This window comes from Nocardia sp. NBC_01503, assembly GCF_036327755.1.
In the GTDB taxonomy this organism is placed as follows: Bacteria; Actinomycetota; Actinomycetes; order Mycobacteriales; family Mycobacteriaceae; genus Nocardia.
Genome location: NZ_CP109596.1, coordinates 4,518,524 through 4,749,209, shown reverse-complemented (window position 1 = coordinate 4,749,209; position 230,686 = coordinate 4,518,524). Strand labels below are relative to the sequence as shown.

Genomic DNA, 230,686 nt, shown 5'->3' with positions numbered 1-230,686 from the left:
AGGGCGTGGTCGACAGATCGGCCGGGAACTGGTCCTTATCGTTGAGGTTCGCCAGATTCGGTGTGCCGGTGTTGGGTTCGGAACCGCTGGGCTGATGCTCCGCGGGCGGTGTGCTGCCTTCGGGCGGATTGTCACCGCCGGAGTTCCCGCCCGTGGACGGATGGTCCCCGGGAGGCGTCTCACCATTACCGCCGCCACCGTCCGGCGGAGGTTCGTTGGAGTTGTCACCGTTCGTATTACCGGGAGGCGTTTCGCCGGGCGGGGAGTCCTGCGGGTCGGTAGCGGGCGGCGCCGGTTCACCATTCGGGTCCGCGGGGTCCTGGGCCGGCAGGGCCACCTGGCTCGGCTGCGGCAGCACCACGATTCGGGTGCTGACGTGCGTGTAGTTTTCGGTGTAGTAGGTGTGGAAGTTCTCCTGGTACTGAATGAGATCCGCTTGATTCTGGGACAGCTGAGCGGGCGTGGTGCCCGGTGGCGGCTCGGGTGTGGGCGGCATACCGTTCTTGGTCTGCTGCAGCCAGCCCGAGGTGTAGACCAGCGAGTCACCGAGCTGATGCATATCGCTGGTGAGTCGCTGGGAGGCGTTCACGTACTGGTTGGTGGCCAGAATCGCCGATTGCGCCCCCTGGCCGGTCCACTGATCCGACGCGGCCGATATTTGCGACCGCAGCGTGCCGAAGCCGGTGTCCAGCGTCTGCGACAGCCAATACCAGATGCCACCGGCATTGGCCACGGCCTGCGAGTTGATCGACTGACCGGTCAAATAGAGGGTGTGCCAAGGGATCCCGGGGCCGGGCTCGGGCGTCCAGTAGGCGGTGTCATACAACGTCGACGACGAATTCGGTTTGTGCGGATGCTTCGGTATCGAGATGACCGGCGGCGTACCACTCGGCGGGGTACCGGCCGGGTTGGTGAAGAGGTCGTCATTCTCGAAGATCATCGTCGAGGTCTGCTCGGCCTGCTGGTACTGCTTTCCCGCCGCGACAAAGGTGCGGCCCATGTCGACAAGGATGTTGCGGTGCTGTCCTATTCGGTCTTTCAACTCGTTTTCGAACTTGTTCCGGAACATCGTTCCCAGCCATATTCCCGAGAACAGCGGGCTGGTGATGATCGGGCAGGCCGCCGCGGTATTCGCCAGGATCCAGTTCTGCATGCCGACAACGACGTTCAACATATCCTCGACGTGCTGCGCGCACTTCTCGGCGATGCCCGGTTCGAGCATCAGCTGCCCATTCCCGGCCGTGGTCGGCAGCCCGGCCCAGGCCAGGTCGTCCGCCGTGTTCGGATCAGGTGCCATCTCACACTCCCACGTGCTTGGTGATGAAAGCTTTCGTCAGTCAGAGCAATTGATTGCGCAACTGCTCGATGCCGGCCAGCGCGATCTCCGGTCCCGGATAGCGCGGGTGATCGCCCGAGACCGGGGCGAACAACTCGGTGACCATTCGCGCCACCTCCGCCACCGCCGCCCGCGAAGCCTCGGTCACCGCCTCCGCGATCTCGTCATAGTCGAGATCGGCTATGCCGGAAGAGAATTTGAGATCGATGAGAATGCCGTCCGCGTTCACCGCGGCGAGCACGCGACGCCCCTCGGCGGTGCCGGTGGCGAAAACCCTTGCCCGCCTGTCCTGTAGACGAACAAGCTGCGCGATGCGCGCGCCGACATCCCGATCATCGAGTGCCGATCCGGATGCTCCGGGTCCGCCCGGCGGCGCGTCGAGCGGCCCCGCCGCGAAATCATCATCCTTCCGGTCGCCGAGCGGGGTCAGCAGTGCGGACGGCGGTGGCGGAATCTCGTCCTGACGAGGTACCTCACCGACCAGATCCGTGAGCTTGGGCAACCGCGCCTGCATCAACCGCAACGGGGCCAGGATCTCCTCGGCTCTGCGCTTGACCTCGGTCGCCGCCTGTTGGGCCGCCAGCACTGTGCCGCGAGCGATCTGGTGGTACCCGAGATCATCGATATCCTCGGCGTAGCTCACCTCCGCCACCGCCCCGGACGCGTCCGCGGTCACGGTGATCCGGTCCCGCTCGACGGAGACCGACGCCGTCACCGCCCGGTGTCGGCGCTGCGCGTCGGCGAAGCCCGTGATCAACTGACGGACGTCGTCGAGGACCTGCGCCACTTCGCTTTTGAGCCGATCATTGGATCTGGTCACGCCGCTTCCCCGTCTCGCGCACTACCGGCCATCGTCGTAGACACTCTCTCGGGACACCCCACGGCGGGACTCGTCCTGCCGCACCAGGCGCAGCTCATCGCAGTGCCGGTCGATGAGTTTGCGGAGTCCGTCCGCATCGGTGGCGACGGCGGCTGTCGGCGGTTCCAGGTCGATGACATAGCGACCGTCGCCCGGGTGGTCTTCCCAGAAGATCCCCTTGGTCACCTGCCCGCGCGGCCCGAAGCTGGAGTGCCCCTGGGTGATCAGGATGCTGCCGACCATTCCCTTCGGCGCGGCCTGCCAGCGCAGACTGCGGGCGTCGACATCGCGATCGTCATCCTCGTACAGCGAACTGCGACCGTGCCAGTGGTCGAACCGCTGCTCGCCCGCGCTCAACAGCTCCACCCGTGGTTCCGTGCCCGCCGCGACGGACGGCAGCCGGTCGACGATCACGCGGGCCAGCGCGGCCGCGTCGCATTCGGTGATCTCGAGCTGATCGTGGCAGTCCGGCGAAGCGCCGTGAAATCCCTCAATCAGCAGCCCTCGGTCGCCGAAACGCCGGCCCGACATGACTTTTCGCGTGATATCGGCGTCGTCCGCGTGCTGCTCGTCCGCGTGCACGACCAGTCGGACATCGGCTTGCAGAGACTTGACCAGCACCTCCGCCAGAGCGGGATCCCAGGCCGCCTGCAGTTCGCCCCAGACCCGGGCCTTCTTGAATTGAAAGTCGTAGTAGCCGCGAACGTCGGAGCGAAACGCGAACGGCCAGTTGTTCCTTCGCCCGACGAGCCGCTCGCGCATCACCAGATACTCGAGTCCGCTCAGCCGCCATGTGCGTTCCACTACGGCTCGCCCTCCGCTCCGGTACCGGATCCACCGGTCGGCATCTCACCTACCGGCTCGCTGTTCACACCCGTCACCGTGAAGTCCTCGAACGACCCTGGCTGGTGAATTCCGGCGCGCCCGACCACGATCGGTTGCGGCTCCTGCGGCGTACCGCCGGGCAAGAGCGCGAACGACAGCTCGATCGGTCCGGTCGCACCGGGCGGCAGCAGTTCGTCCTCGATCTCGTGCAGCTCCTCCACAACGTGCTCCGCGGCCTCGTCCGTCGCCTGCTTCACGGTCTTGGAACCGTCCTCCACGGACTTCGCCAATGCCTGCAAGCCGGGACCGAGCTGCGCCGCGAGCTGATTGCCGAGCTGCACCAACGTCGGTATTCCCGACGAAATGAGTTGTAGCACTTCGGAGAAGAGGCTGAGCAGCTCGGTGCCGGAGATCCCGCCGCTGCCGCCGCTGCCACCACTGCCGCCGATCCCGTTCGGACCGGTGGGCCCGGTGCCCTGACCGGGATGGCCCGATCCGCCGCTGCCGCCGCCGCTGTGACCGCCACTGCCACCGCCGGTGGCACCGCCTCCGCCGCTGCCGCTACCACTGTCGCCGCTGCTACCGCCTCCGCCGCTTTCACTTCCACCGCCGCCGCTGCTACCGCCTCCCCCGCTTTCACTTCCGCTGCCGCTGCTACCGCTCCCTCCGCGGCCGCTACCTCCGCTGCCACCGCTACCGCCACTGCCTCCGCTGCCGCTGCCACCGCTACCGCCACTTGCTCCGGAATTGCGCTTCGCGCCGGGATCGGCGAAGGCCGGGATCATGCCCGCCAGGACCGCGATGCCGTCGACATAACCCTTCGCGCCACCGCCTTCGTGACCGTCCCACCAGGTCCGAGCGGCCGCCAGGTCCTTGTCCGCGGCCCACCCGTTGACGTTCTTGACCGACCCGTCGTCGTTGAACGTCATTTGGCTGTACCGGGGCAGGTGGCCCCAGCAGTACAGGTTGAAGTCGCCGGTATCGGCCAGCACCGTGGACACCGCGAGAATCGCCTTCTGCAGGTCGGTCGCCGAGGCGATGTAGTCATTGATCGCCTTGACCGCGCTCTCCGCGCCCGCGCCCTCCCAGTTCTGGTTCTTGAAGACGGCGTGGCTCTCGGTCCGGAAGGTTTCGACGGCCTCACCCCACACCTGCCCGATCTGATGCCACTCACCGGCCCTCTGCCAGATGTGGCCATCGGCGCGCTCGAACATCTCGGCGATATTGGCGAAATCCTTCAATACGAAGAAGCTGCCGCTCTCGATGGTGGGACCGATCGCGTCCTTGGCCCGCGAATCGTACCCGGCGCCGGAACCACTGCCGGTACTGAACGAACCATTCATCCACTCACCGCCCGATATCGGGTTGGGAGTCGTCGCCATCGGGCCGCCCTTGCCCTTCATATCCTTCGCGGCGGGCGTGGTGAAGGTGATCGCGTTCTCACCCTCGGCGGTGCTGTATTGCTTATCGGCGTTGATGAAGGTATTGGCCATATCGGTGATCACCGTCTGATGATTGCGCAGCACATCGATGAGATCGATCGCGGTACTATCGCTAATCTTCTGGAACAGCATTCGCATACTGCTCAGGACCGTGGTCTGATTACGGTTGTTATATCTCCAGTACCCGTCGCCCTCAAGTGAGGTGTACAGCTTCCAGTCCATTTTGGAGATGACATCGATAAGACCCAGGGCGATCGCCACCAGGTCCTGGCAATGATCGTTCAGCGCCCGCAGCGAGGCACTGTCGACATTGAGGAGCTTAAGCTTGCCCTGTTTGGCGCTATCCAATAGGCCGGGCCAGCCGGTTTTATCATTGCCGGTCGATCCCGATGCCATCGCGCTCCCACCGTCCAACTCCATTACAGCTGCCGGGCCGTTTCTAGCACCTCCGCCCCGAACGAGCATCCGGCGCTGCGCGCGCTGAGCGGTCTGTACATCGGCCGTTCACCGAGCCCGATGACCGACGGTTAACCGCATGTGAACACTCGCCGATGCGGTAGTCGGCGAGCTCGATCTATGAATTCGCGCGTGCTTAGGTATCGGGCATGACGTCGGGAGGTGCCGGGAGCGACCACACCGGCTGGCCAGGTCTGTTGACCAGCGCCAGGCAGGGCAAGCTGCAGCTGCTCAATGTGGACAGTGGTTCGCTCCGAGCGCTCACCCTGCAATGTGAGGATCTGGTAGCGATCATCCTGGGATTGATCAACGTCATCGACACGATGGATTGGACACAGTACACATCGGCGGATGGGTACTGGAAATATAATTGGCAGCGCGGGAAACAGAATGTTACGACATCCCTGAGCAGCATGCGCACACTATTTCTGGAAATCAAGAACAGTTCGAAATTCGGGTTGGTCGGCGCCTTGCAGGACCATCAGGCCGTCATCACCGATATGGCCAATACCTTCATTGCCGCCGATAAGCAATACAGCACCGCCGAAGGCGAGAACGCGATCACCTTCACCACCCCAGCCGCGAAGGATGTGAAATCCACCGGTCCGATGTCCGTCACTCGATCGATATCCGGTGGCGAATGGATGAACGGCAGCTTCTCGAATTCGGGCGGGTCCGGCGTCGGATACGACTCGCGGGCCAAGGACGCGATCGGGCCCACCATCGAGAGCGGTAGCTTTTTCGGGCTGCTGGACTTCGCCAATATCGCCGAGATGTTCGACCGCGCCGATGGCCACATCTGGGAGATGGCGGGCGCGTGGCATCAGATCGGCCAAACCTGGAGCGAAGCCGTCGAAACCTTCCGGACCAATAATCACGCCGTCTTCAAGAATCAGAACTGGCAGGGCGCGGGTGCGGAGAGCGCGGTCAAAGCGCTCAACGACTACATCACCTCGGCCACCGGCCTACAGCAGGCGATCCAAGCGGTATCCACGGTGCTGGCCGATACCGGCGACTTCAACCTGTACTGCTGGGGACACCTGCCCCGGCACAGTCAGATGCACTACAACAGCGACGGGACTGTCCACGACGTCAACAATTTCGCCGCGGACAAAGACCTGGCCGCCGCCCGGACCTGGTGGGACGGTCACGAAAGTGGCGGTGCGAAGGGCTATGTCGACGGCATCGCGATCCTGGCGGGCATGATCCCCGCCTTCATCGATCCCGGAGCCAAGGGCGGTAGCGGGGGCAGCGGAAACAGCGGCGGTGGGACCGGCGGCAACGGCGCCAGCGGAAACAGCGGCGGTACGGGTGGCAGCGGCGACGGTGGTGGTACCGGCGGCAGCGGCGACGGTGGTGGTGGTACCGGCGGCAGCGGTACCGGCGGCAGCGGCGACCACAGCGGCGGCGGAAGCCAGGGTGGTGGCGGCCCCAAGGCGGGGAAGCCGCATTCGCCGGGCGGAAGCCCCTTCTCCTCCTCGCCCACCGGTCCGGTCGCGTCCGGTCCCACCGGCCCGGCCGATTCGCTCACCGGCGCCTCAGGGCCCCTGTCGACGCTGGCGAATATGTTGCAGCAGTTGAGTTCCGGCGCCCCGACGGGCCCACTCGGGGTCTCCGGACCGTGGAATCCCAGTGGCCCCTGGATGGCCACCGGCCCGTGGGGCGCCTCCGGCCCCTTCGGATTCGACGTCAACCCGGCCGGATTGGGCGGCGGGGCGGGTGGCGGCGGCTCGCCCGGCGCGAATCCCTTGGACGACAAGCTGTTTCCCCGCGCACCCGCACCCGCACCCACGACCGCGCCCGGTGCGCCGACCGTCGCCGCCGACGGTCGCGCGGGCCCGGCGGTCACCTCCGGCATGCCCATGGGCGGAATGATGGGCGGAATGCCGATGGGCGGCGGTATGGGCGGCGCGCAGGCCGGTCAGCAGAAGGAGCGCAAACGCGCCGCCTATCTCGATGGCAAGGAGCATCTGGACGAGGCGGTCGGCGAGGATCCGCTCTCGGTCCGGCCCATCATCGACCGCTGAGTCCGCGCCGCATCCCTTCGAGCCGAATATGAGCCCTCCCATGCGTTTTCATATTGTCAATCTGCCCAATACCCAGACCACCAAGCACTATCAACCGTGCGCCTACACCCAGAAGAACCGGCGCTTCGCGGACATGATGATGAATCTGGGGCACGAGGTGTACCTGTACGGCGGCGAGGAGAACGACGCGGCCTGTACCGAATTCGTCACCATCGTGTCCAAGGCGGAACAGGCCGAATGGTTCGGTGGCAACGACCTGTACAAGGAGCTCAACAACCTCACCTGGAATCCCTACGACCCGCACTGGTTGACGACGAACGAACGCGCCGTCTCCGAGATCGCCCAGCGCAAACAGGATCGCGATTTCATCGGGGTGCTCGGCGGCACGTGCCAGAAGCCGATCGCCGATACCTTCCCCGATCTCATGACGGTCGAGTTCGGTATCGGTTACAGCGGGGTCTTCGCCAACTACCGGGTCTTCGAGAGCTATGCGTGGATGCACGCGGTCTACGGTTCCCGCACCACGGTGCCCGGTGTAATGAGTACGCGCGGCCAGTTCTTCGACGCTGTCATCCCGAATTATTATGAGGTGGACGACTTTCCGTTCTCCGCCGAGAAGGATGACTATTTCCTGTTCATCGGCCGACTGGTCGAGGCGAAGGGTATCCAGGTCGCCATCGACACCTGTCAGCGGCTCGGCGTGAAACTGATCGTCGCGGGCGCCGGACAGGTCCCGGACTCCGAGGTCGTCGAGTACGTCGGCGTGGTCGATCACGTTCGCCGTGGTGAGCTGATGTCCCGCGCCCGTGCGGTATTCGTGCCGTCGCTGTATTTGGAGCCCTTCGGCGGTGTGCACGCCGAGGCGATGCTCTGCGGCACCCCGGTGATCACCACCGACTGGGGTGTCTTCACCGAAACGGTGCAGCAGGGCGTGCAGGGCTTCCGCTGCCGCAACTTGCGCGAATTCTGTACCGCCGCGGAAAGTGTCGGCAAGCTCGACTATCAGGGAATCCGCGATTACGCGATCTCCAAGTTCTCCACCGATGTCGTCGCCCCCCAATACGAGGCGTATTTCGAACGCCTGCGAACACTGTGGGGCGAAGGCTGGTACGCCGCGTAGGAGGTTGCTGTGACGACGATGACGGCGCGATCACAGACCGAGCGCCCCGCCGCTGTTCCGCCGCCGGAACAGGCCGGCACGCAGCGCCGGAATCTGGTCATCCTGCGCGCGGGCGATTCCTCACTGCACGAACGGTGGCTCGCCGGACCGCAGCGGCGGACTTGGGATCTGGTGGTCAGCTACTTCGGCGACGATCCGCAGCGCTATCGCGGTGGCGATATCACCCGGCTGGACCGCAAAGGGCCGAAATGGCCCGCGTTGCACCATGTGCTCACCGTCGACCTGGCCGAGGTGATCGACCGTTACGACTACATCTGGCTCCCTGACGACGATCTGGCCACCGATACCGGCACCATCAACGACCTGTTCGAATTCGCCGCGCGCTACCGGCTTTCACTCGCCCAGCCCGCGCTCACCGAGGACAGCTACTTCACCCACGAGATCACGCTGGTTGACCGCAGATTCGAGTTGCGGTACACGAATTTCGTCGAGATCATGGCGCCCTGTTTCAGCCGGGAGTTCCTGGCCCGCTGCCTGCCGACCTTCGACCGGAGCCAGACCGGCTGGGGCCTGGACTTCCACTGGCCGCGCTTCGCCCCCGACACCTCCGAGGTCGCCATCGTCGACGCGGTCACGGTCCGTCATACCAGGCCGGTGGGCGGACCGAATGTGGCGGCGGTGCGGGCCGCCGGCGTGGACCCCACCGCAGAGTACCTCGACTATCTACGCGCACACGGGATCTACGATCTCTCCACCACGGTGCATCGAGGCATCGGCGCGGCCGGGCGAGCGCTGCCGGAGGAACCGACCGCGGTCTGCGTCAGCATCGATCGACCGCGCCCGGAATTGCCGACTTGGCTCCGATACCATTGCGCGCGAGTCGATCTGGTCATCGTCTTTACCGACCATCCGGCGGTCCGGGCCGCGGTCGAGGAGCTGGCCACCGAGCACTCGCTGATGCTCTGCGACAGCGCCCGGATCGAGGGCGGCGATACCTCGGATCAGGAACTGGCCGATATCGCCGCCGCCGTCACGCACGCTGACGCGGCCGGTATGCGGTGGCTGCTTCCCCTCGCCCTCGACGAGCTGTTCTACGACGACGGCAGACGCCGCTGGCAGTTGCCCGGCGCCGGGCAGGTGACCTTCCTCGGCCACGAAGCCGTTCCGGTGCGTCATCCGGTGGTCAACCCGTTCGAGGCGTGCACCGTCTTCCGGGTCAGCGGACGTTCACCATTCCTGGACACCCCCTCCGCACGCAGCGCGGTTCGCCTGGGCCCCGGCGTCACACCCGTGGACCCGCACGGCTTCACCGGATTCTCCGGTGCGAGTGGAATGGTCACCGCACCGATGATCCTGCACTACCCGTACCCGAGCTTCGAGAGCTGGCTGGCCCGGGCCGCGCACGTCGCCGAAACCGGCGGTACTCGGGCGCGGCAATTCGCATACCACTCCCGAGAACTGCTTCAGGTGGCCCTCGCCCACACTCGCCTCGAGGGCGCCCGCGCCTGTTTCCAGGCCGCGATCCCTTCCGATGGGATGGTCGACCGTATGGTGGGCGCGGGCGAGTTGCTTCGCGTGGACCCCATGCGAACCCATACCCGCCAGCTGCCGCACCCGCCGATTCGTTCCGGCGCGGCGGCCGGCACTCGGCCATAACGACGACAGTCGTCCCGCAGCGCCCCGGGATGACCCCGGCGTCAGCGGGTGGCGATGATCGCCGATCCGTGGCCGAACAGGCCCTGGTTCACCGCGATACCCGCGCGGGGGTTCTCCACCTGCCGCCCGTCGGCCTGCCCGCGCAGCTGCCAGGTGAGTTCACAGATCTGAGCGATGGCCTGCGCGGGAATAGCCTCGCCGAAGCAGGCCAGTCCGCCACTGGGGTTGACCGGTACGCGTCCTCCCAATGTAGTTGCGCCACTGCGCAACAGCTGCTCCGCACCGCCTACCTCACAGAGGCCGATATCCTCGTACCAGTCCAACTCCAGCGCGGTCGACAGGTCGTAGACCTCGGCGAAGGACAGGTCCTGCGGGCCGATTCCGGCCTCCTCGTACGCCGCGTGCGCGATAGCGGAACGGAAGGTGCGCGACTGCGGTTCGACGGCGACAGCGGAATCCGTCGAGAAGTCCGGGAGATCGACGACCGTCTTCGGGAAGGTCGGGGTCACCGTGGAGAGCGCGCTGATGCGCACCGGGTCGGCGATGCCGTGCTTGCGCGCGTACTCCATCGACGTCAGCACCAACGCCGCGCCGCCGTCACTGGTCGCGCAGATGTCGAGCAGGCGCAGCGGGTCCGAGACGATTGCCGAGGCGGCGATCTCCTCGGCCGAAACCTCTTTGCGGTAGCGGGCATTCGGGTTGTTCAGGCCGTGCCGGGCGTTCTTCACCTTGACCGCGGCGAAGTCGTCGAGGGTGGCGCCATGCAGGGCCATCCGGCGGCGGGCATACAGCGCGAAGTAGATGGGATTGGTCGCGCCGAGCAGGTGGAAGCGCAGCCAGTCCGGGTCATCGCGGCGCTCACCGCCGACGGGCTGGAAGAAGCCCTTCGGGGTGGTGTCCGCGCCGACCACAAGCGCCACATCGGTCAATCCGGCCAGAATCTGGGCGCGAGCATTGGCGATCGCCTGCGCCCCGGAGGCGCACGCGGCATAGCTGCTCGAGATGCGCGCACCCGACCAACCCAGCGCCTGCGCGAAGGTCGCACCGGCAACGAAACCCGGGTAGCCATTGCGGATGGTGTCCGCGCCCGCGATGTAGCCGACATCGCGGTGGTCGATCCCGGCATCGGCCAGCGCCGCACGCGCGGCGACCAGCCCGTATTCGACGAAGTTGCGCCCCCACTTGCCCCACGGGTGCATACCCGCGCCGAGGACGGCGATATCGCGATTCGTCTCAGTCATTGACCGGCCTCCACATCCACACCGTGTGCTCCGCTTCGTCGTCCTCGTACAGCACACCGACGGTCAACTCGACCGGCATTCCCACGGCCAGGTCATCGACGGTGAGCCCGCGCACGACCTGTCCGAGAATCACCATCTTCTCGACCTCGAGCTCCACTGCCGCAACGACATACGGCACGAACGGATCGGCCGAGACATAGGGCGCGGGCGGCTTGTACCTGGCATCGGCGTAGGACCAGATCCGGCCACGCGTGGAAAACAGGTACTCGACGAGCTCAGTCCCGTCCTTCGGACCCTCACAGTACGGATTCCGACAGGCGAGCGTGTTCTTCGGAAAATACGGTGTGGCACAGCTGGTACACCGGGTTCCCTTCAGACGCGCCACGCCGTCCTCCGCAGTGAACCAGTCGGCCACGGCCGGGCGTTGTTCTTTCTGCACAGCCCCGACGGTATAGGAACACGTTCTACTTTGGGGCGGAATTCCGCTCCGGCGATCCAGCACCGCAGGTACCGTGAGAACGAATTGGGGATGCGACGACGCCCCCGAGTCGATCTGGAGTACCACAGCACGATGGGCACCAAAGCCATTGACCCGCAGTCGATCCGCAATGTCACCATGATCGGCGACCCCGAGACCACGGCGCGGCTGATCCAGCGGCTGCGGCGCTCGGCCGGTACGGTCGGCAGCGGCGAAATCCATTGGTCGACAGCGCGAGTCGAGCACACCATCCGCATCGCGGAGCTCTCGGGTCACTCCCCCGCGGTCGAGCTCGAACGGTCCATCCGGGTGGCAGACGGCATCATCGCACTGGCGCACGCGGCCACCCCGCATACTCCTCAACTCGAAACCATGCTGCGCATAGCCGACGACCATCAGGTCGCCCGCCTATGCCTGATCGATGCGCTCGACCACCCCGCCGCCGATTTCAACGGCTGCGTTCAGTCGATCGCGGACACCCGCGGGGCGGTTCCCCTCACCCTGCAGATCCCCATCGGCCTCGGCTCGACCTTCGAAGGTGTCATCGACCTTCTTCCCATGTGGGCCCTCGAACCCCTGGCGGCCGAAATCTACGGCCCCCATTGGGAACTCGCCGAGGAGCGCTACCGGTTGTTGATCAAAACGGTGATGGAGCAGGACACCCCCGGCGCGACCGCCTTCCACGCCCTCCGCGACATCCCCCTGGAGCAACTCCAGCACCGCATCCGCTCCCTGACCCGCATCGGCGATATCGTCCCCATCCTCTGCGGCGCACCTCCCACCCTCGACGAGATCTCTCTCCTCGACGCCATAATCCGTTACCTCCCATCCCCGTTGGAGGTATGCCAACCCGAACACGCCCTCGACTACTGACCGGCGCCGTAACAGGTCGGCAGCAGGATTCCAATCAGACCATTCTGGACTGAATTCGATGAAAACTCGCTATGCCGGTACGTCAGCGAAGTATTCGGAATGCTGTTTGCATCGACAGCCGGATACGCAGTACAACAATGCTATCAAACCGACCGGACCGGTCCCTTTTCGGATCAATATCTTTCGACGAATTGATGCAATTACGATACGGATTCGGGCAATCGAGTTGTACCGTGGCAATTGCCAGAATGCACTGTCGCACAGGAACTTTCGCTGGTCATCGACCCAGGCGCTTCCGTAGCGGCGTGTCGGCGGTTGCGACTGTGGGCATCATGTGGGAAGAAGGATGACGCATGTCGATCGAAACCCCCGCTTCAACCGAACATCAGGTGCAAAAGAGCCTCAGCACCGTGGCCGCCCGGAATCTGGCGTCCACCACCAAATCCGAACCACAAATGCAGTCCATCACCTCGCGGTGGCTGACCAAAATGCTGCCCTGGGTCGAAGTGAGCGGCGGCGTGTACCGAGTGAACCGGCGACTCACCTACACCCTGGGCAGCGGCGATGTCGAATTCATCACCGAGGGCGGTAAGTCCCGGGTGATCCCACAGGAGCTGCGAGAGCTGCCCGCACTGCGCGACTTCGCCGACGACGACGCCCTGTCCTCCCTCGCGAGTCAGTTCGAACAGAATGAATACGAACCGGGCGAGGTGCTGGCCGAGTTCGGCAACTCGATGGATCAGGTCGTCCTCGTCGTGCACGGCAAGCTGAACAAGATCAGCACAGGTGAGTACGGGGAACAGCAGGTTGTCGGAATACTCTCGGGCGGAGACTATTTCGGCGATGCCATGCTGACCGAGACCTCGGCCATCTGGCCGGTCACGATCAAAACGGTCACCGCGACCACGGTCCTGGCCCTGCCGCGCGCATCGCTGAGCGGAATACTCGACCGGATTCCGGCACTGCGCCAGCATCTCGAACAGTACGCCGCCGCGCCGACCCAACCCCAGAACAAACAGGGCGAGGCCAGCATCACGGTGGAGTCCGGGCACACCGGCGAACCGCAACTACAGGGCACCTTCGTCGATTACGAGATGCAGCCTCGCGAGTACGAACTGAGCGTCGCGCAGAGCGTACTGCGGATCCACACCCGCGTCGCGGACCTGTTCAACAACCCGATGAACCAGGTGGACCAGCAATTGCGGCTGACCGTCGAGGCCCTGCGCGAACGCCAGGAACACGACCTGGTGAACAACCCCGAGTTCGGTCTGCTGCACAACGCCGACAGCAAACAGCGCGTCGACACCTATTCCGGCCCACCCACCCCGGACGACCTCGACGATCTGCTGAGCATGCGCCGCAGCACCAAACTGCTTCTGGCACACCCCAAAGCGATCGCCGCGTTCGGCCGCCAATGCAGCGCCCGCGGCCTCTATCCGGACCCCGTCGACGTCGACGGAAGCCGGGTTCCCGCATGGCGGGGCGTTCCGATCTTCCCGTGCAGCAAGATCCCGGTCAGCGTCACCGGCACCACCTCCATTCTCGCCATGCGCACCGGGGAGAAGGATCAGGGCGTCGTCGGCCTGCACGCCACCGGCATCCCGGACGAATACGAACCCGGTCTCAATGTGCGATTCAAAGGCATCGACGACCAATCGATCATCTCGTATCTGGTCAGCGCCTACTATTCGGCGGCAGTGCTGGTACCCGACGCCCTCGGCATTCTCGACAACGTCCTGGTCTCCCGGCAACAGGATCCGGCCGGAGCCGAGTAGGCACCACGCGACGCCGAGTCCCGCAGATTTGCGGTGAATGCGGTACGCCGCCCGTGCGACGGCGTGCCCCCACCACATCGGCGTCGCGTCCAGGACCAGTTCATCGAGCGCCATCGTCTTGGACGCTCACCTCGAATTCTCGGCGATAACCATGCGCGGCAACCGTTTCCGCGTGCTCGGCCACCACCGTTCGAATCATTCCGCCGCAGCGATGAGGGCATCACCATGACCGCAGAGCCTGAGACAGTCCTACCCGCACCGACCCATGATGCTCGGTCCATCATTACCGACCAGCCGAACTCGGCTCCCCGCCGAGCAGGCGAAGTCCTGGCACAGGCCCGCATGATCTGCGAACCGGCGCTGCGGGAGTCGGTGCAGTCGCTGCCGGATGCGTTGCTGCGCATGGCCGGTTACCACTTCGGCTGGTGGAACCCGGAGGGCATACCGTGCCGTGCCGGATCCGGGAAAGCCTTGCGCCCGGCGCTGACGCTCGGGACCGCGGCCATGTACGGCGCCGAACCGGCAGCCATCGCCCCCGTCGCGGCGGCGATAGAACTGGTGCACAATTTCGCGCTCATTCACGACGACGTGATCGACGGTGACCCGACCCGCCGCGGCAGACCGACGGTATGGGCGGTGTGGGACGTCCCTGCCGCCGTCCTGCTCGGCGATGCGCTGCACGCGCTGGCGGTCCGGGTACTCGCCGCACACGTGCCCGCCGGGGAGGCGCGCGAAGCGATCGACCGGCTCGAATCAGCGGTGATCGAGATGTGCCGGGGCCAGCAGGAGGACTGTTCCTTCGATGGCCGTCACCCCACCAGCGTCCTGGACTACGAGCGCATGGCGATGGGAAAGACCGGCGCGCTGCTGGGCTGCGCCTGCGCGCTCGGGGCGCTGCGCGCCGGAGCCGGAGCGACCGCGGTGTCGGCGATGGACCGGTTCGGTCGCGAATTGGGCATGGCCTTCCAATACACCGACGACCTGATCGGCATCTGGGGCGATCCGGGGGTCAGCGGAAAGCCCAGCAGTGACCTGGCCAGACGCAAGAAGTCGATGCCGGTCGTCACCGCGCTGCACTCGAACGCCCCGGCCGCCCGCGAACTCGACGGGTTCTATCGGGCGGAGGCGCCCATGTCCCAGGCCGATATCGCACGAGCCGCCGTCCTGGTCGACGCGATGGGCGGCCGGCGAACCACCCAGCACCACGCCGACCGACGCATCGCCGCCGCCCTCGCCGCACTGCCGGATCGGCCGGCCGCCACCGATCTGATCACGTTGGCGCACAACATAACCCATCGGGATCGGTGACCGCGATGACATCCGATCGCGCCGCCGTCACCGCGGATGACCGCACGGTGGGCACCGGCCGGGCGCACGGCAAGGTCGTTCTGCTGGGTGAACACGCGGTCGTGCACGGGATGCCCGCGATAGCCGTCCCCCTGCCCGCACTCACCGTCACCGCGTGCGCGCGTATCGCACCGAACGCGACACCGGTGTCCATGCCCGGGGCAGACCTCTTGTGCGGCAGGGTATTTCGCTGCCCGGCGCCACCCGGTTCGACGGTCGCGAATTCCGGTCCACAGGTCGCGGCAGAGCAGGCGCTCAAACGGTGGAAGCCTGTCGGCGGACCTGTCGAGATACGCCTGGTCGGTGATATCCCGGTTGCCCGCGGGCTCGGATCGAGCGCGGCGTACGCGGCCGCGGCGGTCCGCGCCGTCGCCGATCTCTGCGGCGAGTTCGATGACCCCGACACCCTGTACGAACTCGTTCAATATGGTGAGCAATTGGCGCACGGCCGCGCCAGTGGCGTCGACGCCCGCGCCGTGCTGGCCGCCGGGCCGATCTGGTTCCAGCACGGCATCGCACATCCGATCAATACCGGTCTGGACGCCACCTTTGTCGTCGCGGACAGCGGAATCGCGAGCGGCACAAGACAAGCAGTGACAGCCGTGCGCGCTGAGTTCGATCGGCGCCCGCTGCGCGCACGACGACTGCTGGACTGGGCGCGCGAGATCACCGAGGCGGCGGCCCAGGATCTCGCGGACGGTGACGCCCCGGCACTCGGAGCCGAACTCACGGACTTTCAAGCCGTGCTGACCGAGCTCGGCGTGAGCACCGCGGAGATCGATCGACTGATAGCGGTCGCGCGACAGGCAGGCGCGCTGGGGGCGAAACTGACCGGTGGGGGGCTCGGCGGGTGCATCCTCGCACTCACCGCCGGTCCAGCCGAGGCCGAAGTGGTCAGCACGGCCCTGCGCACGGCGGGCGCGACACAGACTTGGACCTTCACAACCGGTGACCGGCCATGAACCCGGAAGCCGCGATGGTGCCCGCGATCCTCGAAACCGGCGACGGCGTCACCGCTGTCGCGCACCCGAACATCGCGCTGGTCAAATACTGGGGCAAACGCGATGAATCGCTGATACTTCCAGCTACCGGCAGTCTGTCGATGACGCTGAATCTGTATCCGACGACGACCACGGTGCGACTGACCACGCGCGCGCCCGCGGACTCGGTCACCATGAACAGCCGCCCCGCGCCCCGGCAGACCCACCTGCGCGTCGAACGGTTCCTGAACACGGTCCGCGCCTTCACCGGTCGCGATGAGCGTGCCGTGGTGGAGACGACCAATACGGTGCCGACCGGTGCCGGGTTGGCTTCCTCGGCAAGCGGATTCGCCGCGCTGGCCACTGCCGCGGCCACCGCGTTCGGCCTCGAACTCGACCCCCGGGCGCTGTCGCGGCTGGCGCGCCGGGGCTCGGGATCCGCGTGCCGGTCGATCTTCGGCGGACTGGTGGTGTGGCATGCGGGCACAGGCGACGGCGCGGCCGGGGACCGTAGTTCATATGCCGAACCGATCGATGCCGAAGGGCTCGACCCGGCCTTGATCATCGCGGTGGTCGACCCCGCTCCGAAGGCGATGTCGAGCCGGGAAGCCATGCGCCGGACCATCGCCACTTCGCCGTTCTACCTGCCGTGGACCACCGTGAACGCCACCGATCTCGACGCCATGCGCGCCGCCGTCGCCCGCGCCGATCTCGACGCCATGGGGGAAATCGCCGAACGCAGCGCGTTCGGGATGCACGCCACCATGCTCGCGGCTCGCCCGCCGATCCGATATCTGTCGCCGCTCTCGCTGTCAGTACTGGACCGGGTGGTGGCGCTGCGGGCAGACGGCATCACCGCCTACGCCACCATGGACGCGGGACCCAATGTGAAAGTGCTCTGCGCTCGCACCGATGCGACCCGGATCGCCGCCGCGATATCCGCGGTGGGACAGCATATCTCGACGCATGTGGCCCTCCCCGGCCCCGGCGCCGCACTCCTGCCCGGCGGCGGCTCGTGATCACCCGCAGCGCACCGGGCAAGCTCTACATCGCGGGCGAATACGCCGTCCTCGCACCGGGATATCCCGCCGTGCTCGTCGCTGTCGACCGCTACGCCACCGTCACGATCGGGGCCGCGGACCCGCCCGATGCGACGACTCTGCACTCGACACTCTCCGGCGGTATCAGCATGCGCTGTGAGTGGGCCGACGGACGAGTGCACCGCCCGCCCACCGGTCGTGACGGACGCGGCGCTTTCGACTACGTGCTCTCGGCCGTCGCGGTTGTCGATCGGCTGATCGCCGAACGCGGCCTGCACCGTCGCCACTTCCGGCTGGCGGTCACCAGTAGCCTCGCCGACCGCGACGGCCGCAAGTTCGGCCTCGGCTCCAGCGCCGCGGTCACCGTCGCCACGGTGGCGGCGCTGGCCGCGTTCTACGGACTCGACCTGACTCGGATGCAGCGATATCGGCTCGCCATGCTGGCCACCACGGACATCGCGCCGAACACCTCCGGCGGCGACGTCGCGGCGAGCACGTGGGGCGGCTGGATCGCCTACCGGTCACCCGACCGCCGCCAGCTGTCGGATCGGGTCGCCGAGCACGGGATCGTCGACTGCCTTGCGATGCCTTGGCCGGGACTGTCCATTCAGCCGCTACCGACACCGAAAGACCTTCGGCTGCATGTCGGCTGGACCGGGCACCCCGCCTCGACACCGGCGCTGATCGCCGAACTGCGGCGCGGAGGATTCGCTGCCTACGACGACTTTCTGCCCTCCAGCGCCACATGCGTCGATCACCTCATCACCGCACTCCGGCACCAGGACTCACACCGAATCCTGCACGAAATACGCTGCGCCCGAGAAGTACTCGCCAAGCTGGACGCCGCAACCAACCTCGGCATCATCACACCGCGGCTCGAAACCCTCTGTGCGAGCGCCGAAGCGGTCGGCGCGGCGGCCAAGCCTTCGGGCGCGGGCGGCGGTGACTGCGGTATCGCGCTGATCGAGCGCGACCGGCGGGATGCGAGCGCCGAGCTCGCGGACCGCTGGGCGCGAAACGGAATTCGCGCATTGCCCTTGAATGCCGCTGCACGCGAAAGGCGCCTGTGATGATCGGCAACCGCAAGGACGACCACGTGCGACATGCGGTCGACCAGCAACGAGAAGGCCACGACTCCAACGACTTCGAATCAGTGGCGTTTCTGCACCACGCCTGCGCCGGGATCGACTACGCGGACGTCGCGCTGAGCCTCGAGATCACCGGAAAACCCTGGGCGGCACCACTGTTCATCAACGGCATGACCGGCGGCAGCGAGCGCACCGGGCAGATCAATCGCGAGCTGGCCATCGCCGCGCGCGAGACCGGGCTCCCCATCGCCTCCGGATCCATGAGCGCCTACTTCGCCGACGACACCGTCGCCGACAGCTACCGCGTGCTCCGCGGCGAGAACCCGCGCGGATTCGTCATGGCCAATGTGAACGCCAACGCCACCGTCGAACAGGTCCGCCGAGCCGTCGCCCTGCTCGAAGCCGACGCGGTGCAGATTCACCTCAACGCGGTGCAGGAGATCGTGATGCCGGAAGGAGACCGTTCCTTCGCGGGCTGGCCTCGGCAGATCGAACGCATCACCCAGGCCGTCGAGGTGCCCGTGGTGGTCAAGGAAGTCGGCTTCGGACTCAGCCGCCGCACCGTGCGGTGGCTGCGCGAGGCCGGGGTCGCGGCGGCGGATGTCGGTGGCCGCGGCGGCACCAACTTCGCGCGGATCGAGAACAACCGCCGCACCGGCGCGGACTTCTCCTTCGCGCAGGGCTGGGGTCAGTCCACCGTGTGCTGTCTGCTCGACGTCTCGGATCTGACGGGTATCGAGATTCTCGCCTCCGGCGGCGTCCGCTCCCCGCTGGACGTGGCACGCGCACTCGCCTTGGGCGCCAAGGCAACCGGCGTCGCCGGTCATTTCCTGCGCATCCTCGTCGATCAGGGCACCGACGCGCTCGTCACGACGATCGAGAACTGGCTCGAACAACTACGGCAACTGATGACGGTGCTCGGTGCGCGGACGCCGGACGAGTTGCTCCGCTGCGATCTGCTGCTCACCGGTGACGTCGAGTCGTTCTGCCGACTCCGCGGCATCGACCCGATGGCATACAGCTTCCGCAGCCCCGATTCGAGCGTACGGAGGCACAGCTGAGCGATGCCTCAGTGCCGCGATCCGGCGCTGATTTCCGGAGGGCCGACGAGTGGAGGAATCCGTATGAACGAATCATCTTGTGCCGCAGTCCCACTCGAATGGGTGGGACCGATCCGGATCAGCGGGGACACCGTCCGCGACGAGGTCGAGGTTCCGCTCGCCACCTACGAATCACCGCTGTGGCCGTCCGTGCGGCGGGGCGCGCGAATCTCCACCATGGTCGAATCCGGCATCCTGGCCACCGTCGTGGACGATCGCATGGCACGGTCGGTGCTGCTCGAAGCCGACGACGCCCGCACCGCGTATACGGCGGTGCGGCTGCTGGAGCACGATTTCGGGCAGCTGCGCGAGGTGGTCTCGAACGGCAGCCGATACGCCGAGCTGATCGGCCTGCATCATCAAATAGCCGGGAACCTGCTGTTTCTGCGCTTCGAGTTCACCACCGGGGACGCGGCCGGCCACAATATGGCCACCCTCGCGGCCGACCAACTGCTGGACCATATTCTGCGATCGGTGCCCGGAGTGCGGTACGGCTCGATCTCCGGCAACTACTGCACGGACAAGAAGGTCTCCGCGGTCAATGGGATCCTGGGCCGCGGCAAGAACGTCGTCACCGAGTTGCTCATCCCGCGCGAGGTGGTGGCACAACGGCTGCACACCACCGCCGCCCGAGTGACCACGTTGAACATCCGCAAGAATCTGATCGGCAGCACCCTCGCCGGTGGAATCCGAACGGCCAACGCCCATTACGCCAATATGCTGCTCGCCTTCTACCTGGCCACCGGGCAGGACGGCGCGAATATCGTCGAAGGCTCCCAAGGCATTACGCATACCGAGGATCGCGACGGCGACCTCTACTTCTCGTGCACGCTACCCAATCTCATAGTCGGAACCATCGGCAACGGCAAACATCTCGGGTTCGCGCAGGAGAACCTGCGCCGCCTGGGCTGTCGCGCCGAACGCGCCCCGGGCGCTAACGCCCGCCGCCTCGCGGTCATCGCCGCGGCCACCGTGCTGTGCGGCGAACTCTCGCTGATGGCGGCACAGACCAATCCCGGCGAACTCATGCGGGCCCACAGTCAACTCGAACGTCCAGCCACACGAATTGGAGCGCAACGATGAACGCGAGACCGGTCGGCATTCATGACATCTCCTTCGCGACAACGCATTACGTCCTCGATCACGTGGTGCTCGCCCAGCAGCACGGCGTGGACGCCGACAAGTTCCACTTCGGCCTCGGACAGGACGCGATGAGCATCGCGGCCGCCGACGAGGACATCGTCACCATGGCCGCCGCCGCGGCCGCACCCATTATCGAGCGGCACGGCGTCGAGCACCTGCGCACGGTATTGCTGGCCACCGAGAGCGGTATCGACCAAGCCAAATCCGCTGGGCTCTACCTGCATTCATTGCTTGGCCTGCCCACCGCCGCCCGCGTCGTCGAACTCAAACAGGCCTGCTACGGAGCCACCGCCGCACTCCAGTTCGCCATGGCGCTCATCACCGTCGACCCGTCACAGCGAGTGCTGGTCATCGCCACCGATATCGCGAAATACGAATTGGGTACCGCGGCCGAACCGACCCAGGGCGCCGCGGCGGTGGCCATGTTGGTGACCGCCGACCCCGCGATACTGCGGCTCGAACCCGTTTCGGGGGTGTACGCGAAGGACATCATGGACTTTTGGCGTCCCAACTATCGCACCGCCGCCGTGGTGGATGGAAAGTCCTCGGTGCTGGCCTATCTGGAGGCCATCGAAGGAGCCTGGCAGGACTACCGGGACCGCGGCGGGCGGAAGCTGACCGAGTTCACGCAATTCTGCTACCACCAGCCCTTCACGAAGATGGCCTACAAAGCGCACCGCCACCTGCTCGACAGCCAGGGATTCACGCCAGACCCGCAGACCGTCGAGGCCGCCGTATCCGACAGCACCGGCTACAACCGGACCATCGGGAACAGCTACACCGCCTCCCTCTACCTGGGTCTGGCCGCCGCGCTGGATGGCCACGCCGATCTCAGCGGCCGGCCCATCGCACTCGTGAGCTACGGATCAGGTTGTGTCGCAGAGTTTTTCGGCGGAACGGTGGTCGACGGCTACCGGGATCAGCTCCGGACGGCCGCCAACGGCAACGCCATCACCCGCCGCAAGCCGATCGACTACGACCGCTACCGCGCACTCCACGAAGCCGAACTACCCTCCGACGGCAGGCGCCATGTCCTGCCCGAGGAGACGAGCGGGCCGTTCCGACTGGCAGCGATTTCCGAGCATAAGCGGATCTATGAGACACGAACGGAGCACATCGAACTGACCGAGATCAACTGATACACGACTGATCCATACATCAATTCGGCAGCGTCGCCGCGCAATCGCCCTGCTCGACCGGATATCGGTATCAGCGGCCAGGCGCAGGGCTCCCAATCATCACGCTTCAGCTCTACTGAGCGTCTTCCACAGGGATAGCCAATGTCGACCAAGGAATCATTCCGGCGACCAGAGTTCTATATGCCCTACCCCGCGCGATGCAATCCGAATGTCGAGTCCGCGCGCGCCCATGGCAAGGCCTGGGCAATCGATCTGGGCATGCTGGGCGCACCCCCCGGCGCACCGGGCCACGGCGTATGGGACGAATCCTGGTTCGACTCCATGGATTTCGCCCGGTACGCCGCACTGATCTACCCGGACGCCATCGCACCGGAGTTGGACCTGCTGACCGACTGGCATATCTGGGCGTGGTTCCTCGACGACTTCTTCGCCGAAACCTTCACTCATTCAGGGGATTCGGCCGGCGGGAACGAGTACATCGCCCATCTCACGGAGTACATGCGCGTACCGGCCGAGGCGACGCCCGGCAATCCCGCCGAGGCCGGCCTGGCGGACCTGTGGGCGCGCACGGTGCCTGCCAAATCGAAGAATTGGCAAACTCGACTGGCCCGCGTCGTCGAGGACTATCTGCGCAACACCGCGCGCGAGGTCTATCCGGCCGATCGGAGCTGGGTGCCCAACCCGATCAACTACGTCATCGATCTGCGGCGCAAGGCCGGGGGTATGGAACTGGTGGCATGTCTGATCGAGCACGCCAACGGTGTGGAGATTCCCGCCGCGGTCGCGGTGACCCGGCCGCTGCGTGCACTCCGGGACACCTTCTCCGACGGGGTGGACCTGCGCAACGACATACTCTCCTATCCGAAGGAGTCCCGCGCCGGGGAGATCAACGGGGTCACCATCACCGAGCGGTTCCTCGACTGCGACCTACACCGGGCCGTCGACCTCGTCAATGAACTGGCCACCGCTCGGATGCAGCAGTTCGAGGACACGGTCCGATTCGAGCTGCCGATCCTGTTCGGGGACTACCTACTGGTCCCGCAATTACCGCTCGCGATCCTCCGGTACGTGCAGGGGCTCCAGGATTGCATGGCGGGAGATCACCAATGGGCATCGCAGAGCGTTCGCTATCGGGATATCGCACCGCAGGACGACACCGATACCGCTCGACCCGCCTTCGGTCCCACCGGCGTGGGCACCTCGGCGACCCGCATCACCAACCCGAGGCTGGAGCACCCGCCGCAGGTGGCGGACATCGGCACCGAACCATCAGGGTCGCCGGAACTACTGGGACCCAACAGGATCGGCTCGACGAGCGCCCAACTCGGGCTGGCCCGCCGCGCGGCGGCGGTGGCCTGGCCCGACCAGCCCGCGACGACGGATGAATCCGAGACCGAACTTCCCGAGTTCTATATGCCGTTCGCTCCGAGGATTCATCCGGCCTTGGCGGAGATCCAAACCCGAACCAAGGGATGGGTCGTCGAGATGGGGATGCTGGACTGCGGACTGAGCGAGTGGAACGAGGCGGGTTTCGACGCCAAGCAGATACCGAAGTTCGCCGCGCAATGCTTTCCGGACACCGCCACCCAGACGCTCGGATCGGCCGCCGAATGGCTCGCGTGGACCTTCTTCCTCGGGGACTACTCCGATGAGCTCTTCCGGAACCGCCGAGATATCGCCGGGGCGAAGATCGCCTTCGACCGGCTCATAGCCTTCATGCCGATCGCACACCCGGAGGTCCTCCCACCCCCGGCGAGTCCGCTCGAACGAGGTCTGGCCGACCTGTGGCGGCGCACCGCGCCCGCCATGCCCGAACACTGGCGAAGCCGACTCGCGGAGAGCATTCTGCGGACGTGCGAGGGACTGCTGTGGGAGATCCTCAACTTCGTCGAGAATCAGATACCCGATCCGGTCGACTACCTCGAAATGCGCCGAAGCACCTGCGGCGCAGGCATTCTCGTGATTCTGCTCGACTACACACTCGACCTGGAGAACCCGCCCGAATGGCACGAGTCCGTGCCGATGCGCGAACTCGTCGACGCGTTGCGCGACTGGAACGGGTTGCTCAACGACCTCTTCTCCTATTGGAAGGAGACGGAGAAGGAAGCCGAGATCCACAATTTCGTGCTGATCATGCGGCGGTTCCTGGACTGTGGCTGCGGCAGGCACTCACCCTCACCAACGACCTGGTCACGTCCCAGCTGCGACACTTCGAGCACAGCACCGCGACCGAATTGCCGAACCTGGCCGACGAACTCGACCTGGATGCCGACCAGCGCGCGACCCTGGACACCTACGTCCACGGACTACAGCGACTCATCGCAGGAATCTTCCAGGCCCACCTGGACGTGGCCGCGAGTCGCTACGAGTTGGCGGCCGGAACGCACACCACCCCGCTGACCGATACACGGGACACTCGACTGCCCTTCGGTCCCACTGGAATCGGCACTGCCGCGGCCAGAATCGGATCCGACCGCCCGGAACCCACTGCGGTGCAGCCCGATATCGTGATCGAACCCGGAACGGTGGTCGTCCGATGACCACCGAAGAACAGACTGTGAACAGCACACCCGATGACGACACTCCGATCGGGCGAGTCGGTTTCGGATTGTTCGAACCGGCGACGCGAGCCAACCCCTACCCGGTGTACCACCGACTACGCGAACAAGCACCGATCTACCACAGCCCGGCGGGGATCCACATCTTCAGCAGGTACGCCGACGCCGCCGCCATCCTGTGCGATCCGCGATTCGGTTACAGCGAGCCCCGCGCTCCCCTCGGCCGCGCTCTGCTCACCGAACACGACCGGACCGGGCTGCTGCGTGACGACCACGGAAAGTCCGTCAGCTCCTTCCTGACTCGGAATCCACCGGACCACAATCGATTACGCCGATTCGTCGCACCGTCTTTCACGCCTCGCGCGGTAGCGCGGCTGGCGCCGCGCATCACCGCCATCACCGACGCACTGCTGGACACGGCATTGGCGTCGCGCGAGGTCGATCTCGTCGAATCGTTCGCCTACGCACTGCCTTTCACCGTGATCTGTGAGCTGCTCGATATTCCGGCTGCCGACCACACCATGGTCCAGCACTGGTCGCACACCATGGCCCGCGGGCTCGACCCCGAATTCCTCGTTCCCCCACAGAGAGTCGAGCAGCGGGTGCGGGCCGTGCTGGAGACCGCGGCCTACTTCCACGAACTCTCCGCGCAGCGGCGTGCGCACCCGGGATCCGACCTGCTCTCGGAACTGGCCACGATCGAAGACAACGGAGACGCACTCACCGCACCCGAACTGCTGTCCACCTGTCTGCTGCTACTGGTCGCCGGACACGAATCCACGGCCAGCCTCATCGCCAGCGGTGTCCTCGCACTGCTGGACCACCCCGATCAGCTCGCCCGCCTGCGCGCCGAACCAGGCTTGGCCGCAGCTGCCGTCGAAGAGGTCCTGCGCTACGACCCGCCGCCGCAACTGGTCTTCCGAGCCACCCTGACCGACCTCACGATCGGCGAGTCGTTCCTACCCGCGGGGACCATGGCAATGGTGCTTCTGGGAGCGGCGAATCGCGACCCCGCCGAATTCCCGGACCCCGACCGGCTCGACCTCACCCGCGCGACACAACGACATCTCGCCTTCAGCCAAGGAATCCACTTCTGCCTCGGCGCTCCGCTGGCCCGGCTCCAAGCCACCATCGCATTGCGCCGACTGCTGGAACGCACCACCACCGTGGCGCTGAACGGGCAACCCCGATGGAAACCCAATGTCGCACTACGCGGGCTGGAAGCACTGCCCATCACCCTGCGCTGACCCAGCACGCCCCGATCTCGAAGGAGTCCCTATGAGCGCACCCAACCGCACCGAACCAGAGCAGGCGGGCTGGCGCTGGGGACCTCGATCCGGTGCGACGGGCGCACCGGATCCCACCCGAATACACCCGCTGCCAACACATCCGCGAGTCGTATTCCTCCGCCCCCTCATCACCGCCGACCACATATCGGTCGGCGAATACACCTACTACGACAATTTCGACCATCCCGAGAACTTCGAACGCGAATGCGTCCGCTACGACTATCGACCCGACCGGCTGATCATCGGCCGATACTGCGCCCTGGCCTCCGGCGTCCGGTTCCTGATGTCCGGGGCCAATCACCGGATGGACGGCGTCTCCACCTTCCCGTTCGCCATCTTCGACGGCGATTGGGCCGCGGCCACCCACGATCTGATCAACCTCGAAGCCATGCCCGGCAAAGGCGACACCGTCGTGGGCAACGACGTATGGCTGGGATACGGCGCGATCGTCCTACCCGGAATCCGAATCGGGCACGGTGCGATCGTCGCGGCCGGCTCCGTCGTCTCCGCCGACATACCCGACTATGGCGTCGTGGCGGGTAACCCCGCCCGACTGATCCGACGCCGATTCACCGACGAGGAGATCGCTCTACTTCTACGCCTGGCCTGGTGGGATTGGCCCGCCGAAGCCGTAACCCGGCACGCCCGCATATTGATGGCCGGCTCCCCCCGCCAACTCGCCGACGCCGCCGAAACCTCCGGACTTATGCCACCGGCGAGTACGAAACAGTGACCTCCGGAAGCTGTCCCCGGCCGCAAACTCAATGTGTATTTGCTCAGTTCCACTGGTGCACAACGATATCGGTACCAAAACCCCTGGCGTGCCGCGGCACCGGTGATCATGTCCCAAATCCGTTTTGCCATCGGGATCAGCGGCACCGCCGCAGTGAACCCCAACCCCGCCGGGGACTGCCACGACGAAGACCCGGCTCAATCGGGGCGCGGTATCCGGGCCCGCAGTAACGGTGAGATCGATCGGCCGAATTCGACCTCCCCTCAATGTCTGAAACGGCAATGCCCGTTCGTATAGGTGATGAACCCGGCACCGCGCCGGGATCACCGGAGGGAGCGAACATGGGCAGCATTATCGCGGTGGTCAGCCTCACCTTGGACGGAGTCATGCAGGCACCCGGCCGCGCGGACGAGGATCCCCGGGACGGATTCGAATACGGCGGGTGGGCGATTCCGTACGCGGACCCGATTCAGGGCCAACTGGTCGGCGGGCATATGGCCGCGTCCGAACGGGCATTGCTCTTGGGCCGCCGGACCTACCAGGACTGGTGCTGGGGACCGGGCAGCGGTTGTTCGACGGCGTCGATCTCGGCGCGATGCGGCTGGCCGACAGCCTCACCACGACGACCGGTGTCATCATCGCCACGTACCGGCGCACGACGGAGGAGTCGCGTTGAAACAGTATCTGCTCAGCATCTATCAGCCCGACGACACCGATCCGCCCGACAATCTGGCCGAGATCATGCACGACCTGGAGACGCTAAACGACGAAATGCGGACCGCCGGGGCCTGGGTGTTCGCGGCCGGACTGCACGCGCCGAGCACCGCCACCGTGCTGCGGGCCGCCGGATCCGAAGTCCTCGTCACCGACGGTCCGTACGCCGAGGGTAAGGAGCACATCGGCGGATTCACCGTCATCAGGGCGGCCGATCTCGACGAAGCACTGGAATGGGGTCGGCGACTGGCCCGGGTCGTCACGCTGCCGATCGAAGTGCGACCGCTACAGGACGGCTGAAATGGGCTCCGCCGCAGTCGATGTCGCGACAATCGTGAAGACTAGGTACAGGACAGCGAGTACCGAGTTCAGGCCCACAACCAACCCGGCCCCTACCAGCTACAGGCCGCCATCAATGCCGTCCACGCCGACGCCCCTACATCCGCCGAAACCGACTGGCCCCAAATCCTCCACCTCTACGACCAGCTCGCGGGCCCTGTCCCCAAGCCCGATCATCGCGCTCAACCGGGCCGTAGCCCTAGCCGAGGTGCAAGGCCCGCGAGCAGCCCTCGACACCCTGAACCTCCCCCACCACTACCTCTTCCACGCCATCCGCGCCGATCTGCTCCGCCGATTGGGCATGAACCCCGAAGCCGCCCAAGCCTACGAAGCCGCCCTCGCCTACACCCGAAACCAATCCGAACGCAATTTCCTACTTGCCCAACGTAATACGGTCGTCTGACGGCCGCATCGGATACGCGCGAGCCCGAACGCTTTGTCGCTCAGCCGATCCAATTGTCCAGCAACTGAGCGGATCTGCCGGTGCTGATCTGGGTTTGCAGCCAGGCGTCGACGACGGCGTTGAAGGCCAGGTCGCCGCGCGGCAGGAGGTAGGCCTTGGTGGCGGAGTCGAAGGGGCGGTCGGGATGCAGGACCTGTAGGTCCGGGTGGGTCAACCGCCGGTAGCGGCCCTCGACCGAATCGGTGACGAAGACATCGGCGTTGCCCTGCTCGAGCTGGTCGTAGATGGTGAGATTGTCGGGCCAGACGATGAGCTGGGCGTCGGGGAAGTTCGCGCGAGCGAACTTCTCGTTGGTACCACCGGGATTGACGATGACGCGGACACCCGGCTTGTTGATATCCGCGATAGTCGAGAAGGCGTCGCCATCCCCGCGGCGGGTGACCGGAGTCTTGCCGTCGGTGGCGATCGGAACCGAGAAGTCGGCGACGCGACGGCGCTCGGCGGTATCGGAGATACCGCCGACCGCCAGATCGCAGTGCGCGACGAAATCATCGGCCAGGGCGGCCCAAGTGGTCGGAATCCATTGCGGCACAGCGTGCAAGGTCGCCGCGAGGTCGGTGGCCAGGGTGATGTCGACCCCCTGATACGAACCGTCCGCCGCACGCAGGGTGTAGGGCGGATAGTCACCGGTGGTGCACACGCGCAACACACCCGTCTGCGCGACGGTGAGCAACCGCGACGGCCCCGGGTCCGCGGTGGCCGAAGGACCGGCAATCCCGGCGGCGAGCAGCCAGCCCACCACGGCCATACTCAGCGACGGCAACAGTCGAGTCGAAATGCGCACGCGCACAGGCTACTCAACGGCAGCGCCGGAAGATCACCACGCGTGGCGACTTTGACATACTCGATCCCGCGATATCGAACCTGATCGGCGCGGATTACGCCGGAGCGGCGACAACGTGTGCGGCGATCACCGCGGGAACGAGAGCAGGAGCGAATGCGATGAAAGCTATGACAGTGGCCGCAGCGACGGCGATGGTACTGCTCGCCGGATTCGGCAACGCCGCACCCTCAACCGCAAACCAGCCCGAATCACTGAATCACCTGACCGACCTCCTGGCCGCTCGCCTCGCCACCGCCGACACCGTCGCCGCCGCGAAATGGGCAACCGCAACCCGCGACGGCACCGACCCCGTCATCGACGATCCCGCCCGAGAGGCACAGATCGGCGACGCGATGGCCACCTTGGGCACCGCCCACGGTCTACCCGAAACCTGGGTGCGGCAAGTCTTCCAGGGCCAGATCGACGCCAACAAAATCGTGCAGCACTCCCTGATCCTGGAATGGCGCCACAACATCCCGCCCACCCCCACCCCCGCAATGGACCTCACAACAGTGCGCCCGATAATCGACCAACTCAACACCGAGATCATCACCGAAATGGCCGACACCCGAGCCGCATTGACAAGCCCCGACTGCCCCACCCACCTCCTGGCCAGCGTAATGACCACCATCACCACCCACCACAGCGATCCCCTCCACCAGGCAGCCCTCATGCGCGCGGCAACACCACTGTGCGGCGCATGATCCACCGTTGGCACACACGCGGGGCGTGGGTTGTGGCGTGGCAATGCAGGTGCAAACTGCGGTATCAACCGAGCCACTGCACCATCAGCAGATGCACCTCGCGTTGCGCTTCGAGCACAAGGTAGATGATCTGCCCAGCTTTTCCGGGGCCAAATGCCCAACGGCGCACGGCCCCATCAGGATTGGCATCATTCTGCGGAGAGCCCGACCTCGAGGACACTGAGCACCTGGGCGTAGTCCAGCAACACATCGACCGGAAGGGCAGCGACCTGCTCAGCTGTTTCCGGGTCCGGAACGATTCGGTACAAGCGGCAGGCTTCAGCCGGTTTGCAGACGCCGCTGAATCTGGGTGCGCATGTCCTCGATCGAAACAGCAGTGGTCCGACCACCTGCCGCTTCGATCTGCGCCGCCTTCTCCAACAGTCGCAGATACGAGCCGGGATGGCGCGACTCCATCACGGCGGTGTGCTGCCACTTGTTCAGCAGGTCGTAAATCTCCTCGAGCGAATGTGACTGCTTCGCACGATCCAGCACCCGAGCCCATTCCGCATCGAACTCGTCCCGCAATGCCACGGGTAGGACGGCCCGTAGCGCTTCGGGATCCGCGGCAGGAATCTGCGGAGGATGTGGGAGCGGCACGGGAGTAGCCATACCTCACGATAACCGGTGGTACCGACCAACTCGCTGAAGATGCATCGCGCAGGCCGATTCATCCGCGCCTGAGCGCGGCCTCGGCTGGTAACGAGCGAACGTCCACTGCCCCATGAATGCCCCCGTAATGGGAAGCGGGGCAAGAAGAAACCGGCAGATACCTTGCGGTACCTGCCGGTTGAGGGTGGGCGCACGCGGTTTCGAACCGCGGACCGCTGGTGTGTAAAACCAGTGCTCTACCACTGAGCTATACGCCCGAGTCGCCCCGGCGAGGCCGGGTCGGATGTCGTTCCCGGATCCGAGGATTCGGGGGCAACGGGTTATGAATCTAGCGCGGCGAGCGCTTTCTCCCAAGCCTGCTGGTCACGGGCCTCTCCGGGGCCGTTCATTTCGGCGAAACGGATGATTCCGTCTTTGTCTACGACGAAGGTGCCGCGGTTGGGGTAGCCGGATTTCTCGTTGAAGACGCCGTACAGCGACGCCACTTCACCGTGCGGCCAGAAGTCGGAGAGCAGGGGGAAGGTGTAGCCCTGTTCGGCTGCCCAGATTTTGTGGGTGGGCGGGGGGCCGACCGAGATGGCCAGGATTTCGGCGTTGTCGTTCTGGAACTTGGGGAGCTCGTCGCGGACCTTGCAGAGCTCGCCCTGACAGATACCGGTGAAGGCGAGGGGGTAGAAGACCACCAGGACGTTCTTCTCACCGAGATAGTCGGAGAGGGAAACCTCTTGGTTGTTCTGGTCTTTCAGGGTGAAGTTCGGTGCGACCGTGCCGACCTCTAGTGGCATGCGAAACCTCCATCGTGTCCGGGCATTCGAGGACGGCGTACCACGTCACGTGATACGCCGTCCTTCGAAAACCTTAGCGAAGACGCTGGTCAGCGCTGCTTCGAGGGCGTCTTGGGCTGCACCAGGCGGCTGCCGGACCAGTCACCGAGGCTGATCGACGAGGTCTGGGTGAGGCCCGCGGGCGATGCTGATTCGGCGATTTCCGCCGGATCGACATGTCCACTGTGCCCGGTCTTGGGTGTCAAGACCCAGACGATGCCATCATCGGCCAAAGGTGTGATGACGTTGAGGAGTTCGTCGACCAGGTCGCCGTCACCCTCCCGCCACCACAAGAGCACGACGTCGACGACCTCATCGGTGTCTTCGTCGAGCATTTCCGACCCGATGGCCTCTTCAACGGCGGCCCGCAGGCCGTCGTCGGTATCGTCGTCCCAGCCCAGTTCCTGAATCACCATTCCGTGAGTAATGCCAAGCTTCTGAGCGTAGTTCTGCGCGTCCGCCGCGGCGACCACGGTGGCGTCCTCCTCAACTCCAGACAATAGGTAGATGCAAGCGAACATGGTTATGGGCCTGAGCGCAAGCTGATCGGCCGAATTCGCACCCTAAATGTCGTATGTGAGACCACGCGCCCACCCCGGCCGACACCGGCGATACCCGCGAATCGCCGCGCGGACCGGACCGAATCACCGCGTGGGACAAGCGTTCCGGACCGCGTTCAAAGCATCGTTGACCTTGTGACTTGCGTCATTCAACGGCCCCACCGACGAGTTGTTCCCCATTTTGCGGACCTCCGCGGCGAGCCCGCGCGCCGCAGCGATGTAGTCGGTGAACTTCTGCGCGAGATCCGCGGGCAGATCCGAACCGGACGCGTTCACCCGAGTCTCGACCGTATGTGCCGCATCGTCCAAAGCGTTCGCCGCACCGTCCCGCTTGTCCGCCTGGTCGGCGGTCTGCCCGTCATGCGCGTCCACGAAATCGTTGTAGCGATCCACAGCGGTGCCCGTCGTCGAGCGGAACGGATCGCAATTGTCGGTGATCGCCTTGGCTTGCGCCGCGGCCGCTTTGGAGGCCGCGGCCGCCGATGAAGAGGTCGCCGCCTCGGCCTTGTACGAGGTCGCCTCCGCCTGGTTCACCGTCGGAGTACCGTCGACGGTATTGGCGCAACCTGCGATAACGAGCCCAAGACCCACCGCCACGGTCGCGCTCGCCAATCCGAACCCACGCGGGTTCAGCAGCTTCATCGTCTCCCCGTTCCTGCCTCAGCCGGTTCCCTGGAGAACCGTACTGGATTCGCTGCTGACATGATGACCTGGGACGCACCATGCACAAGGATGTGAGGTGCGCCCCAAACCAATCGTTACGGGTATGCCGACAACCGGCGGCTACCCGGGTGAATGACGCCTATCAGATGTCCCACCCTGTGTACGAGGAGCAATCGTCTTGACCGACCTGATGCACCCCAATCCTTCGTCGAGTCCCACAAATGGCACGGCACGTAATCGCCCGGCGGGGGGCCGGGTCCGAGTGATCCGCGAGGGGGTGGCGTCATACCTTCCGGACATTGATCCGGAGGAGACCAGCGAATGGCTGGACAGCTTCGACGAAATGCTCGAGCGGGAGGGACCGGGCCGCGCCCGCTACCTCATGCTGCGAATGCTGGAGCGCGCCGGCGAACGCCATGTCGCGATCCCCGCGCTGACTTCGACGGACTACGTCAACACCATCCCCACCGAGAACGAGCCCTGGTTCCCCGGCGACGAGGAGACCGAGCGCCGCTTCCGCGCCTACATCCGCTGGAACGCCGCGGTCATGGTGCACCGCGCCCAGCGCCCCGGAATCGGTGTGGGCGGCCATATTTCGACCTACGCGTCGTCCTCGGCCCTCTACGAGGTGGGTTTCAACCACTTCTTCCGCGGTAAGGATCATCCGGGCGGCGGCGATCAGGTCTACATTCAGGGCCACGCCTCCCCCGGTATCTACGCGCGCGCGTACCTCGAGGGCCGCCTCACCGAAGACCAGATGGACGGTTTCCGCCAGGAGTACTCCCACGGCGGACCCGGAGCCGGTCTCTCGTCCTACCCGCATCCGCGGCTCATGCCGGACTTCTGGGAATTCCCCACGGTCTCCATGGGTTTGGGCCCGATGAACGCCATCTACCAGGCGCGTTTCAATCACTACCTGCACGATCGCGGTATCAAGGACACCTCCGATCAGCACGTGTGGGCCTTCCTCGGCGACGGCGAGATGGACGAGCCGGAGTCGCGCGGCCTCATCCAGGTCGCCGCGAACGAGGGCCTGGACAATCTGACCTTCGTCATCAACGCCAACCTGCAGCGCCTGGACGGCCCGGTTCGCGGTAACGGCAAGATCATTCAGGAGCTGGAGTCGTTCTTCCGCGGCGCCGGCTGGAATGTCATCAAGGTGGTCTGGGGCCGCGAGTGGGACTCGCTACTCCAAGCCGACCGCGACGGCGCGCTGGTCAACCTGATGAACACCACCCCGGACGGCGACTACCAGACGTACAAGGCCAATGACGGCGCGTACGTGCGCGAACACTTCTTCGGTCGCGACCCGCGCACCAAGGAGCTCGTGAAGGGCCTGTCCGACAGTCAGGTCTGGAACCTCAAGCGCGGCGGCCACGACTACCGCAAGATCTACGCGGCGTACGCGGCGGCCATGGCGCACAAGGGACAGCCGACGGTCATCATCGCCAAGACCATCAAGGGTTACGGCCTGGGCAAGCACTTCGAGGCGCGCAACGCCACGCACCAGATGAAGAAGATGACCCTGGACGACCTCAAGTCGTTCCGCGATGTGCAGCGCATTCCGATCACCGATGAGCAGCTCGAGGCCAATCCGTATCTGCCGCCGTACTACCACCCCGGCATGGACGCGCCGGAGATCCAGTACATGATGGGCCGCCGCAAGCAGCTGGGCGGTTTCGTCCCCGAGAGGCGTACGGCAGCAAAGCCTCTGCAACTTCCGGGCGATGAGGCCTACCGTTCGATCCGCAAGGGCTCGGGCAAGCAGAGCATCGCGACCACCATGGCGTTCGTTCGCCTCATGAAGGACCTGTTGCGGGACAAGGAAATCGGCAAGCGCATTGTGCCGATCATCCCGGACGAGGCCCGTACCTTCGGTATGGACTCCTGGTTCCCTTCGTTGAAGATCTACAACCGCAACGGCCAGTTGTACACATCGGTCGACGCCGAGTTGATGCTTGCCTACAAAGAGTCGAGCATCGGGCAGATCCTGCACGAGGGCATCAACGAGGCCGGATCGACCGCGTCGTTCACCGCCGTCGGCACCTCGTACAGCACGCACGGCGAGCCGATGATCCCGCTCTACATCTTCTATTCGATGTTCGGTTTCCAGCGCACCGGTGACGGTCTCTGGGCCGCCGCGGATCAGATGGCACGCGGATTCGTCCTCGGAGCAACCGCCGGGCGAACCACGCTGACCGGAGAGGGACTGCAGCACAACGACGGTCACTCACTGTTGCTGGCCTCGACCAATCCGGCGTGTGTCCCGTACGACCCGGCCTTCGCCTTCGAAATCGCCCATATCGTGCGAGATGGCCTGCGCCGCATGTACGGCGGCGGCGTCGGCAGCACCGGCTACCAGGAAGCCCTGCCCGGCACCGATCCCGAGGCCCACTCGGAGCATCACGACTTCGGTGGCGAGGACATCTTCTACTACATCACCCTCTACAACGAGCCGCAGTCACAGCCGGCCGAGCCGGAGAACCTCGATGTGGAGGGCCTGCTCAAGGGCATCTACCTCTACAAGCGCGGTGGCGAGGGCGCGGTGCGCGCACAGATCCTGGTCGCGGGCGTCACCATGCCCGACGGCCTGCGCGCGCAGGAGATGCTCGCGGAAGAGTGGGGTGTGCAGGCGGACGTCTGGTCGGTGACCTCGTGGGGCGAGCTCCGAAAGGAAGCTCTCGCCAAGGAGATTCAGAAGCTGCGCCATCCGGACACCGATCCCGGCCAGCCGTACGTCACCCAGGCGCTGTCCCAGGCCGAGGGCCCGTTCGTGGCCGCCTCGGACTGGATGCGCGCGGTACCGGATCAGATCCGCCAGTGGGTGCCCGGAAAGTTCATCTCGCTCGGCACGGACGGTTTCGGCTTCTCCGATACCCGTCCCGCCGCGCGCCGCGTCTTCAACGTCGATGCGGCATCGATCGTGGTAGCGGCCCTTTCCGGGCTTGCCGAGGCGGGCAGGATCGACCGTTCCAAGCTGGTCGAGGCCGCCGCCAAGTACCGCATCGACGATGTGAACGCCGCGCCGAAGGCGGCACCCGGTAGTGAAGGTGGCGACGCATAACGCACGATTAACCCCGTGGAACGCAAACCGCCGAGACCGCGCCGGATCAACGAAGGCTCCTCAGAACATGAGGTCTACCTTCCGACCGGCGCACTCTCGCCGAACCGGCAGACCCGAGATCCACTCCCCGACACGCTGCTCAAGCGCGTCAAACAGTTCTCGGGGCGGCTATCCACCGAGGCGGTGTCCTCGATGCAGGAGCGGTTGCCGTTCTTCGCCAATCTGGATGCGGCGCAACGTGCCGGGGTCCAGATGCTGGTGCAGACGGCGGTGGTCAACTTCCTGGAGTGGTTGCAGGACCCGGAGAGCGATATCAGGTTCAGCCTGGACGCTTTCCAGGTCATCCCGGACGATCTGGCGCGGCGGCTGACGCTGCGCCAGACCGTCGATATGGTCCGGGTGGCCATGGAGTTCTTCGAACAGTGGCTGCCCGCGCTGGCTCGCAATGACCGGCAGTTGGTGGCGTTGACCGAGGCGGTACTGCGATACGGGCGTGAGCTCGGCTTCGCGGCCGCCTCGGTGTACGCCAGCGCCGCGGAATCACGTGGCGCCTGGGATACCCGCCTGGAAGCGCTGGTCGTGGACGCGGTGGTGCGCGGCGATACCGGCCCCGAGATGCTGTCCCGCGCCGCGACGCTCAACTGGGATGCCACCGCACCGGCGACGGTGCTGGTCGGCACGCCGCCCAAAGATCAAGTGGCCGTGGTCGGTTCCGTACATTCGGTGGCCGCCCGGCACGGCCGCAATGCCCTGGCCGTGGTGCAGGGTTCACGCCTGGTGATGGTGGTCAGCGGCCAACTCGGCGACACCATGTACCCCTCGCCATTCCTCGCCGACCTGCTCAGCGAGGCTTTCTCCGACGGCCCGGTGGTGATCGGCCCGACCACCCGCACACTCTCGGCCGCGCATATAAGTTCGGTCGAGGCGATGGCGGGAATGGAGGCCGTGGTCGGCTGGCGCAGCGCGCCACGCCCGGTGCACGCGACCGAATTGCTGCCCGAACGTGCGCTTCTCGGCGACCGTGCCGCCGTAACCGCCCTCAACGAGCTGCTTGTGTTACCGTTGGCCGCCGCTGCGGGCGAGCTGTCCAATACCTTGGACGCCTACCTGGACTGTGGCGGAGCCGTCGAGACCTGCGCTCGCCAACTGTTCGTTCATCCAAATACCGTGCGCTATCGGTTGAAGCGAATCGCCGATATCACGGGTCGGGATCCGATGAACCCGCGCGATGCCTACGTGTTACGAATCGCGTCCACGATAGGTCGGCTGACGCGAACCCGTAACGAATCGCCCACTTCCGCCTCAGATGTAACCCCCGTCACAGATGCGTAAGTCGGCATGTAACGCGATTGGCGAATCGGACGATCCGAACAACCCACGTGCCCTTTTGTAGACACCTCACAAAAGACCCCCCAAACCTTCATTCGCGCCGACATCTCGTGCGAGCGCCACCACGGTGTTCTCTTAGAGGCGTGATCGCAGTGTTCGCCCCAGGACAGGGCTCTCAGACACCCGGCATGCTCACCCCTTGGCTCGAACTGCCCGGCGCGGCTGATCGAATCGCGTTGTGGTCGAAGGCCTCGGGACTGGACCTGCTGCGGTTGGGTACCACCGCGACCGCGGAGGAGATCACCGATACCGCGGTGACTCAGCCTCTGGTCGTCGCGGCAGCACTTCTGGCATTCGCGGAAATCCCCACGGATTCACTGACCGCGGATACCATCGTCGCCGGACATTCGGTCGGCGAGCTCGCCGCCGCTGCCATCGCCGGAGTCATCTCCCCCGATGACGCGGTGGCACTGGCCGCTCTCCGCGGTGCGGAGATGGCCAAGGCGTGCGCGCTCGAGCCGACCGGTATGTCCGCGGTGCTCGGCGGTGACGAAACCGTCGTGCTCGCTCGGCTCGACGAACTCGGCCTGATCCCGGCCAACCGCAACGCGGTGGGTCAGATCGTGGCGGCCGGTAAGCTGGACGCGCTCGCGGAACTCGCGAGCAACCCGCCCGAAAAGGCGCGCGTTCGAGCTCTTCCGGTCGCGGGCGCTTTCCACACCGCGTTCATGGCACCCGCCCAGGACGCCGTGGCAGCTGCCATCGCCAAGATCGTTCCGGGCGAGCCGATCCGGACCCTGCTGTCGAACTTCGACGGTAAGCCGGTCGCCTCCGGCCAGGATGCGGTCGACAAGCTCGCTGCCCAGGTCACCCGCCCGGTGCGCTGGGACCTGTGCACCGAAACCGTTCGCGCGGCGGGTGTTTCCGCGGTGGCAGAGCTGCCACCGGCCGGAACCCTGGTCGGCATCGCCAAGCGGGAGCTCAAGGGCACCCCGAATCTGGCGCTGAAGACCCCCGCGGACCTCCCCGCGCTGGCCGAACTTTTGATCACGGGCTAGCTTGACTCGCGGTCCCGCACCGTCAACGGCGACGGAGCAATCGGATCGCAAGCACGAAGAACACCATCCGACCCCAACTACCGAATATGAAGGGAGCCACCACAGTGGCCGCTCTGACCCAGGAACAGATCGTCGAAGAGCTCGGCAAGATCATCGAAGAGGTGACCGGTATCGAGCCCTCCGAGGTGACCATCGAGAAGTCCTTCGTCGACGACCTGGACATCGACTCGCTGTCGATGGTCGAGATCGCCGTTCAGACCGAGGACAAGTACGGCGTCAAGATCCCGGATGAGGACCTTGCCAGCCTGAAGACCGTCGGCGACGCCGTCTCCTACATCCAGAAGCTCGAGGCCGAGAACGCCGACGCCGCTGCGGAGCTCAAGTCCAAGTTCGGAAGCGAGTAGGACCGCAACCGTGACCACTCCTTCCACCTTGAACGGGAACTTCCCCAACGTCGTCGTGACCAGCATGGCGGCGACCACGTCGATCGCTGGTGACGTCGATGCGACGTGGAAGGGACTCCTCAACGGCGAGAGCGGCATTGACGTTCTCGAGGATGACTTCATCGAGGAGTACGACCTTCCGGTCCGTATCGGCGGTCATCTGAAGGTGTCCCCGGATACTCTGCTGAGCCGTGTCGAGATCCGCCGTATGGCGTATGTCGAGCGACTGGCGACCGTCCTCGGTCGCGAGGTCTGGAAGAACGCCGGCACCCCCGAGGTCGATCCGCTGCGTCTCGGCGTGGCCATCGGCACCGGCCTCGGTGGCGGCGATGCCCTCATCGATTCGGTGGACAAGCTGAAGAACGGTGGCTATCGCAAGATTTCGCCGCTGGCTGTTCAGATGGTCATGCCGAACGGTCCCTCCGCCGTTGTCGGTCTCGAGCTCAAGGCCCGGGCAGGAGTGATCACTCCGGTCTCGGCGTGCTCGTCGGGTTCGGAGGCCATCGCCAACGCGTGGCGGATGATCGTCATGGGTGACGCCGATATGGTCGTCACCGGTGGCGTCGAAGGTTTCATCGATTCGGTGCCGATCGCGGCCTTCTCGATGATGCGTGCGATGTCCACTCGCAATGACGATCCGAAGGGTGCCTCGCGGCCCTTCGACAAGGATCGCGACGGCTTCGTCTTCGGCGAAGCGGGTGCGCTCATGGTCATCGAGACCGAGGAGCACGCCAAGGCTCGTGGTGCCACCATCCACGCCCGGCTCATGGGCGCGGGTATCACTTCGGACGGCTTCCACCTGGTGGCGCCGGATCCGGAGGGCACGGGTGCCGGTCGGGCCATGCAGCGCGCGATGCAGACGGCGGGCCTGTCCGCGAAGGACATCACCCACGTCAACGCGCACGCGACTGCCACCCCCATCGGTGACACCGCGGAGAAGAACGCGATTCACTACGCAGGCGTTCAGCATGCGTCGGTCTACGCACCCAAGTCCGCCCTGGGCCACTCGATCGGCGCCGTCGGCGCGCTCGAGTCGGTGCTCACGGTTCTCAGCATTCGGGACGGCATCGTCCCCCCGACGCTGAACCTGGAGAACCAGGATCCGGAGATCGATCTGGATGTCGTGCACGGTGAAGCTCGCCGTCAGGACATCGAGTACGCGATCAACAACTCTTTCGGTTTCGGTGGGCACAATGTCGCGCTCGCCTTCGGCCGGTACTGACGCACTGTTGAGCCGTTGATTCGGTTCGGCATCAGCGCCGGTTCGTAAGACAAGTGGTCCCGGCGGGGATTCGGACACGCGATCCCGCATCCGAATCCCCCCGGGACTTCGACATTTTCGCAGCCGCTCTCAGGCGACCGCACTTCCTTAATCAAGAGGAGAGTTTGCGATGACCATCATGGCTCCCGTTCACGCTGACACCGCGACCGATCCCCGTGATCCGCTCGGCCGGTTGCAGCGCTTCTTCGACCCGGGCACCGTTCTTCCGCTGCACCCCCGCGACAAGTCCGGCGTGCTCGCCGCCATCGGCGAGATCGACGGCGTCCGCACCGTGGCCTACTGCTCCGACGCGACCGTCATGGGCGGCGCCATGGGCGTGGAGGGTTGTAAGCATATTGTCGATGCGATCGATACCGCTATCGACTCCAAGATTCCCGTTGTCGGACTCTGGCATTCGGGCGGCGCCCGGCTGGCCGAGGGTGTCGAGGCATTGCACGCGGTCGGACTGGTCTTCGAGGCCATGGTCCGCGCGTCGGGTCTGGTCCCGCAGATCTCCGTGGTGCTCGGTTTCGCCGCCGGTGGTGCGGCGTACGGTCCGGCACTGACCGATATCGTGATCATGGCCCCCGAGGGCCGTGTCTTCGTCACCGGACCGGACGTGGTTCGCAGCGTCACCGGTGAGAACGTGGATATGGCGACTCTGGGCGGGCCGGTCACGCACGGCAAGAAGTCCGGTGTCTGCCATATCGTGGCCAATGACGAGGCCGATGCCATGCAGCGCGGCCGTCGCCTGATCTCCATGTTCGCCGAGCAGGGCGAGTTCGATCTGGTCGCCGCCGCGCACGGCGATGTGGATCTCAAGGCCATGCTGCCCGCCTCGGCCAAGCGCGCCTACGACGTGAAGCCGATCGTGCACGAGCTGCTCGACAATGTCGACGGGGAAAGCACTTTCGAGGAGTTGCAGGGCGGGTACGCGCGCTCCATCGTGACGGGTCTGGGCCGGTTAGGTGGGCGCACCGTCGGTGTCCTGGCCAATAACCCGATCCGCATGGGCGGCTGCCTGAACTCCGAAAGTGCCGAGAAGGCAGCGCGTTTCGTGCGCCTGTGCAACTCGTTCGGCATTCCGCTGGTCGTCGTCACCGATGTTCCGGGCTACCTGCCCGGTGTCAGCATGGAGTGGGAGGGTGTGGTGCGCCGCGGCGCCAAGCTGCTGCACGCCTTCGCCGAGGCCCGCGTTCCGCGCGTCACCCTGGTCACCCGCAAGATCTACGGTGGCGCGTACATCGCCATGAATGCCCGATCCCTCGGCGCCACAGCGGTGTACGCCTGGCCTGAGTCCGAGGTCGCCGTCATGGGCGCCAAGGCCGCGGTCGGCATTCTGCACAAGAAGGCGATTGCCGCCGCCCCCGAAGAGGAGCGCGAAGCCCTCATCGAGCGCCTCACCGTCGAGCATGAGCAGATCGCGGGCGGTGTCGAGCGCGCCGTGGCGATCGGCGTGGTGGACGAGGTCATCGATCCGGCCAAGACCCGTTCGATCATCGCCGCCGCCCTGGCCGCGGCCCCGGCCCGGCCGAGCCATCTGAAGAACATTCCGCTGTAAGGGATTACAGGGAAAGTCGTTAGTACGCGGCATAGCGAAGCGGGCGGTCTCCGCAGGAGACCGCCCGCTTCCGCGTATCCGGGCGCGGCGTCGGCCGTGGTACGGCGCACAGTCATATATGTTTCGGGAAACCTCGAGGACATCCTCGCGATACAGCGGACCCCTAGTTTGGCCGCATGCCTCATGCTCACCTCCAAGGGGATGGCGGGTGTCCCCGGCTCCTCCTTTCTGGCGCTGTCCGCGACCATCAGCGCCATCGGCCACAATGCGATTCCCGTTGCGGCCGTGGCCATTCTGCTCGGCGCTGACCGAATCATGGATTCGATGCGAGTCACAGTAACCTGCTCGGCAACTGCGTCGCGACCTTGGTGGTAGCCAGATGGGAGGGTCAACTCGACCGCGACCGCCTGAACCGCGTACTGGCCGGTGACCCCGTGGAACCGCTCGAGGATCCGGACCCGATGACGGTGGCGGTGTCGACCACCTGACCGATTCGCGCACCGGGGCGGGTGGTGAGTCGGCCATTCACCACCGCACCGGTCCCGGTTACGCCGGGCGGATATTGGCGTTGTGGTGCAGGACGTTGTCCGGATCCCAGGCAGCTTTGATGGCGGCGAGGCGGGAGTACTTGTCGCCGTAGGTGTCTCGGATGCGCTGCTGGTCGTCGTCGACCAGGAAGTTGATATATCCGGCATCGGAGCGGGCGTGCGGGAGCAGGGCGTCCCAGGTGTCGCGGACCCAGGCGCGTTCGGCATCGAAGTCGGCCGGATCGGGGCACAGGGCGCTGAGGTTGATTGCCCAGCACGCGTTTCGAGATCCGCCGAATGCCGTTGCCTCGTCGGGGGTTTCGGTGTAGCGGCCGCGCAGCGGGAAGATCGGCGCGATGGTGAGCGGGGACAGGCGCTGCGGGAAGCGATGTACCAGTTCGGCTATCACCTCATCGTTGAGATCGTTGATGTAGAGCGACTTTTCGTAGGCGGGTAAGCCGCGCGGGGCGGCATCGTCGAACATCTGCTGGAGTGCGGTGTACGGAATGGGGGTCACCAGCTCCCAGGCGGGGGCGGGGGCGGCCGCGCGCAGGGGTGCGACCATCTCGGCGAGCTCTTCGGGTGTTCCGAAACCGATTACGGCGGTGACGAATCCGGGCTGGCCCTGGTACCGCTCGGGTACGAACGGCAACGGCGGGGCGCTGACGGCGAGGATCGCGCCGCTATAGCCCTCCGGCAGATCGCGCAGGCAGGCCGCACCGGCGGCCAGACCGGCCGGGGCGTCCGGCGGGGTCCAGTACAGCATGGTGAGCTGCCCCAGCGGGGGCAGCTCATGCAGGGCGAAGGTGAATTCGGTGACGATACCGAAATTGCCGCCGCCACCGCGCAATGCCCAGTGCAGGTCGGGGTTCTCATCCGCGGAGGCGGTGACGATATGCCCGTCCGCGGTCACGACGTGCGCGGAAAGCACACTGTCGCAAGACAATCCGAAGAGCGAGGTGAGCCAGCCCATGCCGCCGCCGAGCGTGAGCCCGCCGACGCCGGTATCGCTGATGAAACCGCCGGTGACCGCGAGCGCATGCTCGGCGGTGGCGGCATCGACCTGCGCCCAGGTGGCTCCCCCGCCGACCTTGGCGGTCTTGCTCACCGGATCGATGGTGATGCCGTCCAGCGCACCGAGATCGATGAGCATCGCGTCATCGGCGACCGCGTGCCCCGCGTAATTGTGACCACCACCGCGAACGGTGATATCCAGCCCGTGCCTGCGGGCGTGCAATAGCGCCCTGGCCACGCCCGCCGCCGAGGCGGGCTGCACGATCACCGCGGGGCGGCGATCGAAGCAGCCACTCCAAACCTGTCGTGCCACATCGTATTCGGCGTCCTTCGGGGTGATCACCGCGCCGTCGACAATGGCGCGCAATCCCTCGATGTCGATTCCAGCTGTCGTCACTGTGCCGCTCCCTCGCGTGCCGGGTCGTGATGCCGGTGGCGAGGACCGGGGTGTGGCGGAGTCGCACCCCGCGCGGTCGTTCGCCGTTGTTCCGGCATCGACTTGGTGTCGTGCCGCCACTCGGGCGTTACGCGGGATCACGCGGCAAAGTTCATCGCGCACGATGTGGTTTCGCGAAGCGGGTGCCGCGACCGACCTCAACGCGGGCGCGGTGCGTGGAACCGACTCAGGACAGCAGGCGGACCTTGTCGGCGGACTCGTTCTGGCTGGCGCATTCCTGGAACGGGTTCGGGTCGCCTTGGCGCTCACCGCAGACCCAGCGCATATCGGCCACCTCGATGGCGAGATCGCCGTCCGCCTTCTTGGTTCGCTCCTGGGTGTAGGTGGTGGCGACCTGAATCGCGGTCGCGCAGAAGTCGGTTCCCTTGGCCGTGAGGGTGACGACCGCGAGTCCGTTCGGGCCGGTGCCACAGGGGACCGCTTCCTGACCGGGGAGCGCCTGGGAGGCGGCGGCCGGGGTGGCACTCGGACGGGACGCACCGGTGGCGGCGGCCTCGGCTTTGTCGTTGTTACCGCAGCCCGTCACCGCGAGCGCGGCGGCGGCGATGACCGCCATGGCCAGCGGACCTTGGATTCCCCGCACAAAAATCTCCTTTTCGCACAGACCGATTGACTACCGGATCGGGTTTCACCCGGTCGAACGCACCGCGGGAGGGTGTCAGCCGACGTCGCGCCGCAACCAGGTGACCTCCGCACCCTCACCGCCGAGGCGGAAGGGCTCCAGGGCATCGTCCCACGCCGTGCCGAGTGCGCGATCGATCTCGGCGGCAATGTCATTGGCGGAGCCGCGGCCATTCGCGCGCGCCTCGGCGACTATCGAGCGCAGGCGCATCTCGCCGACCATGACATCACCGCTGGCGCTGGTCGCGCCGTGCCAGAGTCCGAGGCCGGGGACGAAGCTGTAGCGTTCGCCGTCGACCCCCTCGCTGGCATCCTCGGTGACTTCGAAGGCCAGTACCGGCCAATCTCGCAATGCTCCAGCTAATCGACCCCCGGTACCGACTGGCCCGTACCAATCGGTGGTCGCCCGCAAATTTCCGGGGGCCGCGGGCTGGGCGGTCCAGCGAAGTTTCGCGGGCGCTTTGAGGGTGGAGGTGAGGGTCCATTCGATATGCGGGCACAGCGCCGCCGGCGACGAATGAATGTATACGACACCAGACGTCGCGTCGGCGAACTGACTCGTTCCGCGCACCACTAACACCTCCGGCTTCGACGGGGACGTCTTCCCCAACGACCCGCTCCAGCCAGCGTTGCCCGAGTTTACTGGAGTGCTCGGAGTTACGTGTGTTACTTGTCAGCCGTGTCGCGTTTCTACGCAAACTCCGCGATCACGGCATCACTGAGGGGCGGCCACGCCGCGCGCGCCCAGTCTCCGAAATTTTCGTCCGCCAAAGCGAGACACGCCATGCCGACTTCCGGATCAACCCAGAGAAAAGTACCCGATTGCCCGAAGTGCCCGTAGGTGCGCGGAGAATTCGCGCCCCCGGTCCAGTGCGGGGCTTTGTGATCACGAATTTCGAAACCCAGACCCCAGTCGTTGGGGCGCTGCGACCCGTAACCGGGAAGTACGCCATTGCGTCCAGGGAACTGCACTGTGCTTGCCTCAGTGAGCAATTCCGCGGTAACGCAGGTGGGGTTCAGCAATTCTTCGGCGAACCGCAGTAGGTCTGCGACCGAGGAGCTCGCCGCATGTCCGGCGGGCCCGGCGAGCACGGACGATCCCATACCGAGAGGCTCGAAAACCGCCTCGTGCAGATAGCGTTCGAACGGAATACCGGTTTGCCCGGCGACGAACTCCGCGAGCACCTCGAATCCGGCGCTGGAGTAGATGCGCCGCGCACCCGGTTCGGCCAGCACCTCGGTGGAGTCGAAGGCCAGGCCGGAGGTGTGCGCGAGCAGATGCCGCACGGTGGCGCCGGGCGGACCGGCGGGTTGATCGAGTTCGATCGCACCCTCCTCTACTGCGACCAGAACCGCGTATGCCACAAGGGGTTTGGTCACCGAGGCGAGCCGGAATACCCGATCGACATCACCCTCGGTATCCACTACGCCCTTACCCCGGACCACGACACCCGCCGCGGTATTGGGAACGGGCCACTCTCGAATCTGCTCCAGCGCTCGCACAGTCACGAGCCTACGAGTCGATGGTGACCGCGGCCGGCCGGGGCCGATTCAGCGCCGAGCGGCGGCGACCGTAGGCGAAGTACACGAGCAGACCGACCGCGGACCAGAGCGTGAAGGCCAGCCAGGTCACCCCGGGTAGGTGCCAGAGCAGCCAGACGCACATGCCCACACCGAGCACCGGAACGAGTGGGACAAGCGTCCGGAAGGTGCGTGGCAGATCGGGCTTGGTGCGGCGCAGCACCAGTACGCCGATATTCACCAGGCCGAAGGAGACCAGGGTGCCGATATTGGTGGCATTGACCAACTCGCCCAGGGGAATCAGCGCCGACAGCACCGCGACGACGCCGCCCACGATCAAGGTATTGGTGGTCGGCACCCGTTTGGGGCCGACCTTGGACAGCACCTTGGGCATGAGCCCGTCGCGCGACATGGCGACCAGGATTCGGGTCTGCCCGTACAGCACGGTCAGCACCACCGAGGCGATCGCGATCACCGCACCGGCGGCGAGAATCGTTGCGGGCCAGCTCTTTCCGGTGACCTGATCCAGTACGGTCGCCAGTGACGCACCGGAGGAGCTGACATCGTCGACGCCGACCGCGGCGACCGCGGTCAATGCGACGAGCACGTACATGAGCGTCACGATCCCGAGCGAGATGATGATGGCGCGGGGCAGATCCCGCTGCGGATTCTTCGCCTCCTCACCCGCGGTGGAGGCGGCATCGAAGCCGATGAACGAGAAGAACACCATCGAGGCCGCCGATCCGATTCCGGCCACACCCTCCGGCGCGAAGGGGCGCAGGTTGCCGGATTTGAACGCCGTCACCGCGACCGCCACGAAGAAGATCAGCACCGCGATCTTGATCAGCGTGGTGGCGGTGGTGACTCGGGCGCTCTCCCGAATGCCACCCAGCAGCACCAGCGTCGCGATCAGAACGACCACGGCGGCAGGAAGATTGATGATTCCCCCGTCGCTGGGCGCGGATGACAGGGCATCCGGAATCCGCCACCCGATGGTCGAGTCGAAGAATTCGTTCAGGTAGGCACCCCAGCCGACCGCGACGGCAGCCACCGAAACCCCGTACTCGAGCAGCAGGCACCACCCGCACACCCAGGCGATGATCTCGCCGAGTGTCGCATAGGTATAGGAGTACGCCGATCCGGAGACCGGCACGGCGCCCGCGAGCTCGGCGTAGGAGAGCGCGGAGAACAGCGCCGCGAGAGCCGCGATCGCGAATGAGATGACCACGGCGGGCCCGGCCAGCGGTGCGGCCTCGCCCAGCACTACGAAGATGCCGGTTCCCAGGGTGGCGCCGACCGACAGCGAGATCAGCGGAACGAGGCCCATACTCCGCCGCAACGCCGTGTGCTCGCCGTCGGAGGTGAGCTGTTCCACGGGCTTGGTTCGCAGCAACGATGCGGTAATCGACGGTAGTCCAGGCACGTGCTGCAACGCTACCGGCTCACGGTCCGGTTTCCCGCACCACACCCCGGCATGCAGGCTGCCGCTGCCTTGGTCAGCAATCGCTCCGCGACGCTTCACTCGCGTGGGCTCCGGCCCCGCCGCACTGCTCGCGCACGGTGCGGGTGGTGGCATCGCGGCCAACTTCGGCGGATTGATTCCGTTGCTCGCCGAGTGGCACACCGTGATCGGGCCGGACTTTCCCGGCGATGACACGCCCCTGGAACTCGATGCGCTCGCCGATGCGCTGGTGGCGGAGGCGGATGCGGTTGGGGCGGAACAGTTCACGATCGTCGGGTATTCGCTCGGCACCGCGGTGGCGGTGCGCGCGGCGGCCCGGCATCCCGAGCGGGTGCGCCGGCTGGCTCTCACCGCCGGGTTCGATCGGCCCGACAATCGCACGCGACTGAATACCGATCTGTGGCAGTACGCGCTGGCCGCGGGCGACCGGGCACTGTTCGCGCGCATCGTGCTGCTGGCGGGCTTCAGTGCCGATTTCGTGAATGCCCGCTCTCCGGAACAGCTTTCGGAGGCATTGGCGCAGACCGCGGCGATTATCCCCGGCGGTACGGCAGCCCGGGCCGCGCTGATCGGCACCATCGACATCACCGCGGATCTGCCGCGGATCGCCGTTCCCACGCTCGTCATCGGCCTGACCGGCGGCCGAGGGTGTGGGCCGCGGCGTCGATGGGGTGGAGGTTCTTGACGTCGAGGGCGTAGCCGAGGTGACCTGCTCGCCGATCCGGCGGGGGGCGCGCCGACAGGCCGCGGCCATCGCGGGTGCGGAGTACCTCGAGTTCGAGAGCGGGCATGTCGTGATGCTCGAGGATCCCGCGCCCCGGTATGCGGCCATCCTCGATTTCCTCGGCAAGCACCCGATCGCGCGGGCATAACCGGCTCGATACGATCGGTTCCACCATGAGTGAGCAGGTCACGGTCCACGGTGAGGTGGACAGCGGGTTCGGGGCGGTCGCGGATGCTTTTCGGCGGAATTTCGCCGCGCACGGCGAGATCGGGGCGGCGGTCGCCGTCTTCGACGGGGATCGGCCGGTGGTGGATCTGTGGGCGGGCTACCGCGATCGCAAGCGGCGGCTGGCATGGGAGCGGGACACCATGGCTCCGGTGTGGTCCTCCACCAAGGGCATGACGGCATTCGTGGTGGCGGCGGCGGTTTCCCGAGGATTGCTGGACTATGCGGCTCCGGTGGCACGGTACTGGCCGGAGTTCGCGGCGAACGGTAAGGAGTCGATCACCGTCCGCCAGCTGCTGGATCATCAGGCGGGACTGGCGGCATTGGATCGGACGGTGCGGCTGCGGGATATGGCGGATCTGGATGGGCTCGCCGCGATTCTGGCGGCACAGAAACCGTTGTGGCGGCCGGGAACTCGACACGGCTATCACCCGATCACGGCCGGGCTGTATCAGGGCGAACTGATCCGCCGGGTGGATCCCGGACACCGCACGCTCGGCCGGGTGTTCGCCGAGGATTTCGCGAAGCCGCTCGGCCTGGACTTCTATATCGGCCTGCCGGAGGCGGTTTCGCTGGATCGCGTCGCCACTCTCTCCGCCACCGAGGGCCTGGATATCCTGCGCTACGAACGTGATCTGCCGCTGCGGATCGGCGTGCAGCTGTACGCCAAGCGCGGACTCTCCTTCCGCGCCTTGAACTCTCCACAGGTCGGCGCGCCCGCCCGGGCCGCCCGCCGCGAATTCCTGGAGGTGGAGAGCCCGGCCGCCGGTGGTGTGGGCACCGCCCGCTCCCTGGCTCGCGTCTACGGTGCGGCGGCGGGCCGCACCGGCGAGCTGCCCATCGACGCGGAGCTGTTGGACCGCTTGGCATCCGCCGATACCGCACAGGAGGTGCCTGCCGAGGATCTGGTGCTGCTCACCCCGAGCCGCTACCACCTCGGCTTCCGAAAGTCCTGCGGCGGCTTCCGTTTCGGCACCGATGCGCGCGCCTACGGCACCACCGGCTACGGCGGCTCCTTCGGATTCGCCGATCCCGCAACGGGTCTGGGCTTCGGTTACACCATGAACCGCCTGGGCATGGCGGTCCTGGACGATGTGCGCTCCCGTAATCTCCGCGAGGCGCTGCGCCGCAGCGTCTGACCGCGTTCCTCCCCGGAACCGCCCCGAACACCCGCTAACCTCGTATTCGCCAACGGTTTGCCCGCACCTTTTTCGCGGGTGCCAACGAGGTCAGGAGTCGTTCGATGCAGCGATACCGGATGCCCGACGAAGGCCGCCCGCACCTGCGCACCTGGATGGCGTTCGGAGCGAGTGAGCAGGTCTGGACCGCCGACCTGCTCCCCCTGGCCCAGCGCGCTCTCGCCGATATCGCCCGCACCATCGCGCGTTTCGAACCGGTGTCCATGCTGGTGCGGCCCGACGAGCTCGCGGTGGCACGTGCGCTGGTCGGCCCGGACATCACCCTGTACGAGACACCCCTGGATGACCTGTGGCTGCGCGATTCGGGTCCGGTCTTCGTCTTCGACGAATCCGGCGCGCAGGCGGGTATCGACTGCAATTTCAATGGCTGGGGCGATAAGCAGGAGCATGCCGAGGATGCCATGACCGCCAGCTATGTGACCGCGCAGGCGGGCGCTGAGGCGGTGCATACCGAACTCGTCCTGGAGGGCGGCGGTATCGAGGTGGACGGCGAAGGGCTGGCCATCATCACCGAAAGCTGTGTGCTGAACGACAATCGGAATCCGGACTGGACCAAACCGGAGGTCGAGCAGGAGCTGGGGCGCCTGCTCGGCATCGAGAAGATCATCTGGCTGCCGGGTATCGCCGGGCGCGATATCACCGACGGGCACACCGATTTCTACGCCCGCTTCGCCCGCCCGGGCGTGGTGGTGGCCGGATTGGAGAACGATCCGGATGCCTTCGATTACGAGGTCACCCGCATCCATCAGGAGATCCTGAAGGAGGCCACCGATCAGCACGGTCGTCCCCTGCACCTCGAGATCATCGAGGGCCCGGACACCGTCCGCTCCGAGTGGGTGGACGGGGATTTCGCGGCGGGCTATATCAACTTCTACCTCTGCAATGGCGGTGTGATCGCCCCGCAGTTCGGCGATGCCCCGCGCGATACCGCGGCCGCGAACACGCTGCGGCGGCTGTTTCCGGATCGCGAGGTCGTCCAGGTGAATATCGATGCCATCGCGGCTGGAGGCGGCGGTATCCACTGCACCACCCAGCAGCAACCAGCGGTATAACCCTAAGCCGTTGCGGTGCCGCGGTTCTCGACATCGTGGGCATGGTGCACCACGTCATGCAGGAAGTACCTGCCCAGGGTCTGCACCGTGAAGAGTGAGCCGTTGCTGCGCTTGGCCGGATGGTTGAGCTCGTCCGCCGGAACGGATTCGTATGCGCGAGCGGTGGTTTCGGCGGCGGCGCGCAGGTCGGCGGCGACCCGCGTAATGTCCTGTGCCGCATAGTTCTCGGCGCGGGCGGTCTCGTCCTGGTCCCAGTTGGCGAACATGGGGATGCCGGAATCATCGATGGTGACCGCGGTGTCGTAGCCGCCGATCAGCGGGCCGGGGCGGGCCGAACCGGTGCGGGTGATATCGAGGCGGTGCTCGAAGATCCGGCACACATCGCGGACGTGCGCGGCGTACTCCAGCGCGGACCAGGTCGAATCGTCCGGCCGCACAGTGGCATTCGGAGCATTAAGGGCGGCGGTCAGCACCGCGGCGCTGGAGCGCACCCGACTCGGAATCGACTCGAACGCGGTGGCGCTCGGGTCGAATCCGCATTCGTCGCAGGTGCGCTCCAGCACCCAGGTCCAGTCCTTGGCATCGGGCACGATCGGCATATCGGTAACCTACGATGGCGCGAGCTTTTCGGCCACCGATATCCCGCCACGCGTCGCCAAGATCGCGACAGGTTTGCCGAACCGCGACCGCGATGGGAGCGGGTCGCGGCCCGGCTCACTCCATCAGCTGATGCGCCTTGCCGAACAGCTCCAGGGTGATGGCGTGCAGGAAGTCGCCAACTTCCTTGGGCGCCTTGCCCGCAGCCGCGCGGGCATAGGTGCCCTCCAGCACGATGCCGAGTTTGAAGCAGGCCAGCACCGTATACCAGGTGACATTGCTCAGGTCGCGGTCGGAGAACTTGCCGTAGTGCTCGGTCATCTCCGCCGCGGTGGGCAGGCCGCCGACCGCACCGAGGGAGCCGATGAGCGCCGCGCCGGTGGTGCCGGGCTCCGGGCGGGTCGCGATCTGCCAGCCCAGATCCAGCAGCGGATCACCGATGGTGGACATCTCCCAGTCGACCATGGCCGCGACCTGCGGGCCGTCATAGGAGAACATCATGTTGGCGAGGTGGCAGTCGCCGTGCAGGATGCCCGGTTGCCACTGCGCGGGGCGATTGCGGTCCAGCCATTCGCCGACGCGGTCGACGCCCGGGATCTCGGGTCCGGCATAGCCCTCATTGACGCTGTAGGACTCGAGTTCTTTGAGCCAGCGCGGAACCTGACGCTCCAGGAAGCCTTCCGGCTTGCCGTAATCCGAGAGTCCGAGCGCCTCGTGGTCGAGTGCGCCGAGCCGGGCGATGGCCTCCACGGCCGAGAGTCCCATCTGCCGCCGGATCTCCGGATCGCCCGCGTGCAGCGGGGGCAGTTCGTTCTGCGGGTTGAAGCCGATGATCGGCTCCATCAGATAGAAGTTGGCCCCGATGAGCGATTCATCGGCCCCGGCCGCGATGACGCGGGGCGCGCGCACGCCGGTGCCGGCGAGGGCTTCGAGGATGCGGGATTCGCGGCGGATCACATTGTTGCTGGCGGCCCGCAGATGTTTGGGCCCGCGTCGCAGCACGTAGTCGCGTCCACCCCTGGTGAAGCGCAGCATGATGTTCTGGGTGCCGCCGCCGAGGGGTTTCACCTCCTCGAATTCGCCGCCGGGCAAGCCCTGCTCATCCATCCACTTCCCGACGACCGCGAAGTCGACGAGGTCGCGATCCACATCGACCGGCTGCACTTCAGACATGCCCCACATTGTGCCGTAACCGTCCAGCACAACTGAAGGCATATGCCAGCAGAAGTGGCGGTGGCCTCGTTCACGCAGGTCGAGACCCGGGGCGCGGGGTGGCGTGGCGTAAAGTTGCCAGCCAAATGCGCACGCTGCTGATCGACAACTACGACTCGTTCACCTACAACCTGTATCAGCTGATCAGTCAGGTGAACGGGGTGGAGCCCGTCGTCGTGCGCAATGACGAGGTAGCGGAGTTGGACCTCACGGGGTTCGACAACATCGTCATCTCGCCCGGGCCGGGCAGGCCGGATATCGCACGGGATTTCGGGATCTCGGCCGGGTTGATCGCGGATTCCGAACTCCCATTGCTCGGCGTTTGCCTCGGACATCAGGGCATTGTGATCGCGGCGGGCGGGGCGGTGACCGCCGCTCCCCGGGCCCGGCACGGATATCCGGATCGGATAACCCACGACGGGCGTGAGTTGTTCGCCGATGTGCCACAGGACTTCACGGCGGTGCGCTACCACTCGCTGTGCGCCGCACGGCCATTGCCCGAGACACTCGAGGTCACCGCGACCGCCCCGGACGGCGTGATCATGGGTATCCGGCATCGCTACCGCCCGCAGTGGGGCGTGCAGTTCCACCCCGAATCGATTTCCAGCGAATACGGCGAACTGCTGCTGCGCAATTTCGCGGATCTCACCCGCGCGCATCGGAGCCGCACCGGGGATGCGCCGAAGCACGCACCTCCTATCTCGCGCACATCCGGGTCCGGAGCCGGCTTTGTCAGCACGCGGGCGATATCCCCCCACCTCGGGAATGGGCGAGACCAAATCGCCTCTGCCGGAATCCATTACCGTGTCGAGCAGATCGTGCTCGACCGGGCCGTCGACACGGAGGCGGTATTCGATCGGCTGTACCGCGAGTCACCCACTGCGTTCTGGCTGGACAGTGAGCATGTGGAGCCGGGACTGGACCGGTTCTCGTTCCTGGGTGACGCATCCGGCCCCTTGGCCGAAACCGTCCGCTACCGAGTGGGTTCGGGCGTGGTCGAGGTCGCATCAGCCGCCGGGACGCGGATGGTGCCGGGCGGGGTGCTGGATTACCTATCCGGCGAGCTACGCCGCAGACAGATCGAATTCCCGGATGTGCCTTTCGATTTCGTCGGCGGATACGTGGGATATCTCGGCTACGAGATGAAGGCCGATTGTGGTGCGGAGCTCGCGCACCAGGCACCGACCCCGGACGCACAGTGGCTCTTCGCCGATCGGCTGATCGTGGTGGATCACGAAGCGGGGCGCACCTATCTACTCGCCCTCGCCGAATCGACAGCGGATTCTCCTGTCGCAGCCCGGGATTGGCTGGTTGGCACCCGCGCGACTCTGGAAAGGCTGCCGACCTGGGCGAATCCGCCGGATCTGGAGCTTCATACCGATGAGGGCATGGTCGCTCCCCTGCTGACGCGGGGGCGCGACCGGTATCTCGCCGATGTCGAAGCCTGTCAGGCGCAGTTGGTTGCGGGCGAGTCGTACGAAATCTGCATTACCGACAGCGCGTATCTCCCGGCCGACGGTGACGGGTTGAGCGTCTATCGCACGCTGCGGCGCTGTAATCCGGCTCCCTACGCGGCTTTTCTGCGTTTCGAGGGCCTGGAGGTGGCATCGTCCTCCCCCGAGCGGTTCCTCAAACTGGATCGGGCACGGACGGTGGAGAGCAAGCCGATCAAGGGCACCGCACCGCGCGGGCACACCCCAGCCGAGGATGAGCGGCTGGCGCGGGAGTTGGCACTGGATCCGAAGACGCGCGCGGAGAATCTCATGATCGTGGATCTGCTCCGCAATGATCTCGGCCGGGTCTGCGAGATCGGCTCGGTGCATGTTCCCAAGCTCATGGCGGTGGAGACGTATACGACTCTGCACCAACTGGTTTCGACGGTGCGCGGCACCCTGCGCCCGCACCTGGACGTGATCGACGTACTGCGCGCCTGCTTCCCCGGCGGCTCCATGACCGGTGCGCCGAAGCGGCGCACCATGGAGATCATCGACGGCCTCGAAACCGAGGCCCGCGGCATCTACTCCGGCGCCATCGGCTTCCTCGGCCTGGGCGGTACCGCCGACCTGAATATCGTCATCCGAACAGCGGTGCGCCACAACGGTTCCTGGCGGGTGGGCGCGGGCGGTGCGATCGTCCTGGACTCGGACCCGCACGCCGAATACCAGGAAATGCTCTGGAAGGCAGCGACAGCCCTCCGAGCCCTCCCCGGCCTCGCGGTCCCCCCGAAAACCCCACTCCCCTCCGCCTGACCGAACGAACCCCCTCGCCATCCCCGAACGCCGAGCGAACTCGCCTCGCTGCCCCCGGCCGAGCGGACTCCCCTCGCCACCCCAGGCCGAGCGAACTCCCCTCGCCACCCCAGGCCGAGCGAACTCCCCTCGCCACCCCAGGCCGAGCGAACTCCCCTCGCCACCCCAGGCCGAGCGAACTCCCCTCGCCACCCCAGGCCGAGCGAACTCCCCTCGCCACCCCGGCGCGAGCGAACTCCCTTCGCCACCCCAGGCCGAGCGAACTCCCCTCGCCACCCCCACGCGAGCGAACTCCCTTCGCCACCCCGGCGCGCTTTTGGCCGGGATCCACCTCGGCCAGTGTGGATCCCAGCCAAAACCATGCCGGGATGACGAAGGCTTATTTGATTCGGCGCGGCCTCGGCAGGGGTGGTTCGGGCTCGGGAACTTCGCGGGTGATGCCGGCGAGACGGCCAAGCAGGGAGACTCCGGGCAGCTTCTCCAGTCGTGACATGGCCTCCTCACCGGCGGCGGAGATGGACTCCAGGCGGGTGAGAAGTTTGTCGTAGGTGACCAGGGCCGGTTCGGCCAGCGTCAGGGTGCGGTCCAGGCGGTCGATGGTGGAGTTGAGGCGTTCGACCGCGACGGTGAGGCTCTCGATGAGATCGGGGAGTTGAGCGGCCAGGTGCATGGAGGCCGGGGGTAGGCGAACGGCGGTATCGAATGCCTGGGTGGCGGTGAGTTGCGCGGAGTCGAGGGCGTCACCGGCGGCGGCCTGCGCGGCGACGACGGCGGCCTGGGCGGCGGCGAGGATCTCGCTTGGCGTGGGCACGCGCGGGGATTGCGGTTTGCCGCGCGGGGGCTGGCGGCCGGGGCCCTTGGGTGTGGTCATGATTCCACTGTGCCGCAGCTTGGGTGCCGCGTAAATCCTGGCGCGCACCGGGCCTTCTCCGGCGCTTCGGAGGGTGTCGGGGGTGCGTGGCATAGTTCGATCACAATGAAACTCACCAAGGGTGGTCATGCGCCGGTACCGACATCGCTTCTGACGGTTGTCCTTTCGTGGCAGTCCGATCATGAGCTGGATGCGCACGCCTTGCTGCTGTCCGATAGCGGGCAGGTGCGCTCGGATCGGGATTTCGTCTTCTTCAACGCACCCCGGCATGTGTCGCAGGCCGTGACCTTGGATCCGGAGCCGGATCCGGGGACCGCGAGACTCTCGGTCTCGCTGCCGCGCACCGAATCCGAGGTGGAGCGGATTGTGGTGACCGGGTCGGTACCGGACTCCTTCGCCGCGGTGCCGGGATTGATTCTCACGGTCTTCGACCACAATCGGCCGGTCGCCTGGTTCGAGATCACCGAGGCGGAATCGGTGCGCGCCATGATGTTCGGTGAGTTCTACCGGCGCGAAGGCGAGTGGCGCTTCCGGGCCATCGGGCAGGGGTGGGCCAGCGGACTGGCCGGAATCGTCACCGAATTCGGGGTCCACGTGGACGATCCGGACGAGGTGGAGCGGGCGGTGCCGCCCCCGCCCCCGGTCTTGCCGCCGAATCCGGAACGGGCGGACTGGCATCCGGATCCCGAGGGGGCGGGGCGACTGCGCTGGTGGGATGGCCGGGATTGGACGGCTACGACGCGGTCGGCACCGTCCGAGGATGCCCGGCATTGCTCCCGGTGCGGGCGTCCTCGGCGCTGGCGACTGTTCGGCGGCCCCGCGCCGTGCCGAGACTGCGCCGAGGAGATCGAGGCGTATCTGTCGGGCTGGCGCGGGCGGGCCGAGCGGGTGCTGCGCGCGGGCGGGCCGCGTGGCGACGACTGGGATGGGCTGTGGACCGCACTGCGCTATCAGCGAATCGACGCCGCGGCCGGCTTCGGCACCTTGAAACCACTGGCGCACGACCATGTGGAGCGCCTGGTGGCGTTCGCGTTCGCGGACGGCAGTATCGAACAGTCCGAGATGGATGATTTCGACGCCGCGATCACCGCGCTGGCACTGGACGGACCGCTCATCGAGGATCTGCGCCGTCGAATGGGCCGCGGCCGCATGCTGACTCGGCTGCGCGGTGGCGAGCTCCCGATACTGGGCGCGGCCGGGCTGCACCTCGATCCCGCGGAGCAACTGCATCTGAATGTCCCCGCCATTCACATTCGCCAGCTGGCGCGCGGTCCGAAGCTCACCGAGGGGCGACTCATCTGCAGCAATAAGAAGCTGCGCTTCACCGGTCCGGATACCGGTACCGAGATGCCTTGGGCCCGTGTGGTTTCGGTGACCACCACGAGCGGTCGAGTGGCGGTCTCGGCCACCTCGGCGCGCGGCGGCGCGATCTTCGAGGTCGCCGATCCGGATCATGTCGCCGCCACCATGGAGGGCGCGCTGCGGGTGGCCAAACGACTGACCCTGTCCCCCGGCCGCCGCGATACCCGCAGTATCTCCCAGGACATCAAGGCTCAGGTCTGGCAGCGGGACGGCGGTAAATGCGTCGAGTGCGGCGATAGCCACTACCTCGAGTTCGACCACATCATCCCGCTCAGCCGCGGTGGCGCGACCAGCGCCGCCAACCTCCAAATCCTGTGCCGCGCCTGCAATCGCACAAAGGGCGCCAATATCTGACCGCTCGTGGTGCGCCACACCGCGCCACCCCTCGACCACGCTGTCGAGGACCGTCACCCGGCCGGTTCGCCATGGAATCGGCCGCTGACCCCTCTCAATCCTGGGCGAATGCGGCACGCCGCGGTATCCGGAATCCCCCGGAGAATTCCGGATTCGCATCCGACTCCGGCATGACTCCCGCGTCCTCGCCGCACTACTCCCCTCATCCTCGGGGAGTAGCCTCTCGTCATCCCGGCGCGCTTCTTGGCCGGGATCCACCTCGGTCAGAAGATCCCGGCCAAAACCATGCCGGGATGACGAGCGGTGTCAGTTGCGGCGGAGGCGTTGGACGGCGGGTTCGGCGCAGAATTGCTGGGTGGCCTGGTCTTCGGACAGGCCCATGGTGTTGAGGCCGCCGGAATCCGTTGCGGTGCAAGTGGTTCCGGCCACTTTTCCGGTGCCGTCGTCGATGGGGCGGACCTGGGCGGTGAGCAGCGGCTGGAGTTTGTCGGCGACGAAGGTCCAGAACTGGATATCCCAACTGGCGTACCCGATGCGGGCGGAGACCAGTACGTAGTTCGCGGCGGAGGTGTCCATGCCGACCCCGGAGAGTTCACCGGCGCGGTGGTAGTCCAGGGCGTCGCCGGTGACGTGATAGATGGCGTAGCGGGCGTTCGCGGTGGTCAGCGCGAGGGGGACGATCAGTTCGTCGCGGCCGTCATTGTCCAGGTCCCGAAGTTTCGGGACGGTTCCGGAGGCGTCGGTATCCGGTTCGACAATGGTCTGGCGCACCCGGTGGCCGTCACCGAACACACTGACGGTGGTGACGATATGCGCCCGACCGCCGGTGTGCCGGACTTCGAAGCCGAGTCCGGCGGGATCATGGGATTGTAGTAGACAGTCGGGAACCGTTGCGGCCGTGCCGATATCGCCGCAGGGCGCGAGTGAGGTGGCCGGGTTCGCGCCGGGCGCTTCGGCGGTGGGTGGTGGTTCGGTGCCCGGTGTGGCGGTGGCGGAGACCACCGGCGCCACGCTGGCCTCGAGGGTGGCGGCGGGTTCCGCGCTGTCTCGCTGGGCGCAGCCGGTCAGCAGTAGTGCCGAAACCGCGGCTGTAGCGGCCGCAAGGTTCCTCCACATACCGGCGAGGATAGCGGTCCACGCAGGTGGCCGCACCGGTCTGGACCGGGCTGCTGTGTGCGCGTATCACCCGGGGCGCGATAGCTACACTTGCTGCAACTACGGCCGCGCGGATGTGGGGCGGCGAGGTGATGACGGCAGGAGGGTGAGTGGTGGCGAGCAAGCGCGACGCGGAGGCGCTGTCGACCGCCGCTCCCAGTCTCGCGCACCGCATCGATCCCGATCAGGCTCGCCTGGACGCCGCCACCGAGACCTTCCGCATGCTCTCGGATCCGACTCGGCTGCATATTCTCTGGATTCTCGCCTCGGGTGAGGCAGATGTCAGCGCGCTCACCGAGGCGTGTGACGCATCCAGGACCGCGGTCAGCCAGCATCTGGCCAAGCTGCGGTTCACCGGACTCGTGGATACCCGGCGCGAGGGCCGCCGCATCATCTACCGCATTCGCGACGGGCATCTCGCGCGCCTGGTGCGCGAGGGTCTGAACCACGCGGATCACGTGGTCACGGGCGAACCCACGCACGAATAACCTCTTCGCCTCCTGGTCAGTGGGACGTACTCTCGCGACCTGCCGCTGCGCGCTTGACGATATGCCTAGTCGAAATAGTTCTAGACGAAGGCGAGAGGGCACGCATGCATGCCAGCGCGGAGCAGGCCGGTCAATACGATGTGATCATCATCGGCGCGGGATTCGCCGGGCTCTACGGTGTCCATCGGGCGGCCCGCGCCGGATTGAATGTGCTGGGCCTGGAGGCCGGTGCGGATGTCGGCGGCACCTGGTTCTGGAACCGCTATCCGGGCGCACGCTGCGATGTGGAGAGCGTCGACTACTCCTACTCGTTCGATGAGGAGCTGCAGCAGAGTTGGACCTGGACCGAGCGTTTCGCCGCGCAGCCGGAGATCCTGGCCTATATCAATCACGTGGCCGACCGCTTCGATCTGAAGCGGCGCTACCGCTTCGAGCAGACCGTCACCGCGGCCCACTTCGACGATGCCACCGCGATCTGGACACTGACCACCGCCTCGGGTGAGCAATTCCGTTCCCGCTTCGTGGTTTTCGCCACCGGCTGCCTCTCCGCGCCGATCAAGCCGAATATCCCGGGCGTGGAGACCTTTGCGGGCGAGGAGCTTTTCACCGCCCGCTGGCCGGAGGAGGGCGCATCCTTCGAGGGCAAGCGGGTCGGCGTCATCGGCACCGGTTCGTCGGGCATCCAGGTCTCCCCCATCATCGCGCGGGAAGCGCAGGCACTCACCGTCTTCCAGCGCTCCCCCAATTTCAGTGTGCCCATGCCGAATCGACCGTGGACCGATGCGGAGCAGGCGCAGATCCGCGCCACCTACCGTCAGCGCCGGGAGAAGTCCTACTACGCCCCGGCCGCCACCCCGCACCCCAGTATCCAGACCAAGGCCCTGGAGCTGAGCGCGCAGGAGCGTCAGAAGGCCATGGAGGACCGCTGGAATGGCGGCGGGGTGCTGTTCAACAAGGTGTTCCCGGATCAGAACAGCGATATGGCCGCCAATGAGGTCGTGCGTGAGTTCGCGGTCGCCAAGATTCGCGCCAAAGTCGAAAGCCCGGCTGTCGCAGACGATCTCATTCCGAATGATCATCCGATCGGCACCAAGCGCATCTGCACCGATTCGGGCTACTACGAGATGTTCAATCGCCCGAATGTATCGCTGGTGAATCTGCGCCGCGAGCCCATCGAGGAGATCACCCCGACCGGTATTCGCACCGGCGACAAGTTCATCGAGATCGACACCCTGGTCTACGCAACGGGTTTCGATGCCATGACGGGGGCGCTCCTGCGCATCGACATCCGGGGCGCGCGCAATACCCGGCTCCGCGATACCTGGGCGGACGGCCCGGTCACCTACCTGGGCTTCGGTATTCACGGTTTCCCGAATATGTTCAGCATCAACAGCGTCGGCACCCCGTCGGTCATGGCGAATATGGTGCTGCACTCCGAACAGCAGCTGGATTGGGTGCTCGCCCTGGTCGAACGCTGCCGCGCGCTGGGGATTCGGCAGGTCGAGGCGCGCGCGGAGGCCGCGGCCAAGTGGACCGATCACCTCATGGAGGTCGCCGAGGGCACGCTCTTCGTGAAGGCCAACTCGTGGTACATGGGCGCGAATGTCGAGGGTAAGAAGCGGGTATTCATGCCGTACATCGGCGGTTTCGGCAATTACCGCCGCTTCTGCGACGACGAGCGCGAGAGCGGCTACCCGAATTTCGAGTTCAGCGAGTAACAGATAAAGGCACCGGCTCGCCTCCACATCCCCTTGGAGGCGAGCCGGTGTCTTTGTGTGAAAGGAACTCCGGTCAGGCGGGCAATCCGAGTCCGGCTGCCAGCACGGGCCAGGAATTCTTCAGGTCATCCTGCCAGTAGCCCCAGGAGTGGGTGCCGGTAGGAGTGAAGTTGAAGGTGGCCGGAATGCCGAGCTGGCCCAGTTTGGCCTGCAAATTGTGCGAGCAATAGTTGGTGGCGGCCTCGAGCGCGCCGCCCAGGCCGACCTGATTGACCAGACCTCCCCAGCCGGGCAGGGTGTGCGGACCGTCGAGAGTGTCCCACGGACCCGGCAGGCCGGAGCCGCTGGAGATATACAGATTCAGTCCGCGCAGCTGATCGGCGTGCACATAGGGATCATTGGCCGCCCACATCGGATCACCCTGCGGGCCATACATATTCGCCGCATCGCCGCCACCCGCGGCCACCACGGTATTGACGAAGTTCCAGCCGATGGGATCACTGATCTGCGCGCAGCCGCTGTACGAGGCCACCGACTGGTAGAGCCCGGGCGCGGCGATGGGCAGTTGCAGCACCGAGGTGCCCGCCATGGAGAGTCCGGCAATCGCATTGCGCCCGTTGGTGTTCAGCGCGCGGTCGATGAGCGGCGGCAGCTCCTCGGTGAGGAAGGTCTTCCACTTGTTCACGCCCAGCTTGGGATCGGGTTCGTTCCAGTCGGTGTAGTAGCTGAAGCCGCCACCCACCGGCTGCACCACATTGACATCCTTATCGGAGAGGAAGTTCAGCGCATCGGTCTGCCGCTGCCAGGTGGCGGAGTCCTCGCCGCCGCCCGCGCCATTGAGCAGGTAGAGCACCGGGGCCGAGGCGGAGGTGTCGGCGGGGCGCTGGACGTCGACCTCGATGTTCTTGTCCATGGCGGCCGAGTAGACCTGAAGCTTCAGCGTCCGGGCGTCACCCGCGGTGCTCGAGACGATCTCGGAACCGTCCGCGGAGGTGCCCGACGGACCGACCATGGCCGGGGAATCAGCGGAGGCGGTACCCGCGGCGATCGGTAGCAGGACGGTTGCGGTCAACGCGATAACCGCGCTCCCCCAGGTCTTCGACAAACGCACGCGGGTTATCTCCTCTGTAGAAAATGTTTCTCTCCGGAAAGAGTTCACCCTGCCTCAGTTCACTGTGCATTTGCTGGCCCGAACCTGATCGCCTGCTGAGAGAGCCCGCTCGGCCGCTGTCAGCGCGATCACAAGGGGGCCGACGGGGGCTGATGCGCACGCATTACCCGCGAGGTAATCGACGGGCGGACGAGGTTCGGGCACAGTCTTTTCCATGACTGAATTCCCAGTGGATCCGATCGGCGCGAAAATCTTCAGCACCATGCCGTTCGCCGACCGGCTCGGTATCGAGGTGCTCGAGCACGGCGCGGAGCAGGTGCGCAGCCGGCTCGCATGGGATGAATCGCTGTGCACGCTGGGCGGCGCGATGCACGGTGGCGTCCTCATGGCGCTGGCGGATTCGACCGGCGCGGTCTGTGCGTTCCTGAATCTGCCCGAGGGTAAGCAGGGCACCACGACGGTGGAGTCGAAGACGAATTTCCTGCGGGGTGTGCGCTCGGGCTATGCCACCGCCACCGCCCGGCCGCTGCACGCGGGCCGCAGTTTCATCGTCGTGGAGACCGAAATCCGTGATGACGCGGGCAAACTCGTCGCCAAGATCACCCAGACGCAGGCGGTGCTCTAGCCACAGCCCAACCCACCCGTGCACCGTGCCGGTGCTGGCGATAGCGTCAAGGCGAACGTTCGGCAGCATGAGGTGGGCAGATGAGGCAGATTCTTTTCGCGGTGATGATCGCGCTGGCGGTGTCGATTACCTTGACACCGCTGCTGATCAGGCTGTTCGCGAAAAGGAATGTCGGACAGGAGATCCGGTCCGACGGTCCGGCCAGTCATCAGGCCAAGCGCGGCACCCCGACCATGGGCGGTATCGCCATCCTGATCGGTATGTGGGCCGGATATCTGGGCTCGCATCTGATCGGAATCCGCTATGACGCAGAGGGTTTGACCGTCTCGGGTCTGCTGGTGCTGGGTTTGGCGACGGCGCTGGGCGTCGTGGGCTTCCTGGACGACTTCATCAAGCTCACCAAACGCCGCAATCTCGGCCTCACCGCCAAGGGCAAGTACCTCGGGCAGGTCACCGCGGCCGTGGTCTTCGGCGTACTGGCACTGCGCTTTCCGAACAACTCCGGCCTGACGCCCGCGAGCCGCCATCTCTCGTATGTCCGGGACTACACCTTCTTGTATTTCAGCGTGGCCGTCTTCCTCATCTTCGTGGTGTTCCTGGTGGTGGCCTGGTCCAATGCCGTCAATATCACCGACGGGCTCGATGGTCTGGCCGCGGGTTCCATGGCGCTGGCACTGGGCGCGTACGTCATCGTCACGCTCTGGCAGTACACCAACGCCTGTTCGATCAAGCCCGGTCCGGCCTGCTATTCGGTCCGCGATCCGCTGGATCTGGCGCTGGTCTGCGCCTCGGGCGCGGCGGCCTGCATCGGCTTCCTGTGGTGGAATGCCAATCCCGCCAAGATCTTCATGGGCGATACCGGTTCGCTGGCACTGGGCGGACTGATCGCGGGCCTGTCCATCACCACCCGCACCGAACTGCTGATGGCGGTCATCGGCGCGCTCTTCGTCGCCGAGATCCTGTCGGTGGCCCTGCAGATCGCGGTCTTCCGGACCACCCGCACCCGCCTGTTCAAGATGGCCCCGTTCCACCATCATTTCGAGCTCAGCACCTGGCCGGAGACGGCCGTCATCATCCGTTTCTGGCTCTTGGGCGGGATCTCCGCGGGCGTGGGCCTGATGCTCTTCTACGGCGAACACCTCGCGACCGCGCACTGACCTGCCTACAGTCGGAAGTCGGGTCGGGACTTCGAACTGAGAGGACATCTATGAAGGTAAGGGCATTCTTCGGCGTCGCCATGGCCGCCGCGGCCGTCGCGCTGGCCGGAACCTCGGTCGCGCACGCCGACTCGGACGAAGTGAACGTCAACGACTACCTGATCGGCGATACCGCGTACTTCAACACCGGTATCGCCAGCTGCTCGATCAAGGCGAACGGCGATGTCGGCTGCGATATCCAATCCGGTATCGCCAAGTGGCTCAATATAATCCCGATCACCGATCTCGCCATCGATATGCCGTTCCTGCCGGCACACCCGACCTTCGGCGCATTCGGCCACTACGGCCGCTCGGATGCCCAGGTGTTGGGTGGTGGCCCGATCGGCTACGGCTCGACCATCAACTACGCCGGGGCCAGCTGCCACGGCGGCGGGCGCGGCGGGTTCAGCTGTACCGCGAAGGGCCACGGTTTCAGCTTCGGCTGGTCCGGTACGCAGACCAGTTGAGCCATCCGAACCCCCGCTGGCCTGCGCCATCGGGGGTTCGTTGTGCGACCGACACGGATTTAGCTGTAACCGTGGGTTCCATATATGCGTAGAATATTGCTACGCTCACGCAGCAAAAGTGGCTGTGGGTCTGCTGGACCCGCCGTCGACACCATGAAGCTGTGTCATTGGAACGAACCAGGAGTATCGATGAAGCTACTTCCGAAACTGGCGCGCCGCGAGGTGACCGAGCCCGGTGAGGTAGCCCTGCACGCCCGAAATGTGCAGTTCGACTGGTCCCGGACGGCACCCGTGTGGATGACCGCGGAACCGATCGCCTCCCATGTCCTGAACGCGCTGAGCATGCTGCTGCCCGAGGGCGAGCGCATGTTCCTGGTCACCTACGGCGAAGCCCTGGAACTGGTGCGGGACGAGAAGCTCCGTGAAGCCATGATCGGCTTCATCGGCCAGGAGTCCATGCACGCCGAAAGCCATAACGGAGCCCTCGAAGAGGTCCTCGCCGCGCACGGTATCGACGTGGAACCCTATGTGCGACAGGCGGAATTCCTCTTCCGCAAGACCCTGGGCCACCGCGACATGCCGACCGCCGCGGCACAGCAGCAGGTGCTGGTCGAACGCCTCGGCGTCATCGCCACCCTGGAGCATTTCTTCGCATTCCTCGGCGATTGGATACTCAACGCCGATCTGGAGAAGTTCGACGCCGATCCGCAGATGCTGGACCTGTTCCGCTGGCACGGGGCCGAAGAGGTCGAGCATCGGATGGTCGCGCACGATGTGGCCGAGTACTTCGGAGTCGGATACCTGCGGCGCGGGGCGCTCATGCTGATCGTCTTCCCGATCTTCATCGCACTACTGCTGCGCGGCACGAAGTACCTGGTGCATCAGGATCCGACGCTGCCCAATCATCGGTATCCCATGCTGGTCGGTAGGATCTTCGCGGCCATGTGGCGGGGTTCGGTGCCCGGCATTCCGTCGCTGCTGATCAGCGCGCTGTCCACCTTCAAGCCCGGCTATTCTCCCGAACCGGTCGGCTCGACCGCGCAGGCCCTGGCCTACCTGGCGCAGTCCCCGGCGGCCCGGATCATGGCCTCGTGACCGTTCGGACCGAACCCGAGATGAACGTCATTCGGCCCGTCCCCGCCGAGCCACCGCTGGACCTGTACGGGAAGGCGCGCTCGGACCGGGCGACCCGGGTACTGGATCTGATAGCCGAATCCCGTTTGCGCTGGACCACTTTCGTAAACCGGAAGCAGCCGCCCGCACCGGTCGACGATCGGCGGATTCCGCTGGTGCTGGTCGAGCGCCGGGTGGAGGCGCACGACACCGATGTGATCAGCCTGATGTTCACCGCACCGGACGGGCGGGCCCTGCCAGTATGGCGGCCCGGCGCCCATCTGGATCTGGAGTTGCCGTCGGGGCGGGTACGCCAGTACTCGCTGTGCGGCGATCCGGCCGATCGGCACGCGTATCGAATCGCGGTGCGCCGCATACCGAATGGTGGCGGTGGCTCGCTCGAAGTACACGAGACGCTCACCGTGGGCACGCCGGTGACGGTGCGCGGGCCGCGCAACGCCTTCCCGTTCGTGCTCCCCGGTTATGGATCCTCCGCTGCCCGAGTGCATTTCGTGGCGGGTGGCATCGGGATCACGCCGATCCTGCCGATGGTGCGGATGGCGCATCGACTCGGCGTGGACTGGACCATGACCTATGTCGGCCGCAGCCGCGACGCCATTCCCTTTCTGGCGGAGGTGGAGTCGTTCGGATCGCGGGTCACCGTGCGCACCGATGACGAGCACGGCCTGCCCACCGCCGCCGATCTACTGACCGGGGTCGGTACCGACACCTCGATCTACTGCTGCGGACCGGTCGTCATGACCCAGGCGATCGCCGATGCGGTGCGTGAGATGCCTGGCGTCGAGATGTACTCCGAGCGCTTCTCCCCGCCGCCGGTGGTGAACGGCACCGCCTTCCAGGTGGAGCTGGCCCGCACCGGCGAGATCATCGATGTGCCCGCGGACAAGTCGGTACTGGAGGAAGTGCTGAAAGTCCGCCCGGACAGCCCGTATTCGTGTCGTCAGGGGTTCTGCCGCACCTGCAAGGTGAGCACGCTCGCCGGCGCGGTCGAGCACCGTGACACCGTACTCACCGATTCCGAGCGCACAGCGGGCGAAATGCTCATCTGCGTATCCCGTTGTACCGGCGACCGTTTGGTGCTGGACCTCTGACTGCCCCTCCGGCTCCATACCTCTAGCCTCATGGAGAAGATCGTGACCGAGACCATCATTCCCGCCTCCGAGCGGATCGTCCGCAGTGGCGAATTCGATATCGCCGTATACGAATACGGTGAGCCGTCGGCGGAGACCATTGTGCTGGTGCACGGCTGGCCCGATGACAATCATCTGTGGGATCGCGTGGTGCCGCTGCTGGCCGACCGGTTCCACGTCGTCACCTACGACACCCGCGGGCACGGTCGTTCCACCCGCACCGATCGCACCGAGGACTACCGGCTGGAGCATTTCGCCGCCGACTTCTTCGCGGTCGCGGATGCGGTGAGCCCGGACGCCCCCGTGCACGTGCTGGCGCACGACTGGGGTTCGGTGGAGATGTGGGAGGCGGTGTGCGAGCCCCAAGCCGCTTCGCGCATAGCGTCTTTCACCTCGGTCTCGGGTCCGAACCTGGACCATATGGGCACCTGGATGCAGAAGAATGTCGCGCGCGGCAAACTGTGGGGGCCGTTCACCCAGCTGCTGTCATCGACCTACACCGGACTGTTCATGACGCCGGTGCTGCCGCGGGTGCTGCTGCGCCCGCTCGGCACCGAGAAGGTGTGGTCGCGGTTCGTCGGGCTGATGAACGACACCTCGCCCGAGAACATCAAATTCGGGCCGGAGTTCCGCCGCGACTTCTTCGACGGTATGCGGATCTACCGCGCGAATATCCTGCAGCGCGTGACGGGTCCGCGCGAGCGCCGCACCGAAGTGCCGGTGCAGTTGATCATCGCCCGGCGCGATGTGGCGGTGCGGCCCGCACCGTACGCCGATACTCGGGAGTGGGCGCCGAACCTGTACCGGCGCGAGGTCGGCGGCGGGCACTGGCTGCCGTTCTCGCATCCGGAGCTGCTCGCGACCTCCACCGTCGAGCTCATCGATTCGCTGCGCACCGGGGAGACCTCGCGGGCGCTGCGGCGGGCCGAAGTCGGCAGGGAGCAGCGGAGTTTCGAGGATCAGCTGCTGGTCATCACCGGCGGCGGCAGCGGTATCGGGCGCGAGACCGCGCTGGCCTTCGCCCGGCAGGGCGCGGAGGTGGTGCTCTCGGACATCAATCTCGACTCCGCCAAGGAGACCGCCGAACTCATTGCGCGCGAAGGAGGTACGGCGCACGCGTATCAGCTGGACGTCTCCTCCGCGGCGGCCGTCACCGAGCATGCCGCGACCGTGATCGCCGCGCACGGTGTGCCGGACATCCTGATCAACAACGCCGGTATCGGGCAGGCGGGCGACTTCTTCGACACGCCCGCGGCGGAGTTCGATCGCGTGCTCAATATCAATCTCTACGGCGTGATAAACGGCTGCCGTGCTTTCGGCAAGGCCATGGCCGATCGTGGGCTCGGCGGACATATCGTGAATCTGTCTTCGATGGCGGCCTATACGCCGCAACGTGGTTTCTCGGCGTATTCGACGAGTAAGTCGGCGGTATTCATGTTCTCCGATTGTCTGCGGGCCGAGCTGTCCGGCAAGGGAATTGGCGTGCATACCATCTGCCCCGGAATTGTGCACACCAATATTGTTGCCAATACCCGGTTCTCCGGCGTCTCGGCGGAGGAAGAGGCTGCCAAGCAGCAGCGCTTCGACAAGCTGTACGCGACGCGCCGGTACGGGCCGGAGAAGGTCGCCGCGCAGATTCTCAAGTCGGTTGAGCAGGACCGGGACGTGGTTCCGGTGACGCCCGAGGCGTGGCTGCAGTACCGCTTCAACCGGTTCGCCCCGGCCGTGGCGCGGTTCTTCGCGGCACGCGTGAAGCTCACGTAACACGAAATAAGCATGCGCCCCTCGCGGATATCCGCGAGGGGCGTTTTCGTATCACTCTCCGAATTGCCGGTACCCAGTTCCACAGGTTTCCACACCCATATCTATTACCCGAATTTCCGGGTCTGCCGAATGCCTCGGCATCGCAGTAGCTTTCAGCTACAACGATTCACGCTGGGGAGGATGTGGCTCGCAATGGGCGCTCTAACCTCGATCTTTCGTGTGGCTGATGTGCCGGCCTGATCGGTTTCGGATTGGTGTTTCGATTGTAGTTTCCGGTTGTGGGGCAGGGCAGCCTGCCCGCGCAGCGGGCTGGCTGTCGGGCTCCACGGGCCCGGAGACTGGTCCTTTCAGGGTTGATGGTGTGGGTCGATGCTGTTCAGGTGGCTGCGAGGCGGTCGTGGGCGGTGGTGAGCAGGGACGTCCAGGGTGCGTGTCGGGCCAGATGTAACCGTGTGCGTCGGGCGTGGCGAGCGAGGCGCCCGGCCGTGGAGAACAGCCGTAGCCGAAGGGTTTTCGGTTCCCACCGGCGTGCGGGATGCTCGTGCAGTGCCAGCAGTTGCAGCCACGCGGTCAAATCCAGGGCGAGTTCGACGATGGCGCACCAGATCCGGTTGGCGGCGAAGTCGTGGAACGGAAGGTTGCGCAGCCCAGTGTCTTTCGCGTTTCTGATGCGGTCCTCGCAGCGGGCGCGGCGGCGGTGGCGCAATTCGAGGTCCGGGAGCTGGCCGCGGGTGGTGTTGGTGGCGAAGGCGGTCAACCGCAGCCCGTCCAGATCGGTGAACCGCAGTTGCGCACCCGGGTGCGGTTTTTCCTTGCGGACGATCACCCGCATGCCCGGTGGCCACCCGGACAACCCGATGATCCCGGTGATCTCGGCGACCCACGCCCCGGGCCGCACCTGTCCCTCGGCGTCGTAGGCCGGGGTCCACGCGGAGTTCGGGAGGTAGGCGTCCATGGCGGCGACGACCGATTCGGTGAGACCGAATCCGACCGAGTACTGCAACCGCCGCGCATGGCAGTAGCCCACGAATTCATGGGTGCCGCCACCGGCATCGGTGCGCACCAACACTTTCCGGCCCACTCGATATCCCGGGGCCCACGGCAACTGGCCCAGCGCTGCGGCCAGGACCTTCTTGTGATCGGCGGCGGTGTTCGCCCCGGCGTTACCGGGCCGCAGCAACATCGCGGCGGGCTCACCGGTGCCGTCGGAACCGTGGTCGATGAACGCGCACAGCGGGTGAAAACCGTAGCCCCGCTTGAATGTTGGGGCGGCGTGTTCTTTGTCACTGTGCGCGGTCACCAGCGTGGCATCGAGGTCGATGACCAGTGGACGATCAGCGTCGATGTCGTGGTCGGGGGCGCGCTCACCGGCCAGCGACCACGCGGTGGCCCGGGCTCGGGCGCGCGCGGAATCGATGGCGGACAACGCTTTCGGTGCATCCCCGGCCAATAGGGTGATCAACCGCGACACCGTCGGCCCCGAGGCGACCGGCCCGAACACCCCGGGCTCGGCGCGCAGTATCGAAAGATCCGCGACGCAGTCACCACCGATCGCCACCGCGACCGCCAGGTCGAGGAGGATCTTTCCGGGGTCATGGGTGGCCATCGACTTGCGCCACGGCGCGAACGCCGCTGATATTTCGCTGGTCAAACCCAGTTTCTCCGCGGTCCTGAGCAATAGGACCGCCCCGGCCTGGGTCACGATGCCCGATCCTTGGGCGTCGGTGCGCAACCGTGGATACGGCGAGATAGACTGCTTCACCAGAAAGGTGCTCCAAAACCTCGATCAATTCTTCCTTCGCAAGATGAATTATCGCGGGTCAGAGCACCTTTCGCCATTCCTGGGGGACCTCACCAGCAATTAGCGTGATCGGCCGAGGCTAATAGCTTTGGTAATTTTCATGGCGCTGATCGGGGCGACGTGGGCGATGGTCCGGGTGGGTCGTAACGCGGAGATCGAGACGCGGCGACCGCGCAATCGGCGGTCGAGCTACCGCCACGGCCTCAGTGGCGGCTCGAGCTCGAGCTACTACGACGGCGGTAGTGGCTGCGGCGGGGGTGGGCACGGCCATGGCGGCTGCGGCGGCGGGGGCTGCGGCGGGGGCTGCGGTGGTGGCGGAGGGGGTTGCGGCGGCGGAGGCGGCAGCTGACACCGACCACTCCGATTACGGCGCTGCGGGTTTCAGGCTTCGGCCCGCAGCGCCGTTTCGATGAGGTCGACCCGGTCCCGGGAGATGCCCCACGGATCATCCACTCCCACAACCGTATCCAGGTCCCAGAGCACGCATTCCTCACCCGGCCGCGCCACCATCGCCCAGGCGACCACGGTGCGGCCGAGCTGATCCACCATCGGATCGTTCGGGTCGCCCGAGCCCTCACCGGATGGGAAGTGGTGCAGGAAGCGGCCGTACGCGGCATTACAGAAGCGCTGATATCGCATGGTGCACAGAATGAGTCCGTGCCAGGCCTCATCCACCGCGAAGGACGGCATACCGATCACCTGCCCGTCCCGCATGGCCGCGCCGCAGCAGCGAAGCCATTGCCGCAGACCGGTTTCCACCAGTTCACGAGGCTGCCAGGGACAGGTCTTGTACACGGCCTCGGGAAGCACCAATTCGTCGACCACGCGGTTGATCCTGTCGACACCGATCGGCCGGAAACGTTGCAGCATCATGATTCACGGTACGTCGGAAGGCTGTGCGCGCACATGGCCTCGGTTTTTGGGGATCAGGGGTGGCGGCGGTAACCGCCGGGCAGTGCTGGCGCCCGGCGGCTCAGCTCAATTGGCCGGTTCGATCTCGGTCTGATCCTGGCCGCGGGTGGCGCGCAGGCTGGTGACGGTCACCGTCGCCAGCACCACCACGATCACCACGAGCGAAGCGGCCGTCGGGATGGTCGGTACACCGCTCCACACGCCGTGCGCCCAGTGCAGCACCAGCTTCACGCCGATGAAGGCGAGGATGGCGGCCAGGCCGTACGCCAGGTGCACCAGTCGCGAGAGCGCGGCGTGCAGCACGAAATACAGTGCGCGCAAACCGAGTAGCGCGAAGGCGTTGGTGGCGAACACCAGGAACGGGTCACCGGTGACGCCGTAGACGGCGGGCACGGAGTCGACGGCGAAGACCAGGTCGGTCGCCATCACGGCGGCCACCACCAGAGCCAGCGGGGTGAGGGCGCGGCGTCCGGCCTCCATGACAGTCATCTTGGTGCCGCGGTAGTCATCGGTGACCGGCATGAAGCGGCGCAGCAGTTTGACCGACTTCATGGACGACACATCGACGTCCTGCTCATGTCCGCCGGCGGCGTCGGCCAGCAGTTTCACTGCGGTGATCAGCAGGATCAGACCGAAGAGCAGGAAGGCCCAGTCGAGGGTGGCCAAGGCGGCCGCGCCGAGTGCGATGAAGATGCCGCGCAGCACGAGCGCCCCGGCGATGCCGTAGAGCAGTACACGCTGAGCCAAAGCCGCCGGGACCGCGAACGCGGAGAGCAGCAACATGAAGACGAAGAGGTTATCGACCGAGAGGGACTTCTCCAGCAAATATCCGGTGAAGAATTCCATGCCGGTGTTCGTGCCGTTTCGCGTCCACAGGAAGATGCCGAAGGCGACCGGCAGCGCGATGTAGAAGATCGTCCAGCCCAGCGCCTCACGCATGGAGACCTCGTGCGGGCGGCGCGTAATGGCGAAGTCGAGAATCAGCAGCGCCAGCACAACGCCGATGGTTCCAGCCCACAACCAGGGCGTACCAACGGATTCGATAGCGGCGGGACTCGCCAGGAAAGTTAGATCAGGACTCATTCGGGGACCTCCTCGGGCAGGAAAAACCGCCTGAGGTCTCCTTCACCCGTGCGGTTCGAACCACACAGCCTTGGGCAACCACCCGGGGATCACGATGGCGCGATCCGTACTGACCGGAATGATTCTTGGGAAGTACTCCCCTCGCCGCAGATAATAGCCGACCCTTAGCTCAGCTGTCCAACTCGCCGCGCCGTGACGGTGCTCATCTCGGCGCGGCTCACCCGACTCTACCTGGGGCTGAGCACGACCACGGCGATCTTGCGCGAGGTCTTCTCCTGATACTGCGCATATCGACCGCCATTGATCTTGTCGACCAACGCGAACCTGCGGGCGTACTCCGGATCGTCCGGATAGGTGGCTCGCGCGGTGACCTGAATCTTGGTGGTCCCGACCTGAATCTCGCAGTCCGGCTTGGCCTTCACATTCGCCAGCCACCCCGGCGGCCGCGAGGACCCGCCGTTGGACGCGGTCACCAGATAATCCTTGCCATCCTTGGCGTAGGTCAGCGCCGAGGTCCGCGGCTGCCCTGTCTTCCGTCCGACCGTCCGCAACAGCAGCGTCGGATTCCCGAACAGCAGCCGATGCCCGACCAGCCCGCCGCTCTTCTCATAGATGAACTGATGTCCACGGAGCACGTTCACGAACAGATTCGCCATGATTCCTCCAGCCGAGTGGTTAACGCCAGCCTAGGCGGTTCACGATCTGATCACGAAGCCACCGATACGGTCGCCTCACCCCGGCAACCCGGGACCCGAATTCCCCTCGACCCCAACAGGATTCACCATGATCCCCACCCAGGCGGCCACCCCATCCAACCCCGCAACCCCGTCCTGGCCTGGCTCGTCTGACCCCTGATCACCCTCGGCATCTACGTCGTCGTCTGGTACTACAAGATCCACAAGGAGATGGCCGAACTCCGCCGCGACCCCGAAGCCCCCGTCGCGGGCCCGTTGCTGGTCATGGTCTTCCTGTCCTGGACGGGCATCGCCGCCATCATCAGCTTCTGGCGCACCGGCAATCGCATCAAACAATCCCAAGAGCCCGCCGGCCTCGAGGGCGCCTGCAACCCGGTAGTCGCCTTCCTCCTGAACTTCGTCTTCGGCCTAGGAATCCTCTACTACCAGCTCGAACTCAACAAGATCGCCACCCACTACGCTCAGTAACGGAACCCGGTCTCCCCGAGGCAAATTCGGTCAAACCTCTCCCCCGGCTCGTCTGTCGCCGGGGGATTTCCCACCAAACTTACGACACCGTAGCCCCCAACTAGGCATCCCCCACAGGGTCGAGGTAGCATCGCGAGGCCCGCAGCTTCAACCTGCGGCCCGGGGCGGTAGCTCAGTCGGTTAGAGCCGTGGACTCATAATCCATTGGTCGCGGGTTCGAGCCCCGCCCGCCCCACTTATAGCGTCTGAGCTGCAAGTACTTGATGCAGACTCGTAGAGACGAACCAGTACACAGCACGTAGAGCTATGTATTCGGGCGTAAGATTCAGTCGTATGGGCGCGCTCGACCTGGATGATCTTCGAGAACTCAAGGATGACTTCGCGACCGAGCTGCGCCGCCGGAACCGGAGCAAGATCACCATCGACGGCTATCTGATGCGCATCGGCTACTTCGTCGACTACCTCATCGAGAACGAACTGCCGACTCTCGCACCGGAGGTCACCCGTGACCATGTCGGCAGTTTCATCGAGTCGCTACTGACGCGACCGAACAAGCGCTCAGGCAAGCCGCTCTCCCCCGAGTACGCACGAAGCAACTACCGTGCCCTGCAACAGTTCTTCAAATACCTTGCGGCAGAGGGGATCATAGCTAGCGACCCCTTCGACAAGATGACGCTGCCGGACGCTCCCGAAAACCTGACGGCAGTTCCGCCTGATGAAGCGCTCCGCGCCCTGCTTGCCGAGTGCGCGGGTACTGACTTCGAGGCGCTACGTGACACCGCCATCATCCGGATGTTCACCGATACCGGCTGTCGTGCAGGAGAACTCGCCGGATTAGACATCCCCGACCTCGACTTCGCTGAGAACACCGCCATGGTCATCGGCAAGGGACGCAGGCCGCGGACAGCCCCGTTCGGAGATAAAACCAGAGTCGCGCTCCGCAAATATCTACGAGCCCGCGCCAAACACCCGAAAGCCAAGAACGACGAAACAGCCCTCTGGCTCGGACGACAAGGCCGCATGACTGACCACGGCCTCCGTCAAATGCTCGAACGCCGCACCACAGCAGCCGGAATCGACCACATCCACCCCCACCAGTTCCGCCACTGGTTCGCCCACACCTGGCTAGCCAACGGCGGCCAGGAGCAAGACCTCATGATGCTCGCAGGCTGGCGCTCCCGCCAGATGCTCGACCGCTACGGCAAATCCGTCGCAGATGAACGAGCGAAGGCCGCGCACCGACGCGCGCGACTTGGCGACAAGTTGTGAAAGGTCCCGACTCACCCTCAGCGTCCCCGCACACGTTGGCTCATCCGAAGTGGTTCGGGCGATGCGTACTCTCAAAGCAATTGGGGTGAAATATGATTCACCTCGGCAGTGAAGGCGCGGGGAGGGCCAATGAGCGTCGCAGGCAACGCGATATCGGCGCTAGCTGTTCTGTCGGGTGTCCTACTCGGCGGATGGTTGACCATCAGGAATCAAGACCGGCAGTGGCATCGTGACCATCAGCGTGAATGGCGGGATATCCGCCTTCGAACCTACAACGAGTTTGTAGCCGCATATCGGCAGTATGTTGCTTTCGCCGTAGACCCAGCGGCTCGGATCACAGCAGTCCCGCACCCGTGGGCCGCCGACGAACTCATGCCGTTCTTCGATGAGCTTGGACGCCCGTACAAGGAACGACTCGAGGCCGCATGGGTCTCAGCCCTGCGTGTCAGGGTGAGGTGAGTCCACCGGCTCGGAGCCAATCGGGTAGATGCAGGGCGAGAGACGGATCGATATTTCATGACCAGGACAAGCACCACGGTGGCCGAAGGCCACAATGGGCGGATGGGTTCTCGAGGGCCGCGTGGTGACGAGCCGAAGCGGCGGCGTGCGTTCAGCGCGGCGGACAAGTTGGCGTATCTGCAGGCCTACGAGCAGGCGATCGAACACGGCGACGGTGGCGGGTATCTGCGGCGAGAAGGGCTGTATTCCTCGCAGATCAGCGAGTGGCGCAAGCAACGCGACGCGGGAGTCCTGTCCGGGAAGAAGCCGGGCGAGAAGGTCGGCAAACTCACCGCCGAGCAAGCCGAAATCGCTCGCCTGACAGCGGAATTGGCGCGTGCGAACAAACGCCTCGTTACCACCGAGGCCGCCCTGGACATCATGGGAAAAGCACACGCTCTCTTGGAATCTCTCTCCGAGAGAGCGGATTCGCAAGAGAAGCGCAGACAGCGCTGACCACCGCGTACACGTCGTTGACCGAGGTCGGAGCCGGAACTCGGCGTGCGGCGGTGTTGACCGGGCTGGTGCGTTCCACCGCGATCCGCCGCCGCAACGCGGCCGCGGGACCGAGTTCGGTTTTTCGGCAACCGGTTTCGGATCCGGTGAACAAGCTCTCCGAGTTCGAGCGCCGCAAGATCTTGGAGGTGCTGGGCAGTCCCGGGTTCGTCGATCTGGCGCCGTTGCAGGTCTTCGCTCAGCTCCTGGACGAGGGCACCTACCTGTGTTCGGTGTCCACGATGTATCGGGTGTTGCGGGAAAACAAGCAGGTCAAGGAGCGTCGAAGGTTGGCGCGCCATCCGAGCAAGGTGTGTCCGGAGTTGGTCGCCACCGCACCGAGGCAGGTGTATTCGTGGGACATCACCAAGCTCGCGGGCCCGGTCAAGGGACAATATTTCGATGCCTACGTGATGATCGACATCTACTCCCGCTATATCGTCGGGGTCCATGTCCACAATCATGAATCCGGTGTTCTGGCAACAGAATTGATGAAGGAGATCTTCGGAGTCCACGGGATCCCGCAGGTCGTGCACGCCGATCGGGGCACCTCGATGACCAGCAAAACCGTCGCCGCTCTACTGGCCGATCTCGAGGTCACCCGCTCGCATTCACGACCGCGGGTGTCCAATGACAACCCCTACTCCGAAGCACTGTTCAAGACCCTGAAATACGGGCCGGAGTTCCCCGAACGCTTCGGATCACTCACCACCGCAAGAGGATTCATGGATTCCTTCGCCGACTGGTACAACCACGAACACCGCCACACCGGCATCGGCCTACACACCCCCGCCGACGTCCACTACGGGCTGGCCACCGACAAGGCCGCCGAACGGGCAGCCGTGCTCGCCCAGGCCCGCGCGCGGCACCCACACCGCTTCGGCACCACAACGACACCGAAGATCCTCGACCTACCCGACACCGCCTGGATCAACCGACCAACCCAAGACACCACCCAGGAGACCGACACGACAGCCGCTTAACACCCGCTGGACTCATCCACCTTGAAAAATTCCGCAGCAAGGCTTACCTACGAGTCGGAGGAGACAGCGAGCGCGGGCCTCCGAGTACTTACGGCCGCCCGTCAAGTTGCTGCGGCACGAGGGGCATCTGGCGCAAGCGAAATACCTTCCGAGTTGTTCAAAGAGCTCTGGGCTGCGCAGGACATATTCGTAGCCGCAGCAAGGAGCGAACTTGGTCTCGCTGTCCTGTCGGAGGATCGTGGTTCGGCACCTGGAGGAGCGCCGACGTAGGCGACACATCGTAGGCAACGAACAGCGGCCAGTGTGCTCAAAGATCATTGGCCAGAGGACAACGACCAGCTGCCGCCCTTGTGAGGGGTGGTCGAGGCTGCCGGTTCACCACTACCGTGTGAGCGTGACTTCTGATTTGCGACGATGGGCGTTCGATACGGCGCGGGAGCAGCTCGAAACCCTTCCACGCCGATGGAAGCACACTCAGGGAGTAGCCCGCCGGGCCGAGCATGCCAGTGGCGTAGTGGATGATCCGGACTTGCTCGTAGCCGCGGCATGGTTACACGATGTCGGATATGCGCCTCATTTGGCTCGAACTGGATTTCACCCGGTAGACGGCGCGGAATTTCTGGCAGAGCAGGGCGCGCCCGAGAGGTTGATCGCTCTGGTGGCGCATCACTCGTGCGCTTGCGTTGAAGCCCGGCACCGAGGTCTGAAAATTCGGTGGGCAGACGACCATTCGGCCGTCCGAGATGCCTTGTGGTGGGCCGACATGACTACAACACCAGCTGGTGAGATCACCGACGTCTGCGACCGGATCGAAGAAGTTTTGGAGCGCTACGGGCCTGACCATGTGGTGGCACGTTCGGTGACCGAGGCTTCGGCAGAGCTGCTGGCAGCTGGCAGGCGGACGGAGAAGCTACTCGCTGATCGGCTTCACGTGTAATACGGCTCTGGCACGCCCTCGAGCCCACGCTCGATGCGGAGCCAGATCGACGGATGAATGTCGAGGTTGACGAGACCTTCCGGATCGATCCAGCCGACTTCCTTCGACTCCGAACTCGTTTGCAGATCACCACCGACCGGCGTCGCCGTGAAGCAGATGGAGAACTCCTGGCGGACTTCGCCATCCTCGTAGGCAATCACGTGCTCCGGGTTGGAGAAGACACCAACCAAACCCGTCACCGCAATATCGATTCCGGTTTCTTCCTTGACCTCGCGAACGACCGCTTGAGCAGGAGTTTCCCCAACTTCCATGCCACCACCGGGGATTGAACATTTGTTGTTGTCCGTGCGCAGGATCATCAAGATCTGCCCGTGGTCGTTGCGGACTACAGCACTGACGGCGACCTTGAGGCTGTTCGCCTTCGGAGCATTCGGGTCCTGGTAGAAGTCGGTGCGGCTCATACCCTGATCCTCGAGAAGTCGGCGGTGTCGGAGATGGACCAGACGTGTTCGAAACTACTCAAATACGTCTCGAACAGGTCGCCCGTGGGCAATCGACGCAGGTGCATTGCCGGTGCGTAGGCCCCGGGCTGTCCGAAGACGTGCATATTCACGATCATTTCATCATCGAATCGAAAGATCGAGTTGTACAGGGTGGTGCCATGAAACCTGATCTCAACGCCCTCGATACTGGTCAGGGGTTCAACAAGCGCAAGTGCGTTCTTGATTCGGGCCGGGACTGTGCCAACCGCGAGCTTCTCCTCAGAACTTCGCTTCACTGCTTCATCCGCGAGTGGATCACCGAAAAGCATTCGCACTGAAAGCCCCTGATTGACTTTGGTTTTGATGGTCTTCGCGAACGTAGGCTCTTCGGCAAGGAATAGTCCGGCAAGCACCAGAATGTCTATGCGCTCGGAACTGTCCCGCAGAAGACGGGACCACAGATCCGCCGGAATCAGGCTCCGATGAGGGAAGATCTTGATCACTTCGGCTTCGGCGATCTCGGTGCGTCGTTCGGGATCGATCGCGTCAGGCCACAGATAAGTTTCCGCCTCATGGACGAGAGCGGCCAGTGCGCGGCGATGCTTCGGAAACGGCGTTCGCCCCTTACTGATCCACCGCTCCACGGTTTTTGCGTCCACACCAATCGACTCTGCTGCGGTGGCTGGACTAAAGCCGTTGAGCAGCAACGATTCAAGTAGGCGGTCGTTCGGCATTGCCTCACCCCCATAGAGGATTTCTAGGGACGATTTTACTCCACAAGGACGTCCTAAAAAGTCCCTTTCACGAATGATGTCGTCCATGCCTCATCGAGTTCCCTTGTGACACAAGCGAGTACACAGCTCGCTCGGAGATCAACAAAAGAACTGATCGGAGGCGATGGGCGTGACTCAGAACAACGGCGATCGTGTGTTGCAAGCGAGGATTGCAGCACACGCATCGTGGGCACAGACCGAAGACCGCGCGGCGCGAACCGCCAACGCGCGCAAGGCATTACTCGACAAGTTCGAGCGAACAGTAGGCCCCGATGGGCTGCTCAGCCCGGAGGAAAGAGCAGTTCGCGCCGAGCACGCGCGGAAAGAGCACTACCTGCGACTTAGCCGAAAATCGGCGCAGGCAAGGCGTCGCCGTAACTTCCGCAATCAGCACAACGGCGGTGATGCAGCATGATTCGAGCTCTCATCTTCATATTCGGCGCTGTAGCTGTCCTGTCGATTCTCGCTCCTCCGCTCGCCGGGCTCCTGCTAACCACCCTGCTGATCTTCGGTGGTGCTGGCCTGATCTGGAGTTTGGCATCTCCGTTCCAGCGTCGTCGGCGGGGTGGTCGGCGATGAATGACTACTTCGTAAGTGATGCGCGCGGCCGGACGGCTGTGCCCATGTCGGCGCCCATGCTCGCGGGCCTGTTTCTGCTGGCGTTCGTGTTCGCGGTGGGCGTGTATCTCGGGGTGCTGCTGTTCGGTAGTCGCTCCGCGTTGCCGACCACGGTGGTCGTTTGCCCGGCTCCCGGTACCGCGAATGTGGCGTTGTGGCCGTCGGATTGCCCGCGTGAGGTGGCGGCCCCAGGAGTGAAATTCGGTTGCAGCCGTGGGAGACCCGGCTCGAAGAGCTCACCGCTCAGCAGTACGCGCTGTCGTTCGACTCTCTCGCCAAGGCCGCGAGTTTCGTGGGTAAAGGTGCGAGGGCGGCGTACAAGCTCGCGAACCGATCGAAGAAGGCCGGACGGGCGCACGTGACCCGCGTGGATTACGGGTCGCCCGGTCCGTGGCGGCATTCGAGCAATTTCGATGAGCCTGGCACGGTGCCGCATGGGCCGCTGTGGTTCTTCCTGAACCGTGAAACCAATTGGGGTTAACTCGAATTCGATCCGGGCGAGTGGCTGCCGAAGGCGTCGACGGCCGCACATTTGACCGCGATCACGGAGTTGCGTCTCGCGTTGACCGGGCTCGATACCAACCCGGAGGTGTGGACCAGCGAACGGCTGCTGCGGCGCCGGATCAAAGCGACCGGCACCGAGCCGACCGACCGTATTCATGACGCCTGGTTCCGGGACTTCACCGATCCGGACAGGGTGTGGGCGATCGAGGTCGAGCTGTCCCGCAAGTTCGGTGACGGCCGCTTGCTGCGGGCGATGACCGCCGCGTTGGACACCGCCGAGCGCCACGGCCTTGCCGGGGTTCTGTACTTCGTGCGCGGTGCGAGTTTGTTCCGCGCGGTCGAGGACACCGCGGCGCGCCTGGCTCATAAGCGCGGTGTGGAGAGTCTGGCGAATCTCGAAATCCATGACCTAGACACCACTTTGACCAGGAAGGGGGTGATCTGATCATGTCCGGATGCGTTCCGATGATCACGCCCGAGGACTGCGGACCCACCACCACGCCCGTGCCGACGGTCTCGACCACTCCAATCCCCGAAGTAGTGCCACCGTCGCCCGGACCGGTGACCTCTGCAACGACGCAGGCACCGTCGCCAGAGCGGTTCGAGAACCCGACCCTGCCCAGTGGCTGGCACGTCCCGAACTGGAGTCTGCACATCTCCAGTGTTGGCGAGGTACTCGCGGTAGTGGGTACTGCCCTGCTAGGCATCGTGTTTGCGATCGCCCTACTGCTCGCGCTGAATGTGGTTGCGGCCAAACGTCGTTGGGAGGCCCGGCAGGTTCGTAACTATGCACTCGGATCGCTGATTCTCGTACTGGGTGCGATGTGGGTAGCGAATTCGTGGTTCGCACCGCTGGTTTTGTGGTGGCAGGGCACCACGGTGCTGGTCCACTCCGGTCCTGGCTCGGGCGCGTTGGTGGCGATGACTGCCGGCGCTTTGCCCTTCGCCTGGTGCGGTGCGGCAATTTATCGGGCGCGGTTCCTGTCCCGCCTTGGCACTGAGGGCATCGGGTCACCGTGGAAGACACGACGTTTGCAACGCCGTCAGCAGATGGGCAAGGCCGCCGCCGCGCGCCGGGCCGCGAAGTACGGGGCGCCACTGGTGACCGGCTGGCTCAAAGCCCGCGTGGTGCTCGGGCCGTTGTCCGAACGCACCGACGCGACCCAGTCCAGCGCGCTGATCCAGATGACCGATCGCAGGACTTCGAAGCTGGAGCTTCCGATCGATGGTCTTGGACACATGGTGATCTTGGGCAAGTCGCAAAAGGCAGGCAAGACCACCATGCTTGTGCGGCTGGGCACTGGGCTATTCGAGGCGTACTGGCATCGGTATGTGCGAACCGGGGAGAAGCGTCCGCTGCTGATCTTCGTGGACTGCAAGGGCGGCAAACCCGGTCTCGCGACCGGTCGTCAGGTGGTGAAGATCGCCGCGCGGCTGGGGGTGAATCCGAGGCATATCGCGTTGTGGCCCATCACCAATCGTCTCGATTTGTGGTCGATGAACGTCGATGACATGTGCGCGACGTTGGAATCGATGATCAACCCGGTGCAGTCCACCGAGGCCGGGTCCGAGCATTTCAAGCAGAACCGTATCCGGGTGACCAAGCTCGCGGTCACCGCGCCGTGCGGGCCGCCACGCTCGAAAAAGGAGTTCCTGGAACGGCTTTCGGTGACCTGGCTCAAAGAGGTCGGCTGGGCACACGACGAGGCGATCTGCAACGAGATCGATGCGCTGGAGTTGAACAAGCCGCCAGCGATCGGGGACGTGTCGGGCAAGTTCCGCAACATCTTCGCCGCGATCGGTGAGGGCTTCGACGGCGGCCGCCCCCTGAACAGCTTCGATGTCATCTACGCCACCGTGCCCGGCACCGTCCGCGGGGAGAACGCCCGCGCCCAGGTCGCCGCGCTCACCACACTCATCTCGCAGTTCGCGTGTGGCGAGCATGACCGGCAGATCATTTTGATCATCGATGAGATGTCGGCGGTGGCGGACAAGACCGGCGGCATCAACCAATTCACCATCGCCGAACGACTGCTCGGTATGGGTGTGGTGGCGTTCTTCGCCGCCCAGAACCAGTACGGGCTCGGGCAAACCCCGGACGAGCGCCGCCGCCTCCTCGAATCGTGCCCCTCGGGTGCACTACTGATGGCCTTGGAAGGCGCGGGAAAGGTCAGCGAAGTATTCGGGTCACGCCCGGTCACCGAGAACACCCGCCGCGCGAAGGACGGCAAAGTCGGCGACGAAGGCACCCTCGGCAATCGCGAAACCTTCTTCATCGACCCGAACCGGCTCGCGGAATTCAAGACCGGGGACGTGGTGTGGGTGCACGCGCTCAAAGCCCAATGGGGACACGTGGTCCCGGTCGACCTGGACGAGGTGACCGAACTTCCCACAGACCCGTACGCGGAGCGCTGGGCCGCCGACACTGTGGCCCGCGTGCCACTGGCCAGGGTGCGGGATCTGGACTCCGGACGTGCCCGCCAGGCCGATCTGGGCTTGGACGGCAACGAGGGCGGTGAAGCGGCATGACCGACTACCTACGCCCGATCGCCGCTTATGTGGCCAGCCAAAGCGGACACCACACACGCACCGGTGACCACCCCGGACACCCGGTCGCCACGCGGCCGGACACCCCGGACAGCAAGGCGGACACCACCATTCACGCGGACAGCACCGAGGACAAAGGGCGGACACGATGAGCACCATCACCCCGCCAGTACGCGGACGCCTGGTCTCCTGGACCGGATTCGTGTTCGGCTCGCTGACCTCGATCGCGGCCAATGTCCTGCACACCTGGCTACCCGCCGCACACATGCCGTCCGGGTGGACACCCGGCATCGCACCCCAAATCGGTGCCGCGGTCTGGCCGATCGGCCTGCTGCTCAGTGTCGAGGTGCTCTCCCGGGCGCAGTGGCGGGGTGGGCGAATGTGGGGTGCGGCTCGCTACGGCGGCGCCGGAGCGGTGGCGTTCGGGTCAGCGGTCATTTCCTACAGCCATGTGCGAGATGTGCTGGTGGCCTGGGGATACGGGCATCCGGCCGCCGAATTCGGACCACTCACCCTAGACGGGCTGATGGTGGTGTGCGGGTTCGCGCTGATGTCGATGAGCACCGACAGCGACCGCATCGTTCCCGATCGCGCGGTTCCCGCGCGGGCGGCGCGCACAGGTGAACCGAAATCGGTGAGTGCTCGCGAGGTTCCGCTCGCGATTCAGGTGGAACCCGCCGCACCCCTGGGTGTCCGCGCGGTCGGCACGGTGTCCGGGGTGTCCGGACATGACTCCGAAGGTATTGCCGCACAGGTGGACACCCTCCCCGAAGAGGCGGATACCCCGGCCGTGCAGGCGGACATGACCGCCGAAGGGGTGGACATCGGGGCGGATACCCGCCGCCAGCGGGCACGGGAGTTGCACGCCCAGAACTGGACCCATGGCCGCATCGCGGTCGAGCTCGGGGTCAGCAAACGCACTGTCCGCCGCTACCTGTCCACCGGCGAGGACACCGACCTCTCGGGCGATGACCGCGCGGACACCCTGGCCGCCGAGTGGTTGGCCGCCCTGGACACCCACCACCACAACCACGACACGAATGGAGTGCACGCATGAACGGCAACGGCCGCGAAATCGATTGGGACGGTGAGCTTCAAGCGCTCATGGAGTCCTCCGGCATCGACCCCACCCAGATCGTCCGCCCAAAATGGACCATCCGCGCCCGTCGCATTCTCCTGCGAGCTCGCGCCGCCGTAATCACGCTGATCGTCGTCAGTGTGCTGATGTGGCTGACCGCCGCTTCCGGCGCCCCGGCCGCCGCGACCATCCCTTTGCGCTTTTGGCTGGTGGGCTGGATCGGTTACGGCGTCTGGATCAGTCTGAGCCGTCCTGACTGGTCCACCGCATTCCACGCGACATGTGAATTCGCCACGGCCTCAGGTCAATCGGTGTCCCGGTTCATGTTCGCCCATTCCCGCCCGGTTCGTGCCCACTGGCGCGCGTGGCGAGCCACCCGCGACCGCGACGACACCGTCACCACTTAATCCCCTCCCAGGAAGGACTGAATTCCTATGCCCGGCAAAGAACGATCCGCCATTTTCAGCAGTGACCACATCCCCACCTCGGGGCGAGAGTCCGATGAGGTGGCCCGCAGTTGGCCGCAGATGATGGCGCTGCTGTTGCAGGTGTTGCAGCAGCTCCAGAAGGCCACCGCCGACGGGTCGGTGAAACTGACCCGCCAGCAGCGCGCCCAACTGCACACCGAGGCCCGCGACGCCCAGAAAATCTATGACTACCAGGCTCAAACAACCCGGCAGTGGTATCAGGCCCGCGCCCAGGACTACCAGCGCGAAGCCAAAGCCGCCGCCGCGCGGGCCACGGCCGGAGCCAGCCCACAGGAACAAGCCCAATCCGCCGCCTACCTGAAGGGGTTGCGGGCCAGCATCGAGCACACCATCCACGACACCACCCTGACCCCCGAACAACGCGGGCAGGTGGTCCAGACCCTCGATGCGGTCGACCATGACTCTTCGAAACCGTTGCCTCGCAACATGTTCGAGCAGGTTGAGGATGCGGGCGCCGCGCGTGCCAGGTATGCGGCAGCGGGCAGTGAATACCGGGTGGCCCAGCATCGCCAGCAATTGACCACGACCGAGGCCGCGCCGTCCGGTGGTGCCGAGGCCAGTCAGTGGCAGCGTGAGAGTGCGCGCCGATTCGGTGAACTCGGTAATCGGATCGCGCGTCTGGAGGCCGCGATCGAGGAACTCGTACCCCGGCACGATGCCACGGCCACCGCGGGTTCGAACGGCCAGGCCAAACCCCGTGTGACGCAGCAAGCCGATCAGCAGCATTCGGCCGCACAGGCCCATTTCGCACAGGCACACACCCAGGCCGAGCCCGGTACGACCGCGCACGCCGACGCCGAGCAGTCGGAGATGACGCACCCCGACCAGGAGCACCCTGCGCCCGAACAGCCCGCACCCGAAGCCGACAACGCCGAGCAGCGAGCGGCGTGGATCGCGCAGATGGAGGCCGAGGCGTGACCGGTCCGGTTGTGCCCCAAAGGTTTTACACCAACAACATCAGAAAGGAATCCACCGCCACGACCGCAACCTCACAGCCGAATCGGCTGATATCTCAACCCTGTTCATGCTTCAGCGACCGATCCGAATCTGTTTCGGACAACCAATCTCTAACGGACACAACCCATATCGAATGGAGTAGTGAGAACAATGTCCGGTGAAACCACTCTGACCGTTATCGGCAATCTGACCGCTGACCCGGTGATTCGAAGCATTCCGAAGACCAATGATTCGGTGGTCAACTTCACCGTCGCGTCGACCCCTCGGGTGTTCGACCGGCAGGCCAACCAGTGGAAGGACGGGGCGGCACTGTTCATGCGGTGCACGATGTTCCGTGAAGCCGCGGAGAACATCGCCGATTCCCTGTCCAAGGGCGCGCGCGTGGTCGTGGTCGGCAAACTCGCACAGCGCGAGTACACCGACCGCGAGGGCGTCAAACGCCAGGTGATCGAGTTGGTCGCCGACGAAGTCGGAGTGTCCCTGAAATACGCCGTCGCCAAACCCGTTCGCCGCTCCACCCAAGGCGGTAGCCGCAATGGGCGAGCACAGGCCAAACCCGGTGGAAACGCGAACGAGTCGGCCGTGGCCAGTGATCACCCGTTCGCTTCGTTCCAAGGCGATCCGGAAGAGGTGGCGTGATCATGCGCAATCCATACACCGGTAACTGCGGCAACAACGAACCGCACCCCGATCTCGGCCATTCGGTCGGGGTGGGGTTCAGCACCGAATACGACGCCGAGCTCAACGTCATCGTGTTCGGTATTCACCCCGATGGAGATCGCGGACCGGATCTGATCATGGGCCTACCCCTGGAGGCGGCCATGGCGGTGCACGACCTGTTCGACGCCGCGATCCTCGACGCCCTCGATAGCCAGAACAATCAGGAAGGACTCTGATCATGGCCTATCTGAGCACCACTGCCCGCACCGCAATTAACGGTGACCGCACGGGCGGGCGCGGCAGTCTCGACAGTCATTGGCATCGCATGCCCGATGCCACCGTTGAGCTGCTCGCGGCATGGGATTGCCGGGGTGACATCGAAATCCGCTGGAAGGTCAACACCAATGACGGTGTGCTGGCTGATCTGACGGTCCAGGAGGCTCGCGTCCTACGCGAAAACCTCACCGCGGCCATCACCGCATTCGAAAGCAGCGACAACGATGTCGCCGACCCGGAGATCGTCACTGACGACGATTCCGAGCCGATGCCGGAGGAGGTGGCGTGATGCGGAACCTTTTCGGACACCACGTCAGTGGCGCGGTCGATGACGGGGTACACATCGTGTCCCAGGTCGGTGGCTCGTTCGAGGTGTACTACGGCCAGTTCCTCGAACTCGTGGTCCTGGAACTGCGTGCTCATCAGCACGGTGCGGGCATGGCCTCGATGGCGATGACCGTCGATCAGGCGGTGTTGCTGCGGGGTCTGATCGATGCCGCGATCACCGACGCGAAGGCGATGAAACCGCTTCGGGCACTTTCCGATACCGAGGAGGTGCTGTGATGGCGATGCGCAATGTCCTGGTCGCGCGGGCCGAACGGTTCAGCCGGTTGCTGATCACGATGGAGCCGGGCGCGAAGTTCCGGTTCACGTTCCTGTACTCCCTGGCGGGTGAGTATCGGTCGGTCTCGGCTGATCTGCCGCGCCAGGTGGCCGGGGACTTGTTGATCACGATCACCGAAGCACTCCAGGACGGGGTTCCCGTGCAGGACAGCACACCCGCTGTCGCGGACGAGAAAGCCCATGGGGTGTGGGTGGCCGAGCTGATCAAGGAACGCGATGAGTTGCGGGACCAGAACAAGGAACTGCTCGATCAGGTGCAGTGCCTGCAATGGGACCTCAACGCACTCGCGGCCCAGCATGATCTGTGCCCGCAACCGGCACCGGCCAGGAGACGGTAATGGACCCGAACACGGCCCTGACCCGCATCCGGGATCTGATCGGCGAAGCCGATGCCCTGAATCCGCACGTGTGTTTCGACCACAACGAAGTGGCTCGCATCCTGTACGCCCTCACCGAAGTTGTTGAGGGACTCGATGAATGGATCACCGACGGCGGGTTCCTACCGGAGGATTGGAGGCCCACGGCCACCACCACCCGGGACACCGTGATCGGGCGAGCGATATGAGCACCCGATCGGAATACCAGTTTTGCGGGTGCCGGGACTGCTTCGACATCGCGGTCGGGACAGTGAACGCGCTGACCTTGTGCGGGCTCTGCGAAGCGGCAGGGTGCGAGATCGGGGAAGGCGATTGCCAGCGCGAGGAAACCCTCTACGCGAGTTCAGGGGACTGCGATGGCCAGGAGTAAGAAACTGATGAGCCGCCGCACGGAACTCAGGTTCGGGCGGGAGATCCAGGAGCAGTACGACCGGGGTGCGAGCTGGGCCAGAATCGCCGACGACTACGACATGTCGCCGTCGAAGGTGAAGAGGCTAGCCAAGAACTACCGGGACGACTGTGATCGGAGAGCCCACCAGAATCAGATGACCTTATTCGGCTGACCATCACCAACAACTGAATATCGAAGGAAAGCGGAGTCCGTGCCTGTTTCAGCCAGGCACGGGCTCCGCCCCATTTTCTACCAGTCCAGTAGTCCGACAGATTACACAGGGAGGGCAAGGGCTCCGAGGAGCGCCCTGTGCGCGGGCAAGCAAGCGCCTCGAACGAGTCGGCTTGATCACCACTCGGGTGCTGCGATGGGCGAGCCGAATTCCTCGTCACGCCAATCCTCGTAGCTCACTCCATCGATCGACCCTTCCGGGTCGCCCTTGTCCTTCACCGGATTCGAGTTCCCAACGACCGGTTGATGGCCCAGAAGCTTGAGATATTCGGGTGGAAGCCCGGCATACGGATCGTCGGAAGCGGTCACGGCTGATTACCCCGTGGTACGGCGTACGATCGGCTCATCCGGGCCGACCAGGCCGTATGAGCGAATACGGTCGGTTGCCCGACGGTCGGCCAGCTCGTCCCGCAACTCCGGATGCTGGAAGTAGAAGCGCACCAGCCAATAGGTTGCCGAGGCGCCGATCGAGGGCCATTGAGCATCGAGGCTGGCGGTCCGGATCTCGGCGTCGTCTGCGTTGTAGCGGACCAAGACATCGCAGCGCTTTCGGCGCCCCTTGCCGGTGGCGATAGTCACATCGACTATGTTGCGCCAATCTATCGTGATCCGACCGGTGAATGTCTGTTTGAAGGTCAGCCGATCGGAAGTGAGTTCCAATCGGGCTATCGGTGCTTGGATTAAGAATTTCACCAGATCTCGCACTGCGAATATCACAGCGACTACCGCAGCGAATGGGAAAAAAACCCGTTGACCGCCAGTGAGTGGAAGGTCGAGCGTGTGAGACCAGATTCCCAGAGCGAAGACCGTCCCACCGACAGCTCCACAGAAGGCAAACGCGCCGTAGCACATCTCCAGGAACGATGTTGCACTCACTACAGTGCCATCGTCGGAGTATCGAATTATTGCACCGTCGACGGTGGCTAGTCCAGCCAACCTGACGGACATGAGGATAAAAATCCCCATCAATGCGAATGCTAATCCTACGAAAAGATAGAATGAGGACTTAAGCCAGTCCCCGTCAGCGACAGATCCTGCAAACAGCGCGCAGAGAAATATCCCGAATCCGGATATCGCGACTGCGAATGTGCAGGTCAACCATCGTGATACCTGCCACTCGTACGGGATCGGGTAACTGCTGGCCTGTGCGCTCTTCGTCATTTGCAGACCACATTCTCTCCAAGCTGTGTGCCGAGCCAGCCGAAACCCCACGTACCAGCCATGGCTCCGCCAGCGGAGGCCAATGGACCGTATTCGCCGAGTACCGTCCCGGCGAGGGTACCGCCGGCAGTACCAGCGAGTCCGGATACCCCGGCGACGCATTTCTCGTGGGCGGTGCCCGCGTTGATCACGTCGTATCCAGTGACCGCCAAACTCAGCCCGGGGCCCAGCACCTTGGCGCCGACGTTCACTTTCGCGGCTTGCCCGGCATCGAGCATCGGGATGCCGCTGCGCGTCTGCACCGCAGCGCCGGAGTAGGTTTCCAGCGCGCTGAGACCGCCGCCCAGCGAGGTCATATATGGGTGGGTGAAGAAGTCACTGCTAGTGCTGTTCGGATCGAAAACCGGCTCGTCCTTCGGCACCGGATACGTCTTGCCGCTGGTCAAGTCAGTGACAGTGCCGCCGGTCTGATCGCCACGCTGCCAGAGTTCGACTTTCATCTGCCCCGGGATCTCGGTCGTCGTGGTGATGATTCCGCTGCCGGTGGTTTCCTTGTTGGTGGTCGTTTTGGAAGTGAGCTTTCCGGACGGGTCGTACCAAGTGGCGACAGTGGTGTCCCAGCCCAGCGGAGTATGTTCGATAACCTGCCGACTGCCGTCCTGCATCGTTAGTGTCGTAGTCGTGGTGTTGTGTTCATCAGGTCCGGTGACCTGGACATCCTTGACCGTGGTCGCGGCGGCTTCCTTTTGTATCTGTTGCTGGTCTGTGCGGCCGAGCTCGCTGCTCGGATCGGGTACGCCGCTGCGTTGCAGGTAGCCCGCACCATCAGTCACCTTCTCCGGGTCCATCTCGACATCCGAGTTGATCTGACCGACGATGTACGCCAACTTGCTGCGTATATCCGCGTCGGTGACGCCGAGTTCGATGATCAACGGATTGAGCTGGTTCTGCCATGCCGTTTGTGCCTGCTTCAACACCTGAAAGCGCGCATCATCCATGGGTCCGGATTTGAGGAGCACCACCCATTGGTCACTGACTTCGAGTGGACCCTTCTCGATGTTTTCGACCATCGCGTCCAGACGGGGCTTCAGCGAGGACAGCGAATGGAACGCGAGATCGACCACATTCCCGACACCTTGATGACCGAAAGTACCGCTGTTGTAGGCGATATCGGCGAACTCGGTAGCGTTCTTGGCTGTGCGGGTGAGCATGTCCACAGCGGCAGTGTGGCCCTCGCCGTCCCAGGTCTTCATCTCCGGCATGTTGAGGCAGTTGTTGCGCAGGGTGTGGACGGCCAACTCGATGTCCTGCCCCGCCTGCAGAACCTGTTTCGCCTTGTCCTGTAGACCATTGATATCCCAGGTGGCGAACACCGATCGCTTCGGAATGAACTCGTTCCCGAGCTTGCTCATTTCAGCCCCCGCCCCCGCGCGCAGGGATCCTCGGTCTCCAACTTGCGGAATCCCGTGGCAAGATCCTCATCGGTGACCTCGTAGGTACCCGCCGCACCCTGCACCGCGGTGCCCATAGCCGAAACATCGGCAGCGAATTTGTCCAGCGGCGTTCGAACCACGTCACCGGTGCGGTGGGCGGCCCACTGAGCCTGAGAACCCGTAAGGCCATCGAAGACCGCAGCGATCTTGCCTGCCAGATCGATCGCGCCGATACTCTTCGATGCCTCTTCGACCGAACTGGCGAACGACCGGAGAACAACCGGATCGACTAACACAACCGCACCCCCTGGCCCCGTCCGCGGGGCATTGCGCCGAAACTGAACATACGGTAACAAACTGGCCGTTCGAGTGTGGTTGGCGACGAGACCAGAATGTTTATCCGCCCACCCCATGTAAGGCGATGCGCCACCCGCGGTTTTGGGACTCAACCAGGTGATGTGACGATCTGTGCCAGATTCGTGAGCGCGGTTGTCGCACAGTGGGTTCTGGAGACTCCCGATCAGCGTGATTACTGGTGTCGATGCCGTCGTGACTTCGTTGCGGTCTGCCATCGCCGCTCTGCCGCCGCTCATTCCGGCGTAGCCGCGATCATCGCGCGGTTCCACGCCATGGTGGACGCCAGCGGTTAACACGAGGGAGGGGTGGGGCGTGTGGAGAGTGCGGGCAGGCCCGGCCTGCCCGTCACCAACTGCCCGCTGGCGCCGCCCGAGAGGCTCACGCCGAGCACGAATTTCCCGTTCCGAAACCGCTGCGACGAGCACCGGACCGGACGGGGAAATTCGTGCTTGGCGTGAGGGGCGGCGCCGACACAATCACGCGCCCCACCCCCTCCCGAACGCGACAGGCCATCGAAACCTGGACCAGATACCGGGATTGGCCACCGGCCAGCAATCGAAAACCGGGGGTAAAACCCATGCAGAACACAGGTAGAACGCAGCGCATGAGCGGCGAAAGGCGGGCAGAACTAGTCGCATCGTGGAAAAACGCGGGTAGAACGCGGGAGATCACTACCCGAGTTTTACCCACATTTTGCACCCCGCCCCGCCTCCTGACCTGCGGTTACAGGGTGGGCTCTCACAGATCACCAAATACCCCCATCAGTGTGTATTTGGTGATCTGTGAGAGCCATAGTTAATTTTCAGAAGGAGGCGGGGCGGGGGAAATAAGAAGAGAGAGAAGAAGATTCAGACAGAGGAGTAAGTAGGTTGAGTTGGGTAATGAGCGTTGCAGTTGGGTGCGTGGGAGCGTCCGGTGACGGTGGGTGCGTACGTGGCGGTTGAGTGCAGGGTGGCGTCCGGAACGCTGGCGCGGTGGTGATGTCCGGAGTGACCGGTTGCGCGGGGGTGGCTGTGCCCGGTGCGGATAGTCGCGGGCGATAGTCCGGCGGATGGTCTGGAGTGGTTGTTGTGCTGGGTGATTCCCTGGGTGCGCGCCGCATTGTACGGGCGCCGCCCCTCCCGCCCGAGGACGAATTTCCCCGTCCGGTCCACAGATTCAGTGACGGCGGGGTGCCGGGAAATTCCTCCTCGGCCCGGAGCCTCTGCGACGCCCCCGGCAGGCGGTGAGGGCAGGCGCAGGGCCTGCCCCGACAGAGCGCGGCGCGCGCCCAGGGAATCCACGCTCGGTCGGGACTCCACCCGTTGACACGTACGTGTCAAAGCATCTTGGAAGGACCCGGGGATCATGACCGACTCCGACACCATCACCGGACTACTCGTCACCGCGCTGGAGAAAGCTTGGGCGGCAATCCGATTCCGTCATCCCGATGTGCCCGAGGTGGTGCTTACCGTCGGGGCCGGATCGACCGGCAGTAGTGAACTCACGCTCGGGCACTTCGCGCAGAACCGGTGGGTGCGCGGCGAGTACGAACTCCACGAACTGTTCGTGGGTGGCGAAGGACTGCAACGCGGCGCAGCTGACGTGCTCGGGACACTGCTTCACGAGGCCGCTCACGGTGTGGCAGCGACGCGAGGGATCAAGGACACCAGCCGCCAGGGCAGGTGGCACAACGAGCGATTCCGAACCCTTGGCGAGGAGCTCGGGCTCGCCATCGCCAATCACCCGAAAATCGGATGGTCAGTCACCACGCTGCCGGATCGGACCGGAGAGCTGTACCAGGAGGAGCTGGACGAGTTGACCTTCGCCCTCGTGGCATACCGGCGGCGAGAACCCGACCGGCGCGGGGGACGCAAGTCCAGTAACAACGGGATGTCCGCCGTGTGCGAGTGCGGTCGAAAGATTCGTGTCTCCCGCAGTGTGTTCGAAGCCGGGCCGATCTACTGTGGCAACTGCGGCGGGGCGTTCGATGTCGACGGCGAACCTAGCCTCGGCCGATCACGCTAATTGCTGGTGAGGTCCCCCAGGAATGGCGAAAGGTGCTCTGACCCGCGATAATTCATCTTGCGAAGGAAGAATTGATCGAGGTTTTGGAGCACCTTTCTGGTGAAGCAGTCTATCTCGCCGTATCCACGGTTGCGCACCGACGCCCAAGGATCGGGCATCGTGACCCAGGCCGGGGCGGTCCTATTGCTCAGGACCGCGGAGAAACTGGGTTTGACCAGCGAAATATCAGCGGCGTTCGCGCCGTGGCGCAAGTCGATGGCCACCCATGACCCCGGAAAGATCCTCCTCGACCTGGCGGTCGCGGTGGCGATCGGTGGTGACTGCGTCGCGGATCTTTCGATACTGCGCGCCGAGCCCGGGGTGTTCGGGCCGGTCGCCTCGGGACCGACGGTGTCGCGGTTGATCACCCTATTGGCCGGGGATGCACCGAAAGCGTTGTCCGCCATCGATTCCGCGCGCGCCCGAGCCCGGGCCACCGCGTGGTCGCTGGCCGGTGAGCGCGCCCCCGACCACGACATCGACGCTGATCATCCACTGGTCATCGACCTCGATGCCACGCTGGTGACCGCGCACAGCGACAAAGAACACGCCGCCCCAACATTCAAGCGGGGCTACGGTTTTCACCCGCTGTGCGCGTTCATCGACCACGGTTCCGACGGCACCGGTGAGCCCGCCGCGATGCTGCTGCGGCCCGGTAACGCCGGGGCGAACACCGCCGCCGATCACAAGAAGGTCCTGGCCGCAGCGCTGGGCCAGTTGCCGTGGGCCCCGGGATATCGAGTGGGCCGGAAAGTGTTGGTGCGCACCGATGCCGGTGGCGGCACCCATGAATTCGTGGCCTACTGCCATGCGCGGCGGTTGCAGTACTCGGTCGGATTCGGTCCCACCGAATCGGTCGTCGCCGCCATGGACGCCTACCTCCCGAACTCCGCGTGGACCCCGGCCTACGACGCCGAGGGACAGGTGCGGCCCGGGGCGTGGGTCGCCGAGATCACCGGGATCATCGGGTTGTCCGGGTGGCCACCGGGCATGCGGGTGATCGTCCGCAAGGAAAAACCGCACCCGGGTGCGCAACTGCGGTTCACCGACCTCGACGGGCTGCGGTTGACCGCCTTCGCCACCAACACCACCCGCGGCCAGCTCCCGGACCTCGAATTGCGCCACCGCCGCCGCGCCCGCTGCGAGGACCGCATCAGAAACGCGAAAGACACTGGGCTGCGCAACCTTCCGTTCCACGACTTCGCCGCCAACCGGATCTGGTGCGCCATCGTCGAACTCGCCCTGGATCTGACCGCCTGGCTGCAACTGCTGGCACTGCACGAGCATCCCGCACGCCGCTGGGAGCCGAAAACCCTTCGGCTACGGCTGTTCTCCACGGCCGGGCGCCTCGCCCGTCACGCCCGACGAACACGGTTACATCTGGCCCGACACGCACCCCGGACGTCCCTGCTCACCACCGCCCACGACCGCCTCGCAGCCACCTGAACAGCATCGACCCACACCATCAACCCTGAAAGGACCAGTCTCCGGGCCCGTGGAGCCCGACAGCCAGCCCGCTGCGCGGGCCAGCCGCCCTGCCCCACAACCGGAAACTACAATCGAAACACCAATCCGAAACCGATCAGGCCGGCACATCAGCCACACGAAAGATCGAGGTTAGTACCTGCGCTCCCCACGCAGGCGGTTGAGTCGCGTTTTCAGTTCAAATATGAAAGGCTCGCGAACCGTCTGAGATCAGGCAATCGGTGATTCTGAGAACAGAATATCGGGTCTAAAAATATGAAGGCTGCACTTTCCGGCAACTTATAAAATGGACCCAGCAATTCGGGTGACGCCCGGGATTACCGATAACATTTTGACGTCATCGATCAGATTGACGAACCTATTGAGATACCGTAGAAGTGGGCAATTTACCCCGCCCAGCATAGTTCAAATGGGGAAATTCATGAGCACCAACCTCTTACGTCGTGTCATAGTTCCTGTCGGGACGTCTCTGACCGCAATAGCAGCAGCAGCAACAATAACCGTGCCAGCGAATGCCATCGAATTGCGTGAGATCGTTTGCCGCGGCGTTGCAACAATGCCGAGATCCATCGACACAGCTCACATACAGTACGGCTTCACGGTCGACTGCACCGGTCGGCCAGAAATACTGTCCGCCAACACCTAATTGAAGAAATTGCAAGATGGAAAAGTCACCACCCATTCCTCACAGCCGAACGAGGTGGTCACTCTGGACGCCAACAATCACGCCGAGGTGTGGTACACCGCTTCCTGCTCGTTGACCAACCCGCAACTTGCATTCTTCTACACCGAAGTCATCCTCGGTGCCATCGGAGGGAGAGGCTCAGACATCCGGCCGATAACTCCAAGCAACTCTCTCCCGATACAGTGTTGATCGACGACGACTGACCGAGACATTGAAACCATCGGCAGACTTCGGCGTAGTCCTCCTATCGGGACCATCGGTTTGCGATGCTAACCCCCATGGATGAAAGTAGCCGTGGGATGCATCCGGCCATCGCGATCGCGCTCTCCGTCATGCCGGAGAATGAGGGGAGCGCCCGGGTGGTGGGATCTGTCATCCGCGAGGAAGACGGTGCGGTGGCGGTGGTCGTTCACACCGACCAATGGCAGTACATCGTCGTCATTTTGCGCGAGGGTGATCGATGGCTCAAACCGGGTGTGATCATCGGCGGAGTGATCCCAACCCAAGGGCGACTGGAAACCAACTTTCCCACCATGCCGTTAGCGCAACAGTCGGGCGATATCCGATCCAGCGTCGACAACGACTTCATGTGGCACGCGGTCGGCGGAACGGCAGCATTGGATGCGGTCTCGGTGCGCGTATTGACGACGCTCGAATCCTGTCATCCGCAGATCGGTGACAACGGCCTGGTACTGGCGTTGGTCCGCGCACAGCCAGGCGAACGACCGCTCGTCACCATCACAACCCGAGACGGGCGCGAAGAAAGTGACTACCACGAGGATTAGGGCACTCCACTGGAGCGCAGACGCGCGAATCCCGACGAGCGCCAGCATGTTCCGATCGGTCGCGCCCGCCGACGCGCCACCGCGGCAGCCCGCCGACCACAATGAGGCAATGGCACAGTGGGTGACCCGCGAGGAATGGCGCAACGGCATGAGTTGAGCCTGAACACCATCCGCACCGAATGGGCCTACCAAGAGGACTTCCCGCCGCACGCCCAGTACCGCGAGCGCCTCGCGGGCACAGGCAGCGGCGGGCGCCACCGCGAATACGACCTCGCACAGCTGGACACATGGCTGGCACGCTGGCACGGTGGGCGTGGTTTCACATCGTTCAGCGGCGGCTATTCAAAATCTCGGCGACCTCGACGCCGACACCCATACGTTCACCGTCCCGCGCCGCCGCCATACCCGCAGCCCCGACGTGGCCTTCCGCGTCGCCGACCTCGACCGCCGCGACTGGCACCGCGTGGACGGACTCCCCGCTACTCGACCGTTACGCACGGTGACCGACCTGGCCGCCGACCAGACCGACGGCGGGTATCTGGCGAGCATCGTGCGCGATGCCATTCTCACCGGTGACACAAACGCAGCGGAGCTATCGCACTCCTTGAGGCCCTACGCCATTCGGTATGGCGGACCGGCCGGCGACGGGACCGCTCTTGTGCGCACCTTCATCCACGAAGCGGGCGCACCCACCTCGGCGATCGATTTGGCAACGCTCAGCACCGATGTCGACCAGAATGCAGTGGTGATCCAAGCCTTGACTGCCTCACCGGAGTGGCCTGAGATCGTCGAGCAGGTTCGCAATCTGCTGGTACGCACCATCGCACCGAAGCTGAATTCCGATGGGACGGTTGCCGATCGCTAGTTGGCCGCGCACACCGCCTTCAGCACTGTTGAAGAGGAGTCGATCTGAATCCTGGCCGCCGAACCGCGTCAGCATTCCGAATTGCACGACGTTGCGCTGAGCCCGGTGGACAGCCGGGCGCTGCTGCGAACGATCGCGAAGGAGTATCAGCCGTTAATAAGGATCTTGCCGGAGCCACTTGGTTCAAAAGCAGCTACAGCCAGGGGACTTCGGAGTGCGTGGAGGTTGCTTGGCTCGCGGGCGGCGAGGTTGGTGTGCGGGATTCCAAGAACCCGACCGGCCCGGCGCTGGTCCTCGCACCGAGTGACTGGGATGCCTTCCCCGCCGTTGTCATGGACGGCGATTCAACCGACCGGCCTGAACGAGAAGCGTCTGCCACCCGCTTTGGCCCTCGCCGTCCGGACGAGGGTTGACGCTCCCGCCATCACCCCATCGCCCGCCTCGAAACACGCCTAATGCGGAAGCATCTCGGGCTGTGCGAGTCGTTTGATGGTCTCCATCGGATTCATATCGCTGCGGCCGAAGACGGCGTCGAAGTAGGCCAGTAGGTACGAGCGCTGGAGGTCGACCGAGCGGGTTGCGTCGATCGGGCCGACCGTTTGGTTGCTCAGGTCTGTGCTCACCAGGCCCGCTGCGACCAGCTGGGCCACGATCACCTGGGCGTCGGTGAAGGACATGTGGCGGGTGCCCGCGATGCGCAGGGGCAGCTTCACTCCGGTGTTGGTTGCCCAATTCGGTTCCCAGCCTGGGTTTCCGAACCAGGGCGAGGTGTCGGAGGCGAACATCAGCAGTGGGCGATCGAGACCGTCGGTGGCGACGGAGCCGAGGATCGGCCCGTCCAGATTCACCCCGGCGGCGATCCGCGAGTCGTCGTGCATGGTTTGCGCGGTGGTCGTCCCGCCGAGCGAATGGCCGAACATGCCGACCTTCGTCAGGTCCAGATCGTCGGCGAGGTGTTGCGGTAGCGCGGGACTCGTATCCGAATGGCTGGCCGCGGCGGTGAGCTGGTCCAGAACGAATCGCGCATCGGCCACTCGAGTGGGGAGCAACTGGTCGGATAGGACGTTCATCGGCGAATCCAATGGCACCGCACTGCGTTCGGTGCGCCCGTCGGGGAATTGCACGGCGAATGACTCGTGCGTGTGGTTGATCGCGACCACGATGTAACCGTGGCTGGCGAGGTCCTCGGCTTGGGCGGTGTTCAACCCGGTGGTGTCGTCCAGTCCCGGCGAATTCAGCAGGATCGGGAACCGCCCGCTGCCGGTTCGAGCCTGCGCGTCGCCGCGGCTGTGGCTGGGCGCGAGCGCCCAACTGCCGGGAGCGACACCACTCTGGGTGAGCAATAGGCCGAGTTCTTCTCGGGTGCCCGGCAACATCCACGGCGCCGTGGGCGCGGTCCCGGCGTCATCGGCCGGGTACCAGATCTGCACCATCAGTTCGCGGCGGTGGCTGGGATCCCAGGGATCTGGGCGACTGGCATCGATGAGATGCACTTCGGTGAGTCCAACCGGATCTGGCCCGGTCGGTGCGGGCAGATTGATCGAGACTGCCGGATCCGCCGGTGCGTCGGGGCTGGCGTCCGCGACGCCCGCAACAGCGGTGGCGACCATCGAGACTGCCGCGATGGCCAGGATGTGCCGCCGTAAACCCTTGTGTTCCAAGATGATTCCCCCGAGTAGGTGTATGCCTCGATTGATCACCTTACAAGATCAGAAACGGACATGGTCCACTGTCCATCGAGACCGGACCCAGCCCGGCGTCCGACAATCCCCGCGCGAACTACAGCCGCTTATTCATCGGCTTCGACGCAGTGCACGATGACCTGCTGGGTGGCGTTATTGGCGAATCCGCCACGATTCCAAGCTTGTTCGATCGGCTGGGATGCGCCGGTGTGGTCGGTGGCTCGGCTGCACAGGGTGTGGGTGCCCGGGGTGGCGGTCCACGTGGCGTGCCAGCGACGCCAGGACCAGGGGTGGTTGGGGTCCGGGGCCGCGAGTTCCGCAGCGGACCAGGTGAGGCCGCCGTCCGGGCTGAATTCCACTTGGGCGAGAGGGGGATTGCCGGTCCAGGCGCGGCCTTCGATTCGGACGGGGCCGGGAGGTACGACCCGGTCGCGGCTCATGAAGTCGGGGAAGCCCGGGGGTTGGAGTAGGGATCTCGGGGCGATGCGGGTTACGGGGGTGCCTCGGTCGGTGGCATTTTGACGGAGGCGGTAGGCGACATCCTGTTGGAAACCGTTGAAGGGCAGGGTGATTGCGGTGATGGTGTGGAGCCATTTCACGCTTGCCATGCCGTACCACCCGGGGACGATCAGGCGGATCGGGGAGCCGTGTTGAGGCGGGAGGGGGTGGCCGTTCATTTCGTAGGCCACGAGGATCGGCGGATCGTCGCCGAGCGCCAGGGCGGCGGGCAGGCTGCGTTGGTAGTCCTGTTCTATGCCGCGTTCGATGCCGTGGTCGGCTCCGGTGAAGACGATGTCGACTGCTTCGGGGGTGAGACCGGCTTCGCGCAGAAGCACTCGCAGCGGGACTCCGGTCCAGTCCGCGGTGCCGACCGCCTCGACCAGCCACGGTTGGCTGATGGGGCGGGGTGTCAGACGGGCACGACCATTGCCCGCGCATTCCATGGTGACGCGATGGGTTTCGGCGGCGAAGGCGCGCAGCTCCGGAACTCCGAAGGTCAGGGGTGAACGGACCGCTCCGTCGATGACGAGTTGCCAATCGGCCTCGTCGGTGAGCGGAATGTCGTAGTGCGTGAGCACGTAGTGCAGGCCCGGCGGGGTCACGTCGTAGCGCAACGCCTCCAAGGGCAGCCCGTGATTACGTGCCGCGAGCGCGAGTTCCGCCTCGCTGATGCCTTCCGCGGGCTCCGCGAGCCGTCCGCGCGCACTGACTTCGCCGATACGTGGGCCCATGAATTCACGCTACTCGCGGAGCGGATCCGATCAGACGGTTCGGGCGCTCGAACTGGTGTCACCGAAACAGCGGCATGCGCGGAATCAGCACCGGTGGGGGTTATGTGCGCTCAGTTGGAGGAGTTGCGCGGGCGCAGGATTACGACCGGGATTTCGCGGTCGGCCCACGCCTGGTAGGTGTCGAAGTCGGCGTAGGCGTCGACTAGGTGGGGCCAGAGGCGGGCGCGTTGTTGTGGGTCCGCGGTGATCGCGTGGACTTCGCGGATGTCGCGGCCGATTTGGATTCGGGTGTCGGGGTTGGCACGAAGGTTGTTGTACCACTGGGGATTTTTGGGGAGGCCGCCCTGTGAGGCGACGATTATGGTGTCGGCGCCGTCGGTGATGTAGAGCAGTGGGGTGGTGTGGGTGGTGCCGGATTTCCGGCCGCGGTGCTCCAGCAGCAGGGTGGGTACCGGTTTGCGGAAACCCGCGCCGATGCGCCATTTGCCGCCGATGCGGCCGCCGGTGCGGCGGTAGACCCAGACTTGGGCTCTGCCAGCGTATTTGAAGATTTTCGGCAGGACGGGTGAGTCGAGTTGTTTGGGGCGCGGCGGGATGGTCGTCATTGTCAGACCATACATCTAGGCACAGGTGTATGGTCAAGGGTGAAAGGTAACCTCGGCGGCGACCGTTGTAGGTGAAGGAGTGATTCGGTGCGCACGCATGGCTGGTCGGGGGCCGCGCCCACGGACGATGAGGAAGCCGTCGACCGGATTCTGGCCGCCGCTCGCCGCGCGATCGACCGCTCGGGCAGCGACTTCGGCATCGCCGAGGTCGCGCGCGATCTGGGGGTCACCCGGCAGACCGTCTACCGCTACTTCCCCAGTGTGGAAGCGCTTTTGACCGCGACCTCGATCGCGCAGACCGGCCACTTCCTCGATGTCCTGGCCGCACATCTGAGCGAAATCCGTGATCCGGCAACGGCTGTCGTGGAGGGGATCGCCTACACCCTGGAGCGGCTGCCCCACGAGAAATACCTCGGTCTGCTCCTGGCCCCGGGCCGCGCGAGCGCCTTCTCCGCGGGCGTAACCTCGGACACCGCTTTCGAATTCGGCCGTTCGATGCTGGACCGCTACTCCGTCGACTGGGCCGCCGCCGGAATAGACGACCTGGACCAACTCGTCGAACACATGCTGCGGATTGTGCAATCCTTCGTCATCGACCCGGGCCGCCCGCCGCGCAGTGGTGAAGAGCTACGCGCTTATCTGACGACCTGGGTGGCCCCGGCCCTCACTTCGCGCCGGTCGTGAAGGAGCCCGGCTATTCGGGCGGTAGCCGCAATAGGCCGCGCGCCACGAGTTCGAGGACCTGAGCGAGCGCGAAATCGACTTCGGCCCGCGTGGTCGGCAAGGGGCCGTCGAGCAGCAAGCCCGCCAGCCCGTGCACGGCCGACCAGGCGGCGATCGCGGCACCCGGCCTGCGATTCGGGTCCAGCAGACCGGCGGATTGCGCCTCGTCCAAAACCTCGCCGAGGATCTCGTATGGTTCTTGATCTTCGAGAGTGGTTGGGGCATCCGCCTTTTCGGCACTCGCGACCGGATGCGAATTGAATGCGGTGCGGAACAGTCCGGGCTGCGACAGCGCGAAATTGACGTAGGCCGTGCCGACCGCACCCAGCCGGGTCAGCGGCTCGGGGGCCGCGTCGACTCCGCGCCGCATTTGCGCGGCGAGCTCGGCTCGGGCATGCCGGGATACCTCGGCCATTGGCGCCGATGCATCGACTGGACAGATTCGACCGCATGCAACAGCATCCCCGACCCGCACAGCCCAGGTTCTCGGGTGAATCGACCTTCTGGCGCGGAGAACACTTGGGCGACAAGCTGGTTCAGTACTCGACCGGAAACTCCCGACGCAGTATCGAAGCAGCCCTAGCCGCAGCGGGTAAAGACCTGAACGACCTGCGACCGGCAGACCTGATGCTGGTCGAGGACTTCCACACCATGGGCCGCTTCGCCACCATCCAACTCGCCGACCTCACCGGTATCACCCCGGACACCGAAGTCCTCGACGCGGGAAGCGGAATCGGCGGCACAGCAAGGTATCTCGCCGACCGATTCGAATGCCGAGTGACCGCGGTGGACCTCACCGAGGACTACTGCGACACCTCCCGCTGGCTCAACCACCTTGTCGGACTTGATGATCGAATCACCGTCCACCAGGGCGATGTCACCGCACTCCCCCTCGCCGACGCCGGCTACGACGTCATCTTCAGCCAGCACGTGCAAATGAACATCGCCGACAAACAACGCCTCTACGGGGAGGCCCACCGCGTCCTGAAAGACGGTGGGCAGCTGGCTATCTGGGATATCACCACCGGAGACCTCGCGGCCCCCGACTACCCCCTCCCCTGGGCCGACGACCCGGACCTCAGCCATCTCGTCGACTCGAACCAATTGCGTTCCCTCATCACCGAATCCGGTTTCGAGATCGATCAGTGGAACGACCGCACCGAGGAGGCCGCCACCACCATGCGGGCCATCCTGGCCATGCCGCCCAACCCCCTCGGCCTGCACGTCTTCAACCCCAATTTCCCCGAGAAGCTGAAGAATCTCACCACCGCCCTCACCGACGGCAGACTCCGGGCCATCCAATGCCTGGCCCGGGCACGCCGACCTTGACGACATCACCTCAGGCGTGCTGGCGTTCGGCCCGCTCCCGGACCAGCTCCTCGACCGCCGACGGCAGGGTCTCCTCGAAGTCGATGAGCTTCACCCAGGTCGGGGTGACGACAATGCGCACCATGCCGTCGTAGAGCGAACGCACCTCGGCCTCCCACTCCACCCGCTGCTCGGCCGTCATCTCATAGCTGCCGTTGATCTGGAGGTACTCGTCCGGGATCCCGTCGACCACATCCAGTTCGACGCGTCCGCGAACGAGCAGGATCTTGGGCGGGTGCACCTCGGTGTCGATGGTGAGGGCGACCATCGGATTCTTGCGCAGCGCATGCAGTTTCGGTGCGTTCTTGGAGGTGCACAGCACGAGCTCCGAACCGTTCCAGGCGAATGCGATGGGGATACTGCGCGGTGTGCCGTCGGTGGCGACGTACGCCAGGCGGGTGAGGTCGCGGGCCAGCAGCTCCTGACTGTTCGGACGGTTCAGGATCTCGGTGATCTGGCTCTGTTCCATGGCGGTCGCTCCTTCGTCGATGTCGAGCGGTCCATCCGCTCTCTGCCCCGGGGACGGAGCCGATCGACGGTTCTCGACATCAACCTCGAAATCAACCCGCCCGAGTCGCGATTCCCGGGTATTCCAGCACCAATCCGGCCTCGTCGTAGATCAATTGGCTGGTGAAGTCGAAGGCCGGAGCGAGGTATTCGAAGCGGTAATGACCATTGGCGTCCGCGGTGCGCTGATACTGCTGTTCGAGCCGGTGCACCGAGAGGTCGCCGGCGCGAATGTAAACGGCGGGCGTAGCGACCCGGGTACCGACGGGTGGATCCATCCGCTGGATCGGCAGCGCATTCGTCAATGCCGAGGACTCCAGATCCACATCGAGACATCCGTTGAGCCGTTGCGCGGGTTTCCCATCCACCAGCCAATGCCCGATCCCGGTGGATTCGAGCACGACCTCGCGGCGTCCGGACAACGATCGCCCGGTCACCCGCGCCGCCCGGGTATGCCAATCCGCGGCGACCGTAATGCTGTATTCGACGAACCAGGTGCCGTCCTCGTCGAGCGCGGTGGTGCAGCCGTCTATTCGAAGGCCGCCATCGCCGAGCCGTTCGAAGTAGACGACCTCGAAGCCCGATCGTGTATCCCGGTGCGACCAGGCCGCGGTCGCAGGGAGTGCCGCGAACGACATTCCGCCTCGCTCTCTCGTGGACGCCGTGTTCGGTGCAAGCAATCATCCGCCAGCGCGGGTGCGTAGTTGCCCGGTTTCGCGCTCCTGGACCGGCGATTCCGATGGGAACGACCGGCACGAACCGAGTGCTCCCCATCCGCCACTTCCGTGGTGACGGACCCACGTTCGACCGCCGCCAGCAGGTGACCATCCACTTCGGCGCCCCGATCGACCCCGCCGAATTCGATGATGCGGACAAGCTCCTCGATCACCTACGCCAGCGCATCGAGTCCCTCCGCGACTGATCCGGACGAAAGACCGCTCGGTATCGAACAAAGGTTCGACTCGAGGTAATCTCCCGTCCCATGCCGGAACTGTCTCGCCGCGACTGGGCGACGATGAACCTCGAGCAGGTGCGGCGCCAACTGCTCGACGCCGCCGCCTTCGGGAAGTACATGACCCCCGAACAGCTCGAGAACGCCGCGGGCAAAATCGGTGAGGGCCTGCGCATCTTCCGCGAGGAGACCAACCAACCGCGCTGAACTCAGCTGTCCACGTGCACGTGCGGGCGCTGGGAGCGGCGGGGCACGGCGCGGCGCAGGATTTCGCGGGTCACCGGGGCAACTTCGCCTTCACCGAAGAACATGAAGCGGAGCAGGTTCATGAGCGGATTGCCTTCGGTCCATTCGAAATAGACGTGCGGCGGTGCGCCGGTGCGATCGCGAATGGCCAGCAGGATGGCCGCGATGCAGTTCGGAACGGCGGCGGCCTCGACCGAGAGGATGTGGTACTTGTCGATCTCCACATCGGTGACGAGTAGTTCGGTGCTGAATTCCGAAGGGTCCTTGACGATCACCTCGAGGAACAGGATCGGCTCCTCCTCGGGGATATGGCTTTCCCGGCGCTGATCGGCTTCCTTCTCCGCGTACTCCTCGGGCTCGCGCTTGTCGATCTCGTGGGTGACGATGCGGACCTCACCGCGCGCGGCCAGCGAGTCGATCATTGCGGCCGCCTTCTCATCGAAGGTGACTGTGACAGCACGCAATTCGAAGGCGCGGCGGAAGCGGGAGGCGAAGGAGACCACCAGGACCGCGATGACGAAGAGCAGGGCCAACTGCGCGCCCTCGGGCTTCTCGATCACATTGTCGATGGTGGTGTAGATCAGGATCAGCGTCACCACGCTGAAACCGATCACCCGCGACCGCTGCTGCTGGCGGGCCGCCGACAGCGTCACCGCGACCGCGGCGGAGGTGATGAGCACGAGCACACCGGTCGCGTACGCCGCGCCCTGTGCGTCGACGCTGGCATCGAAGTACCAGGTGATGCCGAAGGACACCGCGGCGAAAACCAGTACCAGCGGCCGGATCTGGCGCGCCCACTCCGGGGCCATACCGAAGCGCGGCAGATACCGCGGCACCAGATTCAGCAGGCCCGCCATGGCCGACGCACCCGCGAACCACAGGATGGCGATGGTGCTGATGTCGTAGACGGTGCCGAAGGCATTGCCCAGACGCTCATGCGCCAGATATGCCAGCGCGCGACCATTGGCCGGGCCACCGTCCTTGAACGCGTCCTCCGGAATCAGAATGGTGGTGATGAGGCTCGACACGATGAGGAAGCCGCTCATGATCAACGCGGCGGTGCTGAGCAGCTTGCGCGCGCCGACGATCCGCATGCGCGGATACTCCTCGGTGTCCTCCGGACAGCCCTTGATCTGCGGCATGACCGCCACACCGGTCTCGAATCCGGACATGCCCAGCGCGAGTTTCGGGAACACCAGCAGCGCGACGCCGATCATGGCGATCGGACTGCCGTGCTGCGTGGTCAGCGCGTGCGTCCAGTCGGTCACCATGGATCCGTGCGTGATCACCCGCACCACACCGACCACGGCGACAACCAGATTCAGCGATAGGTAGACCCCGACCAGCACCACCGCGATGCTGATCGCCTCACTGAACCCCTTGAGGAACACCGCCGCCAGCAAGGCCAGCAGTACCAGCGTGATGAGCATGTTGTGCCCGTGCAGCGCATCGGGCATCAGCGGATTCTCGACGATATGCGCCGCACCGTCGGCCGCCGAGAGCGTCATGGTGATCGTGAAGTCGGTCGCCGCGAAGCCGAGCAGCACCAGAATCAGAATCTTGCCCCACCAGTTCGGCAGGAATTTGGCGAGCATGGCGATCGAACCGCCGCCGTGCGGACTCTCCTTGGCGACCCGGCGATACACCGGTAGCGCGCCCAGCAGGGTCAGCGCCACCAGCACCAGCGTGGCCAGCGGTGACAGCACGCCCGCGGCCAACGCCGCGATACCGGGCTGATAGCCCAGCGTCGAGAAGTAGTCGACACCGGTCAGGCACATCACCTTCCACCAGGAATGCTGATGTTCCTTGGGCGCGCGTTTGGCCATGGGTCCGGGTATTTGGGAGTGTTGCTCCCCCGCGTCCTCCAGCAGCCAGGCCGCGAATCGCGAGCGTGGCCGCACCTGGGTCGTGGTCAAGAGAGTCCTCCCCGGAACCCGTTGTCCGGTTTCCCGGATTTCGCCGAATAGTCGTGGCCAATGTACTCAGGGCGAACCGGGCGCGGACACACCCCGCGCCGCGAGTCGCCCGGGCCGTTGTGCTAGCCGGGAAGGAGCCTCGAGTCAGCCGAGATACGCCAGGACGGCGTTGGTGAGGGCCGTCGCCAATCGGGCACGGCCATCCGGGGATTCGAGCATTGCGGCATCGTCCGGATCGCGCATATTGCCGCATTCCACCAGGGCCGCCGGTCGCTCGGCGAGATTGAGCCCGGCCAGATCGGCGCGCGGATTCATACCGTTCGAGCCGATATAGGTGGAGGTGGTGAAGCCCGCGCCGACCAACCCGTCGCGCAGCGTGGTCGCCAACCGGTTGGACGGCTCACCCTGCGAATCATTCACCGCGGGCGAGGAGTAGGCCACGTGGAAGCCGTGCGCACCCGCGGGCGCGCCATCGGCGTGAATGGAGACCACGGCCGCCGCACCGACCCGCTGCCCGAGCGTCCCGCGCTCGTCGACACAGGGGCCGAAGCCATTGTCATTGTCGCGGCTCATGACCACGTGAATCCCGCGCGCGCTGAGCAGATCCCGCATGCGCAGCGCCACGTCGAAGGTGAATTCGTGCTCGGAGTAGCCGTCATTGGCATTGGTGCCGGTGGTATTGCACGCCTTCATACCGCCGCGCCCGTCCGGGACCTGCGCATTGATCTCATCGAGGTGCCCCGCCGTACCGCCGTTGTGGCCGGGATCGAGCACCACCGTCCGCTCGGCGATCGGAAAGACCGGCAGCGCAGGCCATTCCGTCTTGGGCCGCACGGGCGTCGCGGCGGCCCCCGTTCCCCCTGCCGCGATCAGTAGTGCACCGCAGATGGCCGCCATAGCTTTCCAGTGTCGGTTACGCACCCGGCCCACCATACGGCCCGGAGCGCGCACCGTTGAGTCACTCCGCGAGCTTGCGCAGCAACTCCGCGAGTGTGCGCAGTTCGGCCGGGGTGAGGGCGGCGACGGCGGCGGGCGCGGGATCGGGGGTGGCGAGCGCGTCCAGGATGAGTTCGCGCCCGGCCGGGGTGAGCGAGACCAGTTTGCAGCGCCGGTTGGTCGGATCGATCTCGCGCACCACCAGTCCGCGCTGCTCCAGATCATTGACGGTGACGGTGGCGGCGGGCGCGTCCATGGCGGCCGCGTGCGCGAGCTGTTTGACCGAGATCGGTCCGGGCAGCAGTCGCTTCATGACGCGAAACCTGCTGAACGGCAATCCGGTTCGCTCGACAACGGCGCGTCGCCAGCCATCTCGACTGTCCATCACCAGATGGGTGAGCTGCCCCCAGACCTCATCGGGGGTGGGCACGTCAGACATGGGCGGGAACCTTCTGTTCGAGCAGGGGTGCGACACGATCGCGGGTACGGTACGCCCACGGGGTGTTCGCCGCCACGCCGAGCATGGGGACGGTGAGGGCGAGCGCGGCGATGGTCCACCACAGCCCCGCCCCGGTGAGCGCACCACACAGTGCCACACCGAGACTCACCCCGACCTGACGGCTGGTGGAGGCGACCGCGGATGCCGCACCCGCGCGATCCAGTGGCATACCGCTGACCGCCGCGGTGGTGATGGGGGCATTGACCATGCCGAATCCGATACCGAACAACGCGAACAGCACCACCAGCTGCCATACGGCAGTGTCCGGCGCCATCCGGGTCAGACCGACGGCGGCCGCGGTCATGAAGACGCCCGCGACGACCAGCGACGGCCGGGTGCCGTACCGGCCGACCAACCGGCCCGAGACCGGCGAGAAGACCAGCATGCCCAGGGCCATCGGCAGGTAGAGCAGACCGGAGTGCACGGCCGAGAAATGCCGTACCCCTTGCAGATACAGCGAGACGTCGAACAGGAACGCGCCCAGTGCCGCGAAGGCGCAGATCGCGGTGAGGGTGGCCGAGGCGAACGGGAAGCTGCGGAAGAAGCGCAGGTCGATGAATGGCGTCGGATGCCGTCCCTCATGCCGGAGGAAGGCGGCCAGCGCGCTGGCGGTCAGCGCGAAGATGATCGGTTTGTGCTCGATCAGGCCGAAGACCAGGGTGAACATGAAGGCGATGGCCAAAAGCTGTCCGGCCACGTCCATTCCACGCGGATGCTGCGATTTGGACTCGGGCACGAAGAGTGTGGTCAGAATGAGTGCGACGGCCACGATCGGCAGGTTGATCCAGAACACCGACTGCCAGCCCAGGCTGTCGATCAGCAGACCGCCGACCAGCGGTCCCATAGCGGTCGAGATGCCGACCACCGCACCCCAAACACCCACGGCCCGTGCGCGTTCCATGCGCCCGGTGAAGACGGTGGTAATGATCGACATGGCAACGGGATTCAGCATGGAACCACCGATGGCCTGCAAAAACCTTGCGCCGATGAGGAATTCGATGGTGGGCGCGATACTGCACAGCAGTGAGCCGAGCGCGAAGACGAACAGGCCGATGCGGAAGAGTCGTTTGCGGCCGAAGCGGTCGGCCAGCGCACCCGAGAGCATGAGCAGGCTCGCCAGGGTGAGGGTGTAGATATCGACGATCCACTGCAGCCGGGTGAGCGGCGCGCCGAGATCGGTTCGGATGGTCGGGATGGCGACGTTGACGATGGTCGCGTCCATGGAGGAGATCAGCAGGCTGAGACAGCAGGTGATCAGAATGATCGTCTTGCGCTCTTTGCTGAGCACGCCAATGGTTGTATCCACACAACGATTGTGAAACTAAAACTATTCAAGGGCAAGAGCTGTGCGCCAGGTCACTATCGCGGCGCCGGTCCGCCACCGGGGAGACCCGGGACCGTGGGTATCGAGCCGACCAGACCGGGCAGACCGGGCACCTCATCCAGATGGTCGGTGAGCGGGCCGAGGATTCCGGAGAGCGGGGCGATGAAGCCCGGCACCGGTCCGAGCACACCCGAGAGCGTCTCGACCACCGTCGAGATCGGGCCGAGGTCATCGACCTGAGCCCCGAGCACATCCTCGGTCTGCTGGGCCGCGGTGCCGTAGGTATGCGCGGTGACGGTGAATCCGGTGCCGAACGAGGCCGAGGCGACCTCGGGTTCACCGGAATCCGACCAGCCCCATTTCGTCCCCTTGACGTGCGGCAGCCGCGCGGTGCCCCAATCCTGTTCGGTCCCGTCGGCCGCGGTCTTGCTGGCGTGTTCCATCCAGGTCAGGATCGGGCTGTCCGGATCGGTGCGGACTTTGGCGAGCAGGAAGTCGGCCATATCGGCGGTGCTGGTCGAGGAGCTGCCCCACTCGCCACCGGAGTGCGTGGCGGGGAGCTCGTACTCGGTGGCGATGGCGTCGATGGCCCCGGGATATTTGGCCGCCATGGTGTCCGCCGCGGCATCGTCGGAGAGGCGAATCATGCGCTCCCCCAACTCTTTATCCTCGGCAGAGCCGTCGCCGTGCCGGAGCGCGTAGTCGGCGATGTAAAGCTTGGCGATGGAGAGCGCGCCCCGCGATTGCGTCTCGTTCTCGGTACCCCATTTCAATCCCGGCACCACCGACCGCAGTGAGATCGAGGTGCGCGCGGGCACCTGGACATGCTGCCCCGGCTGCTCCGGTTCGGGTTCCTGCGCCGCCGCCGGTGCCGAGCACAGGCAGACCCCGGCCGCCACGACCCCGATCAGCCCTGTCCAGTAGCCCATCGCCAACCTCCGCGTCGAGCCCCGCCCGCATGCCAGCTTGCCCGCAAAACAGGGCGAGAGCTGGAACAACGGGCCCGACACGCCGATTACCGATCGGAGCGGCAGCATCACCTCCCGTCATCCCGGCATGCTTTCGGCCGGGATGACGATGAGGTCACGTCAGACGGTCAGAATTGTGCGCCCGGCCGCGGCGCGCGATTCGATGGCGGCGTGGGCGGCCGCCGCGTCGGCGAGGGGAAAGCGCTGGCCGATCACCACTTCGAGCCGACCTGCGGCGGCTTCGGCCTGAGCGCGGTCGTGCAGGGCGTTCCAATCGGTGGTCTCGCCGGTGATCTCGAACAGGGAAACCACCGTGATGCCCTGTGCCGCAGCGACTTCCGCGTCGATGGCGGCGAATCCGCCTGCCGCGTTGCCATATCCGATGAGACGGCCACCGGGAGCCATGGCCCCGAGGCTGACCCGGCCGATATCACCGCCCGCACCGTCGAGAACGGCCTGCACCCCGCCGGTCAGCTCGCGCACCTGCTCGACCCAGTCGGGCTCGGAGTAGTCGACGACCGCCTCGGCCCCGAGTCGTTGCGCCAGTGCGAGTTTCGCCTCGCCACGGGCCGCCGCGGCGACCCGCGCACCCGCCGATCGGGCGAGCTGGATGAGCAGGGTCCCCAATCCGCCCGCGGCAGCGGTGATCAGCACCCACTCCCCCGTCCGCATATCCGCCCGGTCCGCGACCGCGAGAGCGGTGCGGCCGTCGTGCACCAGCGCCACGGCCTGCTCCAGACTCAGCGCGTCCGGCACGACCGCCAGGGTGTCGGCCCTGGCCAGCACCTTCTCCGCGTATCCGCCCGTCGGTGTCCCCGAACCGATTCCACTGGCCGCGGTCGGGGTCGCGACTCGGCGCCCGATCCACTCGGCGTCCACGCCGGGGCCGACCGACTCCACGATTCCCGAGACCGCGCCGCCCGGCACGAAGGGTGGGCGCACGGGGAAATAGTCCTTGCCCCTGCCACTACGCAGCAGGGTATCCAGGAACATGACATCGGCGGCGGCCGCAGCGACCACCACCTCTCCTTCCCCCGCGACCGGGTCCGCGATCTCGGTCACCGCGAGCACGTCCGGCTCACCGAATGCCTTGGCCTCCACTGCGCGCATCGCTCCACCCCTCTTGCCGTTCGTACGTCTGCCGAGACCTACCCTCCAACCTCTACAAAGGTTGAGGTCAAGCTCGAGGCGCCGAGTTCACCACGAGCGGAATCGACCGCCCGACGGAGTATCCGAGTTGTATGCCCGAGAGTCCCTCAACCTGCGGGGCAGCGCATATCGCGATCGCGGTGCGTGCCAGCGCTGGTCATAGCTTCATGCCGCCGACGTCGATGCTCGGCGCGGCGACAGCCGTCGCGTATCAGGAATCGGCGCGGCGCGAGCCCTGGCAGGGTGCGGCCGAAGCGAGGCTGTTCCGCTGAACGGTGCGATCCCGGTGAAGAATGCGGCCCAGGTCCTGGCGATACGCAGACCGGCGATACGCGGATCGAAAACTGACTCTGTACAGCCGATTACGGTGAATCGACGCGCATCCCAACTGCCGGGATGCCGCGTTGCCGGGTGGTTCGCGCTCGGGTAGCGCCGGTGATGCCGGACGCATATGCTCCTCCGCTAGATCCGAATCCGCTTGCCGGTGCGTATATTTGGCATGCGCTCCGCGCGGGTGGATGCGGTCGCACCGGGGCGTTCGTCTCGGTGCACGTGCGTGCGGAAGTGCAAAGCTTGTCGGAGTCATCGAATCCCAGGGGTGGCGAGTCGAATCCCGCTACCGGTACACGGCTACCGTTCGGGACGCTGGCGGGGTGCGTCGTAATCACCGCTCTCGCGGTGGGGGGCGCGGTATTCGCGGCACCCGGCAATATGCGAATCGGGGTGGCGATCGGCGGCGGTGTTGCGGCGGTGCTGCTCTGCGCGGCGATCACCGCGGCGGTGCACTATCGGTCGCAGGTCGAGCGGGCGCGACAGGAGGGCGCGGCGCGGGCCGGGCACGCCGAGGCGCGAACCGCGGCCATCATTACCGAGGCCGAGGCGCGACTCGCCGAGGGGCAGCAGCGAATTCAGGCGCTCACCGAGGCGGGCGCCACCAAGGCGCGGGAAGCCAGGGAGAGCGAGAATCGGCGCGCGGCGGCCATGGCGGCCTTCGCCGGCGCGGCCGGGCGCATGCAGGCCATGAGCACCTCCATGCTGGCGGAGCTGCGTGAGATGGAGCATCGGCACGGCGATCCCAAGGTACTGGCCGATCTCCTCGAGCTCGATCATCGCACCGCGCAGGCCGGGCGGCTCGCGGACAGTATCGCGGTGCTCAGTGGCGCGCGCTCCGGGCGGCGTTGGGCCAAACCCATTGCGATGGAGTCGATTCTGCGCGGGGCCATGGGGCGGGTCGCCGGTTATCAGCGCGTGCGACTGCGCGCGGTCACCGAGATCGCGATCGCCGGGCACGCCGCCGAAGGCGTCATGCACGCCCTCGCCGAACTCCTCGACAATGCCTGCAACTTCTCCCCGCCCACCACCGAGGTGCACGTCTACGCCGCCGAGGTCCCGGCGGGCGTGGTGATCACCATCGAGGACAGCGGCCTGGTGATGAGCGAATCCGCTTTGCGCCGAGCCGAATTGACCGTCTCGGGCAAGGGCGGCAATGTCGCGGGCTTCGGCGGCGGCCCGCACGCCTCCGGCATGGGCGGCAGTGCCTCCCGCATGAGCAGCGTGTCCGGTGTGAGCGGCAATGCTCCCGGTACGAGTGGCAACGCATCTGGCGTCGGGGCGGCGCAAGGCTCGAACACGGGCGGCAATTCCCTTGCGGGTGGCGGTATCTCCGATCTCTCCTCTCTTTCGGGCACGCGCCTGGGGCTGGCCGTGGTCGGCTATCTGGCCCGCAAGCATGACCTCACCGTCTCCTACCGCCCCTCCGCCATCGGCGGCACCGCGGTGGTAGTGGTGGTCCCCCGCGAACTCACCACCCGGATAGATCGCACCCCGGGCGCCCTGGGCTCCATCTCCCTGCCGGTACGCTCCCCCGCCGAACTCAGCCCCGGCGCGGCCCCGGCCCCGGCGAATGCCACCGCCCGTTCCGATACCGCCCCGGCCCTGCTGACCGTCGACATCACGCACACCGCCCCCACCCGCGTCGGCCTGCCCGGTAGCGATCCCAACCCCACCGGTCCGCTCCCACGCCGCGCCGAGATCTACTCCGGCACACCGTCGGTGGTTTCGTCCACTGAATCCGCGACCTCGGCACGCCCCGGTGCCGAACTTGCCGCCGGTGCGATGCCCAGCCGGGACGAAATCCCTTCGAGTACAACGCCGATCGCCCCGGCCGCCATAGTGGATGCCGCGCCGTCGCGGCAACCGAACCGCCCCGCGGACGGACCGGGGGCCGGGTCCGGCGCGAGCGAATCCAGCGCGCCCGTATCGTTCGGGATCGATCAGACTTCCCCGGTGCCGACGTCCCCCGGCACCGCGCGCCCCGCACGAATCGCCACACCCGACGGCACCGCCGGGGAAGATCGCGAGCACGCCGATACGACCACCGGATTCTCCGGCAGCACCGCGGTTTTGGCGGATCGAATGGTCGATGCGACTCGCGTCGAGCCGGTTCCGCCGGTTTCGACCGAACCCCGATTGCCCAAACGCGAGCGGGGCAAGACCTTGGCGGCGGTGCATCCGGAAGGGCTTGCGGCGCCGGATGTTCCGGCGGGCGGGTTGGCGCGGCCGGTTTCACCGGCGGCCATGGGGGCTTTTCAGCGGGCGGTGAGTGGGCGTGAGAACGCCGGTACCGCTAATCCTTCGGCCTTGGAGAGCGATAAATGATCTCGTCCGCGACACAGCTGGGTTGGCTGCTGGAGCAGCTGCTCACCCGCACCCCGCGCGCCAGGCATGCCCTGCTGCTGTCGGGGGACGGGTTGAAGATCTGCCACACCTCCGAGTTGGGGAATGACAGCGCCGATCAGTTGGCGGCGATAGCCGCTGGGATGCAGAGCCTTTCGCATGGCGCGTCGGTGGAGTTCGGTGACGGCCGGGGCGGGGTGCGCCAGTCCATGACCGAGTTCTACGGCGGCATCCTGTTCATCGTGGAGGCCGGGGTGGGCGCGCATATCGCGGTGGTCGCCGCGGAGGACGCCGATGCCGGGCTGGTCGGCCACAATATGCGCGAACTGGTGGAGCAGCTCGGCGAACATCTGGCCGCGGAGCCGCGGGTGCGCGATACCCGGGGAGCGAGCGTGTCGTGACCAGACCAGACGAGGATCCGGATCGGCTCTACACGCTGACCGGCGGCCGCAGCCGACCGGATTCGGACGCCTTCGATCTGGTCACTCTCGTTGTGAGCGAATGCGATCCGGCTCCGGGCATGCAATCCGAGCATGCCGCGATCCTGGAGATCTGCCGCTCCCCCACCGCCGTGGTGGAGATCGCGGCGGAACTGCGACTACCGGTCGGCATCGCCACCATTCTGCTGTCGGACCTGCTGCACGCGGGCAAGATCACCGTGCGGCATCCGCGGCACAACCCTGCCTCGCAATGGCATTCGCTGCCCGACACCACCACCCTGGAGAAGGTGCTCGTTGGACTCCGCAATCTTTGACCCCCGGCCTTCCCGCGCCGACGCACCCCTGCACGCCTCGGCCCACAGCGGTCTGAAGATCGTCATCGTCGGCGGTTTCGGCGTCGGGAAGACCACAATGGTGCGCGCTGTCAGCGAGATTCGGCCCTTGGACACCGAGGCCACCATGACGCAGGTGGGCTACGGCGTCGACGATCCGACGGGCGCGCCCGGTAAGACGACCACCACCGTCGCCTTCGATTTCGGCCGCATCACCATCGATACCGAACATGTGCTGTATCTGTTCGGAGCCCCCGGACAGGAGCGCTTCTGGTTCCTGTGGGATCGCCTCTTCACCGGTGCGCTCGGTGCGATCGTGCTGGTCGATCAGCGCCGAATCTCCGACTCCTGGTACGCGATCGACCGCCTCGAACATCAGCGCACACCGTTCATCGTGGCGTGCAACAACTTCGGTGAGACCTTCCGCCCGCAGCAGGTCCGCGAAGCGCTGGACCTGGAGCCGCATGTCCCGCTCGTCGATTGCGATGCCCGGCACCGTGATTCGTGCAAGCAGGTGCTGATCGCCCTGGTCGAATACCTCTACACCCCGGAGACCGTCCGATGACCTCGCCCGAGCAACAGCGGTGCCCGGTGCGACCGGGAGTGGTCCCGCTGAGCGGCCCGCGCTTCCACACCGATCCGCATCAGCTCTACAACGAGATGCGCCGCGAACACGGTGCGGTGGTCGCGGTCGAACTCCCCGGCGGCGTACCCGCCTGGCTGGTGGTCGGCTATCGAGAGATGCATCAGGTCACCAACAGCCCCGAGCTGTTCCCGCGCGATGTGAGCCTGTGGAACCAGTGGGGCAGCATTCCGGACGATTGGCCGCTGCTGCCGATGGTCGGTCAGCCCATGCCGTCCATCTACTTCACCGCGGGCGCGGAGCATCGCCGGCATCTGGCCATGGTGGAGCCCGCCCTGGAGTCGGTGGACCCCTTCGAATTGCGCAGGGTCTGTGAGAGTTTGGCGGATCGGCTGATCGACGCCTTCTGCGGTCGCGGCACCGCGGATCTGATGGCCGAGTTCGCCGAACCGCTGCCGGTGCTGGCCCTGGCCGCCCTGCTGGGCTTCTCCGATGCGGATGGCCCGCACCTGGCCTGGTCCATGAAGGTGATGGCGAATGGCGGTGCGGACGCGCAATCCGCGCATCTGCAATTCATGGGTCATATGCAGCGCCTGGTCGCGCACAAGAAGGCGATGCCCGGCGATGATCTGGTCTCGCGCATGCTGGCCTATCCGACCCCGTTCACCGATGAGGAGTACGTCAACGACCTGATGGCGATCACCGCCGCCGGGCATTTGACGACCTGTGACTGGCTCGGAAATTCGGTGCGGCTCATGCTCACCGACGATCGCTTCGCCGCCGCGCTCGGTGGCGGGCGGCGCAGTATCAGCCAGGCCATGAACGAGGTGCTGTGGGAGGAGAGCCCCACCTCGATTCTGGCCGGGCGCTGGGCGGCGCGCGATACCCGCCTGGCGGACAAGGTGATTCGCGCCGGTGATCTGCTGCTGCTCGGTTTGGCGGCGGCCAATACCGATCCGCATGTGCGCCAGCATGTTTCGGATTCCGTGCATACCGGAAACAATGCGCACTTCGCCTTCAGTCATGGCGAGTATCGCTGCCCGTTCCCGGCGCAGCATATTGCCGAGATCATCGCCAGGACCGGTATCGAGGTGCTGCTGGACCGGCTGCCCGATATCGATCTCAGCGTGCCCGCGCAGCATCTGCTGCGCCGACCTTCTCCCTTCATGCATGGAATGGCTTCGCTGCCAGTTCATTTCAGCCCAGTTCGCGCCGTCGGAGGTTTCCAGTGACTTGCCCACATGCCATGCCCATCGATCCGATGGTCGCCGATCTGGCCGGGGAGACCGCACGCCTGCGTGCGGCCGGACAGCTCACGCGTATCGAATTGCTCGGCGTACCCGCCTGGACCGTCACCGAGCACGCCCTGGCCCGGCAGCTGCTCACCGATACCCGCCTGGTCAAGGACATCAACGCGTGGGGTCTGTTCAGCTCGGGCGTGGTGACCCGGCAGTGGCCGCTGATCGGCATGATCGACGCGGGCCGCTCGATGTTCACCGTGGACGGGGACGAGCATCGGCGACTGCGGATCAAGACCACGCAGGCGCTGACCCCGCGCCGGTTGGAGGCGCTGCGGCCCTCGATCGAGGCGCTCACCACCGAGCTGCTCGACAATCTCGAGGCGGCCGGGCGCGAGGGCGAGATCGTCGATCTGAAGCAGGTTTTCGCCTATCCGCTCCCGATGCGGGTGGTCAGTGAGCTCATGGGTGTCGAGCGCGCGGATCAGCCCATGCTGTTGGACTGGTACAAGAAGTTCTTCTCCATGATGACGCCGCAGGATGAGCGGTTGCGGGTCATCGACGCGCTGGACGCGTACTTCACCGAGATGGTGCGCCGCAAGACCGCCGAACCGGGCGACGATCTCACCAGTGCGCTCATCCTGGCCGATGAGGGCGGCGACCCGCTCACCGAGGAGGAGGTGGTCGGCAATCTCAAGGCGCTGGTCGCCGCGGGCCATGAGACCACGGTGAGCCTGATCGTGAATACGGTGCGCGCCTTGCTCGCTCGCCCCGAACAGTTGGATCGGCTGCGCTCGGGTGATGTGTCGTGGAAGCAGGCCATCGAGGAGACGCTGCGCTATGACGGGCCGGTCACGCATCTGCTCATGCGCTTCGCGACGGAGGATATCGCGGTGGGCGACACCGTGATCGAGCAGGGCGAGGGCGTGGTGATCTCCTATCGGGCCGTCGGTCGCGATACCGCGGTGCACGGCGAGGACGCCGATGAATACGACATCACCCGCCCGACCGCGAGCCGCAATATCTCCTTCGGCTACGGCCCGCACATCTGCCCGGGTGCGGCCCTGGCGCGGCTGGAGGCGGCGATCGGCCTGCCCGCTCTGTTCGAGCGCTTCCCGAGCCTGAAGCTCGCGATTCCGGATGCGGAGATCGCGCACCTGCCGGTCCTGACCCAGAATGACCTGGCGGCCTTCCCCGTTCACATCTGACGAGCCGACCCTCACATACCGGGCACGTCCCCGCTCTACCGGCAACCTCCTGGCATGCTGTGGCGCGTGAGGACCAAGGGAGCATGGATTTCAGTGGTGGCGTGCGCGGTGCTGGTCACCGCCGGTTGCGGGGACAACACCGATGCGAAGGCCATTTCCGGTACCCCGCAACCGAGTACACCGCGCGATCAGCTGGTGCTGACCGCCGCGGAGTTCCCGGCGGGGACCAAGGCGCTGGATCTACCGCCGGAGAAGCTGCGCTCCAGCGTCACCGATCTCGGCGATATCATGGCCAACTCCACGGTGACGCCACCGGAATGCCGTGGGCCGCAGATCGATCTGGCGGCGCTCACCAATGATCTGCTCGGTGACTCCGCCATTGCCGCCGCCGCGACCGACGATATGGATGTCTACATCGAATTCGTCTCGGGCAAGACCCTCGACCTGACTCTCATGATGGACACCAATGCCAAGTGCGCGCATTTGACCTCGACCAGCACGGTCGATGGCAAGCAGGTGGACACCACGGTCGATATGGAGAAGCTGCCCGCGCTGGCCGGGGTCGACTCGGTGGCGTACAAGGCCACCAGCACCTCTGTCCTGCCCGATACCGCGCCCATGACGCGCACCGCGTTCCAGGGCTGGGCGACCCTGCGCGGACTCACCGTGACCGCGCGTTCGGCCGCCCTCTCCGGCGCGCCGGACCAGGCCGCCTTCGAAAAGTTCTTCACCGACGCCGTCGAGAAGGTACGCAAGGCGAAGTAGCACGGCACTATGGGTGCATGCCACCCGTTCCGCCCCAGGCCGATATCGCCGAGTTGCTCGAACAGTCCCGCAGACTGCTGGACTCGGCGATATCAACGGTCACCGCGAACAGATCCGCCGAGCAGGTGGTGCGAATCAGCCCCGATGCCGCGCACTGGGGTACGGATCTCCACCGCATGCTGCGCGAGGTGCGCTCGGAGACCACCCTGGCCATATCCAGTCCGATTCGATTGGAGCGCAGGTACTCCCGCGGCGGGACACTGTTGCAGGAGTTGCATCGGACCGGAAAGCAGGTGCGGTTACTGCTCTCGCCGGGCTATGCCGGTACCCGCGAGCCGGATCTGTATTCCCGTGCGTTCCAATTGAATTCGCAGGTGCGGGTGACCTCGACGGAGTTCTGCAACACGATAGTCATCGATCGCCGGACGGCGGTGCTGTGGAACGGTCCCGAGGCGGCCGACCCGCGCGGGCTCATCGTCACCGAACCCATGGTGATCCAGGCGATTCACGAATTCAGCATGCGCGCGTGGTCCGCGTCCCGGCAGTTCCGCGATCATCTGCGCGAGGCCGAGTTCGACGAGGTGTCGATCGCGGTCGTGAACATCCTCAATTCCGGCCTGAAAGATGAAGTGGCAGCGCGCAAGCTGGGCATCTCGCTGCGCACCTATCGACGGCATGTGGCCGATCTGATGCTGCGATTGGATACCACCACGCGGTTCCAGCTCGGCGTGCGCGCCGCCGAGCTGGGGCTGCTGCGATAGTCGGGGGCTCCGCTCAGCGCGGGGTGCGCGCCGCATCCGGGTGTGCGGCAACGTATCTCTTGGCCGCGGCGTAGTCGGCCTTACCGCTGGGCTGGCGGGTGACCTGCGGGACGATCCAATAGCTGCGCGGCGCTTTGTATCCCGCGACCTTGGTGCGAACATGCGCGTCCACCTCGGCCAGATCCAGGTCCACGCCGGGGCGCGGCTGAAGTACGGCGGCCACTCCTTGTCCGAATCGTTCGTCGTGGACTCCGATCACCAAGGCGTCGAAGACTTTCGGATGTGCGGTGAGCGCGCCCTCGACCTCCTCGGGAAAGACCTTCTCACCACCGGTATTGATGCACTCCGAACCGCGCCCGAGCAGGGTCACGGTGCCATCGGCCTCATAGCGCGCGTAATCACCCGGCACCACATAGCGTTCGCCGTCGACCTGCACGAAAATGGTGGCGCTCTTCTCGGGGTCCCTGTAGTAGCCCAGCGGTACGTGACCACTGCGGGCCATGCGGCCGACCGCGCCCGGGACGGGATCGAGCAGTCTGCCGTCCTCGTCCAACAGCACGGTCTGGGCATTGAACTTCACTCGTGGACCCTGCGAATGGTCGGCGTCCTTGCCGACCACGGCCAGGCCGGTGCCGCCGCTCTCCGAGGAGCCGATCACATCGGTGATGAAAAGGTTCGGAAACTCTCGTACGTATTGCTGTTTCAGCGCATGTGAGAAGAGCGCGGCATGGCTGCTGAAGGCCCACAGGGATGAGGCGTCGTACTCGGCCGAGCGATACGCCTCGAGCAGTGGACGGGCCATGGCATCACCGACCACGGTGAGGACATTCACACGGTGCCGCTCGACCGTCCGCCACACCTCGTGCGCGTCGAACCGCGGAACGAAAACCAGTGTGCCGCCGGAGTTCAACGTCATGAAGGCCGCCCACTGCGCGGCCCCGTGGATGAGCGGTGAGAGCGGAGCCATCACCAATCCCGCCGGTGCGGCGGCGGCATTGTTCGCCAGCTCCCACTCATCGGCGACGTATTCGCCGGTGACATGGTTGATACCGCCGCCGAGGGCACGCCAGACATCCTCGTGCCGCCACATGACGCCCTTGGGCATACCGGTGGTGCCGCCGGTGTACAGGATGTAGAGGTCGTCGCCGCTGCGCGCGCCGAAATCTCGGTCGGGCGAGTTGTTCGACAGTGCCGCAGCGTATTCCGTGCCACCGTAGCGGGTGAAATCGCCCGCGCCGCCATCCTCGATGACCACGACCTCGGTGAGTTGCGGGGTATGCGGCAGCACCTCGGCGACGATGTCCGCATAACCACGCTCGTGCACCAGTGCCTTCAGATCGGCATTGTCGGCGATATAGCGCACCTCCTCGGCGACGTAGCGATAGTTGACGCAGACCAGCACCGCGCGCAGCTTGTACACCGCGAGCATGCTCTCCAGCGCCTCGATGGAGTTGCGCGAGTAGATGCCGACGTGGTCTCCGTGCCCGATCCCCTTGGCGGACAGGTGATGTGCGAGCCGATTCGCCCGCTCATCCAGTTCGCGATAGGTGAGCGAGCGATCGCCACAGCTGATGGCGAGGCGGTCGGGCACCGCGTCGACGGCGTGTTCGAAGAGGTCTGCGACATTGAAGGCCATAGGTTGAAACCGTTCTGGGACAGTGGCTTACGTAGACCGCAAGCGCGGAGTGCACCCAGCCTGGCAGTGCGCGGCACCGCCCGGGAGATACCTGCGCGGCAGGAACCTGCCGCATCTGGCAGCAACCTGCCGCGAGTATCCGGTCTCGCGTAGCACGGCATCTCTCGGCCCGTTCGTCCGCTCGACGACTGTCCGGAACGGGCTGTTCGTCCGTCTGACGCGCTGATGTCACACGACACGCTCTCCGGTCTGGTTTGCTTTGCTACCGTCGAGTTCGCGACACCCCGCAAGGCTAGGAGCACGCCATGGGCATTATCGCCATGATCATTATCGGCCTCATCGCCGGAGCCATCGCCCGCCTCCTCGTACCTGGCAAGGAAGATTTCGGCTGGATCGGCACCATCCTGCTCGGCATTGTCGGCGGTTACGTCGGCGGCACCCTGGGCAGTATGGTCTTCGCCCCCCACAAGTTCAGCGTGCACCCGCCGATCGAGCACACCTTCCTCGGTGCCATCGTCGGCGCGGTAATCATCCTGCTGGTCTACAAGTTCATTCGCGCCCGCGTCTGAACCCACTCCTCATCCCGGCCGAAAGCGCGCCGGGATGACGGGGCTCAGTTCGTGGCGTGCACCATGCGAGGTTGGTTGCCGGGCTTCGAAATTCGGGCGCGGCCCGTCAGGTCCGCGAGGATGTCCAGGGCGGTGGCGTCCCGGACCTCGGCGAAACCCGTGGTTCGCAGTACCTCGGCCATCTCCTCCGGGGTGAAGTAGCTCAGCCACGGTTCACCCACCGCGCGGACGCGTTCGGCGCGGGCGGCCATTTCGGCGCGGTCCGACTCGGTGCGGCCGGGTGAGATGTAATCGAAGACGACCTGGGACGGGTGTGCCTGTCCCGCTATGTATTCCAGGGTCGAGAGTATCGCCTCACGCGTCAGGTACATGATGACGCCGAGCCAGACGAAGACGGCGGACTTCTCACGGTCGAAGCCCGCGGCGGCCAGACCCTCTGCCAGGGTGCGTGTTTCGAAGTCGACGGGAACGAAGGTCACCGACTCCGGGATGGGGATTTCGGAGTCCTCCAGCCGCCAGCGCTTCCACGCCTGGGTGTCCGGGTGATCGACCTCGAATACCCGCACCTCGGGAAAGGGATTACGGTAGGCGAAGGTGTCCAGGCCCGCGCCGACGATCACCACCTGGCGGGTGCCCGCGGCCACGGCGGCGGCGACCGTCTCCTCCGCGAAACGGGCTCGGGCGGCCAGGAACAGCCTGCGGCGGCGCGACCAGTCCGCGTTGTCGGCCGGGGCATCACTCGGCGCGGCATTGCGCTCGGCGATCACCGACTCCTCGACGCCGAGTATGCGCACCGCGAGCGGATCGGTGAAGAGTCGTGGTTCGTCCGCCATCTGGTGATAGGCCCGCGCGTACGCGGTGGCCAGGGCGGTTCGACTCGGTTGACCGTGCTCCATGAATTACAGCCTTCCCGGCCCGTACAGGCCGCGCAATCGCAGATCGGTCACATATTTGCCGATGAGTCGCGAATTCAGGTGCGGGATATCGTGATCCGGGCCGATCTCGGCGGCCTGCACCGCGGCTTGAAAACGCTTGGCGGGCAGGGCCGAACCCGGGATCGGCATGGCAGGGTGGCGGTAGGCGTGCAGCAGCGGCAGCACCGAAGCTTGGCGCTGCTGTTCCGGGAGGGCGCGCAGCGCCGTTTCGAAGCGGGAGAACCAGGTGCCGTAATCGTCGAGACGGTCGATGTGATGACCGTCCTCGATCAGCCAGTCGACGAAGGAGTCCAGGGAGATGCCGTCATCGTGCGGGTTGAACACATCGAAGGTCTGGAATCCGGTGGTCTGCGCACCCAGGACGGTGATCGCCTCGGCGGTGAAGTCGGCGGGCAGACCGTCGTAGTGGGCCCGCAGCCGATTGCCGTGGGAATCGGTGCGGTAGAACGACTTCGGGGCGATACCGGTGGCGAGCAGGCTCAGCAGCAGGCGGCTGAACATATCGGTCAGGTTGAACTGCCCGGCGTATCGGCTGTGCGCCAGGATCATATCGGAGCGGAAGACCGCGACCGGGAGCCCGCACAGGTCGTGCGCCTCGCGCAGCAGGACCTCACCGGCCCATTTACTGGTGCCGTAGCCATTGGCGTAACCGTCGCCGATGGTGCGCTCGGCGCTGATCAGGCGGATATCGCCGTCCTCGTCGAACAGTTCCGGATCGACCTGATCGGCCACCGCGACGGTGGACAGGTAGGTGACCGGCTTCAGGCGGGAAGTCAGTGCGAGCCGGATGATTTCGGCGGTGCCGACCACATTGGGGCCGAACAACTGACCGTAGGGCAGGACGTGATTGACCAGGGCGGCCGGATGCACGATGAGATCGACGGTCTCGGCCAATCGCAGCCAATCCGCTTCGGGCAGAACGAAGTTCGGCTCGGCGATATCTCCAGGGAGGACGACCAGCCTGCGCGCGGCCAGTTCCCGGTATTCGCGCAGCAGCTCCGCATCACCGGAGTCGAAGGCGGCATCGAGTCGAGCACGGGCCGATTCGACGGTACCGCCGCGCACGATGCAGATGACAGTGCCGTCCGAAATATCCACCCGGCGTAGCCATTCCAGGCATAGGAAGCGGCCGAGATAGCCATTGGCTCCGGTGAGCAGCACGGTTCGCGGCTGTTCCACGATGCCCGGCAGCTCGGGAGCCGCCGCCAGGGTCGCGGAATCGATGAATTCATCGAGAGTCAGATCGGCCGCGCGCACCAGGGGACCGGGACCGTGCACCGAGCCGACGGTGGGACGCCGCTCCGACGAATCCCGCTCCAGCTCTATATATCTCGCCACCGCGGCCAGATCATTGGCCGGGCTGACGATTACGCTCACCGGCACCTCGATACCGAGAATCTCGCCGAGCAGGGTCGAGAACGACAGCGCCGAGAGCGAATCCCCACCCAGGTCGGCGAAGTGCGCATCGGGGCGTAGATCGCCTGGCGCACAACCCAGTAGCGCACCGGCTGCACGACCGACCGTCTCCAGCACCGGTGCGTGTTCCGCGGCCTGCCGCAGGTTCGCGAGCTCCTGCGCCTGCGCGGCCGCCAGCTCGCCGTAGAGCGCTTCCAGCCGCTCCCCGTAGCGCTCTTTGAACTTGGGCCGCAACAACTTGCCGAGGCCGGCGAGCAGTCCGTTCTCCACACTGAACGGTTCGGTCTCGATCAGGAAAGCCCTTGGTATCTCATATGATTCGAGCTCGTCCTGCTTGGCCAGCCGCTGCAGCGACTCGGTCAGCGCTTCCCGCAGTGCCGGGCTGGCGGCGGCGTCGAGCCCGGCGGGCAGCGCGTCCGCGGTGGGCACGATGACGGCCAGCAGATACGCGCGCTCACTGTTGCCGTAAATATAGATCTGCCGAATCAGTGGACTGGTGGCGTACACCGCCTCCAACTTCGCGACGGTGACGAATTCACCCTGCGACAGTTTGAGGACGTTATTGCGCCGGTCCACATAGACCAGCTCGTCCGGCCCGAGTTCGGCGACGATATCGCCGGTGCGATAGAACCCGTCCGCGTCGAAGATCTCGGCGGTGATCTCCGGCCGTTTGAAGTAGCCGGGAATCATGACCGTGGTCTTGAGCAGCAATTCCCCACGCGGATAAGGCTTATCGGTCGCGAAGTAGCCCAGCTCGGGCACATCGGCGAGCCGGTAGTCGATGACCGGCGGCCGATTGAGCCGATTGTCCATCAGGACCGCGCCACCGGCCTCGGTGGAGCCGTATCCGTCATGCAGCTCCAGCTCGAGCAGCGATTCCATGAAGGTCTTCATCTCGGCCGAGACGGGTGCGCTGCCCACGATGGCCCCGAACAGCCGTCCACCCATAACGCGTTCCCGCAGTTCGGTTTTCACCTCGAGCATGGCGTCGTCGCGGTCGATTCCCGCCGCCACCCGCGCGCCGACCTCACCGAGGAATCGCTGGAACAGCATGTCGCAGACCCGCGGTACGAAGAAGAATTCGGTCGGCCGCACCAGGGCGATGTCCTCGAACAGCGTCGACAGGTCACTGGCCGCCGCGAAGTAGGCGGTCCCGCCGCGTGACAACGCACCCAGCAGCGACAGTCGCCCGGCCACATGACTCATCGGCATATAGCTGAAATTGATTGCGGGAATGGGTGATTGCGCCGCACCGCCGGTCCACATGGCGCTCACCAGCCGAGCCGGATAAATGGCGCCCTTCGGCGCACCGGTGCTCCCGGAGGTGTAGATGAGCAACGCCAGCGCATCGGCATCGACCACGACGGGTTCGACGGGCGGCAGCACCCGCCCGCGCGCGAGGACCTCGGTGAGCGTCTCGACGACTATCGGACGACCATCCCGCGCGAGCCGTTCCCGCGCGGATTCCACCGCCGCAGAGTGGTAGTCGTCATCCGCGTGGAAATCGATGACCATCACCACGGGGGTCATATCCGCCGGGATCGCCTCCAATACCGGAGCAAGCAACTCCGCACTGGTCACCAGCACCCGGGGCGCGGTCTCCCCGAGTATCGAATTCCATTGCGCCACCGAACCGCTCGCCTGTAGCGGCACACTCACCAGCCCGGAGAGCTGGCAGACCAATTCCACTGTCGTGTAATCGGCGCTGGTGAACCCCAGCGTCGCGACGAAATCCCCCACCCGCACCGGATCTCCGGAGTCGCCCACACCGTCCACCGGCTCCGTATCGGAGCCGCGCGCCGCATCCACCCGTGCCGTACCGGCTCCGTGCGCCCAGGCCGCCCGCACCGCCCCGACCCGCTCCCCGAGCTCGCCGTAGGTGATGGTCTCGAACCGCTCCAGCAACCGCCGGGTCCGGCGCCCGGCCCGGTCGGTGACCACCTCGTACGCCCGCTCTCCGAGCGCGGGCCGCTCCGAGTACCGCATCAGCACCGTCGAGACGATCTCCGCGGGCCCCAGACCCTCGCGCCGAATCGCCTCGTTCACCTCGCCGAGCTGCAAAGCGGCATGAACCTGCGCATCCGCCAGCAGTTCGCCGATCCGCTGCCTGCGCGCAGCCTCTGACGTGCCACTACCCACGACGACCCCTCAGACGTTTAGCATCGCTAACCAGATTACGGTCCACCCGCAACCCAAGAATGTCAAGCATCTACCCAATCCGCCCAAAGAGCCCGCGAATCAACACCCTCGCCTACCGACCGGCAGGGCATCCTCCACGTGTATGCGCTCGCGCGGGCGCGCACTCGACGTTTGCCAGTGCCATTACACGCGTATCGAAGGACCCACAGGGTTCCGCTAGCCGGCGAAGCCGAGGCGGCGGGAGATGATTCGCGCGGAATCCATTGCCTGGTGGGCTGTTTCGGTGAAGCGGGTCGCGGGCAGCCGGTAGGAGGGGCCGGAGACGCTGAGGGCGGCGATGATTCGGCCGTCGCTGTCTCGAATGGGAGCGGCTATGGCGTTCAGGCCGATCTCGAGCTCCTCTTCGCAGGCCGCCCAGCCCTGTCGCCGAACCTGTTCGAGTTGCGCTCGGAGGGTCGGGAGGTCGGTAATCGTATTGGGCGCGAAGGAGTCCAGGCGACGGGTCAGTCGGGTGCGGAGTTCGGGGGCGGAGAGTTCGGCGAGCAGCACCTTGCCGCTGGAGGTGGCGTGGGCGGGGCAGCTCTGGCCGATCCAGGTGCGCAGGGCGACACCGGCGGAGCCGACCGCTTCGGCGACATTGACTATCCGGTCGCTGTCGAGGATGGCGATATTGGTGGTCTCACCCACGCGGGCGGCCAGATCGTCGCAGATGTCCTGGCTTTGCCGCGGCAGGTCCATATGGGCGCTGGTGGATCCCGCCAGGCGCACAATGGTGAAGCCGAGCCGGTACTTCCCCCGCTCGGAGAGTTGTTCCACATAGCCGCGGGATTCCAGCACCGCGATCAACCGCGACACCGTGGATTTGTGCACCCCGAGTTCGGCCGCGATCTCGGTGACCCCGGCCGCACCCAACTTGGCCACGATCTCGAGAGCGGTCAGCGCGCGGTCGACCGACTGCACCGCTGCCGCGCCTTCCCGCGGTTTGCCGGACCCCTCGCCCGCTCGCATAGCCATAACACGTCCAGTGTAGGTGTCGCGCTCACCGCGCCGCCGCCTTGATCAGGTCCGCGCACTTCTCCCCCATTGCCATGATGGTGATATTCGGGTTCACCGCGGGCAGTTTGGGCATGGCGGAGGCATCGACGACCCGGAGGTCGCGGACGCCTTTGACCCGTAATTCGGGGTCCAGCACCGCCATCGGATCGCTGCTCGTGCCCATGCGGGCGGTGGCGGCGGGGTGGTAGACGGTGTTGTGGGTGCGGTGCATGTAGTCGATGAGGTCGGCGTCGGTGACGGCCGCGGGGCCGGGGGCCAGTTCGCGCGCCACCCAGTCGCGCAGCGGCGACTGTTCGGCTATCCGGCGCGCCAATCTGATGCCGTGCAACATGATTCGCTCGTCATGGCCGTCCGGATCACTGAAGTAGCGCGGGTCCACCCGGGGCTTGTCGCGGAAGTCGCGGGAGCGGAGGCGGACCGTGCCGCGCGAATGCCCCTGTGTCACATTGGGGGTGAGGCAGAAGCCGTTCTCGGTGGTGGGGTAACCCCAGCGGACGGTGTTCATATCGAAAGGCACACTGCCGTAATGCATCATGAGGTCGGGTACGCCGAGCCCGCCGTCGACGGTGGCGAAGACGCCGATCTCCCACCACTGGGTCGAGGTGGTGACCATGGGGCGCGACGCCTCCCAGAACACCAGGCCCTCGACATGGTCGTCGAGATTGGAACCGACGCCCGGCGCATCGACTCGAACCCGAATTCCCATATCCCGCAGGTGTTCCGCCGGACCTATACCGGACAACATGAGCAGTTTCGGGGTATCGATGGCACCGGTGCTGATGATCACCTCGCGACGCGCGTGCACCGTGTCGAAGCCGGTCAGATCCGGTCTGCGATACCGCGCACCGATCGCGGAATCGGTTTCGTCGAACAAGATTTCGCTGACCCAGCAGCCGGTGCGCACCTCCAGATTCCGCCGCTGCCCGATGATCGGATGCAGGTACGCGTGCGAGGACGACATGCGGGTGTTGTCGCCGTCGGCGTTGATCTGGAACCAGCCCGCGCCATTGCGGACCGTCTCACCCCGATTGAACTGCACCGTGGGCAATCCCACCCGCGCTGCCGCCTCCAGCACGGCGTATCCGCACGGGTCCTTGGGCGGGATATCCAGCAATCGCACGGGTCCGGTGCGCCCGTGCCGTTCCCCGGGCACCTCGCTGTTCTCCAGTTTGGTGACGTAGGGCAGCAGCCCATCCGCACCCCAGCCTGCCGCGCCGAGAGCCTCCCACTCATCGAGGCCCTCGGCGGGCGGCCAGAACGCGATACACGAATTGTGCGAGGAGCAGCCGCCCAGCACCTTGGCGCGGGCGTGGCGCAGGAAGCTGTTCCCGCTCTGCTGCGGCTCCACCGGATAGTCCCAGTCGTAACCGGATTCGAGCAGCAGCATCCAATCGGCCAGCCGCAGGATGCTGTCGTCGCCGACATCCGAGGGTCCGGCCTCGATCAAACAGACTGTGACGGAGGGGTCTTCGCTGAGCCGGGCGGCAACCACGCAACCGGCCGAGCCGCCGCCCACGATCACATAGTCGAAGGTGTCGCTCATGCCGCCGCCTCGGTGGCGGGTGCGGCATGCGAGGCGAGCACACCGATGACGCGAGTTCCCCTGAGCGCGTACCAGATCAGGCCCGCGCCCAGGATCGCGCCGATGTAGATGAACGCGCCCCAGGTGTTGTACCAGGGTCCGCCGTAGACGGCCTCGCGCGGCCAGGCCAGGTTGACGGCCATGCCCAAACCCCACAGCACGGCGACGATATTGACCGGCATGCCCCAGCGGCCCATGGTGAAGTAGCCGCTCTCGGCGAGATCGCTCGGCGGCCAATTGCCCTTGATCCGCTGCCACAGCATGGGCGCGGTGACCATCAGGTAGGCCAGGTAGATCATGATGACCGCGATGGAGGTCAGCACCGTGAACACCTGCGGCTGACCGATATTGATGACCAGAATGAGCGCCGAGAGCACCCCGATGATCACCGCCGGAACGACCGGCGCGGAGTGCTTGACGCTGAGCTTGGCAAGCTTCTCGGAGAACGGCAGGGCGTTGTCACGGGCCATGGCGAAGGTCAGGCGAATACCGGCGGTGTGTACGGCCAGCGAGCAGACGATCACCGCGATGACGATGCACACCAGGAACACGCGGCCCAGCCAGCCCGACATCACCTGCTGCACAATGTATTGCAGGCCACCGTCGGTGGTTCCCAGCTTCTCGTCGGTCGGATTCGGTGCGGCCATGACAGCGAAGACCAGGATCGCGCCGCCGATGACGAATGAGGCCAGCAGGGCGCGCAGAATCGCCTTGGGTGCGGTGCGCCGCGGTTCGACGGTCTCCTCACCGAGCGAGCTCGCGGTATCGAAGCCGTACATGACATAGCCCGAGGCCAGCGAGGCGATCAGGAAGGCGCTCAGATATCCGCCGCTCTGACCCGCGCCATATCCGTTGGTGGAGAAGAACACGCTCGGCCCGCGAGTGACGTGCAGTCCGAGAATGATCGCGATGAGCACGGCCGCGATGAGTTCGATGAATACACCGGTGCTGTTGATCATCGCCATCAGCTTCACGCCGAAGGCGTTGACCACGGTGGTGAAGATGATCAGCACGGTCCCGAGAATGACGGCATTGGTGGCGTAGTCGTGCTCACCGGTGCCGTCGCCCACTATCTGGAATCCGCTCCACAGGCGTGGCAGATTCAATTGCATGGCCAGTACCACCGCCGAGAGCGTGACAATCGAGGCGGTGAGCATGAGCCATCCCGCCGACCAGCCGACAATCCGGCTGCCCAGCTTCTTCGACCAGTTGTAGACCGAGCCCGCGACGGGATACTTCGCCGACAATTCCATGAAGCACAGTGCCACGGCCAACTGGCCGACGAATACCAGCGGCCAGGACCACAGATAGCCGGGACCCGCTGTGCCGTAACCGAAGTAGAACATCTGGAAGGTGCCGGTGAGAATGGAGATATAGCTGACACCGGCGGCGAAACTCGAGAATTTCCCGATACTTCGGCTCAGGGATTCCCGATAGCCGAATTCTTCCATGCCATGGTCGCTGAGGGCTGCGGTGGGTGCGGGGGGACGGGTGGTCGTCATGACGGCCCAACTTTCGAGAAAAGCAGCTGGAACATATTCAGTTGTCGTTGTCGGCGAACCAACCGCCCACCGTTGGTGCGGTGTTGTGCCATATGTGTTTGGTCTCCTGGTACTCGGCCAAACCGCTGGGGCCGAGTTCGCGGCCGGTGCCCGAGCGGCCGAAACCACCCCATTCGGCCGCGGGCGTGTAATAGCCGAAGTCGTTGAGCCACACCGTGCCGTGCCGCAGTGCGCGCACCATGCGTTCGCCCAGGGCGGCATCGGCGGTGCGGACGCCTGCGGCCAGGCCGTAGGCGGTGTCATTGCCCAGCGCCAGCGCCTCGGCTTCGGTGCCGAACCGCTCGACGGTGAGGATGGGGCCGAAGGTCTCCTCCTGCACCAGGCGCATCCAGCGGCGGCAGTCGTCGAAAATGGTCGGCGGATAGAAGCTTCCGGATCGCAACGCCGGATCGGTGGGGCGTTCACCGCCGGTGATCAGCGTCGCGCCCTCCGCAATGCCCAGTGCCACATAGGCTTCCACTTTCGCGCGGTGCTGTTCGGAGACGAGCGGCCCGGTCTCACTGGCCGGGTCCAGGCCCGGACCGAAGCGGATGCTCTCCGCGCGACGTGCCAGTTCGGTGACGAAGCGGTCGGCGATGGCCTCGTGCACGATCAAACGTGTTCCGGCCGAACAGACTTGACCGGAGTGCAGGAAGGCCCCGGTGAGCACGGCATCGACGGCACTGTCGAAAGCGGCATCCGGGAAGATGATGTGCGGATTCTTTCCGCCCAGTTCGAGGGCGACCTTGGTGATGTGCGCGGCGGCGGTGCGGGCGATGGTCGCACCCGTCTCCGCGCCACCGGTGAAGGAGATGAGGTCGACATCCGGGGTATCGGTGAGCGCGGAACCCACTGTCGCACCGCTGCTTTGGATCAAATTGAGCACGCCGGGCGGAACCCCGGCTCGGTCGATGAGTTTGACCAGTGCGATGGTGCTCAGCGGTGTGACCTCGCTCGGCTTGGCCACCATGGTGCATCCGGCGGCCAGCGCGGGTGCGATCTTCCAGGACATCTGGAGCAGCGGATAGTTCCACGGCGCGATGAGCGCGCAGACACCCACCGGTTCCCGCACCACGCGGCTGATGACGGCGGGATCGCCGGTATCGACGAGCCGATCCGCCGGTGTGCTCGCCAGGTTCGCGTAGTACCGGAATACCGCGATCACATCGTCGATATCGATATAGCTCTCGCGCAGGGTTTTTCCGGTATCGAGGGTCTCGATCCGCGCTATCACATCGCGCTCGGCATCGAGCAGCTCGGCAATGCGCAGCAGGTAGCCGACCCGCTCCGCCAATGACGTCTGCGGCCAGCCACCGGTATCGAATGCGGCCCGCGCGGCGGCGACCGCGCCCACCGCATCGGCCCGATCGGCCTCGTCGATGGTCGCGATCACCGAACCATCCGCCGGATTCAGGATCTCCCGGATACCGCCGCCCGCGGCATGTACCCACTTGCCGTCGATATACAGATTCGGCGGACTACACAGCTCGTCTTCCAACATCATTCGCCGATCCTCTTGCGGGCCCACTCATGGAATTCGGCGATGTGGTGTTCGGCCGGTACCAGTACGCCGCCCTTGCGATAGGCGCGCGAGGACATGGCGGGCTGGGTGCGCTCACATGCGGCGAAGTCCTGTTCGTTCACCCTGTGGAACAGTTCCACGGAATGGTCGAGCACACCCCCGGATTCGATGACATCCGGTGCGTACAGCCAATCGCATTCGACAATGGTGCGGTCGTGCGCCATCGGATACATGCGATGGAAGATGACGTGATCGGGGACCAGATTCACGAATACGGTGGGGCGAACGGTGATGGCGTAGTACTTGCGATCCTGCTCCGGGGCCAGGCCGGGCAGCGGATCGAAGCCCGGTCGGCCGTCGACGGTGAATCCGTCTATGCGCTCACCGAATTCGGCTCCGTGGCCGACGTAGTACTGGGCCGCGAAACCGCCCGCGAACTCGGGCAGCACCTCGACGAGTTCGGGGTGGATGGTGGCGCAGTGATAGCACTCCATGAAGTTCTCGACGATGAGCTTCCAATTGGCCGCCACGTCGTAGACCACGCGTTTGCCGACAGCCAGATCAGCCATGGCGTAATGGTCGATGGCGGCCGGATCGCCGAGGCGGGCGGTGGCCGCGCCCATCACCTCGGTTTCGAAGGACGGCGGGTCATCGGCCAGGCACACCCAGGCATAGCCGAGCCACTCCCGCAGCGCGACCGGGATGAGCCCGTAGGCGACCCGGTCGATGGGCGCACCCGAATCATCCTGGAGTGAACCGAGATTCGGGGCAGCGACGAGCTTGCCGTCGAGTCCGTAGGTCCAGGCGTGGTAGGGGCAGCGCAGATTGCGGCGCACCTGTCCTTCCGGTTCGGTGCAGATCATCGCACCGCGATGGCGGCAGATATTGAGGAAGGCGCGCAGCTCACCATCGTGGCCACGCACCACCAGCACACTCTCCCGGCCGACCTGAACGCGCCGGAAGGCCCCGGCGTCGGCCAGCTCCGAGGAGCGGGCCGCGCAGAACCACATCTGTTCGAAGATGTGCTCCTGTTCGGCGGTGAAAATGGCTGGGTCGCAGTAGTACTCACCGCCGAGGGTGGGGATCAGATCCGAGGTCACAGGGATACCAGCCTTTGCGGAGCGAACAGGTCGATGGGGTGGCGGGTGCCGCCGGTCATGGCCAGGTCGGCGAGGATCTCGCCGACCACGGGCACGAATTTGAAGCCGTGACCGGAGAATCCGCACGCCACCGTGACGGCGGTATGCGCGGGATGGCGGGCTATGACGAAGTGCTGATCGGAGGTGTTGGAGTACATGCAGGTGGCCGCGTGCAGCAGGCGACCGGCCAGCGCCGGGAGCAATTCGGTGACGCGGGTGCGCATTTCGGTGATCTCGTCCGGGTGGACTTCCCGGTCGATGGTGTCCGTGGTGCAGGTGATGCCTTTGCGGAAGAAGGCGGTCTTCACGCCGCCGTCGGGGCCGTCGATGGCGGGGAAGCCGTATATCTGTGCGCCCTCGTCGTTTTCGGCGATGTAGATGGGATCGCGCTCGAACTTGGCGGTGCCGACGACCGGATCGAGCCAGTACATGACCTGGCGTTCGATCTCGATGCCGATGCCCAAGTCCGCCAGCAGTTCCGGGGCCCAGGCGCCGGGGCAGATCACCAGCTGCCCCGCCGTATGGCTGCCCGCCGCGGTGGTGACGGTGACGCCGCCGCCGGTCTCCTTCCACTCCTCGACCTGTTCGCCGAAGCGCAGGTCGGCTCCGGCGCGGGCGGCGAGCTCGAGGTGTGCGCCCACGGTCAGTTCGGGCCTGGCGAAGCCCGCCTGCTGTTCGTACAGGCCGATGAAGTTCGGCTCCGGCGTGAAATTCGGGAAGGCCCGCCGGATTTCGGTGGAGTCCATGATCTCGTGCGGCAGGGACCATTCCCGGGAGGCGCGGATACTGCCCGCGACCGTGAGGCTCTCGGCCGGGCCGACATACAGGCCGCCGGTGAGGCGGTACACCTCGTCGCCGGAGTCCCGGGCGAGCTGCGCCCATAATTCGTAGGCGCGCAACAGCAGTGGCACATAGGCCGGGTCCTCGAAGTAGGACTGGCGGATGATGCGGGAGCCGCCGTGGCTGGAGCCCCTGTTGTGCGCGGGTGTGAACTTCTCCAGGCCCAGGACCCGGTGTCCGCGCGCAGCCAGGTGATATGCGGCGGCGCTGCCCATTCCGCCCAGACCGATGACGATGACGTCGTAGGTGTCGGACATATTTTACCTCCGGATCAGCGACATCTCGGGATCGACCACCGGCTCGGTATGCACGTGAGCGGTGAATGTCGTTGCCAGATAGTCGATGTGGACCTCATCGCCGGGTCGCGTCTCGCTGGGCAGCCAGGCATAGGCGATACAGCGGCCGATGGTGGCGGACCAGCCCGCGCTGGTGATGTAGCCCGCGACGACACCGTTCACGGTGACGGGCTCCTTACCGAGGACGACCGCGCGCGGATCGTCCAGGACCAGCGAACGCAGCGTATTCTTCGGCGGAACAGCCGATTCCAGCGCCGCCTTGCCGATGAACGACGCCTTGGTCTTACGGACCGCGAAGCCCACACCGGCGGCTTCGGGGGTGTGCTCGGTGGTCATATCCGTACCCCAGGAGCGGTACCCCTTCTCCAGGCGCAGGCTGTTGAAGGCGATGCGCCCGGCCGGGACGACGCGATATTCGGCACCCGCCGCCCAGAGCAGATCCCACAGTGCCGCACCGTGTTCGGCGCTGGTATAGATCTCCCATCCGAGCTCGCCCACGTAGGAGACCCGCATCATGGTGACCGGGATACTGCCCAGATAGGTTCGCAGCGCGCGGAAGTATCCGAACCCCTTGTGCGAGAGATCATCCGGGCAGAGCGGCTGCACCATATCGCGCGCCTTCGGGCCCCAGACGCCGAGACAGCAGGTGCCGCCGGTGATATCGCGAATGGTGACACTGCCGTCTCCGGGCAGGTGCCGGGTGAACCAGTCGAGATCCAGGGGACCATTGGCTCCCACCTGGAAGAACTGGTCATCCAGCCGGGCCACGGTGAGATCGCTTCGGATACCGCCGTTCTCGTCCAGAAGCAGGGTGTAGGTGACCGCGCCGGGCTTCTTGCCGACATCATTGGTGGTCAGCTCCTGAAGGAAAGCGGTCGCTCCCGCACCGCTCACCTCGTAGCGGGTCAGCGGGGTCATGTCGTACAGGGCGACATGCGTTCGCGTCCACCGCGCCTCGGCTATGGCGATCGGTGAGTAGCAGCTGCCGGACCATTCGTCGCGCTCCGGGAACTCCACGCCGTCGGCCGCGAGCTCATCCATCAGCGCGGCGTTGGCCTCGAACCAGGCCGGGCGCTCCCATAGGCCGCCCTCGAAGCAGCAGGCACCCAACTCCCGTTGCCGCGCGTAGAACGGGCTGGTTCTCAATTCCCTTGGCGCACTGCGGTATTGATGCGGATGAATAATGTCGTACACCTCGACGAAGGCCCGCATACTCGTGCGCCGGATGAAATCCGGGCTGAGCGCCGCCTGCTCGAAACGGTGCAGATCGCATTCGTGCAGATCGATCTGCGGTGCGCCGGTGACAATCCACTCCGCGACCGCCTTGGCCACACCGGCCGAATGCGTTACCCAGACCGCCTCCGCCACCCAGAGCCCGCTCAGGCCGTGATGCTCGCCGAGAATCGGGAAGCCGTCGGGGGTGAAGGAGAATATGCCGTCGAAGCCCTCGTCGAGTTCGGTCTCCGTGAGCGCGGGGAGCAGTCGCCGACTCTCCCGCCAGGCCGGTTCGAACTCGGCGGGGGTGAACGGGAGCATGGACGGCATGGCCTCGGAGGCGGTATCGCGCAGCAGGGTTCGCATATCGATCGGCCGCGGATCATGCCCGTAGTAGCCGATGCCGATGCGGTCGCCGTAGGTGCGGTAGTAGAGGTCCGAGTCCTGATGGCGCAGCATGGGCAGGCGTTCACCGCCATCGAGGGCGGGCACCGGACCGGTCTTGGCGAACTGATGCGCCATGGGCACGAGCGGAACCGTCAGGCCGACAGCGCGACCCAGCTCCGCGCCCCAGAAACCGGCCGCGCAGACCACCACATCGGCGGGGAGTTCCTGACCGTCGGCGGTGCGCACGCCGGTGACGCGGCCGTCGGCCTGTAGCACCTCGACCACCTCGCAGTAGGCCAGGAATTGCGCGCCGCGATCGGTGGCGCGCCGCGCCTGCGCCTCGGCGGCGGTGAGTGCGAGCGCCAAACCATCCGTGGGCGTGTGATATCCGCCGAGAATGCGCTCCGGGTCCAGCAGCGGATGCAGCTTGGCGCACTCCTGCGGGTCGAGTAGCCTGCCCTCGATACCCCAGGACTTCGCCCAGCCGTATCTGCGATGCAGATCGGTCCACCGCTGCGGGGTGGTGGCGACTTCCAGCCCGCCGACCGCGTCGAATGCCTCCAACTCGGTGAACTTCTCCACCGTGTACCGGGCCAGCTCCGCCATGGTCTTGGAGCCATTGGTCTGGAATACCAATCCCGGTGCGTGCGAGGTGGATCCGCCGGTACGAAAGAGCGGTCCACGATCGGTGACGGTGACATCGGTCCAGCCGAGCCTGGTGATCTCGTCCGCCAGCGCCGTGCCCACGATTCCCGCACCGATGATGACGACTCGCGGTTGCCTCACCGCGCCTCCAAGTGTTGCGTATTGCGCACCATGTGCCGTAATACGCAACTATGCTCCGCCCGCCGACGGGGCCTGTCAACCGGAATGGCGAAATCCGTATTCCCTTTGTTTCCCGGGTGTTTCGGCTGCTGTTGACGGGTCCGGCAGGAGCCGCCACACTGTTGCACATAGCGCGACATACATCGCTATTCGCAACACGCCTCATGTCAGGGAGGGGCCCATGGCCGCATCGATCCCGTCGCTCACCCTGCTCGTCGGAAAGCTCGGCGAGCTACCCGTCGGCGCGGTGGTCACCGTGAATCCGACTGGGCTGGCGCCTATTTCGGTGTTCCACACCGAGGAGGGGCTGTTCGCCATCGACGACACCTGTACACATCAGGACGCGTCGCTGGCCGACGGCTGGGTCGAGGGCTGCACGGTCGAATGCCCACTGCACGAATCCTGCTTCGATCTGCGCACGGGAGCCGCCTCCGGGCCGCCCGCCAAGCGCGCTGTGCGCACGCACAGGGTCGAGGTGCGCGGTGACGATATCGTGCTCACCCCGAGCACGGACTCATGACCGGATCGGTCGCCGTGGTCGGAGCCTCGCTGGCCGGACTCTCGGCGGTTCGAGCATTGCGAGCGCGCGGATTCCACGGGACCGTCACGCTGATCGGCGATGAGCCAGACCTGCCCTATGAACGACCCGCGCTGTCGAAGGAGTTCCTGCACACCGGGGAGCCGACCGGACTGCTCGAAGATCATTCCGAGACAGCGCGATTGGATGCGCAATGGCTACTGGGACGGCGGGCGATCGGACTCACGCCAGGTATGGGACGACCCATCGAACAGGAGGGGGAGGCCGCCCCGCACGCCGAACCGCACCTCATTCATCTCGACGACGGCCGGACCGTATCGGCCGATACCCTGATCCTGGCGACCGGCGCTCGACCGCGGCGACTGCCCGGAGTACCGGGCGCACACTATCTCCGAAACCTCGACGATGCCCGCCGACTACGCGAAACACTTTATGAGACAAAGCAACTCGTGATCATCGGAGCCGGATTCATCGGCGCGGAAGTGGCCTCCTCCGCCCGCGGCCTCGGCGTGGATGTCACGCTGGTCGACTCCGCCCCTATCCCGTCGGCCGCCGCCCTTGGCGAAACCATCGCCGCGGCCTGCGCGGACTTGCACGCGCGCAATGGCGTTCGACTGTTGACCGGTACGCGCATCGAATCCGTCCGCCCCGATGCGGTTCACCTCATCGGCGGCGCGCGGTTGGCCGCCGACACCATCGTCATCGGTATCGGAGCGACACCGAATATCGAATGGGCTGGCGACCGAAATCCGTTGTTGCACAATGCTGATGGTTTCGAAACCGACACTCAGGGCCGCACCGCCATCCCGGGCATCTACGCCATCGGCGACTGCGCCCGCGTACACGATCCGATCAGCGGCAGGGATACCCGTAGCGAACACTGGAATGCCGCCATCACCCAGGCGCAGACCGTAGCCGCCGCCATCACCGGCACTCCCCCACCCGCCCGCACCGCGCCCTACTTCTGGTCTCACCAGTACGGCAAACTGCTGCAACTCGCCGGGGATCCCACCGCCGCCACCGACCTGCGCATCATCGACGGCGCGCTCGACGGCGAATCCTTCACCGCCCGCTACGAACACAACGGCACCCCGGTCGCCGTCTGCGCGCTCGACAACCCTCGCCTCTTCACCCGTCAGCGCAAACAGCTGGACCGCGACCTGACCTCCGCGCACTGAGACGACCTACGCCCACCGGCCGTCCGCCTGATCGGTTATGAGACAACCAGCGTCGCCTTCATGGACGGGTGGTAGCGACAGTAGAAGTCGTACCTTCCGGGCGAGGTCGGCGCGGTGAAGGTGGCGGTCTTCGCACCCCGCACCTCGGTATCGAAGGTGCCCGCGGTGGTGGAGGTGACGGTGTGCTCATCGCTGTCGTTATTGCGGATGGTGACCGTCGCGCCCGCCTTCACACCGGCCGGGGCCTGGAACATGTGGTTGGAGATGGTGATCTGATCCGCGACGGTATCGCTCGGGCCGCTCGAACCCGAACATCCGGAGGCGATCAAAAGCGTTGCGGCGGCCGCGCACACGGCGCCGATCGTCCGGCGGCGGACAGGGGAAAGGGTGGACATGGCGTCCTCCTTCGAGGAAATTCCTATCCTCTATCCACGCATGGCGGAGCCGCGCGGTTCACCCCATCACCGATCGGCGGCGTCATCGATCACCCGAATATGGGAGTCGGCGGGTGCCGAGAGCGGCGGCCAGGACCGGCCCGGCGAAATCGCGGTGACGGAGCCCGTCGAGGGCACCACCGAAATCGCGTCCGCCCCAGGTGCGCCGGAGTCCCGTACCTGCGGCGCATCCTCGAACTGCTCGGCTATGCGAATGATCCGCCGCTGCAACTCGAGCAATTCGACCAGGTCGCGATTCATCCCCGGCCCGGCCTCCGTCACGGCGCGCACCGCCTCCGCATGCGCCGCGAAAATCGCCTCCCGCAGCCGCGCCGAAACCCCCGCCTCCCGACTCGCCGCACGCCACACCCGAGGTCCCCCCTCACCGGTAGTCACCCCCCAACCCTACTCCGCACCAACATGATCAACGGGGACCGACGGCGGTGATACGCGGGAATTGCCGGGCACTGGTGACGGCGTGGTGAGAGGCCGCCGCCACCAGTGCCCCCTCAATGACGCGCCCTACGCGGCGGGCGCGCCGGATCTGGTGGCTGGACCGATGTCGAGGCCGAGGCGGTGCGTCACAGGCCCATCGCCTCGCGCAGCACTCCGACTCCGGCGGTGAGGGCCGCGCCTCCGGATGAAATGCTTACTGTCGGTTGGGAACTCAGTAGGACGACGGCGTAGCGCAGATCCGGGCCGACCAGGCCCGTGCTGTTCAGGGTCAGCGACGAACCGACCCACATCCAGCCCTGTTTGACGGCCCATTCGCAGCCGCGCATGGCATCCGGGATGCCGAAGTACTGGTCGACACCGTCGGCGGCGATCTCGGCGGCCTGGCCGAGTGCGTCGAGGATCAGATCGCGGGCGGGCAAGGGGGCCTCGTTCACCAGGTACCGGTAGATGGCCATGACATCCCTTGCGGTGGTGAGGGTTTCACCCCACTGGCCGGAATGGGAGGAGGCCGATGTGGCCGTGAGTCCGATCTTCTCGGACATGCGGGTGATGATCTCCGCACCGCCCGCCGCACCCCACAGCCTGCTGGCGACGGCATCGTCACTGGCCGAGAGCATGCGCTGAACCGCGGCCGAATCCCGCTGTCCGGCACCATCTCCCAGCACATCGAGGGCGATCAGCAGTTTCACCACCGAGGCGGTGTAGAACCGCTTGTCGTCGTTCACCGCGGCCAGCAGCGCGCCGGATTCGGTATCGACGACCTCGATACCGGTCTCCGCACGGGGCTCGACCGATTGCACGGCCGACTGCATGCGCTGGGCGAGCGCATTGGGTGAAACGGTGATCGAGGCGGCCGGTTTCGCATGCGAGGGATCCTGCGGTAGCGGCACGGGCCGCGCGGCGGAGACCGGGACGGTCAGGATCGACGAAATTCCCATCGTGGCGACCGCGATGGCCGCCCGAACGCCGAAACGCATGACTCTCCCTCACAACGAACCGATCGGCCGGAACGAAGAAGCTTTGCTCCGGCCAACCGACGAACTACACGGATAGTACTAATTCCGCAGGAGTTCGCCAGCTGTACAGCCGAATCCGATGTTACGTTCAGGAGAATCAACTATTTCCGCAAGAAGTCATGGCTGCTCAGCCAGGGCCGCCAATCGGTTCACGGAGGCCAGCAACTTATCGGCGGTGGTGGCTCGCGCCCGCACCAGACGCTTCTCATCGCTCAACTCGGACCAGTCGTAGGTATGCGTCACCTCGGTGCGCCCCTCGCCGACGGGCTTGACCGACCAGCGCCACAGATGCCCGGGCGGTTCCTTACCCGGTTCGGATGGCAACCAGGCAATACGCTTACCCTCGACGAACTCCACCACATGGTTCTCGCGCACCGCGCCATTGGTGAGCGTCATCAGGAAGACCGCGCCCACCCCGCGGACCCGTTCTCCCCCAACGGCTTGCGCCAGATTGTCGTTTCCGTCCCAGCGTGGCTGCTGTGCCGGATCGGCGATCAAATCGAAAACGCGCTCCACGGGAGCGTCGATCATCCGGCTGGCGGAGACGACGCGGGGAATCTCGGTGTCCGTCATGACCCGATCAAAGCACAGAACCAACCAGCTCGCGGGATCGTAGTAATAGCAGGTGACGCCGCCGCGCACCGCAACCGCGCAACCCATCGGAGGCATGCCATGCACCTGCTGACCGGCAAATCCGATACCGGATCCAAACAGACCGTTCTGGCCGCCGTCGTCCTGGCATTGTTCCGCGCCCTGGTCGGCGTCTCCTTCGCCATCCACGGCTACTCCACACTCTTCGGCAAACCCGTGCCGCCGCGGGGCCCGCTACCGGCCATCGGCGCCTGGCCGGGGTGGTGGGCGGGAGCCATCGAACTGGCGGCCGGGACCGCGGTCGCCCTGGGTTTGGGCACCCGGGTCGCCGCCCTGCTGTGCTCGGGGTCGATGGCGTACGCCTTCCTCACCGTGCACCTCGACCACGGCATCCTGCCCATCAAGAACGGGGGTGAGCCGGCGGTGCTGTTCTGCTGGTCCTTCTTCCTCATCGCCGTCCTCGGCCCCGGACCGTACTCGCTCGACGCGCTCCTGAGCCGCTACGGCGTGCTACGACGGCACCCCGCGCCGCTGCGTACCTAGCCCCAGAGTTCGGCGACCCGAGCGGCCTCCGACTTACCCTGCGCCCGACCGGCATTCGCCGCGGGCACCCGCGTCGCGGCGTCGAGCGGGTCGGTGCCGAAGGCTTCCAGGGAGGCATCGTCGGGTGAGATGACCGCGACGCGCGCGCCCGCGGCCGCCAGACCCGCGACCTCCTTCTCGAGTGCGTCATCCGGCAGCGGAGCGAGCACCAGGACTCGCTCACACCCGGCCGCCAGATCGGCATTGGCGGAGCTGCGCACGCCGCCATCGGTGTAGCGCACACCGTCGATGGTGTGCGGGGGCCATACCAGCGGGACCGCCGAACTGGCCGTGACGGCGTCCACCAGCGGAACCCCGGAGTCGCGGTCGAATATTCGCAGTTCACCGGTGAGCGCGTCGACCGCCGTGACCAGCAGTCGGCGCTGCGGCCACTCATGGATCGGCAAGCGGGATTCGATCACCGCGCGCCGCGCCGACTCGGGCACGGTCCGCACCTCCAGCGCGAGCGCGCCCAGTTTGCGGCGCGCACCCATCGGATCGCCCTCCGCCTCGGCGTGAATCGCGACAACCCGCTCCCAGACCTCCTCGATCGGCGTCCCCTGCGGTTTCAGCTCATGGCTCTGCAACGCCGAATCCACCTGCCGCCGAAACAGTTCCGCCAGCGGCAACCCACTGCTGAGCTGTGCTGCCACATTGGCTCCGGCGGAGGTCCCCACGATCAGGTCCGCGTCCGTGACATCGACGCCCGCATCGGCCATCCCGGCGATCACGCCAGTGGCCCATGCGATCCCGGCCACACCGCCGCCTCCGATAACCAGCGCCCGCTGCACCACGCTCTGCTCCTCCGACTCGAGTGTTTCCAACCTCCGAGTCAACCATCCCGTCCGGATCGGTATGCCCCGGGGAAGCCGCGGCCGGCGCGCGATCTCTGCGGCACGGCCCGATCTACCAGCCCACCCTCGGCCAGCAGCGCTCGGAAGACACCGGCCACCACCGGCCGGGTTGTTGCCATAGGCTCCGCAACCCCAGGCGCCCAGCACCAAACGCCGGTAGCCGACCGCTGTTTCGAGAATGCGTTCGGCGCGGGTGGCCAGCACCGCGATACACCTCGCTCGGCAGCTCCTGCTCGATCACGTTGCTCCCGGGGGGACGGGCAGCGAGAAAGCCGACCGTATAAGGGTTGTCGAGCAGGTTGCCCGTGTCGTCGCGGAAGACCGGCGCGGCGGGAGACAGGATCACGCGGTCGCGGTAGAAAGGGTCCGGTGTACGGCGGTGGCGCTCGTAGTATTTCGGCGCGGCCAGCAGAACCGAAAGATGCCGATGCGTAGGTAGACAACTACCTCGAACGAAGCTGGTGACGGCGGCGAACCGAGTTGAGTTCCGCCGCATGCGGCTGGGGTTCCGCAGAACCTGTACCGATCGCGCTGCCCGTGTGCGACTGGGCGATCGACGGGTAGCCGACCAATTGCGCTGTGCTGCGGTTGTTTTCGTGGACGAGAGCTGTCGGTGGGTGGTGGGATCATGCGGTTATGACATCGGTTCGATCGCGGCAGGGGAGCATCTGGTGCGCGGAGGACTACCGGCTTCTCGTCGACGCGCTACGCAGGAACCTGCCGGATGAGGAGGTGGCCGCCTATGTCGGCCGCACTGTGTCGGGGGTCAGGTCTCGCGCGAAGTTCCTGCTGCTGAACGCATATAGGGAGAGCCAAGCGCTCGGGAGACTGCGGGTGCTGGTTTCCGAGGTGGACTACGACTGGGAGAGTCTGGTCCGTGAAGCCCACGGTGTGGCGGGCACCCCGTACTGGGATGACGCCGCGGACCAACGACTGACCGCCGGGTGGACGGCGGTGCCCGCACCCACCATGGCGGAGCTCACAGCGGCCTTGGGCGTGAGCGAACAGGACATCGCACGTCGCTGTATCCGACTGGACCTCACCAACTCTCGTGCCGACGTCGTTGATCACTTCGGAGCCGCCCCGGGCGGTGAGCTGGCCGCCCAAGCACGCCTGGCCCGCGACAAGGCGAGCATGGAGATCGGCGTTCTCGTGGTGACATCGTCTTCCGGGGAGGTGGCACACCTGTCCTTACACCCGAGCGCCGACGCGGCCCTCGACGAATGCCGCATGCTCCCCAGCCACAAACTGTCAGCCCCGCCGACCGCGTGGACCGTCAATACACGCGTGGTCGGCAACGGCAATTCGGGGACGACCCGCACCGGCCCCTGGGGCGAATGGCCACAAGAGGAATAGCCGGGTTGCGAATTTGCGAAGGCTTTGCTCGAAACGTCAGCACCCCAGGAACAAGTTCGGCCCCTGACCGGTGACTTCTCACAGCCAGGGGCCGAATCAGGCTCCCCCATCTGGACTCGAACCAGAAACCTGCCGTGACCGGACAGGTCGTACGGTTTTATTCTCAGCACTTCCCGAAAGTACCCCTGAGCTGCACGGATCCAGCAAACAAGGTTCCTAGCGAATCCCGTTGAACCCCGCTGTTTCCCGCTGAAAGCGTGTCGTTTCCGCGTCGTTGGCCGGATGATCCCGAGGCCCTTGCTCGCTGATCCGGACACGGCGAAACCTGTTCGGTCCCGAGCAATCTCGAGGCGCCGAGAACCCCGCCGTGATCCTGCGCGACCCTCCGCGACCGCCCCGGCCTTCGAGCCGACCAACCGTGCGAAACGCTCACCGCCGACAGCTTCCATCTGCACAGTCGACGAAACCGATCCCTAGAAAGGCACCCAAGCAGATCACCGCACTCACCACCGCCGTCGGACAGCCGAAGGTCGGACGCGACGTCCGCCGCCTCCAACTGCCGACCTCCTCGAAGATCGTGCCCAGGCCGGCATCCATGGTGCGCGCGGCGTTCGGCGCCCGCATCCGACTGACCTCGGCAGACCTCGGTCCTGACCAAGCGCGCACCTGGATACACCTCCCTCGGATTCCCCGACCCCCGCAAACCGCAGACCTGACATCGAGCCATCCACGCCCGCGACACCCGCGCCGACCATCGAGACGATCTGCGACATACACGAACCCAATTAGGTAGATTGAATCTACGTAGATTGCATCTACATAAATTTCGATTACCTAGGAGTGGCGGTGGCGACCGGATTCGTCGGACGCAGCGTCGAGTTGGGGCTACTGCGGACTCGCGTGGAGCGTGTCGCGGTGACCCGTAGAGGCGTCGCCGTTGCCATCAGAGGGCGGCGGCAGGTCGGAAAATCGCGGCTCGTTCAGGAGTTCTGCGATGCGGCACAGGTGCCGTACCTGTACTTCACCGCCACCAAGGGCATGCCGGTATCCGAATCGCTCGCGATCTTTCTGGCCGAATTGAAGAGCTCAGGAATCGCTCCTGATCCCGAGACCCTGCCCGAGAGCATCAGCGGGTGGCCCGACGCGTTCCGCGTGCTGGCGACCGCGCTGGGCGATACACCGACCATCGTCGTGATCGACGAATTGCCGTGGCTGGCGGAACAGGACGACGTCTTCGACGGCGCATTGCAGACAGCGTGGGACAGGTTGCTGCAGCAACGCCCGGTCCTGCTGCTTCTTCTGGGCAGCGACCTCCACATGATGGAAAGGCTCACCGCCTACGATCGTCCGTTCTACGGGCGTGCCGACAACCTCGTCCTCGATCCGCTCAACCCCGCCGAAGTCGGTCGCGCCCTCGGGCTCGACGCGGCCGAGAGCATCGACGCGCACTTGATCACCGGCGGGCTCCCGGGCATCCTGCGCAGCTGGCCGCCCGGCCTGCCGCCACTCGAGTTCGTACGACGCGAATGCAGCGACCCCGCCGCACCGCTGTTCGGAGTGCCCGAGTCCACCCTTCTCGCCGAGTTCCCCGTCCCTGACCAAGCGCGACGCGTCCTCGAAGCGATCGGCAGCGGAGAACGCACCCACGCCACCATCGCCGCGACGGCGGGCAGCCGCAGCGGCGCCTTGCCCTCCGGAACGTTATCGCCCCTCCTGCACCGCCTTTCGACCGACAAGCACGTGGTGGCCGTGGACCAGCCACTGTCGATCAAACCGGGAAAGCCGGCCCTCTACCGGGTCGCCGACAGCAACCTGCGGCTCTACCTCGCTACCCTGCGCTCGGCTCAAGACCTGGTTCGACGAGGACGGAGCAAGGCCGCCTACGAGTTGTTCGCCCGACACTGGACCTCGTGGCGCGGCAAAGCTGTCGAACCCCTTGTGCGAGACGCGCTCGAACTCAGCGCGCTCGCAGGCGCACTGCCATGGGAACAGGTCACCGCCGTCGGCGGCTGGTGGAACCGCGCGTTCAACCCTGAGCTCGACCTCGTCGGCGCCGACAGCTCCCCCATCGCCAATCGAGTGATCTTCACCGGATCCATCAAATGGCTCGGCACCCCGTTCGACCGCCACGACCTGGCCGAACTCACCCGCGCAAGCGCCAGCGTTCCGGGCTTCGAACCGCAAGAAACAGCGTTGGTCGTCGTGTCTCTGGCCCCCATCGAGCAAACCCTCACCGACGCCGTCGACCTGGTTTGGAACGCCGCCGACGTGCTCTCGGCATGGAGTTGAGGAGGCCGAAGACCCCGGCTCCCGACCAGCCCGGAACGCGATAGCGCCACGCGACTCGTTGCCACGCGACCGCAACAGGTGCTACGCAGCACGAATGTCCAATCCCCCACTCAAACCCGGCACCACCGGACAACCCAACATCCGGCAACTCGCCGACGGCCGCTACGAGGCGCGGCTGATGTGCCGCAACAACTTCGGCGCCTACCACAAACCGCGACGCACCGGCCGCACCGAAAAGAAGCGATCAGAAAGGTCCGCCGCGCCGCAGCCGAATGGATCCGCGCCAACCCAGGCAGCCGCTACGTGAAGCCCTCCACCCGGCTCTCGGTCCTCGCCGACATCTGCTCGGACCGGAGCCATCTCGAGGTGCGCACCTTTCCGAATGGAGTCCCATGGGACCCGACCCAAGGCTAAACGGTATCGACATCGAATAACCGGTTGCGATCAAACGGTAGAGGACGGCCATGCGCACCACCCGTTGCACTCCTCGTCGGCGTGAATCTCAGCGCGGTGCCCATCATGCCTGTCGGGCCACCATCCAGGCGTGCGGGTTGAATGGTGCGGTGGTCAGCAGTGAAGTAGAGCAGATTCGCCGGATGATCGACGGACTCCGTCGGGACCGGCGCACCCACCCGTACCACGGACGACAGGAATACGCCGGCCGCGTCAACGAAGTCGTGGTGGAATGTCACGAACTGATCGGCATCGAACCCGCCGCGGTACCGGCGCTGCTGCAGCGGGCGGTCGAACGGGTGACGGCGACGTTGATGCACATGGACGACTCGACCGGGATCGTCGGAGACGGTCTGCGCGGGCTCATGGCCGTGCACGCGCACGCGTGCGTAGCCGCGTCACCGGATGCGAAGCGGCTGGCCGCATGGCTGGTGAAGTTGCGCCTGGACGGTCCGGGCTGGCCGGATTTCGAACTGCGCGACTACGCCGAAACACTTGGTGATCGAGGCCGCAACGAAATCGGTCGCCTGCTCGCCGATCGTGCCGCCGCCGCGCAGCCGGACCCGCACGGTTGGGACGGGTTCGGGATCCGCGTTCTGCGGGAGCAACTCGCCGAGATCTCCGGCGACATCGACGAATATGTCGCTGTGCTCGCCGAGTCCCTGAACTCGGCACATCAGTATCTGAGGATCGTCGACGCGCTTATCGCGGCGGACCGTCATACCGACGCCGAACGGTGGGCCACACGCGGTTTGGAACAGCGGGGTATACCGGAGGATGTCGTCAAGCTGCGAGATGCGTACGTGGATCTGCTGCTACGCCGCGGAGCGACCGGTGAGGCGATGGACCTGCGACGAAACGTGTTCGACCAGCACCCGATCCGCCGAAACTACGCCGATCTGCGCCGTACAGCCGTAGCGCTGGGCCAGTGGGATGGGTTGCGGGACACAATGATCGGACGTCTCTACGACGCCGCGGCGCAACAGGCAGGCTACGCCGACGACCTGATCGCCGTGCTTCTCGACGAAGGCGACACCGATCAAGCGTGGCAAGTCGGCCGCGACTACGCCGATAGCCTGCACGCATCCCGCTGGCAGCAGCTGATCGAACTGCGCCAGCCCGACCACCCGGCCGACGTGATCACTCCCCTGCGACGGCTGATCGAACAACGACTCACCGACGACCGCGACAAGTACCGCTACGACCGCGCCATCAAAATGCTGCGGCAACTCCGCGGCGCGCACCGCGCCGCCGGATGTTCCGACGACTTCGCCACCTATGCCGCTGATCTGCGGGAACGCCACAAGCGCAAGACCTCCCTGCTCGCGAAACTTGATCGCGCCGGGCTGTGACTCGGCGCCAGATCGGGCTGATGAAGGGTTCGGTTGGGTTGGTGGATTGAATGCCTGGGGAACCTGATCGTTTGAAACCTGCGGCTCAGCCATCTGGCTGGGCCGCAGGACCGTTGGAATCTCATCTACCGCCGGTTGGCAATTTCACTTCGTAGTTCTCGGCGCTCGCCGCCGGAAGGTACAGGTTGCGGCCTGCCCCCAATTCCCCGTCTTGTCGCGCCCTTGGGCTCGTGCGGCCGTTAATAATCTCGGCGGGGATCAGGTAGATCCGGACGGTTGCCTCACCGTGCACGACCAGCCGATCCTCGACCCGGGTGACCGAGACCGTTGGAGCTACCTCGACCAGGCCGTAGTGGCTCACGGACGGCCGCACCTCGGTCTCACGTCCGGAACCCATGAAGCCGACGCACTCGACCGGACCGTTGCTACCGACCAGCGGAACATGATGCCTGAAGGCAACCTTCGCATCGACGGTCATCCCAGCGCCGCGCACATCGATCAACGGCGCGTTACCACCCGCCCACCGCGTGTTCGGGTCGAGCGAGTGCAGATACTCAGCGATTGCCGCCTCCGCGAAGATGGCATCAAGGTTCGGAACATCCCAATACTCGGTCATGACAACATCATTGCCTGACGCACCGACACGTAGTCTGCGAAATACGTTGACCCACAACACTTAACATCTCGACAGCGGACTGGCCGAGCGCCGTGAATAATCGGGTTCACTTGAGGGGCAAGTAGATTACTCCCCGCCACCTCACCAAGCGAGCCCGTGCTCCTCGACTACTATGCACCGGATACCTGGAGGGGGTGGTGACATGGACAGAGGCCCGAACCCGGTCCATTCCGTCAGGCCCGCGGAACGGGCGTGGCTTGATGGTGTGGTCCTACTGGATCGCGGCGATCACCATCGCGCAGGTGCCGCCTTTCAGGCTGCCGTCGGGCTGGATCCGTCAGTCGCGGATGCCTGGCTGGGGGTGCACGCTGCTGACCAGGATCGACGCACCGAGGCGGTCAGGGCGATGGTGCTCCGCTTGGCGCGCGGCATCACCGACCGATTCCTGCGGGACGAGTCGCAGCTGTACGTTGCCCTCGCGCTGATAGCTCAGGCCATCCACTACGAAGCCTTGGAAGTCCTGAAACCGCTTCCCAGCGCGTTGGGCGACTACCCACACTTCCACGCTGAGGTCGCCTACGGACGCGGGCTCGCCCACGAAGGACTCGGGGAAACCGACACCGCGTTGCGGCAATTCCAGAACGCCTACCGCTACAGCCCCGACTATCCCGGACTGGCCGAACGCATCAAAGTCAGGACCACCACGTCGACGGCCGGTTTGCCGACCTCCGCGCAAGGCGAATCAGCCCAGCCCGCACCAGCAGTGTCTGACAGGGACGAACCGACGCCCGCGAACGTGACCGAATCCCGCGATGCCTTGCTGGTCGAAGCGATGAACCAACTCGACAGCACGGTCGGCATGGAGCCGGTGAAGCGTCAGATCCACACGCTGTCAGCACAGTTGAGGATGGCTCTGCTCCGTCGCGCTGAAGGCTTGTCCACCGCTCCCGCGCTGCGACACTTCGTCTTCGCCGGACCGCCGGGGACCGGCAAGACCACCGTGGCCAGAATCATCGGCAAGATCCTCGCCGGACTCGGTCTGCTCGACAACGGGCACGTCATTGAAACCCAACGCGTCGACCTGGTCGGCCAGCACCTCGGTGAAACCGCGATCAAGACAACGAAGGTCATCGACTCCGCGCTCGGCGGGGTGCTGTTCATCGACGAGGCATACGCCTTGGCCAACAACGGCTACATGCGCGGCGACGCCTACGGCGCCGAGGCGCTGCAGGTCCTGCTCAAACGCGCCGAGGACGACCGGGACCGCCTCGTCATCGTCCTCGCGGGCTACTCCGAGGAGATGACCGAGCTGCTGGCGACCAACCCCGGTCTGGCATCCCGATTCACCACACGCGTCGAGTTCCCCTCCTACGACTATCTCGAGTTGTTCCAGATCGCCCTCGATATTCTTGATGCTCAAGCCGACGTACTCACCGAGGAGTCTGCCGATACCCTCGGCTATTGCTGTGAGCGCGCGGTCGACGACGGATCGATCGACCGACTCGGCAACGCTCGCTTCGTCCGCGAACTGTGCGCCAAAGCTGCCGCGCGACGTGACCTGCGTATTGCCGACCAGTTGGTCGGCACGAAGCTACCGTCCCGAACAGAAATGACCACGCTCACCTCGGACGACATCACGGGAGCCTTCCGCGAACTACTTGAAGCGGTCACGCCGCTGTCAACACGAGACCCGGACCGCGCTCCGTAAGGAGCACCCCTGACTGGAGCCCACTGAGCAGGTCCAGCGGCTATGGGAGTTCCGATGCCCCAGAATGGGTGTGGCTCCTTACCGGCGTCGATGGCGACACTCTCGGGGGTGCCGCCGGTGAAAGTGCCTCGGTTCTGGCACCGGTCAATGACCGAACCAGCGCTCCAGGACGAGGGCGGCACCATCGTCGGTGACATCGGAGGTGATCTCATCCGCGAGAGCACGGACAGGGGCGACAGCATTGTCCATCGCGACCGAATACCCTGCCCAGGACAACATTCCGAGATCATTGAAGCCATCACCGATCGCCGCAGTGGCTTCGATCGGGATATCGAGTCGCTGTCGCAGTCGCTCCAAGGCCCACCCTTTGGAGACACCCTGCGGGGAGGCGACGATCCAGGGGCCGTCCTCGCCGTGCACCCAGTCGGCTCCAGGAAGCACGTGCACACTCAGCAGTTCGACCATCATGTCGAGAGTGCCGCTGGGCCAGAATCCGTTGAGCCGCGGTGTCATTTCGCTACCGAGTTCCTCGATGCCGACAACCCGGAACTCCCCCAACCGCGCACTCTCCGACGCCGGCGCGGTGGACCAGGTGCCGACACCCGCCTTCTCGACCGAGAGCACCATATCCGGAAACACGGCACGTAGAACTCTCACGACCGGTTCCGGATCGAAGGTGTGTAGATCTATCAGATCACTGTTCGAAACATCCACGCACACAGCCCCGTTCGAGCACAACGCCTGACCTTGGATCAGCCCGAGCTCATCGAGTACCGGCCGGGTGGCCAACACCGTCCGCCCCGTAGTGATCACCACATGTGCCTGCGTGGCCGCTGCCCGTACCGCGGCGCGCACCCGCGCACTGATCTGCCCTCCACTGAGAATGGTCCCATCCACATCGAGCGCAATCAGCCGTGGCCTCACCACATCGCGTTCCATGCCCACATTCTCACCACGACACCGCAATTGGTGATCACCACGAATTCCGAGACCCTAAAGGTGAAATCGCCCGCAGTCTCTACCGATCGAACTGTCCGTCGGCGACACCTTTGGCGAAGGCATCCCATTCGTCGACGTTGTACGCGAGCGAGATGCCTGCGCCGTCGTACAGCGTGACGCCGTCATCGGCGCGCATCGTCAGGGTCAACAGATCCCCCACCCGACCGGAGGTCCGGTTCAGCGCGAGCCTGAGGAAGTCGGACCAGTGCCCCTCCGGTACCACGATCACGGGCTCACTGTCGGCGGGTCCCTTGTATTTACTGTCACGAATGAGCACTGACGCACTTCGATGGGCGATTTCGACACAGGTCCCGTTCGATCCGCTGTAGGTGGACTTGAAGAAGTGCGCGCTCACGTGAACTACCCTATCTTGCTTGCGATTTCGTCGATCAGGTGCAGCGACTCGGCTCGGTCGAGCGCGACCGTCTGCACTTGCTCGTACAGATATTCCAACGCGATGCGCGACCCGCCCAGCGGGTAGGTAAGCATCGTGGTCTGCACTGCCAGGAGATAGACACCCGGCTCCGCCGGGACGACCCTTGGCTCGGCGATCTCTTGCTCGACGGCCACCAGATCAAAAATCGGGAATCCCTTGCGGCGCATCACGATCTCATTCAGGCTGAACACTGCGGCATCACGAATCATGTTGACACCATGGGCGTTTGGTACGACAAGACAACCGACGACACCGCGACCTACTCCGAATCTCAAGTCGGCCAACCGGATACAGGGCAAGATCAACACCCGCGAGCCGGTAACCGCGCCTGGTTTCCGTGCACCGACGCCAGGCGATTCAGCCGCCGTCGCTATGTGGTTCTTATCGGGGGATCTTCAGGGTGAGATCCTTGCCATCCGTGCGCATAACCAAACAGTTGGCCACCGGGTTGTTTCGCCACTGGATCTCATTCGCCGGAAAATAGATGAAGCTGCGCAGTTCGGTCACCATCGGGCTGGTGATCAACGCCGGGGTCAGCTCCTCGGTGCAACGGGAATCGGCCCGGCGAGCCGATTCGTCCCGACCGGGCCACGGACCCGTCATCGGGAACTGCGTGATCACCTCCGCCGCATGCGGCTGATCGCACGGGACGGTCGGTATCGAAGCGATGAGGTCCGACTCCCGCACACTTTCGACGCAGTCGCCAACCGACAGGGTTCGGGTGAGTGCGGCCGGGGTCGCCGCTTTCTCCTCAGTGGACCGGCCGGGATTGAAGAACACCATCGCAAGTACGCCGACCAGCAGGTAACAACCGGAGGCCGCCATCGCGGCCCGCGCGTAGACTTTGCCTTCCTGCCCGCGGTTGCTGATCTGAGCCAAGGCGATCATCGCCAAAGGCACTGCGAAGAAGCAGATTCCGAGCAGGCCGAGGATCAGCGAAACGACCGCGAGGCGATTGGTTTCCGGCTGCTCCGAGGGTGTCTCCGGGCTATCAACCGTCGGCGCGGGCTCGGGTACCAACGGTGGTTCCCATCCCCAGTCGGTGGGCTCTGAGTCGTGATCGCGCTGCACTACTGCGCCTCCATCCGGTTACCCAGGAGCCGCACATGACACAGCATGATCGAATCCAGCGTCAACACGCTTGCTCACGTTCTTCCTTGATCGCCCGGATCACCTGGGCGATCTGCGAATTCAGCACCGAGACAAACCGGTCACTGTCGGAAGCCAAGGCGGTGGCGGGGCGATCGGTGATGACGTAGCGGCCATCACCATCGAGATCCCGCCAACCCACCGTGTACTGGCGAATACCACGAGGCCCGAAAACCGAACTGCCTTGCACGATCTGGACTTGCCCGGACGCCGCCAATGGCATCCGGGAGAACCAAGCCGCTCTGGCGTCCACCGAATCATCGGCAACGACAACGGAACTGCGGGACTCGACGTATTCGTACCCGTCGCCGGCCGAGGCGAGCACGATATCGCCGCCGGTGCCCGGCTCCACGGCAGGCAACGCGGCCACAATCGCGTCCGCGAGCCGAAGCGGGTCGCATTCGACCACCGTGTACCCGCCACGGTGATAGATCGATTCACCCGGCAACTGAGTGACGAGGTATCCGCGGCCGCCTTTGCGTGCCGCCCGCATGCGGATCAGCGATGCCGGATCGGCTTGACTGCCACCGCGTACCGTCAGGTACAGATCCGGCGAGGACACGACGCCCACGATTTCGTTCACCACGTGGTCGGCACTGTCACGCACACGGTCTCGCGCCTCCTCCTGCTCGATGCGGTACTCCCGCTGGGTCGCCGCTGTGGAGGTGTAGAGGAACGGTGCCGGAAGCCGATCACCGGTCAGGTCCTTCCACAGCACCGAGAACCCGGCCTCGCTGAACCGCCAGGACCGTGTCACGAGTCCGCCGTCGGGGAGGAATCCAGGCCCCGCGCACTGCGGAATCGGAGAGCGGACTGATCCGAGGGCCGGTCCTGGGAGTCGTCTTGTCGCAACGTCTTCGGCTTGCGGAAATCCGCACGACTCATGCGATCGATCACCGTGTTCGACGTGAGTTCGGTCCGCAATTCTGGATATCGCCAATAAAATCGAACCAGACGCAGGAGAAGCGGAGGATCAATCTTCAGATGCCACGCGAGAATCGTAATCGACGACTCGAGCTCGTCGCGACCGAGACCACCGCCCTCTACGTCCACTTTCGTCCATGGACGTGGGGATATACGCACCGCGTGAACATTGGCGTACATAACCGGTGAGATACGGTCGATGTCCTCCCATGCAATGGTCGACATTGATTTTCCAGCCGCTTTTATGACACCTTCCTCTGTAATCGCGAGGAAATGTTTGTGACGACCGAATACCACGGTTGACAGAAGGCCTGCAATCGCCGCCAGAACGATCGCGACCACAACGATCCCGCCAGCGTTCATGCCCAGCAGGACAGGATTGTCGGTAGTGGAATAGTTGCCGAGGGAGATGGCTCCGCGTAGCGCGAGAAATCCCGCCCCCAGGAGCAGCCAGATGGCCATCAACGGTCTCCATGAGGCCCGGACGTCGATTCGGAGACCTCGGCCGTGATCACCGATGGACGTCACGTCCAGACGTGGCAGCTTATTTCGCCGAACACGGGCCGCAGGTAGTAGAGATGCCGCCATGGTCAACGCGGTCAGCCCGCCAACCAGTCCGAACACGCCTCTCAGCTGATCACCGCGTCGGAGAAATTCGCTGGCGAACGGACCGACCAGGACTATGCCGACCAACCCGAAAGCAGCCATCACGACGAATAATTTGTTCGACAATCTGGCCGGACCCCACTCTCGTGGCCATTCCAGCTGTTTGTGGTTGTCTGACCGCGGCACTAGCGTTCTCCCTTCTCCTCGCTATTTGAACGGCTGTTCTGCGGCGTAAGATCCACCCAGCCCGAAAATAAGACCACCGATTGCGGCACCGACACCCATGCACACGGGCGCGCCCGGGCCGCAGAATGCCGCACCCGCCATCGCTCCGAGTTCGGCCCCTGCCCACCCACCGGCGACTCCCCCAGCGGTGCTGGCGACTGCCGCCGGCATGGATTTGTCGCCATTCTCCCAGGCGGTCCAGTTGCTGTAAGCATTGGTGCCGATCAGGGCTGGCCAGCCGAGCATTTTGGCGCTCGATCCCACCGCTTTGGACAGTCCATATTTAGCGGCCGAGTCGTCGGCGGCGTCAATCGCATATCCAAGGAGTTTGGCGTTGGGGCCGTCGACGTACGAGGTTCCGTTCATATGGAGGATATTGGCTTCGGCCGCCGCCAGCGCCGCGCGCCCTGCCATGTTGCTACCGGTCACGCCGCCGAAATTCTCCCCGAAGGTCGCGGCCGTGCCGGCGGCGACCGTCGGGTCTGTGGAGATGGACGTCTGCGCGGATTCGAGGAACGCGGCGACGCTCCAGGGACTGGTGGGTTGTCCGGGGTTGCTGGGCAGAATGGAACCGTCCATGAATTCGGTGACGGTGGTGCCGTTGGACAAGGGTGTGGTGACGGCGGTGGTGCCGTCGGCGAGGGTGGTGAACACCCGGCCGTTGTTGTCGGCGACCGAGCGGGTGCCGTCGGAATCGGCACTGGCCAGCAGTGTTGGGGAGCCGTCCGCGGCCACGCCGTGAACGAACGTCTGGATGGAACCGTCGGGCGCGGTGATCATCCTGGCGGTGGTCCCGGTGGCAGGGTCGGGGACCTCGGTGCGGATCGTGCCGTCGTCGAGACGGGTGGTGACGGCCTCCACGCCGAGAGCGCCGTCCTGACCAACTACTTGCGTGCCGATGCTGCCGTCGTCCTTGGTACTGGTGACGGTGCGTTGCCGGGTGCCATCGGGCATGGTGGTGACGGTATCGACAACTCCGCTGCCGTCGTTGCGTGGCGTGGCCACGGACACGGTGCCGGGTCCACCATCGGTGCTCGACACGATGGTGATGGTGCCATCGGGGGCAACAGTGGTTCTGGCCGTGGTCAGGGTGCCGTCGGGATTGGGAATGGCGGTGACGCGGGTGCCGTCTGGTTCCTGGTACGACATCGGAATGCCCTCGGCGAGCGCCCCGTCCAGGGTGAAGGGTATGTCCGCCAGTTCGGTGGTCGGCGCACCCGGCGCACCGGTGAGCTGGCTGTACAGCGGGTTGCCGGGGGTGGCGAGAGCGGTAATGGGGCTCGCCGCGGCGGGTGGTTGTGGAAGGCAGTTGCTGGAGATCTTCGCGCCGACCCCGTACCAGTTGTCCCAGGTGGTTTGCATCTGCTTGAGCTGTTCCTCGTAGGCGGATCCGGTCGGATCGTGTGCGGTGACGAGGTTCTGCTGCGGCAGCAGGGATTGCAGTTTGTCCATCCAGCTCTTGGTGAAGGCCAGGGTGTCGCTCATGAAGGCCATGTTTTCGGTCAGTGTGCCAACACCTGTCAGGTAGCTGTCCAGCGCGGCGCGCGCTTTAGCCGCTGCGGGAGAAGCCCAGATACCTGCCGGATTCGCCTCGCTCACACCATCCTTCAAGGTTCCCGAGTAGGCGGCGCGAAAAGTGAAGGCTTGCGCTTTGAGCCCATCGGCGGCCTTCTGCCACGAGTCGGCGAACCGCTGCAGCTGCTCGGTGATCTGGTTACCGGCGACATGGTTGTACTGGGCGACGAAGTCGGGCCAGGTGTACATCTCGCCATTTTCGGGATCGACCAACGATTGCTGCATCGAGATGCCATCGCCTTCCTTCTTACCGCGCTCCCACAGCGATTGCGCTTCGCTGGTGTCGGTCAGGAGATTGTCGTAGTCCCGCTGCGGTGAATCCGAATACTTTTGAGTTCCGTGCCCAGACGACGGCCCCCAGGAGGGTGCGGTCGCGGCGTTCGCCACGAAGGCAACCGGTGTGGCACCACTTTTGAGGCTCGCGAACGCGACCCGTGATTCCTCCTCGCTCTTTTGGTACAGGCCGGTGGCGGCGAGGAAGGTCTCACCGATATCGGTGAGGATGTCGATATGCCGTGACAGGACATTGTCGCCCATGATCGTTGCGGACCTGTTGATCATGCCGGCCAGATCAGCACCGGATCCCTTCAGGTTCAGTGCCTTCAGATCGGTCGCCGATGCGACCTCGGTCCTCGCGCTCTCCACCGCCTTCGCCAGCGTCGCCGCTTCGGCAGCCAAGGTGGTGGCTACAGTCGGATCGAAGGCGATGGTCGTGGAACTGAATCCACCACCGCGAGCGTCTCCCCGCCAGTCGTCCCAGGACGAATACGTGTCATTGGTCTGCCCCTCGGTCATCGTCCACCCCACGACCGGCGCACGCGCGCATCGCACGTCAGCATTCGACGTCCCGCCCTCCAGCCCGACCGAAACACGCGGCCCGCCGTCCCGGACCGCGTCGCCGACCAGACTTCCCGGCACACCGCCCATTACCGTGCCGTAAATCCGCGATCGGCGCAAACCGGATCTTCAGTCGGTGAACCGGGTTGTCGGCGCGGCAACCCGTGAGCCGGGTACGGGAGCAGGCGCGCCGCCCAACACGAGATCGGGCAAACAGTGTTTTAGGGTACGACCATGCGTTACCAATCCCCGTTGCACATCCTTGGTATCGCGGTCGGTGGCGCACTCGCCTTCGGCATGCTGACCGGCTGCGGTTCCGGTGAACCGAGTTCCGGTGCTCCCGCGAAGCAGGCATCGCAGACCACCTGCGCCGAGTTCATGCAGATGAGTGAGCCCGACCAACTGAACATGGTCGAGCGGGCAGCAGCGGGTACCCCGGGGTGGGAAAATGCAGCGGAGGGTAAACCGGGTCGGGAAGTCAAGGCGGACAACGGTGATGAACCGTCGGTGGAGTTGCAGACGGCGACATCGATAGTCAAGAAAAACTGCAGTCAGCCCGATGCTGCCGAGAAGACGGTTGCGGATTCCATGTACGTACCACGGACAACCACAGTGCCGACTCCGTAACGCGGGCACATCCGCGTGAAACAGTACGCCCACAGTGCCGTTGGCGGATCAGGATCCAAACACCCCGGCATCGAAGGAATTTCGCGAGCCTGCACGTTCCACCCGGCGGGGTGCCGCACATCGGATTCAGGGACAGATCCAGGCGTTCCGGGGAGTCCGGAAATCGGTCTCAGCCGCCATGGCCGCCGAACCCCGGAGGGATAGTGATGTCGGGCGGCAAAGTGACGCCGGGAGGCAGAGTGACCCCCGGCGGCAGCTTGGGTCCGGGAACGACGGTGACCCCGGGGGCCCGACGATTCCGGTTGTCCGTTGACCGCAGGGCATGTCAGCACGACTTTGGCGGTATCGGAGCTCTGCCCTCGGCCCAGCGGTGCCGATGTCCATGCGCCAGTACGCGGATGCCTCAGGAATGAGGTCAGCCGGCAGTGCCGTTCGACGCCGTCCCGCTCCACCAACACCGCCTCGTCCAGCAGCGTGCCTTCCCCCAACTCCGATTTATCTCCGAGTCTGCGCCCTTTGGTACGAGTTCGGCCCCTGACCGGTGAATTACTCACGCTGGTCAGGGGCCGAATCAGGCTCCCCCATCTGGACTCGAACCAGAAACCTGCCGATTAACAGTCGGCTGCTCTGCCAATTGAGCTATAGGGGATAGTTTCCCGGTCACCCTCTCGGGCGACCGGAGAAAACTTTAGCGCATGGGTTGTTCACTTCCCAAATCGTGCTTCTACCTGGGGACATGCGGGGGAGGGGCGGCGTCGACAGGGGGCGGGGCTTCGGGCAGGATGTACACGCGGACAGGCCAACGGGAGGAGCTTCTCGACATGCTGCGGTTGATCATCGGCGTCGCGGCCGGGTATGTGCTGGGCGCGAAGGCCGGGCGAGCCCGGTATGAGCAGATCAGTAAGACTACCCGCGCTATCAGTGAGAGTCCGGTCACACGGAAGCTGGTGCAGGTTTCGCGGCAGCGGCTGTCGGACAAGTTGAGTACGCAGCCGAAGCTGGAGCCCATGGAGCCGCTCGATGAGCGGACCACCATTCTGGTACCGCACGACCAGTTGCGGCGGTAGGCGACGCCGGAACGCACCGAACACCCGAAGTTGGCCGATAGCAGCCGAATTCGGGTGTTCTTCGCGTGTGGGGGTTAACGGCCGCCGAAATCCTCGGAGTTGCCCATGGCCTGGGTGAGCAGGCTCTTGCGGTACTGCTCCAGGGCCACCAGATCACCGAAGAGCGCGAAGTACGCCTCGGACTGTTCGGTGGAGGAGATGCGCTGGAGTTTGGATTTCAACTCCGCGATCTGCCGGCCGACCCACGCCTCCTGAACGCGCGCCAGCACGCCGGTGATCAGACGGGGGATATCGGCCTCGGATTTCACCGGAAGTTGCTCAGCGGCCAATTCGGACACCAAAGCGCGCATGGTGAGATCATCGGTGTTGTCGGCGACCGCCGCGACCCATTCCGCACCACCCAAACCCGCTGCGGTACCGCCCGCTTCGACGATCGCGGCGCGGGTGGCCACATAGGCCGGATGCGTAAAAGCCTCCGGCTCAAGCGAATCGAAGACCGGACCCGCGAAGGCCGGGTACTGCAGGGCGGCGGCCAGGGCCTGGCGCTGCGGGGCCAGCACCGGATCACGCGGACTCGGCCGCGAGGCGACCTGTTCGGTAACCGGTTGCGCCGCTTCACGTTCAGGGATTCCCCGACGAGCGGTACCGGCGGCGGGACCGCGGGCGTTCTTGCGCGCCTCGTCACCGACCCGGCGCACCACCATCTGAATGTCGTCCCAGCCCACCCAACCGGCGAGCTTGGTGGCGTACGCCTTGCGCAGCGCGTTGTCCTTGATCTGCGCGACCACCGGCACACCGCGCCGCAGCGCGTCCACCTGCCCCTCGGGCGTATCGAGATTGTGCTCGGCCAGCAGACCGCGAATCACGAACTCGTACAGCGGAACTCGGCGCGCCACCAGATCCCGGACGGAGCCGTCGCCACTGCGCTGCCGCAGTTCACACGGATCCAAGCCGTCCGGAGCCACGGCGATGTAGGTCTGCCCGGCCAGCTTCTGATCACCACTGAACGCCTTGAGCGCCGCCGCCTGCCCGGCCGCGTCACCGTCGAAGGTGTAGATGATCTCCCCGCGCCAGAAATTGTCGTCCATCAACAGCCTGCGCAGCATGGCGAGATGTTCCTCACCGAAGGCCGTACCACAGGACGCCACAGCGGTTTTCACGCCGGACAGGTGCATGGCCATCACATCGGTGTAGCCCTCGACCACCACCGCCTGATGCCCCTTGGCGATCTCCCGCTTGGCCAGATCCAGCCCGAACAGCACCTGGGACTTCTTGTACAGCACCGTCTCCGGCGTATTGATGTACTTGGCCGTCATGGTGTCGTCATCGAAGAGCCGACGCGCGCCGAAGCCGATCACATCGCCGCCGAGATTGCGGATGGGCCACAGCAGCCGGCGGTTGAACCGATCCATCGGACCGCGCTGCCCCTGCTTGGACAGCCCCGCCGCCTCCAGCTCCTTGAATTCGAAACCCTTGCGCAGCAGGTGTTTCGTGAGCGTATCCCAGCCGCCGGGGGCATAACCGCAGCCGAACTGATGCGCCGCACCGGCATCGAAATTGCGGTCGGTGAGGTACTTGCGGGCCATCTCGGCCTCGGGCTCCCCCAGCTTGGTCATATAGAACTCGTGCGCCGCGGCATTGGCGGCGACCAGCCGGGAGCGGGTGCCGCGATCACGCTGCACCGAGGTCCCGCCACCCTCGTAATTGATCTTGTAGTTGAGTTTGTCCGCCACCTGCTCGACGGCCTCGACGAAGCCGATGTGCTCGATCTTCTGCAGGAAGGCGAAGACGTCACCGCCCTCACCGCAGCCGAAGCAGTGGAAATGCCCATGATTCGGACGCACATGGAACGACGGCGATTTCTCGTCATGGAAGGGGCAGAGCCCCTTCATGGAGTCGGCACCGGCACGCTTGAGCGCCACGTACTCGCCGACCACATCCTCGATCCGAGCGCGTTCACGAATCGCCGCGATATCGCGGTCTGGAAGTCGGCCTGCCACGGGGGCGAGTCTAGCCGCGCGCCGGCGGCGCGCGGGACCGGGACGCACGGCTGGACACCGGACCGAATGCGCCGAACCAGGCATGCCAGGATCATTCGGTGCTCAGCCTCTACCACGACGCCCAGACGCCGGTGCATACCGTGCCCGCCGGGGTGAAACTCGTGGTCCTCGCGGTGGCGGGCACGGCGCTGTTCTTCGTCCGGTCGATGCTGTGGCTCGCGGTGGCGCTGGCCGTCGTACTCCTTCTCTATATGGTGGCGCGGATTCCGTGGCGGGCGACCGCGAGACAGGTAGTGAGCCTCACACCGTTCCTGGCGTTGATCATGCTCGCGCAGGTGCTGTTCACCGGCTGGCAGAGCGGAGTCCTGGTCGGCGAGCGCGTACTCACACTGGTGCTGCTCGCGAATCTGGTCACCCTGACCACCCGCACCTCCGCCATGATCGACACCATCGAAAAGGCATTGCGCCCACTGCGACCCCTCGGGGTGCGCCCGGACCGCGTCGGCCTGCTGGTCGCCATGACCATTCGCTTCATCCCCGTCATTCGTGAACAGGCCGAGCTGGTCCGTTCCGCGCAGCGCGCCCGCGGCATCGAACGCAGCACCGTATTCCTGATCCCACTGCTGATCCGCACCCTGCGCATGGCCGACCAGGTCGGCGAGGCCCTCGATGCCCGCGGCCTCGACTGAACGGTTGCCGAAAATATGCGGACGGGACGTGGCCGAGGACTCCGGACCACGGTCCCTCTAGGATTCCCCGGTGCGTAGTAGGGATTTGGCGCAGGTAGCGCTGTTCGCGGCAATTATGGTGGTGCTCGGGTTCTTCCCGCTCATTCAACTTCCGGGCGCCTTCGCGCCCTTCACCTCGCAAACTCTGGGCGTGATTCTGGCGGGGGCGATCCTCGGAGCCAAACGGGGTGCGCTGGCGATTCTGCTCTTCGACGCGCTGGTATTCATCGGCCTGCCGGTGCTGCCGGGTGGGCGCGGCGGACTCTCGGTCATCATGGGTCCGACGGGCGGGTTCGTGATTGCCTACCCGATCGGCGCATTGGTGATCGGATTGCTCACCGAAAGACTGTGGCGGCAGTACAACCTGCCCATCGCTCTGGCGATCAACTTTCTCGGCGGCGCGGTGGTGCTCTACGCCATCGGTGTCCCGTGGATGGCCGTGGCCGCGCACATCCCCCTGCACAAGGCGATCGTCACCTCGGTGGCGTTCCTGCCCGGCGATGTGGTGAAGACCGTCATCGGCTCATTCGCCGCGATAGCGGTGCGCCGGGCCTATCCGATGATTCCGGCTCGCGCGTGATCGAACTCGACGGCGTCTCACACCGCTTCGGCGAGCGCGAGGTCCTGGCACGACTGGACCTGAAACTCACCGAGCGGCGCATAGCGGTGATCGGCTCGAATGGTTCGGGCAAATCCACCTTCGCGCGCCTGCTGAACGGCCTCCAGGTGCCCACCGACGGCCAGGTGCGAGTAGACGGCCTCGACACCCGCAAACAGGGTAGGGCGGTACGCCGGCGCGTGGGCTTCGTCTTCCAGGATCCGGATGTGCAGATCGTCATGCCCACGGTCGCCGAGGATCTGGCTTTCGGCCTCAAACACCACGGCCTCGCCAAACCCGACATCGCACAACGGGTTTCGGAGGTTCTGGCCGAATACGGTCTCACCGAATTCCGAGACCACCCAGCGCATCTGCTCAGCGGCGGGCAGAAACAACTGCTCGCCATCGCCGCGGTGCTTTCGGTCCGCCCCGACTACGTCATCTTCGACGAACCGACCACACTGCTCGACCTGCGCAACAAACGCCGCATAACCCAACTGCTGCACGAACTTCCGCAGCAGATCGTGGTCATCTCACACGACCTCGATCTGCTCGCCGACTTCGATCGCGTCCTGGTCTTCGACGAGGGCCGCCTACTCGCGGACGGCCTGCCCGCCGAAACCATCGCACGCTATATCGAGCACTGCGGCTAACGCGGCAGCTTGCCCGACAACTGCGTCTCATTGTCATTGATCGCCACACACTGCACCGTCGGATCGGTATTCCACTCCGACTGCGAATGCGGCCGGTAGTAGAGGTAGCTCAGCCCCGAGGTCTTGGCGTCGATCCGATCGAACACCTCCGAGCACTTGGTCTCGGCGTAATCCTTGGACTGCTGATCCCCGGTCCAGCTGGGTAGCGAGAAGTTCAGGAACACCTCGGCATCATGCGGACCACTGCAGGAGGTGACCGTCGCACCGCTGATCGAGGTCTTGCGGTGCACCCCGTTCACGCAATCGCCGTCCTTCAGATTGCGCAGCAGCGTGTACCCGCCCGGCGACGCGGTGCTCGTCGTGGTCGTCGGCAGCGACGGAGTCGAGAAATTTATCGACGGCGGTGTGAAGTTCACCGACGGCGGTGAGTACGCGTCGGTGGTGTCCTTGCTGTCGGAGACGCCCACGGCGAAGATGATCACGCCGACCACGGCCCACACACCCGTGAGCGCGAGGCCGGTGATGGCCAGCCCCTTGCCCTGCTGATTGCGATCCTTGATCTGGCTCAGCGCGATCACACCGAACGGCACCGACAGCAGACACATACCGAGCAGACCGGTGATCAGCGCGGCGATCGCGAAACCATTGGTGCCCTGCGGCGGACCCGGATACGGCGCGGCCGGATAACCCGGGGTACCCGAGTACGGACCCGGCTGCGGATACGGCGTGCCATAAGCCGGATTCTCCGGATAGCCCGGATACGGCGCGGCCCCTTGATAAGAGGGCTGCGCACCGTACGGCGCGGCCGGATCGGGCTGATTGGGCCACTGCCCACCGGTATTCGGCTGCGCGGGCTGACCCCACGATTGCTGATCGGCCGGTTGACCCCAAGCCTGCTGACCGGCACCGGATTGACCCCAGGGCTGCTGATCGGCCGACTGACCCCAGCCCTGCTGGCCGGGCACGCTCTGCTGTGTCGGATCCGCGCCGTAAGGCTGTCCGGGCGACCATGCGACCACCGTCGGGTCCGCGGGCGGCCGCTGTCCCGGCTGCTCGAGCGGTTTACCCAGCTCGACGGGCTTGTCCGGCCCCGACGTATTCGGATGTTCCGGCGGATTCGGATCCACGATCCCCCCCTCCGCGAGCCCGATCGGCCCGCTCTCAGCTCATTTGCCCGCTCACCGTAGCGGTTTCCGATTCGGTCCGCGAAACCTATATATCAGGGGATTACGGCGGCCACCCGTTCCAGGCGGCTTTCGGTATACGAGGCGATCTGATCGACGATCACCCGAACCCGGGCGGAATCGTCGGTGGCCTCCTCCCACCAGGGCAGGAGCAGACGGTCCAGGCCGCGCGGCGCGATGACGGAGAGGTGCTGCGCGACCATCAGAATACGCTCGCGCTGTCCGGCCTGACGGACCTGGTGGATGGGATCGGAGAGCACATAGCGCAGCGCCATGGTCTTGAGCACCGCGACCTCGGCGGCCACGATCCGCGGCACCTCCAGATCGGCTGTGTAGCGGCATAATTGGCGTCCGCCCCAGGCCGCGCGGGTGGCCTCCACCGCCGCGGTGGCGAATCGGCCCACCAGATCACTGGTGAGGCGTTTGAGACCGACCGAAGCCTTGAGCGAGCCGTCATAGGAGGCCGCCGCGACCACCACCGGCAACTCGGAGAGGCGCTGCGCGGCGGCGACCAATTCGTCGACCGTCAATGATTTGTGCTGGCGCGCACCGAGTTCCGCGAGCGCGGCCTGTTCGATCGGATCGGCGAGCGCGCGCAGATCGATCCGGCCGACAATGATCCCGTCCTCGACATCGTGCACCGAGTAGGCCACGTCATCGGACCAGTCCATGACCTGGGACTCCAGGCATTGCCGCCGGTCGGGTGCGCCTTTGCGCACCCAGGCCAGGCGGTCCATATCGACGTCGTAGGCGCCGAATTTGGAGCCGGGGCCCGTTCTGCCCCAGGGGTATTTGATCACCGCGTCCAAGGCCGCGCGGGTCGGGTTCAGCCCGTAGCTGTGCCCCTGCTCGTCGAAGACCTTCGGCTCCAACCGGGTGAGAATCCGCAGATTCTGCGCATTGCCCTCGAAACCGCCGTGCGCGTCGGCGAATTGGTCGAGGGCCTTCTCACCGTTGTGCCCGTACGGCGGATGCCCGATATCGTGCGCCAGCCCGGCCAGATCCACCAGATCCGGATCGCAACCCAGTCCGTCGGCGATACTGCGCCCGATTTGCGCGACCTCCAGTGAATGGGTGAGCCGGGTACGCGGGGTGTCGCCATCGCGCGGACCCATGACCTGCGTTTTATCCGCGAGTCTGCGCAGGGCCGCGGAGTGCAGTACGCGCGCCCGATCGCGGGCGAACTCACTGCGCCGGGCCGGGGTCGGCGACCAGCTGAGCCCGGCCGTGCGATCGGCCTCCGGCACCAGCCGCTCCCGATCGTGCTCGCTGTAGACCTGGTCGTAATCGATTCGCGAACTCATGATCACTGCTCCGCCGTGTAGGTGAAATCGGCCGAATAGTGGGTCAACTGGTACCACAGCAAGGCGAAGGTCTCGCGAAATATGCCGTGCGCCTGCGATTCCCGCGTGTACACGGCCGGGCCGGTCCGGGTCGGCGCGGTCCAGGCCGAGAGTCCGGCATCGCGCGCCATGGTGCGGGTGCGTAGCGAATGCCAGGGATCGCTCACCAGCACCACCGACGTCTTACCGCGCGCCAGTAGCGCTTTGGAGACCGCCTCCACGCTCTGCAGTGTGTCCGAACCGGTCTCGACCGCGAGGATGCGCTCGGCCGGAACGCCGCGGCCCTCCAGATACAGCTTGCCCGCGGCGGCCTCGGTGTAGTTGTCCCCCACCTGTTTTCCGCCCACGGTCACGATGAGCGGGGCGACCCCCTTCTGAAACAGCTTGTACGACTGATCCAATCGGGCCTGGAATACCGAGGAGGGGGTGCCGTCGTACTGCGCCGCACCGAGCACCACGATGGCATCGGCGGCCGCCCAGTCGTCGATGCGGGCCACCTGCCACACCCGCACCGCGGTACCGCAGATCAGCAGCAGGCCCATGAGCAGCGCGCCGATCAACAGTCGGCGGGCCCAGCGCAGGGTTCCCGCGAGGTAACCGTCACGGGATTTGCCGACCGGCGGCGGAGCCAACGCGGGCTCGGGGTCGCGGTTCCGGAGTTTTACCAACCGCGCCGCCGCCACTCGGGCAAGTGTGGGCGCTCCGCGCCGAGGGTGGTGTCATCCCCGTGACCGGGGTACACGACGGTGTCATCGGGGTAGCGGGCGAAGAGCTTGGACTCCACATCGCCGAGCAGTGAGGTGAACTCCGCCGGCGAGCCGGTTTTACCGACGCCGCCGGGGAACAGCGAATCCCCGGTGAACAGGTGGGTGCGACCGGCACCGTCGGTGAAGGCGAGCGCGACCGAGCCCGGGGTATGACCACTCAAATGGATGGCCTCGAACTCCAGATCGCCGATGCGGATCTTGTCGCCGTCGGTGAGCAGACGGGTCGGCGGCACCGGGAGCGCCTCGGCATCGAGTTCATGCGCGGCGGACGGGAACTCGCGGGCGGTGAGCACCTCGGCCAGGGCCCACCAGTGGTCCGGATGGCGGTGCGTGGTGACCAGCAGTTCGACCCCCTCGGGCGCGACCTGGGCCAGCAGTTCCAGAATGCGTTCCGCCTCATTGGCGGCATCGATGAGCAGCGTGGATCCCGTTCTCTCGCACTGCACCAGGTACACGTTGTTATCCATCGCGCCGACCGACATCTTGACGATGCGGGCACCGGGGACAGCGCGCTGCTGCGGGTCCGAACCGGGGGCGACATGACCTGTGTACGAGGTATCGATCGTGATCACGCCTCTGATCGTAGTCATGGCCGCCGACACGGGTGACCGGAAGAAACCTCGTGGCCCGCATCCGGCGGATAGATTCATCTGATGCGGCTACCGAAGCAGCTCTCCACGCTGTTGTCCGGCTTCGTGCTGGCCTTGATCGTTCTCTCCGGTACGACCGCTCCGGCGGGCGCGGAGCAGCCCCAGCGGCTGCCCAGCTATGTCACCGATCTGGCGGGCGCGTTGCGCGGCGGACAGACCGCCCAGGTGCAGTCGGCGATCGACGGGCTCTACACGAAAGACCATGAGCGACTGTGGGTCGTGTATGTACACGACTTCGGCGGGCTGGACGCGCAGAGCTGGGGTGAGCAGACCGCGCGGGCCTCCAACTTCGGGGATCGGGATGTGCTGCTCTCGGTCGCCATCGGTGATCGCGGGTACGCGTTCACCGGGAGTGCGCCGACCTCGGTCAGCGATAAGGAGCTCGATCAACTGCTCGGTGATCAGGTCGAGCCGAAGCTGCGCTCCGGGGACTGGGCCGGGGCGGCGGTCGCGACGGCCGATGGGTTGTCCGCGGCGATGAACGACTCCGGTGGCGGGTTGAGCGTCTGGGTGGTGCTGCTGCTGGTGCTCGTGGTCGCGTTGCTCGTCGGCGGGCTGCTGCTGTGGTCGCGAGGGCGCAAGGCGCGGCGGGGGCGGGCCGAGTTGGAGTCCGCGCGCAAGGTCGATCCCGCGGATACCCGGGCGCTCGGCGCATTGCCGCTGGACGCGCTGGACGCGCGCTCCAAAGAGCTGCTCGTCGATACCGACAATGCGATTCGCACCAGCGCCGAGGAATTGCGGCTGGCCACCGACGAATTCGGCGCGACCGCCACCGCACCATTCACCGGGGCACTCGAAGCGGCGAAGAATGCCCTCGCCAAAGCCTTTTCCATCCGCCAGCAACTCGACGACGATATTCCCGAAACTCCCGAGCAACAGCGGGCCATGCTGGTCGAGTTGATCAGCACCTGCGGGCGCGCCGATCATGAACTCGACGCCAAAGTCACCGAATTCGACGCCATGCGGAATCTGCTCATCAATGCCGGGGAACGCCTCGACGGGCTGACCCGCGATGTGGTCGAGCTGACCACCCGGGTGCCGAGCTCCGAGGCCGCGCTCGCACAGCTGGTGGCCGCACAGCCCGCCTCGGTGATCGCGCCCATTCACGACAATGTGAATATGGCGAAGGAGCGAATCGGCTTCGCGGAGAATGGGATTCAGGACGGGCGCACGGCCGCGGCGCGACCGGTCGGCGAGCAGGGGGCCGCGGTGGCGGCCATTCGCGGGGCCGAGGCGGCGGTGAATACCGCACGCACACTGCTGGATGCGGTCGATACCGCCGCCACCGATATCGAACAGGCGCGCGCCGGATTGCCCGGCATCATCGAGGAGTTGCGCCACGACCTCGGCACCGCCGCCACTCTGACCCGCCATGGCGGACCGGAGCTGACCGCGGCCGCCATCGCCGCCCGCACCGCCCTCGACCAGGCCAGCACCCAGGGCGCGAACAATCCGCTCGGCACCTTCCAGCAGGCGGTCGCCGCGGATACCGTGCTGGACAAGGCGATTGCCGCCGCCACCGATCGCAGACTCGCCGCCGAGGATCTGGCCCGCCGCCTCGACCAGGCCGTCACCGCCGCGACGAGTCAGATCAATGCCGCCACCGATTTCATCGGTACCCGGCGCGGCGGCGTCGACGCCGAACCCCGCACCCGCCTCGCCGAGGCCCAGCGCAGCCTCGACCAGGCCCGGGAACTCGCCGAATCCGATCCCGCGCAGGCACTTACGGCCGCCCAGCGCGCCACCGAACTCGGCACCCGCGCCCTGGTCACCGCACAGGCCGCCGTCCAGCAGTGGCAATCCCGGCAGGCCGGCTCCAACTCCCAGACCGGTGCGGTATTGAGCGGCATCCTCATCGACAGTGTGCTCCGCGGCATGGGCAGCGGATCCCGCGGCGGCGGAGGCGGTTTCGGCGGAGGCGGCTCTTACGGCCCCGGCTCCTACGGCGGCTCCGACGGCTCCCGCCGCATCAGCCGAGGCGGCCGGTTCTAGGGACGCGAGACTGTCAGAGCCAGCCGAGGCGTTCGGCGGTGTGGGCGGCTTCGGCACGGGTTCGGCTGCCGGTTTTGCCGATTGCCGACGAGAGGTGGTTGCGGACCGTGCCTTCGGACAGGTGCAGGGATTTGGCTATGGCGGCGGCGGTCGCGCCGTGCGAGGCGGCGGCGAGGACCTCGCGTTCGCGGGTGGTCAGGGGTGAGGTTCCGGCGGTGAGGGTTTCGGTGGCCAGGGCCGGATCGACTACGCGCAGGCCCAGGTGGACTCGGCGGACGGCGTCGGCGAGTTCGCGGGCGGGGGTGTCCTTGACCACGAAGCCGCTGGCTCCGGCGTCGATGGCGCGGCGCAGGTAGCCGGGGCGGCCGAAGGTGGTGACCATGAGGATGCGGACGTTCGGGTGGGCGGTATGCAGTTGGGCGGCGGCGGCTATACCGTCCATGCCGGGCATTTCGACATCGAGCAGTGCCACATCGGGGTTGGCGCGTTCGACGGCGGCGAGCACCTCGTCGCCGCGGCCGACCTCGGCCACCACCTCCAGATCGGGCTCCAGGTTCAGCAGGGCCGCGAGGGCGCCGCGCACCAGCGCCTGATCATCGGCGAGCAGCAGTTTGATCATCGCGGGTCTCCCATCGGTTCCGCCGGAAAGCTTGCCAGTACTCGCAATCCGCCCTCCGGGCGATTCGCCACGGTGAGGGCGCCGCCGGCGGCGCGCACCCGTTCGCTCAATCCGGTGAGGCCCGAGCCGTAGCCCGCATCGCCCAGGCCGCCGCCGTCATCGCTGACCTCGATACTGGTCGGGGTGACCCGCACGATGGCGTGCCGGGCCCCGCTGTGCCGCACGATATTGGTGACCGCCTCGCGCAGCACCCAGCCGAAGACGACGCTGTGCCGCGCGGGCAGGGTATCGGAGTCCGGTAGATCCGCCTCGATCTCCGCGGCGCGCAAGGCCGTTCGCGCACTACCGAGTTCCCCGGCGAGTGAGACCTCGCGCAGACCGCCGACGGTACTGCGCACCCCGGCCAGCGATTCGCGCGCCAGCCGCTCCACATCGGCCAGCTCCTGTTTGGCGCGCTCCGGATCGACCTCCAGCAGTCGTTGCGCCAGTTCGGTTTTCACCGTGATGACGGTCAGCGAATGCCCGAGGATGTCGTGTACGTCCCGGCCCACCCGCAACCGCTCCTCGGCAATGGCGAGCTCGGTCAATTGCAGGCGAGCGATATTCAACTGCTGATTGCGCTGGATCAACTGGCGGATACCGCCGACGGCGAAGGCCGCCATCGCCATTGATTCCAAGGTGTCGTAGTCGGGTGGGCTGCCCGCGATCAGCTGCGGTACCACGCTCGTCGCCAGCATCACCACGGACAACGTCGCGATGCCCTGCGGGATGGGCAGTGTGAAGGCGATGAACGAGGCCAGATAGATGCCCAGGCGCGCGGCCTGACCGTGCAGCGTCACCGCGATCGCCACCAGGAACGCGAGTTGCACCGCGAGCATCAGGAATATGGTGCGCCGCGGCGGACTCGGCCAGATCGGCCCGATACTGGGTGAGCGCAGCAGATACCAGTACGAACCGATGTACGCCAGCCCGAAGGCGATGATCACCGTGAGCGTGTAGACCCGCGCCGCCGCAGTGTCCAGCGCCCAAGCCGTCCGCAGCGGGGCGATCAGATACACCGACCAGACGGCCGCGAAGACCCAGCCGAGCCGACGGCGTCGCGTAATACTCTCCGGGCTGTCCTCCACAGTGCCGGACGCTACCGCAGGCCAGGACAGCGTGCGCCGACCCCACAGGTCGGCGACCTCAACCGTGGGACCGCCGCCCGATTCCAGAGTGCTCATACGTCCACTATCGAACGGGACGGCCGCCACCGCCCGGCACGACCGTCACCGTTCGGCCATGACAGATGTCATGACCGGCCTCAGATGGTGATGGTCACCGTGTGGAATCCGCTCGGGCCGGAGGGGAAACAGGGCCGGTCGGCGCCGTCCTGCACTTCACCCGAGCGGCCGGTGACGCGGGCCTGGATGGTGTGGGTGCCGGGCGGGAGATCCACCACGGTGCGCCAGCGCCGCCAGGCCGCGGGAGCGGATTCCGCGCCGAGTTCGGTTGGCACCCAATCGGTTCCATCCACCCGGAGATCGACCGCGGAGACGCCCTGTGGTGGGGCCCAGGCGACACCGGCGACGGTGGTCTTGCCCGGGCTGCCATGGCCGCTGGACGCCACATCGATCCGGGATTGCGGTGTGACCCACAGCGTTTCGTTGGTCCAGCCGCGCTTCCACCAGTAGTCGATATGCGAATCATCGGCGAGCTCGAGCTCGGAGATCCACTTCGCGCCGGTGTACTGACCGTACATGCCGGGTACGAAAACCCTTGCCGGAAAACCGTGTTCGGGCGGCAATGGCTCACCGTTCATCCCGATCACCAGGTAGCCGGGCAGCTCGCCCGTGCGCAACTTCTCCATCGGCAGCGAGATGGTGTACCCGTCCACCGCGCGTGTCACCAGCCGCGTCGCCGCCGCGTCCGGCATGGCATGGTCGAAGAGCGCGGTCAGCGGTACCCCGAACCAGCGGGCATTCCCGGCCCGATGCTGTCCGGGCGTGTTGTGCACGCACACCATGACCGCGTCGAACTCCACCGCCTGTTCGGCCAGATCCGCCAGCGACAGCCGCAACGGATGGGCGACCTTCCCGCTGATGCGCAGCCGCCACTGCTTCGGATCGATCCGTGGCGGCCGCGAATTCACGTCCGCCACATAGAATCTGCCCGCCTTGGTGATCAACGGTGAGAGTCCGGGTTCGATACCGAGCCCGTCCTCCGCCATCGGCGCATGCGATCCCATCGGGCCGAGTCGCCGGACCCGCGCGGCGTACTGCTCATCCGCGCGCCGAATGAGCGTCTCGGCGGCGGCCAGCATTCCGGCACCGCCCGCGGCCCACAGCAATCCGCCACCGAGACCCGTTGGCGGGCGGCGCAGTCCGGCGCGCAGGACGGCGGCCGCCGCGACACCGCCCAGCGCACCCGGTACCGAGGGGTTGGCACCGCGCAGCGCCACCGCGCCCGCGCCCGCACCGAGCGCGGTCACCGCGGGCGTGCGCAGGCGCTCCGGCAGCAGCGCCAATCCGGCCGACGCGGCAACGATATTCACCGCGACACCGCCGCGGGTGACCTCCTTGTCGTACCGCCCCGATCTGGCCACCATGGTCTCGACCACCCACACCGGTACGGTATCGGCGAGTAGCCGCCCGATACCGTCGATGACCGAGCCGCCCCGCGCCGCGGCGAGCAGTTCTCCGGCGCCGAGCGCACCGAGCCCCACCGCCGCCGCGCGCAGCAGCCGCCGTTTCTCGTTCACCGACACAGTTCGAGCCTTCCCTAGCCGAGCGGGTTGTCCCCGCCCATTGTTCACCAGGTGGGGTCGATGCCAATAGGATTCGCCGGGCGATCCAGATAGGCGCCGACGAGCGGCCCGATCTCGGCCAGGGCGGTGGCGGTGACCAACTGATTATGGGTGAAGGCGACCGGCTGGTCGGTGATCCGCCCGGCTATGAACGGCCGCCAGGTCTCCAGATTGGGGGTCGGGTCCGGATTGCCCGCGGCGGAGACGAACAGCAGGTCACCGTCGAATACCTCGGGCTCATGCTCGGAGATCTGCCGCAGCAGATGCTGTAGATCACTGTAGAAGTGCTCGATTTCGGTTGCGGTGAAAGAGATTCCGGAGGCCTCCAGCAGATCGGCGGCCTGCGCGGGGGTCACGCCGTCGTATCCGGCGGGGACGTCTATTCCACCGAATTCGGCCAACAGCATGGCCAGCGGCGGCAGATCGGAATCGGCGGTGATCCGTACCCGAGCGCGGGCGTCCATCATGATCAGCGAGCCGACATCCGCACCGCGACGACGCAATTCGACCGCGATGGCGTGCGCGATCGGACCACCCGCCGAATAGCCGAGCAGGTGATACGGGCCCTCGGGCTGCACCCTGCGCATCTCCTCGATATAGCGGACGGCCAGATCGCCGATGGTGCGGTCGGCGGTGCCGCCATCCACCACACCCGGGGATTGCAGCCCGTAGACCGGATGGGCGCGGTCGACGTACTGCACCAATCCGCCGTAGCACCAGGCCAATCCGACGGCCGGGTGAATACAGAACAGCGCCGGACCGTCACCCATCGGGCGCATGGGCAGCAGCACCCGCAGGGACGGCTCCACCTCCGGTTGCTCGGCGGCCTCGGTGAGACGGCGGGCCAGGGCGGCGGGGGTCGGGTCCAGGAACATCCACTGCAGCGGCATGGGGTTACCGGTGCGCTCGCGGACCAGGGTGACCAATTGGACGGCGGCCATGGAGTTTCCGCCGACCTCGAAGAAATTGTCGTCGACGCCGATGCGCTCGGCGGCCAGGACGGTGCCGAAGGATTCGGTCAGGGCGCGTTCGGCATCGGTGCGCGGTGCGCGGTAGGGGCGGCGCTCCGGCTCGGGGTGAATCGTCACCGCGGGGCGGTCCTCGTCCTGAATCCTCGCCGTGAGCGGGGGAAGCCCGCCGGGGATCTCGAGATCGCCCACCGGAGCCTGCGGGGTGGCGGCGACCGCCGTCAGCAGTGCGACGAAGGCATCGGCCATGGACTGCGCGGTGGCGCGGTCGAAGAGGTCGGTGGCGAAGGTCAGCGAACCGGTGATGCCATTCGGTGCACCGGCCGGGCCGAACTGTTCGGCCAGCATCCATTCGAGATCGAACTTCGAACCGGGGGCCGGGGCTTCGACGGGGCGAATCTCCAAGCCCGGCAGGGTGGTTCGCGGAATCTGCACATTCTGGAAGGCCAGCAGCACCTGGAACAGCGGATGCTGTGCGGTGGAGCGGGCCGGGGCCAGCGCCTCCACCAGACGTTCGAAGGGCAGATCCATATTGCCGTAGACGGCGAGGTCGGCACGCCGGGTGGCGGCCAGGGTGGTGGTGAACGCGGCGGCCGGGTCGATCCGCGAGCGCAGCACGACCGTATTCACGAACATGCCCACGAGGTCGTCGAATTCGCCGTCACCGCGGCCCGCGACCACCGAGCCGAGCGCGATATCGGTCTCGCCGGAGAGTCGGGCCAGCAGGACCGCCAGGGCGGCGTGCACGACCATGAACGGACTCGCGCCCTGGGCGCGCGCCAGAACCTGGAGGCTGTCGTGAACCGCTGCGGGAACGGCGAATTCGATTCGACCGCCGATGCCCGACGGCATCTCGGGCCGCGGACGATCGGTGGGGATGCCGTGCACCTCGGGCAGCGCGGCGAGGGTGGAGCGCCAGAAGTCCAGTTGGCGCTGCGCGAGGCTCTCCGGATCGGCGTCCGAGCCCAGGAGTTCTCGCTGCCAGAGGGCGTAGTCGGCGTACTGCAGCGGCAGCGGAGTCCAATCCGGCTCCCCTCCTGAGACACGAGCCAGATACGCGCCCAGCACGTCTCGCGCCAGCGGAGCCGTGGACCAGCCGTCGGCGGCGATATGGTGCACGGCCATGGCCAGGACGGCGTGCCGCGGTGCGGTGTGCAGCACACAGACCCGCAGCGGCGGCTCCCGGGTGATGTCGAAGCCGCGCGAGAGTTGGGAGATCAGGCGCTGCGTGACTTCCCCCGCATTGGAGGCGATTTCGGTCAGCGGTGTGGCCCCCGGCGTCGCGGGCAGGATCCGCTGATACGGCAGGCCGTCCGGGCCGGTCGGATAGGTGGTGCGCAGGGTTTCGTGGCGGGCCACCACATCGTCGATCGCTGCACGAAGCGCCGTAATATCCAGGGCCCCTTCGACTTCGAAGGCCGCGGGGATGTTGTAGACCGGCGATCCCGGATCGTAGCGGTTCAGGAACCACATGCGCTGCTGCGCCGCCGAGAGTGGCGTACGGTCCGGGCGCGGGCGGGGACCGGGCACCGGGCGATCGGTCGCCGCACCGGAGGCGAGCAGCGCGGCGAGTTCGGCCACGGTCGGGGCATCGAAGAGGGCGCGCACCGGGATCGTGGCGCCGAGGGCACCACCGAGCCGGGCGACCACCCGGGTCGCGATGAGCGAATTACCGCCCAGGGCGAAGAAATCATCGTCGCGCCAGACCTGATCGACGCCGAGGACTTCGGCGAAGACGGCGGCCACCGCCTCCTGCTCGGGACCCGAGGGCGGCTCCTGCGCGCCGGTGGTGAGCACCGGCGCGGGGAGCGCATCGCGGTCGAGCTTGCCGTTGGGCGTGCGCGGCAGATCGTCCAGAGACATGATGGCGGAGGGGACCATGTAGGACGGAAGTCGTTGCGCCACTTGTCTCTTCAGCTCTGCCGAATCGACTTCCTGCCCCGCTTCGGGAACCACGTAGGCGACCAGCATGCCGCCCCGTGCGTCCTCCCGTACCAAGGCCACCGCGCGGGCGACCGCCGGATCAGCGGTCAGCGCCGCCTCCACATCGCCGAGTTCGATGCGCAGGCCGCGCAGCTTCACCTGGGTGTCGGTGCGGCCCAGGTACTCCAGATTCCCGGTGCGACGGCGAACCAGGTCGCCGGTGCGGTACATGCGCTCACCGGGCATGAAGGGATCGGCGATGAACCGGGTGGCGGTCAGATCGACGCGGTCGAAGTAGCCGCGCGCCAAGGGGATACCGGCCAGGTACAGCTCACCGACCACACCGTCGGGCACCGGGCGGAGCCGGTCGTCCAGGACCAGTGCGCGCACGCCGGGCGCGGGCGCACCGATCATGATCGGATCACCCGGGCGCAGCGGGGCACTGCCGGTCGCCCACACCGTGGTCTCGGTGGGGCCGTAGTCGTTGAAGTGCAGGCGATTCGGCGCCGCCCAGGCGGTGACCAGTTCGGGCGGGCAGGGTTCGCCACCGGTGATGATCACGCGCAATGCGTCCAGACCCGCCGGGTCGACCGTCGCCAATGCCGAGGGGGTGATGGCGATATGCGAGACCCGCTCGCGGGCGAGCAATTCCGCCAGATCGGGTCCGGCGAAGACGGTGGGCGGGGCGACCACGAGGGTTCCGGCCGCGCTCAACGCCATGACCAGTTCCAGGACCGAGGCGTCGAAACTCGGTGAGGCCACGTGCAACACGCGGGATTCGGCGGTGATGCCATCGCGTTCACGCTGCGCCACGGCGAGATTCGCCAACCCGGCGTGCGTCACCATGACACCCTTGGGCGCACCGGTGGAACCGGAGGTGAAGATCACGTAGGCGGGGTTCTCCGGCCGTGACCGTTGCTCGATCGGCAGATCAGCGCGCGAATCCTCCGGACCGTCCAGGGTCAACCAGTCGACCGAATCGGGCAGCCGGTCGCGCCGCGCCGCCACGGTCAGGCCGAGAGTCACCCCGGAGACCTCGACTATGCGGGCGATCCGCTCGGCTGGATACGCCGGATCGATCGGTACGAAGGCCGCTCCGGTACGGGCGATCGCCCAGACCGCGAGCACCGATTCGACCGAGCGCGGAATGCCCACGGCCACCAGGGTTTCCGGTCCGGCTCCGGCTCGGGCGAGTTGTCCGGCGAGCCGCCGGGCTCGCTCATCGATCTCCCGGTAGGTGAGCCGCCGATCAGCGCAGACCACCGCGACACCGTCCGGATCGGCGGCGACGGCATCGGCCATGAGCTCGGCCAGTGTGCGCGGTGCGGCGGCCGGGACCGCTTCGAGCCGCAGTCCCCGCCGCTCCGGATCGGTCAGCAGATCGATATCCCCCACCGGCACAGCCTGTTCCGCAGTGCTCGCGGTCAGCAGCCGGATCAGCCGATCGGCGAAGGCCGATACCGTCGATTCATCGAAAAGGTCCGTGGCGTAACCGCACCGCAGCTGCATACCCTCGGCGTCGGCGACCACGGTCAGGCTCAGATCGAAGCGGGTGTTGGTCTGCGGCAGATCGATCGGCGCGACCGTCAACTCGGGCAGTCGCAGCTCCGGAATCTCCAGATTCTGGAAGACCAGCATGACCTGGACGAGTGGATGTCGCGCCTCCGAACGCACCGGGGCCAGCACCTCCACCAACCGCTCGAACGGCACATCGGCCTGTTCGAAGGCGGCCAGATCGGTCTCGCGCACCCGGTCCAGCAGTTCGGCGAAGGTGTCGCCCGCCCGCACCCCGGTGCGCAGTACCAGGGTGTTGACGAACATGCCGACGAGGTCGTCGAGATCGCGATGCCCGCGCCCCGCCAGCGGAGTACCCACGACCACGTCCGCGGTGCCGCTCAGCCGGGCCAGCAGTACCGCCAGCGCCGCGTGTACGACCATGAACGGGGTGGCCCGGTGTCTGCGGGCACATTGTTCGATCGCGGCCGTCAGCGGACCGCTCAGCCGTATCGCGCACTCCCCCGCCCGATGTGAGGCGCGTGCCGGTCGGGGCCGGTCCGCGGGTAGTTCCAGGTGATCCGGAAGGTCCGCCAAGGTCCGGGACCAGTACTCGATCTGATGGGCGAGCAGGGACTCGGAATCGTCCTCCGCGCCCAGTCGCGCCAACTGCCACAGCGTGTAGTCGGCGTACTGCACCGAGAGCTCACCCCACACCGGCTGCCGCCCGGCGGCGCGGGTGGCGTAGGCGGCGGCCACATCGCGGGTCAGCGGAGCCATGGAGAAACCATCGGTGGCGATGTGATGGGCGACCAGCACGATCACATGCTCATCGGGTGCGAGGCGGAACAGCCGCAGCCGCAACGGAACCGCGGCTGTGACATCGAAACCCGCTGTGACCGTGCGGATTACCGCGCCGGGCAGTTCTCCGGACGATACCGCCGTCGGTGCCAGATCGAGCGGAACCTCCGCCGCCGGGAGAATGCGCTGACCGCCGACACCATCGATATCGGGGTACACGGTTCGCAAGGTCTCATGCCGCTCGATCACATCGCGCAGCGCGGTCCGCAGTGCCACGAGATCCAAATGGCCCGAAAGCCGCAGTGCCACGGGCACGTTGTAGGCCGGGGAGTCCGGATCGTAGCGGTTCACGAACCACATGCGCCGCTGCGCCGGAGACAGCGGCACGGGGTCCGGGCGCGGTCCGCACACCAGCTCGGGGCCGGCTGTCGCGCGGTCGGCTTCGGCCAGCCGCCGGGCCAGATCGGTGACGACGGGAGCTTCGAACAGCAGGCGTACCGGTACGGCCGAGCCGAGTGCGGCGGTCAAGCGCGCCGAGACTCGGGTGGCGATCAGCGAATCGCCGCCCAGGGCGAAGAAGTCGTCGTGCGCGCCGACTCGTTCGTGGCCGAGCACCTCGGCATAGGTCGCCGCGATCAACACCTCGGCGCCGACCGGCTCGACATACTCCGCCTGCACCACAACGGGTTCCGGCAGTGCGCGCAGATCGATCTTGCCGGTGCGGGTGCGCGGCAACTCCGCGAGCACCTGAATACTCGACGGCAGCAGATAGCGGGGTAGCCGCTCCCCCGCCCACGCGATCAACTCCGCGCTCGCGATGGCCGCCGCACGCGCGGATGCCGGAGCAGGTGTTGCGACGGGCGGCTCGGGTACGGCGAGGGTGATATACGAGCACAGCGCCGTTGCGCCCGCGGAGGTGTGGCGTGCGACGGTGATCGCGGACTCGACCCGAGAATGGGTGACCAGCACGGCATCGACCTCGCCGGGCTCCACCCGAATGCCCCGCACCTTGACCTGGAAGTCGGACCGGCCGATGAACTCGAATCCCGCTGCGGTGCAGCGCATGAGGTCACCGGTGCGATACATCCGCTGCCCCGCCGCGAAGGGGTCCGCGACGAATCGGCTCGCCGAAAGACCCGCGCGAGCGGCGTATCCGCGCGCCACACCCGGACCGCGCACATAAAGCTCACCCACCGCGCCCACCGGGACCGGGCGCAGCCAGCCGTCCAGCACGAGCAGGATCGCGCCCGGCACCGGGGAGCCCAGGATCGCGGTGTTCTCGACCGTCATCGGCTCGCCGTACGCGGCGGCGACCGTGGTCTCGGCCGGACCGTACGAATTCACCAGAATGCGTTCGACATTCACCATCGAGGCGGTGGTGACCGGCCCGGCCTCGGGGCGTGCGGGTTCACGCGCCGGGTCCGTCGATACCGCGACCCCGGCCATCCGGGCCACGAGTGCCGGTGGGCAGGGCTCGCCCCCGGTGACGATCCCGCGCACCGTGCGCAGTTCAGCGGCGTCGAGGGTGGCCAGTACGGTCGGTGTGCAGATCAGATGGGTGGCAGCGCTCTCGATCAGAACCGCCGCGAGCTCTGCTCCGGCATTGGCGTCGGGCGGGGCGATGATCAGGGTTCCGCCCGCCGCGAAGGTGCAGAGCCACACCAGGATCGCGGCATCGAAGGCCGGGTTGAGACAGTGCAGGGTGCGGGTATCGCGGTCGATCAGGCAGCGCTGCGTGGTGGCCGCCGCCAGATTCGCCAGACCGGTGTGGGTGACCACGACTCCCTTCGGGGTGCCGGTGGAGCCGGAGGTGAAGATGACATACGCGGCATGCTCTGGGCGAAGGGGGGCGAGACGGTCGGCGTCGGTGATGGCGTCGGCGGACAGCTCATCCAGCCGGGCAATGGTTTCCGGCGCGTCCAGCTGAATCCAGGCGATGTCCGCGGGCAGGTCACTGTGCCACCCGGAGTCCGTGATACCTAGTGCCGCAGCGCATTCGGCCGCGATGGTCGCGGTACGCGCGGCGGGCTGCGAGATATCGACGGGGACGAAGGCGGCACCGGTCTTGGCGATCGCCCAGATCGCCACCATGGAGCGCAGCGATCGCGGTAGGGCGACCAGTACGGTGCGCTCCGGACCCGCACCGGAGGCGATCAGACTGCGCGCCAGCCGATTGGCGCGCTCGTCGAGCTCCGCATAGGTCAGCTGCCCGGCCGGATCACTCAGCGGGTCGACGAGGGCCACGGAGTCGGGAAGTGCGGTCGCGGTAAGCAGGTCCGGTAGCAGCCGCACCGGTAGCGCCGGGGTGCCGTACCGGACGGCTGGCGTACCGACCGGATCGCAGGTGCGCAGGGTCGATACGCGGCGATGGGGGTCCGCGGTGAGGGCGATGAGCAGGCGCGCCAGTCCAGCGGCGATCGAATCGGCCTGTGCGGCATCGAAGTACACCGGTGAGCGGGTCAGTTCGAGCCGGAGTCCGGGATTCGCGTACGCCGCCAGCGACAGCGGATAGTGCGTGCCGTCATGGGCGCGAATACCCGTCACCGACAGCCGGGCCTGCCGGGTCGCGGCGGTCAGGGCGGCCGCATCCACCGGATAGGACTCGAAGACCGTCGCGGTATCGAACAGCGCGCCCAAGCCGGTGCGAGCGTGGATCTCATCCAGGCCGAGGAATTGCCGCTCGGCCAGGGCGGCCTGCTCACGTTGCACCCGCGCCAGCAGCTCGGCAATGGATTCGGCGGGGTCCAGGACAATACGCACGGGGACGGTATTCACCAGCATGCCGATCATGCGCTCGGCACCCGCCAGCTCCGGCGGACGGCCGGATACCGTTGCGCCGAAGACGATATCGGCGGAGCCGGTCCGCTCACCCAGCAGTAGCGCCCACGCCACCTGGACGATCGTGTTCACGGTGACCTGGCACTGCGCGGCCAGGGTGCGCAGGCGCTCGGCGGTATCGGGCGGGAGCGACACCTCGTGCGCCACGGGGGCGGCCACATCGGCGCGCGGGGCGGCCGGGGCGACCAGGGTCGGCCCGGCCAATCCGGTCAGCGCATGCGCCCAGGCCGCTCGGGCCGACTCCGTATCGCGGGCAGCGAGCCATTCGAGGTAGCGGGCGAATGGGGTCGGCGGTGCGAAACCGCTGTCGTCCCCATGAGTTTCGTAGAGCCCGACGAGTTCGGCGAAGAGCAGCGGCATGGACCAGCCGTCGAGAATCAGATGGTGATTGGTGATGACGATCCGGAACCTGCGCTGCCCCAGCGCAATACACAGGAAGCGGATGAGCGGTGGCCGCGCCACATCGAAGGGTGTCCACAACTCCCGCGCCGCGATCTCATCCAATTCGGTTTCGGTGGCATCGAACGCCTCCAGATACGCGCACGGGACCTCGACCTGGGCCGAGATCACCTGTACCGCGCGCTCCTGCGACTGCACGAACGCCGCGCGCAACACCTCGTGCCGTCGCACCAGCGCCCGCGCCGCGGCGGTCAGCCGATCCCATTCGAGGTCGGCCTCCACATCGATCACGGCCTGCACCGAATAGCCATCGGCCCCGCCCGCGGCGAACTGCGCCTGGAACAGCAGCCCGCGCTGCAAGGGCGTCAATGGCAGCACATCATCCAGACGACCGTAATCCCGCTCCCAGGAATCGATTTCGACCTGCGTGGTCTCCAGCAGCGCCAGATCTCCGGGCGTAACCCCACCCGCGTCCGGAGTAGCGACCAGGTCGGCGATCTCCTCGACCGCGGCCACCCACTCGCGCGCCAGCTCGGCCACCTCGGCACCGTCGACCGCCTCCGCGGCGAATTGCCACACCGCGCGAATCCGCTGTCCCCGCTCGGACTCCAAGGTCACCGCATCCACCGAAATGACCGCCGCCAGCGGCATTTCCGCATCGGCATGCCCACCGAGCCGCGCCGCCATCCGCACCGGCATCCAGTCCCCCGCCACCTCCATATCCGGAATCTGGCCCAAATAGTTGAATCCCAGCTGCGGCTCGGGCATCGCCGCCAGCTCCCCCGAGGTCGCGGAGTTCAGATAGCGCAGTAGTCCATAACCGAACCCGCCCCGGGGCACGGCCCGAAGTTGGTCCTTCACCGACTTCAACGCCGCGATCGCGGATCCGGTCCGCCAGGGCTCGAGATTCACCGCTCGCTCGGGGACCCACCCCGGGCCTGTGCCCGGCCCGAAGTTCGGTGCGATCGACTGCCGCACCCCGAACTCGTCTCCGGTCCCACCCAGCAGCTCTCCCGCGCATCCTGGCTTCGAGAAGCCTTCCAGCACAACAGGCCCCAATCGAACCGGCACCTGCGAGGTGAACCAGCCGACCGTCCGCGAGAGATCCGCTCCCGGTACGGCGGCCTCATCCCGCCCATGCCGTTCCACTGCGACCACCATCGCCGCGCCGCCAGCGCCGAACCGCCCTCGGCCGCACCGCCGGCGCGCTATCGCCAGTGTCAGCCCCGCCAGCAAAGCATCCTCGACACCGCACCGGTACGCCGCCTGGAGACGACCCGCCAGCGCCGCCGAAGCAGCCTCGGAGATTTCGACCTCGAGCCGTCCGGCCGAACCGTAGGTATCGACCGCAGGGTCCAATCGCCGTCGGCCGACCAGCGGGTCCTGCGCCAAAACCCCTCGCCAGTAATCGAATTCGTTCAGTGGCCAGTTCGGCGCGGCATTCGCCGCGAGGTCCCGCAGCGCATGCGCCCAGGTCCGCATGGAGGTGCCCGTGCCCCGCAGAGCCGGCGCGGCACCGACCGACGCCTGGGACCACGCGGACATGAGATCCGGCAACAGAATTCGCCACGACACCGCGTCGCAGGCCAGATGATGTACGGCGATCAGGAGTCGACCGGGCGTGGCGGGACCGGCGTCCAGCCAGGTCAGTGCGATCATGATTCCAGCACGCGGATTCAGTCGCGTCACCGTCGCCGCGAGCCCCGAATCCGTTGCGTCATCGACGGGCCGTACGGCGGTCTCGGCGCCCGTGTCGGACGAATCGAGCTGGGAGCGAGAAACTCTCGCTATGGCCGCGCTCGCGTCGACCAGATGTGGTGGTTGGACCTCCAACTCGATGCCGGAGGGCGTGTCGACAATGCGCGCGCGAAGCATGTCGTGGCGATCCAGCAGCGCCTGGACCGTGCGCGTCAGGGCCTCCTGCTCGATGCCCAACGGAAGTTGAACGACCATCGACTGGGCGAAATGCTCCCAGCCCGGACGCGCCAGCAGCCATGCGGCGACGGGGGTCAGGGGAAGACGGCCCAGGCCGCCACCGGGAAGCTCGGGAAGTTCGGCGCGATCATCCCGCGCCCGGCCGACCACGGCGGCCAGCGCGGCGGGCGTGCGGTGTTCGAAAACCTCACGGGCGGAGAAGATCAGGCCCGCGGCCCGGGCGCGGGAAACCAGGCTGATCGCCATGATCGAATCGCCGCCGAGCGCGAAGAACGACGTATGCGGACCGACCTCGGCGGTACCGAGAATCTCAGCGAACAGTGTGCGGAGGATGCGCTCGGTTTCGCTCTCCGGCTCGGTCTGGTGAACTGGCTGCGCGACAACGGGTTCGGGAAGCGCCCGCCGATCCACCTTGCCGTTCGCGGTGAGCGGCAGCGCGCCCAGCACGGTGACGGTCGCCGGAACCATATAGGGCGGCAGGCGCCGGGACGCATGATCGAGCAGATCCGCCTCGGTGACCGTCACCCTCGCGTGCGGAACCACATACGCCGCCAGCATGGTGCCGCCACTCGGCGCGGGCCGCGCCACGGTGACCGCGATCTCCACGGCCGCATGCGTATTCAGCGCGGCATCGATCTCCCCCAGTTCGATGCGCATCCCGCGCAGTTTGACCTGGAAGTCGCCGCGGCCGACGTACTCCAGAACGGCCTTGGAATTCGTCTCGGACGCGTGGGATTCCGAGCCAAGGTGCGAAGTGGTCATGGTCCAGCGCACCAGATCACCGGTGCGATACCTGCGCGCACCGCCCGGAGCGGCGACGAAACGCTCCGCCGTCAGACCTGGTCTGCCGACATAGCCGCGGGCGACACCCGGGCCGGTCACGTACAGCTCACCGGCGACCCCGACAGGTGCCGGACGCAGCCAGCGGTCCAGGACCAGCATGCCCGCACCGGGGATGGGATCGCCGATGCCCGCGTTCTCACCGGGGATCAGGCCCCCGGTGTAGGTGACGGCCACGGTGGATTCGCTCGGGCCGTAGGAGTTGAGCAGCGCACGGCCGATTCCGAAGCGCGCCACGATATCCGGGGGCGTCGGCTCACCGCCGGAGGACACCGCGCGGACGCCGTTCAGGGCGTCGGGCTCCAGGGTGGACAGCACCGCCGGGGTGGAGCACACCTGGGTGATGCCGTATTCGCGGATCAGCGCGGCCAATTCGGCTCCCAGCACCGGATCCGACTCGGCCACTATCAGTATCGTGCCCGAGGCGAAGGCCATCAGCCACTCGAGCACGGACGCGTCGAAACTCGGATTCAGGCATTGCAGGACTCGCGCACCGGGGGTGACCCGATACGAATCCACCACCGCCGCGGCCAAACCCGCGAGCCCGGTGTGGGTGACCACGACGCCCTTCGGCGTGCCGGTCGAGCCGGAGGTGAACACCACATACGCCGGATTGGCCAGGTGCGGTCGGCCACGCAGCTCGTGTGCCGCCAGTGGCGCGGCGGACTCGGGCCACGTATCCCCCTCGGCGAGCAGGTCGTCCAAGGCGATCCAGCGCACCGCGTCGGGCAGCTCTGCCGTGCCGGTATGGGTCAATCCGAGCTCGGCCCCGCATTCGGCGGCGATCCGCGCCATGCGATCGGCGGGCATCCCGGTGCCGAGGGGTACGAAGGCGGCGCCGGTCTTCGCCACCGCCCACAGCGCCACCATTGCCTCGACCGAGCGCGGAAGCGCAAGCAGTACAGTCGATTCCGGACCGAGTGCCGGTGCGGGGCCGGGAGCGTCCGCCGCGGACCCGCGCAACAACCTGCGCGCCAATCGATTCGAGAGTTCATCCAACTCGCCGTAGGTGAGGTGCCGATATCTGCCCACCACCGCCAGGCCGGAGCGCCCCGCCGCACGCAGCCCATCCGCCAAAATCTCGGGAAGCAAACGAGATTCGGGCGCTTGGCCGCCGTGCACACCGCCGAGCAGCGGCTGCTCGTCCGGCGTGCAGTACGCCAGCTCCGCCAATGGCGTATCCGCCTCCGCGTCCAGCAGCGATTCCAGCAGCGTCAGAAACCGCCGATGCTGCCGCGCCAGCGAATCCTCGTCGTACAACCGGGGATTCGCCGAGAAGTCGACGTGAATCGACGCCCCGGCGCCGTGCTGGTAGAAGTTGACGAACAAATCCTCGATCGGCCCGGACGTCAGCACATGCAGGCTCGACTCCACCCCGTCGAAGTCGATTCCCGCCGGGAACAGCATGATATTGATGACCGGACCGACGAACCCCCGCCCGAACTCGGGCCGCCCCGTACTCACGGGGCCCGTAGGTCCATCGGATGCGTCCGGCGCGGACGGTGTCACCGGTCCGCCCTCCGGATGCCCGGCAGCGGGCTGACCGCCGCCACCCCAATGCATATCCTCGGCGCGGAATCGCTGGTGGCGCAGGGCTCCCGAGGCCGCGACGCGGACGGCGTCGAGCACCTCGCCGACCCGCCCATCGCGTGGCACCCGCACCCGCAGCGGCACCACATTCGCGATCATGCCGCCCGAACGCCGCAGCACCGCCGTGGTGCGGCCGGAGACCGGGAGACTCAGCACCACATCCTCACTGGCGGTCAAGCGCCCGTAGTACAGCGCCAGCGCCGCCATCACCACCATGGCCGAACTCGCGTCGAAGCGGCGCGCCGCGCTCTCCAGGCGGGCGGCGGTGCCCTCCTCGAGCTGTGCGCGGGCTTCGCGTCCGAGGGCACAGGCGGGTGCGGTGGCCGAGACCAGACTGCACCGCTCCGGCATCCCCGCGGTCACCTCGCGCCAATACCGCTCATCGGTGCCGAATCGGCTCGAATCCCGGTATGCCAGTTCGGCTTCGTGCACTTGCAGCAGTGCGGCGGCGGTGCCATCCGGTGCCGGAGTCCCGCGCACGGCGGCGTTGTACAGCTCCGCGACGCGATACAGCATGGTCACCGAGCCGAAGCCGTCGATCAGGATGTGGTGGGCGCGGGTGTACCAGAGGTGATGGTCATCGCCGACCCGGATCACCGTGGTGATCCCGGCCCGCTCGCCCAGCAGGTCGATCGGCGCGGCCACATCGGATCGCATCCAATCCAGCGCCGCCGCAATGGGTTCCGGTCGATCACGAAAATCCAGGAACCCCACCGCGGGCTCGATATTGGGGTCGACCACCTGGTACGGCCGGTCCTCGATCTCCACCAATCGCAGTACGCCGGAGCCGAATTCGCGGGCCGCGAGCACCGCCGCGCTACGTAGCGCGGGCAGATCCAGTCGGCCGCGCATCTCGATGTACTGCGCCTCCGAGAGCGGCACACTCGGATCCAGTTGCTGCGCGTACCACATGCCGAGCTGGGCCGGGGAGAGCGGGAAGACGGTGGCGGTCTGCTCCGCCGCGAGTTCGCGGGTCATAACGCCTCATCGGGTACTGGTCGAGCACGATTCGTCTTCCCGCTGTTCCTCATACGCCGGAACCCAGGAGTCGGGGCGTGCCGTCAGGCGCCCCACCATGACCGCCCGCACATGCGCGGGTAGTCCAGGTGCGAACTTGCGCACATACGCGTTCATCCATTCCGACTTCTCCAGCAGGAAAGGGAAATCGGTTGTCATCATCGAGCGCACCACGAGCATGGGCATAGGCGCGTCCAATGGCCGGAAGTCTTTGTTCCACAATCCGGGCTGATCGCATCCCGGGTAGAATTGCCCGAGCATCGCACCGCGTTCCACGAATTTGGTCTTGAATTCGGCGTGAATCTCGTCGATCAATGAATAGTCAACCAAATTCGGGAACACCGTGATCATTCCGCGCAACACCGATGTCGAACTCCCATTGCCGGTGGGCAATTCGGGATAGACCTCGAGTGCGTCCTGGATGATGGCCCGCACCCACACGGCCCGCGGCTCGGCGGCCGGTACCTGGGCCAGCCACAACAGATCCCGGCGCATGGACGGGCGCACATACGGACAAACCGGTCCATCCCGTCCCAGTTCATCACTGGGTTGGGCCAGAAAGGATTCAGCCCAAGATCGAAATACCGCGACCGTGGAACGCGCGGCGGGACAAGTCGATCCAGTGTCTCCCAATGAGACCCATTGCAGCCCCGAGCGGGGGCCGATAACACGCTCGCTCATGACTCACCTCGGCAGATCGAGCTTCAGCGGCAGGCGCCGTTGCCCTATACCTATTAATAGTGCGCCGGTCATGGGCTGTTAACACGAGTAGTCGCATACCCAATTACCTATCGGCGCCCCAAATTTCAGGGGCATCCGAATAAAGAAAAGACCGGTCATGTATTGACCGGTCTTCCCAGAATCCTTGGAATCATGCACCGATGAGGCGTGCGGCCAGGTAGCCCTCTACTTGATCAAGCGCAATCCGCTCCTGCGCCATGGTGTCTCGCTCGCGCACGGTGACCGCGTGATCCTCGAGCGTATCGAAGTCGACGGTGATGCAGAACGGGGTGCCGATCTCGTCCTGACGGCGGTAGCGGCGGCCGATGGCCCCCGCATCATCGAACTCGACATTCCAGTTCCGGCGCAGCTGCGCGGCCAGATCCTTCGCCTTGGGCGAGAGCTCGGCGTTGCGCGAGAGCGGCAGTACCGCGGCCTTCACCGGCGCCAGACGACGATCCAGGCGCAGCGTGGTGCGATCCTCCAGACCGCCCTTGGCGGTCGGCACCTGCTCCACGTGGTACGCGTCGACCAGGAAGGCCATCAGCGAACGAGTCAGACCGGCCGCCGGTTCGATCACGTACGGGGTGTAGCGCTCACCCGAGGTCTGATCGAAGTAGCTCAGATCCACACCCGAATGCTCGGAGTGGGTCTTCAGATCGAAGTCGGTGCGGTTCGCGACACCCTCGAGCTCGCCCCACTCACTGCCCTGGAAACGGAAGCGGTACTCGATATCCACCGTGCGGGTGGAGTAGTGCGAGAGCTTCTCCTTCGGATGCTCGTACAGGCGCAGGTTCTCCGGATCGATGCCCAGGTCCGTGTACCAGGCCATCCGGGTGTCGATCCAGTACTGATGCCACTGCTCGTCCTCGCCCGGCTTGACGAAGAACTCCATCTCCATCTGCTCGAACTCACGGGTGCGGAAGATGAAGTTGCCGGGTGAGATCTCGTTGCGGAAGCTCTTGCCCATCTGGGCGATACCGAACGGCGGCTTCTTGCGCGCGGTGGTCTCGACGTTCTTGTAGTTCACGAAGATGCCCTGCGCGGTCTCCGGGCGCAGGTAGTGCATGCCCTCTTCGGACTCCACCGGGCCCAGGTAGGTCTTGAGCATCATGTTGAAGTCGCGCGGTTCGGTCCACTTGCCGACGGTGCCGCAATCCGGGCACACGATGAGCTCCATGGAGACGCTGTCCGGGTCCTCGACCTTGTGCTTCTCGGCGTACGCCTCCTGCAGGTGGTCCTGCCGGTGCCGCTTATGGCAGTTCAGGCACTCCACCAGCGGATCGTTGAAGACCGCGACGTGACCCGAGGCCACCCACACCTGACGCGGCAGGATGATCGACGAGTCGAGGCCGACCACATCCTCGCGACTGGTGACCATCGAACGCCACCACTGGCGCTTGATGTTCTCCTTCAGCTCGACTCCCAGCGGACCGTAATCCCACGCCGATTTGGTGCCGCCGTAAATCTCACCGCTCGGGTACACCAGACCCCGGCGCTTGGCGAGGTTGGCGACGGTGTCCACCTTCGACTTGGGTGCCACTGAGGAAATCTCCATCCGGTCCGGAAAACTACAAGGGACGTCCTCAAGCCTATCGGTACCGGGCCAACCAATTTTCGCCGGGAGCGGGCAGCGCGCCACGGCCGGGTTCGCAGGTCGGTGCCCCTGGGATTCGGGGATACGTTCCGGGGTCTGCCACACGAGATAGTAGGTAGGGCGACCGGTTCTGTCCCTCGGGATCACGCCGCTGTCGCGCGCGAAGAGGACGGCAGGGCCGGGGGCGAAATGACGTGGAACCATCCGAGCGACGATGACGAGTACCGGCCCTGGGACCATATGTCCGTGCCGCCGCCGCAACCGGATCGGCGAGCCGAATCACGACCATCCACACCAACTCCGGGACCGCCCGCACCACGACAGCGAATGCGGCCGGGGACGTTGGTGCCGTGGCTGGTGGTGATCGTGCTGTTGGCAGGGAGCTTCACGCTGCCGCATCTGCTGCGCCATCATGACCGGTCGATCAAAGTGACGATTCCGGCCGTGCCGGCGACGCTGCCCAATGGCTATCTGCGCGTGAATCCGGACCATCCGTTCCGGGATACGCCCGCGAATCAGTGGCGCGAGGGCGGGGACGGTATCGAGGTGCCCGTCGCCCAACCGGTGGGGCGGTTCCCGATCGAGCAGGTGGCGGCGGCGGAGAACCTCGCCAAGCGGTTGATCGTGCTCGCGCGACTGGAGCAGCATGTGCTCGAGACCGGGGACGCGGAGCCGATCCTGGCACTGGTGGCCCAAGGCATGGCCGATGACATCCGACCCAAGCTCACCCCGGGCAATGAGGGCGAAACCTGGTGGGTGACAACCAAACTCGCACCGGGATTCCAGCTGCTACCGTCACGCCCGCGCGTCGACGGCGCGATGTCGGCCGCGCTGGACGACAAGGGCGAACTGGTGATCAAGACCAATTACATTGTCGCGTACGCCTTCCAGGCCCCACACCCGAATGAGATCAGCGATCCGATGGAAATCATCGTGCTGGTCCGCGAGGAGGTCGACTACACCTGGATCGACGACTCCGCCTACGACGCCCCCTCCCAGGGCATGTGGATCGACAACACCCGCTCCCATACCTACGCGGGCAATTGCGACTGGTTCCGCAAGGGCTTCCTGGCCCCCTCCTACAGCGAATCCCCCAGCTACGGCACCCAGGTCCGCCCCACCGGCCAGTACTTCGACCCCACCATCCCCCTCCCCACCGAAAACGACTGCTGACCGGGCAGGCACATCCGCATGTATGCCATTTCCCCGAGTGTCGGGTTTGACATGCATATGCTTGCATATAAGAATGGCATCGGTTTCCAATAAGGAGTTGGTTCGATGACCACGGACAGTGGTGCCCCCCTGCGGCGCTCACGCGTCGCGACCGAGGCTCCGACCGCGATACCGCACGACCCGTATCCCTACCGGTCGCCGCTACCACCCGCGGTACCGTCGCGCACCATCCTGGACTCGGCCGGTGAACTACTGCGCGCCCTCGCCGCACCGGTACGCATCGCCATTGTGCTGCAACTACGCGAATCACCGCGCTGCGTGCACGAACTGGTCGATACTCTCGGCGTGACCCAACCGCTGATCAGCCAGCACCTGCGAATCCTCAAATCGGCCGGCGTGGTGCGCGGTGAGCGAACCGGACGCGAGGTCATCTACGAACTCGTCGACGAACACCTGGCGCATATCGTCATCGACGCCGTCGCGCACGCAGAGGAGGGGTGATCATGGGAACGACCGAGAAGACGGTGGGCGTCCGCAGCACCCGCCAGCGCAGCGCCATCGCGGCTCTGCTCACCGATATCGACGAATTCCGCTCCGCTCAGGAGCTACACGACGAGCTCCGCAAACGCGGTGAGGGCATCGGCCTGACCACCGTCTACCGCACCCTGCAATCGCTCGCCGACGCCGGACTGGTCGACGTATTGCGTACGGACTCGGGCGAATCGGTGTACCGGCAGTGCTCCACCGGACATCACCATCACCTGGTGTGCCGCCACTGCGGGCGCACCGTCGAGGTGGAAGGCCCGACGGTCGAGGCCTGGGCCGATTCCATTGCGGCGGAACACGGTTTCACCGATATCAGCCACACCATGGAAATCTTCGGCAGCTGCAGCGGCTGCGCCGCCGCCAAGCGCTGAACACCCTGCACCACCGCCCCTTCCATCCCCCGTCATCCCGGCATGCTTTTGGCCGGGATCCACACCCGCAGCGCGACAGCTGATTTGGTGGATCCCGGCCGAAAACGCACCGGGATGACGAGGGCGTTCAGCCCACGCCGGGCACTGGTTCGAGGGCCGGGACCGGAGCAGCCGCCCGGGAGCGGTAGATGCCTACCCCCAGCAGGGCCACCGCGGCCACCGCCCAGACCAGTAGCACGGTGAGCGGAGCGCTCGCCCCGGCTCCATCGAAGAAGGCTTCCGAACGGAGCAGGCTGGCGGCCGCTCCCGGGGGCAGGAGCTGGCCGACGGCGCCCCAGGGCCGCGGGAGGAGTTCGGGGGCGGAAGTGGCCGCGGAGAACGGGTTTCCGACCAGCAGCATGGCCAGCGCCGCCACCGGAATGCCCGCGCGGCCGATTGCCGCGCCGAGGCCAACCACGGCTCCGGCGACCGCGAAGCACACCAGTCCGGCGATGGCCGCCAGCATCAGGTAGGAGCCGGGGAGCAGGGACAGCCAGCCCGCGACGATACTCATACTGAGTAGTCCACCCGAGATGGCGAAGGTCGCCAATCCTATGCCGCGCAAGGCGATTGACGGAATCAGCAGGGTGAGTAGCACACCCGCCGCGATGCCGGACAGGGCCAGCGGCAGCACCATCGCACCGAAGCCGGTACCGCGCGGGTCATCCGGATCGGCGGCGACCACATCCTGAACGGCGGCCGCCGGAGCGCCCGAGAGCTGCTGAGCGATGGCCGTAAGTTGTTGCGCCACTGCCGGACTCGCAGCGGAGGCGATCAGGACCACCGGCTGGCCGCCGGTCAGGACGGCCCCGTATACCTCTCGATCGGCGATGGCCTGGCGAGCGGCGGATTCGTCAGCGACAGTGCGGATATCGAAGGCAGCGGCGCCATGCGCGGCCAATTGTCGCGAGACGGCCGCGGCCTGCGGACCCGCGACGGCAACGGGCAGATCACGCGGTTTGATATTGGTGGCGGGCCAGGCGAAGGCGATGAGCATGACGGCTTGCAGTAGGGCGGCGGCGAGGCCGAGTGCGACAGCGCGCTGGGTGGCGTTCATCAAGACACTCCATAAAGCGAATGTTCGTTCTTTTAGATTGGGACAACCCTGACATCGAGCTGTCACCTTGTCAAGAACGGATATTCGTTTTACTTTGGGGTCATGCCCCGAGTCAGTGCGGAACACCTGGAACGCCGCAGGCAGCAGATCCTCGACGCCGCGCAAACGTGCTTCGCCCGCAAGGGTCTGCACACCACCACCATGCAGGACGTCTTCGCCGAATCCGGCCTCTCCGCGGGTGCGGTCTACCGCTACTTCAAGTCCAAGGACGACATTATCGCGGCCCTCACCACCGAGGCCACCGTCGATCTGCGCGCCGCCCTCAGCGAGGCGGTCTACAGCGATCCGCTGCCCACTCCCCCGGAGCTGGTGCGCACCATCACCGAGACCGTGGTGCGACTCTCCGGTCCGGGCGGCCCGGTCCGGCTCATTCCGCAGGCATGGGCACTCGCGCTCACCGACCCCAATATCGCCGACTATGTGCGCACGAGCATCGGTGGCATCCGCCGACTCTGGGCCGACTACGCCGTCCGCATGCGCGATATCGGCTGGCTGCCACCGGAGGCCGATACCGAGGCGGTGGCCAAGGCGTTCATCGGCCTACTGCCCGGCTTCATCCTGCAATTCCTCATTCTGGGCGATACCGATCCCGAATCCTTCACGCGCGGGGTCGAACAGCTGCTGCCCGCGTACGACAGGCTGCCGCTGGCCGAAACCTCGCCCAACTGAACAGGATTCACTGCGGCGGCGGTGAATCCCTCAGGGCAGTACCAGGCCCTGGCGCGCGCGACCCGCACCCGAGAGCACCAGCAGCAGCATGGTCGCCAGCGGCTCATCCGCGAGCCCGGCGGCCGGGAAGGTATAGCGCAGAATGATATCGGCCAATTTGTCATGGCCGACGATGGTGATCGAGCCGAACTGCAATGCGGCATTGCGTTCGGCAACCCGCTTGTGCAGCTGCGGCTTCAGCGGGCGATCCCAGGCCAGCACACAGGTCAGGGTCAGCACATCCAGGCCCGGGGAGAGATTCACCCCGCGCAGCGAGCAGAGCGAACCGTCGAACTCGAAGCCGAGTCCGCCGTCCTCCACCCGCACCGCCACGTCATAGCGGGCCAGCGCCGCACCGGCGCGGGCCTGCAACTCCTCCGCGGTGGAGAGTTCCTCGCTCACTTCGCCCCACCGAAGCGCCGGTCCCGCTTGGCGTACTCCAGGCAGGCATCCCACAGATTGCGGCGATCGAAATCCGGGAAAAGCGTTTCCTGGAACACGAATTCGGCGTACGCGGACTGCCACATGAGGAAGTTCGAGGTGCGGAACTCACCGGACGGGCGCAGGAACAGGTCCACGTCCGGCATGTCCGGCTCGTCCAGGAAACGCGCGACGGTATCCTCGTTCACCTTCTCCGGATCGATCTCCCCGGACTTCACCCGGCGCGCGATTTCCCTTGCCGCATCGGCGATTTCGGCGCGACCGCCGTAGTTGACGCACATGGTCAGCGTCATCACGTCATTGTCCTGGGTGAGCTCCTCCGCGATCTCCAACTCCTTGATCACGCTGCGCCACAGACGCGGTCGCCGCCCCGCCCAGCGCACCCGCACACCCATCTCGTGCATCTCGTCGCGCCGCCGCCGGATCACATCGCGGTTGAAGCCCATCAGGAACTTCACCTCATCCGGACTGCGCCGCCAGTTCTCGGTGGAGAAGGCGTACGCCGACAGCCACTTCACCCCGATCTCGATACAGCCCTCGACGGTATCCATGAGCACCGCCTCACCGCGCTCATGCCCCGCGGTGCGCGCCAACCCACGCTCCTGCGCCCACCGACCATTGCCATCCATCACCAGTGCCACATGCCTGGGCACGAACTCGGCGGGAATGGCGGGCGGCGTCGCACCCGAGGGATGCGGCGAGGGCGGACGCACCGTGCGCTGGGCCGCGGAAGGCTTGCGAGTACCGATCACGCCCACCATCCTGCCCGACGCCTCGGACTACGTGAGCACGCCCACGGCTTTCACACCCACTCCCCACACTTCCCCCACATCAGAAGCCCGCGCGCCACCGCTCCGAAGGCATGCGGCGCATCGAGCCTGCGGAGTGCCCAGGCAGCGATCGAACGCATCCGGCTAGCGCAGGGTCTCCAGCTCCCGGAGCAGCTCGGACACGACGATCGGCGGCAGGTCGGCGAGCGCGAGCCCCTCGGGTAGCACCACATCGCGCAGGGTCTGCTCGGTCAGACCCAGCGGATTGCGGCCGTCGATACCGGGCGAGATGTACAACCGCACCTCATGCCGGGCCGCCAGGGCTCGGGTGAAACGGACCACCGAACCCTCGGCCCCATAGCCTTTGGCCCAGCCGAAACGATTGAGCCCCAGCACTGTTCCGGTGGAAACCACCGCGCCTCGATACTTTTCCAGTCCCGCCGCCACCTCCGGGTCACCGGGCGCGAAACTCGGACGATCCAGTTGCGCGAACGGCTGCGCTATCCCGTAGTCCGCGAAGACCCCGGCCCATGCGACCAGTGCTCCACCCAGATGCAACGGGTGAGCGATGCCGACCTGGACCTCATCGGGCAGTTCCAGTAGGTCATCGGCGAGATCGGCCAGGGTGCCGTCCATATCGATCCGGAAGGTTCCGGTCACGGCACCGACGGTATCGAAACTCGCCCACACCAGCCGCCGGGCGAGCTGGCGCAGCAGCGGATGTTCGATGAACAGCCGCCGCTGACTCGCGACCGTCCAGCGGCGCTGCGCCACCATCGCGGACTCCAGCCGCGTCGATTGATCGGCGATCGCGGCCTGCAACGCCTTCTTGAACGAGCCATACTCCGCATAGGCGCTCAGCGCGCTCGGATCGTCACCCTTGCCGGGCTTGGGCAGGCTGGCCCCTATCTCGCCATTCTCTTCGCGCACAACGGGTTTCAGCTGCTCATCGAGATCGATGAGGAATCGCCGCGAACCGTAGTCCACGGTGCGGGTGCCCCGCGCGGAGAGACCGAGGTCCGGCACCGCGCGATCGGCGAACTCCACCGGCGTGATTCCCAGGTCTCGCGCGAGCTCCCGAATGATCTCATCGGCCCGCCGCCGCACCTCGGGCCAACCGGTGTTCTCCCGGGCCAGCTGAATATGCATGTGCGCGTTGCGAGTTCCCAGCAGCACCAGCATGTCCAGCGCCGCCAGCGATCTGGTCACCGCCCGATCGCGCTCCGCGATCACCCGCAACCGCGCCGCCGTCTCATCATTGCCGGCCAGTCCAAGCGCCCGCATCGCCCACATATTCCGTTTGGCCGGATACTTCGCGGCCTGCCATGTCCGGTAGACCGCCCACACGAATTCGCCCAGCGACACCGGATCCAACTGCCGCGCCACCACCGGCACCCCGGCATAGTCCTCATCCGGCCCGCACATCATGAGCATGCTGATCAAATGCTCGACCGCTGCCTCCGGCAGCACCTGTGCGCTGTCCCGCAGGCGGATTCGCGGAAGCAGGCTCACGTCCAGCCAGCCCGGAGCCTTCGGAATACGAGTAGGTAAGCGCGACAACGGATCACGATCGAGCAGGGCGTCGATCGCTGCCGCGGCCTCGGACCCGTAGCACGCGGCAGCCGCCCGGATAAGCTCCCGCTGCCCGGCGCTATCGAATCGCCACAGCAGCGATTCGGCCAGCCGCCGGACCTTGACGCCCTTGCCGATCGCCGCGGGGATCAGATCGGGCAGGGCCGCCTCGGTGTGGCGCGCGAACCATTCACCGGCGGCCGCCGCCAACTGCTCATCTCGTTCGAGCCAGCCGACCATCCTGTCCGTGATGTCGGACCCAACCATCGGCATGAGCAGGGCCGCTCCGTACCAGTCCTGGGAGATCGCCGAATCCAGCACGAACCCCAGCGCCTCGGCGCCGAACCGCCCCAGCAGTTTCCGATGCGGATCGTTCCGCGCATCATGCGGCAGAGCGCTCGCCAGGTATCCGATATGCAAGCCGAACCTGTCGTTCATCGCGGCCTTGTCCAGGAGCGGCAGCGCGGACCGGGCGATCCCGTCCGGCGACCCGGAAATCAGCGCGATCAGCGAAAAGTCCGGTTCGACCGCCGCCCTGTCGATCTCACCCTGCCAATCGACCACCCCGGCCAGGTCCTCCAGCCGAATATCGGCCCAGGCCTGCCGCTCCCCCGGCAGCCATCGCAGCGCCACCGGCCGCCGCACCGTCGCCACGTCGACCACCCTGGGCCGGGTACGCTTGCGCGCCAGCCACGGCGGCGAAACCAACAGCTCCGGCACATCATGTTCGCCGCTAGCACACGATACCGAAACACTCACTGCCGCACCCGATTTCGCTCATTCGTACCTGTGCCACGAAATGTAGCGGACAGCACCGACATTCGATCCCGCAGCTACGAACCGATGGTTCGTGGCAGCCTCGCGGATCAACCCACCGCGGCGGATTCGATGGAGCCGTGGGGGCGGGTGCGTTCGATGAGAGGGAGGGTGCGGAGTTGGCGTTCGAGGTGCCATTGCAGGTGGGCGGCGACCAGGCCACTGGCTTGGCGGCGCATATTGTCGGGGATGGCCTCGACCCCGGACCAATCGCCGCGGTGCAGGGCACCCAGGTGTTCCAGAACGCCGACCATGGGGGTGGCGGCGCCGGGGGGACGGCAGTGTACGCAGACCGCGCCGCCCGCGGCTACGTGGAAGGCGCGATGCGGGCCGGGAGTGGCGCAGCGGGCGCAATCGTCCAGGGCGGGAGCCCAACCGGCGAAACCCATGGCGCGCAACAGGAATGCGTCGAGGATGAGTTCGTGGGGGCGGCGGCCCATGGCGATGGCGCGCAGTGCGCCGGCGGTCAAGGTGTGCAGGCGGGGAGCCGGGGCGCGCTCCTCACCCGCGAGGCGTTCAGCGGTTTCCAGCACGGCGCAGGCGGTGGTGTAGCGGCCGTAGTCGGCGACGATATCCGAGGCGAACGACTCGACGGTGTGCACCTGGGTGACCACATCGAGGCTGCGGCCGGGGTGTAGCTGCACATCCACATAGGCGAACGGCTCCAGTCGCGCACCGAATTTGGAGCGGGTGCGGCGCACACCCTTGGCGACCGCGCGCACCAATCCGTGCTTGTAGGTCAGCAGCGTGACAATGCGGTCGGCCTCGCCCAGCTTGTGCTGGCGCACCACCACGGCATTGTCTCTGTACAACTGCACCGCAACAGTCTCGCATGCGGGACCGACGGTGTGATGACGTGTCGCCGCGCGTGCCCGCGGAAGTTTGGTACGGGCGCGAATGCCGGGAACTCCCGGTACCCGGCATCCGATCGCCCGTCTGTGCGGCACCGGGATTGCGGCAGCGTCCAGAATATCGTCGACGCCGGATCAGCGAGGCCGTGCCGCGATCGGCGGCACGAGGACTCGTAGCCGGACCAGAGGTTTCGCCACCGGCGCGAATCCCAGAGAACTCCCGTGTTCCCAAATATTCAGAATCGTTGGACGTGTGACCAGAATCGCGCTAGGTTTCCCGGGTGCGGCAGGGAGACGGGACTCACGAATGACGACGGCGTCGGTGTATGAACTCGGGTTGGCGGAGCTGGCGGCGGCGCTCGGACGGGGCGAGATCAGCTCGGTGACGGCGACCGCCGCCGTGCTCGATGCGATCGATGCCAGCCAGGCGACACTGAACGCGTTTCGGATCGTGCGACGGGAAGCGGCCCTGGCCGAGGCGGCCGAAGCCGATCGCAAACTTGCCGCCGGTGCGCGCGAACCGCTGCTCGGGGTACCGATCGCCATCAAGGATGACACCGATATCGCCGGTAGCCCAACGGCTTTCGGCTGCGGTGGAGATTTCCCGGCGAAGACCGAGGACGCCGAATCGGTGCGGCGACTGCGGGCCGCGGGTGCGGTGATCGTCGGTAAGACCAATACCTGTGAGCTGGGCCAACTTCCGTTCACCAGCGGAGACGCGTTCGGGCACACCAGGAATCCCTGGAGCGCCGAGCACACCCCCGGTGGCTCCTCGGGTGGATCGGCGGCGGCGGTCGCGGCCGGATTGATCCCCGCCGCACTGGGTTCCGATGGCGCGGGCTCGGTGCGCATCCCCGCGGCCTGGAACAACCTGTTCGGCATCAAACCGCAGCGCGGGCGCATCTCCACCTGGCCGCTGCCGGAGGCGTTCTACGGACTCACCGTGAACGGCCCGATCGCCCGGACGGTCGCCGACGCGGCACTGCTGCTGGATGTGGCGGCCGGACCGCACGCGGGCGATCTGCACACCCCGCGTCCCATCCGAGCCTCCGATGCGGTCGGCCGCGATCCGGGTCGACTGCGGATCGCGCTGTCGCTGCGAACTCCGTTCACCGGCATCAAGACTCGGCTCGATCGCGAGGTGGAGGCGCGCGTGCACGCCACCGCGACCACGCTGCGCCGTCTCGGCCATGAGGTCACCATCGCCGATCTGCATTACGGCGTGCTGATGGGCACGACGTTCCTGCCGCGGTCGATGGTCGGCATTCGCGAGGCCCTGAACCGGCTGCCGGGCGCACAGGTCGATCCGCGCACCCGGAGCAACGCCCGCACCGGACGTGTGCTCGGCCCGGCACTCTTCGCGGCGCGACAGGCGGAACCGTTGCTGCGCATGCGAATCGGTCGCTTCTTCGACAATTACGATCTGGTGCTGGCCCCCACCACCGCCACTCCCCCGCCGGGCGTGCACGAGATCGACGAGATCGGCTCATGGGCCACCGATCAGCTGATCACCACGGCCTGCCCGTACACCTGGCCGTGGAATGTGCTCGGCTGGCCCGCGGTGAATATCCCGTCGGGCTTCACCGCCGCCGGACTGCCCGTCGGCTCGCAGCTCATGGGCCCGGCCAACTCCGAACCGCTATTGATCTCCGTCGCAGCGCAATTGGAGTCCGAACTGCAGTGGTACAAGCAGCGGCCCACCCCCTGGTGGGGGCAGGCCGCGGCCTGAACGGGTCGCTTCGGGCGATCGTTGCCGACAACCATTGGTGCGCCGCCGGTGTGGATCCCGGCCAAAAGCATGCCGGGATGACGGGACCAGCGCGGGTCAGAAGCCGAGCTTGCCCAGCTGTTTCGGGTCGCGCTGCCAGTCCTTGGCGACCTTCACGTGCAGGTGCAGGTAGATGCGGGTGCCGAGGATCTTCTCGATCTGGTGGCGGGCGTTGGTGCCGACCTCTTTGAGGCGGGCGCCACCCTTGCCGATGATGATGGCCTTCTGGCTCGGGCGCTCCACGTACAGCAGGGCGTGCACGTCGAGCATGCCCTCGTGGGTACGGGTGCCCTCGGTCGCGGTGTCGTCGTTCTCCTCGCGCTCGAGCACATCCTCGATCACAACCGCGAGCGAGTGCGGGAGCTCATTGTCCAGACCCTCGAGCGCGGCCTCGCGAATGAGCTCGGCCATGAGGGTTTCCTCGGGCTCGTCGGTGAGGTCGCCGTCGGGGTAGAAGGCCGGGCCCTCCGGCATTTTCGAGGCGATGACATCGATGAGAACCTCGACCTGCTCGCCCTTCACCGCCGAGACCGGCACGATCTCGGCCTCGGGGCCGAGCAGGGCCGAGACCGCCATGAGCTGGTGCGCGATGGCGTCCCGGCTCACCTTGTCGATCTTGGTGACCACGCCCATGAGGGTGGTCTTGGGCGCCATGAGCTTGATCTGCTCGACGATCCAGCGGTCACCGGGGCCGATCTTCTCATCCGCGGGAATGCAGATGGCGATCACATCGACCTCGGAATAGGTATCGCGCACCAGGTCATTGAGCCGCTGACCGAGCAGCGTGCGCGGGCGATGCAGGCCGGGGGTGTCGACCAGGATCAACTGCGCGTGCTCACGGTGCACGATGCCGCGAATGGTATGCCGGGTGGTCTGCGGCCGCGAGGACGTGATCGCGATCTTCTGACCGACCATCGCATTGGTCAGCGTGGACTTGCCGGTATTCGGCCGGCCCACGAAACATACGAAACCCGAATGGAATTCGTCCTTCTTGCTCATTCGAACACCTCCGACTCGGTCTCCAGATCAAAGCCCTCGGGCGGTGTTGAATGCAAGAACCCGGGCCGCTGGGCCGGATCGCCTTCGATCGGCCCCTCCACAACTTCGAACACCGCGCCCTTGGCATCGGTGAACACGATTCGCGCCGTCGCCGACACCTCACGCACCGCGGCGACGCCGGGATCGGAGAACCGGCCCGCCACCACCACCGCGGCCTCGAAACCCTCTGCGCCACTGGAGATCGCGGCCGCGACCGCGGACTGCAGCGCGGTCAGCTTCAGACTGGCCAGCCCCACCTCACCGGCCGCGTAGGTGCGCCCGTCGGTATCGCGGATGGCCGCGCCCGCGCCGCCACCGGTGCGGCCCAGCGCACCGCGCGCGAGGATCAACAGCTTGTCGTCCTCGGCGTCCAACTCAGTCATCGGCTTCTCCCTCTTCATGTGCGCCGTCCGGTTTCCCTTCGGCCGCTTCGTTTTTGGTCTTCTCGATGGGTCGCCGCACCACCACGGTGTGCACGCGCACCCGGCCGCGGGCATCGGCGCCGCCCTCGCCGCGCAGGTGCAGGCCGTGAATGACGGCCTTGGAACCCGGCAGCGGGACACGGCCCAGCGCGTGCGCGAGCAGGCCGCCGACGGTATCGACATCCTCGTCGTCGATCTCCATACCGAACAGATCACCGAGGTCCTCGACCGGAAGTCGCGCGGAGACACGGTATTTGCCCGGACCGATCTCCTCGACGGGGGCGGTCTCATCGGTGTCGTACTCGTCGGCGATCTCACCGACGATCTCCTCCAGCACATCCTCGATGGTGACCAGACCGGCGATACCGCCGTACTCGTCGACCAGGACGGCCATATGGTTTCTGCGACGCTGCATTTCGTCCAGCAGCGCGTCCAGGGGTTTGGAGTCGGGCATGAAGACGGCCGGGCGCATCACCTCGCGCACCTTCACCTTCTTGGCCCGATCCGAGTACGGCACAAGGTCTTTCAGGTAGACGACGCCGAGAATATCGTCGACGTTCTCGCCCACCACCGGAATCCGGGAATGCCCGGAACGCACCGCGAGCGACATCGCCTGCGCGGCAGTCTTATCCGCCTCTATCCAGACCATCTCGGTGCGCGGCACCATGACCGCACGCGCGGCGGTCTCACCGAGTTCGAACACCGACTGGATCATCCGGCGTTCCTCATCGTCCACCACGCCGCGCTCACCGGCCAGGTCCACGACCTCGCGCAGCTCGATCTCGGAGGAGAAGGGGCCGTTGCGGAATCCCTTACCGGGGGTGATCGCATTACCGACCAGGATCAGCAGGCGGCTGATCGGACCGAGCAGGGTGCCGATGGCCTGCAACGGCAGTGACGCGCCCAGCGCCAGCGAATAGGCGTGCTGGCGGCCCAATGTACGCGGGCCGACACCGATGACGAGATAGTCGACCAGCACCATGACCGCCGCGGTGATGACCAGTGCCGCCACCTCGGGCAGCCAATCCAGCAGCACCGCCGCCAGCAGCACCGTCGAGCTGATCTCACACAGCACGCGCAGCAGCACCATGAGATTCACATAGCGCGGCCGATCGGCGATGATGCGCGCGAGTCGCGCGGCACCCGTGCGATCCGCGCGCATCAGATCATCAACGCGCGCAGGGGAAATCGTATTCAAAGCCGAATCCAGCGCGGCGAAGACGCCACCGGCCGGAACCAGCACTACGGCCAGCAGTAGGAGGACGAACGAATTCACGCCGGATCCAGCGGATCACCGGAATCGGTGAAACCCGTCTTACCCAGCAGTCGCCGATCCCGCTCGGCGAGCTCCTCGCGCACCTGCGCCTCACGCAGACTCTCGTACCAGCCCTCCAGCAGCGAAGCCTGGAGCGCGAACATCTCCTTCTCCTCCTCGGGCTCGGCATGGTCGTAGCCGAGGAGGTGCAGGACGCCGTGCACGGTCAGCAGCGCGAGCTCGTGATCCATGGAGTGCCCGGCCTTCTCGGCCTGCTGGGCCGCGAACTCCGGGCAGAGCACGATATCGCCGAGCATGGAAGGGCCGGGCTCGGCGGCATCGGGCCGCCCGCCCGGCTCCAGCTCATCCATGGGGAAGGACATGACATCGGTCGGACCCGGTAGGTCCATCCAGCGCATGTGCAGATCGGCCATGGTGTCGAGATCGACCAGCACCATCGACAGCTCGGCGGCCGGATGCACATCCATCTGACCGATCGCGAAGCGCGCGACGCTGACCAGTTCCTCTTCGGATACTTCGATACCCGATTCGTTGGCGATCTCGATACTCACCCGCTCAGCCTATCGGCCGAGTTCAGCGGCGCCCCTCCCGGCTCGCGGCACGTCGCTGCGCGCGGTTGCCCGGATAGTGCGCCACCGGCGAACGGCTGTCGTTCTCGAACCGGTCATAGGCATCGACGATCTCCGCCACCAGGCGGTGCCGCACCACATCGCTGCTGGTCAACTCGGCGACATGAATATCGTCGAGATCACCGAGAATCTCGACCGCGGCACGTAAACCCGACCTGGAGCTGCCCGGTAGGTCGACCTGCGTGACGTCACCGGTTACCACGATCCGCGAGCCGAAGCCCAAGCGGGTGAGGAACATCTTCATCTGCTCGGCCGTGGTGTTCTGAGCCTCATCGAGAATGATGAACGAATCATTCAGTGTGTTGTGTGTCAGGAGGAAGTCCTCGGTGACGTAGAGGGAATCCGCAGCAGCCACCCGAATACACACGGCCTCCTCCGTCCCGGCCTCCTCGATGCGGTCCACATAGCGCTTCGGTCGGCCGCCTCCCGCCGCCGCGTACTTCTCCGCCTTTCGCGCGAGACGGAAGGGAACAACGCCTTCCGGAAGCCGAATCTCGAGAATGTAGGCGTCGAACCGATGGTGGATGTCGCGGCCCCCGGCAAGTCCCGGCGTACGCCCCTTAGCTTCCCGAGTTCGGTCGTAGACCACCCCGCCGAGTGACTGGACGAGGAAGATCACATCATCGCGCAACTTCTGCGACACGGTGGTGTACTGGATGCGGCAGGTGCGCCCCTGCTGGGATACCGGGCCGCCATCGGAGTCCAGCAGACCCTGAAGCAGGCCGAGCCGAACATCTGCGGTGTTGAACAGATAATCCGCCGGAATGAACTTGCTATGTGAGCGGGTACCCGCCAACCCGAGTTGCCGTGCCACCGCAGTCACCGGGTTCTCGATGGTGATCACCTCACCGGGCGATGCGATCCGGTTCAGGATGTAGTTGAAATCGGATTTCCACCGAACGGTGACGCCCGGAATCAGGCGTTCGAGCGTCTGTGCCAATTCGGGATCGTTGGTCGCGAAACTCGGCGTCGTCGAACACGTCAGGCAGCCGTCGCCGAGCAGCAGACCCAGTGCATACGGATCCATCGGCACAGAACGCGACTCGAAGGAGACAGGAGCATCGAGCAGGGGCAGCTCATAACGGTGATAGTGCGCAGCACGGAGATTCCCGATCATCTCCTTCGTTTCGAGCACGCGAGCAGGCTTACCTCGGCGGCGATCAGCCCGGGTGTACACGGACCACAGATGATCACCCGATGCCAAGGTCGAGGAACCATCCTGCGTGTAAACCCGGTAGATATCCTTGAACCCCTGTGGATACACGCCGAGAATTTCGGTCGGCTGCCCGTCCGAACCGATTACGAAGTCCCCAACCTTCAGTTCACCGATCGGGCGGAAACCACTGGGCGTCATCACCTTTGTGAACACAGGTTGCGCACGACCGCGCATATACGCCAGCGGCGCGACCTCGATGACACCCGCTGCCATGAGCTTCGGAATCGCCTCGGGGTCCATCATGTCGTGCAGCGCGTCATAGAGCGGGCGTAGGTAGGGGTCGATCTTCTCGTTGAGCGTGCCGGGCAGGAAGCCCAACCGCTCACCCGCCTCGACCGCCGGACGCGTCAGGATGATGCGGGTGACCTGTTTGGTCTGCAACGCCTGCACGGCCTTGGCCATGGCCAGATACGTCTTACCGGTGCCGGCCGGGCCGACGCCGAACACAATGGTGTGATTGTCGATGGCATCGACATATCGCTTCTGGTTCAACGTCTTCGGGCGAATGGTCTTGCCGCGCCGGGACAGAATGTCCAGGCTCAGCACCTCCGCCGGAGAATCCGACGAGCCCTCGGTGAGCATGGAGTAGGTGTGCCGCACCGCTTCGGGACTGACCTGGCGGTTCCGCGCCGTCAAGGCAACCAGCTGAGCGATGACGCGCTCAGCGAGTGCCACGTCGGCGGGCTTACCGGTCAGGGTGACGGAATTGCCGCGTACGTGAATATCGGCATCGAGGAGGCGCTCGAGTTCACGCAGGTTCTCGTCAGCCGAACCGAGGAATCCGAACACCGACTCCGGTGCCAATTCAATACTGGAACGAACGGTCCGACCCGCCGGTCCGGACCCATTGTCGTCGGTGCCGATACCGACCGTAGGGGTGCTCTGGTTGCCGATTTTGCCTGGTGTACTCAAAAGTGACTATGGCCTGCTTCCCGGTCTCGAGCGTCACATCTTTGATGGAAGTTTACCGCCGCTCACCGACACCGCCCAGTGAATAAGCCGCTACCAGCAGGGGTGACGCGAGAACGCCGCATCGCCGCCGCCGGGGCGTTATGCGGGGCCGACCTGGGGATGTGCCCATTCGAAGGTGAAGTCCCGGAAGCGCCGGACCGCCTCCGAGGGTGCCGCACCCGTCCGCCAGATCAACCCGACCTCGCGCATGGCCTCCGGATCGATCAGCGGAATGAGCGCCGGATCCGGCTGCGGACCGCCGATCAGCGGATGCTCCAGCGGCAGAATCGACACCCCCAACCCCACCGCGACCAGGCCGGCGATGGTACCCAGATTGCTGCATTCGAACCCGATGCGCGGACGGAAATCCGCTGCGGCACAGAGCTCGTCGAGCACCCGGCGCATACCGAAACCGGGATGCATGGCAATGAACTCCGCATCGGCGACCTCGGCGAGCCGCACCTGCCGTCGCGACGCCAGCCGATGATCCGGCGGCACCGCCAGCGCCAGCCGCTGCCGCAATAATGGCCGCCACCCGATCCCCGGTTCGGTCGGTCGCGGCGACAGCAGGCCCAGATCGGCGCTGCCGTCGAGAACTGCCCGGGTCACCACATCAGCGGCATCCTGATGCAGCGTGAAGGTGATCCGCCCCGACACCCGCCGAAAACCCGCGATGAGCTCGGGCACCACCCGCGCACCCAGCGAATGCTGGAACGACAGGCGCACCACGCCTTTGGCGGGATGTGCGAGATCGGCGAGTTCCCTTGCGGCGGAATCGAGTTCGGCTTGAGCGCGGCGCGCGTGCTCGTAGTAGACCCGCCCGAACTCATTGAGCGTCAACCGTTTCCCATGCCGATCGAACAGCCGCACACCCAGGCGGCGTTCCAACCGAGCCAGCATTCGGGACAGCGTCGGTTGCGTCAGATGCAGCCGATCGGCGGCAGCACCGACCCGTTCGAGCTCGGCCAGCGTGATGAACCAGTGCAAGTCGTCACTCGCCATCGCGGACCTCCGGCTCGTTACCTTCACTAATACATTCAGTGCATCAACTCTGGTCTGATTATGCATTTCCTTTCGAAGGGTGACGCGCTCATCCTCGGGTGATGACCACCGCCGCGCTCGTTCCCGAAGACACCGTGGCGCATGAGCGTCGAATCACGGTCGCGCTCTTCGCCGCCGGGCTGACCACCTTCGCCTCGATGTACAGCGCGCAGGCGCTGCTGCCGAGTTTGTCGGCGGCCTTCGGAGCGACTCCGGCGCGGGCGGCGCTCGCGGTGTCGTTGACCACCGGGTTGTTGGCGGTGGCCATTGTGCCGATGAGTGTGCTGTCCGACCGGCTGGGGCGCACCCGGGTGATGATCGGATCGGCGGTGGCGGCGAGCGTGATCGGGTTGTTGTTGCCGTTCAGCCCGAATTTGGATGCGCTGCTGATCGGGCGGGCGGTACAGGGTGTGGTGCTGGCGGGGGTGCCCGCGGTGGCGATGGGGTATCTGGCGGAGGAGATCGGGTCCGCGGGGCTGGCCTCCGCGATGGGCGTCTATATCGCGGGCACCAGCTTGGGCGGGCTGACCGGGCGGCTCATTCCGGCGTTCACGCTGGAGGTGGGGCCTTGGCGGTGGGCGCTGGCCACGATCGCGATCGCCGCGGCGGTGTGTGCGGGGATATTCGTGCGGATGCTGCCGCCCTCGCGCCGGTTCACTCCGCGACCACTCGCGATCCGCTCTGTCGCAGCCGGTTTCGCGGGCCACCTGCGGGATCGCACACTGCTGCCGCTGTACGGCCTGGCATTCGTGATGATGGGCGGATTCGTCTCGATGTACAACTTCCTCGGGTACCGACTCACCCGCGAACCCTTCGGGTTGTCCGCCGCCACAGTGGGTTTGGTGTTCGTGCTCTACCTGGCGGGCACCGCGACGGCCGCCGCCGCAGGCCGGATGACCGCGCGATTGGGCAGGTCCCGTGTGATGGGCCTGGGGCTGCTCGGCATGGGCATCGGCCTCGGGCTGACCCTGCCCGATGTACTGCCGGTCATTCTCTTCGGCGTATTGCTCTGCACGGCAGGATTCTTCGCCATTCACTCGGTGGCCAGCGGCTGGGTCGGGGCGGCGGCCGATGGTAATCGCGCGGCGGCATCCGCCCTGTACATGTGCGCCTACTACCTGGGCAGCTCGATCGCGGGTGGGCTCGGCGGGCTGGCCTTCGGCAGCTTCGGATGGGCGGGGCTCGCCGTATACGTGGCGGTGCTGGTCGCCGTGGCCGCGGGACTCGTCGGGGCACTCACGGCCCGATCACGCGCGGTCCAGACGATCCGCTGAGCCCATTCCGTCATCCCGGCATGCTTTTGGCCGGGATCTACGGTATTCGCGCTGAAGCAGGTGGATCCCGGCCAAGAACGCGCCGGGATGACGGGGGTGGTCGACCGCCGAGATGCCGTAAGGGTCTACCAGCGTGGGGTGAGTGCGCCCAATGCTCCGAGGGCGACAGCCGCGGCGGTGGAGGTGCGCAGCACTGTCGGGCCGAGCAGGACTATGTCCGCTCCCGCCTCGGCCAGGGCCGTCAGTTCCGAATCGTCCAGGCCGCCTTCGGGGCCGACGATGAGGACCACCTCGGGCACGCCGTCGAAAGACAGTTCGGTGAGGCGGGTTTCGCCGGATTCGTGCAGGGCGGCGACGATCGCGCCGTGGGATTTGGCTTCCCGCACCAGGTTCAGCAGATCGCGGGTGGTGTGCAGGTCGGCGACGTCCGGAATGTAGGGGCGGCGGGATTGGCGGGCGGCCTGCTTGGCCGCGCCGCGCCATTTCTCGACTGCCTTGTGCGCCTTGTTCTCCCATTTGGAGACGCAGCGAATCGCCTGCCAGGGGACGATGGCGTCGGCTCCGGCCTCGGTCATGAGTTCGACGGCGAGTTCGGAGCGTTCGGATTTGGGCAGGGCCTGGACCACCGTCACCTGCGGGGTGGCCGGGGCGGCCACCCGGCGGTCCAGGACCTTCAGTTCGAGGCGGTCCTTCTGGGCCGCAACCACTTCGGAGTCGGCGAGCAGACCGTTGCCGTCGGAGAGCGTGATGGGCTCACCGACCCGGATGCGCCGGACGGTCGCCGCGTGGCGACCCTCCGGACCGTCCAGGACGGCGGTGGCACCCGGTTCCGGGATCTCGTCGAGGTAGAAGACGGTGGCGGCCAACGGATCAGCGTCCGCTGAAGGAGGCGCGCAGCCGGGCGAACAGACCGCTGTTGTGCTCGGACTGGGTGGAGAGCACCTCGGTGCGCTCGTTCGGGCGCATGGCCTTGTACTTGCGCAGCAGATCGGACTGCTTGGAGTCCATCTTGGTGGGGATCACGATATCCAGGTGCGCGATCAGATCACCGCGAGAGTTGGCGCGCAGCTTGGGCATTCCGTGGCCGCGCAGCACCGAGACCTCACCGGGCTGGGTGCCCGCCGGAATGGTGAGCTCGACCGGACCGTCCAGGATGGTGTCGATGACCACAGTGGTGCCCAGCGTCGCGTCCACCATGGGCACGCGAATGGTGCAGTGCAGATCATCGCTGTCGCGCACGAAGGTGTCGTGCGGCTGCTCCACGATCTCGACGTACAGATCACCGGCGGGACCGCCGCCCGGGCCGACCTCACCCTGTGCCGCCAGGCGCACGCGCATACCGCTGGCCACACCGGCCGGAATCGGCGCGGCGATCTCGCGACGCGAACGCACCCGGCCGTCACCGCCGCACTTGCGGCAGGGGTCCGGAATGGTCTCGCCCGCGCCACGGCAGGTCGGGCACGGCCGCGAGGTCATGACCTGACCCAGGAACGAACGCTGCACCGTCTGCACTTCGCCCGCGCCACCGCAGGTTTCGCAGCGCACCGGCTTGGAGTTGCCATTGGTGCCCGCGCCCACGCACACATCGCAGAGGATCGCGGTGTCGACGGTCAGATGTTTGGTGACCCCGACCGCGCACTCCTGCAACGAGAGCCGGGTGCGCAGTAGCGAATCCGCGCCGGGCTGCACGCGACCGCGCGGCTTACGCGGATTCGAGGTGTTCATCCCGCCGAAGAAGGCTTCGAACACGTCACCGAGGCCACCGAAGCCGGCGCCGGAGAATCCGCCGCCACCTCCGCCCCCGTTCTCCATGGGGTCGCCACCGAGGTCGACGATGCGGCGCTTCTCCGCGTCGGTCAGCACCTCATAGGCGGTCGACACCTCGCGGAACCGCTCCTGCGCCTCCGGTTCCGGGTTGACGTCGGGATGCAGTTCACGCGCCAGCTTCCGATAGGCGCGCTTGATCTCCTGGTCGGTCGCGTTGCGTGCGACGCCGAGCAGTGCGTAATAGTCCCGTGCCACTTGTGCTCTCTAGTCCTGTTTCGTCTCTCCGCTTGCTCACCGTTCGGCGAGCACCTCACCGATGTACCGGGCCACGGCCGCTACCGAGGCGATGGTCCCCGGATAGTCCATGCGCGTCGGGCCCAGCACCCCCATGCCGCCAAGAACGGTACCGGGCATCCCGTATCCGGTGGACACCACCGCCGTTCCGCGCATCTGTTCGACCTTGGTCTCCTCCCCGATCTGCACGGTCACGGTACCTGGTTGCTGTGAGGCTGCCAGCAGCTTCAGCACGATGACCTGTTCTTCGAGTGCCTCCAGCACCGAACGCAGCGACCCCGGGAATCCGTTCCCGGCGAAGTCCCCGGCATTGCGGGTGAGGTTCGCGGTGCCGCCCAGCACCAGCCGCTCCTCGGGATGTTCGACCAGGGTCTCCACCAGCACCGTGGAGACGCGGATGAGAACATCACGCAGCTTGCCGGTGGAGTGCTCGGGTAGTTCGGCCACCGCCGCCGACGCGGACGCGAGGCGCTTGCCCTCCATGGCTTTGCCGAGCATGGCGCGGATCGCGCCCAGATCGTCATCGCCGATCACATTGCCCAGATCTACCAGACGCTGATCGACACGGCCGGAATCGGTGATGACCACCAGCAGCAGGCGCGCTGGATTGAGCGCGACAACCTCGATATGCCGGACGGTGGAGGCGCTCACGGTCGGGTACTGCACCATGGCGACCTGCCGGGTCAGCTGTGCGAGCAACCGCACCCCCCGGCGGAGTACGTCGTCGAGATCGACGCCGCTCTCCAGGAACTCCATGATGGCCCGGCGCTCGGCATTGGAGAGCGGCTTGACCTCGGAGATGTGATCGACGAACTGCCGATAGCCCTTATCGGTCGGTATGCGCCCCGAACTGGTGTGCGGCTGAGTGATGTACCCCTCGGCCTCGAGCACAGCCATGTCATTGCGCACCGTCGCACTGGAGACGCCCAGATTGTGCCGCTCCACCAGCGTTTTGGAGCCGATCGGCTCCTTGGTCGAAATGTAGTCCGCGACGATCGCTCGCAGGACCTCGAGCCGCCGCTGCTCCGTGGTAGACATCGGCCCCACCTCCTCGCTCGCCTTCGGGCTCGCCGTGCCTGCCACGATGGGCGTGTGTGCAGGAGATTCCCGGATCTTCGAAATCCAGTTTAGGTGGCGCTGGGCAAATTGCCTGCGTGCGGTCGCCCGCGCACGTCGGCGGTCAGCCGCGCAGGTCGGTGAAGAACTCGCGGAGATCGGCGATGAGCAGGGCCGGGGTCTGCATCGCGGCGAAATGGCCACCGGTGTCGAATTCGGTCCAGCGGGCGATGGTGTTGAGTTGTTCGGCGTAGCGGCGGATGGCGGGATCGCCGGCGAAATTGGCTACGGCGGTGGGGACGCGGGAGCGGGTGGGGTGCTGCGGAGAGTGCAGGGATTCGTAGTACATCTGGGCCGAGGAGCTGCCGGTATTGGTGAACCAGTAGATGGAGATGTCGGCGAGCATGCGGTCGCGGTCGACGCGTTCCTCGAAGGTGCCGTTCGCGCCGGTCCAGGCGTGGAACTTCTCGACTATCCAAGCCAGTTGTCCCGCAGGGGAATCCGCGAGGGCGAAGCCGAGAGTGTGCGGGCGGGTGCCCTGGATCTGGTAGTAGCCGCTGCCGTCGGTGAGGAATTCGCCTATGAGCGTGAGCTTTTCGCGCTCCAGCTCGGTGAGGGTGGCGGCCACCTCATCGGGTACCTGGCCGTGCGGCATGAAGCCCCAGGTGGCGGCGTTGACGTGTACGCCGATCACGCGCTCCTCGTCGAGGCGGCCGAGATCCGGGCCGATGAACGCGCCGTAGTCGCCGCCCTGCACGGCGTAGCGCGGATAACCCAGGCGGCGCATGAGTTCGGTGTAGGCGCGGGCGGTGCGGGTGCTGTCCCAACCCGAATCCGGTGTGGGGCCCGAGAATCCGAAGTTCGGATGCGACGGGATGATCAAATCGAATGCGGGACTGCCGTCCTCGGGATCTGTGAGCGGTTCGATCACCTCGAGGAACTCCAGCACCGAGCCGGGCCAGCCGTGCAACATGATCATGGGTGTCGCACCCGCGTGCGGGGATCGTATGTGCAGGAAGTGAATTCGCGCACCGTCGATAACCGTCGTGTACTGCGGATAGGAGTTGAGCAGCTTCTCCCAGGCCGACCAGTCGAACCGCCGCGCCCAATGCTCGGCGAGCTCACGTAGGTATTCGACCGGCACACCACGCGCCCAACCGACACCGGGAATCTGTGCGGGCCAGCGGGTTCGGCTCAGGCGCTGCCGAAGATCCCGCACCTGCGCCTGCGAGACCTCGACTTGAAATGGAACGATGTCCTCATCGAACGTAACAATGAATGCAGCCTAGCTCCGTACTCACCCCACACGTGCCCGATTCCCGAACCTGATCATTCGACATCGAGCAGGGTTCCCGCCGACTGTTTTCCACAGCCCTGGGTTATCCACATCCGACCGCGGCCGGGGCATTCGAAGACCGGCAATCAGCGACGATTGCACCGTGGACGTCCCCGAACCCATCTCACGTCGTTCGGCCCTCGCGGTGGGTTACACCGACCATGAGCTGAAAGGCCATGCCTGGCAGCGAGTCAGACGTGGCCACTATGTGGACTCGGCCGCCGCCGCTCCGCTGACACCGGCCCAACGCCATCTGGTCGCGATCCGCGCGGTGATCTCGACGGCAAGTCCCGAGGCAGTGGTTTCCCATGTGTCCGCGGCAATCGTGCACGACATACCGATCTGGGCCACACCGCTGACCCGGGTGCATGTGCTGCGCGACCGCCGCACGGGCGGCCGAATCCACCGCCACCTGGCAGTTCATACCGCTCGCCTGCTCCCGGGTGACCACACCGAGGTCGACGGCATACGAGTCACCACGGCGCCGCGCACGGTAATCGACCTCGCCCGGACACTGCCGTTCGAGCAAGCGGTCGTCATTGGCGATGCCGCCCTGCGCTCGGGAAAAACCACCGGGGCCGAACTACTGGACCAGTTGATCCGAGTGACCGGTCGCAAGGGCTGCCCTGCAGCTCGCCGCGTAGTCGATTTCCTCGACGGCCGTTCCGAAAGCGTCGGCGAGTCGAGAAGTCGCGTACAACTGCTGCGCTCAGGCCTGTCCGCCCCCGAATTGCAGGCAATCATCTTCGCCGACACCGGTACCCGAACCATCCGCGTCGACTACCTCTGGCCCGACCTCGCTTTGGTCGGCGAATTCGATGGAATGATCAAGTACCACAAGGAGATTCGCGGCGACCGCACACCCGAGGAGGTGGTAATCGCGGAAAAGCTCCGGGAAGACGCCCTCCGAGCCCTGGGCTTGCGAGTCATCCGCTGGACCTGGTCCGACCTCGACACCCCCACCACCTGGTTCGCCCGCCTACACGCCGCCGCCACACACCCCCACGACCCACTCGCGCCCACTCTCTGGCGTCCCACCCCGAGGATCTGAGTGATCACACCCCTCGCACTAACGGCACACCCCTTACATGGGGTGTGCCGTAGCGAGACGGGGTGTGATGGCCTGGCAGATCAGGTGAGGAGGGTGCGGACTACGGCGTCGGCGAGGAGTCGGCCGCGGGGGGTCAGGATCAGGTGGTCGGCGTGCGATTCGGCTAGGCCGTCGGCGATTACGCGTTGCGCCGCCGCGCGGCCGTCGGGGTCGAGATCGGCGAGGGGGAGGCCGGTGCGAAGGCGGGCGGTGAGCATGACTCGTTCGGTGTAGCGCTCGGTATCGGTGAGTTGCTCCCAGCCGGCGGCGGGGAGGCCACCCTGGGTGACTCGATCCGCGTAGCGCGCGGGGTGTTTCACGTTCCACCAGCGGACGCCGCCGACGTGGCTGTGTGCGCCGGGGCCCGCGCCGAGCCAGTCACCGCCGTCCCAGTAGCCGAGGTTGTGGCGGCAGCGGGCGCGGTCGTTCGCGGCCCAGTTGGAGACCTCGTACCAGGTCAGGCCGGCCGCCTCGAGGCGGGAATCGATGCGTTCGTAGCGGGCGGCGAGCACATCGTCATCGGGGGCGGGCAGTTCGCCGCGACGCACTCGGCGAGCGAGTGCGGTGCCGTCCTCGACGATCAGCGAATACGCCGACACATGATCGACCCCAGCGGCCAGCACAGCATCAAGGCTGGCATCCAAATCGGCGTCGGTCTCACCCGGTGTCCCATAGATGAGATCCAGATTGACGTGCTCGAACCCGGCTGCGCGCGCCTCCTGGGCAGCGGCGACGGCTCGTCCGGGCGTGTGCGTGCGGTCGAGCACTTTCAGCACATGCGCGGCCGCGGACTGCATTCCCAGCGACACCCGAGTGAACCCGCCGTCGAGGAGCTTGCCGAAGAACTCTGGCGAAGTGGATTCCGGATTCGACTCGGTGGTCACCTCGGCATCGGCCGCCAGCGTGAAGTTCGCGCGAATGGCGGTCAGCACATCGGCCAGGCCATCACCGCCGAGCAGCGACGGCGTACCCCCACCGACGAAGACCGTCTCCACCTTGGGCTGAGCACTCGAAAAAGCCGCGAATTGCTCAGCCGCAGTGGCCAATTCACCCCGCAACGCCTCGAACCAGGACTGCGGCGAAGCCGAGGTACCCAGCTCCCCCGCCGTATAGGTGTTGAAGTCGCAGTACCCGCATCGGGTCGCGCAGAACGGCACGTGAATGTAGATCCCGAACGGCCCGTCACCGAAGTCCCGCAGTTCCAGCGAAGGCTGATCTGCGGTGGTGGTTGCGGCGCTACCTGCGGAATTCACCCCACCAGTCTGCCCGGTAGCCCAGCTCACACTGCACGCGCCTCATATCCGCCGCAGCATTGTCACCAAGCCCGCCCGCCGGCGTCAGCCGAAGAATTAAGCTGTGCGGGGTCTGGACTTCTTGCTGAGCGGTGGCCCTAAACACCGTTCAGCTGGATGGCCAGCCGAGCAAACCGATGCAGGGGTGGCACAACCCTGCTCCGGGATTGGTTCTGCTCGCACACCATTCAGCCCACCGATGCGAACCCACCATGCCAACCGGCCCCGGACCGGCTGCGGAATGGTTCATCGTGTGGACGCTCCTGTCCGGGTTATCCGCGTGGGCTCTTGTAGCCGTTGTGGTCGCGGTGCTGATTTTCGTGTATGCCCTCGTCAAGCTTGTCGTCACGAAGCACAATTCACGTCCGGGCGATGTGGTGATCGTGGGCCTGCCGCCACCCCGGATCGAGATCCGCTATGGCGAACACGCACCCGATCGAGATCCGGATCGGCTAGCGAGCGAGGAGAGCCTCTAGCTGGCATTCTGTCTCCCGGTTCGCGACGTACATCGAAATCGCGGCGGCGCCAACGGAAAACGGGGGTTTCCATGCGGGACGGCGATGAGCGGCCCGGCGATGTGGTCGCCCGGCACGAGATCGATGTGGCGGAGCTCGCGATTGTCGATGCCGGATCGGTGGCGCCGGTGGTCTATCACGTGCCGATGCCCGAGGTGCGGCCCGAGGGACCGAATTTCGCGCGGTCGTTCGGCGGGGAATTGCTCGCGCGCACGCTGCTCTGGGATCCCCATGCGACACAGGAAATGACCTGGCAGTACGCGAAGATGGCGGCCGAGACGATAACCGATCGGTTCCGGGCCGGTGGGATCGAATCGGGATTCGATCGGCATGATCGGGTCGCCGGGTGGCGGGCGGCGTTCTATTGGGCGCTGATCGCACGCGATCCCGAGGCCATGAACGAGGTGGCGTCCTATCCGGTCGAGCGGTTGCGGGAGACCAGCGGGCAGGCGTTCGACGAATTCCAGTACGAGTGGGCGCGAATTCTGCAGGAGGCCTGGCGGTTCGGACCGGAGACGGTCGGCGAACGGGCCTGGGCGCTGGATACCACCAGCCGGGTGGGAGCGCAGCCGTCGGTGGACGCACTGCTGCGACCCGGTATCGAGGTGCTCACCCGGTTCGCGGCACGTGACGGCGACGGGTTCCTGTGGGAGCTCGGCAAGGCGCTGCGTGCGCATCGGTCGTTCTTCGATACCGATACCTGGCGGCATGATCCCGAAGGCGTGTTCTCGCTGCCGCTGCTGGGCCTGGCCTGCTGGGCGAGTGATCTCGGCCTGCGGATCGATATCGAATCCGAGTATCTCCCTTTGGGTTTCGTTCGCCAACCGGGTTGGTCGCAGGCGCTGTCAGTGGGCGACGACGGGGGTGTTCTGACAGAAGGTGAGTAGCCAGCGGCCGTTCTCCTTGGTCATGCCGTAGAGCGGTGAGCCCTCGGCGGTGAGTTCGCCGGCGTGGGTGACGTACTGCTGGCGGACCTTCACCGCGGCCACATCGGGGCGGATGAAGCGGATGAAGAAGGGCTCGTAGGTGGCGTAGCCGTCCTTGGTCGCACCGGGCAGGACCGCGCGGGTGAATTCGGAGATCTCGTCCAGGCCGTTGAGGAATTTGCCGCCGCCGGTGGTCCAGATCGCATCGGGGTGGAAGAGCGCGAGGAAGGCGTCGGCGTCCTCGGCGCGCTGGGCCTTGGCGACCTCCGCGACGACGGCGTGGATGGCGGCGGTCTCGGCGGCGGTGTCGAGTTCTACGGTGCTCATGGGTTCATCTTGGAACCTCGAGTGCACTGAAGGTCAACCGTCCAAGATCAACCGCACGGCGATCTATGACTGTTGTCACAAACCGGGCGCGCTTACCAGGGGATTTCCCTCGAAAGTCCGGAAAATATCGGCGGGCGGTCGGAACAACCCGCCTGACATGGCACAATAAGCTCCATGACCGGACTTGGAGTACGACTCGTGGCGCGACGCCATGTCGACTTCAAGCGTGTCTGCAGCGCGAGCTGTCTGTCCGGAAGCCTCCGGTAGATCGGCTCCCCCTCTTCCCGGATCGACGCCAATTCTGCGGCGTCGAACTCGCCGGTTCGCTGATATCGGAGGCGTGAGTCAGCCCCTCCCGCCTGCCCGCAAGACCTTCAGGAGCGACCCCCATGACGTCGAGCACCGACGCCGACAGTTCCGAATCCGCTCGTCCCGCCCGGCCGGAACGCCCCGCGGCCGAACGACGCGTGCGTCCGGACCGCGCCCGCTCGGACGCGCCCGTCGCGCCGCGCGAGCGCACCGGTAAGCCGGTGCGGCGCAAGTCCGAGGGCCAGTGGGCGCTCGGCTACCGGGAGCCGCTGAACGCGAACGAGCAGAGCAAGAAGGACGACAACCCGCTCAATGTGCGCGCGCGCATCGAGAACATCTACTCGAAGCAGGGTTTCGGCTCCATCGACAAGAGCGATCTGCGCGGCCGCATGCGCTGGTGGGGGCTCTACACCCAGCGCGAGCAGGGCTACGACGGCACCTTCACCGGTGACGAGAACATCGACCTGCTCGAGGCCGAGTACTTCATGATGCGGGTGCGCTGCGACGCCGGCGCGCTCACCGTGCGCCAGCTGCGCACCCTCGGTGAGATCTCGACCGAATTCGGCCGCGACACCGCGGATCTCTCGGACCGCGAGAACGTGCAGTACCACTGGATCGAGATCGAGAACGTGCCGGAGATCTGGCGGCGACTCGAAGAGGTCGGCCTGCAGACCACCGAGGCGTGCGGCGACTGCCCGCGCGTGGTGCTGGGTTCGCCGCTCGCCGGTGAATCCCTCACCGAGGTCCTCGATCCGACCCCGGCCATCGACGAGATCGTCAAGCGCTACATCGGCAAGAAGGAATACTCCAACCTGCCGCGCAAGTTCAAGACCGCCATCTCCGGTCAGCAGGATGTGGTGCACGAGATCAACGATGTCGCGTTCGTCGGCGTCGAACATCCCGAACACGGTCCGGGACTTGACCTTTGGGTCGGTGGCGGACTCTCCACCAATCCGATGCTGGCCCAGCGCCTGGGCGCGTGGGTGCCCCTGGACGAGGTGCCGGACGTATGGGAAGCGGTCGTCTCGCTGTACCGCGACTACGGCTACCGCCGCCTGCGCACCAAGGCGCGCATCAAGTTCCTGGTCAAGGACTGGGGCGTGGAGAAGTTCCGCGAGGTGCTCGAGACCGAGTACCTGAAGCGCAAGCTGATCGACGGTCCCGCGCCGGTGCAGCCGGAGCGCCCGATCGACCACATCGGCGTGCAGAAGCTGCGTAATGGCTTGAACGCCATCGGCTTCTCCCCCATCGCCGGTCGCGTCTCGGGAACGATTCTCCAGCAGGTCGCCGACGCCGTGGCAGCCATCGGCTCGGACCGGGTTCGGTTCACCCCGTACCAGAAGCTGATCGTCCTGGATGTGCCCGACGACAAGGTCGAATGGCTCATCGAGGAACTGAAGCCGCTCGGCCTGCACGGGCGTCCGTCGCATTGGCGGCGAAACCTGCTGGCGTGCAGTGGTATCGAGTTCTGCAAGCTGTCGTTCACCGAGACCCGTAAGCGGTCCCAGGTGCTGGCTCCCGAGCTGGAGACCCGCCTGGCCGATATCAACGCCGATCTCGATGTGCCCATCACCGTGAATATCAACGGCTGCCCCAACTCCTGCGGTCGTTCGCAGATCGCCGATATCGGCTTCAAGGGCATGCTCGTCGACGACGGCGCGGGGAATCAGATCGAGGGCTTCCAGGTTCATCTCGGAGGCAGCCTCGGACTCGACAGCGGCTTCGGCCGAAAACTGCGCCAGCACAAGGTGACCAGCACCGAGCTCGGCGATTACATCGAGCGCGTCGTACGCAACTTCGTCAAGAACCGGGACGAGGGTGAGCGTTTCGCGGTGTGGGCTGTCCGCGCCGAAGAGGCAGACCTGCGGTAGTTGGAGGAAACAGCAATGACCACAACCAAACTCGCCGAAGCAGACCTGCGCGCCCTCGTGGAGCAGGGCAATAAGGACCTGGGTCCGAACGCCACCGCGCAGGAACTGCTGGAGTGGACCGAGAAGAACTTCGGCTCCAATTACATTGTCGCCTCGAATATGCAGGACGCGGTGCTGGTGCAGCTGGCGTCGCAGGTCCGTCCCGGTGTGGATGTGCTGTTCCTGGACACCGGCTACCACTTCGCCGAGACCATCGGCACCCGCGATGCCGTCGAGCTCGTCTACGGCGTGAATATCGTGAACGTACAGCCGGAAAACACCGTGGCGGAACAGGATCAGCTGCTCGGCAAGGATCTGTTCGCCCGCGATGCCGCCGAATGCTGCCGGCTGCGCAAGGTGGTGCCGCTGCAGAAGTCGCTCCAGCCGTACAACGCCTGGGTCACCGGTATCCGCCGGGTCGAGGCACCCACGCGCGCCAACGCGCCCCTGATCTCCTTCGACGAGGGCTTCGGGCTGGTGAAGATCAATCCGATCGCCGCCTGGTCCGACGCGGAAATGGCCGAGTACATCGAGGCCAATGGCATTCTCGTCAATCCCCTTGTGGAGGAGGGGTATCCGTCCATCGGTTGCGCTCCGTGCACACGGAAGCCGGAACCGGGATCCGATCCGCGAAGCGGCCGCTGGGCCGGCCTCGCCAAGACCGAATGCGGGTTGCACGCCTCATGAGCGCTCCTACTGCTGAATCCACCACCCTCGCCGATGGCGAATTCGACACTCTCGCCGCGCTCGAGAGCGAATCGATCCACATCTTCCGCGAGGTCGCGGGCGAGTTCGAACGGCCGGTGATCCTGTTCTCCGGCGGTAAGGACTCCACGGTGCTGCTGCACCTGGCGCTCAAGGCCTTCTGGCCGGCGCCGCTGCCGTTCGCGCTGCTGCATGTGGACACCGGGCACAACCTGCCCGAGGTGCTCGAGTTCCGCGACCATGTCGTCGAGAAGTACGGCCTGCGTTTGCATGTCGCCTCGGTCGAGGAGTACCTCGCCGACGGCCGGCTCACCGAGCGGCCGGACGGTATCCGCAATCCGCTGCAGACCGTACCGCTGCTGGACGCCATCAATGAGAACCGCTTCGACGCGGTCTTCGGTGGCGGCCGCCGTGACGAGGAGCGTTCCCGCGCCAAGGAGCGGATCTTCTCGCTGCGCGACGCCTTCGGGCGCTGGGATCCCAAGCGGCAGCGGCCCGAACTGTGGAACCTGTACAACGGCAAGCACGCTCCGGGTGAGCATGTGCGCGTCTTCCCGATCTCCAACTGGACCGAGCTGGATATCTGGCGGTACATCGCCCGCGAGAACGTGGAGCTGGCGAATATCTACTACGCGCATGAGCGGCCGGTGTACCAGCGCGACGGCATGTGGATGACGCCCGGCGTCTGGGGCGGCCCGGCCGAAGGTGAGGAGCTGTCGGTCAAGTCGGTGCGCTACCGCACCGTCGGCGACGGATCCACCACCGGCGCAATCATTTCCGATGCGGCCGACAATGCGGCGATTCTCGCCGAGGTCGCCGCCTCCAGACTCACCGAACGCGGCGCGACCCGTGGAGACGATCGCGTCTCCGAGGCCGCCATGGAAGATCGCAAGCGAGAGGGTTACTTCTGATGGCCGACCTACTGAGACTGGCCACCGCCGGATCGGTCGACGACGGCAAGTCCACCCTGGTCGGACGCCTGCTGTACGACACGAAATCCGTTCTCGCCGATCAGATCGACGCGGTCACCCGCGCCTCGGTCGACAAGGGCCTGGCCACGCCGGACCTGTCGCTGCTCGTGGACGGTCTGCGCGCCGAGCGCGAGCAGGGCATTACCATCGATGTGGCGTACCGCTACTTCGCCACGCCCGCACGGTCTTTCGTGCTCGCCGATACGCCGGGGCATGTGCAGTACACCCGGAACACGGTGTCCGGCGCCTCGACCGCGCAGCTGGTGATCCTGCTCGTGGATGCCCGCAAGGGTGTTATCGAGCAGACCCGCCGCCATGCCGCGGTGATGGCGCTGCTGGGTGTGCCGAAGCTCGTCCTGGCCGTGAACAAGATCGACCTGGTCGATGATCCGGCAGGTGTGTTCGCGCGTATCGTCGCCGAATTCTCCGAGCTGACAGCGAAATTGGGCTGGGCGCCGGAAGACGTGGTGGAGATTCCGGTCTCCGCGCTGCACGGTGACAATGTGGCCTCGCGGTCGGAGAACACCCCGTACTACACCGGCCCCTCGCTCATCGAGCACCTGGAGTCGGTACCGGTGGATGCCGACAGCACCCGCCACGAGGTCGGTCTGCGCTTCCCCGTGCAGTACGTAATCCGCCCGCGCACAGCCGATTACCCGGATTACCGCGGGTACGCGGGTCAGGTCGCGGCGGGCACCGTACGCAAGGGTGACGAGGTCGTGGTGCTGCCATCGGGCACCCGCACCACCGTCGAGCGCATCGACACCCCCAATGGTGAGCTGACCTCGGCGCAGCCGGGTCGCAGTGTCACCCTGATCCTGGCCAATGACGTGGATGTCTCGCGCGGTGACACCATTGTCGCCGCCGACGATGCCCCCGAACCGATCGAAGCCTTCGACGCGACGGTCTGCTGGCTCGGCGACAAGCCGCTGCGCCCCGGTGCCCGCCTGCTGCTCAAGCACGGCACCCGTACCACCCAGGCGATCGTGGGCGCGCTCATCGAGCGCTTCGACGAACAGCGCCTGTCGGCCGATCCGGCCCCGGAGTCGTTGGCGCTCAACGACATCGGCCGTATCTCGGTACGAGTCGCCGACCCCGTCGCGGCCGACGACTACAGCGTCAACCGCTACACCGGCAGCTTCCTGCTGATCGACCCGGCGGGTGGCAACACCCTCGCCGCCGGCCTGGTCGGCGACGCCCTGACCAAGGTCGAGGTCGGCACGGAAGTCGGAGCCTGACATGAGTTCGCCCGGCAGCGGCGCACGCCCGACCGCCCCGCTGCCGGTCGCCCTCCGCCACGATAACGACGCGCGCGGCGCGATCGGCCGCGCGGCCCGCACGTTCGATACGCGCCCGGCCCTCGTCGCCGTAGCGCACGGCAGCCGCGATCCTCGCTCGGCCGCGACCATGTACGCCGTCGTCGAACAACTCGCCGCGAGCCGACCCGATCTCGATGTGCGCCTGGCCTTCCTGGACCTGAACGCCCCCTCGGTCGACCAGGTCGTGGATGCCATTGCCACGGAAGGTCATTCGCACGCGGTGGTAGTCCCCCTGCTACTGGGGAGCGCCTTCCACGCCCGTGTGGACCTGCCCGGCATGCTGGCGGCCGCCCGCGCCCGCCACCCGCGCATCCGACTCACCCAGGCCGACGTCCTCGGACCTGACCGGCGTCTGATCGCCGCCCTGCGGGACCGCGTCCTGGAGCGGCTGCCGGAGAAGGCCGACTCCCTCCACCTCGGCATTGCCGTTGCGGCAGTGGGCTCTTCCTCAGCCGCCGCGAATGCCCGCACCGCCGAAGTGGCGCGCCGACTCTCGGCCATCACCGGCTGGGCCACCGAAATCTGCTTCGCCACAACCGAACCCACTGTCGTCGAGGCAACGGGGCGGCTACGCGCACGCGGCGCGGATCAGATCCTGGTCGCACCGTGGTTCCTCGCCCCCGGCCTGCTTACCGACCGGCTCTCGGCCGCGGCCGCCGACTTGGCGCACGCCGAGGTGATCGGCGCACATCCCGCACTCACCGAGATCGTGTGGGACCGCTACGACTCGGCGGCCACCGCCACACTTGTCCGCTCGGCCTGAGCAGTGCCGTTTCGCCTCCGCAACGAGGCGGTCGACGCACGCAAATCCGCTGCACGACAACCGAACCCGCTGTTGACGCGGCCTCAGCTCGACCGCCATCACTTAACGACCGATGCGACGGTGGTGCGAGTGAGGCCGATTACATGCAGGCGAGGAAGTGGCCCGCGGAGCCGGAGGACTTGGAGCACATGGCGTAGTCGTCGCTGGCGATCGGGGCGGGGTTCGTGCCCGGGGTGAGCGTTACCTCCGCGGCGGGGGCGTCGACGAGGGGGATCTCGGCCGAGGCCACACCGGCGGTGAGGGCGGCGGCGCCGATGCCCAGGGCGAGGACACCGAGTCGGAGGATGGGGCGCATGAGCGTACTCCTTTTGAAAAGACGACATTTCATAACAGCTGCTCGCATGCTACCCAGCCGGATTCGCCCGCAACAGGTATAGCGCGGATTCGTTCCGGCCGTGGCCGAATGGTCGGCCGGGTTTCATTCCCGACCACAAATAGTTTAGGCTTTCCTAAGTTAGTGGAGGGTTGGAACTATGCTCGGAGAGTCTGGCGCGGGGACCACGGTTACGTCGGTCGCACGCGATTCGTGGCGGGTTTTCTTCGGGTACGCGGTGTTGGCCACGGGGACGCTCGCGGGGGCCGTGTGGATCGCGGGGCATGCGCGGCATATCAGTCCGGCGGTACATACCGCAGGGCTGGTCATTCATCTGACTTCGCTCGCGGTGGGATTCGGCGGGGTGTTGATCGCGGATTCGCTGGCTTTGCGGTGGGCGGTAGGGCGGGCTTCGCTGAGTGCGACGCTGCGCGGAATGAGTCGGCTGCATACGCCGATCTGGCTGGGGTTGGCGGGGCTGGTCGCGAGTGGGTGTGTGCTGGAGCCGAATCTGTCGTCGATGATGACGCAGACCAAGCTGGCGATGGTGCTGGTGTTGACACTCAATGGGATTCAGGCCAGCGCTTTGAGTCGGCGACTGCGGGAGCGGGGGGATGCGCGGCTCACGACAGGGCTGCTCGCCTGGAGTGTGGCCACCGGCCTGGTGTCGCAGGTGTGCTGGTGGACGGCGACCGCAATCGGGGTTGTCAACGCGCAGGGTTGAGTTCCTCGAATCGGGGGTCGGCGCGCCCGATAGGCTGGGCGAATGATCAAGGCAGTGGTGTTCGATGTGGGCGAGACGCTGATCGACGAGACCCGGATCTGGAGCCGATGGGCGGACCGGTTGGGGATCCCGCGATTCGCGCTACTCGGGGTGATCGGCGGAATGGCGGCCACGGGACGGCCGATCACCGATGCGTTCGAACTACTGCTGCCGGGGGTCGACCTCGACAAGGAACAGGTCAGCTGGGCCATCGACGAGCCCGAGAGCCTGCGCAACAACTTCGACGCCAATGATCTGTATCCGGATGTGCGACGGGCGCTGAGCGTACTGCGCGAGCGCGGGCTGACCGTGATCATCGCGGGCAATCAACCGCCGCAGGCCAAGTCGGCGCTGGAGAATATGAATCTGCCGGTGGACGGGGTCTACACCTCCGCCGAGTGGGATCTGGAGAAGCCGGATCCGAAGTTCTTCCACAAGTGCGCCGAGGTGGCGGGGGTCGAGATCGGCGAGGTCTGCTACGTGGGCGATCGGGTCGACAATGATGTGCTGCCCGCCAATGGCGTCGGCATGATTCCGGTGCTCATCCGCCGTGGGCCGTGGGGGTATCTGCATTCGGAGTTGCCGCAGACCTCGTACGGCGTGGTGATCAACAGCCTCGACGAACTGGCCGAATTGCTCGCCCAGGCCTGACTTACATGACGTATCAACTCAAGGACTGATTCCCGCCAGCCACGGTGGGCCGTCTCTCGTTTACTAGACATGTCAACGAAAACGGTTCAACCGCAAGGGGAATGGTCATGATGGGTTCACGCTTTGCTGCCAAGGTCGTACTGATCACCGGCGCGACCTCGGGAGTCGGTGCCGCGGTCGCCCGCCGCATCGCCGCGGAGGGCGGCGCGGTGGTGCTCGGCGCACGCGGTAAGGAAGCCGGTGACCGCATTGCCGAGGAGATCCGGAGCGCCGGTGGCCGCGCGCTTTTCGTACCCACCGACGTCACCGCCGAGCAGGATGTGGCACGCCTGACCGATGCGGCCGTCGGCGAATTCGGCCGCCTGGACGGCGCTTTCAACAATGCGGGCGCGATCAATGCCTTCGGACCCGTACAGGATATCGACGAGGCGGGCTGGCGCGCCGACCTGGAGCTCAACCTCACCGCCGTCTATTACGGTCTGCGCCACCAGATTCCGGCGCTGACGGCCTCCGGCGGCGGCGCGATCCTGAACAATGCCTCCCAACTCGGCGTCGTGGGCATGGGTTCGGTCGCCCCGTACGTGGCCGCCAAACACGGCGTCATCGGCCTGAGCCGGGCGGTGGCCCTGGAGAACGCCGATCAGGGCATCCGGGTCAACGCGCTGGTCTCCGGCGCGGTGGACACCCCCGCCTACCGCAACTCCATGGGCTCCACCCCCGAAGGCAAGGCCATGGTCGCCGCCCTGCACCCCATCGGCCGCATCGCCCAGCCCGAGGAGATCGCCGCCTTCTGCGCCTACCTGCTCAGCGATGAGGCCAGCTTCATCACCGGCGCCGCCCTCACCGCCGACGGCGGTTTCACCGCCCGCTGACGCGACGTGGCCCACCTCTGCGCCTGGGCACTTGCAGCGCGGGGGTGGGCCGGTCGCGTTCGACATCCGAGTGGAGGGTTCGAGGGATCACTCCACCGGCGTCGACGACTTTTGTTGCGGGACTTGATCAGTGGGAGAACTGCTCCGACAGCGGGTCAGTGCCGACCGCCACCGCCGCCACCGCCACCGTGGCCTCCGCCGCCGCCCGCACCCCCACCGGCGCCGCCGCCCGCTCCGCCACCGCGCGCTGCCCCGCCCCCGGCGCCCCCACCGGCCGAGCCGCCAGGGGAACCCGCGCCTGTGCGGCTGCCACCGGAAGTTGTGCCGCCACCACCCGCGGATGTTCCTCCGCCGCCACCAGCGGATGTCCCACCGCCACTGGAGGTTCCACCACCGGCACCACCACCGCCAGCCGAGGTTCCACCGCCCGCACCAGCGCCACCGCCGGACGCTCCTCCGCCGCCACCAGCGGATGTCCCACCGCCACTGGAGGTTCCACCACCGGCACCACCACCGCCAGCCGAGGTTCCACCGCCCGCACCAGCGCCACCGCCGGACGCTCCTCCGCCGCCACCAGCGGATGTCCCACCGCCACTGGAGGTTCCACCACCGGCACCACCACCGCCAGCCGAGGTTCCACCGCCCGCACCAGCGCCACCGCCGGACGTTGTTCCGCCGCCACCAGCGGAGGTACCGCCGCCGGTGGAGCCGCCGCTACCGCCCGCACCCGTGCCGCCGGTACCGGAAGTCGTTCCGCCACCGGCTGTTCCACCACCGGTAGTGGTGCCGCCCCCGGAAGTCGCTCCGCCGCCGGTCGTTCCACCGCCGCCGGTTCCCCCGGTCGTGGTTCCACCCGTTGTGGTTCCACCGCCCGGGGTCGTTCCGCCACCGGTGGTGGTGCCGCCGGAAGTCGTTCCGCCGTCGCCGGTCTCACCGCCGGTGGTACCGCCGACCGGGGTTGTCTCACCACCCGGTGTGGTAGCCGAGCCGCCGGGTGCGGTCGCGCCGCCGGGACTCGTCGTCGAACCGCCGGTGGCGGGATCCCCTGTAGTCGTGCCACCGGAAGTTGTTCCACCCGTGGTCGTCCCGCCGGTAGTGGTGCCGCCGGTAGTGGTGCCCGCCGGGTCACCGGTGGTCGATCCCGGCGTCGCGGGTGACCCCGGGGAACCCGGCGAAGTAGTACCCGGATTGGTACTGGGCGCACCGGGCAGGGTGCGGGGCAGACTGACCGAGGGCACCCGGCCGAGGTATTGGGGCGGGCCGAATGCTGGAGCGGCCAGGAAGGGTAGTGGGTTGACGAACTGGGCCGGATTGGCATAGGTGAGAGAGTTTGCGACACTGCGGGTTTCGCAGTGGGTGCCGGGCCGGGTGTCGACGGGGCGACCACGGGACCAGGAGGGTGTGACCGTGGGCGCCATCGCACCGTAGCCGCTGATGGCCGCGGCGGTGGTCACCATATGGACGCGACCGGGCGCGGCGGGCGCTCCGGTGGCATCCTCCAACAGCAGGACGTCGGCCGCACCGACGGTCCCCGAGTCCGACGGAGCGGGGGCGGCCTGCAGTCCGGTGGTGCTCGCGACCGTCCCGCCGAGCACGGTGGCCGCGGACATGGCGAGCGCGGAAGCCACTGCCGCACCGGAGAATACGGCCGCACGCGGCGCATAGCGCCCGATGGCCGAGCCGGTATCGGCGGTGCGGAAGGCAGCCAGTGCCGCCCCGACCGCCACGGTATGCGCCGGATCCGGCGCCATGATGACGGGTCGCCCGAGGTCGGCGAGTACCCGCGCCACCTCGATGGGCCGCGCCGCACCACCGATCAGCAGCACCCGGTCGATGTCATCCATGGTGAGCCCGGTGTTGTGCACGCACGCCTTGACCACCCGTAGCGAATTGCGAATATGCCAGCTGCGCAGGCGATTCGTATCCGCGGCGGGCACCACCGCCGAGACCGGCTGATGCTCCCCCGGCGCGATACTGCGCGCGTACCGGGCCAGCAGTGCGCCGAGCGGCCGTCCGCCGTACTCGGTGGAGCGTTCGGCCACGCCGAGAATGCCGCGCTCCTCGCGATCGGCCTCGGTGCGCACCACGGCCACGTCGAGGCAGTTGCCGCCCAGATCGTAGACGAGAGTTATTCCGGCGCTGGAGATTCCGTACTCCGCATCCAGCCACTCCACGGCCGCGACCGGCTCCGGCATGAGCGCCACATCGGCCGCCCCGGACCAGTCCAGCGCCCGCCGCAACCGAGTCACATGCTTCTCGGTGTAGTTGGCCGGATAGGTGGTGACGGCGGGCGCCTCGGGCGCATTGGCTTCGATGAGCCCGTTCACCACGGCGGCCACCAGATCGGCGGGCGACCAGATGCGCCCGTTGATGACCACGGGGTCCGGATCGGTGGTGAGATCCGCGAAATCGGTGACCACCGGGGCGAATCGTGGAATGCCGCCGATGCGTGGTCCGCCCGCACTGTCGAAGGTGACGGCGGTCCGGCGAACTCGCACGGCGGGCCGAATCCTTTCACCGGCGGCAGTCGCCCATACGGAGTTCACTGTGCCGATGCTCATGCCAAAGCCAACAGTCATTTGCTATCCCGTCAACGCACCGTGACCACGGCCTCACAGGCGTACCAACCATGTGGACGCGGTCGTTTTCCAAACAGCGGGTTCAGGTTAGCTGGCACATGCCGGATGTGAATATCGAATCCGGAGAAAAGATTTCGCGTCCAGTAGCGAAGTTGGCGAATCTACTGGTCAGACAGGTGGGGGTTCAAGATCGAATCGAACTGGACACCAGGAGAGTTCAGGAATGGGTGCGCCGTGGCTACAGTCCAGCGAACGACTAATTCATACCAACCGGTAGGCAACGAGTGTCCGAAAAAGCAAACCGCAGCGTCAGTTTGTGCGCGTGGATTGCCGATCACTGGTCGGTTGCTGTCCCCGAGTTCCCCACCCGCGCAGGCTTACCGACCGCGATTCGAAGTCAATTCTTCTCTACTACCAACGATGTCGTCTCGGGCAAACACAGCATTACAACTCACACAACACAATCCGCATACAAAAACAGACCGCCTCATATGACAAGGTCATATGAGGCGGTCCGAACTACTACGAGCTAGCGACTGCGCACCAGCAGCGGCAGCCGCCGCCGGGCCGGACGGTTGACCGCACCGCCGCGAATGGCATGCGGCTGACGCACACCGACCAGTCGATCGAATTCCCCTGCGCCATGCGCCGGTTCGACCAATCGCCCGGCATTGAAGTCGTCCACCAGCTGCCGCACCGTCTCCTGCGCACAGGACTTGTTGGTTCCGATGAACCCGGTCGGCCCACGCTTGATCCAGCCGGTCACATAGGACCCCGGCACCACCGCACCGCCGGCGCTCTCCAGCACCCGCCCGTCCAGGTTCGGAATCACGCCCCCGCGCTCGTCGAACGGCAACCCCGCCAACGGAACTCCGCGATATCCGACAGAGGTGAGCACCAGCCCGGTCGCCAGCACCTCGGTCTCCGCGGTGGCCTCGGCCCGCACCACACCGTCGGCACCGGTGATGAGCTCATTGCGCACCACCTCGACCCCGGTCACCCGGTCCACACCCTCGAAAGCCGTTGGCGCGGAGAGGTATCGGAAGATGATCCGCTTACGACCGCCCACCGGCCGATCGGCCAGCCCGCGCAGCAGCTTCAGCTTCTGCTCCACACTCTGCGATACGCCCGCCGCGGTCGCGGGAATCTCACCCTCGACCACGATGTCGACATCGGCCCCGAGCAGTCCGACGAACTCCGGCACGGTGAAGGCGGATTCGGCGGGCCCACGACGACCCAGCACTACCACTTCCTCGATCTTGCTGCGCCGCAATGCCGTCAGCGCGCGCGGTGCGATATCGGTACCGGCCAGCAGCTCCGGATCGATGGTCAGGATTCGCGCGACATCCAGCGCCACATTGCCATTGCCGACAATGACTGCCCGCCGCTGCGACAGATCGAAGTACCGACCGGCGTGATCGGGATGGCCGTTGTACCAGGCCACGAACTCGGTCGCCGAGACGCTGCCCGGCAGCCCCTCGCCCGGAATGCCGAGTTTGCGATCGCTGGACGCGCCCACCGCGTAGATCACCGCGTGATGATGCGCGAGCAGCTCTTCATGCGAAACATGTTCCCCGACATTCACATTCAAGTACGACCCGAAGCCGTCCTGCGCGGAGATCACATCGAAGAGATCGCTGACCTGCCGTGTCTTGGTGTGATCCGGCGCGACACCGAACCGCGCCAGCCCGTACGGCGTGGCCAGCCGATCGAACACCGTCACCGCGACCCCGGACTGGGTCAGCAGTTCGTCGGCCGCGTACATGGCCGAGGGGCCCGAGCCGACGATCGCCACCCGCAGCGGTTCCCGCCCGGGCTTGACCTCCGCCGCCGGAATCGGCTTGGCCAGCAACGGCCGCGGCCGCTCCGTGCGGTAGAAGTCGGCATTGATCTCGATGAAGGGCAGCTGCTCATCGGTCAGCTTCTTGGTCGAGACAATGGCGTCCACCGGGCAGGCGGTCGCGCAGGCGCCGCAGTCCACGCATGCCTGCGGGTCCACGTACAGCATCTCCGCGGTCCGGAAATCCGGTTCATCGGGCGTGGGATGGATGCAGTTGACCGGGCAGGCGTAGACGCAGGAGGCGTCACTGCAACAGGATTGGGTGACTACGTACGGCACTGTACGTCCCTTGTCTCAGGCGTTCTTACCGGAGCGGATCGGCTCCGAACGATAGCGGGAGGCGTTTCCGGCGATACCGAACATCTTCCAGACGCGCCTGGAAATCGGGTTCATCAGCCCGATCTCCTGGGCCAGCGCGCGCACGTCCACGAAGTAGTCGCTGAACGCCTGCTTGGAATCCTTGGACCCGTAGAACAGCTCCTTGCGCACCTTGTCCGGCACCTCGAACTCGTCGAAGAACGCCTTGGGCGGGGTCACGATGGAACGGCCCAGAATGAACATGACGATCGGCATGGCGATCGACAGCACCAGCTTGCTGACCTGATTCTGTTCCGGCACATGGCGCTTGAGGAATTCGTGCGCGAACGAGATATGCCGCGCCTCCTCGGCGACGTGAATCGCCATGACGCCGCGCATGATCGGGTGCACTTCCTCGCCCGAGCGCAGGATCTGCTTCTGGATATGGTCGATCGGCTCCTCACCGGCGAGCACGGCCATGAAGAACAGGTTCGGGAAGAGCACCGCGACCGGTACGGCGACCTGGCGGAACTGCCGCACCCACGGACCCATACCGGGCACGTCCAGGCCGATGCGATTCACCATCTCCTGGAACATCTGGGTGTGGTTCAGCTCTTCGGACATCTCATGGGTGCAGTACCGGAACTCCGGGTCACCATTGGCGAGGCCGAAGGTGTGGTTCACCATGCCGCTGATCAGGATCGACTCGAACTGCAGGCCGACCTTGGCGACATTGGCCTGCCGGTACTTGCCGACGGCGATCTTCTGCTCATCGCTGAGCGCGAGGTACCAGGGGTGGCGACCGATCGGATCCGCGGACGCGGGCAGAATCCAGCGCTCGGGCTTGGCGTTCGCGTCGAAGTCCGGATTCTCCCAGTCGATGTCCTCGAACGGATCGAAACTGCGGTTGACCGAGCCCTCGGAGAGCAGCAACAGCTTGTGCGCGTACTCGATAGCTTCGGCGACAACCGGGTCGTCGACATGGGTAGTGGTCGGGGACATCATCGTCACCTCTCCAGTCGGTGATGTATGTGTATCCCATGGTTACACCAAACTGGAGCACCGTCAACACGCGCTAGCAAGATGCTTGCACGTGTCGACCCCGACCGAACCATGATCGAGGGCAAACCCGCCGGTAACCGGCGTATTTACAGGGCGGCGACCCGCGTGACACGCCGAAAGAGATCGGCTAGCACATGATGCCGATGACCCCCGGAATCCTGCGCCAGCAGCGACTGCCTGGCCGAGATGGCGGCCCCGTCGGCAATGGTGCGCTCCGGATCGGGAGCCACCGTCACCGGGCGGGCCAGCTGTTTCGCCAGCACATCGGCGACCTCGGGCGGCCGGGCGGCACCGCCGACCACCAACACCCGATCCACATCGGCCATGGTGACATCGGCAATGCGCAGGCATTTGTAGACCAGCTTCAGCGATGCCCGAATATGTTCGGTGCGCAGCTCACCGGTATCGGTATCGGAGTACACGCGTGAGATGACGGGTGCGTCCGGCGAGCGCCGCAAGCGCCCCGCGACCAGACCGCCGAAGGCGCGGCCACCGAAATCCGCGGAGTGCAAAGGCAATCCGACAATGGGGTTACTCGGCGCACCCGCGCCCACCCGTACCAGCGTCACATCCAGACCCGATCCGCCGAGGTCGTAGACCAGGGCCAGCCCGGGCATGAGCGGCCCGCGCTGAGCCGCCAACCAGGCCGCCGCGGCCACCGGTTCGGGCAGCAGCCGCACCTCGGCCAGCCCGATCCCGTCGAGCGCGGTGCGCAGGTCGGCCACCAGACTCGCGGAGTACCCGGCCGGGTGGGTCACCGTGATTCCGGTGTCCCCCTTACCGTTCTGCCCGGCCGGAGCCTTCCCCAGCACCTCCTCGAGCACGCTGTCGGCCACGGTCGCAACGAGATCCGCGGCCGACAGCGCCCGGTGACCGACCCGTGCGACCGGGGCCCCACGCTGGGTCAGGTCGGCGAATTCGGTGATCACCCGGCCGTGCCGCGGAATGCGGCCGACCCGAGCGGTACCGGAACTGTCGAAGGTGAGGGTGGTGCGCCAGGTGGTCGGCGGCGACCCCTTGCGCGCGGTGAAGGGCGGGCTGCCCCGGCGAGCCGAGCGATCGGCGGCTGTCACGCACACCGTATTGACCGTGCCGATACTCAAGCCCACACCGAACGCCATCACATCACCCTCGATCGACGAGTCGTTCTCAGCCGTCCTGACCCGACCCGGAATTCATGCAACTCCTGCGCCGGATGCTTGCCAACCACCGGACATGAGGTTGTCCGCAACTGCACCTGTCCCGCGGTGCGACCGCGCCTGCCAGGGGTGGTGTGTGGGACACGCCCGGGGCGCATCGAGGTCGCGAGGAGTTTGCCCGACTTCGGTCTTTCGCGGCAGCAGGTACCGGTCGGGACGAAAGTTGCCCAGAGCGACGAAAAGCGTCCCCGCTCCGAAGGATTCGGGGCGGGGACGCTCTCGTGAACTGCTACTTCGCCGGTGCGGTCAAGATGGTCGAGCTCAGCACCGACACCAGGCTGTACGCCAGGTTGACCAGGTCCGAGGCCACCCCGTTCTGACCCATGAGCATCTTGGCCAGCGGACCCATCATCTTGACGGCCGACTGCACCAGCGTGCTCATCGACTCGATATCCAGGACCTCACCGGTCTTGGAGCTCTTATCGGTGGTCGAGGGTGACTGCGTACCCGGATTCGGCAGTGTCCCGGGGCTGGTCCGGATTCCCGGATTGGATTGCGTTCCCGCACCGGGGAGCTGCGGCGCGGCCACCGGCGGTGACTTCGGTGCGATCGGCGCCGCGATGGGATGAATCCCACCGGGCAGGTCGCTCGCACCCGGAATCGTCGCGGGCAGCACCCGGCTGTCCGAGGCGGGTTGCGTCTTTCCGGGCTGGACCGGTCCGGGCGCCGCCGGTTGTGACGCCTCGGGCGCGGCCGCCGTGCCCGGCTCGGCCTGCCCCGGCTGCGCCACCTGTGGCCGCAGCAGGTCACTCAGTTGCGGGATCAGCAGCTCCGGCCTGAAGTCCGCACCCGGCTGGTCGGACCGCCCCGGAGCGGGCTGCGTCTTCGGATCGGTCTGGGCACCACCCTGCGCCTTGGGATCGACCGCCGCGCCACCGTTCTGCGGCAGCGTCTGCGATTCCGGCGCTCCCGGCTGCGTGGCACCCGGAACCGCCTGCTGCGGTGCGGGCGCGGCACCCTGCGGAGCCACCTGATCGGCGGGCGCACCGGCCTGCGGGCCGACCGCGGGAGCAGCGCCCTGCGGTTCGGGGACACCGCCCGGCATCGCGCCCGGAGACTGCGCGCCACCCTGCGGTGCGGTCTGACCCGGTCCGCCCTGCGGAACCGCTTGCGGCTGAGCGGTTGTCCCGCCCGGTTCGGTCTGCGGTTCGGTGCCGGCGGGCGGCGTCTGGAACTGCGCGGGCTGTACCGGCGGTGCGATCGCGGGTCCACCCGCCTGCTCGGCGGCATTGCTCGGCGGCACCGCCATACCGAGCAGATACGACACCACACCGGTGGTGATGGTGACCGCGTGCCGCAGCTGGCCCTCCTGCGTCTCCAGCAGCGCGGCGTCCTCGGCATTGGCCCCATTGCCCATTTCGAGGAAGACATCGGGGACCTGCGTCAGCGCGGGTCCGGCGATATCGGCGCGCGGCTGGAGTCCTTCGACCGCCCCGTTGTACGCGGCGGCCGGGAATCCGGCCTGAATGTAGGCGTCCCGCATGGCCTTACTGGCGGCCAGGCCCGCGACGGATTGCACCTCATTGGCTTTGGCGTCCGGGATCGGCAGCTGCGGCACGATGAGGTGGAAACCGCGGGCATCCGCGGGCGCACTGTCGGCGTGGATGCTGACGGCGATGTCGGCACCGGATTGGTTGGCGGCGCGGGCGCGTTCGTCGACGCAACCGCCCCAGCCGGTGTCATCGGGGCGGCTCATGACGACCCGCGCGCCGAGACCCTCGAGGGAGGTGCGCACCAATTGCGACACATCCCAGTTGATGGTGTGTTCCGGAACGCCGTGCACGCTCGTCATGCCGGTGGTCTGGCATGCCTTGGTGCCGCCGCGGCCGTCATCGACCTGTTTGGCGACGTCCTGACTGTGATTGGGCCCCTGGTGGCCGGGGTCCAGGAAGATCGTCTTCCCGGCGAGCCTTTGTGGCAGTTGGGGCAATTCGGGCGAAGCTAGGGCGGTAGCCGGGATGAGCCCGGCCACTGTAGAGAATGCCGCGGCCGTGACGGCGGTGAAGATACCGGCCTTGACCATGCTCGGCTTCATAAGCGGCGGCGCTCCCGGGATCGAGGCGCCCCTCCCTTCCCACTAGTAACACCAAACCCAGCTGTTTACTTTGGCAACATCAGTTACCTGCTGGCAACGCCTGATGCGGTTCGTAATTCAACTGTTACCGGTGGTCAGGGAAATTGGACGCTTGATCTCGCCGCTTGAATGGCTATTCGGGCAAATATTTAGCCCGACACGACAGAATCACCGTCGACATGCACCGCGCGGGCATCCAGCGGACGGGGTGCGGGGCCTCCGGCAACACTGCCGTCGAGATTGAATTTGCTGCCGTGACAGGGGCATTTGATGACTCCGTCGCTGACCTCGTTCACCTTGCAGCCCAAATGGGTGCAGGTGGACGAGAATCCGGCGAACGTCCCCGCGGTGGCCTGGGTGATGACGGTGTCGCCCTTGATGACACCGCCGCCGACCGGCACCTCCGAGGTCTTGGCGAGTTCGGTGCCGCCGTCCTGTTTCTTGTCCTGGACGCCATTGGTGGAGGCCGCGGCCTTCTCGGTATTGCCGTAGCCGCTGCAGGCGACGGCGGTCAGGGCGGTGGCCGCCACACCGGTGGCGGCGAGTGCGGTACGCCGGTCCATCCGGAACGCACCGGGGGCCGGAATCTGTTCGGTCATGGTTACTCCTAGAGCTCGAGGTGGACGCGGCTGTGGGCCACACCCTGTGGACGTTGTGGACGGATCGCGGGTTCACTCACACCGAGGCCGGAAATTACGG

Annotated in this window: 209 protein-coding genes, 3 tRNA genes and 2 pseudogenes (2 of these 214 cut by a window edge); 109 read left to right on the top strand and 105 right to left on the bottom strand. The window is 66.0% G+C overall.

What is annotated here, in order from left to right; genetic code table 11:
- The 4 genes in view from OHB26_RS21445 to OHB26_RS21430 are tightly spaced (at most 40 nt apart) and all read right to left on the bottom strand, a layout consistent with a single transcriptional unit that may run on beyond the window.
- Positions 1-1,297, bottom strand: the 5' portion of a protein-coding gene (locus OHB26_RS21445; RefSeq protein WP_330179054.1) for a WXG100 family type VII secretion target. 356 nt of this gene lie to the left of the window's left edge; 1,297 of the gene's 1,653 nt are visible here — the first part of the coding sequence; its start codon is at positions 1,295-1,297; its stop codon lies beyond the left edge, outside the window.
- A 40-nt stretch (positions 1,298-1,337) separates the two neighbouring features.
- Positions 1,338-2,156, bottom strand: a complete 819-nt coding sequence (locus OHB26_RS21440; RefSeq protein ID WP_330179053.1) for a YbaB/EbfC family nucleoid-associated protein — start codon at positions 2,154-2,156, stop codon at positions 1,338-1,340.
- A 21-nt stretch (positions 2,157-2,177) separates the two neighbouring features.
- Positions 2,178-2,999 (bottom strand): ESX secretion-associated protein EspG, encoded by an 822-nt coding sequence (locus OHB26_RS21435; RefSeq protein WP_330179052.1) that lies wholly within the window; start codon positions 2,997-2,999, stop codon positions 2,178-2,180.
- Positions 2,999-4,927 (bottom strand): hypothetical protein, encoded by a 1,929-nt coding sequence (locus OHB26_RS21430; RefSeq protein ID WP_330179051.1) that lies wholly within the window; start codon positions 4,925-4,927, stop codon positions 2,999-3,001. Before OHB26_RS21430 ends, OHB26_RS21435 begins: the two co-directional genes overlap by 1 nt.
- A 140-nt stretch (positions 4,928-5,067) precedes the next feature.
- Here OHB26_RS21430 and OHB26_RS21425 point away from each other — a divergent pair, with 140 nt between their 5' ends.
- The 3 genes from OHB26_RS21425 to OHB26_RS21415 are packed head-to-tail and all read left to right on the top strand — an operon-like array spanning position 5,068 to position 9,721.
- Positions 5,068-6,945 (top strand): hypothetical protein, encoded by a 1,878-nt coding sequence (locus OHB26_RS21425; protein WP_330179050.1) that lies wholly within the window; start codon positions 5,068-5,070, stop codon positions 6,943-6,945.
- Between the two features lie 40 nt (positions 6,946-6,985).
- Entirely contained in the window at positions 6,986-8,065 is a 1,080-nt protein-coding gene (locus tag OHB26_RS21420; protein ID WP_330179049.1) for a glycosyltransferase, read from the top strand.
- An 18-nt stretch (positions 8,066-8,083) separates the two neighbouring features.
- Complete coding sequence (locus OHB26_RS21415) at positions 8,084-9,721, top strand: DUF707 domain-containing protein (RefSeq protein ID WP_330185735.1); 1,638 nt, start codon at positions 8,084-8,086, stop codon at positions 9,719-9,721.
- A gap of 41 nt (positions 9,722-9,762) precedes the next feature.
- Here OHB26_RS21415 and OHB26_RS21410 read toward each other — a convergent pair whose 3' ends face one another.
- Both OHB26_RS21410 and OHB26_RS21405 read right to left on the bottom strand, forming a co-directional pair.
- Positions 9,763-10,962, bottom strand: coding sequence for a lipid-transfer protein (locus OHB26_RS21410; RefSeq protein ID WP_330179048.1), 1,200 nt, complete (start codon positions 10,960-10,962; stop codon positions 9,763-9,765).
- Entirely contained in the window at positions 10,955-11,401 is a 447-nt protein-coding gene (locus OHB26_RS21405) for a Zn-ribbon domain-containing OB-fold protein (RefSeq protein ID WP_442942695.1), read from the bottom strand. The genes OHB26_RS21410 and OHB26_RS21405 overlap by 8 nt, the downstream gene beginning before the upstream one ends.
- 90 nt (positions 11,402-11,491) lie before the next feature.
- Here OHB26_RS21405 and OHB26_RS21400 point away from each other — a divergent pair, with 90 nt between their 5' ends.
- From OHB26_RS21400 to OHB26_RS21330, 15 genes and pseudogenes are all read left to right on the top strand, one after another.
- Entirely contained in the window at positions 11,492-12,313 is an 822-nt protein-coding gene (locus OHB26_RS21400) for a GTP-binding protein (RefSeq protein ID WP_330179047.1), read from the top strand.
- 353 nt (positions 12,314-12,666) lie between these two features.
- Positions 12,667-14,088, top strand: coding sequence for a family 2B encapsulin nanocompartment shell protein (locus tag OHB26_RS21395; RefSeq protein ID WP_330179046.1), 1,422 nt, complete (start codon positions 12,667-12,669; stop codon positions 14,086-14,088).
- 342 nt (positions 14,089-14,430) lie between these two features.
- Positions 14,431-15,396 carry a polyprenyl synthetase family protein gene (locus OHB26_RS21390; protein ID WP_330185733.1) on the top strand — a complete coding sequence of 322 codons (966 nt, stop codon included), beginning with the start codon at positions 14,431-14,433 and terminating at the stop codon, positions 15,394-15,396.
- A gap of 5 nt (positions 15,397-15,401) precedes the next feature.
- The gene (gene mvk, locus OHB26_RS21385; protein ID WP_330179045.1) at positions 15,402-16,397 is read left to right on the top strand and encodes a mevalonate kinase; all 996 of its coding nucleotides are present in this window, start codon (positions 15,402-15,404) and stop codon (positions 16,395-16,397) included.
- Positions 16,394-17,434 (top strand): diphosphomevalonate decarboxylase, encoded by a 1,041-nt coding sequence (gene mvaD / locus OHB26_RS21380; protein ID WP_330179044.1) that lies wholly within the window; start codon positions 16,394-16,396, stop codon positions 17,432-17,434. Before mvk ends, mvaD begins: the two co-directional genes overlap by 4 nt.
- Positions 17,431-18,525 carry a phosphomevalonate kinase gene (locus tag OHB26_RS21375; protein WP_330179043.1) on the top strand — a complete coding sequence of 365 codons (1,095 nt, stop codon included), beginning with the start codon at positions 17,431-17,433 and terminating at the stop codon, positions 18,523-18,525. Before mvaD ends, OHB26_RS21375 begins: the two co-directional genes overlap by 4 nt.
- Entirely contained in the window at positions 18,525-19,604 is a 1,080-nt protein-coding gene (fni, locus tag OHB26_RS21370; RefSeq protein WP_330179042.1) for a type 2 isopentenyl-diphosphate Delta-isomerase, read from the top strand. Before OHB26_RS21375 ends, fni begins: the two co-directional genes overlap by 1 nt.
- Before the next feature lie 63 nt (positions 19,605-19,667).
- On the top strand, positions 19,668-20,726 hold the full coding sequence (locus OHB26_RS21365) for a hydroxymethylglutaryl-CoA reductase (protein WP_330179041.1): 1,059 nt from the start codon (positions 19,668-19,670) through the stop codon (positions 20,724-20,726).
- Positions 20,723-21,925: a hydroxymethylglutaryl-CoA synthase gene (locus tag OHB26_RS21360; RefSeq protein ID WP_330179040.1), complete on the top strand. Its 1,203-nt coding sequence runs from the start codon at positions 20,723-20,725 to the stop codon at positions 21,923-21,925. The genes OHB26_RS21365 and OHB26_RS21360 overlap by 4 nt, the downstream gene beginning before the upstream one ends.
- A gap of 141 nt (positions 21,926-22,066) precedes the next feature.
- Positions 22,067-24,325 carry a terpene synthase family protein gene (locus tag OHB26_RS21355; RefSeq protein ID WP_330179039.1) on the top strand — a complete coding sequence of 753 codons (2,259 nt, stop codon included), beginning with the start codon at positions 22,067-22,069 and terminating at the stop codon, positions 24,323-24,325.
- A gap of 136 nt (positions 24,326-24,461) precedes the next feature.
- Positions 24,462-25,730, top strand: coding sequence for a cytochrome P450 (locus OHB26_RS21350; protein WP_330179038.1), 1,269 nt, complete (start codon positions 24,462-24,464; stop codon positions 25,728-25,730).
- A 31-nt stretch (positions 25,731-25,761) separates the two neighbouring features.
- Complete coding sequence (locus tag OHB26_RS21345; protein WP_330179037.1) at positions 25,762-26,505, top strand: CatB-related O-acetyltransferase; 744 nt, start codon at positions 25,762-25,764, stop codon at positions 26,503-26,505.
- Positions 26,506-27,052: 547 nt separating this feature from the next.
- Positions 27,053-27,181, top strand: coding sequence for a hypothetical protein (locus OHB26_RS21340; RefSeq protein ID WP_330179036.1), 129 nt, complete (start codon positions 27,053-27,055; stop codon positions 27,179-27,181).
- The gene (locus tag OHB26_RS21335) at positions 27,178-27,519 is read left to right on the top strand and encodes a YciI family protein (RefSeq protein WP_330179035.1); all 342 of its coding nucleotides are present in this window, start codon (positions 27,178-27,180) and stop codon (positions 27,517-27,519) included. Before OHB26_RS21340 ends, OHB26_RS21335 begins: the two co-directional genes overlap by 4 nt.
- Before the next feature lie 78 nt (positions 27,520-27,597).
- Positions 27,598-27,961: pseudogene (locus OHB26_RS21330) on the top strand (RNA polymerase sigma factor); the annotation flags it as partial.
- A 40-nt stretch (positions 27,962-28,001) separates the two neighbouring features.
- Here OHB26_RS21330 and OHB26_RS21325 read toward each other — a convergent pair.
- The gene (locus OHB26_RS21325; RefSeq protein ID WP_330179034.1) at positions 28,002-28,805 is read right to left on the bottom strand and encodes a transporter substrate-binding domain-containing protein; all 804 of its coding nucleotides are present in this window, start codon (positions 28,803-28,805) and stop codon (positions 28,002-28,004) included.
- 158 nt (positions 28,806-28,963) lie between these two features.
- On the opposite strand from OHB26_RS21325, the gene aroQ reads away from it, so the two are divergent.
- Positions 28,964-29,548 (top strand): gamma subclass chorismate mutase AroQ, encoded by a 585-nt coding sequence (gene aroQ, locus OHB26_RS21320; RefSeq protein WP_330179033.1) that lies wholly within the window; start codon positions 28,964-28,966, stop codon positions 29,546-29,548.
- A 318-nt stretch (positions 29,549-29,866) separates the two neighbouring features.
- Here the strand turns inward: aroQ and OHB26_RS21315 are convergent, their stop codons facing one another.
- The 5 genes from OHB26_RS21315 to OHB26_RS21295 all read right to left on the bottom strand — a co-directional run bounded on the left by OHB26_RS21315 (position 29,867) and on the right by OHB26_RS21295 (position 32,225).
- The gene (locus OHB26_RS21315; protein WP_330179032.1) at positions 29,867-30,199 is read right to left on the bottom strand and encodes a DUF6247 family protein; all 333 of its coding nucleotides are present in this window, start codon (positions 30,197-30,199) and stop codon (positions 29,867-29,869) included.
- 185 nt (positions 30,200-30,384) lie between these two features.
- Positions 30,385-30,456 (bottom strand) — tRNA-Val (locus tag OHB26_RS21310).
- A gap of 63 nt (positions 30,457-30,519) precedes the next feature.
- Positions 30,520-30,984, bottom strand: a complete 465-nt coding sequence (locus OHB26_RS21305; RefSeq protein ID WP_330179031.1) for a peroxiredoxin — start codon at positions 30,982-30,984, stop codon at positions 30,520-30,522.
- 89 nt (positions 30,985-31,073) lie between these two features.
- Positions 31,074-31,496 carry a DUF3052 domain-containing protein gene (locus OHB26_RS21300; protein ID WP_330179030.1) on the bottom strand — a complete coding sequence of 141 codons (423 nt, stop codon included), beginning with the start codon at positions 31,494-31,496 and terminating at the stop codon, positions 31,074-31,076.
- A gap of 171 nt (positions 31,497-31,667) precedes the next feature.
- Positions 31,668-32,225, bottom strand: coding sequence for a hypothetical protein (locus OHB26_RS21295; RefSeq protein ID WP_330179029.1), 558 nt, complete (start codon positions 32,223-32,225; stop codon positions 31,668-31,670).
- A gap of 211 nt (positions 32,226-32,436) precedes the next feature.
- Here OHB26_RS21295 and aceE point away from each other — a divergent pair, with 211 nt between their 5' ends.
- The 7 genes and pseudogenes from aceE to OHB26_RS21260 all read left to right on the top strand — a co-directional run.
- A complete protein-coding gene (aceE, locus tag OHB26_RS21290; RefSeq protein WP_330185732.1) occupies positions 32,437-35,310 on the top strand; it encodes a pyruvate dehydrogenase (acetyl-transferring), homodimeric type in 2,874 nt (957 codons plus the stop codon).
- Between the two features lie 45 nt (positions 35,311-35,355).
- Positions 35,356-36,642, top strand: coding sequence for a PucR family transcriptional regulator (locus OHB26_RS21285; RefSeq protein ID WP_330185731.1), 1,287 nt, complete (start codon positions 35,356-35,358; stop codon positions 36,640-36,642).
- Positions 36,643-36,782: 140 nt separating this feature from the next.
- Positions 36,783-37,697: an ACP S-malonyltransferase gene (locus tag OHB26_RS21280; RefSeq protein WP_330179028.1), complete on the top strand. Its 915-nt coding sequence runs from the start codon at positions 36,783-36,785 to the stop codon at positions 37,695-37,697.
- A 104-nt stretch (positions 37,698-37,801) separates the two neighbouring features.
- Positions 37,802-38,101 (top strand): meromycolate extension acyl carrier protein AcpM, encoded by a 300-nt coding sequence (acpM, locus tag OHB26_RS21275; RefSeq protein WP_330179027.1) that lies wholly within the window; start codon positions 37,802-37,804, stop codon positions 38,099-38,101.
- A 10-nt stretch (positions 38,102-38,111) separates the two neighbouring features.
- Positions 38,112-39,362, top strand: a complete 1,251-nt coding sequence (locus OHB26_RS21270) for a KasA/KasB family beta-ketoacyl-ACP synthase (protein ID WP_330179026.1) — start codon at positions 38,112-38,114, stop codon at positions 39,360-39,362.
- Between the two features lie 169 nt (positions 39,363-39,531).
- Positions 39,532-40,962 (top strand): acyl-CoA carboxylase subunit beta, encoded by a 1,431-nt coding sequence (locus OHB26_RS21265; RefSeq protein WP_330179025.1) that lies wholly within the window; start codon positions 39,532-39,534, stop codon positions 40,960-40,962.
- 177 nt (positions 40,963-41,139) lie between these two features.
- Positions 41,140-41,450 (top strand): annotated as a pseudogene (locus tag OHB26_RS21260) (cation:dicarboxylate symporter family transporter); the annotation flags it as partial.
- Positions 41,451-41,508: 58 nt separating this feature from the next.
- Here the strand turns inward: OHB26_RS21260 and OHB26_RS21255 are convergent.
- The 5 genes from OHB26_RS21255 to OHB26_RS21235 form a co-directional block, all read right to left on the bottom strand.
- Positions 41,509-42,900, bottom strand: coding sequence for an FAD-binding oxidoreductase (locus OHB26_RS21255; protein ID WP_330179024.1), 1,392 nt, complete (start codon positions 42,898-42,900; stop codon positions 41,509-41,511).
- A gap of 226 nt (positions 42,901-43,126) precedes the next feature.
- The gene (locus OHB26_RS21250; RefSeq protein WP_330179023.1) at positions 43,127-43,543 is read right to left on the bottom strand and encodes a hypothetical protein; all 417 of its coding nucleotides are present in this window, start codon (positions 43,541-43,543) and stop codon (positions 43,127-43,129) included.
- Positions 43,544-43,618: 75 nt separating this feature from the next.
- A complete protein-coding gene (locus tag OHB26_RS21245) occupies positions 43,619-44,152 on the bottom strand; it encodes a DUF3145 domain-containing protein (RefSeq protein WP_330179022.1) in 534 nt (177 codons plus the stop codon).
- Between the two features lie 119 nt (positions 44,153-44,271).
- Positions 44,272-45,084: a serine hydrolase domain-containing protein gene (locus OHB26_RS21240; RefSeq protein WP_330179021.1), complete on the bottom strand. Its 813-nt coding sequence runs from the start codon at positions 45,082-45,084 to the stop codon at positions 44,272-44,274.
- A gap of 10 nt (positions 45,085-45,094) precedes the next feature.
- Positions 45,095-46,525: an amino acid permease gene (locus OHB26_RS21235; RefSeq protein ID WP_442942694.1), complete on the bottom strand. Its 1,431-nt coding sequence runs from the start codon at positions 46,523-46,525 to the stop codon at positions 45,095-45,097.
- A 103-nt stretch (positions 46,526-46,628) separates the two neighbouring features.
- Between OHB26_RS21235 and OHB26_RS21230 the strand changes: the two genes are divergently transcribed.
- Genes OHB26_RS21230 through OHB26_RS21215 form a run of 4 tightly spaced genes read left to right on the top strand, consistent with a single transcriptional unit; the run spans position 46,629 to position 49,764 of the window.
- On the top strand, positions 46,629-47,249 hold the full coding sequence (locus tag OHB26_RS21230; RefSeq protein ID WP_330179020.1) for an alpha/beta fold hydrolase: 621 nt from the start codon (positions 46,629-46,631) through the stop codon (positions 47,247-47,249).
- The gene (locus tag OHB26_RS21225) at positions 47,236-47,436 is read left to right on the top strand and encodes a hypothetical protein (RefSeq protein ID WP_330179019.1); all 201 of its coding nucleotides are present in this window, start codon (positions 47,236-47,238) and stop codon (positions 47,434-47,436) included. The genes OHB26_RS21230 and OHB26_RS21225 overlap by 14 nt, the downstream gene beginning before the upstream one ends.
- Before the next feature lie 25 nt (positions 47,437-47,461).
- Complete coding sequence (locus OHB26_RS21220) at positions 47,462-48,652, top strand: serine hydrolase domain-containing protein (RefSeq protein ID WP_330179018.1); 1,191 nt, start codon at positions 47,462-47,464, stop codon at positions 48,650-48,652.
- 44 nt (positions 48,653-48,696) lie between these two features.
- Positions 48,697-49,764 carry an agmatine deiminase family protein gene (locus tag OHB26_RS21215; RefSeq protein ID WP_442943031.1) on the top strand — a complete coding sequence of 356 codons (1,068 nt, stop codon included), beginning with the start codon at positions 48,697-48,699 and terminating at the stop codon, positions 49,762-49,764.
- A gap of 2 nt (positions 49,765-49,766) precedes the next feature.
- On the opposite strand, the gene OHB26_RS21210 is transcribed toward OHB26_RS21215, so the two are convergent.
- Together OHB26_RS21210 and OHB26_RS21205 are read right to left on the bottom strand one after the other, a co-directional pair.
- Positions 49,767-50,363: a DinB family protein gene (locus OHB26_RS21210; RefSeq protein ID WP_330179017.1), complete on the bottom strand. Its 597-nt coding sequence runs from the start codon at positions 50,361-50,363 to the stop codon at positions 49,767-49,769.
- A 115-nt stretch (positions 50,364-50,478) separates the two neighbouring features.
- Positions 50,479-51,543 (bottom strand): phosphotransferase family protein, encoded by a 1,065-nt coding sequence (locus OHB26_RS21205; protein WP_330185729.1) that lies wholly within the window; start codon positions 51,541-51,543, stop codon positions 50,479-50,481.
- Positions 51,544-51,659: 116 nt separating this feature from the next.
- On the opposite strand from OHB26_RS21205, the gene pabB reads away from it, so the two are divergent.
- On the top strand, positions 51,660-53,822 hold the full coding sequence (gene pabB / locus OHB26_RS21200) for an aminodeoxychorismate synthase (RefSeq protein WP_330179016.1): 2,163 nt from the start codon (positions 51,660-51,662) through the stop codon (positions 53,820-53,822).
- A gap of 379 nt (positions 53,823-54,201) precedes the next feature.
- On the opposite strand, the gene OHB26_RS21195 is transcribed toward pabB, so the two are convergent.
- Entirely contained in the window at positions 54,202-54,693 is a 492-nt protein-coding gene (locus OHB26_RS21195; protein ID WP_330179015.1) for a hypothetical protein, read from the bottom strand.
- A 105-nt stretch (positions 54,694-54,798) separates the two neighbouring features.
- On the opposite strand from OHB26_RS21195, the gene OHB26_RS21190 reads away from it, so the two are divergent.
- Complete coding sequence (locus OHB26_RS21190; RefSeq protein WP_330179014.1) at positions 54,799-56,409, top strand: TerD family protein; 1,611 nt, start codon at positions 54,799-54,801, stop codon at positions 56,407-56,409.
- 306 nt (positions 56,410-56,715) lie between these two features.
- On the opposite strand, the gene OHB26_RS21185 is transcribed toward OHB26_RS21190, so the two are convergent.
- Positions 56,716-57,525: a hypothetical protein gene (locus OHB26_RS21185; protein WP_330179013.1), complete on the bottom strand. Its 810-nt coding sequence runs from the start codon at positions 57,523-57,525 to the stop codon at positions 56,716-56,718.
- Between the two features lie 152 nt (positions 57,526-57,677).
- On the opposite strand from OHB26_RS21185, the gene OHB26_RS21180 reads away from it, so the two are divergent.
- Positions 57,678-58,052 carry an ArsR/SmtB family transcription factor gene (locus OHB26_RS21180; protein ID WP_330179012.1) on the top strand — a complete coding sequence of 125 codons (375 nt, stop codon included), beginning with the start codon at positions 57,678-57,680 and terminating at the stop codon, positions 58,050-58,052.
- Positions 58,053-58,156: 104 nt separating this feature from the next.
- Positions 58,157-59,770, top strand: coding sequence for a flavin-containing monooxygenase (locus OHB26_RS21175; RefSeq protein ID WP_330179011.1), 1,614 nt, complete (start codon positions 58,157-58,159; stop codon positions 59,768-59,770).
- 73 nt (positions 59,771-59,843) lie between these two features.
- Here OHB26_RS21175 and OHB26_RS21170 read toward each other — a convergent pair whose 3' ends face one another.
- On the bottom strand, positions 59,844-60,881 hold the full coding sequence (locus OHB26_RS21170; RefSeq protein ID WP_442942693.1) for an alpha/beta hydrolase: 1,038 nt from the start codon (positions 60,879-60,881) through the stop codon (positions 59,844-59,846).
- A gap of 214 nt (positions 60,882-61,095) precedes the next feature.
- Between OHB26_RS21170 and OHB26_RS21165 the strand changes: the two genes are divergently transcribed.
- The 6 genes from OHB26_RS21165 to OHB26_RS21140 all read left to right on the top strand — a co-directional run bounded on the left by OHB26_RS21165 (position 61,096) and on the right by OHB26_RS21140 (position 67,197).
- Positions 61,096-61,506 (top strand): PaaI family thioesterase, encoded by a 411-nt coding sequence (locus OHB26_RS21165; protein ID WP_330179010.1) that lies wholly within the window; start codon positions 61,096-61,098, stop codon positions 61,504-61,506.
- 80 nt (positions 61,507-61,586) lie between these two features.
- A complete protein-coding gene (gene mraY / locus OHB26_RS21160; protein ID WP_330179009.1) occupies positions 61,587-62,663 on the top strand; it encodes a phospho-N-acetylmuramoyl-pentapeptide-transferase in 1,077 nt (358 codons plus the stop codon).
- Positions 62,664-62,713: 50 nt separating this feature from the next.
- On the top strand, positions 62,714-63,169 hold the full coding sequence (locus tag OHB26_RS21155) for a hypothetical protein (RefSeq protein WP_330179008.1): 456 nt from the start codon (positions 62,714-62,716) through the stop codon (positions 63,167-63,169).
- A gap of 189 nt (positions 63,170-63,358) precedes the next feature.
- Positions 63,359-64,264 carry a metal-dependent hydrolase gene (locus OHB26_RS21150; protein WP_330179007.1) on the top strand — a complete coding sequence of 302 codons (906 nt, stop codon included), beginning with the start codon at positions 63,359-63,361 and terminating at the stop codon, positions 64,262-64,264.
- 20 nt (positions 64,265-64,284) lie between these two features.
- Complete coding sequence (locus tag OHB26_RS21145) at positions 64,285-65,394, top strand: PDR/VanB family oxidoreductase (RefSeq protein ID WP_330185727.1); 1,110 nt, start codon at positions 64,285-64,287, stop codon at positions 65,392-65,394.
- A 42-nt stretch (positions 65,395-65,436) separates the two neighbouring features.
- On the top strand, positions 65,437-67,197 hold the full coding sequence (locus OHB26_RS21140; protein ID WP_442942692.1) for an SDR family oxidoreductase: 1,761 nt from the start codon (positions 65,437-65,439) through the stop codon (positions 67,195-67,197).
- A gap of 376 nt (positions 67,198-67,573) precedes the next feature.
- Here the strand turns inward: OHB26_RS21140 and OHB26_RS21135 are convergent, their stop codons facing one another.
- The 4 genes from OHB26_RS21135 to OHB26_RS21120 all read right to left on the bottom strand — a co-directional run bounded on the left by OHB26_RS21135 (position 67,574) and on the right by OHB26_RS21120 (position 71,649).
- On the bottom strand, positions 67,574-68,959 hold the full coding sequence (locus OHB26_RS21135; RefSeq protein WP_330179005.1) for an IS1380 family transposase: 1,386 nt from the start codon (positions 68,957-68,959) through the stop codon (positions 67,574-67,576).
- A gap of 420 nt (positions 68,960-69,379) precedes the next feature.
- A complete protein-coding gene (locus tag OHB26_RS21130; protein WP_330179004.1) occupies positions 69,380-69,871 on the bottom strand; it encodes a hypothetical protein in 492 nt (163 codons plus the stop codon).
- 105 nt (positions 69,872-69,976) lie between these two features.
- A complete protein-coding gene (locus OHB26_RS21125) occupies positions 69,977-70,993 on the bottom strand; it encodes a TerC/Alx family metal homeostasis membrane protein (RefSeq protein ID WP_330179003.1) in 1,017 nt (338 codons plus the stop codon).
- A 227-nt stretch (positions 70,994-71,220) separates the two neighbouring features.
- Entirely contained in the window at positions 71,221-71,649 is a 429-nt protein-coding gene (locus OHB26_RS21120; RefSeq protein ID WP_330179002.1) for a nitroreductase family deazaflavin-dependent oxidoreductase, read from the bottom strand.
- A gap of 195 nt (positions 71,650-71,844) precedes the next feature.
- On the opposite strand from OHB26_RS21120, the gene OHB26_RS21115 reads away from it, so the two are divergent.
- The 5 genes from OHB26_RS21115 to OHB26_RS21095 all read left to right on the top strand — a co-directional run bounded on the left by OHB26_RS21115 (position 71,845) and on the right by OHB26_RS21095 (position 76,338).
- Positions 71,845-72,156, top strand: coding sequence for a DUF4234 domain-containing protein (locus OHB26_RS21115; protein WP_330185726.1), 312 nt, complete (start codon positions 71,845-71,847; stop codon positions 72,154-72,156).
- 161 nt (positions 72,157-72,317) lie between these two features.
- Positions 72,318-72,391 (top strand) — tRNA-Ile (locus OHB26_RS21110).
- Between the two features lie 98 nt (positions 72,392-72,489).
- Entirely contained in the window at positions 72,490-73,425 is a 936-nt protein-coding gene (locus OHB26_RS21105; RefSeq protein ID WP_330179001.1) for a tyrosine-type recombinase/integrase, read from the top strand.
- Positions 73,426-73,986: 561 nt separating this feature from the next.
- Positions 73,987-75,401, top strand: a protein-coding gene (locus OHB26_RS21100) for an IS3 family transposase (RefSeq protein WP_330185432.1) whose coding sequence is annotated in 2 segments (ribosomal slippage) — positions 73,987-74,359 and positions 74,359-75,401 — 1,416 coding nt in all. Because the reading frame shifts where the segments join, the coding sequence is not laid out codon by codon here.
- Positions 75,402-75,795: 394 nt separating this feature from the next.
- Positions 75,796-76,338 (top strand): HD domain-containing protein, encoded by a 543-nt coding sequence (locus tag OHB26_RS21095; RefSeq protein WP_330179000.1) that lies wholly within the window; start codon positions 75,796-75,798, stop codon positions 76,336-76,338.
- On the opposite strand, the gene OHB26_RS21090 is transcribed toward OHB26_RS21095, so the two are convergent.
- Positions 76,329-76,799 (bottom strand): NUDIX hydrolase, encoded by a 471-nt coding sequence (locus tag OHB26_RS21090; RefSeq protein ID WP_330178999.1) that lies wholly within the window; start codon positions 76,797-76,799, stop codon positions 76,329-76,331. The genes OHB26_RS21095 and OHB26_RS21090 overlap by 10 nt on opposite strands.
- A complete protein-coding gene (locus OHB26_RS21085) occupies positions 76,796-77,641 on the bottom strand; it encodes an XRE family transcriptional regulator (protein ID WP_330178998.1) in 846 nt (281 codons plus the stop codon). Before OHB26_RS21085 ends, OHB26_RS21090 begins: the two co-directional genes overlap by 4 nt.
- Before the next feature lie 82 nt (positions 77,642-77,723).
- Here OHB26_RS21085 and OHB26_RS21080 point away from each other — a divergent pair, with 82 nt between their 5' ends.
- The 15 genes from OHB26_RS21080 to OHB26_RS21010 all read left to right on the top strand — a co-directional run bounded on the left by OHB26_RS21080 (position 77,724) and on the right by OHB26_RS21010 (position 86,285).
- Positions 77,724-78,008 (top strand): hypothetical protein, encoded by a 285-nt coding sequence (locus OHB26_RS21080; protein WP_330178997.1) that lies wholly within the window; start codon positions 77,724-77,726, stop codon positions 78,006-78,008.
- Positions 78,009-78,416: 408 nt separating this feature from the next.
- Positions 78,417-78,692, top strand: coding sequence for a hypothetical protein (locus tag OHB26_RS21075; RefSeq protein WP_330178996.1), 276 nt, complete (start codon positions 78,417-78,419; stop codon positions 78,690-78,692).
- Between the two features lie 51 nt (positions 78,693-78,743).
- The gene (locus OHB26_RS21070; protein ID WP_330178995.1) at positions 78,744-79,160 is read left to right on the top strand and encodes a hypothetical protein; all 417 of its coding nucleotides are present in this window, start codon (positions 78,744-78,746) and stop codon (positions 79,158-79,160) included.
- A 263-nt stretch (positions 79,161-79,423) separates the two neighbouring features.
- On the top strand, positions 79,424-81,244 hold the full coding sequence (locus OHB26_RS21065) for a hypothetical protein (protein ID WP_330178994.1): 1,821 nt from the start codon (positions 79,424-79,426) through the stop codon (positions 81,242-81,244).
- Entirely contained in the window at positions 81,241-81,414 is a 174-nt protein-coding gene (locus OHB26_RS21060; protein WP_330178993.1) for a hypothetical protein, read from the top strand. The genes OHB26_RS21065 and OHB26_RS21060 overlap by 4 nt, the downstream gene beginning before the upstream one ends.
- On the top strand, positions 81,411-82,319 hold the full coding sequence (locus OHB26_RS21055) for a terminase gpP N-terminus-related DNA-binding protein (protein ID WP_330178992.1): 909 nt from the start codon (positions 81,411-81,413) through the stop codon (positions 82,317-82,319). The genes OHB26_RS21060 and OHB26_RS21055 overlap by 4 nt, the downstream gene beginning before the upstream one ends.
- Positions 82,316-82,747 carry a hypothetical protein gene (locus OHB26_RS21050; RefSeq protein WP_330178991.1) on the top strand — a complete coding sequence of 144 codons (432 nt, stop codon included), beginning with the start codon at positions 82,316-82,318 and terminating at the stop codon, positions 82,745-82,747. The genes OHB26_RS21055 and OHB26_RS21050 overlap by 4 nt, the downstream gene beginning before the upstream one ends.
- 27 nt (positions 82,748-82,774) lie before the next feature.
- Positions 82,775-83,746, top strand: coding sequence for a hypothetical protein (locus OHB26_RS21045; RefSeq protein ID WP_330178990.1), 972 nt, complete (start codon positions 82,775-82,777; stop codon positions 83,744-83,746).
- A gap of 189 nt (positions 83,747-83,935) precedes the next feature.
- Positions 83,936-84,424, top strand: a complete 489-nt coding sequence (gene ssb, locus OHB26_RS21040) for a single-stranded DNA-binding protein (RefSeq protein ID WP_330178989.1) — start codon at positions 83,936-83,938, stop codon at positions 84,422-84,424.
- Positions 84,425-84,426: 2 nt separating this feature from the next.
- Entirely contained in the window at positions 84,427-84,681 is a 255-nt protein-coding gene (locus tag OHB26_RS21035; RefSeq protein ID WP_330178988.1) for a hypothetical protein, read from the top strand.
- Between the two features lie 2 nt (positions 84,682-84,683).
- Positions 84,684-85,010 carry a hypothetical protein gene (locus tag OHB26_RS21030; RefSeq protein ID WP_330178987.1) on the top strand — a complete coding sequence of 109 codons (327 nt, stop codon included), beginning with the start codon at positions 84,684-84,686 and terminating at the stop codon, positions 85,008-85,010.
- Positions 85,010-85,285, top strand: coding sequence for a hypothetical protein (locus OHB26_RS21025; RefSeq protein WP_330178986.1), 276 nt, complete (start codon positions 85,010-85,012; stop codon positions 85,283-85,285). The genes OHB26_RS21030 and OHB26_RS21025 overlap by 1 nt, the downstream gene beginning before the upstream one ends.
- On the top strand, positions 85,285-85,683 hold the full coding sequence (locus OHB26_RS21020; RefSeq protein ID WP_330178985.1) for a hypothetical protein: 399 nt from the start codon (positions 85,285-85,287) through the stop codon (positions 85,681-85,683). The genes OHB26_RS21025 and OHB26_RS21020 overlap by 1 nt, the downstream gene beginning before the upstream one ends.
- Positions 85,683-85,910 (top strand): hypothetical protein, encoded by a 228-nt coding sequence (locus OHB26_RS21015; RefSeq protein WP_330178984.1) that lies wholly within the window; start codon positions 85,683-85,685, stop codon positions 85,908-85,910. Before OHB26_RS21020 ends, OHB26_RS21015 begins: the two co-directional genes overlap by 1 nt.
- A 168-nt stretch (positions 85,911-86,078) precedes the next feature.
- Complete coding sequence (locus OHB26_RS21010) at positions 86,079-86,285, top strand: hypothetical protein (protein WP_330178983.1); 207 nt, start codon at positions 86,079-86,081, stop codon at positions 86,283-86,285.
- Positions 86,286-86,461: 176 nt separating this feature from the next.
- Here OHB26_RS21010 and OHB26_RS21005 read toward each other — a convergent pair whose 3' ends face one another.
- The 4 genes from OHB26_RS21005 to OHB26_RS20990 all read right to left on the bottom strand — a co-directional run bounded on the left by OHB26_RS21005 (position 86,462) and on the right by OHB26_RS20990 (position 89,564).
- On the bottom strand, positions 86,462-86,653 hold the full coding sequence (locus OHB26_RS21005; protein WP_330178982.1) for a hypothetical protein: 192 nt from the start codon (positions 86,651-86,653) through the stop codon (positions 86,462-86,464).
- Positions 86,654-86,659: 6 nt separating this feature from the next.
- Positions 86,660-86,923 carry a hypothetical protein gene (locus OHB26_RS21000; protein ID WP_330178981.1) on the bottom strand — a complete coding sequence of 88 codons (264 nt, stop codon included), beginning with the start codon at positions 86,921-86,923 and terminating at the stop codon, positions 86,660-86,662.
- 578 nt (positions 86,924-87,501) lie between these two features.
- Positions 87,502-88,917 carry a hypothetical protein gene (locus tag OHB26_RS20995; RefSeq protein ID WP_330178980.1) on the bottom strand — a complete coding sequence of 472 codons (1,416 nt, stop codon included), beginning with the start codon at positions 88,915-88,917 and terminating at the stop codon, positions 87,502-87,504.
- Entirely contained in the window at positions 88,914-89,564 is a 651-nt protein-coding gene (locus tag OHB26_RS20990; protein ID WP_330178979.1) for a WXG100 family type VII secretion target, read from the bottom strand. Before OHB26_RS20990 ends, OHB26_RS20995 begins: the two co-directional genes overlap by 4 nt.
- A 1,078-nt stretch (positions 89,565-90,642) precedes the next feature.
- Between OHB26_RS20990 and OHB26_RS20985 the strand changes: the two genes are divergently transcribed.
- From OHB26_RS20985 to OHB26_RS39735, 5 genes are all read left to right on the top strand, one after another.
- A complete protein-coding gene (locus OHB26_RS20985; protein ID WP_330178978.1) occupies positions 90,643-91,302 on the top strand; it encodes a hypothetical protein in 660 nt (219 codons plus the stop codon).
- A 99-nt stretch (positions 91,303-91,401) separates the two neighbouring features.
- A complete protein-coding gene (locus tag OHB26_RS20980; protein ID WP_330178977.1) occupies positions 91,402-92,787 on the top strand; it encodes an IS1380 family transposase in 1,386 nt (461 codons plus the stop codon).
- A 1,023-nt stretch (positions 92,788-93,810) separates the two neighbouring features.
- A complete protein-coding gene (locus OHB26_RS20975) occupies positions 93,811-94,296 on the top strand; it encodes a hypothetical protein (RefSeq protein WP_330178976.1) in 486 nt (161 codons plus the stop codon).
- A 307-nt stretch (positions 94,297-94,603) separates the two neighbouring features.
- Positions 94,604-95,161, top strand: a complete 558-nt coding sequence (locus OHB26_RS20970) for a hypothetical protein (RefSeq protein WP_330178975.1) — start codon at positions 94,604-94,606, stop codon at positions 95,159-95,161.
- A gap of 218 nt (positions 95,162-95,379) precedes the next feature.
- The gene (locus tag OHB26_RS39735) at positions 95,380-95,574 is read left to right on the top strand and encodes a DUF397 domain-containing protein (protein WP_442942691.1); all 195 of its coding nucleotides are present in this window, start codon (positions 95,380-95,382) and stop codon (positions 95,572-95,574) included.
- A 39-nt stretch (positions 95,575-95,613) separates the two neighbouring features.
- On the opposite strand, the gene OHB26_RS20960 is transcribed toward OHB26_RS39735, so the two are convergent.
- The 3 genes from OHB26_RS20960 to OHB26_RS20950 form a co-directional block, all read right to left on the bottom strand.
- Entirely contained in the window at positions 95,614-96,822 is a 1,209-nt protein-coding gene (locus OHB26_RS20960) for an alpha/beta hydrolase family protein (protein ID WP_330178974.1), read from the bottom strand.
- A gap of 128 nt (positions 96,823-96,950) precedes the next feature.
- The gene (locus tag OHB26_RS20955) at positions 96,951-98,075 is read right to left on the bottom strand and encodes a sulfite oxidase (RefSeq protein ID WP_330178973.1); all 1,125 of its coding nucleotides are present in this window, start codon (positions 98,073-98,075) and stop codon (positions 96,951-96,953) included.
- A 110-nt stretch (positions 98,076-98,185) separates the two neighbouring features.
- On the bottom strand, positions 98,186-98,680 hold the full coding sequence (locus OHB26_RS20950; RefSeq protein WP_330178972.1) for a nitroreductase family deazaflavin-dependent oxidoreductase: 495 nt from the start codon (positions 98,678-98,680) through the stop codon (positions 98,186-98,188).
- 87 nt (positions 98,681-98,767) lie between these two features.
- Between OHB26_RS20950 and OHB26_RS20945 the strand changes: the two genes are divergently transcribed.
- Positions 98,768-99,364, top strand: coding sequence for a TetR/AcrR family transcriptional regulator (locus OHB26_RS20945; RefSeq protein WP_330178971.1), 597 nt, complete (start codon positions 98,768-98,770; stop codon positions 99,362-99,364).
- A gap of 10 nt (positions 99,365-99,374) precedes the next feature.
- Here OHB26_RS20945 and OHB26_RS20940 read toward each other — a convergent pair whose 3' ends face one another.
- Positions 99,375-99,818 carry a TetR-like C-terminal domain-containing protein gene (locus tag OHB26_RS20940; protein ID WP_330178970.1) on the bottom strand — a complete coding sequence of 148 codons (444 nt, stop codon included), beginning with the start codon at positions 99,816-99,818 and terminating at the stop codon, positions 99,375-99,377.
- Between the two features lie 35 nt (positions 99,819-99,853).
- On the opposite strand from OHB26_RS20940, the gene OHB26_RS20935 reads away from it, so the two are divergent.
- Entirely contained in the window at positions 99,854-100,732 is an 879-nt protein-coding gene (locus tag OHB26_RS20935; protein WP_330178969.1) for a class I SAM-dependent methyltransferase, read from the top strand.
- Positions 100,733-100,742: 10 nt separating this feature from the next.
- Here the strand turns inward: OHB26_RS20935 and OHB26_RS20930 are convergent, their stop codons facing one another.
- Together OHB26_RS20930 and OHB26_RS20925 are read right to left on the bottom strand one after the other, a co-directional pair.
- Entirely contained in the window at positions 100,743-101,240 is a 498-nt protein-coding gene (locus tag OHB26_RS20930) for a pyridoxamine 5'-phosphate oxidase family protein (RefSeq protein ID WP_330178968.1), read from the bottom strand.
- Between the two features lie 91 nt (positions 101,241-101,331).
- Complete coding sequence (locus OHB26_RS20925; RefSeq protein ID WP_330178967.1) at positions 101,332-101,916, bottom strand: putative glycolipid-binding domain-containing protein; 585 nt, start codon at positions 101,914-101,916, stop codon at positions 101,332-101,334.
- Between the two features lie 101 nt (positions 101,917-102,017).
- Here OHB26_RS20925 and OHB26_RS20920 point away from each other — a divergent pair, with 101 nt between their 5' ends.
- A complete protein-coding gene (locus OHB26_RS20920; protein ID WP_330178966.1) occupies positions 102,018-102,200 on the top strand; it encodes a hypothetical protein in 183 nt (60 codons plus the stop codon).
- A gap of 60 nt (positions 102,201-102,260) precedes the next feature.
- Positions 102,261-102,437 carry a DUF6374 family protein gene (locus OHB26_RS20915; RefSeq protein WP_330178965.1) on the top strand — a complete coding sequence of 59 codons (177 nt, stop codon included), beginning with the start codon at positions 102,261-102,263 and terminating at the stop codon, positions 102,435-102,437.
- A gap of 2 nt (positions 102,438-102,439) precedes the next feature.
- On the opposite strand, the gene OHB26_RS20910 is transcribed toward OHB26_RS20915, so the two are convergent.
- The 6 genes from OHB26_RS20910 to OHB26_RS20885 form a co-directional block, all read right to left on the bottom strand.
- Positions 102,440-104,392, bottom strand: a complete 1,953-nt coding sequence (locus OHB26_RS20910; protein ID WP_442942690.1) for an amino acid transporter — start codon at positions 104,390-104,392, stop codon at positions 102,440-102,442.
- Positions 104,393-104,536: 144 nt separating this feature from the next.
- The gene (locus OHB26_RS20905) at positions 104,537-105,313 is read right to left on the bottom strand and encodes an N-acetylmuramoyl-L-alanine amidase (RefSeq protein ID WP_330178964.1); all 777 of its coding nucleotides are present in this window, start codon (positions 105,311-105,313) and stop codon (positions 104,537-104,539) included.
- A gap of 37 nt (positions 105,314-105,350) precedes the next feature.
- Entirely contained in the window at positions 105,351-105,767 is a 417-nt protein-coding gene (locus tag OHB26_RS20900; protein ID WP_330178963.1) for a MarR family winged helix-turn-helix transcriptional regulator, read from the bottom strand.
- Positions 105,760-107,133 carry an MFS transporter gene (locus OHB26_RS20895; RefSeq protein WP_330178962.1) on the bottom strand — a complete coding sequence of 458 codons (1,374 nt, stop codon included), beginning with the start codon at positions 107,131-107,133 and terminating at the stop codon, positions 105,760-105,762. Before OHB26_RS20895 ends, OHB26_RS20900 begins: the two co-directional genes overlap by 8 nt.
- 53 nt (positions 107,134-107,186) lie before the next feature.
- The gene (locus OHB26_RS20890; protein WP_330178961.1) at positions 107,187-108,080 is read right to left on the bottom strand and encodes a hypothetical protein; all 894 of its coding nucleotides are present in this window, start codon (positions 108,078-108,080) and stop codon (positions 107,187-107,189) included.
- A 159-nt stretch (positions 108,081-108,239) separates the two neighbouring features.
- Positions 108,240-109,229 (bottom strand): zinc-binding dehydrogenase, encoded by a 990-nt coding sequence (locus OHB26_RS20885; protein ID WP_330178960.1) that lies wholly within the window; start codon positions 109,227-109,229, stop codon positions 108,240-108,242.
- Between the two features lie 131 nt (positions 109,230-109,360).
- Between OHB26_RS20885 and OHB26_RS20880 the strand changes: the two genes are divergently transcribed.
- The 9 genes from OHB26_RS20880 to OHB26_RS20840 all read left to right on the top strand — a co-directional run bounded on the left by OHB26_RS20880 (position 109,361) and on the right by OHB26_RS20840 (position 117,271).
- On the top strand, positions 109,361-109,540 hold the full coding sequence (locus tag OHB26_RS20880) for a hypothetical protein (RefSeq protein WP_330178959.1): 180 nt from the start codon (positions 109,361-109,363) through the stop codon (positions 109,538-109,540).
- Between the two features lie 301 nt (positions 109,541-109,841).
- Positions 109,842-111,926, top strand: a complete 2,085-nt coding sequence (locus OHB26_RS20875; protein ID WP_330178958.1) for a hypothetical protein — start codon at positions 109,842-109,844, stop codon at positions 111,924-111,926.
- Complete coding sequence (locus tag OHB26_RS20870; RefSeq protein WP_330178957.1) at positions 111,923-112,345, top strand: roadblock/LC7 domain-containing protein; 423 nt, start codon at positions 111,923-111,925, stop codon at positions 112,343-112,345. Before OHB26_RS20875 ends, OHB26_RS20870 begins: the two co-directional genes overlap by 4 nt.
- Positions 112,342-112,698: a DUF742 domain-containing protein gene (locus OHB26_RS20865; protein WP_067567395.1), complete on the top strand. Its 357-nt coding sequence runs from the start codon at positions 112,342-112,344 to the stop codon at positions 112,696-112,698. Before OHB26_RS20870 ends, OHB26_RS20865 begins: the two co-directional genes overlap by 4 nt.
- A complete protein-coding gene (locus tag OHB26_RS20860) occupies positions 112,679-113,281 on the top strand; it encodes a GTP-binding protein (protein WP_442942689.1) in 603 nt (200 codons plus the stop codon). The genes OHB26_RS20865 and OHB26_RS20860 overlap by 20 nt, the downstream gene beginning before the upstream one ends.
- Positions 113,278-114,531: a cytochrome P450 gene (locus tag OHB26_RS20855; protein WP_330178956.1), complete on the top strand. Its 1,254-nt coding sequence runs from the start codon at positions 113,278-113,280 to the stop codon at positions 114,529-114,531. Before OHB26_RS20860 ends, OHB26_RS20855 begins: the two co-directional genes overlap by 4 nt.
- Complete coding sequence (locus OHB26_RS20850; protein ID WP_330178955.1) at positions 114,528-115,745, top strand: cytochrome P450 family protein; 1,218 nt, start codon at positions 114,528-114,530, stop codon at positions 115,743-115,745. Before OHB26_RS20855 ends, OHB26_RS20850 begins: the two co-directional genes overlap by 4 nt.
- Before the next feature lie 66 nt (positions 115,746-115,811).
- The gene (locus OHB26_RS20845) at positions 115,812-116,510 is read left to right on the top strand and encodes a hypothetical protein (RefSeq protein WP_330178954.1); all 699 of its coding nucleotides are present in this window, start codon (positions 115,812-115,814) and stop codon (positions 116,508-116,510) included.
- Positions 116,511-116,527: 17 nt separating this feature from the next.
- Positions 116,528-117,271, top strand: a complete 744-nt coding sequence (locus OHB26_RS20840; protein WP_330178953.1) for a hypothetical protein — start codon at positions 116,528-116,530, stop codon at positions 117,269-117,271.
- A gap of 13 nt (positions 117,272-117,284) precedes the next feature.
- Here OHB26_RS20840 and OHB26_RS20835 read toward each other — a convergent pair whose 3' ends face one another.
- Positions 117,285-118,907, bottom strand: coding sequence for an acyl-CoA synthetase (locus tag OHB26_RS20835; RefSeq protein WP_330178952.1), 1,623 nt, complete (start codon positions 118,905-118,907; stop codon positions 117,285-117,287).
- A gap of 305 nt (positions 118,908-119,212) precedes the next feature.
- On the opposite strand from OHB26_RS20835, the gene OHB26_RS20830 reads away from it, so the two are divergent.
- Positions 119,213-119,476, top strand: coding sequence for a GlsB/YeaQ/YmgE family stress response membrane protein (locus tag OHB26_RS20830; RefSeq protein WP_330178951.1), 264 nt, complete (start codon positions 119,213-119,215; stop codon positions 119,474-119,476).
- Positions 119,477-119,520: 44 nt separating this feature from the next.
- On the opposite strand, the gene OHB26_RS20825 is transcribed toward OHB26_RS20830, so the two are convergent.
- The 9 genes from OHB26_RS20825 to OHB26_RS20785 all read right to left on the bottom strand — a co-directional run bounded on the left by OHB26_RS20825 (position 119,521) and on the right by OHB26_RS20785 (position 134,330).
- Positions 119,521-120,372 carry a class I SAM-dependent methyltransferase gene (locus OHB26_RS20825; RefSeq protein ID WP_330178950.1) on the bottom strand — a complete coding sequence of 284 codons (852 nt, stop codon included), beginning with the start codon at positions 120,370-120,372 and terminating at the stop codon, positions 119,521-119,523.
- A 3-nt stretch (positions 120,373-120,375) separates the two neighbouring features.
- Entirely contained in the window at positions 120,376-123,966 is a 3,591-nt protein-coding gene (gene car / locus OHB26_RS20820; protein WP_330178949.1) for a carboxylic acid reductase, read from the bottom strand.
- A gap of 216 nt (positions 123,967-124,182) precedes the next feature.
- Positions 124,183-124,980 carry an IclR family transcriptional regulator gene (locus tag OHB26_RS20815; protein WP_330178948.1) on the bottom strand — a complete coding sequence of 266 codons (798 nt, stop codon included), beginning with the start codon at positions 124,978-124,980 and terminating at the stop codon, positions 124,183-124,185.
- A gap of 25 nt (positions 124,981-125,005) precedes the next feature.
- A complete protein-coding gene (locus OHB26_RS20810; protein ID WP_330178947.1) occupies positions 125,006-126,565 on the bottom strand; it encodes a GMC family oxidoreductase in 1,560 nt (519 codons plus the stop codon).
- Entirely contained in the window at positions 126,562-128,106 is a 1,545-nt protein-coding gene (locus tag OHB26_RS20805; protein ID WP_330178946.1) for an APC family permease, read from the bottom strand. The genes OHB26_RS20810 and OHB26_RS20805 overlap by 4 nt, the downstream gene beginning before the upstream one ends.
- 37 nt (positions 128,107-128,143) lie before the next feature.
- A complete protein-coding gene (locus tag OHB26_RS20800; protein WP_330178945.1) occupies positions 128,144-129,649 on the bottom strand; it encodes an aldehyde dehydrogenase family protein in 1,506 nt (501 codons plus the stop codon).
- Positions 129,646-130,773, bottom strand: coding sequence for an aromatic ring-hydroxylating oxygenase subunit alpha (locus tag OHB26_RS20795; RefSeq protein ID WP_330185723.1), 1,128 nt, complete (start codon positions 130,771-130,773; stop codon positions 129,646-129,648). The genes OHB26_RS20800 and OHB26_RS20795 overlap by 4 nt, the downstream gene beginning before the upstream one ends.
- Positions 130,764-131,903, bottom strand: a complete 1,140-nt coding sequence (solA, locus tag OHB26_RS20790) for an N-methyl-L-tryptophan oxidase (protein ID WP_330178944.1) — start codon at positions 131,901-131,903, stop codon at positions 130,764-130,766. Before solA ends, OHB26_RS20795 begins: the two co-directional genes overlap by 10 nt.
- Positions 131,904-131,906: 3 nt before the next feature.
- Entirely contained in the window at positions 131,907-134,330 is a 2,424-nt protein-coding gene (locus OHB26_RS20785) for a GcvT family protein (RefSeq protein ID WP_330178943.1), read from the bottom strand.
- Between the two features lie 220 nt (positions 134,331-134,550).
- On the opposite strand from OHB26_RS20785, the gene OHB26_RS20780 reads away from it, so the two are divergent.
- Positions 134,551-134,889, top strand: coding sequence for a bifunctional 3-phenylpropionate/cinnamic acid dioxygenase ferredoxin subunit (locus tag OHB26_RS20780; RefSeq protein WP_330178942.1), 339 nt, complete (start codon positions 134,551-134,553; stop codon positions 134,887-134,889).
- On the top strand, positions 134,886-136,085 hold the full coding sequence (locus tag OHB26_RS20775) for an NAD(P)/FAD-dependent oxidoreductase (RefSeq protein ID WP_330178941.1): 1,200 nt from the start codon (positions 134,886-134,888) through the stop codon (positions 136,083-136,085). Before OHB26_RS20780 ends, OHB26_RS20775 begins: the two co-directional genes overlap by 4 nt.
- A 35-nt stretch (positions 136,086-136,120) precedes the next feature.
- Here the strand turns inward: OHB26_RS20775 and OHB26_RS20770 are convergent, their stop codons facing one another.
- From OHB26_RS20770 to OHB26_RS20755, 4 genes are all read right to left on the bottom strand, one after another.
- Complete coding sequence (locus OHB26_RS20770) at positions 136,121-136,480, bottom strand: cupredoxin domain-containing protein (RefSeq protein ID WP_330178940.1); 360 nt, start codon at positions 136,478-136,480, stop codon at positions 136,121-136,123.
- Positions 136,481-136,546: 66 nt separating this feature from the next.
- A complete protein-coding gene (locus tag OHB26_RS20765) occupies positions 136,547-136,915 on the bottom strand; it encodes a hypothetical protein (protein ID WP_330178939.1) in 369 nt (122 codons plus the stop codon).
- A gap of 185 nt (positions 136,916-137,100) precedes the next feature.
- Positions 137,101-137,952: a hypothetical protein gene (locus OHB26_RS20760; protein WP_330178938.1), complete on the bottom strand. Its 852-nt coding sequence runs from the start codon at positions 137,950-137,952 to the stop codon at positions 137,101-137,103.
- Positions 137,953-138,108: 156 nt separating this feature from the next.
- Positions 138,109-138,564, bottom strand: coding sequence for an SRPBCC family protein (locus OHB26_RS20755; protein ID WP_330178937.1), 456 nt, complete (start codon positions 138,562-138,564; stop codon positions 138,109-138,111).
- A gap of 99 nt (positions 138,565-138,663) precedes the next feature.
- Here OHB26_RS20755 and OHB26_RS20750 point away from each other — a divergent pair, with 99 nt between their 5' ends.
- Positions 138,664-139,125, top strand: coding sequence for a DoxX family protein (locus OHB26_RS20750; protein ID WP_330178936.1), 462 nt, complete (start codon positions 138,664-138,666; stop codon positions 139,123-139,125).
- Here the strand turns inward: OHB26_RS20750 and OHB26_RS20745 are convergent.
- Together OHB26_RS20745 and OHB26_RS39730 are read right to left on the bottom strand one after the other, a co-directional pair.
- On the bottom strand, positions 139,122-139,988 hold the full coding sequence (locus OHB26_RS20745) for a patatin-like phospholipase family protein (protein ID WP_330178935.1): 867 nt from the start codon (positions 139,986-139,988) through the stop codon (positions 139,122-139,124). The two genes, OHB26_RS20750 and OHB26_RS20745, sit on opposite strands and share 4 nt — an antisense overlap.
- Before the next feature lie 82 nt (positions 139,989-140,070).
- Complete coding sequence (locus OHB26_RS39730; protein ID WP_442942688.1) at positions 140,071-140,514, bottom strand: TIGR02452 family protein; 444 nt, start codon at positions 140,512-140,514, stop codon at positions 140,071-140,073.
- Between the two features lie 140 nt (positions 140,515-140,654).
- On the opposite strand from OHB26_RS39730, the gene OHB26_RS20740 reads away from it, so the two are divergent.
- The 3 genes from OHB26_RS20740 (at position 140,655) to OHB26_RS20730 (ending at position 145,468) form a co-directional block, all read left to right on the top strand.
- Positions 140,655-141,374, top strand: a complete 720-nt coding sequence (locus OHB26_RS20740; RefSeq protein ID WP_330178934.1) for a hypothetical protein — start codon at positions 140,655-140,657, stop codon at positions 141,372-141,374.
- An 846-nt stretch (positions 141,375-142,220) separates the two neighbouring features.
- Complete coding sequence (locus OHB26_RS20735) at positions 142,221-143,663, top strand: ATP-binding protein (RefSeq protein WP_330178933.1); 1,443 nt, start codon at positions 142,221-142,223, stop codon at positions 143,661-143,663.
- A 596-nt stretch (positions 143,664-144,259) separates the two neighbouring features.
- Complete coding sequence (locus OHB26_RS20730) at positions 144,260-145,468, top strand: DUF6880 family protein (protein WP_330178932.1); 1,209 nt, start codon at positions 144,260-144,262, stop codon at positions 145,466-145,468.
- Between the two features lie 121 nt (positions 145,469-145,589).
- On the opposite strand, the gene OHB26_RS20725 is transcribed toward OHB26_RS20730, so the two are convergent.
- On the bottom strand, positions 145,590-146,084 hold the full coding sequence (locus tag OHB26_RS20725) for a hypothetical protein (protein WP_330178931.1): 495 nt from the start codon (positions 146,082-146,084) through the stop codon (positions 145,590-145,592).
- Between the two features lie 202 nt (positions 146,085-146,286).
- Here OHB26_RS20725 and OHB26_RS20720 point away from each other — a divergent pair, with 202 nt between their 5' ends.
- Complete coding sequence (locus tag OHB26_RS20720) at positions 146,287-147,792, top strand: AAA family ATPase (protein WP_330178930.1); 1,506 nt, start codon at positions 146,287-146,289, stop codon at positions 147,790-147,792.
- A gap of 144 nt (positions 147,793-147,936) precedes the next feature.
- Here the strand turns inward: OHB26_RS20720 and OHB26_RS20715 are convergent, their stop codons facing one another.
- The 7 genes from OHB26_RS20715 to OHB26_RS20685 all read right to left on the bottom strand — a co-directional run bounded on the left by OHB26_RS20715 (position 147,937) and on the right by OHB26_RS20685 (position 154,501).
- Positions 147,937-148,731 carry an HAD family hydrolase gene (locus tag OHB26_RS20715; protein ID WP_330178929.1) on the bottom strand — a complete coding sequence of 265 codons (795 nt, stop codon included), beginning with the start codon at positions 148,729-148,731 and terminating at the stop codon, positions 147,937-147,939.
- A gap of 79 nt (positions 148,732-148,810) precedes the next feature.
- On the bottom strand, positions 148,811-149,146 hold the full coding sequence (locus OHB26_RS20710; RefSeq protein ID WP_330178928.1) for a DUF397 domain-containing protein: 336 nt from the start codon (positions 149,144-149,146) through the stop codon (positions 148,811-148,813).
- A gap of 5 nt (positions 149,147-149,151) precedes the next feature.
- Complete coding sequence (locus OHB26_RS20705) at positions 149,152-149,436, bottom strand: hypothetical protein (RefSeq protein ID WP_330178927.1); 285 nt, start codon at positions 149,434-149,436, stop codon at positions 149,152-149,154.
- 172 nt (positions 149,437-149,608) lie between these two features.
- Positions 149,609-150,298, bottom strand: coding sequence for a DUF4190 domain-containing protein (locus tag OHB26_RS20700; protein WP_330178926.1), 690 nt, complete (start codon positions 150,296-150,298; stop codon positions 149,609-149,611).
- Positions 150,299-150,359: 61 nt separating this feature from the next.
- Positions 150,360-151,133, bottom strand: coding sequence for an ESX secretion-associated protein EspG (locus OHB26_RS20695; protein WP_330178925.1), 774 nt, complete (start codon positions 151,131-151,133; stop codon positions 150,360-150,362).
- Positions 151,130-151,762 carry a hypothetical protein gene (locus tag OHB26_RS20690; RefSeq protein ID WP_330178924.1) on the bottom strand — a complete coding sequence of 211 codons (633 nt, stop codon included), beginning with the start codon at positions 151,760-151,762 and terminating at the stop codon, positions 151,130-151,132. Before OHB26_RS20690 ends, OHB26_RS20695 begins: the two co-directional genes overlap by 4 nt.
- Before the next feature lie 351 nt (positions 151,763-152,113).
- The gene (locus OHB26_RS20685) at positions 152,114-154,501 is read right to left on the bottom strand and encodes a hypothetical protein (RefSeq protein WP_330178923.1); all 2,388 of its coding nucleotides are present in this window, start codon (positions 154,499-154,501) and stop codon (positions 152,114-152,116) included.
- Between the two features lie 276 nt (positions 154,502-154,777).
- On the opposite strand from OHB26_RS20685, the gene OHB26_RS20680 reads away from it, so the two are divergent.
- Positions 154,778-155,170, top strand: coding sequence for a hypothetical protein (locus OHB26_RS20680; protein ID WP_330178922.1), 393 nt, complete (start codon positions 154,778-154,780; stop codon positions 155,168-155,170).
- 576 nt (positions 155,171-155,746) lie between these two features.
- Here the strand turns inward: OHB26_RS20680 and OHB26_RS20675 are convergent.
- Positions 155,747-155,819: transfer RNA gene (locus OHB26_RS20675), tRNA-Asn, on the bottom strand.
- Positions 155,820-155,991: 172 nt separating this feature from the next.
- Here OHB26_RS20675 and OHB26_RS20670 point away from each other — a divergent pair.
- Entirely contained in the window at positions 155,992-156,237 is a 246-nt protein-coding gene (locus OHB26_RS20670) for a hypothetical protein (RefSeq protein ID WP_067567582.1), read from the top strand.
- 74 nt (positions 156,238-156,311) lie between these two features.
- Here OHB26_RS20670 and dnaG read toward each other — a convergent pair whose 3' ends face one another.
- A complete protein-coding gene (dnaG, locus tag OHB26_RS20665; RefSeq protein ID WP_330178921.1) occupies positions 156,312-158,237 on the bottom strand; it encodes a DNA primase in 1,926 nt (641 codons plus the stop codon).
- 98 nt (positions 158,238-158,335) lie between these two features.
- Between dnaG and OHB26_RS20660 the strand changes: the two genes are divergently transcribed.
- From OHB26_RS20660 to OHB26_RS20650, 3 genes are all read left to right on the top strand, one after another.
- Positions 158,336-158,926 (top strand): energy-coupling factor transporter transmembrane component T family protein, encoded by a 591-nt coding sequence (locus OHB26_RS20660; RefSeq protein ID WP_330178920.1) that lies wholly within the window; start codon positions 158,336-158,338, stop codon positions 158,924-158,926.
- 70 nt (positions 158,927-158,996) lie between these two features.
- Positions 158,997-159,545, top strand: a complete 549-nt coding sequence (locus OHB26_RS20655; RefSeq protein WP_330178919.1) for a biotin transporter BioY — start codon at positions 158,997-158,999, stop codon at positions 159,543-159,545.
- Complete coding sequence (locus OHB26_RS20650) at positions 159,542-160,216, top strand: energy-coupling factor ABC transporter ATP-binding protein (protein ID WP_330178918.1); 675 nt, start codon at positions 159,542-159,544, stop codon at positions 160,214-160,216. Before OHB26_RS20655 ends, OHB26_RS20650 begins: the two co-directional genes overlap by 4 nt.
- On the opposite strand, the gene OHB26_RS20645 is transcribed toward OHB26_RS20650, so the two are convergent.
- The 4 genes from OHB26_RS20645 to OHB26_RS20630 form a co-directional block, all read right to left on the bottom strand.
- Complete coding sequence (locus OHB26_RS20645; protein WP_330178917.1) at positions 160,213-161,343, bottom strand: DUF4190 domain-containing protein; 1,131 nt, start codon at positions 161,341-161,343, stop codon at positions 160,213-160,215. The genes OHB26_RS20650 and OHB26_RS20645 overlap by 4 nt on opposite strands.
- A 92-nt stretch (positions 161,344-161,435) precedes the next feature.
- A complete protein-coding gene (locus OHB26_RS20640) occupies positions 161,436-162,704 on the bottom strand; it encodes a deoxyguanosinetriphosphate triphosphohydrolase (RefSeq protein WP_330178916.1) in 1,269 nt (422 codons plus the stop codon).
- 2 nt (positions 162,705-162,706) lie between these two features.
- Entirely contained in the window at positions 162,707-163,285 is a 579-nt protein-coding gene (locus tag OHB26_RS20635; protein ID WP_330185722.1) for a YdcF family protein, read from the bottom strand.
- A gap of 119 nt (positions 163,286-163,404) precedes the next feature.
- Positions 163,405-164,100 (bottom strand): MBL fold metallo-hydrolase, encoded by a 696-nt coding sequence (locus OHB26_RS20630; protein WP_330178915.1) that lies wholly within the window; start codon positions 164,098-164,100, stop codon positions 163,405-163,407.
- Between the two features lie 63 nt (positions 164,101-164,163).
- On the opposite strand from OHB26_RS20630, the gene OHB26_RS20625 reads away from it, so the two are divergent.
- Positions 164,164-166,152, top strand: coding sequence for a TPM domain-containing protein (locus OHB26_RS20625; RefSeq protein WP_330178914.1), 1,989 nt, complete (start codon positions 164,164-164,166; stop codon positions 166,150-166,152).
- A 13-nt stretch (positions 166,153-166,165) separates the two neighbouring features.
- Here OHB26_RS20625 and OHB26_RS20620 read toward each other — a convergent pair whose 3' ends face one another.
- From OHB26_RS20620 to OHB26_RS20595, 6 genes are all read right to left on the bottom strand, one after another.
- Positions 166,166-166,771, bottom strand: coding sequence for a response regulator transcription factor (locus OHB26_RS20620; RefSeq protein WP_330178913.1), 606 nt, complete (start codon positions 166,769-166,771; stop codon positions 166,166-166,168).
- Positions 166,768-167,994: a sensor histidine kinase gene (locus OHB26_RS20615; RefSeq protein ID WP_330178912.1), complete on the bottom strand. Its 1,227-nt coding sequence runs from the start codon at positions 167,992-167,994 to the stop codon at positions 166,768-166,770. The genes OHB26_RS20620 and OHB26_RS20615 overlap by 4 nt, the downstream gene beginning before the upstream one ends.
- Positions 167,995-168,074: 80 nt before the next feature.
- Positions 168,075-169,517: a molybdopterin-dependent oxidoreductase gene (locus tag OHB26_RS20610; RefSeq protein WP_330178911.1), complete on the bottom strand. Its 1,443-nt coding sequence runs from the start codon at positions 169,515-169,517 to the stop codon at positions 168,075-168,077.
- Between the two features lie 44 nt (positions 169,518-169,561).
- Positions 169,562-183,322, bottom strand: coding sequence for an amino acid adenylation domain-containing protein (locus OHB26_RS20605; protein WP_330178910.1), 13,761 nt, complete (start codon positions 183,320-183,322; stop codon positions 169,562-169,564).
- Between the two features lie 6 nt (positions 183,323-183,328).
- Positions 183,329-184,042, bottom strand: a complete 714-nt coding sequence (locus tag OHB26_RS20600; protein ID WP_330178909.1) for a DUF6875 domain-containing protein — start codon at positions 184,040-184,042, stop codon at positions 183,329-183,331.
- Positions 184,043-184,232: 190 nt separating this feature from the next.
- Entirely contained in the window at positions 184,233-185,624 is a 1,392-nt protein-coding gene (locus tag OHB26_RS20595; protein WP_330178908.1) for a glycine--tRNA ligase, read from the bottom strand.
- A 381-nt stretch (positions 185,625-186,005) separates the two neighbouring features.
- On the opposite strand from OHB26_RS20595, the gene OHB26_RS20590 reads away from it, so the two are divergent.
- The 3 genes from OHB26_RS20590 (at position 186,006) to OHB26_RS20580 (ending at position 187,768) form a co-directional block, all read left to right on the top strand.
- A complete protein-coding gene (locus tag OHB26_RS20590; RefSeq protein ID WP_330178907.1) occupies positions 186,006-186,851 on the top strand; it encodes a hypothetical protein in 846 nt (281 codons plus the stop codon).
- A gap of 105 nt (positions 186,852-186,956) precedes the next feature.
- Positions 186,957-187,352 (top strand): ArsR/SmtB family transcription factor, encoded by a 396-nt coding sequence (locus OHB26_RS20585; RefSeq protein ID WP_153806432.1) that lies wholly within the window; start codon positions 186,957-186,959, stop codon positions 187,350-187,352.
- Positions 187,353-187,354: 2 nt separating this feature from the next.
- Complete coding sequence (locus OHB26_RS20580; protein ID WP_330178906.1) at positions 187,355-187,768, top strand: Fur family transcriptional regulator; 414 nt, start codon at positions 187,355-187,357, stop codon at positions 187,766-187,768.
- Between the two features lie 127 nt (positions 187,769-187,895).
- Here OHB26_RS20580 and OHB26_RS20575 read toward each other — a convergent pair whose 3' ends face one another.
- Positions 187,896-188,864 (bottom strand): hypothetical protein, encoded by a 969-nt coding sequence (locus tag OHB26_RS20575; protein ID WP_330178905.1) that lies wholly within the window; start codon positions 188,862-188,864, stop codon positions 187,896-187,898.
- Positions 188,865-188,966: 102 nt separating this feature from the next.
- Between OHB26_RS20575 and OHB26_RS20570 the strand changes: the two genes are divergently transcribed.
- Positions 188,967-189,593, top strand: a complete 627-nt coding sequence (locus OHB26_RS20570) for a TetR/AcrR family transcriptional regulator (RefSeq protein ID WP_330178904.1) — start codon at positions 188,967-188,969, stop codon at positions 189,591-189,593.
- 30 nt (positions 189,594-189,623) lie between these two features.
- On the opposite strand, the gene OHB26_RS20565 is transcribed toward OHB26_RS20570, so the two are convergent.
- The 4 genes from OHB26_RS20565 to recO form a co-directional block, all read right to left on the bottom strand.
- A complete protein-coding gene (locus OHB26_RS20565) occupies positions 189,624-190,034 on the bottom strand; it encodes a hypothetical protein (protein WP_442942687.1) in 411 nt (136 codons plus the stop codon).
- Complete coding sequence (locus OHB26_RS20560) at positions 190,031-190,834, bottom strand: isoprenyl transferase (RefSeq protein ID WP_330178903.1); 804 nt, start codon at positions 190,832-190,834, stop codon at positions 190,031-190,033. Before OHB26_RS20560 ends, OHB26_RS20565 begins: the two co-directional genes overlap by 4 nt.
- A gap of 153 nt (positions 190,835-190,987) precedes the next feature.
- Positions 190,988-193,174 carry a DUF4132 domain-containing protein gene (locus OHB26_RS20555; RefSeq protein ID WP_330178902.1) on the bottom strand — a complete coding sequence of 729 codons (2,187 nt, stop codon included), beginning with the start codon at positions 193,172-193,174 and terminating at the stop codon, positions 190,988-190,990.
- Positions 193,175-193,281: 107 nt separating this feature from the next.
- Positions 193,282-194,049, bottom strand: a complete 768-nt coding sequence (recO, locus tag OHB26_RS20550) for a DNA repair protein RecO (protein WP_330178901.1) — start codon at positions 194,047-194,049, stop codon at positions 193,282-193,284.
- A gap of 340 nt (positions 194,050-194,389) precedes the next feature.
- On the opposite strand from recO, the gene OHB26_RS20545 reads away from it, so the two are divergent.
- The gene (locus OHB26_RS20545; RefSeq protein ID WP_330178900.1) at positions 194,390-195,811 is read left to right on the top strand and encodes an amidase; all 1,422 of its coding nucleotides are present in this window, start codon (positions 194,390-194,392) and stop codon (positions 195,809-195,811) included.
- A gap of 96 nt (positions 195,812-195,907) precedes the next feature.
- Here the strand turns inward: OHB26_RS20545 and era are convergent, their stop codons facing one another.
- From era to OHB26_RS20515, 6 genes are all read right to left on the bottom strand, one after another.
- Positions 195,908-196,849, bottom strand: coding sequence for a GTPase Era (gene era / locus OHB26_RS20540; RefSeq protein ID WP_330178899.1), 942 nt, complete (start codon positions 196,847-196,849; stop codon positions 195,908-195,910).
- A complete protein-coding gene (locus OHB26_RS20535) occupies positions 196,846-197,271 on the bottom strand; it encodes a cytidine deaminase (protein WP_330178898.1) in 426 nt (141 codons plus the stop codon). The genes era and OHB26_RS20535 overlap by 4 nt, the downstream gene beginning before the upstream one ends.
- Positions 197,264-198,586 carry a hemolysin family protein gene (locus OHB26_RS20530; RefSeq protein WP_330178897.1) on the bottom strand — a complete coding sequence of 441 codons (1,323 nt, stop codon included), beginning with the start codon at positions 198,584-198,586 and terminating at the stop codon, positions 197,264-197,266. The genes OHB26_RS20535 and OHB26_RS20530 overlap by 8 nt, the downstream gene beginning before the upstream one ends.
- Positions 198,583-199,137, bottom strand: a complete 555-nt coding sequence (ybeY, locus tag OHB26_RS20525) for an rRNA maturation RNase YbeY (RefSeq protein ID WP_330178896.1) — start codon at positions 199,135-199,137, stop codon at positions 198,583-198,585. Before ybeY ends, OHB26_RS20530 begins: the two co-directional genes overlap by 4 nt.
- 22 nt (positions 199,138-199,159) lie before the next feature.
- The gene (locus OHB26_RS20520) at positions 199,160-201,235 is read right to left on the bottom strand and encodes a PhoH family protein (protein ID WP_442942686.1); all 2,076 of its coding nucleotides are present in this window, start codon (positions 201,233-201,235) and stop codon (positions 199,160-199,162) included.
- Between the two features lie 246 nt (positions 201,236-201,481).
- Positions 201,482-202,384, bottom strand: coding sequence for a LysR family transcriptional regulator (locus OHB26_RS20515; protein WP_330178895.1), 903 nt, complete (start codon positions 202,382-202,384; stop codon positions 201,482-201,484).
- Positions 202,385-202,485: 101 nt separating this feature from the next.
- Between OHB26_RS20515 and OHB26_RS20510 the strand changes: the two genes are divergently transcribed.
- Entirely contained in the window at positions 202,486-203,697 is a 1,212-nt protein-coding gene (locus tag OHB26_RS20510) for an MFS transporter (RefSeq protein ID WP_330178894.1), read from the top strand.
- Positions 203,698-203,822: 125 nt separating this feature from the next.
- Here OHB26_RS20510 and OHB26_RS20505 read toward each other — a convergent pair whose 3' ends face one another.
- The 4 genes from OHB26_RS20505 to OHB26_RS20490 all read right to left on the bottom strand — a co-directional run bounded on the left by OHB26_RS20505 (position 203,823) and on the right by OHB26_RS20490 (position 208,069).
- Positions 203,823-204,563 carry a 16S rRNA (uracil(1498)-N(3))-methyltransferase gene (locus OHB26_RS20505; protein WP_330178893.1) on the bottom strand — a complete coding sequence of 247 codons (741 nt, stop codon included), beginning with the start codon at positions 204,561-204,563 and terminating at the stop codon, positions 203,823-203,825.
- 4 nt (positions 204,564-204,567) lie between these two features.
- A complete protein-coding gene (gene dnaJ, locus OHB26_RS20500) occupies positions 204,568-205,719 on the bottom strand; it encodes a molecular chaperone DnaJ (RefSeq protein ID WP_330178892.1) in 1,152 nt (383 codons plus the stop codon).
- 36 nt (positions 205,720-205,755) lie between these two features.
- Positions 205,756-206,796, bottom strand: coding sequence for a heat-inducible transcriptional repressor HrcA (gene hrcA / locus OHB26_RS20495; protein ID WP_330178891.1), 1,041 nt, complete (start codon positions 206,794-206,796; stop codon positions 205,756-205,758).
- Between the two features lie 142 nt (positions 206,797-206,938).
- Positions 206,939-208,069, bottom strand: coding sequence for an epoxide hydrolase family protein (locus tag OHB26_RS20490; RefSeq protein WP_330185719.1), 1,131 nt, complete (start codon positions 208,067-208,069; stop codon positions 206,939-206,941).
- Positions 208,070-208,253: 184 nt separating this feature from the next.
- On the opposite strand from OHB26_RS20490, the gene OHB26_RS20485 reads away from it, so the two are divergent.
- Positions 208,254-209,201: a hypothetical protein gene (locus tag OHB26_RS20485; RefSeq protein WP_330178890.1), complete on the top strand. Its 948-nt coding sequence runs from the start codon at positions 208,254-208,256 to the stop codon at positions 209,199-209,201.
- 80 nt (positions 209,202-209,281) lie between these two features.
- Here OHB26_RS20485 and hemW read toward each other — a convergent pair whose 3' ends face one another.
- Entirely contained in the window at positions 209,282-210,445 is a 1,164-nt protein-coding gene (hemW, locus tag OHB26_RS20480; RefSeq protein ID WP_330185718.1) for a radical SAM family heme chaperone HemW, read from the bottom strand.
- Positions 210,446-210,831: 386 nt separating this feature from the next.
- On the opposite strand from hemW, the gene OHB26_RS20475 reads away from it, so the two are divergent.
- On the top strand, positions 210,832-211,008 hold the full coding sequence (locus tag OHB26_RS20475; RefSeq protein WP_330178889.1) for a hypothetical protein: 177 nt from the start codon (positions 210,832-210,834) through the stop codon (positions 211,006-211,008).
- Between the two features lie 71 nt (positions 211,009-211,079).
- A complete protein-coding gene (locus OHB26_RS20470; protein ID WP_330178888.1) occupies positions 211,080-211,934 on the top strand; it encodes an immunity 49 family protein in 855 nt (284 codons plus the stop codon).
- Here OHB26_RS20470 and OHB26_RS20465 read toward each other — a convergent pair.
- Positions 211,893-212,300 (bottom strand): SgcJ/EcaC family oxidoreductase, encoded by a 408-nt coding sequence (locus OHB26_RS20465; RefSeq protein ID WP_330178887.1) that lies wholly within the window; start codon positions 212,298-212,300, stop codon positions 211,893-211,895. The two genes, OHB26_RS20470 and OHB26_RS20465, sit on opposite strands and share 42 nt — an antisense overlap.
- A gap of 389 nt (positions 212,301-212,689) precedes the next feature.
- Between OHB26_RS20465 and OHB26_RS20460 the strand changes: the two genes are divergently transcribed.
- From OHB26_RS20460 to OHB26_RS20440, 5 genes are read left to right on the top strand one after another with little or no spacing between them, the layout of a single operon-like run.
- Complete coding sequence (locus tag OHB26_RS20460) at positions 212,690-214,480, top strand: nitrite/sulfite reductase (RefSeq protein ID WP_330178886.1); 1,791 nt, start codon at positions 212,690-212,692, stop codon at positions 214,478-214,480.
- Between the two features lie 15 nt (positions 214,481-214,495).
- Positions 214,496-215,206 (top strand): phosphoadenylyl-sulfate reductase, encoded by a 711-nt coding sequence (locus tag OHB26_RS20455; protein WP_330178885.1) that lies wholly within the window; start codon positions 214,496-214,498, stop codon positions 215,204-215,206.
- On the top strand, positions 215,185-216,135 hold the full coding sequence (cysD, locus tag OHB26_RS20450) for a sulfate adenylyltransferase subunit CysD (RefSeq protein ID WP_442942685.1): 951 nt from the start codon (positions 215,185-215,187) through the stop codon (positions 216,133-216,135). The genes OHB26_RS20455 and cysD overlap by 22 nt, the downstream gene beginning before the upstream one ends.
- Positions 216,135-217,433 carry a sulfate adenylyltransferase subunit 1 gene (locus OHB26_RS20445; protein ID WP_330178883.1) on the top strand — a complete coding sequence of 433 codons (1,299 nt, stop codon included), beginning with the start codon at positions 216,135-216,137 and terminating at the stop codon, positions 217,431-217,433. Before cysD ends, OHB26_RS20445 begins: the two co-directional genes overlap by 1 nt.
- 1 nt (position 217,434) lies before the next feature.
- Positions 217,435-218,277 carry a sirohydrochlorin chelatase gene (locus OHB26_RS20440; protein WP_330178882.1) on the top strand — a complete coding sequence of 281 codons (843 nt, stop codon included), beginning with the start codon at positions 217,435-217,437 and terminating at the stop codon, positions 218,275-218,277.
- Positions 218,278-218,416: 139 nt separating this feature from the next.
- Here the strand turns inward: OHB26_RS20440 and OHB26_RS20435 are convergent, their stop codons facing one another.
- Positions 218,417-218,632: a hypothetical protein gene (locus OHB26_RS20435; protein ID WP_330178881.1), complete on the bottom strand. Its 216-nt coding sequence runs from the start codon at positions 218,630-218,632 to the stop codon at positions 218,417-218,419.
- Between the two features lie 178 nt (positions 218,633-218,810).
- Here OHB26_RS20435 and OHB26_RS20430 point away from each other — a divergent pair, with 178 nt between their 5' ends.
- The 3 genes from OHB26_RS20430 to OHB26_RS20420 all read left to right on the top strand — a co-directional run bounded on the left by OHB26_RS20430 (position 218,811) and on the right by OHB26_RS20420 (position 220,936).
- Positions 218,811-219,374, top strand: a complete 564-nt coding sequence (locus OHB26_RS20430; RefSeq protein WP_330178880.1) for a hypothetical protein — start codon at positions 218,811-218,813, stop codon at positions 219,372-219,374.
- 42 nt (positions 219,375-219,416) lie between these two features.
- Positions 219,417-220,064: an HAD family hydrolase gene (locus tag OHB26_RS20425; protein WP_330178879.1), complete on the top strand. Its 648-nt coding sequence runs from the start codon at positions 219,417-219,419 to the stop codon at positions 220,062-220,064.
- Between the two features lie 110 nt (positions 220,065-220,174).
- Complete coding sequence (locus OHB26_RS20420) at positions 220,175-220,936, top strand: SDR family NAD(P)-dependent oxidoreductase (protein WP_442943030.1); 762 nt, start codon at positions 220,175-220,177, stop codon at positions 220,934-220,936.
- 155 nt (positions 220,937-221,091) lie between these two features.
- Here OHB26_RS20420 and OHB26_RS20415 read toward each other — a convergent pair whose 3' ends face one another.
- The 7 genes from OHB26_RS20415 to OHB26_RS20385 all read right to left on the bottom strand — a co-directional run.
- A complete protein-coding gene (locus tag OHB26_RS20415) occupies positions 221,092-223,497 on the bottom strand; it encodes an Hsp70 family protein (protein WP_330178877.1) in 2,406 nt (801 codons plus the stop codon).
- Between the two features lie 547 nt (positions 223,498-224,044).
- Complete coding sequence (locus tag OHB26_RS20410) at positions 224,045-225,634, bottom strand: FAD-dependent oxidoreductase (RefSeq protein ID WP_330178876.1); 1,590 nt, start codon at positions 225,632-225,634, stop codon at positions 224,045-224,047.
- Between the two features lie 15 nt (positions 225,635-225,649).
- Positions 225,650-226,657 carry an AurF N-oxygenase family protein gene (locus tag OHB26_RS20405; RefSeq protein ID WP_330178875.1) on the bottom strand — a complete coding sequence of 336 codons (1,008 nt, stop codon included), beginning with the start codon at positions 226,655-226,657 and terminating at the stop codon, positions 225,650-225,652.
- Positions 226,658-226,800: 143 nt separating this feature from the next.
- Positions 226,801-227,835 carry an Hsp70 family protein gene (locus OHB26_RS20400; RefSeq protein WP_330178874.1) on the bottom strand — a complete coding sequence of 345 codons (1,035 nt, stop codon included), beginning with the start codon at positions 227,833-227,835 and terminating at the stop codon, positions 226,801-226,803.
- A 307-nt stretch (positions 227,836-228,142) separates the two neighbouring features.
- The gene (locus OHB26_RS39725; RefSeq protein ID WP_442942684.1) at positions 228,143-229,948 is read right to left on the bottom strand and encodes an N-acetylmuramoyl-L-alanine amidase; all 1,806 of its coding nucleotides are present in this window, start codon (positions 229,946-229,948) and stop codon (positions 228,143-228,145) included.
- Positions 229,949-230,136: 188 nt separating this feature from the next.
- Complete coding sequence (locus OHB26_RS20390) at positions 230,137-230,586, bottom strand: QcrA and Rieske domain-containing protein (RefSeq protein ID WP_330178873.1); 450 nt, start codon at positions 230,584-230,586, stop codon at positions 230,137-230,139.
- Positions 230,587-230,680: 94 nt separating this feature from the next.
- Positions 230,681-230,686 carry the final stretch of a DUF6529 family protein gene (locus tag OHB26_RS20385; RefSeq protein WP_330178872.1) on the bottom strand. Its footprint extends 624 nt past the window's final position, so only the last 6 of its 630 coding nucleotides appear in the window; the start codon falls outside the window, past its right edge; the stop codon is at positions 230,681-230,683.

Bases quoted from the DNA above. Each gene is read 5' to 3' on its own strand.
- OHB26_RS21315 (WP_330179032.1), bottom strand. From the start codon at position 30,199: ATGGCTACTCCCGTGCCGCTCCCACATCCTCCGCAGATTCCTGCCGCG.
- OHB26_RS21350 (WP_330179038.1), top strand. From the start codon at position 24,462: ATGACCACCGAAGAACAGACTGTGAACAGCACACCCGATGACGACACT.
- OHB26_RS20680 (WP_330178922.1), top strand. From the start codon at position 154,778: ATGCGTTACCAATCCCCGTTGCACATCCTTGGTATCGCGGTCGGTGGC.
- mvk (WP_330179045.1), top strand. From the start codon at position 15,402: ATGACATCCGATCGCGCCGCCGTCACCGCGGATGACCGCACGGTGGGC.
- OHB26_RS20950 (WP_330178972.1), bottom strand. From the start codon at position 98,680: ATGACGACCATCCCGCCGCGCCCCAAACAACTCGACTCACCCGTCCTG.
- OHB26_RS21125 (WP_330179003.1), bottom strand. From the start codon at position 70,993: ATGAGTCCTGATCTAACTTTCCTGGCGAGTCCCGCCGCTATCGAATCC.
- OHB26_RS21395 (WP_330179046.1), top strand. From the start codon at position 12,667: ATGTCGATCGAAACCCCCGCTTCAACCGAACATCAGGTGCAAAAGAGC.
- OHB26_RS20435 (WP_330178881.1), bottom strand. From the start codon at position 218,632: ATGCGCCCCATCCTCCGACTCGGTGTCCTCGCCCTGGGCATCGGCGCC.
- OHB26_RS20750 (WP_330178936.1), top strand. From the start codon at position 138,664: ATGCACCTGCTGACCGGCAAATCCGATACCGGATCCAAACAGACCGTT.
- OHB26_RS20390 (WP_330178873.1), bottom strand. From the start codon at position 230,586: ATGACCGAACAGATTCCGGCCCCCGGTGCGTTCCGGATGGACCGGCGT.
- OHB26_RS20605 (WP_330178910.1), bottom strand. From the start codon at position 183,322: ATGACCCGCGAACTCGCGGCGGAGCAGACCGCCACCGTCTTCCCGCTC.
- aceE (WP_330185732.1), top strand. From the start codon at position 32,437: ATGCACCCCAATCCTTCGTCGAGTCCCACAAATGGCACGGCACGTAAT.
- OHB26_RS20885 (WP_330178960.1), bottom strand. From the start codon at position 109,229: ATGCGCGCAGTGGAGGCCAAGGCATTCGGTGAGCCGGACGTGCTCGCG.
- OHB26_RS21415 (WP_330185735.1), top strand. From the start codon at position 8,084: ATGACGGCGCGATCACAGACCGAGCGCCCCGCCGCTGTTCCGCCGCCG.
- fni (WP_330179042.1), top strand. From the start codon at position 18,525: ATGATCGGCAACCGCAAGGACGACCACGTGCGACATGCGGTCGACCAG.
- OHB26_RS21390 (WP_330185733.1), top strand. From the start codon at position 14,431: ATGATCTGCGAACCGGCGCTGCGGGAGTCGGTGCAGTCGCTGCCGGAT.
- OHB26_RS20930 (WP_330178968.1), bottom strand. From the start codon at position 101,240: ATGGAACAGAGCCAGATCACCGAGATCCTGAACCGTCCGAACAGTCAG.
- ssb (WP_330178989.1), top strand. From the start codon at position 83,936: ATGTCCGGTGAAACCACTCTGACCGTTATCGGCAATCTGACCGCTGAC.
- OHB26_RS21120 (WP_330179002.1), bottom strand. From the start codon at position 71,649: ATGGCGAATCTGTTCGTGAACGTGCTCCGTGGACATCAGTTCATCTAT.
- OHB26_RS20720 (WP_330178930.1), top strand. From the start codon at position 146,287: ATGGACAGAGGCCCGAACCCGGTCCATTCCGTCAGGCCCGCGGAACGG.
- OHB26_RS21210 (WP_330179017.1), bottom strand. From the start codon at position 50,363: ATGCCGATCGTGCCCGATGCCAAGGACTGGACCTGGGTGCTGGAGCGC.
- OHB26_RS20640 (WP_330178916.1), bottom strand. From the start codon at position 162,704: ATGAGTTCGCGAATCGATTACGACCAGGTCTACAGCGAGCACGATCGG.
- cysD (WP_442942685.1), top strand. From the start codon at position 215,185: ATGCGGGTTGCACGCCTCATGAGCGCTCCTACTGCTGAATCCACCACC.
- OHB26_RS21355 (WP_330179039.1), top strand. From the start codon at position 22,067: ATGTCGACCAAGGAATCATTCCGGCGACCAGAGTTCTATATGCCCTAC.
- OHB26_RS20800 (WP_330178945.1), bottom strand. From the start codon at position 129,649: ATGATGTTGGAAGACGAGCTGTGTAGTCCGCCGAATCTGTATATCGAC.
- OHB26_RS20880 (WP_330178959.1), top strand. From the start codon at position 109,361: ATGCCCGAGAGTCCCTCAACCTGCGGGGCAGCGCATATCGCGATCGCG.
- OHB26_RS21345 (WP_330179037.1), top strand. From the start codon at position 25,762: ATGAGCGCACCCAACCGCACCGAACCAGAGCAGGCGGGCTGGCGCTGG.
- OHB26_RS21035 (WP_330178988.1), top strand. From the start codon at position 84,427: ATGCGCAATCCATACACCGGTAACTGCGGCAACAACGAACCGCACCCC.
- OHB26_RS21175 (WP_330179011.1), top strand. From the start codon at position 58,157: ATGCATGCCAGCGCGGAGCAGGCCGGTCAATACGATGTGATCATCATC.
- OHB26_RS21305 (WP_330179031.1), bottom strand. From the start codon at position 30,984: ATGCCACTAGAGGTCGGCACGGTCGCACCGAACTTCACCCTGAAAGAC.
- OHB26_RS20725 (WP_330178931.1), bottom strand. From the start codon at position 146,084: ATGACCGAGTATTGGGATGTTCCGAACCTTGATGCCATCTTCGCGGAG.
- OHB26_RS20775 (WP_330178941.1), top strand. From the start codon at position 134,886: ATGACCGGATCGGTCGCCGTGGTCGGAGCCTCGCTGGCCGGACTCTCG.
- OHB26_RS21025 (WP_330178986.1), top strand. From the start codon at position 85,010: ATGCGGAACCTTTTCGGACACCACGTCAGTGGCGCGGTCGATGACGGG.
- OHB26_RS20915 (WP_330178965.1), top strand. From the start codon at position 102,261: ATGCCGGAACTGTCTCGCCGCGACTGGGCGACGATGAACCTCGAGCAG.
- mraY (WP_330179009.1), top strand. From the start codon at position 61,587: ATGAGGCAGATTCTTTTCGCGGTGATGATCGCGCTGGCGGTGTCGATT.
- OHB26_RS20625 (WP_330178914.1), top strand. From the start codon at position 164,164: ATGCGGCTACCGAAGCAGCTCTCCACGCTGTTGTCCGGCTTCGTGCTG.
- OHB26_RS20715 (WP_330178929.1), bottom strand. From the start codon at position 148,731: ATGGAACGCGATGTGGTGAGGCCACGGCTGATTGCGCTCGATGTGGAT.
- OHB26_RS21185 (WP_330179013.1), bottom strand. From the start codon at position 57,525: ATGTGGAGGAACCTTGCGGCCGCTACAGCCGCGGTTTCGGCACTACTG.
- OHB26_RS21400 (WP_330179047.1), top strand. From the start codon at position 11,492: ATGCGACGACGCCCCCGAGTCGATCTGGAGTACCACAGCACGATGGGC.
- OHB26_RS21365 (WP_330179041.1), top strand. From the start codon at position 19,668: ATGAACGAATCATCTTGTGCCGCAGTCCCACTCGAATGGGTGGGACCG.
- OHB26_RS21050 (WP_330178991.1), top strand. From the start codon at position 82,316: ATGAACGGCAACGGCCGCGAAATCGATTGGGACGGTGAGCTTCAAGCG.
- OHB26_RS20570 (WP_330178904.1), top strand. From the start codon at position 188,967: ATGCCCCGAGTCAGTGCGGAACACCTGGAACGCCGCAGGCAGCAGATC.
- OHB26_RS21190 (WP_330179014.1), top strand. From the start codon at position 54,799: ATGAAACTCACCAAGGGTGGTCATGCGCCGGTACCGACATCGCTTCTG.
- OHB26_RS21360 (WP_330179040.1), top strand. From the start codon at position 20,723: ATGAACGCGAGACCGGTCGGCATTCATGACATCTCCTTCGCGACAACG.
- OHB26_RS21205 (WP_330185729.1), bottom strand. From the start codon at position 51,543: ATGTGGGGCATGTCTGAAGTGCAGCCGGTCGATGTGGATCGCGACCTC.
- aroQ (WP_330179033.1), top strand. From the start codon at position 28,964: ATGAAAGCTATGACAGTGGCCGCAGCGACGGCGATGGTACTGCTCGCC.
- OHB26_RS20810 (WP_330178947.1), bottom strand. From the start codon at position 126,565: ATGAGCGACACCTTCGACTATGTGATCGTGGGCGGCGGCTCGGCCGGT.
- OHB26_RS21045 (WP_330178990.1), top strand. From the start codon at position 82,775: ATGCCCGGCAAAGAACGATCCGCCATTTTCAGCAGTGACCACATCCCC.
- OHB26_RS21085 (WP_330178998.1), bottom strand. From the start codon at position 77,641: ATGGACGACATCATTCGTGAAAGGGACTTTTTAGGACGTCCTTGTGGA.
- OHB26_RS20510 (WP_330178894.1), top strand. From the start codon at position 202,486: ATGACCACCGCCGCGCTCGTTCCCGAAGACACCGTGGCGCATGAGCGT.
- OHB26_RS21220 (WP_330179018.1), top strand. From the start codon at position 47,462: ATGAGTGAGCAGGTCACGGTCCACGGTGAGGTGGACAGCGGGTTCGGG.
- OHB26_RS21105 (WP_330179001.1), top strand. From the start codon at position 72,490: ATGGGCGCGCTCGACCTGGATGATCTTCGAGAACTCAAGGATGACTTC.
- OHB26_RS20760 (WP_330178938.1), bottom strand. From the start codon at position 137,952: ATGCGTTTCGGCGTTCGGGCGGCCATCGCGGTCGCCACGATGGGAATT.
- OHB26_RS21010 (WP_330178983.1), top strand. From the start codon at position 86,079: ATGGCCAGGAGTAAGAAACTGATGAGCCGCCGCACGGAACTCAGGTTC.
- OHB26_RS21165 (WP_330179010.1), top strand. From the start codon at position 61,096: ATGACTGAATTCCCAGTGGATCCGATCGGCGCGAAAATCTTCAGCACC.
- OHB26_RS20920 (WP_330178966.1), top strand. From the start codon at position 102,018: ATGGGAACGACCGGCACGAACCGAGTGCTCCCCATCCGCCACTTCCGT.
- OHB26_RS20600 (WP_330178909.1), bottom strand. From the start codon at position 184,042: ATGAGCGAGCGTGTTATCGGCCCCCGCTCGGGGCTGCAATGGGTCTCA.
- OHB26_RS20755 (WP_330178937.1), bottom strand. From the start codon at position 138,564: ATGACGGACACCGAGATTCCCCGCGTCGTCTCCGCCAGCCGGATGATC.
- OHB26_RS20685 (WP_330178923.1), bottom strand. From the start codon at position 154,501: ATGACCGAGGGGCAGACCAATGACACGTATTCGTCCTGGGACGACTGG.
- OHB26_RS21430 (WP_330179051.1), bottom strand. From the start codon at position 4,927: ATGCTCGTTCGGGGCGGAGGTGCTAGAAACGGCCCGGCAGCTGTAATG.
- OHB26_RS20470 (WP_330178888.1), top strand. From the start codon at position 211,080: ATGCGGGACGGCGATGAGCGGCCCGGCGATGTGGTCGCCCGGCACGAG.
- OHB26_RS20585 (WP_153806432.1), top strand. From the start codon at position 186,957: ATGACCACGGACAGTGGTGCCCCCCTGCGGCGCTCACGCGTCGCGACC.
- OHB26_RS21150 (WP_330179007.1), top strand. From the start codon at position 63,359: ATGAAGCTACTTCCGAAACTGGCGCGCCGCGAGGTGACCGAGCCCGGT.
- OHB26_RS21295 (WP_330179029.1), bottom strand. From the start codon at position 32,225: ATGAAGCTGCTGAACCCGCGTGGGTTCGGATTGGCGAGCGCGACCGTG.
- OHB26_RS20730 (WP_330178932.1), top strand. From the start codon at position 144,260: ATGATCGACGGACTCCGTCGGGACCGGCGCACCCACCCGTACCACGGA.
- OHB26_RS20430 (WP_330178880.1), top strand. From the start codon at position 218,811: ATGCTCGGAGAGTCTGGCGCGGGGACCACGGTTACGTCGGTCGCACGC.
- OHB26_RS21055 (WP_330178992.1), top strand. From the start codon at position 81,411: ATGAGCACCATCACCCCGCCAGTACGCGGACGCCTGGTCTCCTGGACC.
- OHB26_RS20955 (WP_330178973.1), bottom strand. From the start codon at position 98,075: ATGGGCCCACGTATCGGCGAAGTCAGTGCGCGCGGACGGCTCGCGGAG.
- era (WP_330178899.1), bottom strand. From the start codon at position 196,849: ATGAGCAAGAAGGACGAATTCCATTCGGGTTTCGTATGTTTCGTGGGC.
- OHB26_RS21015 (WP_330178984.1), top strand. From the start codon at position 85,683: ATGGACCCGAACACGGCCCTGACCCGCATCCGGGATCTGATCGGCGAA.
- OHB26_RS20400 (WP_330178874.1), bottom strand. From the start codon at position 227,835: ATGGCGTTCGGTGTGGGCTTGAGTATCGGCACGGTCAATACGGTGTGC.
- OHB26_RS20575 (WP_330178905.1), bottom strand. From the start codon at position 188,864: ATGAACGCCACCCAGCGCGCTGTCGCACTCGGCCTCGCCGCCGCCCTA.
- OHB26_RS21020 (WP_330178985.1), top strand. From the start codon at position 85,285: ATGGCGATGCGCAATGTCCTGGTCGCGCGGGCCGAACGGTTCAGCCGG.
- OHB26_RS20925 (WP_330178967.1), bottom strand. From the start codon at position 101,916: ATGTCGTTCGCGGCACTCCCTGCGACCGCGGCCTGGTCGCACCGGGAT.
- OHB26_RS20460 (WP_330178886.1), top strand. From the start codon at position 212,690: ATGACGTCGAGCACCGACGCCGACAGTTCCGAATCCGCTCGTCCCGCC.
- OHB26_RS21425 (WP_330179050.1), top strand. From the start codon at position 5,068: ATGACGTCGGGAGGTGCCGGGAGCGACCACACCGGCTGGCCAGGTCTG.
- OHB26_RS20985 (WP_330178978.1), top strand. From the start codon at position 90,643: ATGACCGACTCCGACACCATCACCGGACTACTCGTCACCGCGCTGGAG.
- OHB26_RS21090 (WP_330178999.1), bottom strand. From the start codon at position 76,799: ATGAGCCGCACCGACTTCTACCAGGACCCGAATGCTCCGAAGGCGAAC.
- OHB26_RS20805 (WP_330178946.1), bottom strand. From the start codon at position 128,106: ATGACGACCACCCGTCCCCCCGCACCCACCGCAGCCCTCAGCGACCAT.
- OHB26_RS20900 (WP_330178963.1), bottom strand. From the start codon at position 105,767: ATGTCTGACGTGCCCACCCCCGATGAGGTCTGGGGGCAGCTCACCCAT.
- mvaD (WP_330179044.1), top strand. From the start codon at position 16,394: ATGAACCCGGAAGCCGCGATGGTGCCCGCGATCCTCGAAACCGGCGAC.
- OHB26_RS20870 (WP_330178957.1), top strand. From the start codon at position 111,923: ATGATCTCGTCCGCGACACAGCTGGGTTGGCTGCTGGAGCAGCTGCTC.
- OHB26_RS20690 (WP_330178924.1), bottom strand. From the start codon at position 151,762: ATGGCCATCTGGCTGCTCCTGGGGGCGGGATTTCTCGCGCTACGCGGA.
- OHB26_RS20535 (WP_330178898.1), bottom strand. From the start codon at position 197,271: ATGACTGAGTTGGACGCCGAGGACGACAAGCTGTTGATCCTCGCGCGC.
- OHB26_RS20855 (WP_330178956.1), top strand. From the start codon at position 113,278: ATGACCTCGCCCGAGCAACAGCGGTGCCCGGTGCGACCGGGAGTGGTC.
- OHB26_RS20545 (WP_330178900.1), top strand. From the start codon at position 194,390: ATGACGACGGCGTCGGTGTATGAACTCGGGTTGGCGGAGCTGGCGGCG.
- OHB26_RS20935 (WP_330178969.1), top strand. From the start codon at position 99,854: ATGCAACAGCATCCCCGACCCGCACAGCCCAGGTTCTCGGGTGAATCG.
- OHB26_RS21155 (WP_330179008.1), top strand. From the start codon at position 62,714: ATGAAGGTAAGGGCATTCTTCGGCGTCGCCATGGCCGCCGCGGCCGTC.
- OHB26_RS21030 (WP_330178987.1), top strand. From the start codon at position 84,684: ATGGCCTATCTGAGCACCACTGCCCGCACCGCAATTAACGGTGACCGC.
- OHB26_RS20620 (WP_330178913.1), bottom strand. From the start codon at position 166,771: ATGATCAAACTGCTGCTCGCCGATGATCAGGCGCTGGTGCGCGGCGCC.
- OHB26_RS20780 (WP_330178942.1), top strand. From the start codon at position 134,551: ATGGCCGCATCGATCCCGTCGCTCACCCTGCTCGTCGGAAAGCTCGGC.
- pabB (WP_330179016.1), top strand. From the start codon at position 51,660: ATGCGCACGCTGCTGATCGACAACTACGACTCGTTCACCTACAACCTG.
- OHB26_RS20465 (WP_330178887.1), bottom strand. From the start codon at position 212,300: ATGAGCACCGTAGAACTCGACACCGCCGCCGAGACCGCCGCCATCCAC.
- OHB26_RS20975 (WP_330178976.1), top strand. From the start codon at position 93,811: ATGCATCCGGCCATCGCGATCGCGCTCTCCGTCATGCCGGAGAATGAG.
- hrcA (WP_330178891.1), bottom strand. From the start codon at position 206,796: ATGTCTACCACGGAGCAGCGGCGGCTCGAGGTCCTGCGAGCGATCGTC.
- OHB26_RS20455 (WP_330178885.1), top strand. From the start codon at position 214,496: ATGACCACAACCAAACTCGCCGAAGCAGACCTGCGCGCCCTCGTGGAG.
- OHB26_RS21145 (WP_330185727.1), top strand. From the start codon at position 64,285: ATGAACGTCATTCGGCCCGTCCCCGCCGAGCCACCGCTGGACCTGTAC.
- OHB26_RS20995 (WP_330178980.1), bottom strand. From the start codon at position 88,917: ATGAGCAAGCTCGGGAACGAGTTCATTCCGAAGCGATCGGTGTTCGCC.
- OHB26_RS20635 (WP_330185722.1), bottom strand. From the start codon at position 163,285: ATGGGCCTGCTGCTGATCTGCGGTACCGCGGTGCGGGTGTGGCAGGTG.
- OHB26_RS20515 (WP_330178895.1), bottom strand. From the start codon at position 202,384: ATGGCGAGTGACGACTTGCACTGGTTCATCACGCTGGCCGAGCTCGAA.
- OHB26_RS20420 (WP_442943030.1), top strand. From the start codon at position 220,175: ATGGGTTCACGCTTTGCTGCCAAGGTCGTACTGATCACCGGCGCGACC.
- OHB26_RS21195 (WP_330179015.1), bottom strand. From the start codon at position 54,693: ATGACCACACCCAAGGGCCCCGGCCGCCAGCCCCCGCGCGGCAAACCG.
- OHB26_RS21130 (WP_330179004.1), bottom strand. From the start codon at position 69,871: ATGATGCTGCAACGTTTCCGGCCGATCGGTGTCGACAGGATCAACCGC.
- OHB26_RS21410 (WP_330179048.1), bottom strand. From the start codon at position 10,962: ATGACTGAGACGAATCGCGATATCGCCGTCCTCGGCGCGGGTATGCAC.
- OHB26_RS20580 (WP_330178906.1), top strand. From the start codon at position 187,355: ATGGGAACGACCGAGAAGACGGTGGGCGTCCGCAGCACCCGCCAGCGC.
- OHB26_RS20405 (WP_330178875.1), bottom strand. From the start codon at position 226,657: ATGATGTCCCCGACCACTACCCATGTCGACGACCCGGTTGTCGCCGAA.
- OHB26_RS20740 (WP_330178934.1), top strand. From the start codon at position 140,655: ATGACATCGGTTCGATCGCGGCAGGGGAGCATCTGGTGCGCGGAGGAC.
- OHB26_RS20815 (WP_330178948.1), bottom strand. From the start codon at position 124,980: ATGGCTATGCGAGCGGGCGAGGGGTCCGGCAAACCGCGGGAAGGCGCG.
- OHB26_RS20940 (WP_330178970.1), bottom strand. From the start codon at position 99,818: ATGGCCGAGGTATCCCGGCATGCCCGAGCCGAGCTCGCCGCGCAAATG.
- OHB26_RS39725 (WP_442942684.1), bottom strand. From the start codon at position 229,948: ATGAAGCCGAGCATGGTCAAGGCCGGTATCTTCACCGCCGTCACGGCC.
- OHB26_RS20835 (WP_330178952.1), bottom strand. From the start codon at position 118,907: ATGGCCTTCAATGTCGCAGACCTCTTCGAACACGCCGTCGACGCGGTG.
- solA (WP_330178944.1), bottom strand. From the start codon at position 131,903: ATGTCCGACACCTACGACGTCATCGTCATCGGTCTGGGCGGAATGGGC.
- OHB26_RS20830 (WP_330178951.1), top strand. From the start codon at position 119,213: ATGGGCATTATCGCCATGATCATTATCGGCCTCATCGCCGGAGCCATC.
- OHB26_RS20630 (WP_330178915.1), bottom strand. From the start codon at position 164,100: ATGACTACGATCAGAGGCGTGATCACGATCGATACCTCGTACACAGGT.
- OHB26_RS20590 (WP_330178907.1), top strand. From the start codon at position 186,006: ATGCGGCCGGGGACGTTGGTGCCGTGGCTGGTGGTGATCGTGCTGTTG.
- OHB26_RS21060 (WP_330178993.1), top strand. From the start codon at position 81,241: ATGACCGACTACCTACGCCCGATCGCCGCTTATGTGGCCAGCCAAAGC.
- OHB26_RS20560 (WP_330178903.1), bottom strand. From the start codon at position 190,834: ATGGTGGGCGTGATCGGTACTCGCAAGCCTTCCGCGGCCCAGCGCACG.
- OHB26_RS20445 (WP_330178883.1), top strand. From the start codon at position 216,135: ATGGCCGACCTACTGAGACTGGCCACCGCCGGATCGGTCGACGACGGC.
- OHB26_RS20425 (WP_330178879.1), top strand. From the start codon at position 219,417: ATGATCAAGGCAGTGGTGTTCGATGTGGGCGAGACGCTGATCGACGAG.
- OHB26_RS20440 (WP_330178882.1), top strand. From the start codon at position 217,435: ATGAGTTCGCCCGGCAGCGGCGCACGCCCGACCGCCCCGCTGCCGGTC.
- OHB26_RS20670 (WP_067567582.1), top strand. From the start codon at position 155,992: ATGCTGCGGTTGATCATCGGCGTCGCGGCCGGGTATGTGCTGGGCGCG.
- OHB26_RS20840 (WP_330178953.1), top strand. From the start codon at position 116,528: ATGCCACCCGTTCCGCCCCAGGCCGATATCGCCGAGTTGCTCGAACAG.
- OHB26_RS20770 (WP_330178940.1), bottom strand. From the start codon at position 136,480: ATGTCCACCCTTTCCCCTGTCCGCCGCCGGACGATCGGCGCCGTGTGC.
- OHB26_RS20615 (WP_330178912.1), bottom strand. From the start codon at position 167,994: ATGAGCACTCTGGAATCGGGCGGCGGTCCCACGGTTGAGGTCGCCGAC.
- OHB26_RS21420 (WP_330179049.1), top strand. From the start codon at position 6,986: ATGCGTTTTCATATTGTCAATCTGCCCAATACCCAGACCACCAAGCAC.
- OHB26_RS20890 (WP_330178961.1), bottom strand. From the start codon at position 108,080: ATGGGCTACTGGACAGGGCTGATCGGGGTCGTGGCGGCCGGGGTCTGC.
- OHB26_RS21265 (WP_330179025.1), top strand. From the start codon at position 39,532: ATGACCATCATGGCTCCCGTTCACGCTGACACCGCGACCGATCCCCGT.
- OHB26_RS20705 (WP_330178927.1), bottom strand. From the start codon at position 149,436: ATGATTCGTGATGCCGCAGTGTTCAGCCTGAATGAGATCGTGATGCGC.
- OHB26_RS20825 (WP_330178950.1), bottom strand. From the start codon at position 120,372: ATGGAGCACGGTCAACCGAGTCGAACCGCCCTGGCCACCGCGTACGCG.
- OHB26_RS39730 (WP_442942688.1), bottom strand. From the start codon at position 140,514: ATGCGGCGGAACTCAACTCGGTTCGCCGCCGTCACCAGCTTCGTTCGA.
- OHB26_RS20415 (WP_330178877.1), bottom strand. From the start codon at position 223,497: ATGAGCATCGGCACAGTGAACTCCGTATGGGCGACTGCCGCCGGTGAA.